Source organism: Bacillus sp. AR2-1 (genome assembly GCF_008368755.1).
Classification (GTDB): domain Bacteria; phylum Bacillota; class Bacilli; order Bacillales; family Bacillaceae_G; genus Bacillus_A; species Bacillus_A wiedmannii.
The window spans coordinates 342,855-559,724 of the sequence record NZ_QORY01000007.1 but is presented as its reverse complement, the minus strand read 5'-3'; the positions used below and the strand labels follow the sequence as shown (position 1 = coordinate 559,724).

Sequence of the window (216,870 nt, the reverse complement as noted above, 5' to 3'; positions counted from 1 at the left end):
GTTTCCCGGAGTTATCCCAGTCTTATGGGCAGGTTACCCACGTGTTACTCACCCGTCCGCCGCTAACTTCTTGAGAGCAAGCTCTCAATCCATTCGCTCGACTTGCATGTATTAGGCACGCCGCCAGCGTTCATCCTGAGCCAGGATCAAACTCTCCAATAAAGTTAGTTTGTCTAGCATCTAAAAATAAAAATTGACGTTTCACGTTGTTTGTTTCGTTCAGTTTTCAAAGAACTACTTCGCGTTTCAGCGACTTCCTTAATATAACATCGTTATTATTTTCGTCAACAAGTTTTTTAAGATAATTTGTATCTCTCGTTTGCTGACTCTGCCTATTATATAGAGTTTTCCATTGCTATGCAAGTATTATTATAAAAAAATAAGAGGAGGAAAAATCCCCCTCTTATTCTTCAGAAGAAACCTCTTCATTAGATTCCTCTTCTTCATCTTTCTGTGCTTTTGCTACCGTCGCTACCTCTTGCTCATCCTCTAATCGAATTAGACGAACACCTTGTGTATTACGTCCCATTTGAGAGATTTGATCAACTGGCATACGAATAATAACACCTGCTGCCGTAATTAACATGATATCTTCTTCACCTGTTACAGATTTAACAGCTACTAATTTACCGTTTTTATCTGTAATATTACAAGTCTTCAGACCTTTACCACCACGGCTTTGTAGACGGTATTCATCAATAGGTGTACGTTTTCCGTAACCATTTTTCGTTACGATTAGAACATTTACATCCTCTTCGACAATTTCCATGCCTACAACTTGATCTTCATCACCTAATGTAATTGCTTTTACACCAGCCGCATTACGTCCCATAGAACGCACATCTTGCTCGTTAAAGCGAATTAACATACCATTGCTTGTTCCTACAATAATATCCTTATCACCAGATGTTAAACGTACAGATATTACTTCATCCTCTTCACGAAGAGAGATGGCGATTAAACCATTCGTACGTATATTTGCAAATGATGAAAGTGGCGTTCTCTTAGAAATACCTTGTTTTGTTGTGAAGAATAAGAATTCATCATCACCAAATTCACGAATTGGAATAATGGCGTTAATCCATTCACCCTTATCTACACCTAATAAGTTAATAATAGGTATACCTTTTGCTGTACGACTATACTCTGGGATTTCATATCCTTTCGTACGGTATACTTTCCCTTTATTGGTAAAGAATAAAATGTGATCATGCGTAGAAGTAGTTAATAAATGCTCTACGAAATCATCATCATTTGTTCCCATTCCTTGCACACCACGTCCACCACGGTTCTGTGTTTTGTACGTAGAAGCCGGTAACCTCTTAATATAACCATTATGAGTTAACGTAATAGCGATGTTTTGCTCTGGAATCAAATCTTCATCTTCAATAAATTCCATGCCACCAATTGTAATTTCCGTTCGTCTCTTATCATTGAAGCGTTCTTTTACTTCCGTTAATTCTTCACGAATAATCTCAAGAACTTTCTCTTCATCTGCTAAGATTGCTTTTAATTCAGCGATTAACTTCATTAAGTCTTGATATTCTTGCTCAATTTTTTCACGTTCTAATCCTGTTAAACGTTGCAGACGCATATCTAAAATTGCTTGTGCTTGTTTCTCACTTAAACCGAAACGTTCCATTAAGCTCTGTTTTGCAATATCTGCTGTTTTCGAACTACGAATTAACGTAATAACTTCATCTAGATGATCTAGAGCAATTCGTAATCCTTCTAAAATATGAGCACGCGCCTCTGCTTTTTCTAATTCATAAGCAGTACGTCGACGAATTACTACCTTCTGATGCTCCAAGTAATGATATAAATTTTGTTTTAAATTCAGTACTTGTGGCTCTCCATTTACAAGAGACAACATATTAATACCGAAACTTGTTTGAAGTGCTGTATGTTTATATAGATTATTTAATAGTACATTGGCATTGGCATCACGGCGTACTTCCATAACAATACGCATACCGTTTCGATCTGACTCATCACGTAAATCCGTAATACCTTCAATTTTCTTATCACGAACTAATTCTGCAATTTTTTCAATTAATCGCGCCTTATTAACTTGATAAGGTAGTTCAGTTACGAGAATAGATTGTTTACCATTTGACTTCTCTTCAATTTCAACTTTAGCTCGAAGCATAATAGAGCCTCTACCTGTTTCATACGCTCTTCGAATCCCACTTCGTCCCAAAATTAAACCTGCTGTTGGAAAATCTGGTCCTGGAATAAACTCCATTAATTCCGCAATCGTAATGTCGGGATTATGGCTTAGTGCCAATACACCATCAATTACTTCACCGAGTTGATGTGGTGGAATATTCGTTGCCATACCTACCGCAATACCCGTCGTACCATTCACTAATAAATTAGGGAAACGCGCTGGCAATACAATTGGCTCTCTTTCAGAACCATCATAGTTATCTTGATAATCAATCGTATTTTTTGAAATATCACGTATTAATTCCATAGAAATCTTAGACATTCTTGCTTCTGTATAACGCATCGCTGCTGCTGAATCACCATCAACAGAACCAAAGTTACCATGCCCATCAACAAGCATATAACGTTGACTAAAATCTTGCGCCATACGTACCATAGTCTCGTAAACAGCTGAATCACCGTGAGGGTGATACTTACCGATTACTTCACCAACAATACGCGCTGATTTTTTATACGCTTTATCAGCTGTAATTCCTAAATCATTCATCGCATATAAAACCCTACGATGCACAGGTTTTAATCCATCACGAACATCTGGTAATGCACGAGATACGATAACACTCATTGCGTAATCTAAAAACGAGGTACGCATTTCATGACTAATATTAATTTCTCGAATTCGTGCTTGTTGTTGATTGTCTGACATCAACCAGCACCTCCTCTTACATTTCCGTTACACATACATTGATTTATATGTAGAAGACAGGAATACTTAGATTCCTGTCATTACCCATTTAAATATCAAGGTTTTTCACGTATTTTGCATTTTCTTGGATAAAGTTACGACGTGGCTCTACTTTATCTCCCATCAAAATTTCAAATGTTTCATCCGCTTCAATTGCATCTTGAAGTGAAACTTGAAGTAATGAACGTACTTCTGGGTCCATTGTCGTCTCCCATAACTGAGTTGGATTCATTTCCCCTAGACCTTTATAACGCTGAATCCCCGGCTTAGGTTGGGCTGGTAATTCAGCTAAGATTTTTTCAAGTTCCTTATCATTATAAGCATATTGAATTTTCTTACCTTGTTGTACTTTAAACAAAGGTGGCTGTGCAATATATATATAACCGCACTCAATTATTTGACGCATATAGCGATAGAAGAACGTTAATAATAGGGTACGAATATGCGCACCATCAACATCGGCATCCGTCATAATAATAACTTTATGATAGCGTGCTTTTTCAATAGCGAAGTCTCCGCCGATATTTGTACCAATCGCCGTAATAATTGTACGAACTTCATCATTTGATAAAATCTTATCTAAGCGTGCCTTTTCAACATTAATAATTTTACCCTTCAGCGGTAAAATTGCTTGGAAATGACGATCACGCCCTTGTTTTGCAGACCCACCCGCAGAGTCACCCTCTACGATATAGATTTCACTAATTGCTGGATCTTTAGAAGAACAGTCTGCCAATTTCCCTGGTAAACTTGAAACTTCTAAAGCACTCTTTCGGCGAGTTAACTCACGGGCCTTTTTAGCTGCTACACGCGCACGCGCTGCCATCGTCCCTTTATCTATAATCTTACGTGCAACATTCGGATTTTCCAGTAAGAACTTTTCAAATGCCTCTGAGAATACTGACTCTGTAATTGTTCTTGCTTCACTATTTCCAAGTTTCGTCTTCGTTTGTCCTTCGAATTGTGGATTTGGATGTTTAATTGACACAATCGCTGTTAAACCTTCACGAACATCTTCACCAGTTAAATTACTGTCCGCATCTTTTAAAATATTATTTTTACGACCATAATCGTTGATCACACGAGTTAAGGCTGTTTTAAATCCTACCTCATGTGTACCACCTTCATACGTATGAATATTATTTGTAAATGAGTAAATATGATTTGTGTATCCTTCGTTATATTGAAGCGCAACTTCAACCTGAATACCATCTTTTGAACCCTCTACATATACAGGTTCTTCATGAATTGGCTGTTTTGAACGATTTAAATGTTCAACATATGATTTAATTCCACCTTCATAATGGAATTCTTTCTTCTGTTTATGTTCACGTTTATCTTCAATTGTTAATTTAATATTACGATTTAAAAATGCTAATTCGCGCATACGAGTTGCTAACGTATCAAATTCGTATACTATTGTTTCCTGAAAAATTTCTGGATCTGGTTTAAATCGAGTTATCGTCCCTGTTTGATCTGTGTCACCAATGACTTTTAAATCCGCAACCGGGATACCTCTTTCGTATTTTTGATAATGAATTTTGCCTTCACGATGTACAAATACCTCTAGTTCTGTTGATAGAGCATTTACTACAGATGCCCCAACACCATGCAAACCACCAGAAACTTTATAACCGCCACCGCCAAACTTACCACCAGCATGAAGAACGGTCATTATAACTTCTACAGCAGGACGTCCCATTTTTTCTTGTATACCAACTGGAATACCACGTCCATTATCCGTTACAAGAATACTATTATCTTCTTCGATACTAACGTTAATTTCATCACAATACCCTGCAAGTGCTTCATCAATACTATTATCGACGATTTCCCACACAAGATGGTGAAGTCCTTTTCCACTTGTAGATCCAATATACATCCCAGGGCGTTTTCGAACCGCTTCTAATCCTTCAAGTACCTGTATCTGACTTTCATCATATGAGTTTTCTTCCATTTGCTTTTGTTCCATTGACACAAAGATCACCTACTTTTCCATTTAAATAGGGATTACGCCCTATCTATTTCACAATCTACCGTGCCGTTCGTTACATGAATTGTTTTCGCTTCTTTTAATGTTTCGTGTTCAATTCCGTCGACACTCGTCGTTGTCACAAATGTTTGCACTTTTCCTTGAATTGTATTTAACAGATGCGATTGACGATAATCATCTAATTCTGATAATACATCATCCAATAAAAGAATCGGATATTCCTTAACTTCTGAGTAAATCAATTCAATTTCAGCTAATTTTAGGGACAGTGCGGTCGTTCGTTGTTGTCCTTGCGAACCAAAGACTTGAACATTTTTACTATTAACGAAGAATTGTAAATCATCACGATGAGGACCAATTAAAGTCGTACCACGGAAAATCTCACGTTGTTTCACAGATTGAAAATTTTCATAGTATACTTCTTTTATTTTCGACAAATCCATTGATTCTGATACATCTACACTTGGTTTATAGACAATTTCTAATTCTTCTAATCCGCGGCTTATACCGCGATGAATTGGAGCTGCCCATTCTTGTAGTAAATGCAAAAACTCAAACCGTTTTTGCAATATTTTTGCACCATGCTCAATAAGTTGAAGTGTAAATACATCCAACATCGTTTCCTCATTCTTACTATTCCCTTGCATCTTTTTCAGCAAGTGATTTCGTTGCGTGAGCACCTTTTGATATTGACTCAATTCATACAAATAGATTGGAGCTATTTGGCCTAATTCCATATCTAAAAAGCGTCTTCTTACTTGAGGGCTTCCTTTTACAAGATTTAAATCTTCTGGGGCAAACATGACAACATTCATCATGCCAATATATTGACTCAATTTTTGTTGTTCAAGTTGATTTAATTTTGCCTTTTTACCTTTTTTCGAAATATTTAATTCCAAAGACAAAGAACTATTTCTCTTTTGTAATTTCCCTTTAATTTGACCGAAGTCTTCATCCCAACGGATAAGCTCGCGATCATTAGAGGTTCTATGAGATTTCGCCATCGCTAAAACATAAATAGCTTCCATCAAATTCGTTTTCCCTTGTGCGTTTTCACCGATAATCACATTCACTTTATCTTCAAAGGAAAGCTCTAACTTTTCATAATTGCGATAGTTTTTTAATTGTATTTCTGAAATAAACAAAGGGCTCCCCCTTTATGCCTGAACTTGGAAACTTCCGCTTCCTGGAATTTCAATAATATCGTTCGCATATAATTTGCGACCTCTTCTATTTTCAAGTTCTTGATTCACGTACACTTCATATTCTTGTAAAAACCATTTTACAGCGCCACCTGTATCAATTACATCGGCTAACTTCAAAAATTGTCCTAGTGTAATATACTCTGTTGAAATTTTAATACGTTTCATAAAATCGCTCACTTTCTGAAAGTGTTCATTCTTTCATTGTACTAAATAAACTAACATTAGGAAAGTAATACCCAAAAATCAAATAAGGGCTACTAGTATCTGAAAACTAGCAACCCTTACTTCTTACTTAGTAAGTACGAACCGGTAAAATTAATTGAATAATGGACTCATCATTTACTGTACGAATTAAGAATGGTCTCATCGCACCAGTAAAGCTAATTTTAATTTCAGTACTATCTAAAGCTTTTAGTGCATCCATCATATATTTTGCACTAAAAGATATTTTTAACTCTTCCCCATCCATCTTTTCACATTGAACTTCTTCTACTACCTTCCCAATTTCTGGTGAATTCGAAGAAATTTCTAGCATTTCCTGTTCTAAAGTTGATAATTTTACAACATTATTACGACCATCCCTTGCTAATAAAGATGCACGATCAATTGCTTGTAAAAATTCTTTTGTATTTACAAAAATATCTGTTTTACTTTCGGCTGGAATTAAACGAGTTGTATCCGGATAATTACCTTCTAACAATCTTGAGAAGAATAATAAATGCTTTGTACGGAATAATACTTGATACTCCGTAATAACGATATCTACCATTTCTTCAGACTCATCTAGAATTTTGCTTAATTCATTTAAGCTTTTACCTGGAATAACAACATTCGCTTGAAATTCATCTGCGATTCCTTCGATTTTTGCTTTTCGAAGAGCTAACCTGTGACTATCTGTAGCAATGCAAGTTAATTCGCTGTTATATACTTTCCAGTTTACACCTGTCAAGATTGGTCTTGTTTCAGAAGTGGAAACTGCAAATACAGTTTGTCTGATCATATGTTTCAGTAAATCTGTTGGGATCTTAAAAACATGATGTTCTTCAATTTGTGGTAACAATGGATATTCAGCAGAATCTAAACCATTTAAATTAAACTCTGATTTTCCAGAAATTATTTTTGTCATAAAATGATTTTCCACAGAAATTTCGACAGTCTCTTTAGGTAATTTTTTTACAATCTCACTAAAATATTTTGCTTGTAAAATAATACTTCCTGATTGTGCTACTTCTACGATTTCTTTTCCATTGTCTTCAACTGGGATAAAAGATTCAATAGAAATATCAGCATCGCTTCCTGTTAACGTAACTCCTTCTTCCGTAGCGACAACTTTAATTCCTGTAAGGATCGGAATTGTTGTACGAGAAGAAACAGCCTTCATTACATCTTGTACACTTCTTACAAGATAGTCTTTTTGTATTGTAAAACGCATAAAGAAAAACCTCCGGTAAGTATAATATTTTATTTAATTAATAAAGATAAAAAAATAGTAGTAATAGTAATAGGGCCTGTGGATATGTGGATAACCCCGTTGAAGGATGTAAAAACAGTCTATCTACATGTGGATAGACTGTGCGTAAAACAAGGGAAGTTATTCACACTATTCAGCTACTACTTTAAAATATCGTTAATTTCTTCAACTTGTTTTTGTAATTGCGTATCCGTTTTAAGCAGCTTAGAAATTTTTTCATGAGCATGGATAACTGTTGTATGATCACGTCCACCAAATTCTTCACCGATTTTAGGCAAGGAGTAATCTGTAAGTTCGCGTGATAAATACATTGCAATTTGGCGAGGGAAGGCAACTGATTTTGTTCGCTTTTTCGCCTTGAAATCTTCCAGTTTTATTTGATAAACATCTCCGACAGCCTTTTGAATATCATAAATGGAGATAATTTTTGGTTTAGAATTTGGAATAATATTTTTAAGTGCTTCAGCTGCTAAATCAGCATTAATATCTTTGTTAATTAAAGATGAATAAGCTACAACTCGGATAAGTGCACCTTCTAGTTCACGAATGTTTGAATCAATTTGATTTGCAATATAAAGCATAACCTCATTTGGTATATCGAGTCCTTCAGCCTTTGCCTTTTTACGTAAAATTGCAATTCGTGTTTCTAAATCTGGTGGCGTAATATCCGTAATGAGTCCCCATTCAAAGCGAGAACGAAGACGATCTTCTAAAGTTGGAATTTCTTTTGGTGGCCGATCACTTGAAATTACAATTTGTTTACTTTCTTCGTGTAATGCATTGAATGTATGGAAAAACTCTTCTTGAGTTTGTTCTTTTCCTGCTAGAAATTGAATATCATCTATCAATAAAACATCTACATTACGGTATTTATTACGAAAATCGACCGCTTTATTATCACGAATAGAATTAATGAATTCATTTGTAAATTTTTCTGATGATAAATATACAACCTTTGCGTTTGGGTTATGTTCAATTACATAATGACCAATTGCATGCATTAAATGGGTCTTTCCGAGTCCAACTCCCCCGTAAATAAAGAGGGGATTATATGCTTTAGCTGGCGCTTCGGCTACGGCCAATGAAGCAGCGTGAGCAAAACGGTTACCAGAGCCAATAACAAATGTATCAAACGTATATTTTGGATTTAGCATACTCTGTGGTAAATGATTAGAATCATCTTGTGCTGAATTTGGTTTAGAAGGAGGAAGATCAATCTCCTCTTCAGCTTGACTTTGGGGAATAATAAAGCGAATAGCTAATTTTGCCCCCGTTAAATCATAAAGTGTTTCCGAAATTAGCTCTGAATAATGAGATTCTAACCAATCACGAGCGAATTCATTTGGAGCTGTAATTGTTAACACGTCTTTCTTTAAATTATGTGCGGTTGTTGATTTTAACCATGTTTCATAACTTGGTTTACTGACCTTTTTTTCTAGTTCTTTTAAGGCGCTGTTCCATAAATCAGAGATGTTTTCCAAAGGTGTCCCTCCTTTACTAAGATGGTAAAAGAATAAGGTTGCGCAACAAATGTACAACCTAAATAAATATAAAATGTATATTTATACGAAACGTATTTTAAAACCTAAAAACGTCGTTTGTATATGAGATAGGGTTTTCGACAAAAAAAGCAAATGTGGATAAGCATTTACCCACATGTGATTAAAACTGTCCACATGTTATACACAAATTGTGGATAAGATAAAGGTGTGGAAAACTTATTCAAAGTGAAAACACAACTATAATATCAAAAAAAAGTAGCTATAGCAATGAATTTAAGAAAGTTATCCACAAAATCAATACCTTGTGGAATAAACTTGTCCACAACACGATATACTGTGTAAAAGTACGAAAAGGGTTTGTGGATATAAAAACCGAGAAAAAACATTTATCCACAAGGAAATATAGGGTCTGTGAAAAAGTATGTGAATAGGTTCAAAATGAATATTTGATGAAAATTTCGAGAACCATTGACATTTTCCTAGTTGATTAACTATAATTTATAGGACTGTCTTTAACAGATATTCCTCAGGGAGGTGTCATATAATGAAAAGAACTTACCAACCAAATAAACGTAAGCGCAGCAAAGTACATGGTTTCCGCAGCCGTATGAGCACAGCGAACGGACGTAAAGTGCTAGCAGCTCGTCGTCGTAAAGGAAGAAAAGTATTATCTGCGTAGACCACTGATCGTTCAGTGGTCTTTTTTTCTAATAATAGTGAATTTCCACTGATGAACTACAGGAGTGTCAATTGATATGAAGAAAAAATATCGTATAAAAAAGAATGATGAATTCCAGACGGTTTTTCAAAAAGGAAAATCGAACGCTAACCGTCAGCTTGTTGTCTATCAACTAGATAAGGGAGAGCAGCCAAACTTTCGTATTGGCCTTTCTGTCAGCAAGAAAATAGGAAATGCAGTAGTGCGTAACCGAATTAAACGTATGATTCGCCAGTCGATCACAGAATTAAAAGATGAGATAGATTCTGGAAAAGATTTTGTTATAATAGCAAGGAAGCCTTGTGCAGAGATGACATATGAAGAATTAAAGAAAAGCTTAATTCATGTCTTTAAACGCTCTGGTATGAAAAGAATAAAAAAGTAGCGTAAGGAAATGAATTACACTATATACATACCGAAACAAGGAGGAGCAGGCTTTGAAAAAGAAAATAGGTTTACTAGCCATGGTTATTGCATTAATGGCAATTGCTGCTGGCTGTAGTGAAGTGAAACAGCCGATTACACCGAAAAGTACTGGAATTTGGAATGAATATTTCGTATATCCGCTTTCTCAGTTAATTACGTATTTTGCCAACTTATTTGGTAGTAATTACGGTTTAGCAATCGTTGTTACAACTCTTATCATTCGTTTTGCATTATTACCATTAATGATTAAACAAACGAAGAGTACGAAAGCAATGCAAGCGTTACAACCAGAAATGGTGAAGTTAAAAGAGAAATATAGTTCTAAAGATCAAGCAACACAGCAAAAACTACAACAAGAAATGATGCAGTTATATCAAAAAAATGGTGTAAACCCATTAGCAGGGTGTTTACCGATATTTGTTCAGATGCCTATTTTATTTGCGTTTTACCATGCGATTATGAGAACGGCAGAAATTAGTAAGCATACATTTTTATGGTTCGACTTAGGGCAGGCAGATCCGTACTATATCTTACCGGTTGTCGCGGCAATTACGACATTTATTCAGCAAAAGCTTGCAATGGCAGGAACAGCTGGTCAAAATCCGCAAATGGCAATGATGATTTGGCTTATGCCAATTATGATTTTAGTCTTTGCAATTAACTTCCCAGCTGCATTATCACTTTACTGGGTTGTTGGTAATATCTTTGGTATCGCTCAAATGTACTTGATCAAGGGGCCAGAAATTAAGGCTAGTAAGGCAGAAGGATCAAGCAAGTGAGTGTAATTACTGCTAAAGGACAAACAGTCGAGCTGGCAGTACAAGATGCTTTAAGGCAACTAAATGTTCTAAAAGACCGAGTAGATATAAATATTATCGATGAGGGTAAAAGAGGGTTCCTAGGTTTATTTGGGAATCGACCTGCAGTAGTAGAAGTTGTATTGAAAAAAGATCCGATTCAAGAATGTGAAGAATATTTAAAAAATATTATTCATGATATGGGTGTGGAAGCTGAGATTAGTAAAATTGTAAAAGGACGCGAAGTTGAATTTACAATTTCTGGCGAAAACATAGGTGTTTTGATTGGGAAAAGAGGAAACACCTTGAATTCTTTGCAGTATTTAACAAAACTTGTGGCGAATCGTAGTACGAAGCAGTATATTGGCATCACACTAGATGCTGAAAATTATCGTAGTAAAAGAAAAGCTACATTAGAAGCACTTTCTTATCGATTAGCAAAACAAGTAGTAAGTACGAAAAAAAGAGTTGTGTTGGAGCCTATGCCATCTTTTGAACGAAAGATTATCCACCAAGCATTATCTAATCATCAAAATATCATTACAACTTCTGAAGGAAAAGAACCACATCGACATGTTGTAATATCTTCCAAGTGACCGGTTACTCAATTGAGTGCCGGTTTTTTTGAGGGGAAAATAGGTGTGGATAACTAAAAAACACTAAACTTATCCACTGTGAATAAGTTTAGTGTTTTTTACATGAGGACATAATAAAATGAGTTATTATTCTTTTGTAGATAGGTTCGTTATGGTATTCTAATAATTTAGTGAAGAAAATAATCATGTTGAAATAGAGATAAATAAGCAAGTGAGGTGAAAGGACATGGAATTTGATACAATTGCCGCGATTTCCACAGCGCTTGGAGAGGGTGCAATTGCCATTGTTCGAGTAAGTGGAGATGATGCGGTTGAAAAAGTTAATCGTATTTTTAAAGGGAAGGATTTAACAGAAGTTCCTTCTCACACAATTCATTATGGTCATATTGTCGATTTAGATACAAATCAGGTTATTGAAGAAGTGATGGTATCTATTCTGCGTGCACCAAGGACTTTTACACGTGAAAATATAGTGGAAATTAACTGTCACGGCGGACTTGTTTCGGTAAATAAAGTATTGCAGCTTATTTTAGCGCAAGGAGTACGATTAGCAGAGCCTGGTGAATTTACAAAACGTGCTTTTTTAAATGGCCGTATTGATTTATCACAAGCAGAAGCTGTTATGGACTTAATCCGTGCAAAAACAGATCGTGCAATGAACGTAGCGATTAATCAAATGGAAGGACGATTATCTAAATTAATCGGCCGTCTGCGTCAGGACATATTAGAAACGTTGGCTCATGTTGAGGTAAACATAGATTACCCGGAATATGATGATGTGGAAGAAATGACACATAATATTTTAATTGAGAAAGCTACACATGTTCGCACGGAAATTGCAAAAATATTAGAAACATCGAAGCAAGGAAAGATTTTACGTGAAGGTATTGCTACTGCAATCATCGGTAGACCTAACGTTGGGAAGTCATCGCTATTAAATAGTCTTGTTCAGGAGAAAAAGGCAATTGTAACTGATATTGCAGGAACAACTCGTGATGTTATTGAAGAGTACGTTAATGTGCGTGGTGTACCACTTAAACTTATAGATACAGCCGGGATTCGTGAAACAGAAGATGTTGTTGAACGAATTGGTGTAGAGCGTTCAAAAGAAATGATGAGCCAAGCTGATTTAGTGTTAGTTGTCGTTAATTATAGCGAGGCTTTAACGCATGAGGATGAAGATTTATTCCGTGCCGTACAAGGAAAAGATTTCATTGTTATTGTAAATAAGACAGATTTATCGCAAGTAATCGATATGGAACGTGTTACAGAATTGGCAGCGGGAAATCGTATTATTACAACATCGTTAATTGAGGAACAAGGAATAGATGAGCTTGAAAAGGCAATAGCTGATTTATTCTTTGAAGGAACAATTGATTCTGCAGATGTGACATATGTTTCTAACGCGAGACATATTGGATTATTAACACAAGCAGGAAAAACAATTGGAGATGCAATTGAGGCAATAGAAAATGGTGTTCCAATTGATATGGTGCAAATTGATTTAACAAGAACGTGGGAAATACTTGGTGAAATTACTGGTGATACCGTCCATGAAAGCCTAATTGACCAGTTGTTCTCTCAATTTTGTTTAGGAAAATAATATAGCGATGTTTGAGAAAGATAGAGATTTTTAGGAGGAATAAACAATGGGATACAATGCCGGTTCATACGATGTCATAGTAATCGGTGCAGGTCATGCAGGATGTGAAGCTGGTCTTGCGGCAGCACGAATGGGCTCCAAAACATTAATGTTAACAATTAATTTAGATATGGTGGCGTTTATGCCATGTAACCCTTCTGTTGGTGGACCAGCAAAAGGGATTGTTGTTCGGGAAATTGATGCATTAGGCGGAGAAATGGGACGCAACATCGATAAAACATATATTCAAATGCGTATGTTAAATACAGGTAAAGGACCAGCTGTACGCGCGCTTCGCGCACAAGCAGATAAGTTTTCTTACCAGCATGAATTAAAGAAAACAATTGAAGAAACACCAAATTTAACGTTGTTCCAAGGAATGGTTGAGCGTTTAATCGTTGAAGATGGCGAATGTAAAGGGGTAGTTACGCAAGCTGGTGCTGAATATACAGCCAAAACAGTGGTAATTACGACTGGAACATTTTTACGCGGTGAGATTATTATGGGAGATTTAAAATATTCGAGCGGTCCGAATAATCAACAACCATCTATTACTTTATCCGAGCATTTAGAGGAGCTTGGATTTGATCTTGTTAGATTTAAAACAGGTACACCTCCGCGTGTAAATAGTAATACGATTGATTACAGTAAAACAGAAATTCAGCCAGGTGATGATAAACCGCGAGCTTTCTCTTTTGAAACGACAAAATTTATTATGGATCAAATTCCATGTTGGTTGACGTATACAAGTACGGAAACACATCGTTTAATAGATGAAAACCTACATCGCTCAGCTATGTATTCTGGTATGATTAAGGGAACAGGACCTAGATATTGTCCTTCAATTGAAGACAAAGTAGTAAGATTTAATGATAAACCACGTCATCAAATTTTCTTAGAGCCAGAAGGACGTAATACACAAGAAGTGTATGTACAAGGTTTATCCACAAGCTTACCAGAAGATGTGCAACGTGATATGCTTAGAACAATACCTGGCCTAGAAAATGTTGAAATGATGCGTACAGGTTATGCAATTGAATATGATGCAATTGTGCCAACACAACTATGGCCAACACTTGAAACGAAAAAAATTAAGAATTTATATACAGCAGGACAAATTAACGGAACTTCTGGTTACGAAGAGGCGGCAGGACAAGGGCTTATGGCTGGGATTAATGCAGCATGTCGTTCTTTAGGTAAAAAAGAAGTTATTTTAGGTCGCGCGGATGCTTATATTGGTGTCTTAATTGATGACCTTGTAACGAAAGGTACAAATGAACCATATCGCTTATTAACATCTCGTGCAGAATATCGCCTATTATTACGCCACGATAATGCTGATCTTCGTTTAACTGAAGTTGGTCGTGAAATTGGATTAATTAAAGAAGAGCGCTATGAGCGATTTACAAATAAAAAATTAAAAATTGAACAGGAAAAGGAACGTTTAAGCAGCATTATTATTAAACCACGTCCTGAAGTTCAAGAATTAATTCGTAGTATTGGCGGAAGTGAATTGAAAGATGGAATACGTGCAAGTGACTTATTACGTCGTCCAGAGATGACATATGAGCATATTCATCTTTTAGTACCAAGCGAAGTAGAATTAAGTGATGAAATTACAGAACAAGTTGAAATTCAGATTAAGTACGAAGGATATATCGAAAAATCCTTACAGCAAGTAGAGCGTATGAAGAAAATGGAAAACAAAAAAATCCCTGTGGATATTGATTATGATGCGATTTCTAGCCTTGCCTCAGAAGCGAGACAGAAATTGAAAGATGTGCGTCCACTTTCAATGGGGCAGGCTTCACGTATTTCTGGCGTGAATCCAGCGGATGTTTCTATTTTACTTGTGTATATTGAACAAGGAAAAATTGCGCGAGTATCGAACCAATAAATAGTAAGGAGATATTGTTAGATGAACATAGAACAATTTCAATCTATGCTAGAAGAGAAGGGTATCACCCTCTCTTCTAGACAGTTAGAGCAGTTCGAAATCTACTTTGAAACATTAGTAGAGTGGAATGAAAAAATGAACTTAACGGCTATTACGGAGAAAGAGGAAGTATATTTAAAACACTTTTTTGATTCCATTACAGCTGCTTTTTATTATGATTTTTCAGAACCATTCTCAATTTGTGATGTTGGCGCAGGAGCTGGATTCCCAAGTATTCCTTTGAAAATCTGTTTCCCGCACTTAAAAGTAACAATTGTAGACTCATTGCAAAAACGTATTAACTTCTTAAATCATTTAGCACAAAAGTTGGAATTAGGTGACGTTGCGTTTTGTCACGATCGTGCGGAAACATTTGGGAAAAAAGAAGGTGTACGTGAATCATACGATATTGTAATGGCACGTGCAGTCGCGCGTCTTTCGGTATTGAGTGAGCTATGTTTACCACTTGTAAAAGTTGGGGGAACATTCATTGCAATGAAAGGTGCCGCAGCAAACGAAGAAATTGAAAATGGCAAGTATGCTTTAGAGGTGCTAGGTGGGAATTTAAAAGAAATGTCTACGTTCCAATTACCGTTTGAAGAAAGTGAACGTAATATTTTATTAATCGAGAAAAAGCGCAAGACACCAAAGAAATATCCACGCAAACCGGGAACACCCAATAAATTACCTATTGAAAAATAAATCTTATTAGACGTAAGATTAAATTATATAAATGAAAACGTAAATGTTTCATAGGAAACATTTTATGGAGAATAGTCAATAGGCCTAAAAGGTGGTGGAATATGTATGAAAAATACGTTTTCTCGTTTATTTGGCTTTGGAGATAAAGAGAGCGAATTCGAATTACAAGACGAAAGCCATGAAGAAATAGATAAAAAGGTATATGAAGAAATACAAGAAATTCCGATAGTAAATATTACCCCTAACCGTTATCAACCACGAACAGTTTTTGATGATGCACGAATTGAAGAGCTAGCACTAACGATTCGTACACATGGGCTGATTCAGCCGATTGTTGTGAGGCAATATGAGGATGACAAGTACGAGATTATCGCTGGAGAAAGGCGTTTCCGTGCGGCAACAAAGTTAGGGTGGGAAAAAGTTCCTGCAATTATAAAGAACTTAAATGATACAGAGACAGCTTCTGTAGCTTTAATTGAAAACTTGCAACGTGAGGAACTAACAGCAATCGAGGAAGCTGTGGCATATCAAAAGCTAATTGAGTTACATAATTTAACACAAGAAGCATTGGCACAACGACTTGGAAAAGGACAATCCACAATCGCAAATAAGTTGCGATTGTTAAAGTTGCCTGAAGAAATAAAACGTGCGTTATTAGAAAAAAGTATTACAGAACGTCATGCCCGCGCTCTCATTCCTTTAAAGAATGAGGAATTACAACTGAAGGTTTTACAGGAAATTGTGGAGAAACAACTGAATGTAAAGCAAACAGAGGAACGAATTGCGAAATTACTAGAGGAAGCCAAACCGAAGCGTAAGGCAAAGCAAAAAGCAGTAAGTCGAGATACGAGAATTGCCATGAATACAATTAGGCAGTCATTACAAATGGTTGCTGACAGTGGTTTAAATGTTAATTCTGCGGAAGAAGAATTTGATGAGTACTATCAAATTACAATTAAAATTCCGAAGAAAAAATAATAATGGTGTGTTAGAGACCTTATCCTACTGGATAGGTCTCTTTTACTATATTTTCTTGTTAGATGAAGAAGGAGTTTAGAAATAAATTTTGAAGTTTAATAAGGACGTAAAAGAAAAACTTTTATTTCATGTTACAATAAACGTAATTGTTACTAGAATAAGATAGAAAGGTTGAAAGTAGGTGACATCATGGGAAAAATCATTGCTATTGCCAATCAAAAAGGTGGCGTTGGAAAAACAACAACATCTGTTAATTTAGGGGCTGGATTGGCACAAGTAGGTAAAAAAGTCCTTCTTGTAGATATTGACGCTCAAGGAAATGCAACGACTGGTGTGGGAATTGAAAAATCCGAATTAGATCAATGTATTTACAATGTTCTTGTGGAAGATGCAGATGTTCAAGGGGTTATACGTAAAACCGCAACTGAAAACTTAGATGTTCTACCCGCTACAATTCAATTGGCAGGTGCTGAAATTGAATTGGTACCGACTATTTCCCGGGAAGTACGTTTACAAAGGGCATTACAGCCAGTTCGTGATGAATATGACTATATTATTATCGACTGTCCCCCGTCCTTAGGGTTATTAACGATTAATGCATTAACCGCAGCAGATTCTGTTATTATTCCTGTTCAATGCGAATATTACGCACTAGAAGGATTAAGTCAGCTATTAAATACAGTTCGACTTGTGCAAAAGCACTTAAATAAAAATCTAGCAATTCAAGGTGTATTGTTAACGATGTTGGATGCCCGTACGAATTTAGGGATTCAGGTTATAGATGAAGTGAAAAAATACTTTAGGGATAAAGTATACCGTTCGATTATTCCTCGTAATGTTCGTTTAAGTGAAGCACCAAGTCATGGGAAACCAATTATGCAGTATGACGCTAAATCAAGAGGGGCAGAAGTATATATAGATTTAGCAGAGGAAGTGATTGCAGGTGGCTAAAGGATTAGGAAGAGGAATTAATGTGTTTTTTCCTGATTTAGATGTGAAAGAAGAAGAGGCAATTCAGGAGATTGTGATAACTGAATTAAGACCGAATCCATATCAACCACGTAAACACTTTAATAAAGAGGCAATTCAAGAATTATCGGCCTCTATTAAAGAGCACGGCATATTGCAACCGTTAATTGCTAGGAAGAGTATTAAAGGATATGAAATTGTTGCAGGTGAAAGAAGATATCGTGCTGCCAAAGAGGCAGGGCTCGAAAAGGTACCTGCTGTTGTAAGACAATTAAATGAGCAGCAAATGATGGAGTTTGCATTGCTTGAAAACTTACAACGAGAAGATTTAAACCCAATGGAAGAAGCAATGGCATATCAAATGTTAATGAATGAGCTAAATGTAACGCAAGAACAATTAGCAAAACGTCTTGGTAAGAGCAGACCTTACATTGCAAATTATACTCGGTTATTAAGCCTCCCTTCTTTTGTGCAAGATATGATTGCAAATGGTCAACTTTCAATGGCCCATGGGAGAACTTTGCTTACTATAAAAGATGAAGAACAATTGAAATCTTTATTAAAACGAATCGAAAAAGAAGGATTAAACGTTCGTCAATTAGAGAAAATTGTTCAGGAGATTAATCAACGCGTTTCACGTGAAACAAAACAAGTGAAAAAAGAGAGAAACATATTTTTCGTAGAACGCGAAACGTTCTTAAGAGAAAAGTTTGGCACAGATGTGAAAATTAAAGAAACGAAAAAAGAAAAAGGTAAAATCGAAATTGAATTTTTTAATAAAGAAGATTTAAATCGTATTTTAGAATTATTAGCGCAGAAAAACTAAAAAGCAAACCATCTTATTATTTATAGATGGTTTGCTTTTTTTAATACAGATAATTTTTGGTCTGTTTCTTTTATACTTTGTGCAATTACATCAGCCATTTTCATGACTAAACTTAATCTTGTATTTTGCAGGACGAAAAACTCCATAAAACCATTTAGATTTACGATGCCATGAATATGTAAATCACCAACTGCAGGTAATTTTTTATTCATCGCAGCTCCAGGTTTACTAGGCCCCATTCCGGTAGTGATGGAACCGATGTTTTGAGACTTTCCTAAACAGGCATCAACCGCAATTATAAATGAAGTAGGATTATCTTTCTGTATATTCTGAATTCTTTCTTCTAAATTTAGCGCATGCACTGGCTCATCTAGTGTGCCGAACACTTGGAAGTTTTTAATTCCTGCTTGTTCTAGTTTCGTACCGACTAACGGACCGAGTGCATCGCCTGTAGAACGATCTGTTCCGATACAAACGAGAATAATCGGTATATTCGTTTTAATAGGGATATGGGAAAGTAAGAAGTTACTAATTGTCTCGGAGGCTTCTACGTCTTGGTGCATAACATTTTGAGTTTCTTTTTCGAAAAAGGGTAAGCGAAAACTTCCAATATTCATGAAGCATCCATCCTTTTAATAAATTTTCAAAATATGTTATATGGTGAGTAAAATGGAAAACTATAAGTGCGTACTTCCTGTAAAACTTGAGTGAAAACGGAAATAATAGTACTAGTATATATATATTCGTTCCATTTTATACCTGCATGGAAGTTAACAAATACAATTAAAGTCATAAAAATTTTTCAGAAATCAGGGTGACTTCTGATACAATAAGAAGGATGATTAAAAAGAAATTTTAGCTGGAGAGGTAGAGGTACATGGATTTAGCGTTGAAATGGTTTGAGTCCATTGATTGGACGAATATAGGTGTGAAATCACTAAAAATAGTCGTTATTTTAATACTTGGTGCAATTATTGTGCGAGTTGCGCGTGCAATTGTACGAAATGCGTTTCGTATGGGAAGCCGTTCGCCAATTCAAATTTCAGAACGTCGTACAGTTACAGTAGCGAAGTTACTTGAAAATATTGTGGCATACGTTGTTATGTTCATTATGTTAATTGCGATTTTGGGTGTGTTTAATATTAATGCATCTGGTTTATTAGCGGGTGCCGGGGTAATTGGTTTAGCAGTCGGATTTGGTGCTCAAAGTTTAGTAAAAGATGTTATTACGGGGTTATTTATTTTGCTAGAAGATCAATTTTCAGTAGGTGACTATGTAAAAATTGGTCAGTTTGAAGGTGTCGTTTTAGAAATTGGACTTCGTACAACAAAAGTAAAGAGTTGGACAGGCGAAATTCATACTTTACCAAATGGAAGTATTATTCAAGTTACGAACTATTCAGTTAGTAATAGTGTAGCATTTGTTGATGTATCCATTTCGTATGAGGCTGACATAGCGAAAGCGGAGCAAGTCATTGAAGAGTTATTAGAAGAATTACCTGCACAGTATACGCAAATGGTAGCAAAGCCTCAGTTATTAGGTGTGCAAACATTGGCTGCGTCAGAAGTTATATTACGTGTTATTGCGGAAGTAGAGCCGATGCAACATGCGGTTGTTGCGAGAGCCCTTCGTAAAGAAATTAAAAATCGTCTAGATTTACATGGGATTGAAATTCCATATCCACGTATGGTTTTATATAATCGTGAAGAATTGGTGAGTGGAAAAGCAATTTAGTATGGAGAGGGGTTTGGAGAATGGAGCAAAAGCAGTATAACTTGTACGATGTTGTGGAAATGAAGAAAGCCCACCCATGTGGTGAGAATCGCTGGAAAATTATTCGTATGGGAATGGATATCCGCATTAAGTGCGAGGGATGTGACCATTCAGTAATGATTCCTCGAAGAGAATTTGATCGTAAGGTGAAAAAAATACTTGTGAAGCACGAAGAATAGAGAGAAAGTAACAGTTGCAATGGGTAGCTGTTACTTTTTTTCGTTTGGAGGAAACTTGTCATTTTTTTCGTTACTATCTATAATGATGAAAGATTGAGACATAGGAGTGAAAAATATGGGATTAACGGCTGGGATTGTTGGATTACCTAACGTAGGGAAGTCAACTTTATTTAATGCAATTACACAAGCAGGAGCAGAATCTGCAAACTATCCATTCTGTACAATTGATCCAAACGTAGGGATTGTAGAAGTACCAGATGAGCGTTTAAATAAATTAACGGAATTAGTAGAACCGAAAAAAACTGTTCCGACTGTATTTGAGTTTACTGATATTGCAGGTATCGTAAAAGGTGCTAGTAAAGGTGAAGGTTTAGGAAATAAATTCTTATCTCACATTCGCCAAGTAGATGCAATTTGCCAAGTTGTTCGTTGTTTTGAAGACGAAAATATTACACACGTTTCAGGGAAAGTAGATCCAATCGATGATATTGAAACAATCAACTTAGAGCTAATCTTAGCGGATTTAGAATCTGTTGATAAACGTATCGAGCGTGTTGCGAAGTTAGCAAGACAAAAAGATAAAGAAGCAGTATATGAGCATGAAATTTTAGTTCGTTTAAAAGAAGCTTTTGAAGAGGGAAAACCAGCTCGTACTGTTGAATTTACAGAAGAACAAATGAAGATTGTTAAAGGCCTTCATTTACTTACAACGAAAGAAATGTTATACGTAGCAAACGTAAGTGAAGATGATATTATGGATCCTTCTGAAAATAAATATGTACAAATGGTAAAAGAATTTGCTGCAAATGAAAATGCTCAAGTAATCGTTGTATGTGCAAAAATCGAAGAAGAAATCGCTGAGCTGGACGAGGAAGAGAAAAAAGTATTCCTTGAAGAACTAGGCATTGAAGAATCTGGTTTAGATCAATTAATTCGTGCTGCATATGATTTATTAGGACTTGCTACTTACTTCACAGCTGGTGTGCAAGAAGTACGTGCATGGACGTTTAAACAAGGTATGAAAGCACCACAATGTGCTGGCGTAATTCATACAGACTTTGAGCGTGGATTTATTCGTGCGGAAACAGTTTCTTACGAAGACTTAATGACAAACGGTTCTATGACAGCTGCAAAAGAAGCTGGTAAAGTTCGTTTAGAAGGAAAAGAGTATATCGTAAAAGATGGAGACGTTATGCACTTCCGCTTCAACGTTTAATTTAATATTTCCTAGGAAAAATAAAGATATGAGCTTGGCAAATATATTATGTGTTTGCCAAGTTTTTTATGCATGGGTGAGTTGATTCATCTAACTTACTATGATATAATCTAAACTCGTGAGTAATTACTATAAATTAATTGCTCCTTGCCCATTATGGGCCGTTTAGACCAAAAGGAGGTGAAAGTGTAATGAGAAAGTACGAAATTATGTACATCATTCGTCCTGGCGTTGAAGAAGAAGCTCAAAAAGCTTTAGTTGAACGTTTCGCAGGTGTTTTAACAAACAATGGTGCAGAAATCATTAACACGAAAGAGTGGGGTAAGCGTCGTTTAGCTTACGAAATCAACGACTTACGTGAAGGTTTCTACATGATCTTAAACGTGAACTCTAACGCAGAAGCGATTAATGAATTCGACCGTTTAGCTAAGATCAACGAAGACATCCTTCGTCATATCGTTGTTAAAGAAGAAGAAAAATAATTGATATATAAGGGAGAGTGGTTCGATTGATGAATCGTGTTATCCTCGTTGGTCGTTTAACTAAGGACCCTGACTTACGTTACACGCCCAATGGTGTTGCAGTAGCTACTTTTACGTTAGCTGTGAATCGCGCATTTGCGAATCAACAAGGTGAGCGTGAAGCTGACTTTATTAATTGTGTAATATGGCGTAAACAAGCAGAAAACGTAGCAAATTATTTGAAAAAAGGTAGCTTAGCAGGCGTAGATGGACGTCTTCAAACTCGTAATTACGATGGACAAGATGGTAAACGTGTATATGTAACAGAAGTTCTTGCGGAAAGCGTACAATTTTTAGAGCCGCGTAATGGCGGTGGGGAGCAACGTGGTTCATTTAATCAGCAACCATCAGGAGCTGGTTTCGGTAACCAAAGCTCTAACCCATTTGGTCAATCTAGTAATTCAGGTAACCAAGGTAACTCTGGATTTACGAAGAATGACGATCCATTTTCAAATGTAGGTCAACCGATCGACATTTCCGACGACGATTTACCGTTCTAATACAGTAAATTAGTTAGTTTTAACAAAGAATGGAGGGAATAGACATGGCAGGACGCAAAGGTGGACGTGCGAAACGTCGTAAGGTGTGTTTCTTCACATCTAACGGCATCACTCGCATTGACTATAAAGATGTTGATTTATTAAAACGTTTCGTTTCTGAGCGTGGTAAAATTTTACCTCGTCGTGTAACAGGAACAAGCGCAAAATACCAACGCAAACTTACAGTTGCAATTAAACGTGCTCGTCAAATGGCACTTTTACCATATGTTGGTGAATAATAGCGTATGAAATGCACAGTAGAGTCGGACTCTACTGTGCATTTTGCTATGCTTTTCTTTTTTGAAAGAGAGGTTAGATGATGAAGAATACGAGATTTATTACTGAGGGTGCAGCGTTGCTAGCGATATATGCAATGTTATTGCTTATATCTATGTATGTTCCAATTTTAGGTACAGTTGTAACGTTTGCGTTGCCATTGCCGTTTATATTGCTAACGATAAGATATAGATTATCTAACGCCTTTGTAATTTTTACGGTGGCATTTTTAATTGCTGTTATTTTAGGTCAACCGATAGGTCTAATAAAGACGGTCGTGTTTGGGGTTATGGGTATTGTTTTAGGATACATGTATAAACAGCAAAGAAAGCCGTTGGAAATTTTGATAACAGGTTCACTTGCATACTTAATTGGTATTATGCTCATTTATGTTGCGAGTATAAAGTTTTTTAACATAGATTTCATAAAGCAAATGCAAAATATGTTTAATGAAAGTGTAGTGCAAAGTGAAAAGATAGCAAGTGCTGCCGGTATGCCGGTTAGTAAAGAACAAAAAGAGTTACTTGCACAAATGAATGATATATTACAAACGATATTCCCGAGTATATTTGTAATGGCTTCTGTATGTCTTTCTTGGATTACAGTTATGATATCAGGCAGTGTTTTGAGAAAACTAAAGCATGACGTTATACCTTGGCCTAAATTTAAAGATATACAATTACCAAAGAGTATTGTTTGGTATTACGTTATATTTATTTTGCTATCAACTTTTATAAAAGTAGAACCGACATCATATTTACATATGGTATTTTCTAACCTATATGTCATATTTACCCTACTACTAGTACTACAAGGTCTGACATTTATCGCTTTTCTAGCGCATAGCAAAGGTTTTACGAAAGGGGTTCCTATTATTAGTTTTATTGTCTGCATGTTTATACCGATGTTGTTTCCTCTTGTGACAATCTTAGGTATAATTGATTTAGGGATTTCATTGCGTTCTAAAATAGGAGGATAAAGTAATATTCCTTATACTATTTTAATCTGTTTAACTAACTGGAAGGTGAGTTAGTTTTACTTTATAGGAGTTGTATACATGCCTGAATTTTATAAGAAACAGTGGTTTTTATATCCTGTTTATGTATTGGCATTTTTCGTGTTTGTGCTCATTGCCATCCTCTGTTATTTTCATTTAATTATGGGGATATCCACCTTTTTTATTTTTTGCATTGTACTTTTTGTTGTTATACGCTTTGAACTGACCTTTCAAAGGAATTTCGAAAAGTATACGACAGATATGATTACAAGAGTAAAGAAAGTGAGTAATGAAGCATTTAACCAAATGCCGATTGGTATTTTGTTATACAATAAGGATTATGGGATTGATTGGGCGAATCCTTATTTATCTTCATGTCTAGGACAGCATGCGTTAGCTGGATGGCACCTTTATGATGTATCAGAAACGTTGCTTCTTTTTATTAAGGGAGAAACTTCCGACGATATAGTCTCTTTAAATAACCGAAAGTTTCGCGTTTTTGTAAGGAAAGAAGAAAAGTTAATTTATTTCTTTGATGTAACGGAACAAACAGAGATTGAAAAGATGTACGAGGATCAACGCACTGTTTTGGCTGTCATTTATTTAGATAATTATGATGAAGTTACACAGGGGTTAGATGATCAATTACGTACGAATATCACAAGTCTTGTAACATCACGACTAAATGAATGGGCCGTTAAGTATGGGGCATATTTAAAACGTGCATCTTCAGAAAGATTCTTCGTTGTACTAAATGAGAGTATTTTAGCACAGATGGAGAAAGGGAAATTTAGCATTTTAGATCAGGTGCGTGAAGAAACATCCAAAAGGAATATACCACTCACCTTAAGTGTAGGTGTTGGATCAGGTGATTTACCTTTATCAGAGCTTGGGGCAATGGCTCAGTCCGGTTTAGACCTTGCGCTTGGCCGTGGTGGAGATCAAGTAGCTATTAAACAAGCGACAGGTAAAGTTAAGTTTTATGGTGGTAAGACGAATCCAGTTGAAAAACGTACTCGTGTACGTGCCAGAGTTATTTCGCATGCATTAAAGGATTTAGTATTAGAAAGTAGTAATGTCATTATAATGGGACATAGGGCTCCTGATATGGACGCAATTGGTGCTGCGATTGGTATTTTAAAGGTAGCGCAATTAAATGAGCGCAAAGGATATATTGTGTTAGATGAAAATGATTCTGATAAGGGAATTAAGCGTTTAATGGATAAAGTGAAACAAAACGAAGAGTTATGGTCTCACTTTATTACCCCAGGACAAGCGATGGAATTTGCAAATGATGATTCATTACTTGTTGTTGTTGATACGCATAAACCTTCAATGGTGATGGAAGAAAAGCTGTTACATAAAATTGAAAATGTAGTTGTTATTGACCATCATCGCCGGGGAGAAGATTTTATTGAAGATCCATTGCTTGTTTACATGGAGCCATACGCTTCTTCCACGGCAGAACTTGTTACAGAATTACTTGAGTACCAACCGAAAAATTTAAAAATGACAATGTTAGAAGCAACGGCATTGTTAGCAGGTATTATTGTTGATACGAAAAGCTTTACATTCCGGACGGGTGCTCGTACGTTTGATGCCGCTTCTTATTTACGCTCACATGGTGCAGATACTGTACTTGTACAAGAGCTTTTAAAAGAAGATATGGATCAGTATTTACGGGTTGCAAAAGCTATTAAAAATGCGTACATTTATACAAATGGAATTGCGATTGCAAAAGTTGATAGTGATGATTACTACGATCAAGTGCTTATTGCGCAATCAGCGGACACATTATTAACAATGACAGGAATTATTGCGTCATTTGTTATTGCAAAACGTGGCGAGAATTTCATTGGAATTAGCGGCAGGTCTTTAGGTGAAGTGAACGTGCAGCTAATTATGGAAAATTTAGGCGGTGGTGGGCATTTAACGAATGCAGCTACACAAATGAAAAATGTTACAGTAGATGAAGCTGAGGAGAAGCTTCGATTTGTTATTGATGACTATTTACAGGGAGGCACACAATCATGAAAGTAATTTTTCTAAAAGACGTAAAAGGTAAAGGGAAAAAAGGAGAAATAAAAAACGTACCAGATGGCTATGCAAATAACTTCTTACTAAAACAAGGATTAGCTGCTGAAGCGACAAATAGCAGTATGAAAACTTTAGAAGCTCAAAAGCGAAAAGAAGAAAAAGATGCAGCAGCAGAGGTTGAAAATGCAAAAGGGTTGAAAGAAACGTTAGAGAAACTAACTGTAGAAGTAAAGGCGAAATCTGGAGAAGGTGGCCGTCTATTCGGTTCAATCACAAGTAAACAAATCGTAGATGCAATGCAAAAATCACATAAAATTAAACTTGATAAACGTAAATTTGAAATGGATGATGCAATTCGTGCATTAGGCTATACAAACGTTACTGTGAAGTTGCATCCGCAAGTAACAGCAACAGTAAAAGTTCATGTTAGTGAACAATAAAAATAAGTTAAGCAAGGAGGATTGCGTATGAGTGATGTAATGGCTGATCGTACCCCTCCGCATAATATAGAGGCTGAGCAGGCGGTTTTAGGGGCCATATTAATTGATCAAGATGCGTTAACGTCAGCATCGGAATTATTGGTACCTGACTCATTTTATCGAACGAAACATCAAAAGATTTTTGAAGTCATGCTTGGGTTATCTGATAAAGGAGAGCCGATTGACTTAGTAATAATGACGTCAGCAATGGCTGATCAAGGATTATTAGAAGAAGTTGGTGGGGTTTCTTACTTAGCAGAATTAGCAGAAGTTGTTCCAACCGCTGCTAACGTAGAATATTATGCACGAATCATCGCTGAAAAGGCGCTATTACGTCGTTTGATTCGAACAGCGACTCATATCGTGTCTGATGGGTATGAGAGAGAAGATGACGTGGATGGTCTTTTAAATGAGGCTGAGAAAAAAATATTAGAAGTATCTCACCAAACAAATGCAAAAGCATTCCAAAACATTAAAGATGTTCTTGTAGATGCTTACGATAAAATTGAACTTTTGCATAATCAAAAAGGTGAAGTTACTGGGATACCAACTGGATTTACAGAATTAGATAAGATGACCGCAGGTTTCCAGCGAAATGATTTAATCATCGTAGCGGCACGTCCATCAGTAGGGAAAACCGCATTTTCATTAAATATCGCACAAAACGTAGCGACGAAAACTGATGAAAATGTAGCGATTTTTAGTCTAGAGATGGGCTCTGATCAGCTTGTTATGCGTATGCTTTGTGCAGAAGGAAATATTGATGCGCAAAGACTGCGTACCGGTTCATTAACTTCTGATGATTGGGCAAAATTAACAATGGCGATGGGGAGCCTTTCTAATGCTGGTATCTATATTGATGATACACCGGGGATTAAAGTAAATGAGATTCGAGCGAAATGCCGTAGATTAAAGCAAGAACAAGGTCTAGGGATGGTTTTAATTGACTATTTACAGCTTATTCAAGGAAGCGGGAAATCAGGAGAAAACCGTCAGCAGGAAGTATCTGAGATTTCTCGTACATTAAAAGGGATTGCGCGTGAATTACAAGTGCCTGTTATTGCCTTGTCACAGTTATCTCGTGGTGTAGAATCTCGTCAAGATAAACGTCCGATGATGTCTGACATTCGTGAATCGGGAAGTATCGAGCAGGATGCTGATATTGTAGCCTTCTTATATCGTGAAGATTACTATGACCGAGAAACGGAAAATAAAAATACGATTGAAATTATTATTGCAAAGCAGCGTAACGGTCCCGTAGGCTCAGTAGAGCTCGCATTCGTTAAAGAGTTCAATAAGTTCGTTAACTTAGAACGTCGCTTCGAGGATGGACATGCGCCGCCTGCATAAAGATAGTATAAAAAAGAAATGCATTTCTTATAATAAGATGTGTTTCTTTTTTTTTATAGGAAAGATAAGGCTTTCATAGTGTGAAAATATAATTCTTACGAACGAAAATGTTTTTTAATAAAAAAATGTTCGCTTTTTGGTTGACTTCTTTTTCGGTTTTGGTACAATTATATTGTTTGAATAGATCGTTTGAAAATCGCGGAGGTGCTTTAATAATGTCTTCAGTAGTAGTTGTAGGAACACAATGGGGCGACGAAGGAAAAGGTAAAATCACTGATTTTCTTTCTGAGCATGCGGAAGTAGTTGCAAGATATCAAGGTGGAAATAACGCGGGACATACAATTGTTTTCGGCGGAGTTAAATATAAATTACACTTAATTCCATCTGGTATTTTCTATAAAGAGAAAATTTGTGTAATCGGAAATGGCTTAGTAGTAGATCCGAAAGCATTACTTGAAGAGTTAAAATACTTACACGATCGTGGTGTAAGTACTGACAATTTACGTGTAAGTAACCGTGCGCACGTTATTTTACCTTATCACTTAAAACAAGATGAATTAGAAGAAGCTAGTAAAGGTGATAACAAAATCGGTACAACGAAAAAAGGTATCGGTCCTGCATATATGGATAAAGCTGCTCGTATTGGTATTCGTATGGCTGATCTTTTAGACCGTGAAGCATTTAAAGAAAAGCTTGAGCGCAATTTAGTAGAAAAAAATCGTTTATTTGAAAAAATGTACGATACAGAAGGTTTCAGTGTAGAAGAAATCTTCGAAGAGTACTTCGAGTACGGACAACAAATCGCGCAATATGTATGTGATACGTCTGTTGTATTAAATGATGCACTAGATAACAATCACCGTGTATTATTTGAAGGTGCACAAGGTGTTATGCTTGATATCGACCACGGTACGTACCCGTTCGTTACATCTTCTAACCCGATTGCTGGTGGTGTAACAGTTGGAACTGGAGTTGGTCCTGCGAAAGTTACTCGCGTTGTAGGTGTGTGTAAAGCATATACAAGTCGCGTAGGTGATGGTCCTTTCCCTACTGAGCTTCATGATGAAATTGGTCATCAAATTCGTGAAGTTGGTCGTGAGTATGGAACGACAACTGGTCGTCCACGCCGCGTAGGTTGGTTCGATAGCGTTGTTGTAAGACATGCACGTCGTGTTAGTGGTTTAACAGATTTATCATTAAATTCTATCGACGTTCTAACAGGTATTCCGACTCTTAAAATTTGCGTTGCTTACAAATACAATGGCGAAGTGATCGATGAAGTTCCAGCAAACTTAAACATTTTAGCGAAATGTGAGCCTGTATACGAAGAGCTTCCAGGTTGGACAGAAGATATTACTGGTGTAAAATCATTAGACGAGCTTCCTGAAAATGCACGAAAATATGTAGAACGTGTTTCTGAGTTAACAGGAATTCAATTATCTATGTTCTCAGTTGGACCAGATCGTAACCAAACAAATATTGTTCGTAACGTATACGAAGCTTAATTGATATTTTTGAGAAAAAACTCATGTCCGCATGAGTTTTTTCTTATCTTTTATAAAAAAATAAAAAAAGGTATTGCAAAAAACAAAGAAAACATGTTATGATACATCTTGTCGTCACGAAAATATGACGTTGGTGAGTATGAGCCATTAGCTCAGTTGGTAGAGCATCTGACTTTTAATCAGAGGGTCGAAGGTTCGAATCCTTCATGGCTCACCATTTTATTTTTCGTGGCCCGTTGGTCAAGTGGTTAAGACACCGCCCTTTCACGGCGGTAACACGGGTTCGAATCCCGTACGGGTCATGTTTTTTTTATGTTCATTTTTGGTCCCGTGGTGTAGTGGTTAACATGCCTGCCTGTCACGCAGGAGATCGCCGGTTCGACCCCGGTCGGGACCGCCACTTTTGTTTATACCACCATTAGTGGTTTTATATATAGTTTTGGCTCGGTAGCTCAGTCGGTAGAGCAGAGGACTGAAAATCCTCGTGTCGGCGGTTCGATTCCGTCCCGAGCCACTCTCAGGATATTAAGTGGGCCCACTTAATATCCTTTTTATTTTGTCCAGTTTTACAAATGTGGGTAGTTATTTTACAATAGAATGAGGAGCCTCTAGCAGTTGAAGCTAGAGGTTTTTCTATAGATCGTATAGATTCTGTGTAAAAGTGGATCATACATGAGTCTGTGAGAATAGAGGAGAAAGTACTTAAGCAAAAGATGCGGTCATATAGGGACATACTATGTAGACATCAATGTGTTTAGGGATATTGACCATATTTTTACCCGCTATTTGCCGGGTAGTAAGACCCCACCCAAAAATTCAGCGAAGGTAAAGAAGTTAGGTGTGGGATCAACGGCCCGTAAATGCCCGATTGGTTCAACTAATAATCGGTGTGGGATGAAGAAAACCCCCACCGATTAAAGTTTCACTTTATAAGGAGGAAATAGACGATGATGGGAAAGAAAATTTTAGTAGTTGATGATGAAAAGCCGATTGCGGATATTTTGAAGTTCAACCTAGAAAAAGAAGGTTTTGAAATTGTAATGGCGCATGATGGTGATGAAGCGATTGAAAAAGCGAATGAAGAGCAGCCAGATATGGTTTTATTAGATATTATGCTACCAGGTAAGGATGGCTTAGAGGTTTGCCGTGAAATACGTAAAAGCTCAGAAATGCCGATTATTATGCTTACAGCAAAGGACTCTGAAATTGATAAAGTATTAGGGCTTGAGCTTGGAGCAGATGATTATGTAACGAAGCCATTTAGTACGAGGGAATTACTTGCTCGTGTGAAGGCGAATTTACGTCGCCATCAACAAGGTGGTGCTGCAGAAAAAGAAGAAAATACGGAAATGGTTATTGGACCAATCGTTATCAATTCAAATGCGTATAGTGTAACGAAACGTGAGGAAAATATTGAACTTACACATCGTGAATTTGAGCTACTACATTATTTAGCCAAACATTTAGGACAAGTTATGACTCGTGAACATTTATTGCAAACAGTTTGGGGTTATGACTATTTTGGAGATGTACGTACAGTGGATGTAACAGTGCGTCGTTTACGTGAAAAAATTGAAGATAATCCAAGTCATCCTACTTTAATTGTAACTAGACGTGGAGTAGGGTATTACTTGCGTGACCCAGAGCAGGAATAGTATATGAAGAAAGTTGGTTTTTTTCAATCTATTCATTTAAAATTTGTACTCATATATATGCTATTAATATTGATAGCTATGCAGGTTATTGGAGTATATTTTGTAAGAGAGTTAGAAAAGAGTCTTGTACAAGGCTTTAGAGATTCTTTAACGCAGCAAACGAACCTATTATCATATAATCTGAAACAAGAGTTTAAAAAAAGTTATACAAAAGCAGAAACAGAATCAACAGATGAAACGATTAAAACTTCAATTCGAAAATTTGCCTCTGATCGAAAGAAAGATATCCAAGAGGTAAGTGTATTTGATTCGCATAGAAAGTTACTCGCTATTTCAGATGAGTCAAAGCAAAACAAGGTAAATAGAACATCAACTGATATAGCTGTTCAGCGGGTATTGGTACAAAAAAAGCCAGAAGTGAAAATTGAGAAAGATGGTCGTACAGGCCATCGTGTACAAGTTATGCTTACTCCTATTCTAGATGATAACGGCAAGGATGCACTTGGTGTTATTTACATTGTTGCATCTATGGAAGATGTTTATAAACAGATGAAGGATATTAATCAAATTTTTGCGACTGGAACCGTTATTGCATTACTCGTAACAGCTGTACTTGGAATTTTGTTAGCTCAAACGATTACGAGACCAATCTCAGATATGCGAAGACAAGCGATTGAAATGGCAAAAGGAAACTATTCAAGAAAAGTAAAAGTGCATAGCCATGATGAAATTGGACAATTAGCATTATCTTTCAATAATTTATCAAAAAAATTACAACAAGCTCGTTCTTCAACGGAAAGTGAAAGACGTAAATTATCATCTGTTTTATCACATATGACAGATGGAGTAATTGCTACTGACCGAAAAGGGGACATTATTTTATTAAATGATCCTGCGGAAAAGATGCTAAATGTTTCTCGTGAAACGGCGCTCGATCAATCTGTTTTAGAAGTATTAGGGATACAAGAAGAATTTACGCTCGATCATTTATACGAAGAGCCTGATTCTGTTTTATTAGATTTTAGTACGAGAAATGAGCCATATATTTTACGTGCTAGTTTCTCTGTTATTCAAAAAGAGACAGGGAAAGCAAATGGTTTAATTGCCGTATTATATGATGTAACTGAGCAGGAGCGTATAGAAAGGGAACGCCGTGAGTTTGTGGCAAACGTTTCCCATGAATTAAGAACGCCATTAACAACGATGCGCAGTTACTTAGAGGCACTTACGGACGGCGCGTGGCAAGATCCGAATATTGCACCGCAATTTTTAACAGTTACACAAGAAGAAACAGAAAGAATGATTAGACTTGTAAATGCGTTATTGCAACTTTCTAAACTTGATAGTACAGAACATCGTTTAATGAAAGAATGGGTCGACTTTACTGACTTCTTTAATAACATTATTGATCGTTTTGAAATGTCTAAAGAGCAAAACGTAAGTTTCAAACGATCTTTCTCTAAGAAATCCCGATTTATTGATATGGATACGGATAAAATTACGCAAGTTTTGTATAACATTATTTCGAATGCATTAAAGTATTCACCAGAAGGTGGAACAGTAACATATCGCTTACGTGATCGCGGGGAATTATTAGAGATTAGTGTAAGTGACCAAGGAATGGGTATTCCAAAAGAAAACGTCGATAAAATCTTTGAACGTTTTTATCGCGTAGATAAAGCACGTTCAAGACAAATGGGTGGTACAGGACTTGGATTAGCAATTGCGAAAGAAATGATTGAGGCACATGGTGGCTCGATTTGGGCGAAGAGTGAGGAAGGAAAAGGGACAACTATTTACTTCACATTGCCAATGGCAGCGGATGAAGAGGACGATTGGGAATGAGTATGGAAAATGTTAAAACGATAGTTTTAATTAATTTAGTTGTAATTAGCCTATTTCTTACTTTTAACTTATGGACGTATGTGCCAGATTCCACGTCTATGCAAAACGCAAAATTTGTGCAGGGGAATGAAGGAATTACTCAAACTAAAATCGCTGATGTTGTCCGCCCTACTTCTATCATCGTGCATAAAGATAAAAATCATTACGGGAGCAAAAGAGAGGGAGATATAGAATCAATCTATAAACCTTTGGAAGCAGGGGAATTACATGATTTCAAAGAGATATCGATTGCTAAGGCTGATTTCCTTTCTTATGTGCATGGTGAAGGGAAAATGGAACTTGTTTTTCCTACCAACATCCCATTTGATGCAGTTAAATCTATGTTTAATATGAAAGAAAAAAGTATAGATAAGCCTAAACATTTTAATCGAATTATTCTTGATCCTTCTAGAAGTAGGGATCAAGAAATTAAAATTAATTTTGTTTCTGATGGCGATAACTCTAGAATATATGAAGCAAAATTAAGTGGTGTGTATTTAAAAGATATTGTAAATGCACAAAATCAATTTATAGTATCGGCAAAACCTTATTTTGACTATCAAATTAATGATATGAAAAAGCTATTTTTACCAGATGGAACGACAGAATTAAGTAATATAACATATATTTCATCTAATTTAGCGGTCGACACATTTAAGAATGCTCTTTTTAGTGACCCACGTTATTTAAGCCCTATTACCGAGAAATCGAAAGAAACATTTACAGATGGTATTAGGTCCATGGAGATTGAAAACGATCGTCATATGCTAAAGTATAAAAATTCTTCTGTTTCAAGTGAGAAAACGACAGACAATTTAATGCTTTTACAAAAAAGCTTTGATTTTGTAAATGGTCACAGTGGGAGTTTGGATTCATATCGTTTGGACTATATGAATAAAGGACAGACGGTATTCCGTTTACATGAAGATGGATATTCCGTATTTAATACAGATGGATTAGCTGAATTAAGACAAGTATGGGGATCAGAAGAAGTAATGGAATATGAAAGACCGTTGTTGTCTTTAAATACGAAAGGTATAGAACAGAAGGTTACTCTTCCATCAGGTCACGTTGTAATAGCATCCTTAGAAAATAATGCCGCGGTAGATAAACGATTCATTAAAGACATTGGTATTGGATACAAATTATCACTAGATGGGCAAGTAGCTCGACTACAGCCAATTTGGTATGTAAAGTTTGTTGAAGATGAAGCGGGTAAACAAAAAATATATGAGTGGAGTGAGGGAGGACTAAATGGATTGGGATCGGATTAAAACCATATTTATTGTGACCTTTTTTGTTTTGGACCTCTTTCTCATTTTTCAATTCATTCAAAAGCAAGATAGTAATCAATTGGAGCTTATTGCAGAAACAAAGATAGATCAAGAATTAAAAGCAAACAAAATTACTATGGGTAATTTCCCTAAAGAACCGAAAAAAGAGTCATTTATTAGGGCAGAAAACAAGGCATTTAAAGAAGAAGATGTACAGTCTTTAAAGAGTCAAACGGTGCATATACAAAATATGTACAAAATAGAAAGTAAGCTAAAAGAGCCCTTCTTAAATACAAAATCATTATCCAAAGATAAGTATAGTGATTTTTTGAAGAACTATGTATTGGATGGACAAAAGTATGAGTTTGGGGCGATGAAAGACTCTAAAATTTACTTCTTCCAAAAATATAAAGATAAGCCTATTTTCTATAACGATCAGGCAATGATTGTTGTGGAATTAAATGAAAAAAATGAACTTGTGTCGTACACGCAGACGATGCTAACTGATTTAAAAGAAATGGGCGAAAGTGAAAAAACGAAACAGCAAGAAATTATTACTGCTCAAACAGCTTTAGAAAATCTGTATTTAAAAAATAAAGTTCATGGGAATACACATGTAAAAGAAGCACAAATTGGTTATGCCACCCTTACCGCATCTACTTCTAATAACCAAGTACTCGCTCCAACATGGAATTTAAAAACGGAGCAGAAGCAGGACTTCTTTGTAAATGCAATTGAAGGACAAGTTATGGAATTAGGGGAAAGGGAAAATCAAGTGGTTGATGAACATACTGGAGTGAGAAAGAATGGGGTTGCATTTTAGCGTACTTGCAAGTGGAAGTACAGGGAATATGCTATATGTAGGAACAGATGAAAAAAAATTACTCGTCGATGCAGGTTTAAGTGGTAAAGCAACAGAGGCTTTATTTAAACAGGCAGAACTAAATATAAATGATGTATCAGGTATTCTTGTAACACATGAACATAGTGACCATATTAAAGGGTTAGGTGTATTGGCACGTAAATATGATTTACCTGTTTATGCAAATGAGAAAACATGGAATGCAATGGAACATTTAATAGGAAATATCCCAACTGAGCAAAAGTTTATTTTCTCAGTTGGGGATGTGAAAACATTCGGTGATATTGAGGTCGAGTCATTTGGGGTTTCTCATGATGCGGCAGAGCCGATGTTCTATGCTTTTCATAACAATAATAGAAAGTTAGCCCTTATTACAGATACGGGATACGTGAGTGACCGTATGAAAGGTGTTATTAAGGGTGCTAATGCTTTCGTGTTTGAAAGTAATCATGACGTGGAAATGCTTCGTATGGGACGTTATCCATGGAGTATTAAGCGACGTATTTTAAGTGATGTGGGTCACGTTTGTAATGAGGACGCTGCATTAGCGATGGCGGATGTAATTACAGATGAGACAAAACATATTTATTTAGCTCATTTAAGTTTAGATAATAACATGAAAGAGCTCGCACGTATGTCAGTATCACAAGTATTAGAGGAAAAAGGATTTGGAGTGGGAGAAGCCTTTGAAATTCATGATACAGATCCGAAAATGCCTACAAAAATTCAATACGTATAATTCTTCATTTTAGTAAACAATAAAGGTGAATATAGTTGTTTTCAGGAAGATGGGTGAACAAATATGTCCTTTATTGATGAAGAAAATTATCGTATGAAACGTGCAAGAAAAAAGAAGCATAAAGGTATTGTTATTTCTAGTATAGCAGGAACAATTGTAGGAGCTTCGTTATTTGCATTTGGAGCTCCTTTATTTGCGAATGATGCGGGGGCGCTTCCGCAAGCTGAAGCAAGTGGAAGTAATATGGCTGAAGCTCAAGGAATTAAACAGATTAGCTTCGTTGATGCTGTTGATCGTGCGTCTGAAGCTGTTGTTGGCGTTATTAATATTCAACGAGATAATTTTTCAGAGGCAGATTCAGAAGCTGGTACAGGATCGGGTGTAATTTATAAAAAAGCAGATGGCCAAGCTTATATTGTAACGAATAATCATGTTGTTGCTGGAGCAAATCGTATTGAAGTAAGTTTAAGTGATGGTAAGAAGGTTCCGGGAAAAGTATTAGGAACGGATGTAGTCACAGATTTGGCTGTACTAGAAATAGATGCAAAGCATGTGAAAAAAATAATTGAGATTGGCGATTCTAATACTGTTCGTAGAGGAGAACCGGTCATTGCGATTGGAAACCCACTCGGGCTGCAATTTTCAGGAACCGTTACACAAGGCATTATTTCAGCTAAGGAACGTATTGTTCCTGTAGATTTGGATCAAGATGGACATTACGATTGGCAAGTAGAAGTTTTGCAAACAGACGCAGCGATTAATCCAGGTAATAGTGGTGGTGCGCTTGTAAACGCGGCAGGTCAATTAATAGGCATTAACTCAATGAAAATTGCAGCAAAAGAAGTAGAAGGAATTGGACTAGCTATTCCAGTTACTAGAGCTGTTCCAATTATGAATGAATTAGAGAAGTACGGAAAAGTAAGGAGACCGTATGTTGGAATTGAACTTAGATCGTTAAATGAGATTCCAAATTACCATTGGTCAAAAACATTGCATTTACCAGGCAATGTAACAGAGGGAGTTTGCATTTTAGATGTGAAGAGTCCTTCGCCAGGTGTAGATGCTGGTTTACGAGAACACGATGTGATTGTAGCAGTAGATGGAAAACCGGTTCGCGATATTATCGGATTCCGTACGGCCTTATATGATAAAAAAATTAATGATAAAATGACTCTTACGTTTTATCGTGGTACAAAACGAGCAACAACAACGGTTAAACTAGGCATTCAAAAGTATTAAAAACAGGAGGGCCTACCTCCTGTTTTCTATTGTAGAAAAGTGAGGTGAAGAATATGAATTTACCTTGTTGTTTAGAACATGTTGAATTAGCTTTAGATATTATTGTGGATGAGTGTGAAGTTGCACCAGTTATCAACAGTGTGGATAACTCGGAAAAAGAGAAAAAAACATGTGAATTTTGTCAAAACGAGGCGACATATGTTGTATCGAACACAGATTCTCACACAATATGTGGGTAACAATTGTGGATATGTGGATAAGTTATGTGGATAACATGTTTGTAAGGTGGGGAATGAGTGTGAATATCTCGATTATTTCAATTGGGAAATTAAAAGAAAAATATTTAAAACAAGGTATAGCAGAATACTTAAAACGATTATCTGTATACGCAAAAGTAGAAGTAATTGAATTGCCAGATGAAAAGGCGCCAGAAAATTTAAGTGAAGCAGAAATGTTAATTGTAAAAGAAAAAGAAGGTATACGTATACTGGATAAAATTTCTGACGATACGCATGTCATTGCGTTAGCGATAGAAGGAAAGCAAAAATCATCAGAAGAATTTGCAGTAAGCTTAGATCGTCTTGCTACATATGGAAAGAGTAAAGTTGCATTTGTAATAGGTGGATCACTTGGACTAAGTTCAGAAGTAATGAAGCGTTCAAACGAATCTCTTTCTTTTTCAAAGATGACATTACCACACCAATTAATGCGATTAGTATTGCTTGAGCAAGTGTATAGAGCGTTTCGTATTAATCGTGGGGAACCGTATCATAAATAAAATTACTTTTTGTATATAAAAAGAGTAAAAAAGACCATTGGGCAAAAACCACCGATGGTCTTTTAAATATTAATAGGTAGTACGAAGGTTTCCTAAAATAAGTATGTTTCTATTTATAAAAAAGTGTGTTGTAATATGAAGAGGAAAAAGTATAAGTAGTCATAGAAGTGAGGAATTAAAGGTGAAGAAGTTTAAAAAGTTTTACTTGGAGATTACGAGTGTATGTAATCTTGCGTGCAGCTTTTGTCCGCCGACGGAAAGGCAGAAGCAATTCATTTCTGTGGAGGATTTTGCTAAAAGATTAGACCAAATTAAACCTCACACAGACTACATTTATTTGCACGTGAAGGGTGAGCCATTGCTCCATCCAAAAATAGATCAATTGTTAGATTTAAGCCATGAAAAAGGGTTTAAAGTTAATATTACAACGAACGGAACGTTAATTAATAAAAGAAGGCATAGACTGTTAAATAAGCCTGCTTTAAGACAAATGAATTTTTCACTGCACAGTTTTGATGGGCATCCAGGTTCGCAAGATAAAGAAGGTTATGTAAGGAGTATACTTTCCTTCATTAGAGAGGCGACAAGTCAATCAGATTTAATTGTTTCACTACGTTTATGGAATTTAACTCAGGATAATAAAACAAATGCTGAAATCCAGAAAAATAGAGATTTATTATCCATCATTGAAAATGAGTTTGGTCTATCTTATCAAATCGAAGAGAAGCTTACACCAGGAAAAGGTATAAAAATTGCGGAACGTGTCTTTATTAATCAAGACTATGAATTCCAGTGGCCAGCATTACATGAAGAAGAGGATGATGGAAAAGGATTCTGTCATGGTCTTCGAAATCAAGCTGGTATTTTAGCAAACGGAACGGTTATTCCTTGTTGTTTAGATGGTGAGGGGATTATTAACCTTGGGAATATTAATAATGACTCATTTTCTAACATTATAGAAGGTGAAAGAGCAACAAACATTGTCGATGGATTTTCGAAAAGAGTTGCAGTCGAAGAGCTATGCAGGAAATGTGGATACCGTAAAAGATTTGGAAAATAAATATGAAACAAGCCCTCATAAAGCGAGGGCTTATTTTTTATCCCGCTATTTGCCGGGCAGTAAGACCCCCCACCTCAAAATTCAGCGGAAGCAAAGAAGTTCGGTGGGGAATCAACTGCCCGTAAAAGCCCGATTGGTGAGGGCTAATAATCAGTGGGGGATGGCCCCCCACTGATTAAAGTTTCACGTTATTCTTGATAAGAGCGTTCTAATTCATCAATTAAGGAACCGACGTAAGAAACAGCCCTGCGGATTGCATCTGGTTTTGACATATCGACTCCGGCATGTTTCATTAATTCAAGTGGTTTCATCGTACCACCAGCGCGAAGTACATCTAACCAGCGGTCAACGGCAGGTTGCCCTTCCTCTTTAATCATTTGAGCTACCGCAGTAGATGCAGTGAGGCCTGCGGAATAGGTGTAAGAATATAAGCCCATATAGTAATGAGGTTGACGCATCCAAGTTAAGCCAGCATCTTCGTCAATTTCTACAGAATTTCCCCAGAATGTCGAAAGTACATTTGTTTTTATTTCAGTTAAAGTTGTAGCTGTAAGTGCTTCTCCTTCTTCTGCTAGGGTATATACTCTTCTTTGATATTCTCCCTCAAGTAAGTGAGTAACAAAGTTATGATAATATGTGCCAAGTAGTTGCAGAATCACCCATCTGCGCATTCTCTTATCGTCAGTAGTCGCTAATAAATGCTGGGCTAATAGTAATTCGTTCATTGTAGATGGCGCTTCAACAAAGTACATAGATGGACGTACATTCATAATACGCTGGTTTTTATTTGCTAAATAAAAATGACCAGCATGTCCGAATTCATGGGCTAATGTGAAGCATCCACGCATCGTATTTTGCCATGTAATTAAAATATATGGATGAGAACCATATGGGCTTGAACAAAATGCTCCGGTGGATTTGCCTATGTTATCGGCAAGATCAACCCATCTTTCTTTGAATCCTTTTTGGATAATGGAACTATATTCATCCCCTAATACCTTTAAAGAATCTTGAATTAATTTACCAGCCTCCTTGTATGTGATGGTTGGATTAAATTCGGGATCTAAAGGTGCATGTAAGTCGCAGAACAGCATTTGATCGAGTCCTAATACTTTCTTTTTTAAATCTGCAAAACGGCGCATATGAGGCGCTAATTCTTTATAAATAATATCAAGTTGATTGTTATACATTTCAAGTGGAACTTTTTGAGGTTCTAAAAGCATATGAGTAACAGATTCAAATTTGCGTAAACGAGAGAGTGTTACTTGTTTTTTTACTTCAGTAGCATATGTTGTTGCCACTGTATTCTTATATCGTTTCAAGGTGGAAACAAATGATGAGTATGCTTTTCTACGTATGTCTGCGCTTGGAGAGAACTCATATTTGCTTTCAAATAATGCAAATGATACAGGGAGTTCGTTTCCTTGTTCGTCTTGTATGGAGGTAAAATCCATATCGGCTAATTTAGTCATACCGTAAATTTTGTATGGAGAATTATGTACTTCGCCAAGTGCAGCAAGAGCTTCTTCTGTTTCAGGAGAGAGCGTGTGCTGCCTTTTTTGTAGGATGTCTAGTAATGATTTACGGAAAGGTTCGAGTTTTGTTTCTTCGTGTAAATACTTTTCAATTGTTCCTTCATCGAATGAGAGGATTTCATTATGGATAAAGGATAGTGCAGTATGTACTTTCGTCCATAAAGCAGAAACTTTGGAAGAGTTCGCTTGAATAACTGGATTTGTACGATCAGTTGATTCTTTTAAATTTGCATAGGAGTATAGTTTTGTTAACTTCATTAAAAGCTCTTCTTCTAAAAGTAGGCAATGTAATAAGGTAGTGGGGCTAGTATGTAATTGTCCTTTAAACGCATCAAGTTTTTTTATATCGTCTGTTAATACACGTAATGCAGTTACCCAATCTTTATCAGATCCGAATAAATCAGAGAGGTCCCATGTTAGTTCAGTAGGGACTTCTGCGCGAATATGGCGTTTCTCAATTACATTTTTCATTTGTTATATCCCCCTTATTATAAGTATCTAAAACCATGATACTAGAAAATTCAGTAAAATTAAAATATTTTACATTTCTATATATAAAAAAGAAGGACAAGCATAAAAATGCTTGTCCTTCGAGTTAAATTTAAAAATTAATATACTTTATCCCCGTTGAAAATAGAGTTTTTCACGATTACATAATCTACAGTACGAATTGAATCTAATTTTGTTCCACCAGCGTAAGAGATAGAAGATTGAAGATCTTGTTCCATTTCGATTAAAGTATCTTCTAAAGAACCTTTATGCTCAACGAACATTTTCTTACCTTCAACGTTTTTCTTCTCGCCTTTTTGGAATTCAGAAGCTGAACCGAAGTACTCTTTATAAAGTTTGCCGTCTTTTTCGATTGTTTCCCCTGGAGACTCTTCATGACCAGCGAATAGAGAACCGATCATAACCATAGTCGCCCCAAATCGAATAGATTTAGCTACGTCGCCGTGTGTACGAATACCACCGTCAGCGATAATTGGCTTACTTGCAGCTTTTGCACACCAGCGAAGTGCAGCTAGTTGCCAACCGCCAGTTCCAAAGCCTGTTTTAATTTTAGTAATACAAACTTTACCAGGTCCAATACCGACTTTTGTTGCGTCAGCACCAGCGTTTTCTAATTCTCTTACCGCTTCTGGAGTTCCAACGTTTCCAGCAATAACGAAGCTTTCTGGTAAATGCTTTTTAATATGTTGAATCATGTTGATTACAGCATTAGAATGTCCGTGTGCAATATCAATCGTGATGTATTCAGGTGTAAGTTGCTCAGCAGCTAATTGTTGTACGAATTCATATTCGTCCTCTTTTACACCAACGCTAATAGAAGCGATTAATCCACGTGATTGCATATCTCTAATAAATGAGATACGTTTCTCTGGCTGGAAACGATGCATGATATAGAAGTAATTGTTTTCAGCTAAATAAGTTGCAATTCTTTCATCAATAATCGTTTGCATATTTGCAGGTACGACAGGTAATTTAAATTTATGTTTACCTAAAGTGACAGTTGTATCACATTCAGAGCGGCTGTTTACAATACATTTTGCAGGAATTAATTGAATATCTTCATAGTCGAATACGTTTTCCATCATTTACACCCCTAAAATACGAATATTTTATTCATTTAGTTTAAAAATGTTCGTCCAAAGGATAATTTACATTATTTTCACTCATAAGTCAAAGGTTTTCATGTTTATATTTAAAAATTGAGTCTATTTAAGTTAATTATAGATTTGTATTGTCTAAAGATGTTTTAATTTAGAATTTTCTGATATAAAATTATGTGTAGCAAAGAAAAAATTAAATATACAAATTTGGGAGAGATTTTAATGAAGCGATTAATGTATATGGACTGGTTGCGTGTATTAGCAACAATCGCAGTAGTTACAATTCACGTTTCTGCTGGTTATGTTTCAGTGTTAGATACAAATAACGTTTCACGCTGGATGGCTGGGAATCTATTTGAATCGATTTCACGTGCGAGTGTTCCGATTTTTGTAATGATTAGTGGTGCTTTATTGTTAAAGGGGACAAAAGATATTTCAGTCGGGGAATTTTTAAAAAGGCGCGCAAGTAAAGTAATCATTCCCTTTATAGCTTGGAGTGCTATATTTTATGCATATGGAGCATATGCAGGATATTTCCCAGCATCTTTAAAGCAAGGGATAAAGCACTTTTTAACGGATACTATTGGAGGACATTTATGGTTCTTATACATGATTGTAGGGATATATTTAATTACACCTTTACTAAAAATCTTTGTGAAGAACGCTAAAAAAAGAGAGATAGAATACTTTTTAATTTTATGGCTATATGCGTCTGTTGTAGTCAATTTAGTGAAATATTATTATCCTATCAACTTTAATATTGAATTATTTTACGTTACAAATTATGTAGGGTATTTCCTACTTGGTTATTATTTATCTAATTTTGATATTTCAAAAAAATGGAGAAGTATTTCTTACTTTGGCGGATTTGTAGGATTTATTAGTACATTCTTTATTACTTATTACTATACAGTAAAAGCAAATGGACAGTTAGATCAGTTTTGGTACGGGTATTTTGCGCCAGGCGTTGTACTGATGGCGATTGGATTATTTGTATTTTTCAAATATGCTTTCCAAAAATCAGAAAGAGAATTACCATTGTTATTCCGTTTTATAAATCAAGCAAGTCTTGGAATCTATATTCTTCACTTCTTCTTATTAAATAACTTGTTGTACATGGTTTTCCCTAAAGTAAATGAACGTGTACATGCAATATTGGCAATACCTATTAATGTAACGATTGCAATTGTTCTTAGTATGGTAATTACGTTAATATTACAAAGAATACCAGTTGTGAAAAAATTAGTTCCGTAAAAAATGAATATAGTATAGATAGGGCAGACTTATTATAAAGGCTGCCCTTTACTATTTTAAAATTATACTTAAATAAATTTAGATATAAACGAATTAAAAACAGTGGATTAATATAGTATCTTACTATAGTCTAAAGTGAGGTATGAAGAACAGAATAAGTTAAATATAAAATCAAATGAGGTTAATATATGAGTAAACAAAGTTTTAGTAATTATGCATTAAGTAAAGAAGTAAGACGAGCACTTACTGGTTTAGGATATGAGCATCCAACAGAAGTGCAAGGAGAGGTTATTCCAGTTGCATTGCAAAAGAAGGATCTTGTTGTAAAGTCACAAACGGGAAGTGGAAAAACAGCTTCGTTCGGTATACCACTTTGTGAAATGGTAGAGTGGGAAGAGAATAAACCACAAGCATTAGTTTTAACACCAACGAGGGAACTTGCTGTTCAAGTGAAAGAAGATATTACGAATATAGGGCGGTTCAAAAGAATTAAAGCTGCTGCAATTTATGGTAAATCTCCATTTGCACGTCAAAAATTAGAGTTAAAGCAAAAGACGCATATCGTAGTGGGGACCCCAGGACGTGTGTTGGATCATATTGAAAAAGGGACCCTTTCTTTAGAGCGATTGAAATATTTAGTGATTGATGAAGCAGATGAAATGTTAAATATGGGATTTATCGATCAAGTAGAGGCAATTATTGATGAATTACCTACAAAAAGAATGACAATGCTATTTTCAGCAACCCTACCCGAAGATGTTGAAAAGTTATCCCGTACATATATGAATGCACCAACTCATATTGAAATTAAAGCAGCGGGGATTACAACAGATAAAATTGAACACACCCTTTTTGAAGTAAGGGAAGAAGAGAAGCTCTCACTTCTTAAGGATGTAACTATGATTGAAAATCCAGACAGTTGCATTATTTTTTGTCGTACACAAGAAAATGTAGACCATGTATATAGACAGCTAAAACGGGTTAATTATCCTTGTGACAAAATACACGGTGGTATGGTACAGGAAGATCGTTTTGAAGTAATGGATGATTTTAGAAAAGGAAAGTTCCGTTATTTAGTAGCAACTGATGTAGCTGCGAGAGGAATTGATATTGATAATATTACACATGTTATTAATTACGATATTCCATTAGAAAAAGAAAGCTATGTACACCGTACTGGAAGAACAGGAAGAGCTGGTAATAATGGAAAAGCTATTACATTTATAACGCCTTATGAAAATAGATTTTTAGAAGAGATTGAGGAATATATCGGATTTGAAATTCCAAAGGAGCTGGTACCTTCAAAAGAAGAAGTTATAAAAGGGAAAGCAGTATTTGAAGAAAAGATATATGCTAAACCGATTATAAAGAAAGACAAAAATGCAGACCTAAACAAGGGAATTATGAAATTGTACTTTAATGGCGGAAAGAAAAAGAAAATTAGGGCGGTAGATTTCGTTGGTACAATTGCTAAAATTCAAGGTGTTTCTGCTGATGATATAGGTATTATTACAATACAAGATAATGTTTCGTATGTTGAAATATTAAATGGAAAAGGACCACTTGTTTTAAAGGTTATGAGAAATACAACGATAAAAGGTAAAAAATTAAAAGTTCATGAGGCAATTAAATAAATGAAAATATCCACTTTAAAGGTGGATATTTTTTTGAGGTTTACTTATAGAGCGGACAATTTGAATGGACTTTAACTAATACGTGATTGACGATTGTTTTTTTGTATGTTAGTATATTTATTTGGTTTTTTCTACCATTGAATGGGGAAATTGTTAATTCGTTTAGGGGTATATTTTTATATAAGTAAATCAATTTTAATTTAATTGTTGTAGGTTATAAAAAGTAAGGACGGTGTTTTGTTTAATGAATTTTACTCGAGATAGGTGGAGTTTAAAGTGGCTTCATTTTTATTTGATTGTAGTAGTAGTTGCATCTCTTTTATTACGTATATATTTAGCATTTCATTTAGAAGGATATGAACGAGATCAACTGTTTTTTGTGGATTGGATGGACACGGTAGGTAAATATGGACTAGGTGATGTGTATGCACATGGGGATTTAGTAAACTATCCGCCATTTTTCTTAGCTCTTTTAGGTATTTATGGAGTGATATTGTCATTTTTTAATATATACGTGGATGCTGCTGGTGTTTTAATTCGAGTCCCATCTATTGTATTTGAAGTAGTAGCTATAATTATTTTTACTATAGTTTCTAAAAGGATAGACAATTCGATTATGAGAGCAGCATTAGTAACATTTTTTGCATTTAGTCCAGCCGTTATAGTGGATGGAACTATTTGGGGTCAAGTAGATATGCTACATAGTATATTGATGGTTAGTTCTATTTTACTACTAATGTCTAAGCCAACTTGGTCTGGTGCTATTTACGCTATAGCCTTACTAGCTAAATTTCAATCAATCGTAATTGCGCCTGTGTTTGCTATGTATTTCCTAAAAGTCATTTTTGAAAAAAGGGAAGGTAAGCAATTAATTAAATTTATAATAGGGTTCTGTATCCCGTTATTAATATTCGGTCTTTATTTCACAGCTCATGGAACATTTATTACTATGTTAACACAAGCATATTTAAATGCGGTAGGTACGTTCCCAACGGTAACTGTATTTGCTATGAATATTTGGTATTACGCGATTGGTACGGATCCTAATATGGTGGATACGATTCAAGTTTTACCACATATTACATTGAAAACAGTTGGTTTAATACTCTTGTCTATTGCAGCGGCATTAACTTGCTTATACGTCTTTTTCCATCGTCATATGAATACGGCAGTTCTACTGAAAGCCGCGACTTTTATAAGTTTTGCGTTCTTTATGTTACCTACGCAAATACATGAGAGATATGCTTTCCCAGCGTTAGTATTTGTACTCTTTTTACTGCTATATGAAATGAAGTGGACAGGAATAGCTTTAGGATTAACGTTAACAATCTTTTTAAATATAGTAATGGTTCTGTATGCGGGCTTTAATACGAATATGGGAATGTTTATCGTTACTATTAATGTTTTTATTTTCTATGCTATGTGTAAATTATTAGTAAAAGAGTATTGTAATCGCTTTGAATTGCTAATAAAGAAACAATAAAAATTATAATTTTAAGGGGAGGTACATTTTGCTAATATGCAGAATGTACTTTTTTATTGAAAGAGTAAGATTCCAATAGAAAAAACAAAGATGAGAAGATACTTAGAAAGCATAATTTTTGAAATACTACAATCATTTGAATGGTTGTAGTTAATAAAACGCTACCTAAAAGTAGGTAGCGTTTTATAGTTATTAGGACTCTTTTAAATCGTCAATTAACTTCTCAGCTAAGCGCCTATACATATTACTCATCGATACAAATGATGTTAGTAATAAAAATTTCTCTAGATTCGGATCTTCTAAGGAAGAAATTTCACTTACTTCTGAAACAAGATTATTTACGTCTTGTGTAAAGCTTTCGACGTTTTTTTCGGTAAGAGAAAGATAAGCTTTATATAATGTATTTAATTCGAATGAATCATCGTTTAATAAGGATTCATTTATATTTTCTAAGGAGCTTTTTATGTCATTAATGGAAAGGGCTCCTTTTAATTGATAAATTAAGCTGATTAAAATCATATGCTCTTTTGAGTATTTTTTATTTTTGATTGGAATAAACAGTTTCCCTTTTGCGTAATTGTTAATCATTGTTTTTGTTAATACTTTTTCATCATCGGTTCTTGTTGTATCCGAATAAGTATTTTCAAATAATTGGACAACCTGGTCTACATACAAGTCGACATTTGGAATATCCTCAAGCGTAATGTTTTTTTCTAAATGTAATGTTTCAAGCAGTTTATTTATATTTTCCACGTAGAACCCCTCACTTTTATAACTTAGTGGAGCATAATGTTTAGTTTATCTCTAAATATGGTATTACGAAACAAATGAATTGTAAATGTTGACCTCTAATAATAATGCGTATATAATTACATGTAGTTATTAAAACTACATGTAATTATATGAGGGGTGTATATATGAATGCTTATGTAAGAGAACCAGTTAATGCTTTTACCCACTTGGGAGGAGCTGTATTATCATTTATTGCATTATTAGCTATGCTTGTAAAAGTTTCTATTAAGATGCCATCTTTTGCGGCAATTACAGCTGTTATTTTGTTTGGTATCGGAATGATGGTTCTGTATACAGCATCAGCTGTATATCATAGTGTTGTAGCCAGTGAACGTGTTATTTATTTCTTTCGGAAGCTTGATCACTCTATGATTTTTATATTGATTGCAGGTACATATGCACCATTTTGTTTAATTACATTACATTCCGCAAACGGTTTATTATTATTTTGTTTAGTTTATGCAACAGCCATTTGTGGTATTGTTTTTAAAATGTTTTGGTTTAGTTGCCCGAGATGGTTATCAACAGCAATTTATATTACAATGGGCTGGTTAATTGTTCTGTTCTTTGCACCGTTAGCTGCTAACTTAAGTGCAGGAGGTATCGTGCTTCTAGTGCTTGGAGGCATTCTTTATACAATCGGTGGATTTATTTATGGAACAAAGCCAAAATGGTTAGAGTTTAAACATATGGGACATCATGAAATTTTTCACGTGTTCGTGTTATTGGGAAGTCTTGCCCACTTTTTAAGTGTATATTGCTACGTAATTTAACAAGATGAAATTTCCGAGTAATTTTTATTTTTTCTTGATTAATAAATAAAGATATAGACACATATGTATGTTAAAGAGTTGTATAACGTAAAGGTTATGCGGCTCTTTTTTATATAAATAATAATTAAAAATAAATTTTTAAAATTATCAGTCTTTTTATGGTAGGATAGATGTGTATTGAGGTTATAAAATTTTATAATTAATAATAAGTGGGGGACTCTATATATGGCGATACTTATAACGGGTGGAGCAGGATATATTGGTAGTCATACGTGTATAGAATTATTAAATAATAATTATAAAATTATAGTCGTAGATAATCTTTCAAATAGTTCAATCGAGTCTTTAAACCGAGTAAAAGAAATAACAGGAAAACAATTTAAATTTTATAAAGAAAGTGTTTTAAATCGTGAAAAAATGAATGAGATTTTTTTGGAAAATAGCATTGAAGCGGTTATACATTTTGCTGGATTTAAAGCAGTGGGGGAATCGACTATAATTCCTCTAACATATTATTATAATAATATAATAAGTACAATCGTACTATGTGATGTGATGCAGAAACATCATGTTAAAAAGTTTATTTTTAGTTCATCTGCAACTGTATATGGAATTCCAAAAACGTCACCAATTACAGAAGAATTTCCACTAAGTGTGACAAATCCATATGGGCAAACAAAATTAATGATTGAGCAAATTATGCGTGATGTGGCAAAAGCTGATGATGAATGGAGTATTGCGTTACTTCGTTATTTCAATCCCTTCGGAGCACATAAAAGTGGTCGTATTGGAGAAGATCCAAATGGGATTCCGAATAATTTAATGCCATATGTAACGCAGGTGGCGGTAGGTAAATTAAAGGAACTAAATATATTCGGAAACGATTATCCAACAAAAGACGGGACAGGTGTCCGTGATTATATTCACGTTGTTGACCTTGCAAAAGGACATGTAAAGGCACTTGAGAAAGTACTTAAGACGAAAGGAATAGAGGCATATAATCTTGGCACAGGTAAAGGGTATAGTGTGTTAGAGATGATAAAAGCTTTTGAGGAGGTTTCAGGTAAAAAAATACCTTATAAAGTGATAGGGCGTCGTCCTGGTGATGTAGCAGTATGTTTTGCTGATGTATCTAAAGCGAAACGAGAATTAGGATGGGAAGCGGAATATGGGTTAGAAGAGATGTGCTTAGATTCTTGGAGATGGCAGGTAAATAATAAAAACGGCTATCAAATGATTTAAGGTGGTTAGTAGTTAGTAAAGCATTCTCTTATTAATTTGTAGGATATTTTATGTATATAATAAATTGTATTCTTTATTATGTTGCTTGAGGTCAGTAATATGTTCAATTTAGGAAAGAGAATGTAATAAAATATTACTGACCATAGCATTTGAATAGCAACCGTTTCTATTGAAAAGTATTCCAATACTTGTATCATTGTTAAAGTGCGTTTATAATCAAATAATCTTATTAGCTTTTTGCTTGAATTACGTATTATTGAAAGCGTTTTTATTGCGTGATATATTTTGATTGACATCATTACTGTATGAAATGTATGAAAAGGGTTTTTCTATTGTTTTTTAAGGTAGGAAGTCTGACTTATTTTCGAAAAAACTTTGTATGTAGTTGTAAGTAAGAAGGAGAATAAGGAATAATATAATTTTTACAAGACGGGGAGGGTACAGTGTGAAAATGTAAGGTTTTCACATGAGGATATATGGGGTACGTAGGATTATTACTTTCGGGTGCAGCTTTATTTTTAAATAGTCTTGTTATATTAGGGAAAGCAGAGATGAAAAGTGCGGGTGTTTTTAATTTATTTGTGGGTGCACTACAAATTATTATTCCGTTCTATTTAATCATGATTTCTGACCAAAGCAATTGGACAGTGTATTCATATGCAGCTACTTTCTTATTTGGATTAACCTATTTATATGTAGGTGTTACCTTTATAAAAGGAATGGATAGTAGCGGTTTAGGTTGGTTTTGTATTTGGGTAGCAATTATTGCTTTATTCTATATGGTTGTTTCATTTGTTCAATTTCACGATGTTGTTAATGCATTAACGTGGTTTATGTGGGCATTACTTTGGTATTTATTCTTTGTATTAAATACACAAAAGAAGAATATCAATCAATATCTTGGAAGAATTGCCTTCGTACAATCATGGGTAACATTGACGTTGCCTTCACTCTTTTATTTTATGGGGGTATGGGGAGAGGGATTCGTATATGAACTATGGGTTTATGTATCCGTAATTTCTATTTTATACTTCTGTTATTGTATTTATAAATATCGATTACGTTAATATATTTTCTGTAGAAAAGCATGGAATCGTTAAACGAATTCCATGCTTTTTCTATATTAGCATTTATAATAGAGAGGTAGTATTTTACAATTTATCAAAATGGGGATGATGAATTTGAAAAAAGTATTGGTGCTAGGGGGAACAAGATTTTTTGGTAAACATTTAGTAGAAGCACTTTTACAAGCTGGACACGATGTAACAATTGCGACGAGAGGCATTACTGAAGATTCTTTTGGAAGTGTAGTAAACAGATTGATTGTAGATAGAGAAGACGAAAAACAACTAGCTGAGCGTCTAGAAGATAAAAGTTATGATATCGTATACGATAATTTATGCTATAGCTCGAATGCGGCAAAGATAATATGTGAAGTGTTACAAGGAAAAACGAAGAAATACGTTATGACATCTTCAATGGCTGTTTACGAGCCAGCGATAGGCTTGTTAGAAGAGAACTTTAATCCGTACGAGTATGCTATTACGTATGGGGATAGAAATGACTTCAATTATAGTGAAGGCAAGCGATTAGCCGAAGCTGTTTTACTTCAACAAGCAACATTCCCAGTTGTTGCAGTACGTTTTCCAGTTGTTATTGGAGAAAACGATTATACGAAAAGGTTACAATTTTACGTTGAACATATTGTGAGGCAAGAACCTATCGCCGTGAATGATCTAGATGGAGAGTTGTCATTTATACATGAAAAAGAAGCAGGAGAATTTTTAGCTTGGTGCGGGATGAAGGACATAGAAGGGCCAATTAATGCTTGTAGCAACGGGGTAGGTTCTACTCGAGCAGTTATTCATTTCATAGAAGAAAATACGGGAATAAAAGCACGCGTTCAAGAAGTAAGAGATAATGTAGCGCCTTATAATGAAGTGATTAATTGTACATTACATAATGGAAAAGCTAGTGAATTAGGATTCCCGTTCCGAGAATTGAAAATAGAAATAGAACAAGTATTACGTTATTACATACATGCAATGAAATAATCATAAATCCCCCGGTGGCAATCCGGGGGATTCTGGAGGATTTCGACAATACTAATTTTACATTACCAAACTTACCTTATACGCACGACTAATGTTTTTGTGATCGCATTGCTTGTAAATACTTTTCATTTACCTGGTCCCAGTTCACTGTATGCCACCAGTTGGTAACAAATTCTGGACGCCGATTTTGATACTTTAAATAATAGGCATGTTCCCATACATCGATGACGAGTAATGGAATTTTACCTTCTTGCAAAGGTGTATCTTGATTGGGTGTACTCATAACGGAAAGTTCCTCACCGTCCAGAACAAGCCATCCATAGCCACTTCCAAAACGACTAATAGCTGCTTTGGAAAGTTGATCTTTTAAGTTGTCAAAGGTATTGAAATAATAATCAATTACTTTTGCAACATCTCCATTAGGCTCACCGCCACCTCGCGGGCTCATTAATTCCCAAAAAAGACTATGACAATAATGTCCACCACCGTTATTTCTGACAGCTGTAACAATTTCTTTTGGTAAAGTTTCTAAATTACATAGTAACTCTTCTAAAGATTTATTATGTAATTCCGTATAGTTTTCTAAAGCGGCATTCAAGTTATTTACGTATGTCGCATGGTGCTTTCCATGATGAATAGAAAGCGTGTTGCTATCGATATATGGCTCTAGTTCATCATAGTCATATGAAAGCTTTGGCAATTGAAATGAAGACATAACATTCCCTCCTTTCGTATTAAAAAGTTGGTCTAGGTAAAAATAATTTACCTGAGTCAAAAATACACCTATTTTTTATACAAGTCAATAGTAATCTCTTTAATTTTCTGAAAAATATTACAATAAAAGTAACACTTCGACTTTCATTTGTGACTCTTATTCTTTTTGCTTATACTGTAAAGTAGTAACGTTTTGTTGAAATAGAAGGAGATCGTTTATGAGTAAAACGAAACAATTAATAGAGGAAGCGAGTCATTTTATTACGGTTTGCTATAAAGAACTTAATAAAGAACAATTCATAGAAGAGAGAATAAAAGAAATTCAAGTTGAGATAGAGAAGACGGGGACGTATGAGCATACATTTGAAGAACTTGTTCATGGATCACGAATGGCATGGCGCAATAGTAATCGATGTATTGGAAGACTATTTTGGAGTAAGATGCACATATTAGATGCACGTGAAGTAAATGATGAGGAAGGTGTATACAATGCATTAATTCATCATATTAAATATGCAACGAACGATGGGAAAGTTAAACCGACAATTACAATTTTTAAGCAATATCAAGGTGAAGAAAATAATATACGAATTTATAATCACCAATTGATTAGGTATGCAGGATATAAAACAGAAATGGGAGTGATTGGTGACTCTCATTCCACTGCGTTTACGGATTTTTGCCATGAACTTGGCTGGCAAGGAGAAGGTACGAATTTCGATGTATTGCCACTTGTTTTTTCTGTCGATGGAAAAGAATCTGTATATAAAGAAATTCCTAAAAAAGAAGTGAAAGAGGTACCAATTGAACATCCAGAGTACCCAATCTCATCTTTAGGAGCAAAATGGTATGGGGTTCCAATGATTTCAGATATGCGCTTAGAAATTGGCGGTATTTCCTATACAGCTGCTCCGTTCAATGGATGGTATATGGGGACGGAGATTGGGGCGCGTAACTTAGCGGATCATGATCGTTATAATTTACTGCCGGCTGTTGCGGAGATGATGAAGCTCGATACATCGAGAAACGGTACGTTATGGAAAGATAAGGCGTTAATTGAATTAAACGTAGCTGTGTTACATTCTTTTAAAAAACAAGGAGTTAGTATTGTTGACCATCATACTGCTGCACAACAATTTCAACAATTTGAGAAGCAAGAAGTAGCTTGTGGTCGTGTTGTAACGGGCAATTGGGTGTGGCTCATTCCGCCATTATCTCCAGCTACCACTCATATTTATCATAAACCGTATCCGAATGAAATTTTGAAGCCAAATTTCTTTCATAAATAATATTTAGTATAGTTTTTTATGCAAATTATAATTTTTTTAAATTACTGTTACGTAGCAAATGGAAGCCTTTACTCTCGGTTATTTTTGGAAGGGGCTTTTTGAACGAAGGAGTTCCTTATGTTATAATCAAATTTCTGTTTCGAAGACCTTATAGAAATATAAGGTCTTTTGTTTTGCTTTTTTATGTAATAGGAATAGAAATTTTCTTTTAAATAAGGGATTTAGCATATTTTTAGGGACAACATAAGTGTGTAGAAAATTGATGAATTATTATGCTTATATAATCATTGTGTTTTGGATGTAAACAATAAAACATAATAAAGTTGTTTTTTTAGATTGCTGAGGAAGGAGGAAGTGTAAATGAGAATGAAGAGTCGAAAAACGGATTGGCCTGTATTTCTTATTAGTGGTGGCTCACTTTTATTATTTGTAATTGCAGTTATTTTAAATAAAAGTTACGTAGAGGGAGTCATTAATAGCAGTTTTGCAGCTTCAATTAAATATTTTGGTGCCTTTTGGCAAGTTTTATTAATTGGTACATTTGTTGTTGCAATGTGTATGGCGTTTTCAAAATATGGGAGAGTTAAACTTGGGGGGCTAGAAAAACCTGAGATTAGTACGACAAAATGGCTCGCTATTATTATGTCTACATTACTTGCTGGAGGTGGCGTTTTTTGGGCAGCTGCAGAGCCGATGTACCATTTGATGACGGTGCCACCAATACATGAAGGTATAACTGCTGGGACGAAAGAAGCGGTAATGCCTGCTTTAGCACAAAGTTATATGCACTGGGGTTTCCTGGCTTGGACGATTTTAGGTACAATTAGTGCGGTAGTTATGATGTACGGGCATTATCATAAAGATATGCCGTTAAAACCTCGAACGCTTTTATATCCTATCTTTGGGGAGAGATTGAGAAAGAGTTGGCTTGGAACAATGATCGATGTATTTGCCATTATTGCGGTAGCTGCAGGGACGATTGGTCCAATCGGATTTTTAGGACTACAAGCAAGTTATGGGTTACAAGCATTGTTTAACATTCCTGATGTGTTTACTACTCAATTAGCCATTATTGTTTGTGTAGTAGCTGTTTCTACTATATCTGCGGTAACGGGAATTGATAAAGGGATTCAAATTATAAGTAATTTAAATGTTAGGTTAGCAGTTTTATTAATGGTATTCGTATTACTGTTTGGACCAGGTGGATTTATTATTGATTCATTTGTGTCTTCGTTTGGATTTTATATAAATGAATTTATTCCAATGAGCACATATCGTGGTGATACAGCTTGGTTAGGATCGTGGACAATCTTTTTCTGGGGATGGTTTATTGGATATGGACCGATGATGGCAATTTTAGTGAGCCGAATTTCAAGAGGAAGAACAATCCGAGAAATCATCGTTGCAATTGGAATTATTGCACCTATTATTACAACGTTTTGGTTTACTATACTAGGGGGATCAGGTGTGTTTTATGAGTTAATGAATCCTGGTTCTATCTCGGTGGCATTAAGTGAATCTGGTATGCCAGCGGCTATGATTGCAATTACAGAGCAACTGCCACTATCTAATATTATTGGACCTGCATTTCTTTTATTAACAATTTTATTTGTAGTGACAACAGGAGATTCAATGGCTTATTCAATTTCAATGGCAGTGACTGGAGATGGAAATCCTAGAATTAGTTTGCGAGTTTTTTGGTCGCTTATTATGGGCGCAGTTGCGGCGATTCTTTTATATATGGGTGAGGGAAGTATTAACGCCTTACAATCCTTCATTGTAGTGACGGCTGTTCCGGTATCTATTCTGTTATTCCCGATGCTATGGCTAGCGCCTAAAGTTGCAGGGGAATTAGCCTTAAAACAAGGTATTGTAAAAGAAGAAGAGAAAACTTCCTTCTTGTTCCAAAAAGCTAGTAAATCAAAATAAATAATTGTATTTATATAAGAAGAGGAAGCATTTCATTTGAGATGCTTCCTCTTTACTATTTATTTAACTACTTTTCTCGAAGGAGATAGTACCCTGTACAGTTCCAATCTATTCTAATACTTTATCTTTCGTCTCTGGGACACATAATAGCATTGTAACTAAACCAATTGGATAAATAATGAAGATGAGAGATAGTGCTCCCATTAAATTACCACCTGCAGCAAGTAAGCCGATAATAACAGGTCCAAATCCAGCTAACCCACGTCCTGTACCGAAAATAAAGTTCTCTGCTGTCGAGCGAGCTTCAGCAGGGTAGTTTTCAGCTAAAACTGCTCCGAATCCCCCCATCATGCCATTGGCAAAGAATCCAAGCAGTGCACTTCCCCATAACAATGATGTTGAGTCTGTGAATAAGAAGAAGTAAATGAGACAATATATAGTACCACCGACATAATAGATTGTAAAAGTTTTACGGCGGCCAATTTTATCGGCTAGAATACCAAAAGTTGCAATTCCAATTAGCATGCCGATTGTAGAGATGAACATCCAACCGCTCGCTTTTGCTAATGTGTAGTTATATTTATTCGCTAAAATAGTTGGCATCCATGTGAAAATTCCATAATATCCGAAGTTCTGGATGAATGACATAATAATAAGACCGATTGTTGTTATCGTTACTTTTTTATTGGCAAATAACTTTCGAAGTGGGAACTTTTTCATTTGCTTTAGTTGTTCTGCCTCAGCAGTTGTTAAATGACCTTCAGCTTCTTTTTGTAACAATTCTTTTTTGTATCGTTGTTTTTGTTCCCATATTTTCGGTTCACTTAAACTTTTGCGGACGTAAACAGCTAGTAGAGCGGGAATGAGTCCAAATAAGAAAACAGCTCTCCATCCGAAATGCGGGACGATAAATGCTGGAAGGAGTGAAGCAATTAGTACGCCAAATTGCCATCCAAGTGCAACAACGGATGTCGCCTTAGCGCGCATTTCTTTAGACCATGTTTCAGTTACGATGGCCATTCCAATCCCGAATTCACCACCAACTCCCATTCCAACTAAAAAGCGAAGAATTAATAATTGCCAATAATCTGTTGCGAAATAAATAAGTGCTGTTGCGAGTGAAAATAGTAAGATTGTGAAGGCCATCGTACGGATACGCCCAAATAAATCAGCAATAAATCCAAATAAATAAGACCCGATTAGCATTCCTATTGTGGTAGCTAATGTTAAGTTTCCACCTTCAACAGGGCTCAAATGAAATTCTTTTAAAATGTAGACCAGTACGAAAGATAAGAGCAACATATCTAAACCTTCTGCTGCATATCCTAGCGCAGAACCAAACAATGTTTTATATCTTTTCTCCTTCGTTTCCTCTGTTGTTGATTGTACATCAGTAGTAACGTTCATCATTACTCCTCCTTATTTTCTTCTACAGTCGCTATGGAAGAATAACAAAAGGCCTTCTCACCTGATATGATGAGAAGGCCAAAAAAGCATACGTATCTCTAAAAAAGACCATACGTATAGTATATTCCGACTTCCTTCTCAACCTCACGGGGTTGGGTTAAAGGACTGTATTATATTACTTTATTTTTAGCACTCTTCTATTAGGTTGTCAAATACAGAGGGGATAGTTATGTGTAAAATATTTCAAAAGATATTGCATTCTTCTTGACGCCCACTTCATTATTTTCCCATAATAAAACTAACTCATATAAAAAGGAATGAATCACAGATGCTAAATTTAGTACTTATGATGATTGAACGTGTCGGACTTATTGTTATTTTAGGATTTTTACTTTCTCATATTAGAACGTTCAGGCGCCTTCTTCATAGACAAGATGGGTATGTAGATAAGCTTAAGCTTATTTGTATTTTTTCAGTGTTTACAATTGTCAGCAATTACACGGGAATTGAAATTGCGGGGAATACAATTATGAATGAAAATTGGCTACAAGGTGTTTCGTCATCTAGTACAATTGCGAATACACGTATTATGGGTGTTGGAATTAGTGGATTACTTGGTGGTCCTATCGTCGGAATTGGAGTAGGATCGATTGCTGGTATTCACCGTTATATGCTTGGCGGGACGACAGCGCTAAGTTGTGCAATCTCTTCAATTTTAGCAGGTGTTATAACTGGGTATATTGGACACATTTTCAAAAAATATAATCGTGCAATTACGCCTAAATTTTCAGCGATTTTAAGCGTGTTTATCGTTTCTTTAGAAATGATTATGATCTTATTAATCGTAGAGGATGGAATTAGTATCGTGAAAACAATTGCGATACCTATGATCCTTGTAAATAGTTTCGGAAGTTTTATTTTACTTTCTATGATACAAGCTATTTTGCGCCAGGAAGAAAATGCGAAAGCTCTGCAAACGCATAAAGTATTACGAATTGCTGACAAAACATTGCCATATTTTCGCAGAGGATTAACAGAAGATTCTTGTAAACATGTGGCACAAATTATTCACCGCTTTACGGGAACAGATGCGGTATCCTTAACAGATACAGAGAAAATATTGGCTCACGTTGGATTAGCGTCAGATCATCATATTCCTTCACACAGTTTAATAACAGGTTTATCAAAATCAGTATTAAAAACAGGGAAAATAATGAAAGCGAAATCACGTGAAAGTATTAATTGTCAGCATGAAGGGTGTCCATTACAAGCGGCAGTTGTTATTCCACTAACTTCACATGGGAATACGATAGGAACATTAAAGCTTTATTTTAAAAACTCTAATCAATTAAGTCGTGTGGAAGAAGAGCTAGCGGAAGGGCTAGCAAAAATATTTTCTACACAGCTTGAGTTAGGTGAAGCAGAGTTACAAAGTAAGTTATTGCAAGATGCCGAAATAAAAGCGTTACAAGCACAAATCAATCCGCATTTTTTATTTAATGCAATTAATACCGTATCAGCTTTATGCCGAACAGATGTAGAAAAGGCAAGGAAGTTATTATTGCAGCTTAGCGTGTATTTTCGTTGTAATTTGCAAGGGGCACGTCAGTTGTTGATTCCACTAGAACAAGAATTAAACCATGTACAGGCATACCTATCACTAGAACAAGCAAGATTCCCAAATAAGTATGAAGTAAAGATGTATATTGAGGAAGAGTTAAAGACAACATTAGTACCACCATTTGTTCTTCAACTGTTGGTTGAAAATGCGTTGCGACATGGTTTTCCGAAGAAACAGCCAGTATGCGAAGTAGAAGTGCATGTTTTTGAAAAAGGGGGCATGGTTCACTTCGAAGTAAAAGATAATGGACAAGGAATTGAGGAAGAACGCTTAGAACAATTAGGAAAAATGGTAGTGTCGTCAAAGAAAGGGACTGGAACAGCTTTATATAATATTAATGAACGACTTATCGGGTTATTTGGGAAAGAGACAATGCTTCAAATTGAAAGTGAATTAAATGAGGGGACAGAGATTACTTTTGTTATTCCTAAAAAAATAGGGGAGGAAGAACGGAGTGTTAAAAGTATTAGTAGTTGACGATGAAATGTTAGCACGTGATGAATTGAAATATTTATTAGAGCAAACGAAAGAAGTAGAGATAATTGGTGAGGCGGATTGTGTAGAGGATGCATTAGAGGAATTAATGAAAAACAAACCAGATATTGTTTTCCTAGACATTCAGCTATCTGATGATAACGGATTTGAAATTGCAAATATATTAAAGAAGATGAAAAATCCCCCTGCAATTGTGTTTGCTACTGCCTATGATCAATATGCGCTGCAAGCATTTGAAGTAGACGCGTTAGACTACATTTTAAAACCATTTGATGAAGAACGTATCGTACAGACATTAAAGAAATATAAAAAGCAAAAACAAATAAAATTAGAAACAAATCAAGAGGTAAAGAGTGTAGACGTAACGACCGAGATGCATAAATTAGCATTACCAATTGAGGAATCGATTGTACTTGTGAATATTGAAGATATTATATATGTAGGACTTGTGGATGGAAAAGTGACAGTAAAAACAATGAGAGAAACGTATGTAACACACGATACACTTGTAATTTTGGAAAAGAAGTTGCCACAAGCAAGTTTTATGCGTGTCCATCGCAGTTTTATTGCAAATATTAATCATATTACGGAAATACAACCATGGTTCAATTCTACATATAATTTAATTATGAAAGAAGGATCAAAAGTACCTGTTAGCCGTACATATGCAAAAGAACTCAAAAAGCTACTTCGTATTTAAGAAGTAGCTTTTTGCATTTCATCTGCCTATTTTTGTAACTAATTTTGTATATTTGACGTTCCGATATGAAAACGCTTACAGTTTTGTTTTTATCTTATACAATAAAGGTACCAAATCGAAAGAGGTGGCCAAAATGAGTACGAAAAAAGTGTATAGTTTCTTATCACAAGCATTCATATTTTCAGCTATTATGTTAGTTTCTAATATTATTGCAACGCATTTACCAATTCCGATGCCTTCATCGGTGATCGGATTAGTTATTTTATTTAGCCTATTATGTTTAAAAGTTATTAAATTGGAACAAGTTGAATCACTCGGAACGGCTTTAACAGGTATTATCGGATTCCTTTTCGTTCCATCAGGTATTTCGGTTATTAATTCTCTCGGTATAATGGGACAATACTTTGTACAAATTTTAACTGTAATTGTTGTCGCAACAATTATTTTACTTGCTGTAACAGGATTATTTGCACAATTTATTTTAGGAAAAGACGATAAAGAAATAGAAGATACGAAAGAATTGAAAGTAGTAAATAAAGGACGCAAGCACGGAAAAGTTGCGTAACCAATTTAGTATATATTGCTAGGAGGGAATGAACATGGCAAGCACAATGACTCCATATTTCGGAATCGTCGTTTCATTAATCGCATACGGAATCGGAACGTTATTATTTAAGCATTCAAAAGGGTTCTTCTTATTCACACCATTATTCGTAGCGATGGTATTAGGGATTGTCTTTCTAAAAGTAGGTAACTTTACTTTTGAAGAATATAATACTGGTGGAAAAATGATTAGCTTCTTCTTAGAACCAGCAACAATCGCGTTTGCAATTCCATTATATAAACAAGTGGATAAGTTAAAAAAATATTGGTGGCAAATTTTATCGGCTATCGTGGTTGGATCTATTTGCTCAGTAATTGTCGTGTTTATTGTTGCAAAAGCAATTGGTTTAGATACAGCAGTAATGAATTCAATGTTACCACAAGCAGCAACAACAGCAATTGCATTACCAATCTCTGAAAGTATTGGTGGTATACCAGCAATTACATCGTTTGCAGTTATTTTTAACGCAGTTATTGTATACGCATTAGGAGCATTATTCTTAAAAACATTTCGAGTAAAACATCCAATTGCAAAAGGTTTAGCACTTGGAACAGCAGGTCACGCATTAGGAGTGGCAGTAGGAATTGAAATGGGTGAAGTAGAGGCAGCTATGGCAAGTATTGCTGTAACAGTAGTTGGGGTTGTAACTGTAGTTGTCATACCGATGTTTATGCCATTCATTGGATAGTAAAATTTACTTAAAAAAACGAGAAAAGCAAGCTATTTGTAGGACAGATTTCTACTGATAGCTTGCTTTTTATGTTACAGTAGTGGTAAGACCTATGTTAATAAAATGTAAGTTTCCTTAAATCTTCATTAATACTGTGTAGAATACGTTTTGAATTAGGTCATTGTATTGTAAAATAAGAAGTAAGCTACTATAGGATCTGCTAAGAGAGATCTATAATAAGTTTATAAAAATCTTTATATGAATGAATAATTAAAGGTAGAGAAGAGAGAAAAAATCTACTTATTAACGTTTTACTTTATAGGACAGGAGAGAGTACTCGTCGATTATGCAAATAAAAAACCTGTTTCAAAGCAAAGGATTTCAGAGGTTTCTCGTATTAGTAATACTTGCTCTCGTGTTATACGGGCTGCAAAGTATGTTGAATTTAATTTTAATTACGTTTATTCTCACATATTTAATGGATCGATTCCAAAAGTTTATTTCTCGCAAATTAGATCATTTCATGCCTATTAACCGAAAAATTATTATAGCGTTTCTATATGTAATGTTAATTGGTGGAATTGCTATTACGCTATTTAAATATTTACCAGTATTAACGATACAAATTTCACAATTGATTTATCAATTTAACGTATTTTTAAGAAACCCACCGGATAGTGAATTAATTAAGTATGCAGTTAATGCTGTCAATCATATGGAACTTTCGAAATATGTAGGACAAGGCGTTGACATTTTGTATAAATCGATTACGAATGTTGGGAAATTTGGCCTTCAAGTGTTACTTTCTTTAATTTTAAGTTTATTTTTCTTATTGGAGAAAGCTCGGATCGTTGCTTTTACTGCAAAATTTAAAGAAAGCCGACTTGCAATTTTCTATACTGAAATTGAGTACTTCGGTAAGAAATTTGCACGTTCATTCGGAAAAATAATTGAAGCACAATTTTTAATTGCAGTTGTTAACTGTGTTTTATCCGTTATTGCACTATGGATATTAGGATTCCCGCAATTATTAGGTTTAGCGTTAATGATCTTCTTACTCGGTTTAATTCCAGTAGCTGGGGTTATCATTTCGTTATTCCCGCTTTGTATGATTGCTTACAATATTGGCGGTATTATGTACGTTGTTTATATTTTAATTATCGTAACAGTAATTCATGCGCTTGAAAGTTACGTGTTAAATCCGAAGTTCATGTCGCAAAAAACAAACTTACCGATCTTCTATACATTTATGGTATTAATCTTCTCAGAACACTTCTTAGGTGTATGGGGATTAATTATCGGTATTCCAATCTTCATTTTCTTATTAGATGTCTTAGATGTGACAAGTGATGAAATAGAGAATGACGCCAGAAAAAATAAGGTGAAGTAAAGAAAAAGCATCGATGTTCGATGCTTTTTCTTTTATAACATGATGTTTTTTATGCCATACTGTAAGCAGAAGATAGAATAGGGGTGAAATAATGGCTGTAAATGAAAAGGTAGAGTTAGCTACATTTGCTGGAGGGTGCTTCTGGTGTATGGTTTCGCCATTTGAAGAGATGGAAGGAATTATAAAGGTTGTTTCTGGTTATACAGGTGGTCATAAAGAGAGTCCAACATATAAAGAAGTATGTTCAGAAACGACGGGACATTATGAGGCAGTACAAATTACATTTGATTCAAATAAAATGCCGTATGAAGAGTTATTAAATATATATTGGAGACAAATTGATCCGACTGATATAGGAGGACAATTTCACGATCGTGGACAGTCTTACGAAACAGTAATTTTTTATCACAATGAAGAACAACATAAAAAAGCAGAGGCTTCAAAAGAAGAGCTTGCAAAGAGTGGACGCTTTTCAAAACCAATTGCGACAAAAATATTACCAGCAGCTACGTTTTATCCAGCTGAAGACTATCACCAAGGATATCATAAGAAAAATACATTCCGCTATGAGTTATACCGTAAAGGATCAGGACGAGATGCTTTTATTAAACAACATTGGCCAAAAGATAATACTCATTTAAAAGAAAAACTCAATGAGATGCAGTTTTATGTAACACAGGAAAATGGTACAGAACCGCCATTTCGAAATGAGTATTGGAATCATAATGAAGAAGGTCTTTATGTAGATATCGTTTCAGGAGAACCGTTATTTACTTCTTTAGATAAGTTTGATAGTGGGTGTGGATGGCCTAGCTTTACGAAGCCAGTTATGTCAGCAAGTGTGAAAGAAAAAATGGATGTCAGTCATAATATGACGCGTACGGAAGTGAGAAGCAAAGAGGGAGATTCACATCTAGGCCATGTATTCCCGGATGGCCCAGGACCAAATGGTCTTCGTTACTGTATTAATTCCGCAGCCCTTCGATTTATCCGAAAAGAGGAATTAGAGAAAGAAGGATATGGTGATTTTCTAGTCGTATTTGGGAATAAAAAATAACCTCGCAATTAGCGAGGTTATTTTTTTATTTTACTTTTTTCTTTTTGAACTTGCTTAATACTTCATAAACGATTGGAACAATAAGAAGTGTTAATAACGTTGAACTTGTTAATCCACCAATTACTGTTACACCAAGTCCTTTAGAAATTAAGCCGCTACCTTCAAATCCTAATGCAAGTGGGATAAGAGCCCCGATTGTTGCAATTGCAGTCATTAAAATAGGGCGAAGGCGTGTAGCACCAGCTTCTAATAAAGCTTCACGTGTTGATAGACCTTCATTTTCTTTATGAATAACGCGGTCGATAAGCACGATTGCGTTTGTTACAACGATACCAATTAACATAAGTGCACCAATCATTGCAGAGACACTTAACGTTTCACCAGAGATTAATAAGGCAACAAGAGCTCCGATAATTGTAAATGGTAGCGAGAATAAAATTGCGAATGGTGCAAGGGCACCGCCAAATGTAACGACAAGAACGAAGTATACAATGGCAATCGCAGCTACCATCGCTAAGCCAAGTTGCTTGAATGATTCTTCAATATCTTTTGTAACACCGCCCATAGAAACATCTACACCGGAAGGAAGATCCATTTTATCTACTTCTTTTTGAACAGCGGCAGATGCTTTTGAAACGTCATCAGATGTTAGTTTTGCACTTACTTCTGCATAAACACGGCCATCGCGGTGTTTCACTGTATTCGAAGTTTCCCCTTCTTTTACAGTCATAACATCTTTTACAGCCACTTCAGTACCAAGTGGCGTTGTAATTTTACGATTTGTTAAGTCATCGATTGTTTCATAATTTTGTTTTTCAGCTTCGACATATACATTGATATCTTTACCGTCTTTTTTAATTGTTGTCAGAACAGGGCGATCATGTTGATTAGAAAGTCCCATTCCGATTTGTGCAGCCGTTAGACCCATTTTACTTAGTTTTTCCTGATCTGCGACTAAAGTGTACTCTGCATACGTTTTTGCAATACTAGAGTCTATATCCTTTAAGTCTTTATTTTTCTTCATGATATTTTGAATATCTTTTACAATAGGTTTAATGTCTTCCGAGCTATCTCCGTAAACGTATAGTTTGATTTCATTACTACCGCCACTTGCTCCGAAGTCTTGGTTTTTCCATTCGCCTTTTCCAGACATCTTCTGTAAATCTTTAACGACTTGTTCTTTCTCTTTTTCGAAGTTTTTCGTGTCGTTATCATATTGTACGAAGAACATTGCTTGATTTGATTGACCAGGACTCATTGGGTTTTCGCCACCTAATGAGAATTGAATTGTTTTGACGTCTTTATTATCTTGGAAGTGCTTCTCAGCTTTCGTTGCGATTTTTTCAACGTCTTCTAACGTTTGACCTGGTTCAGGGTTGTACGTTGTAATGATCATTTTTTCTTCTTCAGACGGTAAGAAACTTACACCGATAATTGGCACAAGTGCAAGACTACCAACTAATAGAAGGACAGCAATGCTTGATGTGATGATTTTATGATTTAAAGCCCATGCAAGTATGCGTTTATACCCGTTTGCTAATTTACTTGGTTTTTCTTCATGATGTACTTCTTTTTCCCTCATGCTCTCTTTTTTAAATAAAGAGTGAGCTAACATCGGCACGATTGTAACTGCTACTAGTAACGATGCTAATAAAGCGAAGACGATAGTTAAGGCAAATGGTAAGAACATTTCACCAATCATGCCTTTTACTAGTCCAAGAGGTAAGAATACAGCAATTGTTACAATGGTAGAAGACATAATTGGAATAAACATTTCCTTCGTAGCTTCACGAATTAAATCTTTTCCGCGCAGTTTCTCTTCTGATAACGACATTCGTCGGTAAATATTTTCAATAACAACAATGGAGTCATCAACAACGCGTCCAATAGCGACTGTCATTGCTCCAAGTGTCATAATATTAAGCGTAATATCCATTTGTTTTATGACTAATACAGCAATTAATAAAGAAAGTGGTATGGAAACGACAGAGATTAATGTTGTTCGGATATTTCGTAGGAACAGCATAATAATAACAATCGCAAATATAGCACCAAAAATAGCTTTGCTCAGCATTGTTTCTACTGATTTCTCAATCGGTGCACCTTGGTCGAATGTTGAAATAATCTCTAAGTCTTTATATTTTTTCTCAAGGTCTTTTACTTTATCTTTCACTGCATTTACAACATCAACAGTATTCGCGTCAGCAGCTTTCACAATTTGAATTCCAATTGCTTCTTTTCCATTTGTTCGAGAAATAGATTCTGCTTTTCCGACTTCTTTAATGTCAGCAATTTCATCTAATGTAACTGTCGGAATCCCGTTCATAGCCGCTGGATTCATTTGCGGTGTTTGTGTACCAGCTCCAGCGTTTTGACTACCTTGACCGCTCGGTGATGAAGGTATAGCTGGGATCTTTAATTCTTTTAATGCTTTCATTGTTGTAATATTTCCATCTACAACAACTGATTTTTCTGTGTCTTTAAATGTATATAAGCCAAGTGGTAAAGATACGTCCGATCCTTTAATTACATTTTTTACAGTATCTTCACTTAAACCTAATTCTTTCATCTTATCTTTCTTGAAGACAAGTTGTACTTCATCTACTTGTTGACCTGAAATTTGAACAGATGCGACCCCATCAAGTCCTTTTAATCCGGGAACAACATTTTTTTCTACATTTTCAGTTAAGGCAGCTAAAGATTCATTTTTACTTGCTACGCTTAACGAAATAACTGGAAAGGCATTGAAGTTTACACGTGAAACTTTCGGGTCTTTTACACCTTCTGGGAGTTTCACATTTGTGAGAGCTTCTTTAATTTCTGTTTCAGCCTTTTCCATATTTTTATCAAAATCATATTCTACCTGAATAGAAGATGCGTTTTGAAAAGATGATGAACTAACAACGTTTACACCACTTAAATTTTGTAGTTGCTCTTCCATCGGTTTTGAAACTTTGTCAGCTACTTCTTCTGGTGTAGCACCAGGATAAACCGTAGTTACTGTTACAACAGGTGTTGTAATATCAGGAATTGTTTCCAGCTTCATATTCAGCCCAGAATAAATACCTGCAATGGTAACAATAATGGTTAGTAGCCAAACTGCGAACTTATTTTTTAACGAGAAATTAATGATTTTGTTCATGTTTGCGCTCCCTTTGTATTGTATTGACCAACTGGTCAGTCTAATACATAATATAACTGACTGATTGGTCAGTCGTCAATGAAAAGGGATGGTATAATAAATTCATAATAAGATGCGAGATTAAATTTAGGAGAGACATGATATGAAAGAAAAAGAGCGTTTAATTATAGAGATGGCCATGAAGTTATTTGCGACTAAGGGTGTAAATGCGACATCAGTACAGGAAATTGTGACAGCTTGTGGCATATCTAAGGGTGCTTTCTATTTATACTTTAAATCGAAAGATGAGCTTTTATTAGCGACACTTCGATATTACTATGACAAGATTCAAAATAAAATGCTGGATATTGAACAAGAATCGTTATTGCCGCGTGAAAAATTTGCAAAGCAATTGCATTGTCAGTTTAACGATATACAAAAGCATAAAGAATTTATTATTATGCATGCGAGGGAAAATGCTATACCTTTTAATAAAGAAGTAGAAGGGTTTATGATGAGGATGAAGTTAGAGTCTCATGCATTTTATCGGAATAGTTTATTGTCTATTTATGGTGAAAAGGTTATGCCTTATTTATTAGATTTAGTCATTATGGTAGAAGGTATATGCCGTGGATATTTAGAACTAATCATTTTACAAGCACCAGAAATTGACTTATCTTATGTTTCTGCTTTTATTTTGAAAAGAGTAGATGATTTAGTAGATGGATTGGTAGAATCTTCGGAAGAACCTGTGTTACATGAAGAAAAGCTTGGGGAATTTCTTTGCAAATCAGAGCTTATTAAGGAGCAGGTTAAGGAACACTTTTTAAAAGAAATTATTGTTTTTAAACGCACATTAGCTGATCAACTAGAAGATGAGGAATTGCTTGTTACATTAGATGTTTTGGAGGCAGAAATGAGATTGCAAAATCCAAGGATACCGGTCATTCAAGGGATGTTATCTAATTTAGAGATATATCCAAATTTAAAAGAATTTCGTTTGAGGATTATGGGGTATTACAATATAAAAAGGTAACAATGATGGTTTTCATTGTTACCTTTTTATTATGCATTCACTTTTTCTTTTGTTTGTGTAGTCTCTTCTTGCTCAATATTGATTGTTTCTTTTACGATATAAATCGGACGGTTTTTACTCTCGTCATAAATACGAGCAATATATTGGCCAACGATTCCAAGACCAAGTAACTGAATACCGCTAAAGAATGTAATAGCAACCATAATAGATGCCCAACCTGTTTGCGTACCAGTACCAATAATTTTTACAGTAATTGTATATAGTAAGACGATTATTGAAATAAGAACTGATAATAAACCTAAAGTCATAACGATACGTAATGGTTTTGTTGAAAATGCAATAATGCCGTCTGATGCAAATTTAATCATTTTCTTTAATGGATATTTTGTTTCACCAGCAAAGCGCTCATCGCGTTCATATTCAACATACGTTTGACGGAAGCCAACCCAAGACATCATACCGCGGATGAAGCGATTTCGTTCAGTCATTTGATTGAAAACATCAGCTACTTTGCGATCGATGATTCGGAAATCACCAGTATCTTTTGGGATATCGATATCAGACATGTAGTTTAAGAATTTATAGAAATATTTAGCTGTTAAAAGTTTAAACCAAGTCTCACCTTTACGTTGTTTACGTTTTGCATAAACAACTTCATATCCTTCTTCCCATTTTGCAATAAGTTCAGGAATAACTTCAGGTGGATCTTGTAAGTCTGCATCGATAATTACAATAGCGTCACCTTTTGCAGCAGCAATACCAGCTGTAACAGCTATTTGGTGTCCAAAGTTACGTGCGAAATTAACGATTTTTGTACGGTAATCATTTGCTGCAATCTCAGATAAGATTTCCATTGTACGGTCTGTGCTACCGTCGTTTACAAAGACAAACTCGTAATTAATATCATTTTGAAGCATAACGGACTTTAAACGGTTATAACATTCCTGTGCTACTTCTTCCTCGAAGTACATAGGAACTACAACCGAAATTAATTTTTGCATGTTGTATCCTCCGTATTTTTAATAAGTTGTTCAAATTTAATTAGTAGCCTTTTCAGTTTGGTTGAATGTCCAAATTTTATTAAGGACAAAATTGATAACCATTCCGACACCAATTGCAAAAATCTGTGCGATTAACGCATTAAAGGTAAGTTTATCTACTAATATAAATAAACATAATGTATTAAAAGCAAATACAATTAAATTTACAGTTAGAAATTTAAAGAACATTGACGTGCTTTTATTATTAGGTTTAAACACCCAATTTTTATTCCAATAGTAGCTATTGGCAACACCAATTGAATAGGCAATGGTATTTGCAATAAGGTAGTTCATCCCAAATTTTAATAATATCCAAAAGCTAATAATTGTAATAAGCGTATTAAAGATTCCTACTAAACCAAACTTTAAGAGTTTCTCCATAATAGTATCCTCATCTTTATAAAATATATAAATAAAATAGGAAATGCAGAAAGATTATTCATACATAACAACTATCAATTATAGCATAGTTTATATTGAAGTGTTAATGAAATTGAGTAGATCTAATGTTTCGGTAATTTAAGCTTGTGGATATTTAATTGAACGTATTATTTCTATGTATATTTATTAATATAGTTATTTATTCGATTAATTAGTTACAGGGAGTTGAATATGGAAATATCAAAATGATTCATGTATAGTGATTTGTAATACGGTTTGTACGTCATTATTGAGGATACTTGAATAATTATACATACAGTAATGAAAATAAGAATGTTTTTGATTTTCATTACTGTTGATTAGTTATAAAGTTCTTCAGTCTTATACAGTACATAACGGTGTTTTTGTACCAACGTTTAAAGGAGTAGATTGTATTGGGATTATTTTCAAAAGGGTTATCGACTCTTTCTACACGTGCAGTATACATGATATATGTCTTTTTTGCCTCAATATTAATTATGGATTATTTTTCGGATACGCAAAAATATAATTACACAATGATAGTAACTGGGGTTGTACTTTTGTGTACAATTGGGTCCTATGTACTTAAAAAAAGTTCTTTATATTTAGAAAAATTCAATGAGAAAAAATGCTTTTTTGTGTTAGTAATTGTTTGCTTAGCAGTTAAATTAACGTGGGTTCTTACATACAAAATTCAGCCATTGGTTGATTATGCTACGTTTTATTATACTGCAGAAGCATTAAGTAAAGAATTTGTTATTGATAATAATTATATTGCATTATTTCCACATATTTTTGGTTACGCCTCATTTTTAAGTATTTTCTTAAAAATATTTGGAGCTAGTCATATGGTAGCGCCTATTGTAAATGTTGTTTTAACTACAATATCAATGGGGTTAATATATGTTATAGCTAGAAAAATTGGTGGAGTTAGAACAGCAATAACAGCAAGTATTTTATGGATAGTATTGCCTTCGCAAACGATTTATAACATGTTTGCATTGTCAGAGCCGTTGTATTGTACACTACTATTATTAATTTGGACAGTTATGATAAGTGTTCATGAGAAGATTCACAATATGAGTATAAAAAAATTACTTGTGTATTCGATTTTATTAGCGGCGCTACTTGTATTAATGAATATGGTACGACCAATTGCAGCTGTTCCAATTATAGCCCTAGTAATATGGTTATTTATTATTAACACGAAGCACATAGGAAATAAAAAAATATTATTAAATAAGATAGTGTATGTAGGGGTTATCGTTATTGGGTATGTTATTTTTTCCTTGGCGAGCAATCAGTATATAACATTACGCTTAGGTGAAGAGATAGCATCAGCTCCAGGCTATAATATTTATGTGGGATTTAATCAGGAAGAATCTGGGAAGTGGAACATGCCAGATGCGGAATTATTATTTAAGTATAATAATAAACCAGGTTGGACCGCTGAGGATGCGCAGCAAAAAATGCTAGAAGAGGCGAAAAACAGAATATTAAACGACAATATCGATTTTATGAAATTATTTTCTGATAAATTCTTTGTCTTTTTAAGTGAAGATAGTGCAGCAGTTTCTTACGCCGAGCCTGTACTAGATAATGTAGTAAGATATACCGTGGCATCTAACATTTTTTATTACTTCTTAATTGTGACCTCAATATTAGGTGTATTAATAATGATAAAAAATAAAACTAAATCAATTCTATTTATGATTTGCTTATATACAATAGGGTTAACAATAGCGCAGTTATTAGTAGAAGTGGCATCAAGATATCATTATTCAGCTACAATACCTATGATAATTTTGGCTGCCTTTGGTATAAATTACGCTTACAATAAAAAAGAAAATATAGATATAAATAAAAAGGCATGAGCTTGGTATTGCACCGGGCTCATGCCTTTTCCTATTTTATTTTCATTTATTTTGATAATTAAATCCCCGTTGATCAAAGTTTCACTTTATACTTTTGAGGTCTTTCTGTTCGATATAAATCGATAGCATAAATATAGACCGTAACTTTGAAGAATTGTAAAGCTAGGAATGATGAAGTATCGGTATCTTGTTTGGTATTCGATTAAGAAATGAACAGTTACGTAACCAATTATTAATAATAAAAATAGTGTATAATGCGTGTTATTTTGCTTAGTCAATATGAGATAAAGAAGCGCTAATGTGCTAAAGAGCATAGCTGTAATGTACATATACTTTTCATATTTCGTAAGGTCATCTTTTAAAGTAATCATATCATTATCCGTGTCCCCTAGTGTCAGTAAACTCCATAATGGAGCGGAGTCGTAATCTGCCCACATGAGTGTGAACTTATCACCAAATAAAGATAAAACTCTTTGTGGATCAGCCAGTCGCTCTTGAATCAGCTTTTTTTCAGCAGCTTTGCGTTCTTCACCGATTTCAAGGGACATAATATATTCTGCATCCGCTGCAGAATAGCCACCCTTTGTTTCATGGTTAAACCCTACTGTGAATTTCCAGAGAGGGTCACGGTTAGATAATGGATATTGTGTAATTCCGGCATATATAAATGAATAACTTATAATGTAATGTACAAGGTAAAATACGACGAAAATTCCACAAAGTTTTTTAATGGAAGTGAAAATATCTTGTTTTGATTTCCCTAATATACCTTGTAAAAAGACATAAATAGTTACTGCAATTAGGATGATAGCACCAAGCGGGCGCATGATATCACCTAAAGAAAGCGAAATCCCTATAAAAATCCACATATATTTATGGCTTAGGCCTTTTGTAATTAATAAATAAAACCCAAGATAAAATAAGAATGTAGCCAGATGTTGATTTGTTAGGACTGAGCTTAATACGATGCTTGGGATATATATTGCATATAGTAAACCAGCCACACGTCCGGACCACTCATTAAATATGTGAGAAGTTATTTTGTAAACGAGTAATGTTGTTCCTGTGCAATATAATACGTTTAAGAACTTTAGAAGGAAGGTTCCTTCACCAAATAAATTAATAATAAAAGCTTGGTACATTGTAAATCCAAGTTGATAAACCCATGAAGTATAATATGTGCTTTGGGCAAAACTAAAATCTCCTTTAGTTGCTTGCACGGCTCCATTGTACATCATAGCAAAATCCGATTCGACAGGAGTTTGGATATTAAGAACCCAGATTAATCGAATAGAGAAAGCTAAAATAATAAGTGAAATAGTGAATATTAGTTTTGACATATATTTGTTGGAAATATAGCCGATTAATAAAAATAGAAGACCAATTAGAATAATAATTGGGACTATAATAAGTAAACGAGTTTGGGATTGTCCTCTAACTATGTATACGGATTGCCATGTAATAGCTGCAGAAATAATGAGACATAGCACTAACAAGGATTTTACACAAAATGTATTGAGTTTTAGAAAAAATGGACTTTGCATTATAATTAAAAACTCCTTATTGAATTTTATTGCTATTTTAAGGGGAAATCCTTTTACACACTAAGTGTGTAAAAGGATGATTTCAGGTGATTAAGAATTTTCTTGGGCCCATTGTTCTACATCCCAAGTTTTTGTTATCCAATCTTCATAAAAGTCTGGTTCGTGACATACAAGAAGAATTGTTCCTTTGTATGCTTTCATCGCTTTTTTCAGCTCATCTTTTGCTGTAACATCAAGGTGGTTTGTTGGCTCATCAAAGAGTAGCCAGTTACTTTCTTCGCCCATTAGTTTACATAAACGAACTTTTGCTTGTTCGCCACCGCTTAATTGATTCAGTGGACGAGAGATATGTTCGTTTTTTAAACCGCATTTCGCTAACATTGCACGTACTTGATGTTGGTCTAAGCTAGGGAATGTATTCCAAACATCATCAATTGGTGTTATATTATCAGCTTTTACTTCTTGCTCGAAGTATGATGGGTTTAAGAAGTCACCAAGACTTGTTTTTCCGCTTAATGGTTTAATTTTACCTAAAATCGTTTTTAATAGTGTTGACTTACCGACACCATTACATCCAACGATTGCAATTTTTTCACCACGTTCGATTGTCATCGTTAATTTTGGTAATAACGGATGTGTATATCCAATCTCTACATTTTCTCCTTCAAAGACGAATCGGCTACTTGCGCGACTCTCTTTAAATGAGAATTCAGGTTTAATTGCTGTTTCAGGACGATCGATACGTTCCATACGATCGAGTTGTTTTTGACGACTCTTTGCACGACCTGTCGTTGAGTAGCGCGCTTTATTTTTCGCAATAAAATCTTCTTGTTTTTTAATAAACTCTTTTTGTTTTTCGTAAGCATTAATATGCTGATTTTTATTAATTTCCGCTAGTTCTAGGAATTTTTCATATGTCGCTGTATAACGCGTCATTTTTGTAAACTCTAGATGGAAAATAACATCGACACATTTATTCATAAATTCCGTATCATGGGAAATTAATAGGAATGCATGTGGATATTCTTTTAAATAATTTGTTAACCAATGAATATGTTCAACGTCTAAATAGTTGGTAGGCTCATCTAATAGTAGTACTTCTGGTTGTTCAAGTAGTAACTTTGCAAGTAATACTTTTGTACGTTGTCCACCACTTAACGCCGCAACATCACGATCTAGGCCAATTGCGTCAATTCCAAGACCACGTGCTGCTTCTTCAATTTTCATATCTAATAAATAGAAGCCACCTGCTTCAAGGGCATCTTGAATTTCCGCCATTTGCTCAAGAAGCTCCTCTAATTCTTCTGGTGTAGCAGTTCCCATTTTTTCTGTAACTTCATTTAAAGCTTTTTCTTTTTCAAATAAAGGTAAAAACGCATCTGCTAATACGTCACGGATCGTGCGACCAGGTGTTAAAATGGTATGTTGGTCTAAGTAACCGTAATTTGTACCAGGCGTCCATTCTACACGACCTTCGTCATGGATAAGCTGACCAGTAATTATATTCATAAATGTTGATTTACCAACACCGTTTGCTCCAACTAATCCAACGTGTTCCCCTGCAAGTAAGCGCATAGATACATCTTTAAATAATGTACGATCACCAAATGTATGACCTAATTTTTCAACAGTTAATAAGCTCATAATGTCCTCCGTTCATTTCTAAATAGTGTCTTGAATCATGATACTAAATTCTTTGATATAATGCTATCATTTCAAAAATGTATATTTTTGAAAATAGATTTTTGTATTATTCTGGAAGAGAATAAGGGCATTCTGTCTAAAACTCCATATCTATGAGGGATTAAAAGAAATAATTTTACATACGAATAATAATAGTAAATAAAAAGTCGCTTTCTTTCTCATAAATTCGAGAAAGAAAGCGACTTTTATCCCGCATTAACACGCTGTAAAATTTCCGCTGATTAAAGTTTCGCTTTATGCTATGTTCTTGCCAAGCTTTTTATTTACGAACCCTAAAAGTAACCTGCGTATTTGTGGATCAATGGCAAGGCCGATAATGCCGTACAATATACCAGTAAGTGTTAAAGCTACTAATGGTGGCAAGCTAATTAATATTGTTCGGTATAGAACGTAACTAATTATAAATGCGAGACTATTAAATATAATTCCTTTAAATAATAGTCCGAAACCTTTACGGACAAATAAAGTAAATCCAATTAATAAAGTAACTTCAGTAAGGACAGCTGCTACAGAAGCTCCCATCACTCCAAATTTGCTACCTAAAATGATGTAACTTATGATGGCAACAACCAATCCAATTCCCATTATTGTCGCACGCTTCCACTGTTGTCCGATTGTTGTTAAGTTATCGGCAAGTGGATAGTTGATAGATTGTAAAATGACCATAAAGGCTAAAATTGCAAGTGCATCACCAGCTGGTGCATATTTTTCACCTAATAAAGTTACAATCCAAAAACTCGGATCGGCAATAAATGGGATAGAAATTCCCATACCTAAGAAGGACATAAGTTTTAATTCAAACTGAGATAGCCTTCTATGTTCTTCAATATTTTTTTCATTTCCGAAAGCGAATAATTTTGGATAAAAGGCTGCTGCAATTACACCAGGTATTTGGTAAAGTACAGCAGGTATTTTATAGGCAGCCCCAAAGAATCCAACTTGTTCATGTATTGAAACTTTTTCTAATATAATAGGACCTAACTGCGGTAAAAGCATAATAATAATGCCATTAATTGTGAAAATAAGCAGTTGATCTAAAATTCCTTTGTCCCAGCCTTTATGAACTTTTGTATGGCGGAGTACCATTAAGAAGGCGATAAGCCCTGTTACAAGACTGGATATCCCGTACATAGCAGCGACCATCATAAGTGACCATTTAAATGACATTCCTATTAGAAGCGCAGCAGCTGCTGTTATACCTTGCAGTACAGAAATAATCGCTGTAAATTGCATACGCTCTGTTACTTGGAAATAAGCCATCCCAACGCCTTGTAAAGTGGCTCCAAACATGGTTGGTAGTACAACCCAATATACCATGGCACGTAAATAGGCATCCGTGTAGAAGAACTGAGCGAAAATAGCGAAGAGTACAGAAATTACGATAGCTAATACTAAACGAATCCGTAAATAACTACTTATTAATACACTAATGTTAGCGTCGCTTCTTGTTCCTTCACGCATAAACGTATGTGTCAAACCTGCATCTGTAAAATAACAAATGACAGCGGAAACTGCTAATGCAACTGTAAACTTCCCATACTCATCTGGTGAAACATATCTTGCAAAGAGAATTGTAGCAATAGCAAGTACAAATCGAACAGTAATATTTCCTACAAAGAGGTAGGAGGCATTTTTAAGGATTTTGTTTGTTTTCATGGGAAAAGACCTTTCTATTCGTCAGGACATACTTGTCCTATTTGTAAATTTAATTTGTTTACGGCAAAAATGTTTAAAAGCATATTCTTTTATTTAAGAAAATAAAAATTTGATGCGTACAAACCAAAGCATAGCATATAACTTCTTACTTCGTTTTCCATTTTTCGAATAGATTTTGCGGCAATATTTCTTTATATCGCTTTTGATTAATTGAACCTTGGATTTATCTAGTTTAGTGTGTCCTTTAATATATATACAAGCATTGTTAATGACTGTATATGGGAATAGATAAGTTTCAAGTATTTCAATCAGTTCTGTAGAATCATTTGTGATCAAGTCTTTTGATTTATTATGAATCCAATCTTTCATTCGATTAAATACTTCTAATTCTTTTGTCGTTTTTAATTCATAATCTTTATAATTTGAAGAAAGATTTCCTCCTGATAGGATTCGATAATACGTTAAATATTCATCCACATAACATACATTTGTTACACTCATTAATTTAAAAAGAAATTCTAAGTCTTCTCCCCAGCTACATCCTGGTGTAAAACGAATGTTATGATCCATCACGATTGATTTTTTGAAAATCCAAGTACTTGTTTGGGCAAAAACTTGATGTGTTAAGAACGCCTTTGTCATATTCCCTTTTACAAAGTTTGTCGTGTTTTCAACTTTTTCACCAGTTTCTTCGTAAAAGTTCATATATCCACAATAGCAGGCATTCATATTGTTTTTGTGCATGCTTTCAATTTGCTTTTCAATTTTTGTTGAATGCCATAAATCATCACTATCAAGAAAAGAAATATATTCTCCATTTGCATTTTCAATTCCTGTATTACGAGCAACGGAAACGCCTTGATTTTCTTGTAAAATATATTTTATTTGTTCAGGGTATTTTTTCTTGAAATCTTTCACGATAGAAGATGATTGATCTTTACTTCCATCATCAACAATTACAATTTCAATATTTTTATATGTTTGATTCAGTATTGATTCCATCGTCTCTTCAATGTATTTTTCCGCATTATACAGCGGGACAATAACGGAAACGAGTTGAGTTTGTTCCATCATATAATTATTATCTCCTCAAATTTTTTATGTTGTACACTATATAGGCCTTTTGCAAGGAAGAAGATTACAAGAACATCTGTATAAGTTTACCGCATATAAACTTTGTAAATCAACACTATGTATTTTATAAAAAAACCTTCCTTTTTGATTTGTAAAAAGGAAGGTAAATCAGTTATTACATATTCCAAGGTTTACTTAATGTTAATACTTCAGCCATTTCTTTGCTTTTTAAACGTCCTTTTTTTCTATTTTCTGCACGCTCTGAACCAGTTGTGTGTAGCCAATGTTCTTCTTCCGTTTCAGGTAGTACTTGTGGAACAGATGAAGGTTTTCCATCTTTTAACGCAACGAATGTAATGAAACATGTTGCAGCTATTCTCCGTTCGCCTGCTAATAAATTCTCTGCAATTACTTTTACGAACACTTCCATTGAAGATTTTCCTGTATAACATACGAATGCTTCGTAACAAACAGAATCTGATTGGTGAATTGGAGTTAAGAAATCAACAGAATCGATAGATGCCGTTACACAATGTTTACGGCTATGTCTTGCAGCTGCAATTGAAGCGATACTATCAATTTCTGCTAATAATTTCCCTCCGAAAAGTGTTTGATGATTATTTAAATCATTCGGAAAAACACGTGTTGTTTTAATTGCTTTGGATTCTCGCATGAATTTCTTTTCCATATGGTCAGCCCCTATTTTCTGTTTTCAATCAGAATGACATGTATTGTAAATGGAGTACAAAAGTATTAAAAATCTATAGATATTTAATGAAGTAAACAATTCCAGAAGAGGGTTTGCAAAACTTCTGTATTTGTATTCATGTAACTGAAAGAAAATTTATCATATATAAAATGTAGTGTAAAAGAGGATTCGCTTACATTGCAAGTGAAAAAATTAGGACCCTGTATTTGTCATAGAAATTCCCTATCAGCTGTGTGCCTATTCATGATAGAATCGTTTTGTTATGAATGGAAATAGAGGTGCAATGGACATATGAATCATATACAAACAAATTTTTCGTCTTTTTTTAGTAAAATAATGATTGGTGCGATGCTCGCATTTTTTGTTTATAGTTGTTGGTCAGCGTTTAAAACAAGTAAACAATTTTTTGGCGACAGTACAACAAGTGTATCAATCGTATTAGTTATTTTTGTTATTCTCATGCTGTTAGTGGCATCGATTTTACAGTATCGTTTTACAGATAAACAATTTCTTGTTTTTCTTATAAGTACATCTATAATTGTGAGACTTAGCATGGTTCTATTTGTAGACGTTCCGATAACCGGTGATATGAAAGCAATTTTTGAGTCTGCAAAGCAGATTGCAATTGGTAATAACGTAGAGAACATAGCGCAGTTACCTTTTATTATTTATGAATCAATTATTATTCGTGTATTTGGTGATACAGTATTTGCATTGCAGTTATTTAATATTTTATTTTGCACAGGGACTGCATTTTTCATTTATCGCATTGCAGCAATCGTTTTTGGAGAGGAATGCGGCCGTATTGCGTCTGTATTTTACGCTTTATATATTCCGAATATATTTATGAGTTCCTTATTAACACCGGAATCACTCGCGATATTTTTATTTTATTTGGCGTGCTACATACTTTTATATAAAGGTTTAGATCATTCTTATATGTGGGTACTTTCAGCAATTTTATTTGCATGCAGTAATATGATTTTCCCAATGGGATTATTCCTTCCTATTTTTATTGCTGTATATGTGTTGCTAATTGAACTCTCTCAATCAGCAATGAAGCAAAAAGTACTATTAAAGATGATAGGGATACTTATTCTATTTTATAGTGCTCATTTTGGTGTGAGTTATGGAATTCAGACAATGGGAATGTCACAATATACAATTTCAAATGAGACGTATGTTCAATCAGTTTTAATTGGAAAAGGTAAAAATGAGGAAAAAATAACAAAGAATCAAAGCGTAACAGAGCATATTGATCAAAGGCTAAAAGAGATTGAAGAAGAAAGATTTAAACTTTTAAAGCCGGTAATTAATCAATTCTCAGGTGAGGGCATACATTCTATTCTATTTAAATGTGAAAAACTTATATATATAACGGTAACATTATTTATGTCTATAGCTTTATTACACTTTCTTATTAAGAAACAACAAAACGAAGGATATATGTTGTTCTTATTGTTAATTAGTGGATACGTATTGTTAAGACTCTTCCAAGTAGATATGACATATTACAACCTTATAGTGCCAGCTTTGTTTATTTTGCAAAGCTTTGGTGTTTATATGAGTTATGTGTATTGTCAAAAAATATTCTTCAGAAAATAAAAAGAATCCAGTTTGGATTCTTTTTTTATGGATGGGAGATGAGGACTAAGAGTCAGCAGAGATGAAAAAATTCTACTGACATAAGCTTTATCCTATCGATTCAGTTCTAGCTGTAAACTATCAGCTGTTAGAGCCATTTTTGAGGAATCGTCTTGAATTCCTTTCATTACTTGTGAAATGGTTTCTAACTCATTTTCAATTTTTTTATTTTGTTCTTTCGAGTTAGACATGTCTTTTACGATTTCTTGGAAGTATTGATCTGTTGCAGACATACTATCCGTTCCTTCAGATACGAGAGAGCTAATTTGTTTCACTGAAGAAGAGACACGAATAATTTGTTCATTTGTTTTTTCAACGAGCTTTGTAACATTGAATATAGATTCTTTCGTTTGCTCTGATAACTTTCGAATTTCTCCAGCTACAACAGAAAACCCTTTGCCGAATTCCCCAGCACGCGCAGATTCAATTGCAGCGTTTAGTGCGAGTAAATTTGTTTGCTCTGCAATTGATTTTACAATATCTATAATCTCGTTAATTTTGTTAGAAATATCGAGAAGTTCATGAGTATCTGTAATAATCGTTTCCATGTTTGTTTGAATGTATTCCATTCGTTTATTCTGCTGATTTAATTGTTCTTTCCCTTTATTCGCTTTTTCTTCTGATGTTGTAGCTAATGATGTACCTGTTTTGGCAATTTCTACAATTGTTTCAGATTTAGCGGTTAACTGTTGAATAGAAGTGCTCGTTTTTTCAGATACAGATGCTAGTTCTGTTGCAATATGCGTAATGGTCATAGCTGTTATTTCTTTTTCTTTTTCAAGTTCTTTTTGCATTCTTTCATATTCAGATTCATAAGCCGCAATAACGAGTTCTTGTTCAAGAGTAAACAATTTATTTATTACGTTTATGGAATAAGAAAAATCGTCAATTGTTGTAATTTTCGTTTTTAAAATCTTTATGATAGAGCGGAATAATTCTTGATAAGCAGCTGTATACCACTTTCTATGTAACCCAATTTGTACATGCCTTTTTGCAATTCTAACGCGTTGTTCAATAAAATCTTCATGCATATCTCCGCTGAATAATTCTTTTATATGCGTTTTTAAAGTTTGCTTTAATTTTGGAATAGAGCTATAACGTTCAATAATAGTAATTAAATTAGGTTGTTTTGTAATATTGGCATAGAATTTTTCCGTAATCCAATCAATTTCTTCATAAATAAAGGGCTGTAGTACCTTTACGATTTGTAAATCTTCTTTTGAAATATGTAGCATATCCATTTGAATCTGCAGTTCAGAATTAGTAGGCACGTTAAAAGTGATTTTTTGATCCTTACTTAATTCAAGTATACTGGCGTTTGTTTTATTTGTATGTTTTTTAAAAACCCCAAGCATCGTTTTTCCCCCCTGTGTATAAAGCGTTTTCATTTTTTGATTCTAATATAATTATATATTTTTATATGCAATTACTCTATATTAGTGTGTAGAATAGTATATAAATTAAGAGAATTCTATGTAGAATTCTCTTAATGGCCTTTATTAATTTTAGCATGTGTTTTAAAGAAAACTGGGAAATGTACATTATATATTACAGTGACAACACGAATAATGAATGTTACTAATAAACAGACATAGAAAGCTAATACGTGTGCCCCCATTGCATATGTGATTAGGAAACTAATTGCTCCTAAAATAGAAGCGATTGCGTAAATCTCTTTTCGGAATACGTAGGGGATATCTTGAGCACAAATGTCACGCAAAATACCGCCTCCAATACCTGTAATGACTCCCATTGAAACAACTAAAAATGAGGCGTCAACATGATGTGACATTGCCGCATTTGCACCAATAGCTGTAAAAACACCTAAGCCAACAGCATCAGAAAGCATAATAACGACTTGTAGTTTATTGATACGCTCAAAAAACATACAAGTAAATAATGCTGATAACACGCTTACGAAAAAGTAAATGGGTTTAACAAATGCGACAGGAGGCAGGTTACCGATCATAATATCACGAATAATACCGCCGCCGAGCGCAGTAGCTACAGCTAAACAAAGGACACCGAATAAATCTAAATCTTTTTTTAAACCAACTAATGTACCGGAAATAGCAGCGGCGATAATGCCAAGAAACGTAAATATGTCGATTAATAACATTGCTGTAATCCCTTCCTCCTAAAGATGTTCCAGAGAAAAAATATACACTAAAGTTATGTAAATAACAATGCATTTTCGTTACATGTAGAAAAAAAGAAAAAATGGGGAAAGAAAGCGCTTGAAAATGCAAATATGCTTTTTTCTATAAGGTAAGATTGGGGAGAAATGTGAGACGTTTAATTAAAAAATATATGTTATAATAAATATTTGAGATGAGAAAAAAATATTAAAAGTATAGATTGAAATTAGGTAATAGTTATGGAGGTTCTAGATGTTAAGCGAAAATAGTAAAAGTAATAAATTTGAAAATTTTCTACTAATCTTTATTTTGCTGCAACCAATTTTAGATTTGCTCACGGCATTCTGTATAATGGTTTTAAAAATTGATACGACCATTGGAGTTATTACACGCTTATTCGTTATGTTCTTAAGCGGGATATATATTTTAATTCAAACGAAGAAACAAGGAAATATAAAATATATATTGTATATAATTTTAGTAGGAATAGTCTTCACCATCGGATTGGTAAATAATAAGCTTACAAAAGATCCTATGGTACTTTCAGAGGAAATTAAGTTTATAGCAAAAGCTTTATATCCGTTTGTTATGCTTACTTGTTATGTATTTGTATTTAAGTCCTTAAAAGAAAAAGGTCATTCAAAAATGCGTGACTATATTACGTATGCATCATTAATTATTGGAATAGTAATGGTAGTTTCGATTGCAACTGGAACAGATTACAATAATTATGAATGGTTAAAATTAGGATCACGCGGTTGGTTTTATGCAGGTAATGAGTTAGGATCTATTTTAGCCATCATGTGTCCGATTGTTATTTTATATTCAATTGAAAAAACAAAAAGTATGAGAAAAATATACTATTGGGTTCCTTCTATTTTAGTTGTTTTTTCATTATTTGCAGTTGGTACGAAGGTTGGCATAGGAGCAATCTATGCAACAATGGCTATTGCAGTTGTTATGTGCTTTATTCAAGCCTTTATACAAGGTAAAAAAGGAAAGAAAAATATATATTTATTAAATGGTTTTATTGCAATGACTGTTTTTGTGGGAATCATGGCATACACACCTTTTTCACCATTTCTAAAAAATATGGGGATTCATGTTCAATTAATTGAAGAACAACAGACAGCGAAAAAGGAAGAGAAAGAGAAAAAGAAAGAGGAAGCTAAAGAGCATAAACCTCCTGTTACAGAAAAAGAGAAAGTGAAAGAAAAAGAAAAGGAAAAAGTTGCAGAGAAAAAAGAAGAAACGCAAGCTATTATTTTCAGTGGGCGTCAATTATTTGAACAAATGTATAAAGATTTCTATAAAGAAGCCCCAATGTCTCAAAAATTATTAGGTATGGGTTATGCTGGTAACTATAAAGCAGAGCCGAAATTAATTGAACGTGATTTTCACGATTGGTTCTATTCTTTCGGAATCATAGGGTTCATTTTATTTGTAATTCCATTCCTATATTTTGGCATTAAATTTATTGCATGCATATTTACTAAATTTAAACAAATATTCACCGTAAAATATGCAATGGTGATTGCAGCGATACTTCTCGGATTAGGTATCTCATTTATAGCTGGTCATATTTTAATGTCACCTGGAGTGAGTTTCTTCTTAGTATTAATCATGGCATATTTAATAGTTGACTTGGAAATTGAATGATAGAAAAATAAAAGCTAGCATATGTTAGCTTTTATTTTGTTATAGTAAATAAAAAGAAAAAATGGGGGATGTAAGAAATGAAAGTGTTGCATATGAATGCTGGTGCAGAAGAAGGTGGGGGGAAAACACATATTATTTCACTTTTATCTCAATTTTCAAAGGAAGAAGTGGAATTAATGGTATTTGAAGAAGGTGCGATTGCTAGAGAGGCGAGAAACCTTGGTATTCAAGTGCATGTTTTTACCCAATCATCTCGGTACGACCTATCAATTCTTTCAAAAATAAAAGCATTTATTAATGAAAATCAATTTGACATTGTGCATACACATGGCGCACGAGCAAATTTCTATCTCTCCCTCTTGAAAAAAGGTATAAAAGCGAAATGGATAATGACTGTCCACAGTGATCCAACTTTGGATTTTATGAAGAGGGGATTAAAAGGATGGGTATTTACGAAGTTAAATTTACGTTCTTTCAGGAAGGTAGATTTATTCTTTGCAATTACGGAAAACTTTAAGAGAAACATAATAAAACTAGGTGTACCAGAAGAGAAGATTTGTACGGTTTATAATGGAATCGAGTATGATAATACTCCAGCAAAACCTTATGATAAAAGTGAATTTGGCATTGATGAAGGAGTATTTACAGCTGTTCAAGTAGCGCGTCTTCATCCTGTTAAAGGTCATGATATTTTATTTGAAGCGTTACAAAAAATTAAAATTCCAAATATAAAGGTGCTCTTGCTTGGTGATGGACCTATAGAAGCAGAATTAAAAGAGATGGTGAAACAAAAGGGCTTAGAGGATAAGGTGATTTTTCTAGGTTTTCGTACAGATTCAAAAGAATTATATGCATCTGCACACATTAATTTGTTAACCTCTTATAGCGAAAGCTTCCCTCTTGTTTTATTAGAGGCGGCTAATCAACGCTTAACATCTATTGCAACAAATGTAGGTGATATGAAAAAGTTAATAGTTGATGATACGTATGGATGGATTGTACCGATTGGTGATGCGGATTCGTTAGCAAACGCGTTAGAAAATGCTTATGAAAAATGGTTGAATGGTGAATTAGAAGCGATGGGAAATCGTTTATATACTCATGCATCTACTCATTTCTCGCTAAAGAATTTGTATGAAGATACTTATAATGCATATAAAAAACTTTTACTGAAATAGAGAGGATAGTTAATCATGGAAGTAAAAACGGTTGATATTCTAGGTGTTCCTTTTTCTACAATGACAATGGATGAAACGATCCAATATTTGAAGGGACAACTAGAATTGGAGCGAACTCATACTTTTCAGGTAGTAACAGCAAATCCTGAAATTGTTATGTGTGCAAAAAAGGATGAAACATTCCATAAAACATTATTAAATACAGATTTAATTACACCTGACGGTATTGGAGTTGTAAAAGCAAGTGGTATGTTAGGTACACCTGTAAAGGAACGTGTAGCAGGTTTTGATTTAATGTGTAATCTATTTGCAAAGTTATCAGAGGAGAATAAACCGGTATCTGTTTTCTTACTTGGTGCAAAACCGCATGTTGTACAAGCTGCAGCAGATCATTTAACGAAGACATATTCAGCTGTATCTATTGTGGGTACACAAGATGGGTACTTTAAACAAGAAGAAGAAGAGAGTATCGTTTCTCGCATTCAAGAAGCAAAACCAGATTTATTACTTGTCGCGCTTGGTTTCCCAAGACAAGAGAATTTTATCCAAACTAATAAGCATCGTTTAGAAACGAAGATGGCTGTTGGAGTGGGCGGAAGTTTAGATGTATGGGCTGGAGAGGTAAAACGTGCACCAAAATGGATTCAAGCGATTAACTTAGAGTGGTTTTATAGATTGTGTAGTAATCCAACGCGCTGGCGTCGTCAGTTAGTATTAGCGGAATTTTTAAAAGAAGTCATGCGTTCGAAAAAGTAGCGGAATATCGCTACTTTTTTATTTGGTCATTTTTAATAAAGTGAGGTTTTGCTCATCCACCACTGATGGTTAACCCTCACCAATTGGACGTTTAATGGCAGTTGGTCTTCAATTTAACCTTTTTGTTTCAGCTGAATTTTGAGGTAGGAGTCTTACTGCCCTCAAATAGTGTGATAATTATTTTACTTTTGGGGAATGATGAAGGAGAATTTTTTGAACGAAAGTATTTTACTTATACAATTCACACATGTAAAATGATGTGTAAAGACAGCTGTGTAAGGAGGACTTCTTGTGGGCAAGGTGAAAGAAATTTCGAAGCGAAAGCTACTTGGTATAGCAGGGCTTGGATGGTTATTTGATGCAATGGATGTTGGAATGCTTTCATTTGTAATGGTAGCACTGCAAAAAGATTGGGGATTAAGTACGCAAGAAATGGGCTGGATAGGCAGCGTTAATTCGATTGGTATGGCAGTCGGAGCGCTCGTTTTTGGAATACTATCAGATAAAATAGGGCGGAAATCAGTCTTTATTATTACATTATTACTATTTTCTATCGGTAGTGGTTTAACTGCTTTAACGACGACACTTGCGATGTTCCTTGTTTTACGATTTTTAATTGGTATGGGGCTTGGCGGAGAGCTTCCAGTCGCATCTACATTAGTATCAGAGAGCGTTAAAGCGCATGAACGTGGCAAAATAGTTGTGCTATTAGAAAGCTTTTGGGCAGGTGGATGGCTAATTGCAGCCCTTATCTCGTATTTTGTTATTCCGAAATATGGTTGGGAAGTTGCAATGGTATTGAGCGCGGTTCCGGCACTATATGCTTTATATTTAAGATGGAATTTACCGGATTCCCCCAAATTTCAAAAGGCTGAAAAAAGACCATCTGTTATCGAAAATGTAAAGTTAGTTTGGTCTGGTGAATATCGTAAGGCAACAATTATGTTATGGATTCTATGGTTTTCTGTTGTCTTTTCTTACTATGGGATGTTCCTTTGGTTACCTAGTGTAATGGTATTAAAAGGATTTAGTTTAATAAAAAGTTTTCAGTACGTACTTATTATGACGTTAGCTCAATTGCCAGGATATTTCACGGCTGCTTGGTTTATTGAACGACTTGGTCGTAAGTTCGTTTTAGTTACGTATTTAATCGGTACAGCATGTAGTGCTTACTTGTTTGGAGTGGCAGAGTCATTAACGATATTAATCGTAGCAGGCATGTTACTATCCTTCTTTAATTTAGGTGCTTGGGGTGCATTATACGCTTATACACCGGAACAGTATCCAACGGTTATTCGTGGTACAGGTGCAGGGATGGCAGCAGCATTCGGTCGTATTGGTGGTATTCTTGGGCCGCTATTAGTAGGATATTTAGTTGCTTCACAGGCTTCACTATCACTAATATTTACGATTTTCTGTGGATCAATTTTAATTGGCGTAGTTGCTGTAATTGTACTTGGGCAAGAAACGAAGCAACGAGAATTAGTATAAGGTGAAAGTTTAATCGGTGAGGGATTTATCCCCACTGATTATTAGCCAGCACCAATTGTGTTTTTGGGGAAGTAACACTCATTTCTTCGCATTCAGTGGGTGTTACTTCCTACAAATAATGGAATGAAAGGGTAGGGGGAACCGTTGTGGTTTCCTTTTTTCTGTTTTTTTAGATAAATAATGGTATAGTAAGAAAAAGGGAATGTTTCTTATAAAAGCGAATGTATACAACAAGACATATGGACAAAAGAATTAGGTGGTTGAAGAAATGAAAATTTTACTGATCATGGAAGAAGCAGAAGAGCGAAGAAGTTTAGCTGAAAAATTTACTGAAAATATAAGGAATGTAGAATGTTTTGAAGCGAATACGGGAACAGAATCATTATTGATCATGAAAAAGCATACACCAGATTTTGTTTTCTTGAATTCAAAATTACTAGATGGAACTGGTTTTGAATATGCGAGTTTATTACGGGAAGTAAATTGTTATACGAAATTGATTTTTATGGGTGAAGATATAGAAGAGTCGATTACGGCATTTCGGTTTCAAGCATTTTATTATTTACTACGCCCATTTCGTGAGGAAGATTTGCAATTCCTTTTATATAGAATGTGTAAAGAGCAAGGCGAGAAAGCAAAGAGTTATTTGCGAAAACTACCGATAGAAGGTCAAGAGGGAATTCGGTATATTTTCCCTGAAGATATTGTATATGTAAGCAAAAATAAGGAAAACAAAACGGTTTCAATTTATACAACAGATAATCAGTATATTTCAACATATACACTTCAAGAGCTGGAAAATAAGCTAAATGTATATGATTTTTTACGTGTGCATAAAAGTTATTTAATTAATATGTCATATGTACAAGAACTAAAACCTTATTATAATGGCACATATAATCTGTATTTAGATAAATATGATGAGCAACCGATTCCAGTTAGTCGTAATTATGTGAAACGACTTCGAAATAAGATTGAATTATAGTAGGTAATGCGAATTTTTTAACATGATAAACTAAAAATCCTTCATGATAAGGAGGATTCAAATTAAATATTCAGAAAATTTAGTACAATCCCACTAAGCGATAGTATTGGGGGGATTGTATGTGAAAACATTGAAGTCGATTTTACTATGGGGAGTTATTGCAGCAGTAGGCGCAGGTGCTTTTGGTGTAATAGCTTTATCACAAGGTGAAACTATTAATGCCGTGTGGCTCTTAGTAGCTGCGGTATGTGTGTATGCAGTTGCTTACCGCTTTTATAGTAGATTTATAGCGAGAAAGGTATTTGGTTTAGATAATAATCGGCAAACGCCAGCCCATACATTAAACGATGGAAAAGATTATGTTCCGACAAATAAGTGGGTATTATTTGGGCACCATTTTGCAGCAATTGCTGGGGCAGGCCCTTTAGTAGGACCGATTTTGGCAGCGCAAATGGGATATTTACCAGGGACAATATGGATTATTGTTGGGGTAGTTGTCGCTGGAGCTGTACAAGATTTTGTAATTTTATTTGCTTCGATGAGACGGAATGGTAAATCTTTAGGAGAAATGATTAAAGATGAGATCGGTCCTGTTACAGGGCTTATTGCAATGATAGGCATTTTAGGCATTATGATTATTTTATTAGCGGTATTAGCATTAGTGGTAGTAAAGGCGCTTGTCGGAAGTCCTTGGGGAATGTTTACAATAGCAGCAACGATTCCTATTGCTATTTTAATGGGAGTGTACATGCGCTACATTAGGCCTGGCCGGGTTGGTGAAGGGTCAGTAATCGGAATTATTCTACTTATACTGTCTCTTATTGGGGGACAGTATGTAGCAGAGCATCCAACGCTTGCAAGCATGTTCACGTTTAGCGGTGAAACGATTGCTATTATGCTTATTGTATATGGATTTATCGCATCGGCCTTACCAGTTTGGATGCTTTTAGCACCACGTGATTATTTAAGCACATTTTTAAAAGTCGGAACAATTGTTGGATTAGCAATTGGTATTTTAATTGTAGCACCAGATTTACAAATGCCAGCAGTTTCGAAATTTATCGATGGAACAGGTCCTGTTTTCTCTGGAAACCTATTCCCATTCTTATTTATTACAATTGCTTGTGGTGCGGTGTCTGGATTCCATGCTCTCGTTTCATCAGGTACGACACCAAAGATGATTGAACAAGAGGGACACGCACAGCCAATCGGTTATGGGGCAATGTTAATGGAATCATTTGTAGCGGCGATGGCGATGATTGCAGCTTGTGTATTAACACCAGGAACTTATTTTGCGATTAATAGTCCCGCAGCGCTTATCGGTACGGATGTCTCGCAGGCAGCTCAAGTTATTTCCTCATGGGGATTTGCTATTACACCAAATGAACTAAAAGATCTCGCTGTAAACGTTGGAGAGCAAACGATTTTATCACGCACAGGTGGTGCACCAACGTTAGCGATAGGTATGGCGTATATTTTCTCACAAGTAATAGGTGGAACAGCCATGATGGCCTTTTGGTATCATTTTGCAATCCTCTTTGAAGCTCTATTCATTTTAACGACAATTGATGCTGGAACGCGTGTAGGCCGATTTATGATTCAAGATATTTTAGGACATGTATATAAGCCATTTGGGAAAACGGATTCTACATTAGCGAATGTGATAGCTACAACGTTATGCGTATTAGGATGGGGTTATTTCTTATACCAAGGGGTAGTTGATCCGCTTGGTGGAATTAATACATTATGGCCACTTTTCGGTATCGCAAATCAAATGTTAGCAGGTATTGCATTATTACTTGGAACGACAATTTTGTTCAAAATGGGGAAAAAGGCATATGTTTGGGTGACACTTATTCCAACTGTCGGATTGCTTATTGTAACGATGACGGCGGGTTATCAAAAGCTATTTCATGAAAATCCTAAAATAGGATTTCTATCTCATGCAAAGGTGTTTCAGGGAGCATTAGATGAGGGAAAAGTGTTAGCACCAGCTAAAAATGTCGCTCAAATGAAACAAATTATTTTCAATGATTATATTGATGCAGCGCTTTGTGGGATTTTTATGATAGTTGTAATCGCTGTATTAATTTCTGCAATTCGAATTTGGATTCAAGTATTAAGAAATAGGCCGATGCCGCTAAAAGAGGCGCCATATATTTCTAGAGATGAAAGTGAGTCGAGGAACTATTATGCTTAAACGACTACGGAAAGTATGGATACAAAGAAAACACTTTATTAGTTTACTCGTTGGGGTACCAAGTTATGAAACATATGTAGAGCATATGAAAAAGCATCATCCAGAAGAAGAAGTGGTATGTCAAAAACAGTTTTTTGCAGAAGCGCAAGAAGCTAGATTTAATGCAAAGGGTGGAAAGATATCACGGTGTTGTTAAGGAAAAGGGCGAATTTTCGTCCTTTTTTATTTTTTGCTGTTTCACGTGGAACAGCAAAAAATAAATAAAAAGCTTTGGGAATTATAGGTATTTCGTATACAATAAAATAAGGAAAGGGATAGATAGAAAAGTAGGGAGATTATTTTATGTTAAGGGACTTATTTGTAAACACAACAATTATTCTTTCCTTTATTTTTGTTGGAGGTCAGCTTTTAAGAGATAAACCGTTAAAAGAAGGGTTCTCTTTTTGGCAGAAATGTGTAGTAGGTATTCTTACTGGAATATTAAGTGTACTGTTGATGCATTTTGGTGTACATATTGAAGATATTATGTTGGATCTACGTTATTTAGCTGTTATTTTGGCAATTATAATTGGAGGTCCGATAGCTAGCAGTATAACAGTTACTATTATATTAATTACCCGATTATTTTTTACTGAGTACTCTTTAGCCTCTGAATTGGCTTGTTATACAATTGTATTGATAGGTTTTGGAATTATTTTCATTTGGCGGATGAAAGCTTCTATATTTAAAAGATGGATCTGGTTTAATGTATATAGTTTATCTATTTTAACGGTTCCACTTTCTATTTTATTTAAGGATATGCCTATAGTAGCATTATATTTAGTTTGTAGTGGTGTTGCAGCATATATCACATTTATGAGCGCAAATTATGTATTGCAATCCAATGAGTTATTTCAAACGATGAAGCAATACGCAACGATAGATGCACTGACAGGTTTAGGAAACGTAAGACAGTTTGATTTAGAGATGAATCGTCATATTGGTAATAAGCGTATGAAAAATGATTCACTTTGTTTACTACTTATAGATATTGATCACTTTAAGTGTGTAAATGATACGTATGGGCATCCTGCGGGAGATGAAGTATTAAAACAAATGGGGCATATTTTACGAGAAGTTTCAATGTTTCCAGATTTGGCTTTTCGAAAGGGTGGGGAAGAGTTTGCGCTTTTGATACCGCAGAAAGGATTAGCTTATGGAATGCGTATGGGGGAAAAAGTTCGCACGGCTGTTGAAAACCATCCATTTCAATTGCTAAATGGAACTAAAATAAAAATTACAGTTTCAGTAGGAATTTCAGTGTATGAAGAATCACCAGAGCGATTTATTCAAGCTGCTGATGATGCATTATATTACTCCAAAAGAAATGGTAGAAATCAGGTTAGTTCTGCATCTTAAAGATAAGATGACCAGAAGAGCTTATAAAAAAACACCCACAGAGAGGAAATATATAAACTCTGTGGGTGTTTTCATTTATATGTTAGACAAGTTCTTTTGATGCAACGAATTTACGATATGCACCGTGATGTGTTGGGCCTACGTATTCGTTGATCTTGAATGAATAACGGATAGCAGCTGTGATAAATTCTTTAGCAGTTTTTACTGCTTCTTTCACAGTTTTTCCTTTTGCAAGTTCTGCTGTAATTGCAGCAGAATATGTGCAACCTGCGCCGTGTGTATTTGTCGTATCAATTTTTTCTGATTCTAGAAGATCGAATGTTTCTCCATCATATAGGACGTCGATTGCAGTTTCCGTACCAAGCTTGCTACCGCCTTTAATTAGGACGTATTTCGCACCTAAAGCGTGGATTTTTTTTGCTGCTTCTTTCATGTCTTCAAGAGAACTAATCTTTACGCCACTTAATTGGTAAGCTTCAAACAAGTTTGGTGTTACAACTAATGCCTTTGGAACAAGAACGTCACGTAAGCAATCGTTCGTTTCAGGATGTAATGCTTCATCAGCACCTTTACATACCATAACAGGGTCCACTACTACATTTTTGAAATTATGTTTTTCGATTGTTTCAGCAACCATTTCAATAATTTCTACTGATCCAAGCATACCTGTTTTTAAAGCATCTACTCCAACACCATCAATTGTCGTTTCTAATTGTGGTTTTAATGTAGAAGCTGGGATTGGGAATACGTTATGTGCCCAACCGTTATGTGGATCCATCGTTACGATTGTCGTAAGAGATGTCATTCCGTATACACCAAGTTCTTGGAATGTTTTTAAATCTGCTTGTATACCAGCACCGCCACTTGTGTCAGAACCAGCGATAGTAAGTGCTTTATTTAATGTCATTATGAAATCCCCCTCAAGTGATATAATGAAAACTATGTTTTCACCATTATATCAATGTTACGAATAAGTACAAAGTGAAAAGTAGATGATTTACTTTAGGGGCGATTTAAAATCTTGTATGTAGGAGACGAATTATGTTTCAAGAGAATCGTACAAATGAATTAGTTATATTAAAAGAGATTGCAGAGACGTTGAACACCTCAAATGATACATATCATGTGCTGCAAGCTGTGTTGGAAAAACTGTTGAATGTAACAGGTTTAACGACAGGATGGATATTTCTTGCGGATGAAAATGGCAGATATACAAAATTAATTGATTATCAATTACCAGAGGGATTAAGATTTGAAAATAAACGACCGATGTGTGAGGGGAATTGTTGGTGTTTACACCGATTTGTGGAAGGGAAACTAGAGAAAGCCGTTAATATTATTGAATGTAAGAGAATTAATAATGCGATTGAATATAACTGGGGAGATACAGAAGGGATTGTGCATCATGCGACAGTGCCGCTAAAAGCGGGGGGAGATGAATTTGGCGTATTAAATGTGGCTAGTCCAGGTAAAACGCATTTTTCTGAAGAAGAGTTAGTGCTATTACAATCAGTTGCTTTCCAAATTGGAACAGCATTAAAACGTACAAAATTGTATGAAAATGAAAAGAGAAGGGCTCATTATTATGTAAAGTTAGACCGCTTTATTCAAGCTTTAAGGACGATTCATAAATTTAATGCATTGCCAGAGGAGATTGTAAAGCAAATAGGGAAGTTATTTTTATGGGAGCAAGTTGTATTCTTTATTAGAGAAGAAAATGAACTTGCTGTAAGAGCCTCATGTAAGATAGATGAGATACAAGAGGATTTGAAGTCAGCGGCACAGGAAGCTCTGAAAAAAGAAGAGCCTGTTTTGTTAAAGAGTCAGGTTGGGAATATCGTACATCCTAATCGTGCGGTTATTGCCATTCCCATACATATTCAAGATCATATATTTGGCGTACTAAGTGTAAGTTCGAATAATGGAGAATTTGATATAAATACGATAGATGTAGTACAGGCGTTAGCCAATCATATATCGTTAATGATAGAGAACTTAAGGTTAAATGAAAAGCGCCGAGAACTTGTACGACTGGAAGAACGTAATCGTTTAGCTAGAGATTTGCATGATTCTGTTTCACAAAAGTTGTTTTCATTAACTTTTATGACGAAAGGTGCCGAAGCCGTCTTAAAGGGGAAAAACGAAAAGGCAGATCAGTCTTTGCATGAGATACGTGAGTTATCGCAAGGTGCTTTAAAAGAAATGAGGACGTTAATTTGGCAACTACGTCCAGCGGGATTAGAGAAAGGACTATTACCAGCTTTAAAACAATATGGTGAAAGTTTGGGATTGAAAATTCGGGAACAAGTTACAGGTGTTCGTGATTTGCCACGCGTAGTAGAGGAAGCGCTATGGCGAATTGGACAAGAAGCTTTAAATAACGTAAGTAAACATGCGAATGTCAGAGAAGCGGCGATTTATTTCAAAGTGACGGAGAAGAATGTATCATTAGAAATAGTCGATCAAGGAAACGGCTTTGTAGAGAAGGATATAAAAGAGAAGAAATCACTCGGTATGACTACGATGCGCGAAAGAGTAGAATTAGTCGGTGGAACAATTAAAATTGTAAGTGATAAGAAAAGAACAAGTGTAAAAGTAAATGTACCATTATGATGTGAAAATGAGGGAAGTTTGTGAAAATAAAAGTATTGTTAGTTGATGATCATACAGTTGTTTTAAAAGGATTAGCATTTTTCTTAAGTACACAGGAAGATTTAGCGTTAGTTGGAGAAGCAAATAATGGGAAAGAAGCGTTAGTGAAAGTAGGGGAGACGAATCCTGATGTTGTATTAATGGATTTATATATGCCCGAAATGGATGGTGTCGAGGCGACGGCGTGCATCAAAAAAGAATATCCAAATGTGAAAGTAATTGTATTAACTAGCTTTTCTGATCAGGCGCATGTTTTACCAGCGTTAAGGGCGGGGGCAAGTGGGTATATTTTAAAAGATGTAGAACCCGATCAGCTTGTTGAAGCTATTCGAAGCGCATATAAAGGTAATATTCAATTACATCCAGATATAGCAAATACTCTTCTCTCTCAAACATTACCTGTGGAAGAAAAGGAAGAAGAACCTTCTATTCAAGTGGATGTGCTAACGGCGAGAGAAAATGAAGTGTTGCAGCTATTAGCGAAAGGAATGAGTAATAAAGAGGTCGCTTCTGTTTTAGTTATTACAGAAAAAACGGTAAAAGCTCATGTAAGTAGTATTTTGAGTAAGTTGAATTTATCTGATCGCACGCAAGCAGCATTATATGCAGTGAAAAATGGAATTGTATAAGACAAAAGTCGTAAGACCTAGTTCGCCTTTAGAAGGTGGACTTTTTTTATGGAAAAATACGTCTATGTGAGGACGAAATTGTCTTGATATAAAGATAAAATATGTTTGTAAGCAACAAAACAACAATTACAAGGGATACCTTTTTTGAAAGCATATAAAAACAGAAGAGTGAGTACTAGGAGGAAAAACAATGGCAACAGTTTTATTTGTAAAAGCAAACAACCGCCCAGCGGAACAAGCAGTTAGTGTGAAATTATACGAGGCATTTTTAGCAAACTATAAAGAAGCACATCCAAATGATACAGTAGTAGAACTTGATTTATATAAAGAAGAATTACCATATGTAGGCGTAGATATGATTAATGGTACATTCAAAGCAGGTAAAGGATTTGATTTAACTGAAGAGGAAGCAAAAGCAGTAGCAGTTGCTGATAAGTATTTAAATCAATTTTTAGAAGCTGATAAAGTCGTTTTCGGTTTCCCATTATGGAACTTAACGATTCCAGCAGTGCTACACACATATATTGATTATTTAAACCGAGCTGGCAAAACGTTTAAATATACGCCAGAAGGTCCAGTTGGTCTAATTGGAGATAAGAAGATTGCATTATTAAACGCGCGCGGCGGCGTATATTCTGAAGGTCCAGCAGCTGAAGTAGAAATGGCTGTTAAATATGTAGCAAGCATGATGGGCTTCTTCGGTGCAACAAATATGGAAACAGTAGTTATTGAAGGACATAACCAATTCCCAGATAAAGCAGAAGAAATCATTACAGCTGGTCTTGAAGAAGCAGCTAAAGTGGCAAGTAAATTTTAATTGAAAATAGAATCGTCACTCGAAAAAAGTAGCATTAACAGGTAAACGTTAATGCTACTTTTTTATATTTTAAGTTCATCAGCCAGTTTTTCTAATTGAATTCGATCTTGTATGTAATAGGTTCTTCCGTCTTTTTTTAAGTAATTTTGCTGGCAAAACTGGTTTAATACGTATAAAAGATGGCGGTAGCTGACATTTAAGTATTCCGAAGCCTCGGTATGTTTTTCTGTATAACTGTTATTTTGTTCTGTTAATAGAATAAAAGCCGCTAATCGATTTTCGAACGGATAACTATTGTTTTTGGCGTAACTTTCTGTTCGGCTAATTGTTTTTTCGCCGATAAATTTACATAGTTTCTGTAGAAAGGTAGCATCTTGCAATAAAAGATGCTGACAATCTTTAAGAGGGAGCGCTAAGCACATACAATCTTCAATCACTTCCACCGTTTTCGTAACGGATTCAACGCCAATTAACCCTAATTCTCCAATGAACGAAGGTGCTTGAATAAAGTTAATTAAGGAGACCTTCCCGTTTTTGTGACTCATATATATTTTCGCTTTTCCGGAAATTAAGTAATAAAGATAAGGAACATCAACGCCTTCATTACATATCCTTTCTCTCTTTTGAAAGGAATGTAGTTCAGCATACGGTAAGACATTAAAAGAAAAAAGAGTATGGACGTTGTAAGTTTGCATGTAATGAGAGATTTCTTCGCTATTTTTGCTGACTTTCATATTTTCACCTCATGTTTAGTATGAGATATCTCCTATTATGTTTACAAGAAGGAATGATACGATTTACGTAAATTTGTTTTTGTAGAAAAGAGAGTGTGAAGGGCTTATGAAAAAATATAAAACATTGCTATTTGATGTAGATGATACATTGTTAGATTTTCAGAAGGCGGAGAAAATGGCGTTACGTATGCTGTTTGAAGAGAAAGGGATTCCTCTAACTAGCGAGGTTGAAGGGCACTATAAAAAAATTAATAAAAGTCTTTGGGATGCTTTTGAGGAAGGTGAAATGAACCGTGATGAAGTTGTAAATACGCGGTTTTCAATTTTGTTTAAAGAGTATGGGGAAGAAGTAGATGGAGTATTATTCGAAAATAATTATCGTAGCTACTTAGAAGAAGGAAACCAACTTATGCAAGGTGCGTTTGAATTTATAAGTCAAATTCAAAGTGAGTACGATTTATATATAGTGACAAACGGTATTTCTAAGACGCAAGATAAACGTTTACGTAATGCAGGATTACATGCCTTGTTTAAAGATATTTTCGTTTCTGAAGATACGGGATTCCAAAAGCCGATGAAAGAGTATTTTGATTATGTTTTTGAACGAATTCCTAATTTTTCCCCTGAAGAAGGGCTCATTATTGGGGATTCGTTAAGTGCTGATATGAAAGGTGGATATGTAGCGGGAATTGATACTTGTTGGTTTAATCCAGAAAAGAAATCAAATAATAGCGAGATTGTGCCAACATATGAAGTACAAAATTTTGAAGAGTTATACGCGTTATTGAAGCAACGTGTGTAGTAAAAAATAGGCAGTGGAACTTTTGTCCCTACTGCCTATTTTTATTCGTTTGTAGCTTCGTTATTTTTAGGAAGTGGAAATGCATTACCAATCGCTGCCGCTCCAAGCATCGGTAATAGTAAATTGAGCGGGAAAAACATGAGTAATAGTAATGTTATAGCAATTGGTTTTCTTAATGCATAGCTTGAAATTGCTGTCGTGACGATGGCTACCGAAGCGATTGGATCTATCGGGATAATGGAAGCTATAGCATATCCGATACTAGATCCAGCAAATATAATTGGGAAAATATGTCCACCGCGCCAACCTGTATTTAAACAAACAGCAGTAATACATAATTTTAAAACACCTGAAAGAAGTAGTACCCAGAAAGATAAATGACTCCATTCAACGACTAAATCTTTTAATTGGTGTTCTCCTGAGAATAACGTGTACGGGAGAAAAGTTCCTGTAATTCCTAATATAATACCACCGATAATTCCAAGTGATAGTTTGTATTCCCTGAAGGGATGGATTAATTTCTCTAATGTGAATTCAAATTTGAAATAAAAGAAACCAACTATAGCACCAATACTAGCGAGTGGTAGAAAGGCGATCCATTCATTAAGAGAAAGGGAACCTTCCCCAAAATCAACGATAAAGGATCCGCGATTATCGAATTTACTAAGTAATAAATAAACGGAAAAGCCAGCGAAAGTGGTAGCTAAATATACAATTGCTTTTTTTCCTTTAGAAAATTCGTTAATTTGCTCACCCTCATTTTCATTTGGAGCTAAATAACCGAATAATGGCGCGTTAAAAATTACACTTAAAGTAGCGCCAATTCCAACCTCTGTTAGTTCGTTCATTCCTTTTAAGGCAAATGTAAAGCGATCCCCTACCCATGTACAAAGTCCACCGATAATTCCAACAAGTGCTGCTTCGGGACCTAAGCTAGCTCCAAATATTAAAACGATAATCGCAGTTAAAGTAGCTTTATGTACAAAACGGTATTCAATTCTACCAGTTTTATTATATTCACCCATCACTTCCGGCATAAGACGTGGATATATGCCGAAGTATTTTTGGGTTAAACCAACGAGAATACCACCGATAGTTGTTACACAAATAGTGTAATACGGGGGAGAAGAGAAAATAGTAGGTAAGTATCCCCAAATAAAGTGAATGCCGATATTTATTGTAACTAAAAATAGCCAGACTGTAGCTCCTACTATAGAGCCTAAAAGAATGCCGTATAGGACGAGTATATAGTGCATGTCCTTTGTGTTTGTCATGTGATACCTCCGTTATGTAAGTTTTAATGTCGAAAGGATTAAATATGCTACTGTGAAAGGAATATGTATAGTATCTTTTTGAGAGGTGGGCTTATTCAATATATTGAGGTCTCGTGAGAATTTGAAATGTATACAGTTAAACTACTTACTTAATTTTATATAGTAATCGTGGGTTTTAAAAGGTCTTTTTCAAATGGATATGGAATATATTTCTTTTGTTATGCATGTCAAATTCTTTGTATTTAATTTAGAACATTCAGAAAAACCGTTTGACATTAGGAAATTATTGCTATAAAATCAACGGTAATTGCATAGTCTTATCAAGAAAAGGTGGAGGGACAGGCCCGATGAAACCTTGGCAACAGCCGTATAACGGAATTGTGCCAAATCCTGCAGGTAATAATCCTGAAAGATAAGAAAGAGCCTTTAGAGCGTGTTTTCAAACTGCTCCTTTCTTGTTTTCAGGAAAGGAGCAGTTTTTTATTTTGTATAAAAGAAAGGAGAATGAGAGATGGGAGAATCATGGGGAAAAGGAACAATTTGTGTGCAAGGTGGCTATACACCAAAGAATGGTGAACCGCGTGTTTTGCCACTTTATCAAAGTACAACGTATAAATACGATACTTCAGATGATTTAGCAGCGCTATTTAATTTAGAGGCAGAAGGATATATATATACGCGTATTGGAAATCCTACTTTAGCTGCATTTGAGCAAAAGTTAGCGGATTTAGAGGGTGGTGTAGGAGCTGTTGCAACGGCTTCTGGGCAGGCTGCTATTATGCTTGCTGTTTTAAATATTTGTAGTAGCGGAGACCACTTGCTTTGTTCTTCCACAGTTTATGGCGGAACGTTTAATTTATTTGGAGTGAGTTTGCGTAAGCTTGGTATTGACGTTACGTTCTTTAATCCGAATTTAAGTGCTGATGAAATTGTGGCCCTTGCTAATGATAAGACGAAACTTGTTTATGCAGAGTCGTTAGGAAATCCAGCGATGAACGTTTTAAATTTCAAAGAATTTTCAGATGCAGCGAAAGAGTTAGAAGTACCTTTTATCGTGGATAATACATTAGCAACTCCTTATTTATGCCAAGCATTTGAGCACGGAGCAAATATTATCGTTCATTCTACGACGAAATATATTGATGGTCATGCAAGCTCTTTAGGCGGCATTGTCATTGACGGAGGGAACTTTGATTGGACAAATGGGAAATATCCTGAACTTGTTGAACCGGATCCAAGTTATCACGGCGTAAGTTACGTTCAAAATTTTGGTGCAGCAGCGTATATTGTGAAGGCACGTGTTCAATTATTAAGAGACTATGGAAACTGTATGAGCCCATTCAATGCGTATATTAGCAATATCGGCTTAGAAACGCTACATTTAAGAATGGAGCGTCATAGTGAAAATGCTCTCGCAGTTGCTAAGTGGCTTGCTAACCATGAACGTATTGAATGGGTGAATTATCCGGGATTAGATAGCAATGAAAATTACTCGTTAGCACAAACGTATTTGAAAAAAGGTGCTAGTGGTGTTTTAACATTCGGCATTAAGGGCGGATTAGAAGCAGCGAAAGAATTTATCGCAAATGTAAAACTAGCAACTCTCGTAACGCATGTAGCGGATGCACGAACTTGTGTTATACATCCTGCTAGCACAACGCATAGACAATTAAGTGCTGAAGATCAGCGTCTAGCTGGCGTTACATCAGATTTAATTCGTTTATCGGTTGGTATAGAAGATGTTTCTGATATTATTGCAGATTTAGAAGCAGCGCTAGTCGGAGGCAAAGAACATGCCGATCATAATTGATAGAGATTTACCAGCTCGCAAAGTGTTGCAGAAGGAAAATATTTTTGTAATGACGAAGGAGCGAGCAGAAACACAAGATATCCGGGCATTGAAAATTGCTATCTTAAATTTAATGCCTACAAAGCAAGAAACAGAAGCGCAATTACTTCGTTTAATTGGCAACACACCGTTGCAATTAGATGTTCACTTACTTCATATGGAATCACATTTGTCCCGCAATGTAGCGCAGGACCATTTAACGAGTTTCTATAAAACATTTCGTGATATTGAGAATGAGAAATTTGATGGACTTATTATTACAGGAGCACCAGTTGAAACTCTTTCTTTTGAAGAGGTAGATTATTGGGAAGAGCTTAAACGTATTATGGAGTATTCAAAAAAGAATGTAACATCTACGCTTCATATTTGTTGGGGGGCACAGGCTGGCTTGTATCATCATTATGGTGTTCCAAAGTATCCTCTTAAGGAAAAAATGTTCGGTGTATTTGAACATGAAGTTCGAGAGCAACATGTGAAATTGTTACAAGGGTTTGATGAATTGTTTTTTGCCCCGCATTCTCGTCATACAGAAGTACGAGAGAGTGATATTAGAGAGGTGACAGACTTAACATTATTAGCAAATTCTGAGGAAGCAGGTGTTCACCTTGTCATTGGGCAAGAAGGAAGGCAAGTGTTTGCGCTCGGGCATAGTGAATATAGTTGTGATACGTTAAAGCAAGAATACGAACGGGACCGCCAAAAAGGGTTAAATATTGATGTGCCGAAAAATTATTTTAAGCATAATAATCCAAATGAGAAACCACTTGTAAGGTGGAGAAGCCATGGGAATCTATTATTCTCTAATTGGCTGAATTATTACGTGTATCAAGAAACCCCTTATGTATTATAAAAAAAGATTGTGTAACACGTGGCAACGTTTTCTTTGTAAAGATTAACTTATATTTTTCCGAATGTTCAAAAAATATTGTTTTTCAGATTTTTTACTCATATAATTTCATCTAAACACAATTTTTGAGGGGTGGACAGTATTATGAAAGAAATTCAAGTTGGTTTATTAGGTCTTGGGACAGTTGGGAGTGGTGTAGTTCGTATCATTACAGATCATCAAGAGCGACTTATCCACCAAGTAGGTTGTCCTGTAAAAGTAACGAAAGTACTAGTACAAAATATTGAAAAAGAGAGAGAGGTAGAGGTACCTTCTACTCTATTAACACAAGATGCAAATGAAATTTTAGATAATCCAAATATTGACGTTGTCATCGAAGTGATGGGTGGCATTGATGATGCAAAAGCATATATTTTGCAAGCCTTACAGAGCGGGAAGCATGTTGTGACTGCCAATAAAGATTTAATGGCGTTACATGGGGCGGAACTCTTAGCGGTAGCAAAAGATAATAAAGCAGATTTGTTTTATGAAGCAAGTGTAGCCGGAGGGATTCCGATTTTACGAAGTATCGTAGAAGGACTTTCTTCAGATCTTATTACGAAAGTAATGGGAATTGTAAATGGAACGACAAATTTTATTTTGACGAAAATGTCAGATGAAGGGAGAGCATATAACGACGTGTTAAAAGAAGCCCAACAACTTGGATTTGCAGAAGCAGATCCAACATCAGATGTGGAAGGTTTAGATGCAGCGAGAAAAATGACGATTTTGGCTACCCTTGGTTTTTCTACAAATGTAGAGCTTGGAGATGTGAAGGTAAAAGGGATTACTTCTATTACAGAAGAAGATATTGAATACAGTAAGAGTTTAGGATACACGATTAAATTAATCGGTCTTGCGAAGCGAGATGGTGAAAAATTAGAGGTGACGGTTGAACCGACACTACTTCCAAATACACATCCTCTTGCGGCCGTACAAAACGAATATAACGCTGTATATGTGTATGGTGAAGCGGTCGGAGAAACGATGTTTTATGGACCAGGTGCAGGAAGTTTACCGACAGCAACAGCTGTTGTTTCAGATTTAGTAGCTGTAATGCAAAATATTAGATTAGGTGTAAACGGAAATAGTGCGGTATCCCCGCAGTATAAAAAAGTATTAAAAGAGCGAGAAGAAATTGTTGTGAAGAAATTTTTAAGACTTCATGTAAAAGATGAAATTGGTGTATTTGCAAAAATTACTTCATTATTCTCTGAGCGTGGCGTTAGCTTTGAAAAGATTATTCAAATGCCGCTTGAAGAGAAAGGGAAGGCTGAAATTGTAATTGTGACGCATCGTGCGTCTCTTGCTGATTATGATTATATTCTACATACGTTGCAAGGGTATGAAGAAATAGATTGTTTGAAAGCAAACTATCGAATTGAAGGGGATGCTAAGTAGTATCTCTTCTCATAAAACAGAAAGAGCCTGTTAAGCAGCTTGCTTAATAGGCTCTTTTCTATTTAAAATCTTCGTACCAATTTGAATAAATGCTTGGATAATCCAGCCTGTTGTAAAGGATAAGATGATTGTTCCAAAATAGATAGGTCCATCTAATAGGAAGCTTAATGTTAAAAATAAAAACGCTAACGAAATTTCTGTTCTTCTAAATGTCCATTTCTTTTTCTCAGCAACCGTTAAAACGAAAGCTTCTTGAGGTGCTGCGCAAAGGTTTGTAGAGACGTAAAGACCAATCCCAGCTCCAACGAATAGATTTCCGCAAATAAGTGTTATATATTTTGGAAGAGAACGGATAGCGTCCATAATAGTTGGAATGGAACCAATCCAATCAACAAAAAGAGAAATAAGAACCATCGTTACAATTGTACCAATTGTTATTTGTTTTTTATTCCAAAAGAGTACGATAAGAGTAAATGCAAAGTTAATCATGAAAATCCAAAAACCGATACTTATCCCGAAATTTTGATATAGTGCAATAAAGAAGGAATCATAAGGGCTAAGTCCAAAGGAAGTAATTGTCGTCATCATATTAATACCGATGGCGAGAGTGAGTAGACCGCCAATGAAAAATATATATTCTAATTTGAATCGAAGCATAGTTGTATATCCTTTCAAAATGTATTTGCTAGGAAAGGATATATTGTGGAAAGCTTACCAGGTCAAGGGAGAATTTTTGCAGGGAAGGGGAAAATGAGATGACGAATATAAGGAAGATTGCTGAGCTTGCTGGGGTATCTGTTTCAACTGTTTCACGTGTACTAAATAATCATCCATATGTGAATGAACAGAAACGAAAAGAAATTTTAGCAATTATAGAAGAATTAAATTATACGCAAAATGTGAATGCAATTCATTTAGTGAAAGGAAAAACGAATGTAATTGGCGTTTTATTACCGCACGTAAATGATCAATATTATAGCGCTATTATCGAGGGAATATTAAAGGAAACAGCAAAGAATAATTATAATATGATGCTTTGTCAGACGAATTATAGTGAGGAAAGGGAATTAGAAATTTTAAATATGTTAAAAATGAAAAAACTTGATGGGGTTATTATATGTTCGCGGGCGAATAGTAAGGAAAAGCTTGAAGAATATACGAAATTCGGCCCTATTGTTATGTGCGAAGAAATCGACTCGAATTTCATTTCGAGTGTGCATATTGATTACTATAAAGTGTTTTCGCGCGGAATGAAAAGCTTAATAGATGCGGGCCATACAAGTATTGGGTATTGCATTGGAAGAAGTAATAGCATTAATAGTCAGAGAAGAAAACAAGCATATGAAGATTCGCTTCAACAGATTGCTGTAACACCGATAGAGGCTTGGAAGTTTAAAGGCTGTTTTACAGTGGAAGATGGGCGTAATGTGATTAGGGAATGGACACGTATGTCAGTAAAACCAACAGCGTTTCTTGTATCTTGCAACCATATTGCCGCGGGGATGGTAACGGAAGCGAAAAAACAAGGCATTCGTATTCCGGAAGATATTACGATTATCGGTTGTGATGATCAAGATGTGGCAGATATTTTAGGCATTACGACGATTTCGTATTGTAGTAAAAATGTTGGTGTGAAGGCATTTGAATTATTATATGAAAAGATTAATGATGAGCAAATCGATATAAGGCACGTAGAGTTATTGCCAGAATTAGTACATAGGGAAACAACATAATAGATAAGGTTTGAAAATCGCTTTTCAAAATTGCGTTTGGTATAATTATGGACAATCTATGAGGGCTAAAAGGGGTTTTGATATGAGATCAAAAGTAGTAAAAGTAATTCTACTCATTACAATTGCATCTTTCTGTTTATTTGCATATGGCTTTGTTTCAGGTGTAAATGATGTATTAAATCCGAAAGCTTCAAATTTAATTAAAAAGACCGATGTAGTGGCAAAAGAGAAAAAGAAAACGGGAACGTTACAAATCGTTAGTTTAGGTGATTCATTAACACGCGGTGTTGGTGATAAAGAAGGAATTGGCTATGTTGGACGGATGAAAGAAGATTTACAAAAAGATTATAAGCAAAAGGTTGCATTAACAAACTTAGCTGTTAGTGGTGCAAAAATGCCCGACCTATTAAAACAAATTGAGAGTAGTGGCGCTCAATATTCAATTAAGCAAGCAGATGTAATCGTTTTAACAATTGGAGGAAATGATTTATTTCCAGGGTGGGAATCGCTTGAAAAGATAGATTTAGAAACATACCGTCCTGATACAGCGACGTTCCAAAATGAAGCGAAGAAAATAATAGAAGAAATTCGTAAGTTAAATACAGATAGCCCTATTTTTTGGCTTGGTTTATACAATCCTTTTGAAGATGTAGAAGATTTAAAAGGTTCTTCAAACATCGTTGTAGACTGGAATGCATCTTTAGAAAAATTAGCGATAAATAATAAAAATGTGTATATTACACCGACATTTGATTTATTCCAAAACCGTGGGAAAGATTTATTATACTCCGACCATTTCCATCCGAATGAAATAGGATATACATATATGGCGGACCGATTAGTTCAAAATGTTGCGAGTAAATTAAAACTAGAACAAGGAGGGGTAAAATGACGACGATACTTTCCGTACGTGACGTGAAGAAGGTAATTGGAAAGAAGACAATTGTAGAGAATATTTCCTTCGATGTAAAACAAGGGGAAGTGTTCGGCTTCCTAGGGCCGAATGGTGCCGGAAAAACAACTACAATTCGAATGTTAGTTGGATTGATTAAAGAAACAGAAGGCACGATTTCTATCGGCGGTTATTCTATTAAGGAAAATTTCAGAGAAGCGATGCGTCAAATTGGGAGTATCGTTGAAAACCCAGAACTGTATACCTATTTAACGGGATGGGAAAATTTAAAACAATTTGCCCGTATGTTAGGTGGTATATCAGATGAACGTATTATTGAAATTGCTCAAATGGTTCATTTAGATGAAAGAATTCACGATAAGGTAAAAACATACTCACTCGGTATGAAACAGCGTCTTGGTATTGCGCAAGCGCTTCTTGGAAATCCAAAATTGCTCATATTAGATGAGCCAACAAATGGTTTAGACCCAGCTGGGATTAGAGAACTTAGGGAATTTATACATAAGCTTGTGAAAGAAGAAAATATGAGTGTGTTTATTTCAAGTCATTTGCTAAGTGAAGTGCAAATGATATGTGATCGCGTTGCTATTATTCATAAAGGAAAGATGATAACAGTTGCCAAGGTTGAAGAGTTAATTAAAACAGCAAGTGATCGTGTAGAATGGATTGTTACACCGATTTCTAAGGCGAAAAATATGCTAGAAGATGCTGAGGAAGTAAGAGAAGTGAGTATAGAAGGTGATCGATTACTATGCCGCATGAATATCGCATCTATAAGTAATTGGAATAAACATTTTGTAGAAAACGGGATAGATGTACATAGCGTTAAGGAGCTTGTATTTACGCTAGAAGATTTATTTATTGAACTCACAAGGGGTGAGCAGCATGCGTGAATTTGTGAATCTAGTCTTAAATGAATCGGAAAAAATTTATCGTAAGAAACGTATTTTTGTTGTCATGCTTATTTTAGCAATCTTGATCCCACTTTTCGTGTATGCGCAGTATCGTGAAGTAGAAACGACACAAAAAAGGCTCGGTACGACGGATTGGAAAGTTTCATTACAACAACAAATTGTTGATTCTCAAAACCGCTTGAACAATTCTAGACTACCAGAAGAATGGCGTGATTGGCTAAAGGTAAGAGTGGAGCAGCAACAATATTATTTAGATCATGATATTAACCCGATGGCACCGGGTGCACCCACTTTTGTAAGGTCGTTTATTGAGCAAGGAATTACATTGTTTATTCCGCTTCTCGTAATGATTGTCGCTATCGATATTGTTTCAGGAGAGCGAAGTGATGGAACGATGAAGATGCTACTTACACGGCCGATTCGGCGCTGGAAAATACTTCTTAGTAAGTACGTGACGATGTTATTTTTCATTTCACTCATACTGCTTCTTGTCGGTTTGTTTGCTTACATATTATCTGGGCTTGTATTTGGATACTCGGGATGGAATTTGCCTGTTTTAACTGGGTTTGTTATTGATAAGGAAACGTTAAATACGAATTTTGTACACCTTATTCCGCAGTGGCAATACGTCTTGATGGCGTATGGGTTAGCTTGGTTTGTTGCTATCGTTGTCGGAACTATATCATTTATGGTTTCTGTTTTAATTCGAAATACACCAGCCGGTATGGGCGTTATGTTAGCCGCATTAATCGCAGGTGGCATTTTAAGCTCGTTTGCAACATCTTGGGAGGGTGCGAAATATATTTTTAGTGTGAATTTATCATTAACAGACTATCTATCAGGAAAATTACCTGCATTACAAGGCTTATCGATGGGGTTCTCTTTAATGAATTTAACGGTTTGGGCAGTTATATCCCTTATTATTTCGTTTGTAGTATTTACAAAACAGGATATGGTGAATTAATTGGACGGGAAGTGAAAGCATGAAAAATGTTTTAAAAAATGATTGGGAGCCATTATTGGCACCAGAATTTGAGAAAGAATATTATCGTAAGCTGGCTGATTTTTTGAAAGAAGAGTACAGTGCACATGTTGTTTATCCAAGGATAGAAGAGATTTTTAGCGCTCTAGAGTATACAAGTTATGAAAATACAAAGGTCGTTATTTTAGGGCAAGATCCATATCATGGACCGGATCAAGCACATGGTTTAAGCTTTTCAGTACAGCCCGGCATTAAAACGCCACCGTCATTGCTAAATATGTATAAAGAACTTCGAGATGAATATGGTTATGAAATCCCGAATAACGGTTATTTAGTAAAGTGGGCAGAGCAAGGGGTTTTATTATTAAATACGGTATTAACAGTTCGACAAGGTGAAGCAAATTCTCATAAGGGAAAAGGTTGGGAGTATTTCACAGATCGTGTAATTGAGCTATTAAATGAACGTGAAAAACCGGTTATTTTCATATTGTGGGGACGTCATGCACAGGCGAAGAAAAAGTTAATTACGAATACGAAGCATCATATTATCGAGTCTGTACATCCGAGCCCATTATCGGCAAGACGTGGTTTCTTTGGTAGTAAGCCATACTCTAAAGTAAATACGATTTTAGCTAATATGGGCGAGAGAGAAATTGATTGGGAAATTCCAAATTTGTAAATAAAAAAGGTAGTTAACAGTCGTTAACTACCTTTTTGCTATTATTGTTGTTCGTTCTTTAATTTTGCATCTAGTACAAAAGTACCGAATGGGATAACTGATGAAACAAATGCCCCAAGTGCCCATGCAATTGATTTGCGGTGTACGATTGTTACTTGAATTACCGCAAAGATAAATAGAATAAATAAAACACCATGAGCCATACCTGTAATTTTAACGGCTGTTGCAAATCCTGCAAAATATTTTAATGGCATTGCTACAAATAATAGTAATAGGAAAGAAATCCCCTCAATTAAGCCGATTGCTCTTAATCGTCCGATTGGTGTAGATAACATGAAGTAGCCTCCTTTAATGTATGCTTGTATATAGTAAATTTGTATTCTTTTTCAAAATAAAATAGTCTATTTTGTTCCATTATATACAAAAAGAAAGTTTACACTACGAGAATAGTGCAAAGTTCAAAATATAGTCACAAAAGCATGAGAATTTAAATAAAAACCTATTTGAAGTGTTTGACTTCAAATAGGTTTTATGAGTGAAAATATTAAACAAGTGCTTCTCTTTTTAGTACGAACTTCTCTACAACTTTTGCAACGCCATCGTTCATATTTGTATCTGTTACGTAGTTTGCAATTTCTTTAATATCATCTGGTGCATTGCCCATTGCAACACCAAGACCGGCGAATTCGATCATTGCCTGATCGTTATAGCTATCGCCCATTGCGATAACTTCTTCGCGCTTAATGCCAAGTTTTTGAATCAGTTGGTTTAAGCTTGTTCCTTTTGTAACACCGGCTTCAGTAAATTCTAAGAAGAATGGTTTAGAACGCATAACACTTAATTGGCCTTCTAGTTGTTTTTGTAGTTTTGATTCTACCGTTTGTAAATGTTCTGGATTTTCTACCATTAACACTTTTACAACTGGTTGTTGTACAGATTCTTTCAGGTTATTTACTTCTACGATTGGCATACCCGTAATTTGACCTTCAATTTCTGTATAAGAGTTGTTTTTTTCAGTGATAATATCGTCACCAATGTATGTGTGAATCCATACATTTTCTTCTTTACTAATATCGTAAAGACTGTGAACGATTTCAGGGGATAATGTACTACTGAATAACTCTTCATCTGTTTTACAGTTAATAATTTTTGCACCATTAAATGAAAGAATAAAGCTACCGTACTCCTCTAATTGCAATTCTTTGGCGATTGCACGCATTGCGAATGTTGGACGTCCAGAAGCAAGTACAACTTTTACACCTTGCTCTTGTGCAGTCATTAGAGCCTCTTTCGTACGAGGTGAAATGGTATGGTCGTCACGTAATAAAGTATCATCTAAATCTAAAACAATCATTTTATAAGTCATATTGAAAATTCCTCTCTTTGTTGAAATAGAAATAAAGTTTTATGAAGATATTGGGGAATATATAGTAAGACATCGAACTTCTTTTTGTGAAGCTAGAAGAAGTTCTGTATTTTTAGTATAAATTACCACGAGCACGTTGCCCATGATAATTTATACTGCTAATGCCCGATCGGTGAGAGCTAATCATTAGTAAAGATGAATAGCTCTCATTGATTAAAGTTTAACTTTATCATTATCGTAACAACTCTAAAGATAGAGTGCAATAATGGAAGTTTTCCAATTTACGATGGTTGTTTTTCTGTAGAACGAGAAAATAGTATTTCGAGCAAAATTGCCATTACAGATCCAAGAACAAGACCGTTACTTAAAAACGATGCTAGAAACGGCGGGAGTGTAGAAAATGCTCCTGCTGGAACAAACATAACTCCGACTCCTGTAAAGATTGAAAGACCTGCTACTTTAAATAACCGTTCTTTATCTTGTACTGTTTCGTATTCGCGAAAGGCAAGGCCAATCATGCTTGCAAATACAGGGTAAATGGCAGCATATCCGACTGCGACAGGTATCGCCGCAAAGAATGAAGTAATCTTTGGGAATATACTAACGAAAATAATAAAGCTTGACCCTAACATAAATGGGAGTCGTTTATAAATATTAGTCGTTGCAATAAATCCTGCTGATCCAGAAATCGCGACAGGTCCAATAGCTGAAAAAAGGCCTCCTAGCAATTGATTTATTCCTGTTATAATACCGGCTTGTTTGAAACGATCTGGTGCTGCATTCTTTTCATACTTAGAGACAATCCTTTGCACAACGCGAATACTTGCTAACATATTTGTTAGAAGTAATAGTGTAACGAAAACTACCGTAATTGCCATGTTCCATTCAATACGAGGCATTCCGAAAACAAATAGAGACGGAAAACGGATTATATCTGTCACAGGCGTTACTGGATTTGATAATCCGAAGCATGCGAATAATATCCAGCCGCAGACGATACTGAAAAGAACGGAATATTGTCCAATAATAGGTAGCTTCATGATGAAAAAGGATAGTAAAATAACAATGAGTGAAAGAATAAATACGTCAGCTTGTACCTCTGTATGTTGTCCGTCAAGACCGAACATTCCCTTTAAGAAGGACCCGCTAAGTTGCGCGACGAGAAGAAATAAATATGTTCCAATTACTGTCGGTGTAAAATAGCGCACTAGTTTATCGATGAGTCCAAAAACACTAAGAATAATACAAATGATACCACTTAATAGGAAGGCGTACTGAAGTACTTTAAGCGTTTCGTTGCTGGATCCAAATAATACGATACCTAAACTTGCATAAAGAGAGAAAATGCCCCACCAAAGTCCTGCAGGACCTTCTTGAATAGGAAGTTTATGCCCAAATATAGCTTGCAGTAGGCCGGCAAAGCCAAGAACAAATAATGTTCTTTGTACGAATGCAATAGCTTCAGTGCCATCGAGACCATAATTAGTTGCGACGCTAATTGGTACAATAAGGCTCCCAGCTAAAATAAATAGCGCCCATTGTAAGGCGGAAAGAAATGTTTTCATTATATCAACCTCTTTCATAGATTCCGTATCTAGTATATATGTATTTCATTTCCACTGGCAAAGATTGTAGATAGAGAAAAGAGTTGAAACACGATATGAATGCACGGAAGCAATTATGGATAGCAGTTATATGTATGACCTTTGTTGTAATTCTAGGAACGTTAGGATTTATGGCGATTGAAGAGATTAGTTTGTTTCAAGCATTTTGGATGACGATGATTACTGTATTAACTGTTGGGTACGGAGATGCCGTTCCTGTAACACAGGCAGGAAAAGTTTTTGCGCTTCTTATCATACCGGTTGGAGTCGGTATTGTTACGTATGCAATTGGTGTAGTGGCAGCTATGATTATTGAAGGGAATTTATTTCATGCAGTACGGAGGAAGAAGATGGATAAACAAATAGCACAGTTACAAAATCATATTATCGTATGTGGTTGTGGTAGAGTGGGGCTTCAAGTTGTACATGAATTGCAAGAAAAGAAAATTCCATTTGTCGTCGTGGATAAAGATGAAAGTATATTAGAGAAGGAAAAACTTTTGTATGTACACGGAGATGCAACGGAAGATCAAGTGTTACATCATGCGGGAATTTTAAAGGCAGCCGGTTTAGTTGCTATCGTAGCAAATGATGCTGAAAATGTATTTATTACATTAACAGCAAGAGGGCTAAACGATGCAATTAAAATTGTGGCAAGGGCGGAAAAACCGGAAACTGAAGACAAATTAAAGCGTGCTGGGGCAAATAAGGTGATTAATCCATCTAGCATGGCAGGAATTCATATTGCAAAAGGTATTGCGAATCCGCTAACAGTTCATTATATTGATACAGTACTATATGGCGTGGAACAGTCATTTGTAATTGAAGAAATTGCAGTCGGCAAAGGTTCTATTTTAGCTAGTAAATCGTTACTAGAGAGTGATGTGAGAAATCAATTTGATGTAACAATTTTAGCGATTTTGAGAAATGGGGATGTTATACATAATCCAACAGGGCAGGAAAAACTACGAGAACATGATATGATAATAGTGTTTGGTTCAGTAGAGAAGCTAGGACAATTTGAGAAAGAACTACAAAGTAAGAGGTGACAAGGAATGCAAATATCGAGCGATAAGATTTTAAATAAAATGGCGAATGAAATTGCAAAGGCAAAAAGCAGTGAAGGGCAACAATCAAAAGCGCATTTATTAGTTGTGCGAGCGTTATGTGATTTATTATTAGATGAACAAGCTGAGCCTTCTATGTATAGAGAACCTGAGATTCCATCACAAGTAATTGGATCTCAGCCTATGACGACAGTTCAACCAGTTATGCCGGTTTCTGGAGAACCTGTTTATATAAAAGAAGAAGGCGCAAACGGTAATTCTTTATTTGATTTTTAGAAGATAAATCGTTTGGCTTATATGAAAAAATTGCTTATGATAAAGGTAAAAAAAGGGGAATTAAGATGAAAATTTTCTTTTTACTAGGTTGTATTGCGGCAGGGCTATCTGTTGCGTTAGGGGCTTTTGGAGCACACGGTTTAGAAAATAAAGTTTCTGCAAAAATGTTAGAAGTTTGGAAAACAGGCGTTACATATCAAATGTTTCATGCAGGTGGACTATTCGTAGTTGCTTTATTAATGGATAAAATTCAATCATCACTTTTAACTACTGCTGGCTGGCTTATGGTAGCTGGGATTATTATGTTTTCAGGTAGTTTGTATGCATTAAGTACGACAGGTATTAAGTTCTTTGGCCCAATTACACCTCTTGGTGGTGTAGCGTTTATCGTGGCATGGATCTTAGTCGGAACTGTAGTTGTAAAAGGCTTATAAAAAAACAAAAGCTGGCATATGCCAGCTTTTTTTATGGTCTTGGAGCATAAGTTGCTTGTTGACTAGGTAAATACATAATTTCTTCTGGGAATTCTACATAATCTAAGTAAATCATTAGTAGTAAAAAACGTTTCCCCGATTGCGGTTCACTAATAACGATGTGATCACGTCCAGCTGCCTCAATAATACCTGTATAAGATTGTGTACCGAGTGAACTACCACGCTCATAAGTCATTACTACGGTGGCTTGCTTGCCTTTGTTCAAGCGAAGAATATTTTCAATATACGACTGTTCTAATGGTAACATGCCTTGAGAGACGGCATATTGAGCTTGCGCAGCTTGTTGTTGCATCGCTTGCTGTTGTTGCTGTTGCTGTGGGGTCATTTGTTGCTGTTGTGCATAAGTTCCAGATGGTTGATAAAAACCTGTTCCATAATACGGGTTTTGTTGCTGTGCCATTCAAAAATCCCTCCTCGTTTTCATTCCTTAATATACGCTAGGGCAATCCCCGGCAGATGGTTGGAAGAAGCAGTGCTTTTTAAAACGTCCAGAGTTTTGTTGGTCATACCAAGTTGGTGGGCAAGGACCTTCAGGTCTAAAAAACCATAAGGCGAAATTTGCAGGCCAAAAACGTTGTCCTTGAATCGTTCGCCTTGCTAATGCGATATCTTGTTCTCTTGCACGCTGATAAAAATACCCTTTTTGCGTTGCCTCAAAACCGCCAGGATTTTGATAAACCATTTGACGTAAATTACGTATTTTTTTAAAATCTAAACAATTTCCGCGGACACGATTTACCCCTACGTTTCCGACCATTAACATTCCTTGTTGTCCTTCTCCTTCGGCTTCAGCACGCATCAGTCTAGCTAATAACTTTACATCTTCTTCGTTATAAGCAATAACACCCATTATGTGTCACCTCTCTTTTTGGAATACCTTGTGGAAAGAGGTTTATTTCTAGATGAAGTGTGTAACGATTACTAGTTCATACGTATGAGAAAAAGGACTCAGATATGACAACCAAACGAAGTTTTACATGGAGAGGAAAATAAAAAAAGCTAGCGTGAGCTAGCTTTCCATCATTAAAATACTTTAGACCATAAGTTTGAGAAAAAATCTCCAATAGAGCGCATTGTTAATACGAACCAATTTGCCTTTTCAACTTCTTCTGTCGTTTTTGCAGTAACTTTCATGTTTTTATTTCCATCTAAAAATCCGTATTTATCAGTTGGTTCTAGAACGATGGAACCTACCTTTGCATCCTTTTTAACAGGAGCGACTAAATGTCCATCTTCAGCAAGAGATTTATCTACTTCAGTCCCAATTTTATAAGGATCTTTGCTACCTTTTTTCGCAATTACTGTTATTTCTTTTTCCGGTGTAACAGTCACTTGATCTTCTTTCCCTTTTAATACAGGAATTGTATTATTTTTATCTATTTTTAATTTTTGTTTCTCAAAGTTATTAAATCCGTATTCGATTAATTCACGAGATTCTGTGAAACGCTCGTCCATTGATTTTGTTTTAATAATTACTGAAATGAGGCGTAAGTCACCACGTTTTGCTGTAATAGTGAATCCGTATCCAGCAGTATCAGAACTACCAGTTTTTAAACCATCTGTTCCTTCATAAGAGAAAGCGGCACCTGGTAACATCCAGTTCCAGTTTTCCATACGAATTGGTTTCGGATGATTATCTGGGAAGTTTCTAAATCTTTGTTTTGTATCCTCTAGCATTTCTGGATACTTTGTAATTATTGTTTTTGAAAGCATACCCATATCGCGAGCTGACATGGAATTTTCTCCGTTCGGATCCGTTCCCTCAGGGTGTTTTCCTTTTAAGTCAGCGTTATTTAACCCAGTAGCGTTTACAAATTTATATTTCTTTAACCCTAGTTTTTTTGCATGTTCATTTGCAAGATTCAAGAAGTTCTTCTCACTTCCTGCAAGAAGTTCTGCTAAGGCAATACTAGATCCGTTTGCAGAGAAGATAACGATAGAATGATATAATTCTCTTACAGTATATTGACGTCCCTTTTCAAATGGAACGTTAGAGAATTCATTATTACGTGAAACTTCATAAGCATAATCAGAAATGTTTACCTTTGTATCCCAAGTAATTTTTCCTTCTTTAATTGCTTCTAATACGGCATAAACAACAATTAATTTTGACATACTAGCAATAGCTAGTAATTCATCTGGACTTTGTTCATGCAGTATTTTTCCTGTATCTGCATCAAATAGAAGTGCAGCGGCCGCTTCAATGTGTATTTTTTCTTCCGCATGGGATGTTGTTACTCCTAAGGAAGAAATTGACAATAAAAGCGCTAGTAAAATAGATAAGATTTTCTTCATATAGATTATCACCTTCGCATCGTTATTAGCATGTAGCTCGTACCATTTTAGCATAAATTTGGATATAGAAAGGTTACAATTTTGTAAGGAAATTGAAAAGAATTGTCGATTTTTGTTCAAATTTGCAGAGAAAAGAAGTTTTTTGAGGAGAAATATAGAGGGTAATAAAAAAAGGAACGAAATTCGTTCCTTTTTTACGATTTGCCCCGCTATTTGCCGGGCAGTAAGATCCCCACCTAAAAATTAAGCGAAAGCAAAGAAGTTAGATGGGCGATCAACTGCTTGTAAAAGCCCGATTGGTGAAGGCTAATAATTAGTGGGGATGAACAAAACCCCCACTGATTAAAGTTTCACTCTATATGTGTAAAAACTTCTCTACCTTTTCGTCTGGTAAAATGTTTCCAACGAAAAATGTTCCGAATTCACCATAACGAGCACTTACTTCATCGAAGCGCATTTCATATATAAGTTTTTTAAATTGAAGAACATCGTCAGCGAATAATGTTACGCCCCACTCAAAGTCGTCGAATCCAACTGATCCTGAAATAACTTGGCGTACTTTACCTGCGTACTGGCGACCGATTTTACTATGACTGTACATCATTTTTTTACGTTCTTCCATAGGAAGCATGTACCAGTTGTCATCACCTTGGCGACGCTTATCCATTGGGTAGAAGCAAATGTGATTTGCTTTTGGTAGTTCTGGATATAAGCGAGCTAAGATTTGTGGGTTTTGATATGGATCTTCATCAGCTGGAAGGTAGTTGCTTAGTTCAACAACAGATACGTAAGAGTATGCAGGAACCATATATTCAGCTAATGTTGTTTTATTCAATTCTGTCTCAATTTCATTTAACTCTTCCATTGTTGGACGTAAAATCATAAGCATAATATCAGCTTTTTGGCCAACAACAGTATACATTGCATGACTACCTTTTTTCGCGGTAGATACTTCGTTCCATTTTTCAACGACATTTAAAAATTCAGACACAGCTTGTCCGCGTTCGTCGCTAGATAATGTTTTCCAGGCAGCCCAATCAATAGAACGTAAATCATGTAAACAATACCAGCCATCTAACGTTGTTGTTGCTTCACTCATTCTATTCACCTCAGTTAATGATAGTTTTACACGTTAACTATAGCATATATAGTTTTAAAATCATCTATATAAAACCTTAGCGCATAAAATTGTCACATTTAAATTTACTTGAAAATAGGAGAAGATAAGGCTTAAAGGGGATTTATTTCTAGGCTGAATTTTATGAAAATATAATCATTTTAATTTTATCTATTTTTTGGGAGCTATAAGTTTAAAATATAGAGGAAAAGCAGTATTCTTAAAGATAGAGTTTTTTAACATATGTAGGAGGGTTTATTCGTGAGCAACTTATTTACAACAGTAAAAGAAAAAGTTCAAGGAAAAGGCATTTCTATCGTACTTCCTGAAGGAACTGATGAAAGAATTTTAGGCGCTGCAGAGCGTTTAGCAAAAGAAGAGTTAGTACAACCAATTTTAGTTGGTAATAAAGAAGAAATTAGCGCAAAAGCTGCTAGCATGAATTTAACATTAGCAGGCGTTGATATTTATGACCCAGCTACATACGAAGAAATGGATGCAATGGTAGCATCTTTCGTTGAACGCCGTAAAGGTAAAGCAACTGAAGAAGACGCTCGCAAAATCCTTAAAGACGAAAACTACTTCGGTACAATGCTTGTATACATGGGTAAAGCACACGGTTTAGTAAGTGGTGCAGCTCACTCTACAGCTGATACAGTTCGTCCAGCACTTCAAATCATTAAAACAAAACCAGGCGTTACAAAAACTTCTGGCGTATTTATCATGGTACGTGAAGAAGAGAAATATGTATTCGCTGATTGTGCAATTAACATTGCACCAAACAGCCAAGATTTAGCTGAAATTGGTATCGAGAGTGCGAAAACTGCTGAACTATTCGGTATTGATCCACGCGTTGCTATGTTAAGCTTCTCTACAAAAGGTTCTGCGAAATCTCCAGAAACAGAAAAAGTTGTAGAAGCAACTCGTATTGCAAAAGAAATGGCTCCTGAATTAACTTTAGATGGAGAATTCCAATTCGATGCTGCATTCGTACCGTCTGTAGCTGAGAAAAAAGCTCCAGGTTCTACAATTAAAGGTGATGCTAACGTATTTGTATTCCCAAGCTTAGAAGCTGGTAATATTGGCTACAAAATCGCTCAACGTTTAGGTAACTTCGAAGCAGTAGGACCAATCTTACAAGGTTTAAATATGCCTGTAAATGATCTATCTCGCGGATGTAACGAAGAAGAAGTGTACAAGTTAGCTTTAATTACAGCAGCTCAAGCACTTTAATTCTATAATGAATCGAAATAAAGACCGTCGCTATTATAGCGACGGTCTTTATTTTTCTAAGCCAAGTGCTTTATTGTTACGATCAATAATACGTTGTAAATTCGTCTCATATAAAGGTATTTCATCTATTGTTAATTGAGATGGTGTTAACTTTGGAGCGAATTGCTGCAGTGTTTTTAAAAGGCGCATCATTAAATCTTGTACTGTAATAGTTTCGCCAAGTAATTCTGAAAGTGAAGCCATCGTACTCGGTATAATTTCAGGATACGTAAAGCGTGTTTCTTCTCCTTGAATGGCTAGGTTGTAGAAATCACGAACGAGTGCGGCACGCTCAGAGCCACTTCCTGTAGCGCAGAGATAAATTTGGACAGCGACACCACCGCGAATACGGCGCTGTGAAATGCCAGCAAATTTTTGATTGCAAATACTTAAGTCATAGCTACCAGGACAGTAAGAACCAACAATTTCTTTTGCCTCGATTGTAACATCGTAATCGTTTAACATTTCCTTAATTAAATGCCACATTGTATCGTATCCAAGATCAATATCGATACCTTTTTCTGTCTCTTGGAATAAAAGTGATACGTTTAAAACACCTTCATCAAGTACGACTGCAAGTCCACCGGAATTACGAACGATAACATTGAAGTTGTTTTCTTGTAAAAAGGAAATACCTTCTTCCAAGTGTGGTAGGCGTGAATCTTGAATGCCAAGAACAATTGTATTGTGATGAACCCAAGAACGCATTGTTGCAGCTGATTGACCATTTCCAATGCTTGTGCACAGTGTGTCATCCATTGCAAATGACTGCAATGCATGGAATGTTGGTCCCAAACTAGACTGATCTACAATACGCCACTCTGGCTGAGATAAAATGGAACGGGAATTGCTCATATAACTAACCCCTTATCTTTAAAATGACAATCTCTATTATAGCAAAAAATGAAGAAGGGGGTTTTCTCGCATATAAAGGGAAAGTTTAAAGATGAAAGACTAAAAAAGGATGCATTACATGCATCCTTTCTATTCTGCAATTTTTTCTAAATTACCGTTTCGATCCATTCGGAAAGATGTTTGAGAACGTTCTTCGTCATCCATGACTGCCAACTTACGAGCTCGGTTCATAATATTCATAAGTGTTTCGTAATCTTCTTGTACAGTATGAGATTGTTTTTCTAATTTTTCTAGTTTCTTTTCTAGTTCTTCATTTCGAAGGATTTGTGCTCTAATCTCTTGTTTCAATCTCGTATTCTCGTTTTCAAGAGCTGTCACTTTTATATTTGAAGATCCGACTGTTTGTAAAAAATAAATAACATCTTGCATTGTCATAGAGCTTTTTGTAGCAGGAACGGTAGTTTCTTTATATGGAATAGCTTCTTTATATGGAATAGCTTCTTTATATTGTACAATTGATTCCTCTTGTACGAATTCTTCATAATCAGTTATCGAATCTGAAGCTGGTGGTGTATAAAGTAAACGTTTTTTCGCTTGTTCACCGCTTGCAGCGCGCATTTTATCTTTACGATGTTTTTTTGCTAGTTGAAGAGCTTGTTCATAACTATAGCGAACAACAGCATTCCAACGGAAACCACAGGCAGCAGATGTACGATTTAATTGATCACCCACTTCTTCAAATGCATTTAATTGAGTACTTCCTTCTCGAACGTGACGAAGTACAGTTTCAGCAAGTAATAAATCATCCTCATCCGTCCAAGCATCTTGTCTTACTTTCATAGATTCAACTCCCTTTCTTTTTATGAACTTCCTATTTTTATAATGGGCAAAAAAATGAGCTTTTATACAAAGCTTTTAAAAATATGGTAGATTTCGATGAAAGGTATAAATTTTGCCAAGAATGACGTAAGCTTCTGTAGGAGAACATATAAATATGTAGCATTATATGAAGAAAGAGCTTTAAAGGGAAACTTGCAACGAGCTTCAAAGAGCGGTAAAATACCATTTAGTGTTTATTTTTAAATGTACTTGAGAAAAGTTTAAAATAGAGGAAGTGTTATATAATGGGGAACGAATTTCGTGTGTGTGATGATTGTCAGGCAACGAACGTTAAAACGTTGATTCCAAAGTTAAAAAAAGTAGATTCATGTGCAACGATTGAAGTTGCATGTCAGTCTTACTGTGGTCCTGGTCGTAAAAAATCATTCGCATTTGTAAATAATCGTCCAGTCGCGGCTCCAACAGAAGATGAATTAATTGTAAAAATTGAAGCAAAGTTAAATAAGTAAGAAAAAGAAGAGTGAACAGATTACTCTTCTTTTTTTATGCCCATACGAGGAATGAGTTATTCTACGAAAATACAATTGAGTAGATTAACATTCAATGAAGGAGGGGGCATCATCTATTCATTCGAATTTCAATTTATATAAATTTATATTTCAAAATAATGGTTGACAGTCTTTTGAAGCGATAGGTAGAATAGAAAGTGTCTGATTCTGATAATCATTATCAAGAAAAGGTCAATTAACCTAATTTTTTATTACTATTTGAGAATAAATTTCATTTCATTAAATATATGTTGTTGGTTAGGATGGTTGAGGTATGGAAGCGAGCGCAAGGAGTATAGAACAGCAAGATGTGAATGTTAAAGAGATTAAGAGCAGGCCGCTCGTTGCTTCTATTATTTTAGTAGCAGGTACAGTTTTGTTAGCTTTAAGCATGGCAGTTTCTATTTCGTTTGGTGCTGCAGATATTAGTTTAAAGACTGTATGGCAAGCTGTGTTTCAGTTTGACGGTTCTATTACGCATCATAACGTAATTCAAGAACTTCGCATGCCTAGAGCAATAGGGGGCGTAGTTGCAGGTGCCTTTTTAGCAGTATCAGGGGCAATTATGCAAGGTATGACGCGAAATCCACTTGCTTCACCATCGTTAATGGGAATTACAGATGGAGCTGTATTTGGAATTGCAATTATGTATGCATTCTTCCCTAATTCACCTTATTTAATGTTCGTTATCGCATCTTTTATTGGTGCTGCGTTTGGAGCGAGCATTGTATATGGAATTGGGTCTTCTTCACCAGGTGGATTAACACCTGTGAAGTTAGCTTTAGCGGGTGCAGCAATTAGTGCGTTATTAGGGGCCATTTCATCTGGAATTGCGCTATATTTCAACCTTGCCCAAGAGGTGAGTATGTGGAATGCAGGCGGAGTTGCGGGAGTGAAATGGGAAAGTATTAATATGTTAGTACCAATTGGCCTTGTTTGTCTCTTTATTGCAATTATGATGTCGAGGTATATTACAATTTTAAGCTTCGGTGAAGAAATTGCGATTGGACTTGGTCAAAATACGACATTAATTAAATTTATCGGAACAGTACTTGTTCTTGTGTTAACAGGTTCTGCGGTTTCTATGGCAGGATCGGTTGGATTTGTTGGTCTTGTAATCCCGCACATGACTCGTTTCCTTGTAGGCTCAGACTATAGATGGGTTATTCCATGTTCTGCGGTCTTAGGTGGGCTGTTAATTGAATGTGCAGATATGTTATCTCGCGTTATTAATCCGCCGTTTGAAACGCCAATTGGAGCAATTACAGCGCTAATTGGGGTTCCATTCTTCCTCTACTTAGCACGTAACGAAGGGAGAGGGAAAATGTGAGGACAAGTGTCTTAACAAAAAAGAACGTTTCTGTTTTAACAATCTTAGTAGGATTAATCGTTACTGTATTTTTAGTAAGTTTAAATACAGGGACATTTAAAATACCGCCAATGGACGTATTAAAGTCATTGGTTGGACTTGGGGCTGAAGATCAGTCTGTTATTTTATTTGAATTCCGTATGCCGCGTATGGTCATTGCTATATTAGTTGGATCTGCTTTAGCGATGTCAGGTGCGATTTTGCAAGGGTTATCACGTAATCCACTTGCTGATCCAGGTATTATTGGTATTAACGCTGGAGCGGGGTTAACAGTCGTTATCTTCGTTTACTTTTTCTTCGGGAAAGTTGGAACTGGTACATTTTTATCTGTATTTATCCTTCCTTTCTTTGCGTTAGTTGGTGCGATATTAGCAGCGGTTATTATTTATTTACTAGCATGGAAAGACGGCGTTTCATCAACGAGATTAATACTTGTCGGTATCGCTGTTGCAGCCGGGTTTGGTGCTGTCAGTTTAATTTTTTCTATGAAGATGACATCTAACGATTTCCGTTTTGCTACGATTTGGTTAGCAGGAAGTCTATGGGGCACAGATTGGAAATTCGTACTAAGTGTCCTTCCATGGATGGTTATTTTCTTGCCACTTGCTATTAGTAAGGCTCACATATTAAACGTAATGAACCTAGGCGACTCCACAGCAGTTGGCCTTGGTGTAAATGTAGAAAAAGAAAGACGTAAATTATTATTTATTGCAGTTTGTTTAGCTGGTGCATCTGTCGCTGTTGCCGGAGGAATTGGTTTTATCGGTTTAATGGCTCCGCATTTAGCTAGGCGCCTTGTTGGTGGTAAACATCAAATTATGCTGCCTACCGCTGCACTAATAGGGACGTTTTTACTCTTATTCGCAGACGTAATTTCAAGAAGTGTGTTAACAACTTCAGAAATACCGGTCGGTCTTGTTATTTCTGTAATTGGTGCACCATATTTCATATACTTACTTATGAGGACAAAATAAAGGGAGGCTTTTTGTATGGCAACTTTAGCAGTTGATGCGGTATCTGTTGGCTATAATGAAGGGTTAATTATTGATGGATTAACAGTTGAAATTCCGGAAGGGAAAATTACAACAATTATTGGACCAAATGGTTGTGGGAAGTCCACATTATTAAAAACAGCTTCTCGTATTTTGAAGGCGAAAAAAGGTACTGTTTATCTTGACGGAAAAGCAATCGAGAAACAGCCAACGAAAGAAATCGCAAAGAAAATGGCGATTTTACCACAGACTGCAGAAGTGCCAACTGGCCTTACTGTGTTTGAACTTGTTTCATATGGACGTTTTCCTCATCAAAAAGGATTTGGAACGTTGAAAGAAGAGGATTATCGTTACATTCATTGGGCACTTGAAGTGACGGGAATGACAGAATTCGCAAATCGTCCAGCAGAGGCGTTATCAGGCGGGCAACGTCAACGCGTATGGATTGCGATGGCTCTTGCACAAGGGACAGAATTACTCGTATTAGATGAACCGACAACGTACTTAGATATGGCTCATCAATTAGAAGTATTAAACTTATTGAAAAAGTTAAACGAAGAAGAAGGTAGAACGATTGTTATGGTTATCCATGACTTAAACCATGCTTCTCGTTTCTCAGATCATATGATTGCATTAAAAGCAGGTAAGTTAATGAAGCAAGGAACGCCAGACGAAGTGATGACGAGTGAAACACTTCGCAGTGTATTTGAGATTGAAGCTCAAATCGTTCCGTGTCCAGTAAACTGTAAACCAATTTGTTTAACATATGATTTAGCGATGATTAGTAATCAATTGCGTAAAAAAGCATAAGTAGATCCCCCTCGTAAAGAGGGGGGCTTCTAATGGACGTTGAGCTTCTTATTAGTAAATAGGAAGTTGAACACCCGTTAGAACGGGGCATAAGCAACAATTAATCAATATATATTTATTAATTGTTAATCTTGTTTCTTATAGTTCACTGTAACTTATAAGAGAAATACAGCTAGAAGGAGTGGGAACATGAAGAATTTTAAAATGGCGTTATTAGCAATGGTATTAGTCGTTACTTCTGTACTATTTGCAGCTTGTTCTAACAAAGAAGAGAAGAAAGCAGATGCGAAGGATGCGAAGACTGAAGAGCGCACTGTACAACACGCAAAAGGGGAAATTAAAATTCCTGCAAATCCAAAGAAAATTGCTGACCTTAGTGGTTCAACAGAAGAATTATTAATCTTTGGTATGAAACCAATTATTACTGCTAATACATCTCAAGAAAAGATTGATGCACATATTGAAAAGAAATTAAAAGACGTAAAACCAGTTGGTTCTGCTTGGGGCGATAAAATTAACATCGAAGCAGTAGCTGCTGCAAAACCAGACTTAATTCTTGTAAACAATCGTCAAGAAAAGATTTATGATCAATTATCTAAAATTGCACCAACAGTTATGTTAAAAACTCCATTAGACCAATGGCGTCCGAAATTCGAAGAAGTAGGTCAAATCTTCGGTAAAGAGAAAGAAACGAAAGAATGGTTCAAACAGTATGATGAAAAAGCAAGCAAATTACATGACAAAATCGTTGCGAAAACTGGCGATGCTAAATTTATGAAAATGGCTGCATATCCAAATGCTTTCCGCGTATACGGTGAATACGGTTACGGTAGCGTAATCTTTAATGATTTAAAATTACCAGCAGTTAAAGGTACACCAACGGATAAACCACTAGTACAAGTACAAAAAGAAGCTTTAATCGATTACAACCCGGATTACTTATTCGTATTTACAACTGGTGACGGTTCTCAACGTCTAAAAGAATTCCAAGAAGAATCAATTTGGAAAAACATGAACGCTGTTAAAAACAACCACGTATTTACAATTAAAAACGAAGACGTAAACAAAGGTTACTTCCCACTAGGTAAAGAAATGATCTTAGATGAAGTTGCTGAATTCGTTTTAGGGAAATAATGTATAAACAGAAATCACTTTTACTTTGGTAAAAGTGATTTTTTCTTTATATAAGGGCAATTAATATAGTCTTTCATTTCTTTCTGTTTCCTATTTCGTTTATAATATATAGTAAGAATGCAGTAAAGAAAGGGGGATGTCGGAAGGTGGTATATTTAAACGACAAACTCAGCGAAACAAAAGTGTTTAAAGACCCGGTACATAAATATGTGCACGTGCGCGATCGTGTTATTTGGGATTTAATCGGAACGAAAGAATTTCAACGCTTGCGCCGTATTAAGCAGCTTGGAACGACATTTTTTACATTTCACGGTGCAGAGCATAGTCGCTTTACTCATTCGTTAGGTGTATATGAAATTATTCGTCGTATGATTGATGATGTGTTTGATGGCAGACCAAACTGGAATGCTGAAGATAGATTGTTATGTTTATGTGCGTCATTACTTCATGATGTCGGTCACGGCCCGTTTTCTCACTCGTTTGAAAAAGTATTTTCATTAGATCATGAGAAATTTACGCAAAAGATTATCGTTGGAGATACGGAAATTAATCGCATATTAAGTCGTGTGGATAAAGACTTTCCGCAAAAGGTAGCCGATGTAATCGCCAAAACATCTACGAATAAATTAGCGATTAGCATGATTTCCAGTCAAATTGATGCAGATCGTATGGACTATTTATTAAGAGATGCGTATTTCACTGGCGTAAAGTATGGAAACTTTGATATGGAACGTATACTACGTGTCATGCGTCCATATGGGAATCAAGTAGTCATTAAAAATAGTGGTATGCATGCTGTTGAGCATTATATTATGAGTCGTTATCAAATGTATTGGCAAGTATATTTCCATCCGGTAACGCGCAGTGCCGAAGTTATTTTAACGAAGATTTTACACCGTGCAAAATCATTGCATGAGAAGTATTATACATTTAAAAATCATCCGGTTCATTTCTATTCTTTATTTGAAGAAGAAGTTACAGTAGAGGATTATTTAAAGTTAGACGAGAACGTTATGTATTATTACTTCCAAGTATGGCAAGACGAAGAAGATCCAATTTTAAGTGATTTATGCCGTCGTTTTATGAATCGAAACCTATTTAAATATGTAGAGTTTACAGATAAGCACGGTTTAGATAATTGGATGGAATTAAGTAGCTTATTTAAAAAAATTGGACTTGATCCAGAATACTATTTAGTAGTTGATTCAACGTCAGACTTACCGTATGACTTTTACCGTGCTGGTGAAGAAGAAGAACGTCTGCCAATCTTACTTCTTATGCCAAATGGAGAGCTTAGAGAGCTTTCGCGTGAATCGGATATTGTTGAGGCAATTACTGGTAAGAAGAGAAGGGATCAAAAACTATTCTATCCGCATGATTTAATCTATGAAGATGGAAGAAAAGGAAAATATAAAGAGAGAATCATCGAATTACTAGAAGGAAAAAAATAAGAAGCAGCTAAGAGCTGCTTCTTATGAAAGAACTTGAAATTATTTGTCGCTTAAGCGTTTTCCGCCAACTGCATAATGGTTTTTAGACATTTCTTCGATGAAAACAACGATGTTTTCTTCAGGAGCACCAGTTGTTTCGCTTACTGCTGCTGTTACTTTCTCAGCAAGAGCTTTCTTTTGTTCCTCTGTGCGTCCTTCTAGCATTTTCACTGTTACGTATGGCATATATAATCGCTCCTTTTATGTAAGTTACACTCTTATTATAGCGGATTATGGGGAAGAACAATCGAAAAAACAAATAATTTCTTTTTTTGACATATTGAAGAGGAGATGAATCATGGATCAGTTATTTAGATACCCATTGCAACAAATTCCGTTGGTAGCAATGGCCATTATTATTGCGTTATCAGTGCATGAATTTGCGCATGCATATGTTGCATATAAATTTGGAGACGATACAGCAAAGAAGCAAGGCCGTTTAACATTATCACCGATGGCGCACTTAGATCCTATTGGGATGATCGCTGTATTAATTCTTGGTTTTGGTTGGGCAAGACCTGTTCCTGTTAACCCATATAACTTTAAAAGGCCGCGTCTTGCAGGGATATTAGTTTCAATTGCAGGCCCAATTAGTAACTTAATTTTAAGTGCAATTGGTTTAATTATTTGGTATAGCCTATTAACATTTGGTGTATTAGATTCAATTCCATTTGCAGTAGCAGATACATTGGCTCAATTCTTCCGAATTTTTATTATGCTTAATATCGTATTACTTGTATTTAACTTATTGCCAATTCCGCCACTTGATGGGTATCGAGTTGTGGAAGATCTAGCACCAACAAATATTCGTGCGAAAATGACACAGTATGAAAAGTATGGAGCAATAGCGTTATTAATTCTTGTTATTACACCGCTTAGCAATTATACAATTCAACCTATTTTTAATGTTGTCATTCCATATGTATTTGTATTTTTAGACAGTATCATTGCGCCTATTTTTGGCCTTTTATAATCATTAAGTGAGGAGGAGTTTACATATGACAGAGAAAAAGAAAAAAATCGGTTTTAATATCGTGAAAAATGATTCAACAGATGGACATGGTGGTTTTGGTGTTGGAGCATTAAGTCTAGAAAACATTTCACCTGTATTTGTCGATGTACTAGAGAAAACAGCATTTGTTGATATCGGTGCAATGCATGCACGTAGTACAGTCGAAAAAGGTATTAAGTTTTTAACAAATAAAGATGAAGTTCCAAACGGAAAACCATTTTGGCTTGTGTGGGTAACGATTGAAAGAACGGCGACAGGTGCTTATTATGCAGGTGTAACAGCTTGTGAAATGACAGTTGACCGTGAAATTCGCCGCGGATATAAATCACTTCCAGAGCACGTAAACAAAATGGATAAATCAATGAAGCGTTACATTATGGTTGACCATATGGATGAATCATCTAAAAAAGTACTTGGTACATTCTTGAAAGAACATAATGAAGCGATTTGGAACGAATCTAGTGAAGAATTGCGCCGTGCATTATTAAGTGAATAAAAAATAGCTGACGGATGCCCGTCAGCTATTTTTTTTACCAAGGAAGATATTTTTTCCACCAACTTGTTTTCTTCTTTTCTTCAGTTGTCTTTTCAAATTCCTCTTTGTCATCGACATGATCCATACAATATTCAGTTGGTTCTGTACCTTTTGCGAAATACATTTTAACTGAAATGGGACAATTTTTTGTAGCGATTTTTCCGTTTTCAGGGTTAATATCGACTGCAACGACGTCACTTGGTTGTTTAAACTCTTTTTGAGGTTGTCCATCTAAGCCTTTTTCCATCGTATCGGTCCATATTTTTTTCGCATATCCTTGTTCTGCTACGTTTGAAATCGATTTAGGTTGATCGTATCCAACCCATACACCCGTTACGATTTGCGGGGTAAATCCAATCATCCAACTATCTGTTTCAGTAGAACCGGATTTTCCGGCATATGTTCTTGATAGTTTAGATAACATCGATTGACCAGTTACAGCAGCATAGCTGCTCAGTTTTTTATTAAACATGCCCGTCATCATTTCTTCCATTACAAACGCTTTGCTTTTATCGAGAACTTGTTTACTCTCCAAATGAGCATCGTATAGCATGTTTCCTTCCTGGTCCATAATGCGGCGAATAAACATCGGTTTTACTTCTTTTCCGCCGTTTGCGAACATGCTATAAGCGTTAACCATTTCAATTGGTTTTACAGGAGATGTACCGAGAGCGAGAGACGGAACATCTTTTAATGCGGTAGTAATACCGAATTGCTTCGCTGTTTTTGTAAGAATGTCTTCGCCTAAAAATAAATTGGTCTTCACGGCATATACGTTATCAGAGACTGCAAGAGCTTGCGCCATTGTTACAAAATCGTCTGCATAATAGTCTTTATAGTTTTTCGGTTTATACTTTGAAACACCGTCACCTAAAGTGAACACAGTGTATTCGCTTTTTAAGCGCGTAGCAGGGGTGAATCCTCGTTCTAATGCCGCGTAATACAGGAATGGCTTAAACGTAGATCCAGGCTGTCGAGCGGCCTGTGTAGCCCTGTTAAATTGACTCGTATTATAATCAGTTCCACCAACAAGGGCAGCTACTTCACCTGTTTTTGGATTCATAGAGACGAGCGCAGTTTGTATGTTTGTTGTGTCAGGTATGTGATCTTTTACAGCTTGCTCTGCAACAGATTGTAATTTAGGGTCTAGTGTTGTATAAATACGCAGGCCACCCTTTTGTAAGGCTTGTTCATCTAATCCGATATCACGAAGAAGAGAAGCTTGTACAGCATCTTGGAAATAAGGTGCAATCTCTGCCACTTTTTTTGTATCTAATGAGGCAAAAGTTAGTGGCTCTTTTTTTGCTGACGTTGCTTGTTTCTTCGTAATGTAACCTTGTTCTACCATTTCGTCTAATATGAGAGATTGTCGTCCTTTCGCACGATCCTCTTTTAAAAAGGGAGAGTAGACACTAGGTCCTTTCGGGATACCTGCGAGCATACTAGCTTCCGCTAGTGTTAATTCTTTTGCTGTTTTATCGAAATATAGACGAGACGCAGCTTCGATTCCGTAAGCACCATGCCCGTAATAAATTGTATTTAAATATCCTTCTAAAATATGATTTTTATTATAGTTCACTTCAAGGCGAATTGTGTACATCGCTTCTAATAGTTTACGTTTCCACGTTTTATCATGATCTAAGTATAGGTTACGAGCATACTGTTGTGTAATCGTACTAGCACCTTGGACCTTTGCCATCGCTTTTAAATCGGCAACAATAGCACCAGCAATACGTTTCATATCAAAGCCATGATGTTTGTAAAATCGTTGATCTTCGATAGAAAGTGTCGCCTCTTTTACATAAGGAGAAATTTCATTGAGAGATACATTGTAACGTTTTTGCATTTCATTACTTTGTCCGATAACAGTGTCATCATTAGCGTAAAAGACACTTGTTTGTGGGACAGCAACAGGAGGAGGTCCCATAATTTTTGCAACTATAATAATAACAAAAAAGGAAAAAACAAAAAAAAGAACAGAAGAAAACATTACGGTGAAGAAAAGACGTTTATATTTTTTAAGTTTCGGATTCATAGTTTGATCCATCTTTTTCAGCCCCTCAATACTAATACAAACATTATTGTATTAGTATTGAGGGTTTTCGGTTATTTTAAACAATGAAATTTCGAAAACAAAAAGCTCCTTCAATTAAGAAAGGAGCTCAAAGGCACGTGCTGGCCAATCGGTAATAATGACATCTACGCCATAGTCAATCATAGTTTGTAAATCTTTGTATTCGTTAATCGTATAAGGGCGGAAAACGTACCCTTGATCTTGTGCAAATTGAATAAATTCCTTTGTTAGTAATTGAAAGTTTGGATGTAAACCAGTTGCTTCTCTATTTTTTGCTTCAGCGATAGGGTCAGCAAGTGGTGTATCATATAAAATTGCTCTTGGGATTTCAGGAGCTATTTCTGCTAATAATGAAACAGAGTCGTGGTTAAATGATGAGAATATAATTTGATTAGATAGATGGTATTCACGAACGAGAGCAACAGCTTTTTCTTCAATAGTTGGATAGTGGATAACATCTGTTTTTAACTCAATATTGAGCTGTAAATTTGTCGTAGATAACCAAATGAATACTTCACGTAACGTTGGGATTTTTGCTTCATGGAAAGAAGGGTCTTTATGGCTACCAGCATCTAAAGCTTGTAATTCCGCTACCGTTTTTTCAGAAACAAGACCTATGCCATTTGTTGTGCGATCTACTGTTTCATCGTGAATCACGACAAGTTCACCATCTTTTGATAGGTGTACATCAAGCTCAATGCCGTGGGCACCAATGCGTTCTGCTTCTTGGAAGGCAATCATCGTATTTTCTGGATGTGTTCCTTTTACCCCGCGGTGGGCGAAAATAAGTGGTTTATTCATACGGAAATCTCCTTATCGTTTCTTTTCTTTCATTATGAAACTGCTTTTGGAAAAATACAATTGAATAGGATAAACATTTACAAAAGTCTAACAGTTGCACAAAAGTTAACGTTAACGTAAAATGTAATAATCGAGTGAAGGGAGGAATAAACATGTATAAAATTGATGAAGTCACAAAGCAAGTTGGTTTAACAAAACGTACACTTCGTTATTATGAGGAAATTGGTTTAATTCATCCCCCTGAACGTAGTGAGGGGAACATTCGCCTGTATACGGACGAGGACATCGCTAGAATTAAAAGGATTGTAGAAGCGAAAGAAGTATTAGGGATTACACTTCAAGAAATGCAACATTTTTTATCGTTAAAAGAAAGAATGGAGCAAAGAAGAAATAGTGAGAATCCTCGTGACCGCGAAGTGATTCAAGAAATTAAAGAGATGCTTGAAAAACAAGTGCAAACGCTAGACGAGAAAATGGAGCAAATGCAGCGTGTAAAGGCGGAACTCGAAGATAGCCTACATCGTGCAGCGACATTTTTAGAGAGTACAAAAGGAGAATGATTAAAATGGAGAGCAAACAAAAATTAGGGAGATTGATTACAGTGGTGGCTACCTTCCTTGCCTTTTCGGGTATAGGGGTAGTCGACCCAATCTTACCAAGTATTGCTGAGCAAATTGGTGCATCGCATTGGCAAGTAGAGATGTTATTTACAGCATATATTTTAACGATGGCAATTATGATGTTACCAGCTGGAATATTCGCATCAAGATTTGGTGATAAACGAATGATGACGATCGGTCTTGCGATTGTAACTGTATTTGCGTTTATATGCGGTATATCGCAAACGATTGCCCAATTATCTATTTTCCGCGCGGGGTGGGGATTAGGAAATGCGATGTTCTTCGCAACGGCGATGACATTATTGATTGCATTAAGTAAAGAAGTTCATGAAGCAGTAGGACTATATGAAGCAGCTATCGGTTTAGGGATGGCAGGCGGACCGTTATTAGGCGGGGTATTAGGTGGACATTCTTGGCGTTACCCATTTTTTGCGACGAGTATTTTAATTTTCTTAGCATTTATTTTAGTTTTCTTTTTTGTAAAAGAACCGGAGCGAAAAGTGAAACGTAAAGCGGCAGGCGTAGGGGAATTACTTAACCTGGTGAAATATAAACCGTTTATGCAAGGTGCGATTTCAGGAATGTTATACTACTACGGATTTTTCGTTGTGCTAGCATATTCACCACTTATTATGCATTTATCTGCTATTCAATTAGGGTTTGTATTTTGCGGATGGGGATTAGCGTTAGCTTACGGTTCTGCAATTTTGGCCCATAAGCTAGAAGGGAAATATGAACCGAAAGCATTGTTGAAAGGTAGTTTACTCGTATTTGCGCTTTTCTTAATCGCACTATTCTTCGTGAAAGTTATGTGGTTACAAATTGTATTAATTGTTCTATCGGGATTAGCATCTGGATTAAATAATGCATTATTTACAAGTTATGTAATGGATATTTCACCTTATGAAAGATCTGTTACATCAGGTGTTTATAACTTCGTTCGTTGGTTAGGTGGCGCAATTGCTCCAATCTTATCAGGAATCATCGGCCACACTGTTTCACCGCAAAGTCCGTTTTTAGTCGGTGGAATTGTTGTGTTAGTCGGTTGTGTAATGATTTTAATTCCGGTTCGAAAACCGGTAGAAGTAGAGAGAAAAGCCCTTTCTTAAGAAAGGGTTTTCTTTCCTATTACAGGGCAATCCCTTTTCGTACATATGTTAGAACCCTCTGACTAAAATATATTTTCGGTATTTTTGTACTTTTAACTATACTTTTTGGATGTTTTGTTTTATTTTTGTTAGGGGACATTAATGATGTCCCTATTATAAATTTGCATTGAAAGGCGTGATTGTACGATGGAACTATGGTTCACTGAAAAACAAACAAAACATTTTGGGATTACGGCGCGTATTAACCGCACATTACATACGGAGCAAACAGAATTCCAAAAACTTGATATGGTTGAAACGGAAGAGTTCGGAAACATGCTTATTTTAGATGGCATGGTTATGACAACAGAAAAAGATGAGTTCGTTTATCATGAAATGGTAGCGCACGTACCTTTATTTACACATCCAAACCCTGAAAACGTATTAGTTGTAGGTGGTGGCGATGGCGGTGTTATTCGTGAAGTGTTAAAACACCCAAGCGTAAAGAAAGCAACTCTTGTTGAAATCGATGGAAAAGTAATTGAGTACTCTAAACAATACTTACCATCAATTGCAGGCGCACTAGATAATGAGCGTGTGGAAGTAAAAGTAGGAGACGGTTTCCTACACATTGCAGAAAGCGAAAATGAATATGACGTAATTATGGTAGATTCTACTGAGCCAGTAGGACCAGCAGTAAATCTATTTACAAAAGGCTTCTACGCTGGAATCTCTAAAGCGTTAAAAGAAGATGGTATTTTCGTTGCACAAACGGACAACCCTTGGTTCACACCAGAACTAATTACAACTGTGTTTAAAGACGTAAAGGAGATTTTCCCAATTACTCGTTTATACACAGCGAACATTCCAACTTACCCAAGTGGTCTTTGGACGTTCACAATTGGATCTAAAAAACATGATCCATTAGAAGTGAGTGAAGAGCGTTTCCACGAAATCGAAACGAAATACTACACAAAAGAATTACACAATGCAGCATTCGCATTACCGAAATTTGTTGGCGATTTAATTAAGTAAGAGCGTTAAATTGAAATAAATAAAGTGTAAGTGACTCATTTAAGGTGTTTGTCTAGAAGGCTTGAACATGCTAGTTACTTACACTGCTACAAATGAAGTAGTCTTCTTGTAAGAAAAAGAAGGCACAGGTAAATCGAGAAAGAGGAGTTATAGGCTCCAAATTTGAGAAATAATGAAAGGTTGGGATACCTTAAGTTCCACACAAGGAGGAAAAGAGTATGCGTTTTGATGAAGCTTATTCAGGTAAAGTATTTATTAAAAGTCATCCAAGTTTTGAAGAGTCAGAGGCAGTTATTTACGGGATGCCAATGGATTGGACAGTAAGCTACCGTCCAGGTTCTCGTTTTGGCCCTGCACGTATTCGTGAAGTGTCAATCGGTCTTGAAGAATATAGCCCATATTTAGATCGTGAACTAGAAGAGGTAAAATATTTTGATGCGGGTGATATTCCATTACCATTTGGAAATCCACAGCGTAGCATAGACATGATTGAAGAGTATGTATCAAAACTTTTAGATGCCGATAAGTTTCCACTAGGTCTCGGCGGTGAGCACTTAGTGTCTTGGCCAATTTTTAAGGCAATGGCAAAAAAATATCCGGATTTAGCAATCATCCATATGGATGCTCATACTGATTTACGTGAATCGTATGAAGGGGAGCCTTTATCCCACTCTACACCTATTCGTAAAGTGTGCGATTTAATTGGTCCGGAAAACGTATATTCTTTCGGTATTCGTTCTGGAATGAAGGAAGAATTCGAATGGGCAAAAGAAGTAGGTATGAACTTATATAAATTTGACGTATTAGAACCGTTAAAAGAAGTATTACCGAAACTTGCAGGACGCCCAGTTTATGTCACAATCGACATTGACGTATTAGACCCAGCTCACGCTCCAGGAACAGGAACGTTAGAAGCTGGAGGTATCACATCTAAAGAATTATTAGATTCCATCGTGGCAATTGCAAATTCAAATATAAATGTAGTTGGAGCAGACTTAGTAGAAGTAGCTCCTGTCTACGACCATAGTGATCAAACACCAGTCGCAGCAAGCAAATTCGTGCGGGAAATGCTGCTCGGTTGGGTGAAATAAAAGTGAAGCCGACTGTTTAGACCCGGTGACTAAGGTTCTTTCCTGCAAAAGGTGCTTTTTACCTTTTGGCAGGGAAGGTTCTTAGACGCAAGGGTCTAAGAGGCGTAACTGGATAGAAATAAAAGCGGAAGTGGCTCGTTTAGAATGTGAGGGGATGGAGCTTCAGACGTAGAGGCGCTTTTTGCCTCGAAGGAAGAAGCGAAGCCACCGATCATTCTAGCCGCTATAGCTGGATAAAAGAAGAGCCTCCTATATGAATAGGGAGCTCTTCTTTTGTCGTTATGTGTCGGTAAGTCGATATATTAAAAAAATCGCTGATATAATTTCATTTACCGTTACACGACAAGAAAAAGAGCTACTCTCAAACAATGAGAATAGCTCTTTTCTTATGCAACTTTTTCTTCCGAAGTAATGCCGCGAATTTCATCAGCAGAACGAATTGGATATTTGCGGAATACGATTGATCCGATGTATCCAACAATAGTGGTAACGATTCCGCACAGTACGGCAGCAATTGTTACTTTTACAACGTCATTAAATCCGAATAAGACAAGAAGTCCTGGGATTGGTGATGCTGTTCCTGGTGCATTATTAACGAGCTGGAACAGAGATGTAATAATACCAGCGAGTGCACCGCCAACGAAGTTTGTCGCATAAATTGGAATTGGATTTGCTGAAACAACATCGGCTTGTGTTAAAGGCTCGATTGCTACAGCGATTGTGTCTTTCTTTGAGCAAATTTTTAGTCGCTTAAAGAAAATAAAGTTCATCGGGGCTGAGGCTGCTACGGCAAGACTACCAATTGCCATTGGTAAACCTGTTAATCCAAGCATTGCAGTTAGTGCCATAGAACTTAATGGAGAAGTAGAAATAACTGTTATTAATCCACCAAGCATAATACCCATAATGATAGGATTTTCTGTAGTTGCAACTGAAATCATAGAACCGATTTTACCGAGCGTTGCATTCACGAGCGGATCCATAAGCATGGCCATTCCGCGTGAGATTGGTGCGGCAATAAATAAAATTGCTAAAAACTCTACACCAGCCGGTAATTTCTTTTCGAGAAATTTCACGACGAAAGCGCAAACGTATCCAGCGAAAAATCCTGGTAAAATACCGAATCCGCTAGTAGCAATACCAATTAAAACAGCATATACGGGTGAAACACCGATTGCTAGTGCGACTAAAATTGCCGCTGCGACACCGCTCATACTACCAGAAGCTTCTCCTACTGATTGTAAAAAGTCATTATGAAACATCTCTCCACCGATATAACGGTGAAATGCTTCAATAAGAAAACTTGCGATTGCTGCATTAGCTAAAGCACCCATTGCTTTCATTCCGTAAGGAGCACGGTAACTAAAAAATGTAAATAGACAAAGTACAACAAGTAATAGTGCTAAACCTTGCAAGATAGCCATTTGAAAACTGTCTCCTTTGATTTTTGTAATAAAAATTTGTATCATTCAATAATAATATAAAAGTTCATGAAACGGAAAAATTTTTTATTGGGAAATTGCTATAAGTTGAAAAACCCTTACAATAATGTAAGGAAAGTGTAAGACTTTTCAATAGAGTATGGTATGCCTTTTTCCGTATAATACAGGTATAGACATAAGATTAGTGAGAAAGAAGTGCAAACAGGAGGCGCATGTATGAAATTGGTAATTAAAGTTTTAGCTGTATTCGCCATTATTTTAGGTGGAACAGCGTACTATTTAAACACGAAAACAGAAGGTGTGCATGCTTTTGTAGACAACTTCTTTTCAAATAAAGAAATACAAGATTATTATGCGGTTATAAATAAAGGTGAGAAAAAAGACGGTGAATACTTGTATACATTTAAAGGGTATACAGAAGACGGAAAGTTACAAGTTGTGAAAAGAATGATGAACCGTGAATTGCATACGGGAGCGTTTATAAAAATTTATGCAAAAGGTATGCAAGGAAAAGGATGGGCTGAAATCCCAAAAGAATCAATTCCGCAAAAAGCGTTGGAAAAAATAGAAAAACCGTAAAAGGAGCGAATCGTTCGCTCCTTTTTTAGTGCGTTAAAATGGTAATAGCTGAATTCTCTTTATTAGAAATGATTTTTGCACGTCCACCAATTGGGAAAGTGAAAATCGGGGTTGTATGCCCGAAACTTGCGTTTGCAATGATAGGTATATGTGTAAGTTCAGGCTTTGAAGCAATCATTTCTTGAATGTCTTCTATCGTACATTCTGCACCTTTTTGCATCTTTCCTATAACGATGCCTTTTACATGTTCAAAGTCAGGTTGCTGCATAAGAGAATGTAAATAACGATCAAAAGTGTTAAGGGTAGCTTTTCCAGTTAAACTATCCTCCTCAAGAAATAATATTTTCCCCTGTAAGTTTGGCATATATGGTGTACCTTGTAGTAAATTCAATGTGCTCATATTACCACCGATAATCTCTCCAGTTGCTTCGCCTTCATGAATCGAAATATAACCTTCATTTGCAATGAATTTTCGATTTTCCTGATCTATATACCAAGAATCATCGCTCCACGTTTCAGATGGCAGGACTTCAATAGGCTTATTAGAAGTTAAGCATTGTAAAAAGTAATTAGTCGTATATTCGAGACCTTTCTTCATTCCAAATGAAGAGAAATGGGGTCCTGAATATGTAATAAGTCCTGTTTTTGTGTAAATTGCATTATTTAAAGCGGTAATATCAGAATAGCCACAGAAAAATTTCGAGTTTTTTCGAATTAAATCATAATCGAGATGTTTCAATAAACCATTAGAGTTGTATCCGCCAAGTGTTGTCAAAATGGCTTTTACATTAGGGTCTCTAAATGCCTCGTGAAGGTCTTGAACGCGTGAAGAAATAGAAGAGGAAGCAAATTGATCTATCTCATCAGCATATGTTGAGAATGTAACTTGAAAGCCCATGCCAGTTAATCTTTTTACAGCAAGCTTTCTGTTTTCAGTTGAGACAATACTTAAGCTGCAAGACGGTGAAATAACTCTAATTTCATCACCCTTTTTTAATTTTGTCGGTAGCACATAACTCACCTCTTTAAATGAAAGAATATTTAGATTTAAGAAATATTTTATCATATGAAATAAAGTGAAAGTGAATTATTTTTTGAAATGGAGTTTTCCTGATTTTTCAGCAGACAGACAGAGGTTTTTTTTGATATGATAGGAAAAGTGATTTATTATAAGTAGTATTTAATATCTATAACATTTGAAAGGTGTGCAAGACGTGGAGAAACAACTTGCAGGCTTGCCGGTACACGTTCATTTCGTAACAGAAATCCGTGAAGGGGCGAGGAAGGAAACCGTTGCTTTTGAAGCAAATGGTCAATACTATGTAAAAGGTCAAGGTACATATGTAACATTCCAAGAGCCGAACGAACAGGGCGAAGTGAAAACAATTATTAAAATTCAAGATGAACAAGTTCTCATTATGCGTTCAGGTGCTGTTTCAATGCGTCAAACGCATGTGAAAGGTGAATGGACAACTGGTACGTATACGAGTGAACTTGGTACGTTTGCATTGCAAACGAAAACTGATAACGTTCTTTTTAAATGGTCGGATGAAAAGAAAAAAGGACAACTCTTCTTAACGTACGCATTGCTTCTAAGTGAACAAGAAGCTGGCAGATATACAATTACACTTAATTTGAAGGAGGCAAAATAATGAATTCTTTAGAACAAGTAAAAGGATTAATTAAAGAAGAAATTCAAGCTGCTGTATTAAAGGCAGAATTAGCGACAGAAGAACAGATTCCAAACGTTGTATTAGAATCTCCAAAAGATAAAACAAATGGTGACTTCTCTACAAATATGGCAATGCAACTTGCACGCGTTGCGAAAAAAGCACCTCGTATGATTGCAGAAGAATTAGTTGCAAACTTCGATAAAGCAAAAGCTTCTATTGAAAAAATTGAAATCGCAGGACCTGGTTTCATTAACTTCTACATGGATAATAGCTACTTAACAGACTTAATCCCAACAATCGTTAACGCTGGCGAAGCTTACGGTGAAACGAATACTGGTAAAGGTGAAAAAGTACAAATTGAGTTCGTATCTGCGAACCCAACAGGTGACCTTCACTTAGGACATGCACGTGGTGCGGCAGTAGGTGACACTTTATGTAACGTATTAGCAAAAGCAGGATACGATGTATCTCGTGAGTACTACATTAATGACGCTGGTAACCAAATTCATAACTTAGCTCTTTCTGTTGAAGCTCGTTACATGCAAGCTTTAGGCCTAGAGAAAGAAATGCCAGAAGACGGATACCATGGTGCGGACATCATTGGAATCGGTAAGCGCTTAGCTGAAGAGTTTGGCGATCGTTATGCAAAAGCTGATGCTGAAGAAAGCTATGAGTTCTATCGTTCATACGGTTTAAAATATGAGTTAGCAAAACTTCAAAAAGACTTAGAAAGCTTCCGTGTTAAGTTTGATGTATGGTTCTCAGAAACATCATTATACAAAAACGGAAAAATCGATGCTGCACTTGCAGTATTAAAAGAGCGTGACGAGATCTTTGAAGAAGGCGGTGCAACTTGGTTCCGTTCTATGACTTACGGTGACGACAAAAACCGTGTATTAATTAAAAACGACGGTTCTTACACATACTTAACGCCAGATATCGCTTACCATCGTGATAAATTAGAGCGTGGTTTCGATAAGTTAATCAACATTTGGGGTGCTGACCACCACGGTTACATTCCTCGTATGAAAGCTGCTATTCAAGCGCTAGGTTACGATAAAGAAACACTTGAAGTAGAAATCATCCAAATGGTACAACTGTACCAAAATGGTGAAAAAATGAAGATGAGTAAGCGTACAGGTAAAGCAGTTACACTTCGTGAGCTTATGGAAGAAGTAGGCGTGGACGCAATGCGTTACTTCTTCGCAATGCGTAGCGGTGATTCTCATTTAGACTTCGATATGGACTTAGCTGTATCAAAATCTAATGAAAACCCAGTATACTATGCCCAGTATGCTCATGCTCGCGTATGCAGTATCCTTCGTCAAGGTGAAGAGTTAGGATTAGCTGCAGGCGGAGACGTGAATTACAAGCTTGTTACTTCGGAGAAAGAAGTAGAGTTACTGAAAAAACTTGGTGAATTCCCAACTGTAGTTGCGGATGCAGCGCAAAAACGTCTGCCACACCGCATTACAAGCTATGCATTTGAATTAGCAGCAGCATTACACAGCTTCTACAATGCAGAAAAAGTATTAAACCAAGACAACTTAGAATTAAGTAAAGCTCGCTATGAGTTAATGAAAGCAGTACGCACTACACTTCAAAATGCATTAGCAATCGTAGGAGTATCTGCACCAGAAAAAATGTAATAAAGAAAAGCGGAGCCGACTGTTTAGCCCCGAAGGCTAAGGTTCTTTCCCACAGAAGATGCTTTTTATCTTCTTGTGGGGAAGGTTCTTAGACAGAAGGGGCTAGGAGGCAGAGCTGGACAATAAAGAAAAGCAGAAGCGGCTCGTTCAGAATAGGAGGAAGGCGCGAAGCCACCGAGTATTCTAGCCGCTGGAACTAGACATAAAGAAAAGCGGAGCCGATTTTTCGTTTTCAGTAAAAGGCAATCACACGATGTTGTGATTGCCTTTTTGTATGGAGATAATAAAAAAATAAAATTTTATCAAACAAAAGGAGAATTTGCGTCGTCTTATATAAATGACAGGAGGTTTAAGATGGAAGAAAAGGTAGAAGAATTAATTGATATATATAAGCAGCAAATATATTCCTTATGCTATAAATTAGCGAAAACGAAAGAAGATGCAGAAGATATTTTTCAAGAGACTTGGATAAAAGTTTTTTCCTCTAGGCACCAGCTTTCTTGCGTGGAAAATTATAAAAAATGGATTACTACAATTTGTGTTCGTACGTTTTATGACTTTTATCGTAAGAAGAAAAGGTGGAAAGATCGCGTATTGGATTTGTTTCATAAAGAGGATGGTGGAGAAATCGATTTCGCAGATGAAGTGAATATATCAGAAGAATTTATTCAAAAAGTGGAATCGGAAATGATACGTGAAGTTATACAGCTATTGAATGAAAAATATAAAACCGTGCTCGTACTCTACTATTATGAACAATACTCTTATAAAGAAATGAGCGAAATATTAAATATACCGATTGGTACGGTGAAATACCGCCTTAATTATGCGAAGAAGCAAATGCGGGAACATTTGGAGGGGTTCGTTTATGACGGAAGATAAGTTTGATCAGAAGATAAGAAGCAGCTTAGCTGAAGACACGATTCCAAGCGGAGAGCTGATAAATAAAACGAAACAGAGCGTACGAAATGCTCGGAAATTAGAGAAAAGATGGGTTGTTTGTATTCATGCTATTTGGATTATTTTATTAACAGTTGTTATGGAGCAGTTTGTCACTCATTTGAATCATAAAGTCCCTATGTTGATAGCAAGTGTGATTATGATGCATCTGTACGTTCCTATATATGTTGTCATACAGTCATTTTTAAAGAAGGAGTATAAATTACATGATAGAGTTCGCTAATCCATTTGTAGTATTTGAGATAGCTGGGATTACAATGCTTTTGACTTTTATAGCACTTTTAGTATGTGTAGCATCATGGGTGTATACAGATGCGAAAACGCGTGGAATAAGTAAGTGGTGGAGTGTTATAGCGATTGTATTACCATTTTTTATTGGAGTTTTGTTATATATGGTACGAAGAAGTAACAAGAAAATAGAAGGAGAACATACGATGAAGGCTATGAAAAAACAAAAGATAACATTAGTTGTCATATTTGCAAGTGCGATGTTTGTATTACTGAGTGGCTTTGCTTTCGTTCAAACGTTAGATGATATGTGGAGAGCTGGTGATATATATTTAGAAAATGAGAAGCAAGGGGAGGCCAGTTACGAGGCAAAATTCTCATCATGGGATATCGCTGGGAAAGATATTGAACTTGAGTATGCAAAAGATACAGAAGTAACATTTTCTTATGAGACAGATGCAAAACGTGGGAATTTATGCTTTAGCTTGTATGAAAGACAAGGAGAAGGTATAAGAGAGTTAAAAGAGATCTGTGAATCGAAAAAAGGTACTTTCAAAGCTACATTAAAGGCAAATGAAAAGTATGTATTTAATATAAGTGGTGTAATGGTAAAATATGGTTTTGTAAAAGTGAATTGGGAAATAAAATAAAGGGCCTTGAGAAAGGCCCTTTATTTTATCCCGCTTTAATGGGCAGTAAGACCCCCACCTCAAAATTCAGCGAAAGCAAAGAATTTAGTTGGGGGTCGGGCTGCTCATAAAAGTCCGATTGGTGAGGGCTGATTAAAGTTTCACTTTATTGGATTGTATACGTAACGGAAAAGCTAACAGGACTATAGTAAACGAAAGGTGCATGAAATTGAACATACATATTTCCATCTGTTTTTGCAGTGAAAATTCGGCCGTAACCATCAGAATAGCGCCCAATAAGGTTATGATTTGAGTCATAAACACTGTAACTAGGAGTTTTACTGTTAGGTTGAATTGTTAGTTCCTGTCCTTTTTGAAGGAAAATAGATTCTTGTTCAGAACTACTTCCAGTTTGCAAAGAATAAAATTTTGTAAAGCTTTGTTCTTGAGTGGCAGCAGCGACCTTTGTTTCAGGAATAAAAGCGGTAGCGCCAGTAATTCCTGCTAAAGTTAAAGCACTGGCTAAAATCATTTTTTTCATAGTAGAAAAAGCCTCCTTATTAGTTGTAATCATTTTTGTTACAATTAATGTTGTATAGGATAATGAGCAGGAGGAAATATGCTTTTATGCATATATATATTTTCTCAATAAAAGACCACTGATAAAAATCAGTGGTCTTTTAAATAATTAAGCAGCTTTCTGTTCGGTTTGAGCAACAGATTTTTGAAGTGTATTATAAACTCCTGTCCCGATAACTTCTAATGCCATTTTCATACGTTCAGGCGAAATGTTTTCTAACACATTATCTTGAGGCGTATGGTATACCTTCTCAATATGATAGATTAATGGATTCCAACTATCGACACCCATCCAAATAAATAGGGCGGCAGGAATACCAACTTCAGCAAATGGCACGTGATCACTAGAGCCGAATTTCCCTTGCAGTACGAGGTCATTATTTAATTGTTTACCTGCTTGTAAGGCTGCGTCTGTTACAAGGTTTGGAGAACCGTTAGGCGTCATAGCGTATAAATTCTTTGCTTTATCGTAATTTGTTGCAACCATGTCTGCGTTAAAGACACCTAGAATTCGATCGCGTTCTTTTTGGGATAAACTATTAACGTAATAATCGGAGCCAAGTAAGCCAGTCTCTTCAGAACCAAAAGCAATAAAACGAATTTCTTTATCAGTTTCTACATTTTGAAAAGCACGAGCTAACTCTAATACTAATCCTGTACCAGAAGCATTATCGTTTGCTCCAGGTGCTCCAACGACACTATCATAGTGCGAACTTACAACGACAGCTTTTTCATTACCTGTACTATTTTTTGGTTTCTTTTTAGCGATGACATTAAGTGATGTTAAGTTAGATTCATGTCTCGCTTTTAGAGAAAGAAGAGTGGTCCCTTTTTTAGCGATTTCCTCTTTAAATGCATTTCCTTGTGCATAAGCAAGACCAAAGACAGGGATAGACTGCTTTTTCGTTAGGCGGGGATTGAAGGTTTGTCCATAATTTCCGCGTCCGCCAATTAAACTGTATAAAAGGACACCTTTTGCTCCTTTGCTAACAGCATTTTCAACTTGTTTATTATAGTCTGCAACTGTTGTTCCTCTTTCAAATAGAACAATTTTTCCGTTTACTTCATTTGGGATATCCTCTAATTTTGTTCCACCTTGAACAAAGATAAGAGGAGCTGTAACAGCTTCTGTAGAAATTAGTGCGTTAGGGGCAGCGCCGGCTTGCCAATTACGCTTTGTGGATAATGGTGATTCAATAAATCCAACGTATTGATCCGGCACTTGAAATGGTTGATATTCTACTTCATAGCCCATTGATTTAAGCTGCATACCAACGTAGCGAGAAGCCCATTCTTCTGATTTTGTCCCACCAGGGCGAGGACCAATTGTTTCGGATAAGAAACGGATGTGTTCGATAGCGCGGCTTGCATCAACTTGTTTTGTGATAGGTGAAGTCTGTGTGATTTCTGACGTGGAATCAGCTTTGGCTTGTCCAATTGGAGCTAAGCTAACAGCGAGTGATACAGCAAGCAAAGAGCTTACTATTTTTTGTTTCCAAGATTTTTTCATTTTTTCCTCTCCTATTCTTCTATTCTCTCTGACTGACAAAAGAAGACGGATAACGACTTTATTTTACCGTCACCTTCATTATTTTTCAATATTCTGACATTGAGAAATAAAAAACGCTATATGCATATTTGCATATTTTTGGTGGAGATATGTATGCTATCATTTTAAATGAAGGTTCGCTTTCTGCTTGGAAAGCTCCTACATTGCATGAATCTAGTGTACCCAAACTTTAGATTATGTAGAGAAAAGAATCCTATAGGATTCTTTTCTCATGTTTGAATCATGTGATGATAAATATGTTTCCGCATTTCATACTTATTATCAGTGATATATGTAAGGCATCCATATGAAAATACGAGGCTGTTCAAAGGTTTTCCGTACTTTTGGGCAGCCTCACCCCGTTAAAAGGACGATACTCTATGTATCGTCCTTTTTTGGCATAAAAAAACACCTAATCAAATGTTCACTTGATTAGGTGTGAAAAACTATTAATAATATTTTTTTCGTTTTGTAGCTAAAATACTTAACAAACCAGCTAGTAGAAGTACGATGCCTACTGTTTGAGTAGGATCATTTTTGTGACCTGTATTTGGAAGTTCTTTACCCTTATTTCGGTCATCTTGCTGTTTGTTTATTTGTGTGTCAGGGTTTTCTTTTTCTAGTTCTTCAGAAGTTCCTTTACCATGTGTGTCAGGATTTCCTTTTTCTAGTTCTTCAGAAGTTTCTTTACCTGTTTCCTCTTCTTTATTAGGAGGAGTAATTGGTTTATCATCTCCACCGGATGAAGAATCGATTTTTTTATTTGAAACTGTAATTTGTAGTGGTGCAGCTTGAGCTTTTTCAATTGTAAAGTTTATTGGTGATGCATCTAATTGATAGCCTTTAGGAGCCTTTGTTTCCACTAATTGATAATTACCAGGTTTCAAATCATTTACGATTAATTTACCATGCCCGTCTGTTTGTAAACCTTCTCGTACTACTTTTCCGTCGTGATCTAAAATATTGAAAACGGCATCTTCAAGTGTTCCATGGTGATCAATATCAATTTTAGTTAACTCCATTGAACCTGTTGTTAAACTATTTAAAGCTGTAACAGAAGTAACTTGAGATTGTCCTTTCGTAATTGTGAAAGGAATTGGCTTAGCACTTAAATCGTATCCAATAGGAGCCTTCGTTTCAACGAACTGATAGTCTCCCGGACGTAAATCAGAAACAGAAATTTTGCCGTCTTTATCAGTAGTTAAATCAGTGCGAACATCAAGTCCGTTATGATCAACAATTTTAAAGATAGCCCCTTCAAGAGTAGAGTTGTCAACGTCGTCAAGCTTAATTAATTCGACTGAACCTTTAGTTAAGCTGTTAGTAGCAGTAACAGAAGCTTTAGTCGTTTGACTCTTTTCAACAGTAAACTTGATAGGGTTTTGATTTAAGTCGTAATGAGTAGGAGCCTTCGATTCAATAAACTGATAGTCTCCCGGACGTAAATCAGAAACAGAAATTTTGCCATCTTTATCAGTAGTTAAATTAGAACGAACGTCGTGCCCGTTCATATCGACGATTTTAAATACTGCATCTTTAAGGACAGAACCGTCAAAGTCATCCACTTTAGAAAGCTCAACAGCGCCTTTCGTTAAGCTATTCGTAGCAGTAACGGAAGCGATTTTTTCTTGTCCTTTTTTAACTGTGAACTGAATAGGTGTTTCGTTTAAGTCATAGTGATTAGGAGCTTTTGTTTCGATAAACTCATAGTCTCCTGGTGGTAATTCATCCACAACTAAACGGCCGTTTTTATCAGTAGTTAAATCAGTACGGACATCGTGTCCATCCTTATTAACAATTTTAAATACCGCACCTTCAAGTGTTGTGTTTTCTTCAACATCGTCAACTTTAATTAACTCCACACTACCTTTCGTTAAGCTGTTCGTAGCTGTAACGAAGACATGTTTTGTTTGACTTCTTTCAATTGTGAACTTAATCGGCTCTTCATTTAAGTCATAATGTTTCGGAGCTTTCGTTTCAATAAATTGATAGTCTCCAGGTTGTAAGTCTTTAGCGATGATTTTTCCATCTTTATTGGTAACTAAATTCGTACGAATATCGTTACCGTTCATATCAGTAATTTTAAATACCGCACCTTCCAGCGTCTCTTTCGCATCTAGAGAGTCAACTTTCGTTAATTCCACGCCACCTTTAGTTAAGCAATTTTTAGCAGTAACGGAAACGTGAGCTGGTTGGCTTTTCTCGATAGTGAAAGGAATCGGTGTTTTATTTAAATCATAATCTTTAGGAGCTTTCGTTTCAACGAATTGATAATCTCCTGGTCGTAAATTAGAAGCAGAAACTTTCCCGTCTTTATCAGTAGTTAAATTCGTGCGAACAACTTTACCTTTCGCATCAATGATGTTAAATACTGCATCAGAAAGTTTTGTATCTGGATTTATATCATCCACTTTAATTAATTCAACAGCACCTTCAATTAAGCTGTTAGTAGCAGTGACTTGTAGCTTCTCTGCTTGGCTTTTCTTAATTGTAAATTTAAGCGGTGTACTATCTAATTTATAATGTTCAGGAGCTTTTATTTCAATAAACTGATAGTCCCCTGGACGTAAATCAGGAACAGAGATTTTTCCATCTTTAACAGTAGTTAAGTCAGTACGAACATCATTGTTTTTGTCATCAACAATTTTAAATACTGCGCCTTCAAGAGCCGTACTGTCTATATCATCCACTTTAGAAAGCTCTACCGCACCTTTTGTTAAACTATTTTTAGCAGTAACAGAAATCGGTTCAGCTTGTCCTTTTTCAATAGTGAAAGGAATCGGTTCTTTATTTAAATCGTAGTGTTTTGGAGCTTTCGTCTCGACGAATTGATAATCACCAGGACGTAAGTCAGAAACGCTAATTTTACCTTGTGAATCTGTAGTAAGATTCTTGCGGATTACAGTGCCATTCATATCAACAATGTTAAATACTGCGTCTTCAAGAGTAGTACCATCGACGTCGTCCGTTTTAATAAGTTCAACGCCGCCTTTTGTTAAACTATTTTTCATAGTAACAGTAGCAATATCTTTCTGGCTTTTCTCAACTGTAACTACAATTGGCTTTTTGTCTAAATCATAATGTTTAGGAGCCGTTGTTTCGACAAATTGATACGTACCAGGACGTAAGTTTTCAACAATGATTTTTCCTTCACTGTTCGTTTTTAAATCCGTTTTAAGTACTTTCCCGTTTTGATCTAGTAAATTAAACACAGCATCGGCAAGTTTTGTTTGATCACTTAAATCATCAACTTTAATTAATTCGATACTACCTTTTGTTAAACTATTTTTAGCAGTAACAGAAATCGGTTCGGCTTGTCCTTTTTCAATAGTGAAATTGATTGGTGTTTCATCTAAAACGTAATGCTTAGGAGCTTTTGTTTCGATGAATTGGTAATCACCAGGACGTAGGTCGTTAATTTCGATCTTCCCTTTACCATTTGTAACAAGGTCTTTATGAATTACAGTACCCTTCATATCAACAATGTTAAATACTGCGCCTTCAAGTGTAGTGCCATCGATGTCATCTACTTTAGAAAGTTCCACTGCACCTTTTGTTAGAGCGTTTTTAGCCGTAACATGAAGCGTTTCAGTTTGGCTTTTCTTAATTGTAAATTCAATCGGTTTTTTATTTAAATCGTAATGTTCAGGAGCAGCTGTTTCAATAAACTTATACGTACCAGGACGTAGATTTTCAACAACAATTTTTCCTGCAGCATTTGTTTTTAAGCCTTCTTCAACTATCTCTCCGTCTGCATCTAATAAATTAAATACAGCATTAGCGAGCTTCGTATCAGCATCAATATCGTCAATTTTTGTTAATTCCACGCTACCTTTTTTCAACGTATTTTTACCTGTAACAGTAATTTTTCCCGTTTGACTTCTTTCAATTGTAAATGGAATCGGTGTTTCGTCTAACACATAATGTTCAGGAGCCTTCATTTCAATAAATTGATAGTCTCCAGGACGTAAATCAGAAACAGGAATTTCACCATTGTCATCTGTAACAAGGTTTGTGCGAACTTCGTTACCCTTCATATCAACAATTTTAAAGACAGCACCTTTCAGCATTATACGATCGATGTCATCAATTTTCGTTAATGTGACTGCACCTTTCTTTAAGCTGTTAGTAGCAGTAACATTAATATTTTCTTTTTGACTTTTTCCGATGGTGAACGGAATAGGATCGTTGCTTAACGTATAGTCTTTTGGAGCTTTTACTTCAATAAATTGATAGTCACCTGGGCGTAAATCAGAAGCAGAAACTTTACCATGTTCATCAGTAGTTAACCCTTTACGAACGACCTTTTTAGTATCATGAGCATCAACAATGATAAATTCTGCACCTTCAAGTGTAATGCTATCAACGTCATCCACTTTAGTTAAAGTGACGCCACCTGTAAGTAAACTGTTTTTTACAATTACAGGGACTGGCAGATCATCCTTGCGACCTTTTTTAATCGTGAACTTAATCGGTGTTTGATCTAATTTATAATGTTCAGGGGCTTCTGTTTCAATAAATTGATAATCCCCTGGTGCTAAATCTGGAATAACTAGTACCCCATAATCATCTGTTTTTAAATCTTTCATAATGTCAGTGCCAGTTGCATCTTGTAATTTGAATACAGCGCCAGCAAGAGCTATTTTGCTATCCACATCATCTTCTTTAATAAGTTTAACTTTACCTTTCGTTAAACTATTTTTAAATGTAAGTGGAAGAAGTTTTGGTTGTCCTTTTTCGATTGTAAATTCAATTGGTTCTACATTTACATCGTAATAAGTTGGAGCCTTTGTTTCGATAAGTTTATAGTTACCAGGACGTAAGTCATCTACAACTAACATTCCTTTACTATTCGTAACAAGTTCCGTACGAACAACTTCATTCGTATCTCTATTAACGATTTTAAATACTGCATCTTCAAGTGTTTCCTTTTCATCTGCAGCATTCACTTTTGTTAATTCAATACCGCCTTTTGTTAAGCTGTTTTTAGCAGTAACAGTAATTGGTGAAGTTCCTTGACTTTCTTTAATTGTGAGCTCGATAGGCGTTGTATTTTTATCGTAATACTTTGGTGCTGTTACTTCGATAAATTTATAATCGCCAGGGCGTAAACCAGTAGCGATAGCTTTACCATCCGCACCAGTTTTTACATTTTCGCGAATGACTTTCTTTTCATCATTAGCATCAACAATTTTAAATACAGCACCTTCAAGAGTTGTACCATCGATATCATCAACTTTCGTTAATTCAACATCTCCTGGTTTTAAAGCATTTTCAGCTTTTACAAGTAGAGTTTCTTTCTGACTTCTATCGATTTTAAATGGAATCGGTGTTTCGTCTAGTACATAATGCTCAGGAGCCTTTGTTTCAATAAACTTATAGTTACCAGGGCGTAACTTATCAGCTTTTGTTTTTCCATCAGCATCTGTAGTTAAGTCAGTACGAACGTCATTATTATTTAAATCGACAATTTTAAATACGGCACCTTCTAGAGGTTTTTTATCACCAAATTCATCAACTTTTAATAATTCGACTTCGCCTGTTTTTAAACTGTTTGTTGCCGTAACAGTAGCAAAAGACTGTTGGCTTTTATCGATTGTAAACTCAATAGGGTTTGCATTTAACACATAATCCTTAGGAGCTTCTGTTTCAATAAATTTATACGTACCAGGCTCTAAGTCTTTAACAGTTACTTTACCATCTGCGCCAGTTTTTACATTTTCGCGAATGACTTTCTTTTCATCATTAGCATCAACAATTTTAAATACAGCACCTGCAAGAGTAGTTTTATTATCGATATCATCAGTTTTTGTTAAAGTGACGCCACCTTTAATGAGGTGATTCGTAGCTGTAACAGTAACTGCTTTCTTTTGACTTTTTACAATTGTAAACTCAATTGGTTTTTTATCTATGTCATAGTGTTCAGGTGCTTTTTCTTCAACAAATTGATAGTCTCCAGGACGTAAATCTTTTGCTTCGATTTGTCCTTGATCATTTGTCGTTAGTTTTTCATATCCACGAATTATATTGTTATGTCGATCGCGTACACTGAACTCCGCGCCTGCTAAAGTTTTTCCATCTTTATCGACTTTTGTTAAAATGGCCGATCCTGGAATCAAACTGTTTGTTGCAGTTCGGTTTATTACTGTTGTTTGATCTTCCTCGATTTTAACCTCAATCAGTCGATCATCTAATTTATAATGTTCAGGAGCCTTTGTTTCTTTTAAGTAGTAAGTTCCTGGTTTTAAATTATCTACAGTAATTTGTCCTTTGTCATTTGTTGTTAATTCTTTATGTTCAGGAATGACTTGTTTGTTTTGATCTAGTAAAGAGAAAACAGCATGTTCAAGTTTTTCCCTACTCTTAGCATCAGTCTTTGTAAGTACTACTTTCCCGACAAACTGCTTATTTGTAAGGGTATATTTTGTAATTTCGTCAGAACCTAGCTCAACAAGTATACCTTCTCTTAATTCTTTACTAATTACATAACCTTTAGGTGCTTTCGTTTCTTTAATCATATATTTATCGCGTCGTAAGTTGTTAAACTTAGCGACACCGTCATCACCTGTTGTAATTGGTCGAATAGCGGTTGTACCTGTTTGATCATATAAAGTAAATTCTGCTCCGGCTAATGGCACTGTTTGATCTTTATCATCAACCTTTATAATTTGAAGGCTTCCGCGTCCTTTACTAGCAGAACCACCTCCAGATCCAGAAGATACTTTAACTTCAACGAACTTAACATCTTCCACTTTCGTTAATGTTAAACGATGACCAGTAATCGTCGCTTTATTACTTACCCTTTCATTATGGTCTGCATTAATGAGTGAGCGGTATTCTAAAATATAAGCTTGATCAATGGTATGAAGGAATTCAACTTTAAACTGTTGTTTCCCCGTATCGTTGTCTGTTGTTACTTTGAGTTTATAGTCTGTTCCTTCTTTTAATTCATTTGCTGTATCTTTCGTTAAAGTTCCATCCACGGCTACCGTTGTCGGATATAGATGGAAGGACTTTTCATCAAGCATTTGATTGTCTGTCGGTTCGTCTGTTACGACAGCATTTTCGATAGTTGATTGACTTGCATTAATAGAAACACTCCAATCAATATACTTGTCATTTTGTTTTGCTGTTTTCGTAACACCGCTACCACCATTTGTAATCTTGAATGCACCATGAATACTAGCAATGGTTTCTGATCCATCTTTTAAATCGGCATAATTATCGTAACGCTCATGAATTTGTTCACCTGCAAGTGAAGTTTTAAAGCTAATATGGTACGCCGTTTTAATTTCATTTTTGAAATGAATCGTTAATGTATTGTTATTATCTTTTGTTGGAGCTTCTATCGTATATTCGCTAGATGGAACAGGATCACTTAATTCAAACCCATGTGCACCACCAGTTAATTTCATATGTCGAACTTCAATAGATTCCGGTATTAATTTTTGGTTATCCCTTAATACGTCGACAATAGAAGGATCCTTAATTGTTCTATGGTTATAGTTAAATCCAATTTCCCATTTAATTTCTTTCGTTTGGGCATTGTAAGAACCGTATTTAAAGCCGTTTCCTTTTGTATAGCCGTCAGGATTGAATGTATCATCGGATGAACTATTTTTATCTTTCCCACTTATATCTTTCCATGATAACTTTGCTGTATTTTTGAATGATTTATTATTCTTTTCTTTGGATAGATTCTCGTAATTAAAGTCTGTTGTGTATGTGATAGTTAAAGTTTTATCCATATTAGACTTATAATCACCAGTTAGTCTCACTTCAAATCCCTTATCTGTTACATCAAGTGTGTAATCAATTTTTGGGTCAAGCTCTTTCGATCCGTCAGTAATTTTGAAACTATCTTTCTGTAACGTTAGGCCACCATAGTCAAACGTATCTTTGATAACAGCATCGTTTAACACGTAGTTGTTATCATTTACAATAATCGTCCATTTTGTTGTTTTCGCATTGTAATCTGTATCGCCTGCATTTTTATTATGTTTCTTTATGATGTTTTGTTGTTGTAATGTAACTTTGTTTGTTTTACTTGAACCACCATCTGCAATAATTTCATTTTCGATTTCGCCATCTGCGATGACATCACCTGCGGCCTTTGATGTGTAAGTAATTACGTAGGCACTATCAATATCAGTAGTAAACTGTAAATCAAATCCCTCAGTCGTTTCTTTTACTGTGAAGTTTGTAGCATCGTCACCAGTGACAATTTGCCCACTATCATTATAAGAAGCATTTTTTACAACAATAGAACTTTGATCAATTTTATGATCCTTATCTAGAATATCTTTTAAAAGAGCAGCCTCTTTTTTGATCTTTCTTTGGTCACCGTTGTAAGTGATCGTCCATTCGATTGTTTGCGTTTTTGGGTTGTACTTACTAGTTTTCTCTAGATGTGTACCGCGTGAAACAGTTACAGTTGCCTCTGCAGATACATCTTTTTGATTCTTGCTGGATACTTTTGCGTTGTTTTTGAAACTAGTAACACTTTCATCTGTAATCTTTGTTGCATATTCAATTTCATATGCTTTATTTGTTTCCTTTTTAAAAGCAATATTTAATTTATCAGAGGATGAAGTAAGTTCGTATTCTTCCTTAGGAACTTCTGCTCCCCGAGTCGTCTTCCCGTTAATATCTACCTCTAAATAATAAACCTTAATAGAATCTTCATTGAGACTCGCTCCATTTGGAATGTTATCTTGAAAGACTGCATTTGTAAGCTTATCTTTTGTCTTGTTCATTTCTACTTTCCAATTAATTTGATTCGTATTAATTGGTCTGTCAGGTACACCTTTTTTATCTATAGATTTTGTTACTTTAGGCTTGAAATCAAGTTCAATAACAACTTCTTTTTCTTTAATAGGGAATGGGATTTGTTTTTCTGTAGTCCCTGTAATTTTTACTTCATTAAACTCTGTACGAATGTTTAAATGCCCAGCTATATCAGGATGATCTTCAACATATTCGTTAAAAGTCATTGTTACTTTGCCATCTGGCGTAACAACGAATGATCCAATCGTATGTCCTTTTCCATCTATTAAATCTTGTGTAATCGTATTGTGGACAATAAAGTATTCTGGGAGTTGGAAAGTAAAGTAATCACCTTCTTTGACGTTCAGCGATTTCAAGACTTCCCATGTAAAATCAATTTGGGTAATAGAATTTGGATCTGGACGATTATCCGTATCATTAAATGGTTTACCGTCTTTATCCGTTAATGTGACACCTGTTAAAATATTTTCTGTAATTTGTTTAGGTGATGGATCTGGATTCTCAACAGGTTGTTCTGTTGTGTTATCCCCAGGATTATCCGTAGGTTTTTCTGCACCGCCATATTTTTGCTCCTCCGCAGGTTGCTGAGCATCGCCATATTTTTGCTCCTCCGCAGGTTGCTGAGCATCGCCATTCTTTTGCTCCTCCGCAGGTTGCTGAGCATCGCCGTTCTTTTGCTCCTCCGCAGGTTGCTGGGCATCGCCGTTCTTTTGCTCTTCCGCAGGTTGCTGAGCATCGCCATTCGCAGGTTGTTGAGCAGCGTCATTGTTCGTAGTAGGTGAAGCAGGGCTATCTACTTGAACGGGAACTGAAATGGACTTAGCTGTTGTGCCTAGAGGGAATGAGAGTTGAACAGATTTTGCACCAGGTTTTAAATCAGGATTGAATACTGTATCAAAATTGATTTTTCCGTTAGCACCTTTGGAATCTTTTACTTGATCATTAAATACTAGTTTCATTTTGTTATCATTTGCTGTAACAAAATATTGACCAATAATTTGTTGATCTGCCATTAAATTTCCTTGTTTATCACTTTTAACTTTTAATGCTTTAGGTATTTGGAGCACTGTTGAGTCTGTTTGATGATCTTTTATTGACCAAGCATATTCTAGGTGAATGGTTGATCCTACTTGTATTAAGTTTTTAGGATTTAATGCTTCGTCAATAATATGGTTTGTTGTATCTTTCATTTCAACAGTGTCAAATAATGAATTGCCTGTTAATGTTTCCGCTTTTACTTGATTGTATGGAAAACTAGCAAGCTGTGAAAATAGTACGAATACAATTAAACATATATTGAAAAGTTTTTTCATTGTGCCTCCTTTATGAATCCTTTTATTGCATAAAAATGCTTTGTGAAGGGATTGTTTGTCATGGATCAATGGGACTGACGTGATGCCTCCTTTACTGCGTATACTCTTTAGGGAAAGTATTCATATTCGATGCTTTGTAACGTAAAACGAAATGCATATTCTAATAATATAGGGAATGAATATACAAATTTCGACAAAAATTGTCGAATGAAATCCTGATAAGGAATGATATCAGACCTTTATAGGTTGAGATTTTTTACGTGGTTCTTTATAAAATAGGTACATGCAAAAAATATGCAGTGAAATGCTTAAACTATTTTATAATGGCCTGTATTCTTGTAATGTGCAAAGAATCGTTATAAAGGTAAGTTTTACGATACCTGCTAACCCAAATAATGTATCTTATTGTAAAAAATTCTTTCGTATTGAGGTAGTAATAAAATGTAGCTTGAATTTGGTCAGAATGAAGAAAATATGTACTGTCTAAAAGAGTATACAATTCGTAGATTAAAGCGTAGATAGCGTTTTATAATAAATAAGAACGCATTCCTTTAATCGATGCTATTAAATAAAAAAAGAAGGTACTCCCTTGATCATCTTTTATGAGAGATAATCATCAATCACCTTCGTTAAAAATTATATACGTAAATGAAAAAGAGTTCAACCGTATTGCCTCTTTTCAAAAAAGTATGTAAAAAGAACCGCTTCCTACTAAGAAGCGGTTCTTTTTTATATTTCTGTTAAGATTATCGGCTCGCCGCGTGTTACGACAACTGTATGTTCACATTGTGCAACAAGGCTTTTATCAGGTGTAACGAATGTCCAACCATCATCGCCACGTTCGATAATGTGATCAGCTTTCATAGAAATGAATGGTTCTACAGCGATAACAAGACCGTCTTTTAGAAGCGCATTATCCATTGGGTCAAAGTAGCTTAAAATGTGGTTTGGTGCTTCGTGTAAGCTAAGACCAATACCGTGACCAGTTAAGTTTTGAATTACATTATATCCATTTTTATGTGCAAAGTTTGAAACAGCACGACCAATTTGGTTTTGTTTGGAACCGGCTTTCACCTTTTTCATTGCTGCCCAAAATGCATCGACCGCTGCTTGGCAAAGCTTTTCTTTTGCTTCATCTTCTCCAAGTACAAATGAAATACCTGTATCTGCATAATAGCCATCAAGTGCAGCAGATACGTCGACATTTACTAAGTCGCCTTCTTTTAATACGCGATCTCCTGGAATACCGTGAGCAACTTCTTCGTTTACACTGATGCAAGTTACACCTGGGAAATCATATTCTTTTTCAGGTGCAGAAATAGCACCATGCTCATCTAATACTTTTTTACCGATCAAATCAAGCTCTTTCGTTGTCATACCTGGCTTCGCTTCTTTTTTCATTTCTTCACGTGCAAGTGCAACGATGCGGCCGATTTTTCGTAAGCCTTCTAAATCTTGTTCATTACGAATAATCATGAAAACCACTGTCCTTCCTCGAATGTATATCTTACCCGATTGTATCATGTTTATTTTCGTCCTGCTACTCGCTTGCGGTATGTGGGCTGATTCCTCTCATAAGGAATACATGACAATTGTCATATCGATGTCATGACGCATCATACTGTTTCCTAAGTTTTCCAACACGTACAATGTAAATATAAGAAACAGCGGGGGTGGAGAGATGGAAAAGATTATAGAAGTAAATGGTGTTTCTAAAACATTTAAATATAAAAAGGCAGTAAATAACGTTTCATTTCATGTGAATAAAGGAGAAATAGTAGCACTACTTGGACCGAATGGTGCAGGGAAAACGACGACGATGTCGATGATGCTTGGATTAAAGGATCCGACGGAAGGAACTGTTTCTATATTTGGAAAGAGTCCCAAGCATAGAGATGTTCGTAATAGCCTCGGTGCGATGCTACAAGAAGTAAGTGTCATTGATAGCATTACAGTAGAAGAGGCAATTGAGTTATTCCGTAGTTATTATACGAATCCGGTAGCGAAAGAAACGTTGCTACAGTTATCAAATTTAGAATCGGAGCGAAAGCAAAGATGTGAGAAATTATCAGGTGGGCAAAAAAGAAGATTAAACTTTGCACTCGCACTTGCAGGAAATCCTGATTTGTTATTTTTAGATGAGCCGACAGTTGGAATGGATATTACGTCTCGAAGAACGTTTTGGGAAACAATTCGAAAGTTAGCAAGTGAAGGGAAAACAATTATTTTAACAACGCACTATTTAGAAGAAGCGGATGCATTGGCGAATCGCATTTTATTATTTGCGAATGGAAAGATTATCGCAGATGGTACACCAGATGAGATGAAGGCGACGATTTCGCGAAAAACAATCAAGTTTTATTCGAAGGAAAGTATTCCTGCAAAATTACTAAAAGAGTTACCGAGCGTAACCGAAGTACAGTCAAACGAAGGGCACTTCACTTTAACAACTGGAGATACAGATGCAACTTTAAAAGCGATTTATCAAAAGAACTTACCTGTAACAGATGTTTCAGTTGAACGTGGAAGTCTTGATGAAGCATTTGAACAGTTTATCGCAAATCAGGAGGAGGGAATCGCATGAGAGCTTTATGGATGCAATGCAAAATAGAAATTTTACGTACGTTTCGTAATAAATTGTTTATCTTTTTCTCATTATTAATGCCAGTTATGTTTTACTACATTTTCACAAATGTTATTCAAGTGCCACAAAACGGAGATGCTTGGAAAGCGCATTATTTAATCTCAATGGCGACTTTTAGTATTGTAGGGACGGCACTTTTTAGTTTCGGTGTAAGGATTTCTCAGGAAAAGGGGCAAGGGTGGACACATTTGTTAAAAATTACACCACTTCCAGAGGGGGCATATATAACAGCCAAAATCATCGCTCAAACTGTAGTGAATGCTTTTTCAATCTTAGTTATCTTTATCGCAGGAATATTAATTAATCATGTCGAGTTAACAGTAGGGCAATGGATTGGCGCTGGATTATGGTTGTTGTTAGGTGTAACACCATTTTTAGCGTTAGGAACAGTAATAGGTTCTATTAAAAAGGCAGATGCAGCAGCGGGTTTAGCGAATATTTTAAATATGAGTCTAGCTGTAATTGGCGGGTTATGGATGCCGATTGAAGTATTCCCAAAAATATTAAGAACGATTGGTGAATGGACACCAACATATCACTTCGGAAGCGGTGCATGGGATATTGTAGCTGGAAAATCAGTTGGTTGGGAAAATATCGCGGTACTAGGAGGTTATTTCCTTATATTTGTTGTAATATCAATATATATAAGAAAAAGACAGGAAGCGGTATAAATGATAGAGAAGAAGAGGATTGAGATTTTTCCGAAACAGATGGGTTTCTTCCCGTATATGTGGCTTGTGTATCTGTTATTTCCAATTTACCATCTAGCACAAGCATCGGGATGGAAGCTTGTAATGGGGAGTGGTATGTTGATACTTTTTGTTATCACATACCGTCAACTTTATTTTGTTAATAAGACTTTCGTTTTATGGGCATGTATGCAAATGATACTCACACTGCTATTTGCTTTTTATTATAATGCCTTCATGATATTCTTTGGTTTTTTCACAGCAAGTGCGATAGGGTTTGCGCCAAATAAGAAAGAGTTTCGAGTGTTGTTAAGTTTGTTAGCTGTAATGCTTGGGATTTTTATATTTGTAAATATGAATCAAATATCAACTACAAGTTTAGTGAATATCGTTCCGATGTTTATTTTAATGCTTATTACGCCATTTGGTATGCGCAACTTTAATCAAAAAAAGATGTTAAGAAATCAATTAAACGAAGCGAATGAGCAAATTAAAGACTTAGTAAAACGTGAAGAGCGGCAGCGGATTGCAAGAGATCTTCATGATACGTTAGGACATACGTTATCACTCATTACTTTAAAAAGTCAGCTCGTGGAGAAGTTAATTGTTAAAAATCCGGAGCGTGCAAGTGCGGAAGCGAAGGAAATTACACAAACATCTCGTACCGCTTTAAAGCAGCTAAGGGAATTAATCTCTGATATGCGTATGATTACAGTGGAAGAAGAGCTTGAGCAAATAAAAGCAATCTTACAAGCTGCTACTATTGAATTAGAAATAAAACAAGAAACGAGTGCAAGTTCGTTATCACCAATTGAACAAAATATTTTAGGAATGTGTTTACGTGAGGCTGTGACGAATGTTGTAAAGCATAGTAAAGCGACGCGTTGCACAGTTTCTGTACTAGAATCACAAGGTGAATTAATTTTGACAGTAGAAGATAATGGAGTTGGTTTAGCAGATCAAAACCATGATGGAAATGGCATTCGTGGTATGAAAGAGCGCATCGCTCTTATTGACGGGTTTGTTGAACTGGGCACAATCAATCCAGGGACACTATTAATAGTAAAAGTACCAGTTGTCATTAGAACAGGAAAAGATGAGGTGAGGGCATGATTCGAATTATTATTGCAGAAGATCAGCGGATGCTTCGTGGTGCATTAGGGGCCCTACTTGATCTAGAAGATGATATTGAAGTAATTGGGCAAGCTGCCAATGGGGAAGAGGCGTTAAAACTAATTGAATCGCTAAAACCTGATGTAAGCATTATGGATATTGAAATGCCAATTCAAAGCGGATTAGATGTTGCGGAAACGTTACAGAAAGAAAAATCAGCATGCAAAGTAATGATTTTAACAACATTTGCGCGCCCTGGATATTTTGAACGAGCAATGAAAGCTGGCGTGCACGGATATTTATTAAAAGATAGCCCAAGTGAAGATTTAGCTGCAGCGATTCGTAATGTAATGAAAGGAAAGCGAGAGATCTCTCAAGATTTAATGTTCGGCTTATGGCAGGAGCAAAATCCGTTATCAGATCGTGAAAAAGAAGTATTGCTACTTGCGAAAGAAGGAAAGACGGCAAATGAAATTGCGAAGGCGCTGTATCTTTCGCCTGGTACAGTACGTAATTATATTTCTGAAGTATTAACGAAGCTTGATGCGAAAAATAGAATTGAGGCAATTACAATTGCGGAAGAAAAGGGATGGATATGAAAAGAAGTTTACCTATGAGTGGTAAACTTCTTTTTTCTTATAAGCAAGTATTTCAATAGAGAGTTTTGTCGCAGTCGCATCGCTCAGAATTTGAAGTATATCGCGTAATTTAGATTTTACTTCATTTTTCGACAAAAAATTTGTTATAGTAAGATTAGGTTGTTGGTCTAAATTTTGGACAATTTTACCACTAACAGTTGTAATTACTCCATTTTTATCTACTTTTACAATAAAATCTTGGCAATATACTTTGTAATTTTTGTAAGTTTGTGCAAGGTGAACTTCGGTTTGATTTTCTTTTGTTTCTTTATTTGTAGGTTGGGAATCTACATTCATTTCAGTTGTCACTCACTCTTGTTGAGCTTTAGCCTCGTTTATCTCACCCTTTAAATACTTTTTCGCCATATATTTTTATATCATTTTGAGGTTGTGTTAATTTTTAAATCGTTAAACTAGGCTGAGCGATTTCAACTTTTACTTCATTTCTAGCTAGTTCTTGGGTGTGAATAGCTTCTGCTGATAAAGGATAAAGAAGACCGAATGTAACGAAAGCATGGGCAAATTTTCTATAATTTATCTATAAAATTACTAGTCTATTATATTATGTGAGATGGATTGTATGAAAAATTTGCCGAATTTTATATATATTATGCATTATTTCATATCAAAAATTGTCGAATTCACATTATGGTAGTGGTATGACAACTTAACAAATTAGATTGTTATAATGGGATGGTGAGTAAGTATGCACGCAGAAAAATTAGGAAGTGAAATTAAGAAGATTAGGGTAATGAGGGGATTAACACAAAAACAGTTATCCGATAACATATGTCATCAATCGGAAGTGAGTCGAATTGAATCGGGCGCGGTATACCCAAGTATGGATATATTACAAGGTATCGCAGCAAAATTACAAGTTCCCATTATTCACTTTTATGAGGTACTTATTTATTCTGATATTGAAAGAAAAAAACAGTTTAAAGATCAAGTCATTATGCTGTGTAAGCAAAAAAAATATAAAGAGATTTATAATAGAGTATGGAATGAGCTAAAAAAGGAAGAATATCATCCTGAATTCCAGCAGTTTCTTCAATGGCAATATCATGTAGCAGCTTACATATTGAAGAAAATCGATTACGAATATTGTATTTTAGAATTAAAAAAATTGTTAAACCAACAATTAGCTGGAATAGACGTATACCAAAATCTCTATATAGAGAATGCAATTGCAAATATTTATGCTGAAAATAATTATTTTAAGAAAAGTATTGAGTTATTTGAAGATATATTAAAACAATTAGAGACATTGCATGATAATGAAGAATTCGACGTGAAGGTAAGATATAATCATGCAAAAGCATTATACTTAGACGAACAATATGAAGAGTCACTTTATCAAGTAAATAAAGCAATTGAAATATCATGCCGAATTAATAGTATGGCATTAATTGGACAGCTATATTATCAAAGAGGCGAATGCCTAGGAAAATTGGGGTATGATGAGGCAGAGATTGAAGATGCATATAAAAAGGCAAGTTTCTTTTTTGATATATTAGAAATGCATGCATATAAAGAAGCGCTCGCAGATAAAATCAGTAGATAGATAACCTAAAAAATGGATATGCATAATTGCATAGGATATGGATAAAATTTCATGATATATTAAAATAAAAAATGTGGGTGATGGAATATGAAGAAACTACTTATTGGTAGCCTATTAACGTTAGCAATGGCATGGGGTATTTCATTAGGTGATACAGCATTAGAGAAAAGCCAAGTAATTTCTCATAATGATCAAGAGGTACAATTAGCTGGAGATCTACCTTTTGAATATTAAAAAACAACCGTCTTACTTAGACGGTTGTTTTTTTGTGGAGTAACATCCAAACGTCTTTACTAGAAACAGGTTTGCTAATAAGGAATCCTTGAATGTGGTTACAGTTTTGTTCATATAAAAACTTCCATTGTTCTTCCGTCTCTACACCTTCTGCAATAACTTCTAAATTTAGTTCTTTAGATAGTGTAATGATGGAGGAGATAATCGCTTCCTCTAAAGGACTATTTGTAATTCCGCAAATAAACTCTCGAGCAATTTTTAATGTGTTGATTGGGTATTTTGTTAAATAAGCTAAAGAACTATAACCAGTTCCAAAGTCATCGATTGAAATTTGAATACCGAGATTTTGAAGCTGTTCTAGTTTGGAAATGACAGATTGATTTTGATTAATTGCGATACTTTCTGTGATTTCGATATCTAGTGCTTCTGATTTTAGTTCGGTTTCTTCTAACACTTTTGAAATAGTAGGGATTAAATCTGCATGGTTAAATTGAACAACAGATAAATTCACACCAACTTTTAAGTGAGAAAACCCCTGATTATGCCATCTTTTTGCCTCTAAGCAAGCCGTACGTAAAATCCAATTTCCAAGTTCAATAATAAATCCGGTTTCCTCCGCTAGAGGAATGAATTGGGCAGGAGACACGATGCCGAGTTTTGGGTGCTTCCAACGAATTAATGCTTCAAAACCGATAATTTGTTTTGTTTTCGTGCTTACTTGTGGCTGATATTCAAGGAAAAATTCATTTTGTTGTAATGCTTTTGCAAGTTCGCCTTCTAAGAATTGAATTTCATTTTGGGCGATACTCATTTCTTTTGAGAAGAAAACAAATCTGTTTTTCCCATTTGCTTTCGCGCGATACATAGCCATATCGGCATTTTTCATTAATTCAGTAACATCGGTTCCGTAATCAGGATACATGGCAATACCGATACTCGGTGTAATAGATAGTTCTTCGTCTTTAATGAAGAATGGTTTGTTTAAAATGGTTAAAATTTGTTCAGCTATAAAAGCAGCACTTTTTTCTGAGTACATATCTGGTAATAGAATTGTAAACTCATCTCCGCCTTGGCGAGCAACGATATCCTTCGAACGCAAGCAACTGCGTAACCTTTTTGCTACTTCAATTAATAATAGATCTCCGACGTCGTGACCAAGTCTATCGTTAATTTTTTTGAATCGATCTAAATCAAGGAACATGACGGCAACATCATTTGCGCTAGTTTGAGCTATATTTAAAATGTTCTTTAAATCTTTTTCAAACTTTCGGCGATTTGGTAATCCAGTCAGTGCATCATGAAAGGCTAAATGTTCTACTTGTTTTTGTTTTTCATATAAAGTTGTAATATCACGTGCTATGCCGAACATCCCAACAACTTCTTTGTTTATGAAAGTAGGGATGAGTGTAACGTGAAGGTAATAATAGTAGCCTTCTTTTTCTTTTGTGCGAACTTCTAAAGTTTGTGGTCTACCTTCTTTTGTTATTTGTAAAGCTTTCTTTAGTAGATCATGGTCTTTTGAGTCAATAAAGTGTAGAAGAGAATAGCTTTCTACTTCACAATAGTAGGCAGTAAATAAGCTTTCACAAGCTGTATTAGATTGTTGGAAAATACCATCCATATTTAAAGAGAAAACGGCATCGGGATGATCTTCGAATAATGATTTATAGCGTTGTTCACTCTTTGATAACGCAGATGCACCCTCTTCTACTTTGCCTTCTAGTTGTGTAGTCAACTGTTCATATGTATCGATTAGTGCTTGATTATCTTTCCACATGTAAAGTTGTCGTAGGAATAATAAGATGAGTGATAATACTAGACCGATTAGCATGAACTTATCATCCCAAGGTTGAATAAGAATAAAGGAAAAAGTAATGATTATACTGAAATAGGGTAATATAAAGCGCACATAATCAAATCGATAATACTTTGTTTTCGTTTCATGCTGCATTGGTTTGTCCAAAATGTATAGTATGGAAGATAAACCAATTAATAAAATTGAAGCAGTATGTACTAAATAAGAGACTTCAGAAGAAGTTTTCATCCCCATGTTTAGTTGGAACAGATGTATATACCCGTATACAAGTATGATAGTAAAACCGATAATTAATGAAATTCTGCTAGCAGAATATTGTTCTCGTCTATATAGGCTAATAACGGCGTAAATTACTAATGCTTGTGCAATAAAGTATCCAATTAAAACCCAGTGATCTGTTGTTAACATACGAAAGCTTGAGAGGTCCAAAATAAAAGTTAAGGTAAAATAAATATTCATAATAACAATAAAGATGCTATCGAATGAAAATTGAGCAAGGCCTCTAATAGAGTAATGTTTTATGAATTTGATAGCAAACCCAGAAAAGAGCAAAATATATTGTATGATGAAAAAGGGCAATGCCTTATATGAGAATATGACTTGATCATATATAGAAAGTGAATGAAGGAATAAAGTTATTTCCATAGTTAGTCCGCATATGCAAGTGCAGAGTAATAAAACCCAAAATAATTTATCACTACGCTTCATTTTCTTAATAGCTTTATATAAGCAATAGCAAGAAAAGAGTGCAGCAAAACAAAATAAGAAGAGAATTCCAATTTCTTTTATATTCAAGTCCTTAGGGATAAGAAATATCCAAAGGGAAAATATAATTATATACATCGTGACAAAGTGTACATATTTTTTTTGATTAATCATATTATGGCTCCGTTTCAATAAAGTTGAATCGCAGGTGGAAAATGCTAATTCCAATCATAGCATATACAATAGGTTGTTTTTTACTATAAAAATTACTTTTTTTGAAAAAAATAGCTCAACATTACAATTTACCATTGTAATGTTGAGCTATTTACTCTTTTTATCCCTCTTATAGAGGATAATTCATGTATTAATTGCAGCATTGCTAAATCTTTCTGTTTACTTTCAATCATAATATCGAAATTATGGTTGATTTTTTTTGCAATGTGTAAGAAAGGCTTAATAAACTCTAAATCAATATATTCAGAGTGAGCCCTAAATTCTTTTTTTGATTTAGGGGAGGAAATGTGAACTTTAGGAGGGACATTTGTATGTGACCAAGTTTCAAAAATTGCAGGGAGTAACACTTCTAGCGGTTCCTCGCAAAGGTTTGCCATGTGATGATGATAATCAAATACGAATGGAATCTTTTCTTTTTGGCAAATCGATAAAGTTTCAGCAGTTGTATATGTTTTATCATCATTTTCAAGCGTCATTTGCTCTTTTATATGTGCAGGAAGTTTTTTTATGTTTTCATGGAAACGTCCAACTGCTTGTTCTTTATTTCCATAGGCACCACCTACATGGATGTTAATATAAGAAGAATCTGCAATTCCTATTGCATCTAATACTTTATAATGATAGGCCATATCTGTAATAGCGTTAGTTGTAATATGTGGCTTGTCGCTTGTAAATAGCGTAAATTGATTTGGATGAAAACTTACTCGCAAATTGTATTCTTTAATTAATGCCCCAATTTTACGCCAAAGCGGTGTAAATGCCCCGATATAATCAAACTCGACTTCGGGATGCGTTGCAAGTGGGACGATGGAAGAAGATAAGCGATATAATGGAATTTCATGCGCTATATTGTAATGAAGAATACGTATTGTATGCTCAAGATTTTGCCGTGTAACATCGTATAATTTATCTTCTCGTTCTTGTTTACTAAGCTTTTGAAAGCTTGTAAATGTCATCGTTTTAGCCGGAGAACAGTCCCAGAGTGCCATTGCATGTGAGACATATCCGAAACGCATAATCATAATGAATACATCTCCTTTATCCATTATCTTTCCTATAGAAAGAAAGCAAGTATCGTTCCTACCCATTCTTTTCCCCTATCAATAAGAGAATGCGGGCTAACATCTTTAAAGGAAAGTAACGACGCATTTTCTAGATCTTCATGGAATTTGTTTTTTACTGTTTGTATAAAATGTTTATCATATAAAAGGCAGTTGATTTCATGGTTAATATATAAACTTCTCATATCAAAGTTTGCAGTTCCAATATCACAAATATAATCATCGACTATAATAACTTTAGCGTGAAAAAACCCTTGTTGAAATGCGTAAATATTACAACCAGCTTGTATTAACTTTCGGCAATATGGGAATTTTGCTTCGCGAACAAGGGCGTGATCCGCTTTTTCTGGAACGAGAACCGTGATTTGGACCCCACGTTTTCGCGCTTTTAATAATGCATTCATAATTTTCTTCCCAGGAATGAAATATGGTGTACCGATAAAGAGTTCTTTTTCCGCACCTTCGATTAAATGTAAAAATGTATTTTGCAAATAGGCACCATCAGTAGGGATAAAACGATGTAGAATGATTCCTGGTTGTTGCTTAGGAAAATAAAGAGGTGAATCTAATAAATTTTGGTTCGTATCGTCGAGCCAATCATGTAAAAATTGCTTTTGTAAATCTTGTATTCCTTCTCCTGTAAGACGTAAATGATAATCGCGCCATAATCCTAATTTTTGATTATGCCCTAAATATTCTTCTCCAATATTAAACCCACCAATATAACCAATTTTCCCGTCAATAACTGTAATTTTTCTATGGTTTCTTTGATTTGCAGAAAAGAACGGAAAAGGAAATTTCACTTTATGACAAAATGAAAAAGAGACGCCGTGTTTTTGTAGGGAACGAATTGCCTCGTTTGATAAATAATGGCTTCCCAATCGATCGAGTAAAAGTCTTACTTCAATTCCTTCCTGTGCCTTATCGATAAGTAACTTTAAAAATTCACGACTGATTTTATCGTTTTTTACAATGAAGAATAAAACGTGCACATGGTGCCTTGCTTGTTGTATATCAGTAAATAAAGCATCATATAAATCTTGCCCGTATGTATAAAGGTGAAAATTACTTTGACGTAAAGGGAAAGTACGAGAGCGCACACGCTTTAAATGAAGAATTCTCCCATATAAAAGGTCAATTGTGATCCAAAGAGTAACGCATATTAACAAGAGAGATAAGAAGAACATAAGTGAATTCCCTCCTTTGCATTCTTTTCGCCTTCATTTTACTGGCTGCCCGGAAAATCCCGATTGGCTTCACCTTATCCCATATTAAGGGGCGGTAAGCCTCCTACTTAAAAATTAGGCTTACTTAAAGGAATCAGGCGAGAGGAAACAACCCCCTACGGATTAAAGTTTCACTTTATAGTTTCACCGAAATAAACAGCTTTATTAAAAAATATGTTGTTGTATAACAAAAAACTGTTGACTGAATGCTCACTCATTATATAATGAAGACAGGGGATAAAATTCAGAAAATTATATGTTTTTGAAGATTCTAAAAAAGAAAGAGGGCTTACAAAGAGAGGGGTAGCATAAAAATGAATAGCTTACTGATCATTAATTGGCTGGCTGCCATTGCTGTTATTGCTTATGCGGGATATTTGTTTGTGTATCTTATACGGACGAGGATGGCCTACATACAGTTAGGAAAAAAGATTGAATTTGACCGTCGTTTTAAAGAGCGTTGGGATCTCCTTAAGGTCAATGTTTTCGGTCAGAAAAAGCTGCTGAAAGATAAGAAGAGCGGCATTATTCACGTTATGTTCTTTTACGGATTTATTCTTGTCCAATTTGGAGCAATTGACTTCGTTTGGAAAGGACTCGCACCAGGATCACATCTTCCACTTGGACCACTATACCCTGCATTTACATTCTTCCAGGAAATTGTCACACTTGTTATTTTAATTGCAGTCTTTTGGGCTTTTCATAGACGTTATGTTGAGAAGCTAGTTCGTTTAAAACGTAATTTCAAATCAGGCCTTGTTCTTATCTTTATTGGTGGCTTAATGATTTCTGTGCTACTCGGTAATGGGATGGGAATTATATGGCACGGCGAGGAGCTTTCATGGAGTGAACCGATCGCTTCTGCAATCGCTTACGTTTTCTCGGGAATAAATGAAACCGCAGCCATTTCTGTGTTCTATTTCTCTTGGTGGGTGCATCTACTAATTTTGTTAACGTTTTTAGTGTATGTTCCACAATCAAAACACGCGCATTTAATTGCGGGACCAGTTAACGTTTTCTTCGGACGTCTTTCAAATCCAGGGAAACTTGAAAAGATTGACTTTGAAGATGAAACGCAAGAAACATTTGGTGTTGGTAAAATCGAAGACTTTAGACAAAATCAGCTTATTGATTTATACGCTTGCGTAGAGTGTGGTCGCTGTACAAATATGTGCCCGGCAACAGGGACAGGGAAAATGTTATCGCCGATGGATTTAATTTTAAAACTTCGCGATCATTTAACTGATAAAGGAGCAGCAGTGACATCAAAAGCACCGTGGGTTCCAGTAGTTGCTTTTAATAATACACAAGGAAATCAGTTAGCGATGATGGCAGCTGGGAAAGGGCAACAAGAATCAGCAGCTACAACGCTTACTTACGATCCGAGTTTAATCGGAGATGTTATTACAGAGGAAGAGATTTGGGCTTGTACAACGTGCCGTAACTGTGAAGATCAGTGTCCGGTTATGAATGAGCATGTTGACAAAATTATTGATTTACGCCGCTATCTCGTTCTAACAGAAGGAAAGATGGACGCGGAAGCGCAGCGTGCGATGACAAATATCGAGCGTCAAGGGAATCCGTGGGGACTGAACCGTAAAGAGCGTGAAACTTGGCGCCAAGGTGATGATGAAGTAACGGTTCCAACTGTAAAAGAAAAATCGAAAGCTGGCGAGGAGTTCGAATATTTATTCTGGGTTGGTTCAATGGGATCATATGATAATCGTAGTCAGAAGATTGCGATATCGTTTGCGAAGTTAATGAACGAAGCAGGCATTTCATTCGCGATACTTGGTAATAAAGAAAAGAATTCTGGAGATACACCGCGACGTCTTGGAAATGAATTTGTCTTCCAAGAGATGGCGACAAAGAATATCGAGGAATTTGAAAAAGCAGGAGTGAAGAAAATCGTTACGATTGATCCTCACGCTTATAACACATTTAAAAATGAGTATCCAGACTTTGGCTTGCAAGCAGAAGTCTATCATCATACAGAATTGTTAGCTCAGTGGGTGAAAGAAGGACGCTTAAAACCTGTTCACGCTATTGAGGAAACAGTTACGTACCATGATTCCTGTTACTTAGGAAGATACAACGAAGTATACGAAGCGCCACGCGATATTTTGAAAGCAATTCCTGGTGTGAATCTTGTAGAAATGGCACGTAACCGTGAAACCGGAATGTGCTGTGGCGCAGGTGGTGGCTTAATGTGGATGGAAGAGACAGCAGGTTCACGTATTAACGTTGCTCGTACAGAACAAGCACTAGCTGTGCAACCATCCATTATCGGTACAGGTTGTCCATATTGCTTAACGATGATTAGCGATGGGACGAAAGCGAAAGAAGTAGAAGAGAAGGTTCAAACTCTTGATGTAACAGAGATTTTAGAACGCTCTGTTATCGGACAGAAGAAAGAAGCGATGTAATCTGCAAGCATGAATACAACTTTAGAGAGAGGTGCAATCATTGCACCTCTTCTCAACGTAAGGACACCGAGCGAGCGCTCGGTGCTAAAAAAAGAGATGGGGGAAATAGATATGAGTAAAACAGTTATTTTAAGTGCTGCAAGAACACCGGTTGGGAAATTTGGAGGATCTTTAAAAGACGTGAAGGCGACAGAACTTGGGGGAATTGCAATTAAAGCAGCGCTTGAGAGAGCAAATGTTTCTGCTAGTGATGTTGAGGAAGTTATATTTGGAACAGTTATTCAAGGGGGACAGGGGCAAATTCCATCGCGCCAAGCTGCGAGGGCTGCTGGAATCCCTTGGGAAGTACAGACGGAAACAGTGAATAAAGTTTGTGCATCAGGGCTTCGTGCGGTTACGTTAGCGGATCAAATTATTCGTACTGGCGATCAATCACTAATTGTAGCTGGTGGTATGGAGTCGATGAGTAACAGTCCTTACATTTTACGAGGTGCAAGATGGGGATACAGAATGGGGAACAACGAAATCATCGATTTAAACGTTGCTGACGGCTTGACATGCGCATTTTCAGGTATACACATGGGTGTTTATGGCGGAGAAGTTGCGAAGGAAGATGGAATCTCTCGCGAAGCGCAAGATGAATGGGCATATCGTAGCCATCAGCGTGCGGTTTCAGCGCATAAAGAAGGACGTTTTGAAGAGGAAATCGTGCCAGTAACGATTCCAAAAAGAAAAGGCGATCCTATTGTCGTTGAAAAAGATGAGGCGCCACGCGCGGATACAACGATTGAAAAATTAGCGAAATTAAAACCTGTATTTGATAAGACGTCGGCAGTGACAGCGGGTAATGCTCCTGGACTAAATGATGGCGGTGCTGCGCTCGTATTAATGAGCGAAGACAGAGCAAAGCAAGAAGGAAGAAAGCCATTAGCGACAATTTTGGCACATACAGCAATTGCAGTGGAGTCTAAAGATTTCCCAAGAACGCCAGGTTATGCAATTAACGAATTGTTGAAAAAAACAGGCAAGACAATTGAAGATATCGATTTATTCGAGATTAATGAAGCATTTGCAGCGGTAGCAATTGCAAGTACAGAGATTGCAGGAATTGACCCAGATAAATTGAATGTAAATGGCGGCGCAGTGGCAATGGGACATCCAATTGGAGCAAGTGGGGCGCGTATTATCGTTACACTTATCCACGCACTGAAGCAGCGCGGCGGCGGAATTGGAATTGCTTCTATTTGTAGCGGTGGCGGTCAAGGTGACGCAATTATGATTGAAGTTTGTTAATTTACGTGTAGGTGATTTTTGATTTATTAACAATTTACATTAAGGGGGAAGAAAGAATGGGTGTACAAAAAATAGTTGTAATTGGTGCAGGACAAATGGGTTCGGGAATCGCACAAGTATGTGCAATGGCAGGATATGATGTGAAGGTACAAGATTTAAAACAAGAGCAATTAGACAGAGGATTGGCTATCATTACGAAAAACTTAGCGCGTCAAGTAGAAAAAGGGCGCATGAAGGAAGAAGAAAAGGAAGCGACGTTAAATCGCCTTACAGTAACGCTTGATTTAGATTGTGTGAAGGAAGCGGATCTTGTTATTGAAGCGGCTGTTGAGAAAATGGACATTAAAAAGAAAATTTTCGCGAATCTAGATGAAATCGCTCCAGAACACGCAATTTTAGCGACGAATACGTCCTCTCTACCAATTACTGAAATTGCAGCAGTAACGAAACGCCCAGAAAAAGTAATCGGCATGCATTTTATGAATCCAGTTCCAGTTATGAAACTTGTTGAAATTATTCGTGGTTTAGCTACAGATGATGAAGTGTACGAAACAATTGAAGATATTACGAAAAAAATCGGGAAAGTGCCAGTTGAAGTAAATGATTTCCCAGGATTTGTATCGAACCGTATTTTATTACCGATGATTAACGAAGCGATCTATACGTTATATGAAGGTGTAGCGACGAAAGAAGCGATTGATGAAGTAATGAAACTAGGTATGAATCATCCGATGGGACCACTTACATTAGCTGATTTTATCGGTTTAGATACATGTTTATACATTATGGAAGTGTTGCATGAAGGATTAGGAGATAGTAAATATCGCCCATGTCCATTATTACGCAAGTATGTGAACGCAGGATGGTTAGGACGTAAAACAGGCCGTGGTTTCTACGTTTACGAATAAAGTCCTCCTTTTATTAAAATAGTGGTCTTACCAAATTATTAAAAAGATATATAGCAAACGGAGGCGGAGTACATGAACTTTCATTTTACTGAAGAGCAACAAATGATGAGGAAAATGGTTCGAGATTTTGCGCAGAAGGAAATAGCTCCCTTTGTTCCTAGTATGGAACAAGGGGTATTCCCGAAAGAGATTTTGCAGAAGATGGGTGAGCTTGGACTAATGGGTATTCCAGCGCCTGCAAAATATGGCGGGGCAGAAATGGATTTTATTTCTTACATTTTAGCAATTGAGGAAATTTCAAAGGTAAGTGCAACGGTTGGTGTAATTTTAGCTGTACATACGTCAGTTGGAATGAACCCGATTTTATATTTTGGAACAGAAGAACAGAAGCAGAAATATGTTTCTAAACTTGCGACTGGTGAATATTTAGGTGCATTTGCATTAACAGAACCAAATGCAGGCTCAGATGCAGGGAGTTTGAAATCAAGAGCTGTAAAGAAAGGCGATCACTACATTATTAATGGATCGAAAGTGTTTATTACAAATGGCGGTGAAGCAAGTACATACATTGTATTCGCTTCTACAAATCCAGAGGCAGGAAAAAGTGGGATTTCTGCATTTATAGTAGAGAAAGATACACCAGGCTTAGTTATCGGCAAAGATGAGCATAAAATGGGACTTCTTGGTTCTCGCACGGTACAACTTACGTTTGAAGATATGAAAGTGCCGGCCGAGAATTTACTTGGTGAAGAAGGACAAGGATTTAAGGTGGCAATGGCGAATTTAGATGTTGGACGAATTGGAATCGGAGCGCAGGCATTAGGAATCGCGGAAGCGGCGCTTGCATGTGCGATTGATTATGCGAAAGAGCGTGAGCAATTCGGCAAGCCAATTGCGGCGCAGCAAGGAATCGGATTCAAACTTGCAGATATGGCGACTAGTGTAGAAGCAGCGCGATTACTTGTATACAGAGCGGCATCGCTAAGAGCGCAAGGATTACCATGCGGTAAAGAAGCTTCTATTGCGAAATTATTCGCTTCTAAGACGGCTGTTGAAGTTGCGATTGAAGCGGTGCAAGTATTTGGTGGTTACGGTTATACGAAAGACTATCCAGTAGAACGATTTTTCCGTGATGCGAAAATCACGCAAATATATGAAGGAACGAGTGAGATACAGAAACTTGTTATTAGTCGAGCTTTATAAAAGGACAAGGGGGAGACGGGAATGCATTTTAAACTATCAGAAGAACATGAAATGATAAGAAAAATGGTTCGGGATTTTGCTAAGAACGAAGTAGCACCGACGGCAGCTGAGCGTGATGAAGAAGAGAGATTTGATCGTGCACTATTTGATCAAATGGCAGAGCTTGGTTTAACCGGCATTCCGTGGCCTGAAGAATACGGCGGAATTGGAAGCGATTACTTAGCGTATGTAATTGCTATCGAAGAATTATCTCGTGTTTGTGCTTCAACAGGTGTAACGCTGTCTGCACACACTTCACTTGCTGGTTGGCCAATTTTTAAATTTGGAACGGAAGAACAAAAGCAAAAGTTTTTACGACCGATGGCAGAAGGAGCGAAAATTGGCGCATACGGTTTAACGGAACCAAGTTCTGGTTCAGATGCTGGCGGAATGAGGACAACTGCGAAACGAGATGGAGACCATTACATTTTAAATGGATCGAAAATCTTTATTACAAATGGCGGTATTGCTGATATTTATGTTGTTTTTGCGTTAACTGATCCCGAATCGAAGCAGCGTGGTACGAGCGCGTTTATTGTGGAAAGTGATACACCAGGATTTTCAGTTGGGAAGAAGGAAAGCAAGTTAGGGATTCGCTCTTCACCAACAACTGAAATTATGTTCGAAGATTGCCGTATTCCTGTAGAGAACCTACTAGGGGAAGAGGGGCAAGGATTTAAAGTTGCGATGCAAACATTAGATGGCGGCCGTAATGGTATTGCCGCGCAAGCAGTCGGTATTGCGCAAGGGGCTTTAGATGCTTCTGTAGAGTATGCAAGAGAGCGTCATCAGTTTGGGAAACCAATTGCGGCGCAGCAAGGAATTGGCTTTAAACTTGCAGATATGGCAACGGATGTGGAGGCGGCGCGTCTTCTAACATACCAAGCGGCTTGGCTTGAATCGGAAGGGCTTCCGTATGGGAAAGAGTCAGCGATGTCAAAGGTATTTGCAGGCGATACAGCGATGAAGGTGACGACTGAAGCGGTACAAGTATTTGGTGGTTACGGTTATACGAAAGATTATCCAGTAGAGCGTTATATGCGCGATGCAAAGATTACACAAATATATGAGGGAACACAAGAGATTCAAAGGCTTGTAATTTCTCGTATGTTAACGAAGTAGGAGCAAAGGCGTAGGTATTTTCCTACGCTTTTTCCTTCCAAAAAATAATAGAGAGAGGTGAAGGGGATGGTTAAACATAATGTACATGCGTCCGTGAAAGATGAAAAATTAGTTGCGTTAAGACGTGAACAAATGATTAAAGGTGCGGTGCAATTGTTTAAGCAAAAAGGGTTCCCACGTACAACAACGAGAGAGATTGCGAAGGCGGCTGGGTTTAGTATTGGAACACTTTATGAGTATATTCGTACAAAAGATGATGTTTTATATTTAGTTTGTGATAGTATTTATGAACATGTAAAAGAAAGATTAGAGGAAGTAGTGTGTACAGAGAAGGGAAGTATAGAAAGCTTAAAGATAGCGATAAAGAATTATTTTAAAGTGATGGATGAATTGCAAGAAGAAGTATTAATTATGTATCAAGAGGTACGTTTTTTACCGAAAGAATCACTCCCATATGTATTAGAAAAAGAGTTTCAAATGGTCGGAATGTTTGAGAATATTTTAGAGCAGTGTACAGAAAATGGGACATTTACATTAAATAAAAAAGAGATACAGCTTCTTGCACATAACATTTTCATACAAGGACAAATGTGGGGATTTAGACGTTGGGCCCTGCAAAAACTGTATACGCTTGAAGAATATACAGAAATGCAAATTAGGTATGTACTGCAAGGAGCGCATATGTTTCCGAAATAAGGAATAGACAAATTATAATTTTATTATCATATTAAAGTTTCCCGTTTTTTTTGTAGCATATTTGTGCGACTTTTGTTTATAATGAATAGTATGGATTTTTTTAAGCAGACCGTTATATATAAGGTTATATTTGAAGAAAGGAAGTGCCGCATAAGTGAATTTTAAGCAATATTCACCAGAAGAGCTAAAAGAATGTTCAATGATTGAAGTTGTACATAGCGTTTTAGGGGATAAAAGACAAGCAACGACATTCAACGAGTTGGTTCGAGAAATCGCTCAAGTGCTGGGACTATCTCAAGAGCAAGTTAATGCGAAACTCGCACAATTTTATACAGATTTAAACATCGATGGACGTTTCATTAATTTAGGAGAAAATCGTTGGGGACTACGTAGCTGGTACCCATATGAGCAAATTGATGAAGAAATCTTACCTCAGCCAAAACCGAAGAAGAAACGTAAAGTTGAAGAGGACGGTTTTGACGACTACATCGAAGAAGATGAAGACTTCGACGATGCAGACGCAAATGAAGAAGAGGTAGAAGATTTGGACAAGGTTCTTGAAGAAGAAGACGGAGACGACGATGATCTTGATGATTTAGATGAAGATGATGACGATGATTTCGCCGAAGAAGAACTTGAGTACGATGAAGCTGAAGCTGAAGCTGAAGAAGAAGAGGAAGAACTGTAGTTCTTGACTTTTCATTATCGTCCATGTAGAATCATTTTTGGGCTCTTTAAAAAAGGACGATAATACTTTTAAAGTGTAAATATAAAAGAAAATTGCTCCCTACTTATTACTTTATGTGATGAGGGGAGCAATTTTCTTTTTTGTTTTTTGTTTAGAAAATAAAAAGAGTCTAACAATAAGATGGATACAGTGTTATCTACATACGTTGCGCTTTGCAACGGTGATTATATAACAGCAAAATAGGAGGGAGCTTTTTCATGACTAAGTATATTTTTGTAACAGGCGGTGTAGTATCGTCTTTAGGAAAAGGTATTACAGCAGCATCTCTTGGAAGACTTTTAAAAAATCGTGGTTTAAACGTAACGATTCAAAAGTTTGATCCATACATTAACGTAGACCCAGGGACTATGAGCCCATACCAACACGGTGAGGTATTCGTAACAGATGATGGTGCAGAAACTGATTTAGACCTTGGTCACTATGAGCGTTTCATCGACATCAACTTAAACAAATACAGCAACGTAACAACAGGTAAAATTTACTCTTCAGTTCTTCAAAAAGAGCGTCGTGGTGAATACCTAGGAGGAACAGTTCAGGTTATTCCTCACATTACTAACGAAATTAAAGAGCGTGTATACCGTTCTGGTCGCGAAACAAACGCGGACGTTGTTATTACAGAAATTGGTGGAACTGTTGGTGACATCGAGTCTCTACCATTCTTAGAAGCAATCCGTCAAATTAAGAGCGACATCGGTCGTGACAATGTAATGTACATTCACTGTACGTTAATCCCGTACTTAAAAGCAGCGGGTGAAATGAAAACAAAACCAACGCAACATAGCGTTAAAGAGCTTCGCAGCTTAGGTATTCAACCAAATATTATCGTTGTTCGTACAGAATTGCCTGTTTCTCAAGATATGAAAGACAAGCTTGCATTATTCTGTGACATTGATACAAAAGCAGTTATCGAAGCACGCGATGCAGATACTTTATATGCGGTTCCATTATCTCTTCAAGAGCAAAATATGGACCAAATCGTTTGCGATCACTTAAAATTAGACAATCCAGCTGCAGATATGACAGAGTGGACTGCGCTAGTTAATAAAGTACGTAACCTTTCTAAGAAAACAAAAATTGCTCTTGTTGGTAAATACGTAGAGCTTCAAGATGCATATATTTCTGTTGTAGAAGCACTTCGTCATGCGGGTTATTCATTCGACACAGATGTAGAAGTGAAATGGGTAAACGCTGAGCACGTAACACCAGAGAACGTACAAGAACTAGTTGGTGACACAGATGGTATCCTTGTACCTGGTGGATTCGGCGATCGTGGTGTAGAAGGTAAAATCGTTGCAATTCAATATGCTCGTGAAAACAAAGTTCCATTCTTAGGAATTTGCCTAGGGATGCAACTTGCATCAATCGAATTCGCACGTAACGTATTAGGATTAGAAGGAGCTAACTCTTCTGAAATTAATCCTGACACACCTTATGCAATCATTGACTTATTACCAGAACAAAAAGATGTAGAAGACTTAGGTGGCACACTTCGTCTTGGTCTATACCCATGTAAGCTTGCTGAAGAAACAAATGCTTACAATGCTTACAACGAGCCGGTTGTATATGAGCGTCATCGTCATCGTTATGAGTTCAACAATCAATTCCGTCCGGATATGGAAAAAGCAGGATTTGTATTCTCTGGTACAAGCCCAGACGGTCGTCTAGTTGAAATCATTGAATTAAAAGACCACCCTTGGTTCGTGGCAGCACAGTTCCATCCAGAACTTGTATCTCGTCCAAACCGTCCACAACCATTGTTCCATGACTTCGTAAGTGCTTCTATTACGAATAAAGAGAGCAAGTAATAAAAAAAGCGCCTGAAATAGGGCGCTTTTTTTAATATTCATTTAACATTTCATCGATTGTAAATTTGATCCCATGATATGCAAATAAAGCTATCATTAAACTTGGGAATCCGTAGCGATTGCCTTCATCGTCTGGAATAAGGCCTTTTAACAGCTTAGTATCAATATGTACATCTGTATATTGTTCTAGTGATTCAGTACCTTCTTGAATAGCAGAGATGCCGACAATAGAGTGTCCATCAGCTTGAAGTTTTTTTGCCATTGCTACAACTTCTTCATCTGTTGAAAAACGGCTAATAAGAAGTACACGGTCTGCAGAAGTTACTTCTACTTCTTTACTATTTTCAAATAATCGTTTTGCTTGCTTCATTGGCTCAGCACCGAATAATGCTTCAGCGACAACGCCCTCCATTTCATTTGTACCATGTAAATAAATGAAACCGTCGCCAACTAATGCTTGAGCAAGTAGACGGGCGCTATCTTCTATATTCATTTCTTCTCTTTGAGAAACTCTGGAGAAATAACCACTTAATTGAGTTGAAAAAATTTTTAACATAATGTTACTCCCTTTCGTACGTGTTTACCGGCTTTCATTATAGTTTATTTTTTTAGAAAGGTGAAATCGAAGGGTAGCATAACAAAATAGGAAACGGTAAAATAAGAAAGAATAGGAAGGAATTTGCCAAAGAATAGCGAAAATTAATCGTTAAGATATAAGAAGCTTTAAATCTTGTATTTACACAGAAAGGTTGGGAGTTATGGAAGGTAAAATTTTAATCGTTGATGATCAATATGGCATTCGTGTGCTATTACATGAAGTGTTCCAAAAAGAAGGTTATCAGACATTCCAAGCAGCGAATGGATTTCAAGCTTTAGATATCGTGAAAAAAGATAATCCAGATTTAGTAGTGTTAGATATGAAAATTCCAGGTATGGATGGTATAGAGATTTTAAAACATGTAAAGGAAATTGATGAGAGTATTAAAGTAATTTTAATGACTGCTTATGGAGAGCTTGATATGATCCAAGAAGCGAAAGATTTAGGAGCTTTAATGCACTTTGCTAAACCGTTTGATATTGATGAGATTCGTCAAGCGGTGAGAGAACAGCTTGCTGTAGAGGCGTAAAAAATGAATTTTTTATAAAAAATATGGAAAAAAGCGTTTACATGGACTATTGAGCAGGTGAATACGGTTGAGTTTTTGAGTACAAGTTGTTATCCTATTGAGTGTAGAAAAAAGTCCGGTATGTAAATATACATATTTTACCTTATTCTGGTCATACTACCAGCGATAAGAACTTATCGGATACAAAAAACGTTTTTTAGGAGGATTCACCATGCCTTTAGTTTCTATGAAAGAAATGCTAAACACAGCACTAGAAGGAAAATACGCAGTTGGTCAATTCAACATGAACAACTTAGAGTGGACTCAAGCTATCTTAGCTGCTGCGGAAGAAGAAAAGTCTCCTGTAATCCTAGGTGTATCTGAGGGTGCAGCTCGTCATATGACTGGTTTCAAAACAGTTGTAGCTATGGTTAAAGCTTTAATCGAAGAAATGAACATCACTGTTCCTGTAGCGATTCACCTTGACCATGGTTCAAGCTTCGAAAAATGTAAAGAAGCAATCGATGCAGGTTTCACATCTGTAATGATCGACGCTTCTCACCACCCATTCGAAGAAAACGTTGAAACTACTAAAAAAGTAGTAGAATACGCACACGCTCGTAACGTATCTGTTGAAGCTGAGCTTGGAACAGTTGGCGGACAAGAAGACGACATCATCGCTGAAGGCGTAATTTACGCTGATCCAGCAGAGTGTAAGCACCTTGTTGAAGCAACAGGTATTGATTGCCTAGCTCCAGCTTTAGGTTCTGTACACGGTCCTTACAAAGGTGAGCCTAACTTAGGATTCGCTGAAATGGAACAAGTTCGTGACTTCACTGGCGTACCTTTAGTATTACACGGTGGTACTGGTATCCCAACTGCTGATATCGTAAAAGCTATTTCTTTAGGTACTTCAAAAATTAACGTAAACACTGAGAACCAAATTGAGTTTACAAAAGCTGTTCGTGAAGCATTAAGCAAAGACCAAGAAGTTTACGATCCTCGTAAATATATTGGACCTGGCCGCGACGCTATTAAAGCAACTGTTGCTGGTAAAATGCGTGAATTCGGTTCTAACGGTAAAGCGTAAGAATAAAATTCCGTTTTGGAAACCGTCTAGTCTTTTAGACGGTTTCCTTTCGTTGTATAATGAAAGCGTGAACAAGTCTAAAGATTTTTATCATTTTGTTTTTGAAATAGAAAATAATGTGCATAGTCCTATTAATAAATGTGATAATGTATCTAAATTGATAATGTAAATTCGATGAATAGTTAATCTTTATCTATTCGTACTACGGGAGAAATGAAGATAATGGTTTCCTATTTATTGAGTGTTAGGGTGGAAAGAGTGATTGAGATTCTTAAGGGGAGCTTTCTATAAGGATATAGAAAGTAAATACATTCATAAGAAGGGAGCTCAATATGGAAAAATTGCTAATTGAAGGCGGAAGAGCTTTAAATGGAACAATTCGAGTGAGTGGTGCAAAGAACAGCGCCGTTGCACTAATTCCAGCGACAATTTTAGCAGATACTCCAGTAACTATTGGTGGTGTCCCTAATATTTCGGACGTGAAAATGTTAGGAGACTTGCTAGAGGAAATTGGAGGAAGAGTAGCTTATGGACAGGAGGAAGAGATGATAGTCGATCCTTCTAACATGGTTGCAATGCCTTTACCGAATGGAAAAGTGAAAAAATTGCGTGCTTCTTATTATTTAATGGGTGCGATGCTTGGCCGTTTTAAAAAAGCTGTTATTGGGCTTCCAGGTGGATGTCATTTAGGACCGAGGCCTATTGATCAGCATATTAAAGGATTTGAAGCGTTAGGTGCACATGTTACGAATGAACAGGGTGCGATTTATTTAAGAGCAGATGAATTGCGCGGGGCACGTATTTATTTAGATGTTGTTAGTGTAGGAGCTACAATTAATATTATGCTAGCAGCTGTGCGAGCGAAAGGTAGAACTGTTATTGAAAACGCAGCGAAAGAACCAGAGATTATTGATGTAGCTACATTGTTAACAAGCATGGGTGCACGCATTAAAGGTGCGGGCACAGATGTAATCCGAATTGATGGTGTGGATTCACTGCACGGTTGTCACCATACGATCATTCCGGATCGTATTGAAGCGGGTACGTATATGATTTTAGGAGCTGCATCAGGAGGAGAAATAACGGTTGATAATGTGATTCCGCAGCATTTAGAGTCAGTTACAGCGAAGTTAAGAGAAGCTGGTGTCCAAGTTGAAACGAACGATGACCAAATTACAGTGAACGGTAATAGAAGGTTAAAAGTAGTTGATATAAAAACGCTTGTATATCCAGGATTCCCAACAGATTTACAACAACCATTTACAACGCTTTTAACAAAGGCGCACGGAACGGGTGTTGTAACGGATACGATTTACGGCGCACGCTTTAAACACATTGATGAATTACGTCGTATGAATGCACAAATTAAAGTGGAAGGTCGTTCGGCAATTGTAACTGGTCCTGTTTTATTGCAAGGTGCAAAAGTGAAAGCAAGTGATTTGCGAGCTGGGGCGGCTCTTGTTATTGCAGGGTTAATGGCGGATGGAATTACAGAAGTAACCGGACTTGAGCATATTGATCGAGGTTATGAAAATATAGTAGACAAGCTTAAAGGTCTTGGCGCAAATATTTGGCGAGAACAAATGACAAGCCAAGAAATTGAAGAGATGAAGAACGCATAAGTGATACTTCCGCAAGGGGGAAGCGAAGCATCACTACTTGCGGAAGTATACTTTGTAGAGAAACACGGTTCACAAAATACGGCAGAAATATAAAGACTTAAAGGAGAGGGATTATCGTGGAAAGAAGTTTATCTATGGAGTTAGTACGTGTAACAGAGGCTGCAGCATTATCATCAGCGCGTTGGATGGGGCGCGGGAAAAAGGATGAGGCAGACGGTGCAGCAACATCAGCTATGCGTGATGTATTTGATACAATCCCGATGAAAGGTACAGTTGTAATTGGTGAAGGCGAGATGGACGAAGCACCAATGCTGTATATCGGAGAGAAATTAGGTACAGGATATGGACCACGTGTAGACGTTGCGGTTGATCCTTTAGAAGGGACAAACATCGTAGCAGCTGGTGGATGGAATGCTCTTGCTGTTATTGCAATTGCAGATCATGGTAATTTGTTACATGCTCCTGACATGTACATGGATAAAATCGCGGTTGGCCCAGAAGCGGTTGGGGCGGTCGATATTGATGCGCCTATTATCGATAACTTACGTGCGGTTGCGAAAGCGAAAAATAAAGATATTGAAGATGTTGTAGCGACAGTTTTAAACCGTCCACGTCATCAAGCGATTATCGAAGAAATTCGTAAAGCTGGTGCTCGTATTAAATTAATTAACGATGGCGATGTGGCTGGAGCAATTAACACTGCATTTGATCGCACAGGTGTAGATATTTTATTCGGCTCTGGTGGAGCACCTGAGGGTGTATTAGCAGCAGTTGCATTAAAATGTTTAGGTGGAGAAATCCACGGAAAGCTTCTGCCTCAAAATGAAGCTGAATTAGCTCGTTGTAAAAAAATGGGTATTGAAGATATAAATCGTATCCTTCGCATGGAAGACTTAGTAAAAGGTGACGATGCAATCTTTGCGGCAACAGGCGTAACAGACGGAGAACTATTACGCGGCGTTCAATTTAAAGGGAGCGTAGGAACAACACAATCCCTTGTTATGCGTGCAAAATCAGGCACAGTACGCTTCGTAGACGGACGTCATAGCTTGAATAAAAAACCAAACTTGGTTATTAAATAAAAAGTGCAAGCGGCTCGTTCAGAATCGCAGGGCATTGGAACTCTCGACCTTGAAGCGCTTTTTGCTTCGAGCGAGAGAGTGAAATGACCGGAGATTCTAGCCGCTGGAACTGGATTAAATAAAAGTGCAAGCAGCTCGTTCAGAATCGCAGGGCATTGTAGCTCCTGACCATTCTAGCTACTGGAACTAGGTTAAATAAAAGCGAAGACAAATTTTCTTGTCTTCGCTTCTTGTATTTGTGTTTCAACGTATTGATTAAAACTAGATAAAAGGGTTACAATAGTGAATATTACCCTACTTGAACTTATTGCCTTTCATTATTAATTATTTGCCTTCCGTATTTTTTCCCTTTACCCATGTGAAAAGAGAATAACGTTAAAGTGTGGTGTCTGAATGAATTTGTCAATTGCAGCATTAGAAAACATGAAATTAAAAGAGTTATACGAGCTTGCGAAAGAATTTAAGATTTCGTATTATAGCAAATTAACGAAAAAAGAGTTAATCTTCGCTATCCTAAAAGCTCGAGCAGAAAAAGAAGGTTTCTTCTTCATGGAAGGCGTATTAGAAATTATTCAATCAGAAGGATTTGGATTCCTACGTCCTATCAACTATTCTCCAAGCTCAGAAGATATTTATATCTCAGCTTCGCAAATTCGTCGTTTCGATTTACGTAATGGAGACAAGGTTTCTGGTAAAGTACGACCTCCGAAAGAAAATGAACGCTATTTTGGATTATTACAAGTTGAAGCTGTAAACGGAGATGATCCAGAGTCAGCAAAAGAGCGTGTGCATTTCCCTGCATTAACACCATTATACCCAGATCGCCAAATGAAATTGGAAACGGAACCGAAAAAGTTACCGACACGCATCATGGATTTAATCGCACCAGTTGGATTTGGACAACGTGGTTTAATTGTCGCGCCTCCAAAGGCTGGTAAAACAAGTCTATTAAAAGAAATCGCACACAGTGTTACAACAAATCACCCGGAAGCTGAATTAATTGTACTTTTAATTGATGAGCGTCCAGAGGAAGTAACAGACATTGAACGTTCTGTTAAAGGAGATGTTGTAAGCTCTACTTTTGATGAAGTGCCAGAAAATCATATTAAAGTAGCGGAACTTGTGTTAGAACGTGCAATGCGTCTTGTAGAGCACAAAAAAGATGTTATCATTTTAATGGATAGTATTACCCGTTTAGCGCGAGCTTACAACCTTGTTATTCCGCCAAGTGGTAGAACATTATCGGGTGGTATCGACCCAGCTGCCTTCCATAGACCGAAGCGTTTCTTTGGAGCTGCACGTAATATTGAAGAAGGCGGTAGCTTAACGATTTTAGCAACAGCGCTTGTTGATACAGGATCTCGTATGGACGATGTAATTTACGAAGAATTTAAAGGAACTGGAAATATGGAACTTCACTTAGATCGTTCATTAGCTGAGCGTCGTATCTTCCCGGCAATTGATATTCGCCGTTCTGGTACACGTAAAGAAGATCTATTAATTCCGAAAGAACATTTAGACAAGCTATGGGGTATTCGTAAAACAATGCGTGATACACCAGACTTTGTCGAAGGTTTCTTACGTAAACTTCGTCAAACAAAGACAAATGAAGAATTTTTACAAAACATTGTTGCAGACTCAAAAAGATATGTAACAACTAAGTAAAGGGAAAAGATTGGGACTCGCTTATTTTGTGGTAAGCGAGTTTTTTATGTTTTTTTAAGGGAATATTAGAGAGAGTAATATATGGGAAAAATTTTATTTTTTGAGATGAAAATTATATTTGGGTCGAGAGTTTGAAGTGTCCCGGATTCTGAACGAGCCGCTTGCGCTTTTAAATTTTAAAAAGACAAAAACAGGTAGTTGCAAAATGGAGTTAGCCTTGTTATAATTTCATCATATGTGTTTCATCAATATAGTTGTGTAAGCAGCTGAAGATGAAAAACTCTGTTTCGAAAATGATTCAGGGCGGAAGGAGATGAAAAGAATGAAAGCAGGAATCCATCCAAATTACAATAAAGTTGTATTTATGGACACGAACACAGGCTTCAAATTCTTAAGCGGGTCTACTAAAGGCTCTAGCGAAACTGTTGAGTGGGAAGATGGTAACACTTATCCATTACTAAAAATTGAGATCAGTTCTGATTCTCACCCATTCTACACTGGACGTCAGAAGTTTGCTACTGCAGACGGACGTGTTGACCGCTTCAATAAGAAATACGGTATCAAGTAATAAAGAACATAAAACAGGCAAGTGTATGTATTCGCTTGTCTGTTTTTTTTGCAAAAATATTAAACCTTTACCCTACTTTGGATTAGGAAAGTAGATGAAAGGAGAGCTCAATGTACTTAATGAATCAAAATGGTTGGATTGAAGTGATTTGCGGGAGTATGTTTTCTGGAAAATCAGAAGAGCTCATCCGCCGTATACGACGTACGCAATTTGCGAAACAACATGCGATTGTATTTAAACCATGTATTGATAATCGTTATAGTGAAGAAGACGTTGTATCACATAATGGATTAAAGGTTAAAGCAGTTCCTGTTTCAGCTTCAAAAGATATATTTAACCATGTAGCAGAAGAAATGGATGTTATTGCAATCGATGAGGTACAATTTTTTGATGGGGACATTGTGGAAGTGGTGCAAGTATTGGCAAATCGTGGCTATCGTGTCATTGTAGCTGGATTAGACCAAGATTTCCGTGGTCTACCATTTGGACAAGTTCCTCAGCTGATGGCGATTGCTGAACATGTAACTAAGTTGCAGGCAGTGTGTTCTGCATGCGGATCTCCTGCAAGTCGTACGCAACGTTTAATCGATGGAGAACCAGCGGCATTTGATGATCCAATTATTTTAGTTGGGGCTTCAGAATCGTATGAACCACGTTGTCGTCATTGTCATGCAGTACCTACAAAACAAAGATAAATGAAACTCGCTATGTAGAGCGGGTTTTTTTCGAAAATAGATGAAGATTGGTGGCCAGCTCTTCGTACAGCTAAGAACTTTAGCAGTCAGAGCTGAGCAAGCCGCTTGCGCTTTTAAATATTATCTAGCTCCAGCGGCTAGAATCTCCGGTCATTTCACTCTCTCGCTCGAAGCAAAGAGCGCTTCAAGGTCGAGAGTTCCAATGTCCTGCGATTCTGAGCAAGCCGCTTACGCTTTTAAATATAATTTGCGTTTTTTTGATTAAGTACCATATACTATTTGTATTAGATACTAGGATGTAGAGGTGAATGGTGTGTTAGATCGTTTGCAGGCTGTAGAAGATCGTTATGAGAAGTTAAATGAATTGTTAAGTGATCCAGAGATTATTAGCGATACCAATAAGCTTCGTGAGTATTCAAAGGAACAATCTGATATGCAGGAAACGGTAGAGGTGTACCGTGAGTATAAAGATGTTCGTGAGCAATTAAGAGATGCAAAAGCAATGTTAGAAGATAAGTTAGACGCTGATATGCGTGACATGGTAAAAGAAGAGGTTTCTGAATTAGAAGGGCAAGATAAAGAATTGTCAGAGCGTCTGAAAATTTTACTTGTTCCAAAAGACCCTAATGATGATAAAAACGTTATCGTTGAGGTTCGTGGTGCTGCTGGTGGTGACGAGGCCGCTTTATTTGCTGGTGATTTATATCGTATGTATAGCCGTTATGCTGAGGTACAAGGTTGGAAAACTGAAATTATCGAAGCGAGCTATACAGAGTTAGGCGGATATAAAGAGATTATCTTTATGATTAACGGTAAAGGTGCGTTCGCGAAGCTGAAATTCGAGAATGGTGCTCATCGTGTACAACGTGTTCCTGAAACGGAATCTGGTGGACGTATTCATACATCTACAGCAACTGTAGCTGTATTACCAGAGGCAGAAGAAGTAGAGATTAGTATTCATGAAAAAGATGTTCGTGTTGATACGTTTGCTTCTAGTGGTCCTGGTGGACAAAGTGTTAATACAACAATGTCAGCGGTACGTTTAACGCATTTACCGACTGGTGTAGTTGTATCGTGTCAGGATGAGAAATCACAAATCAAGAATAAAGAAAAAGCGATGAAAGTATTACGCGCACGTGTTTATGATAAGTTTAGACAAGAAGCGCAAGCTGAGTATGATCAAAACCGTAAACAAGCTGTTGGTACGGGTGATCGTTCAGAGCGTATTCGTACGTATAATTTCCCGCAAAACCGCGTTACAGACCATCGAATCGGTTTAACGATTCAAAAGCTAGATCAAATCTTACAAGGTAAGTTAGATGATTTCATCAATGCCTTAGTGATGGAAGATCAGGCTCAAAAGATGGAGGCAGCTGAGTAATGCGTGTCTATGAAGCCCTGAAATGGGCTTCTTCTTTTTTACAGGAAAATGGACGAGATGAAAATGCGGGAGAACTTGTCCTTTGTCATGTATTAAAGACGAACAGAACCGGAATGCTCATGAATATGCGTGAAGAAATAACTGTGGAACAAGAAACAAGTTTTACGGAGTTTATTCACAAGCATGTAGAAGGTATTCCTATTCAATATATGATTGGTTATGAAATGTTTTATGGACGGTCGTTCTTTGTGAATGAAGAAGTATTAATACCCAGACCGGAAACAGAAGAGCTTATAGTGGGAGTGTTAGAAAGAATCGAGCGTCATTTTGGTGATGAGAAACTGCATGTGGCGGACATCGGTACAGGTAGTGGAGCGATTTCTATTACGCTCGCTTTAGAAAATAAAAATCTTCATGTGTATACGGTAGATATTGCACAAGAGTCGATTGAAGTTGCAAAAGAAAATGCAAAAACCTTGGGCGCAGAAGTAACGTTCTATCATGGTGATTTATTGTCACCATTTTATAAAACAGGTCAAAAGTTAGATGTTGTTGTTTCAAACCCTCCATATATACCGGAAGAGGATTGGCGTGGCCTTTCTCCTGTGGTGAAAGAGCATGAGCCAAGGAGAGCACTTGTTGGCGGTGAAGACGGATTAGATTTCTATCGCCGTTTTATGGAAGAGTTGCCGAATGTGTTGCAGAAGAAAGCAATTGTGGCATTTGAAATTGGAGTAGGGCAAGGCGAGGATGTAAAAGGGTTGTTACAACAAGCTTTTCCACATGCTCATGTTGAGGTTGTTTTTGATATTAATGGAAAAGATCGTATGGTATTTGCAGAGATGGAGTAAGGTTCACACCTTACTCTATTTTTTTGTGGAAAAATTTATATAGATTTTGAATTTAATAGTTTAGAAAGATGAAAGTCTGTCCACACTGTTTGTAGAAGGGACGGTGGAGGAAATGAAAAAACAAGTTATTGCTTATCTTCTTCTATTACTAATTGGTGCACAGTTGCTTGTGCAGTTTGGATATATGAAAGCTGATGCGAAAGGGCCTTCAGTTATTCCGAAAGAGGCCGTTCGATTACGGATTTTAGCAAATAGTGATTCAGATAAAGATCAGGCCTTAAAGCGCAAAGTGCGTGATGAAGTAAAAGCACAAATTGATGGATGGGTAGCAGATTTAACTTCATTTGAAGAGGCACGTAAAGTCATTCAAAGTCATATTCCAGAAATCGAAAAAACAGTGGCAAATACGTTTAAAAAAGAAGGAAGTAAAGATTCATTTCAAGTGAAATTTAGTAAGAATGTAAAGTTCCCTACAAAGGTATATGGTAATTTTATTTATCCAGCAGGGGAATATGAGGCGGTATTGATTACAATTGGGGAAGGGGAAGGGGCAAACTGGTGGTGTGTATTATTTCCACCGATGTGTTTCTTAGATTTTTCAAGTGGTACAGCTGTAAGGAAAGAAGAACATGTTGTGAAGGCTGAATCTCCTGAAGAGGAGCAAGTAAAACAAATAGATGATGAAGAAGTAGTAAATACAGAAGAGAAAAAAGAGGATGAGGTGAAAGAAAAGAAAGCTGTAAAGCAGGAAGTCGCAAAAAAAGTAACAGCTTCTGAAAAGAAAGTAGTAAAAAATGAAACAAAAGTAGAAGAACAACCTGTAAGTAAAGAAGAAACAAAAACTGTGGAAAAAGTGGAGAAACCTGTGGAACAAAAGCAAGAAAAACAAAATGAGTATGTAAAAGTAGAGGAGGAAGAAGAAAAGCCAGAAGTTAAGTTATTTATTGTAGAAGCTTTTACATCTTTATTCTCTAAATAGTACTATTAGTAGGTCCCTTCTCATATATAACAAAGAGGAGGGATTTACTATGAAGAAAGTATATTTTGCTACGAAAACAGATGTGGAAAGATTGCATTCTTTTTTCGGACAAGCTAATAAAAAAGATGATAAAATAAATGAGTTGTACGCGCAATTTATGATTTTGGAAGAGGCGGAAGAAATACGGGCTGTCATCGGATATGAACAAAGTGAAGAACACGCACTGATTCGTTCTTGTTTATTCACACCTAATGTGGATAAACAGACTTTCTTATATTTTTTTGAAATGTTTTTGCAGTATATGAACGAAAAAAATATTCGACAATTGTACTTACTAACAAATCATCCACAATCTATAACAATCTTTCAGTTTTTTGACTTTGTTACTATAGAGAAAGAAAACGTACCAGAGGGAATTCGACAGTTAGAACACTTTTGTAAAAATATAAAAGAGCCAAATGCAATAATACTAAATTGTCAGCTATTCACAAAGTTATCCACGGATTAATTAGGTTTATCCACATTTTGTGGATAAACCTTGTTTGTCTTTTGGATAAATCTCATAGTAAACTAAAAATAGACAAGTATTTCAGGGTAGAAAAGGACGTGGGAAAAAATGCATACAAATATGTGGGTTGTGGATAATGTTGTGGAAAGAAAAAAATATTATCCACAGTTACAAGAAGCAGCAAAATTATTAAGGGAAAATGAGGCGATTGCCTTCCCTACAGAAACGGTATATGGACTAGGTGCAAACGCGATGAATGATGAAGCAATTGCGAAAATTTTTGAAGCGAAAGGAAGACCGAGTGATAATCCACTTATTGTCCACATCGGTACAAAATCACAGTTAGATGGGATTGTGAAAGAAATCCCGCCAGTTGCAGAGAAGTTAATGGAGCATTTTTGGCCAGGCCCGTTAACAATTATTTTACCTAGAAAAGAAGGGATTTCAGAGAAGGTGACGGCAGGACTTAATACGGTTGGAGTAAGAATGCCTGATCATCCAGTAGCGCTTGCTCTTATTGAAGAGGCAAATGTGCCTGTTGCAGCACCGAGTGCGAATCGCTCTGGGCGCCCAAGTCCGACACTAGCTTCTCACGTATATGAAGATTTAAATGAGAAAATTGCAGGTATTGTAGATGGTGGTGCGACGGGAGTAGGTGTTGAATCGACTGTAATTGATTGTACGAGCGAGGTTCCAACGATATTACGCCCAGGTGGGATTACGAAAGAACAATTAGAAGCGGTAATCGGTACTGTTTCTTTAGATCCGGCTTTAAAGGACGAGAAGGAAAAACCGAAATCACCTGGAATGAAATATACACATTATGCACCGAAAGCGCCGCTTAGTATTGTTGAGGGCTCACGTGAATTTATTCAGCTTATTGTGGATAAGAAAAAGGAAGAAGGATTTAAAGTAGGTGTATTAACGACGGAAGAATATCAGCATGTATATAGCGCGGATGTTGTATTATCTTGTGGTGTTCGAAGTGATTTAGCTAGCGTTGCGACTAAATTATATGATGTACTTAGAACGTTTGATGCAAGTGAAGTGGATGTTATTTTTAGTGAATCATTCCCGAATGAAGGAATAGGGAATGCCATTATGAATCGCTTAACGAAAGCGGCAGGCCATCAGGTTATTACTGAATCGTAAGGTACGATTAGCAAACCGAATATTTCTCCTCGGATAAGCATATTTTGAAGTAGCACGTCCGAGGAGGGACATGAATGACGTTTGAACAGCTAATACCTTTAATAATTATGGCATTCGCTTTAGGGATGGATGCGTTCTCGGTGAGTCTTGGTATGGGGATGATGACCTTAAAGTTAAGACAAATCCTGTATATCGGTATGACTATAGGGATATTTCATATTATCATGCCATTTATAGGGATGGTATTAGGTCGTTTTTTATCAGAACAGTATGGAGACATTGCACATTTTGCAGGTGCTATTTTATTAATTGGACTAGGATTCTATATTGTGTATTCATCTATTTTGGAGAATGAAGAGACTAGAACGGCCCCTATTGGAATTAGTTTATTCGTATTTGCATTTGGCGTTAGTATAGATAGTTTTTCAGTAGGCCTTAGTCTTGGTATTTACGGGGCGCAGACAATTATTACGATATTACTTTTTGGATTTGTTAGTATGTTATTAGCGTGGATTGGTTTATTAATTGGTAGACATGCAAAAGATATGCTCGGCACATATGGCGAGATAGTAGGTGGTATCATTCTCGTTGGATTTGGATTATATCTCCTTTTTCCTATATAATTTTAAATAGGAGGGAGTTATGAATAAATTATTGGAATGGTATATTCGATTTTTAACTTTTTTCCCTAGGTGGTTAAGACGGCTTGTTATTTGGGGTATTATTTTGCAAATTTCAATTTTAGGTTGGATGAAGTTAATTCGCGAATGGTAAGATAGCTCCTTTCTGTCCATAGTTTTATTTATACTATACTGATTGCGCTAAAAAATTATAGATATAGAAAGGATGAGATGAATGACGAGATTGAAGCAAGTTTTTGGTATTATTATTAGTTTTTTTGTTTTTTGGTTTAGTATGCTCGGTGTACAAATGTTTGCTGAGTTTTTAGATATTGAGTCATTGAAGTTTGTTGCGGGAAAAACGGAGGCAGCGCGTGCCTTTTATTCTCCGTATCCGTTTATAATCGTTTTTCTTATTACATTGCTTTCCCTATATTTCTTAGTAATTAAGCTTGGGAAACCGAAAAAAGAGAAAGTACCTACTTTAGAGGAAAAAAAGGAAGAATTACAATGATAAAATCCCTTGCTAAATAGCAGGGGATTTTATGTTTGAGTGATGGAAGTAATTGAGTTACATTCGCTTTTAGATATATCCAGTTCCAGCGTCCACTTTTAAACAGGCCTCACCAATTCAAATTGTTCTCCTAGTTTTGCGTAGTTGTGTCCTGCTAGGCGGCTTACTGGTTTTAGTCCTTCTGCATGAATGCGGCCGTTTTCGTATAGGTGTTCTGCGACGTGGAAACGAACGACGCGTCCGATTAGTAGATCGCAAGCTGGTGAGTCTTCTGTTCCGCCAAGAGGGATTGCGCGTTCTAGTACGCACTCCATTCGAATATTTGCTTCTTTTACACCTGGAACGGAGATAACATCACTTTCAATTGGTGTTAGTTTTGCTAGTTCAATTTCGCTTTCATTTGGCGGGAGGTTAGCCGCTGTTTCGTTAATTGCTTCTACGTAAGATTCATCAGAAATATGTACGACAAACTCACCCTTTTCGATTGCGTTTCGAGAAGTATCTTTCGGTGTACCTGCTTTTCGTTGTACAGAAACTGAGATAAGTGGTGGATTAGCAGCAACAATATTGAAATAGCTATACGGTGCTCCGTTTAATACGCCGTCTTTTGTTACAGAAGTAACGAATGCGACAGGGCGTGGAATGATACTTCCCGTTAATAATTTGTAATTCTCTTTTTCCGTTTGTTCATTTGGATTAATTGATAACATGCGTAAAATCCCCTTTCTAAATATGACGACTTATTGTTTGTTTACAAGATGTTAGTGGAAAACTCCTGCTGAAAATAATATTTTTATTACATAAAAAGAACTTACTTCATTGTGATTGAAGTAAGTTCCGTCTAAATAATCTCGAATTCAAGATAAAAATTATAATAAAACGTATGCGCCAGGTCCGATTAAAGCTACACCAATCGCAACAGCGATTAACATTAAATTGTATTCATATCCGTTTTGTGTTACCCAGTAACCATTTTTTCCGTGAACAGTGAAGATTGCCATTAACATTGTTCCAACGATAAATAATGAACCAATTGCAGTGAAAATACCTGATGCGAATAAGAAGCCACCTAATAATTCAGTTGCGCCAGCCATAAATGCCATGAATACACCAGGACGTAAACCGATTGACTCCATCCAGCCGCCTGTTCCTTTTAAACCGTAACCACCGAACCAACCAAATAGTTTTTGAGCACCATGACCCATGAATGTAATACCTATAATAAGACGAATAATAAGAAGACCGACATCCATCATTTCAAAAAACCTCCTAAAAGTTATTAACTTATCTTATGTAAGTAATAATAAAATAGTTACTTACTTTAGTCAAGTGGATTTCGAAAAAAGTTTGAAAATAATTTTACAAATTAGCGACAAAAAGCAAAATGTAGTAAAGACCTCTAGACAAGTTGGGTAAAAAAAGAGAAAATATAAGTAGAAGTTAACTTCTTATTGTTATTCAGACAATCAGAATTGACTGGAATTTTGCAAAGAGCTACAATAAGAGTCTATTAGTAATGACGTAATTTATTTCGAAAGCGTTTTTACAGTATAATATTCGAAGTATGAAGTCTTACATGTATCCCGAGTTTTACTAGGGATTGCCCTATAAACTTTTAGGTAAATTATAAGGAGGACTATCCTATGTTTAAAAAATTATTCGGTTTTGGTTCAAAAACAAATGAAGAAACAATCGTAGCTCCATTAACTGGAGCAGTGAAAAATATTGAAGAAGTACCAGATCCAGTATTCGCTGGTCGTATGATGGGTGAAGGTGTTGCAATCGATCCTACTGAAGGTGTAGTTGTATCTCCAGTTGATGGTGAAATCGTACAATTATTCCACACAAAACATGCTGTAGGAATTAAAGCGAAAAACGGTACAGAAATTTTAATCCACGTTGGATTAGAAACTGTAAAAATGGAAGGCGAAGGTTTCGAAGCTCACGTTTCTGAAGGCCAAGCTGTAAAAGCTGGAGATAAATTAATCTCATTCGACTTAGAATTAATCCGTGAAAAAGCGAAAAGTACAATTACTCCAATCGTTATTACAAACACAGATGCAGCTGAGTCTATTAAAACAACTGTAGGCGTAACAGCTACAAAAGGTTCAACAGAAGTAATGAAAGTTACAATGAAATAATTATTGTATAAGAGGAATCCGTTTCGTATGAAATGGATTCCTTCTTTTGTTTTGTAGTACGCTTGCTATGTATGTTAAAATACTCTAGGCACTTGGAAATAGGGTTTCACATATATGTGGATAAGGCGCATTTTTCTTAGAAAAAATATAAGAGAAATGCGCCTTTCGTATATTCACATTTCTTTTGTTCTATTCTTATGTACGTTATGATGAAAGATAGGAAAAAGAAGAAAAGGGGTGGGTTTGGATGGAACGAGTATTATTTATTTGCACTGGAAATACATGCCGTAGCCCGATGGCTGAGGCGTTACTTCGTCATCATGGAGAAGGGAAGTTTGAAGTGCAATCTGCTGGTGTTTTCGCCTATCCTGGAAGTGATGCGTCGATATATGCAAAGGAAGCTTTAGCTGAAAAGGGAATTACAATCGATCATGCTTCGCAACAGATAAATGAAGCTTTGATTGATTGGGCAGATATTGTAGTAACAATGACGGAAAACCATAAGCAAATTGTACTTGGGCATTATCCGAGTGTTGAAAAGAAAGTGGATACATTATATGGAGTAACTAAGGGGATAAGTAAGGATATTTCAGATCCATTTGGCGGTTCACTTTCTATTTATAAAGAAACGTTAGAAGAGATGGAAAAACTTGTACAAACTTTACTGAAAAAACATTCAGAAGGTTGATGTTTCGTGTATAATACGATATTGGAGATTACTTCGTTCCGTTAAGGTAACGAGTGAGAAATGAAGATAATTGATTGAAACTTTGGAGGGGTAAAAATGAAAGTAGTAGTAGCATCTGATCACGGCGGTATGAATATCCGTAAAGAACTTGTAAGTTTATTAGAAGAGTTAAATATTGAATATATTGATTTAGGTTGTGAATGTGAAGCTGGTTCTGTTGATTACCCTGATTTTGCGTTTCCAGCAGCGGAAATGGTAGCGCATGGCGAGGTAGATCGTGGTATTTTAGTTTGTGGGACAGGCATCGGTATGTCAATTGCAGCAAACAAAGTAAATGGTATTCGTTGTGCATTAGTTCATGATACTTTCAGTGCGAAAGCAACGAGAGAGCATAATGATACGAACATGTTAGCAATGGGCGAGCGTGTAATTGGTGCAGGTCTAGCACGTGACATCGCAAAAATTTGGTTAACAACTGACTATGAAGGTGGTCGTCACGAAAACCGCGTAGGAAAAATTAAAACATACGAAACAAAGTAATAGATTCTAACTAGAAGTAGTATGAAATATAATTTGGTGAACCAACCTGTGAAAGGAAGAGGCGTAATGACAGAAATCGTAAAGGTAAGAGAACAGTTACAAATTTCGCTTGCTGATTTCCAAGAACAAGCTTCATTACAAAGTGGTCAAATTTTTGTAGTGGGGTGTAGCACGAGCGAAGTGCTAGGAGAAAGAATTGGGACATCAGGAACGATGGAAGTAGCAGAGGCGATTTTTTCTGAGTTAAAACAATTTCAAGAGCAAACAGGTATTGAGTTGGCGTTTCAATGTTGTGAGCATTTAAACCGTGCTTTAGTAGTTGAGAGAGAGTTGGCGATGAAATATCAATTTGAAATTGTAACAGTTACGCCTGTTAGATCAGCAGGTGGTGCATTAGCAACATATGCGTATCACAATTTGAAAGATCCGGTAGTAATTGAGTTTATTAAAGCAGATGCAGGAATGGATATTGGTGATACATTTATCGGTATGCATTTAAAGCATGTAGCTGTTCCGGTTCGTACAGGTGTGAAGGAAATTGGAAGTGCGCATGTAACGATGGCAACGACACGTGGAAAACTAATTGGTGGAGCACGTGCTGTTTATGCGGCGAAGGAAGAGACTATAACTTGCCGTTAGACATGAAAAATTATAAAGTCGCATAATAGCTTTATATCGAAAGATAAAAGGTATGTAGTCTGACTTTATAATAGAAGAAAGAAAAGACCGATTTTCGGTCTTTTTTTTCTTTTATGATATAGAAAGTCATGTTAGAATGTAGTTGAAAACATGAAGGTTCGAAAGAATTACAACCTGAATTTTCGTTTTTTCTGAATAAATGAGAAAAAACTATTGGGAATCGATGTAATTCGTTCAGAAAAGGGGGATTTTGGTGGATCATTTAAAACGTCAAGATGAAAAGGTATTTGCTGCAATTGAGGCGGAACTAGGAAGACAGCGTTCAAAGATTGAGTTAATTGCTTCGGAAAACTTCGTAAGTGAAGCAGTAATGGAGGCGCAAGGTTCTGTTTTAACGAATAAGTATGCTGAGGGATATCCTGGAAAACGTTACTATGGTGGCTGTGAGCACGTAGACGTAGTGGAAGATATCGCACGTGATCGCGCGAAAGAAATTTTTGGTGCAGAGCATGTAAATGTTCAGCCACATTCTGGTGCACAAGCGAACATGGCAGTATACTTTACGATTTTAGAGCAAGGCGATACAGTACTTGGTATGAATTTATCTCATGGTGGTCACTTAACACACGGAAGCCCTGTTAACTTCAGTGGAGTACAATATAATTTCGTAGAATATGGCGTGGATGCTGAATCTCACCGTATTAATTACGATGATGTATTAGCAAAAGCGAAAGAACATAAACCAAAATTAATCGTTGCAGGTGCAAGTGCATATCCTCGTGTTATCGATTTCAAACGATTCCGTGAGATTGCAGATGAAGTGGGTGCATACTTTATGGTTGATATGGCACATATCGCTGGTTTAGTAGCTGCTGGTTTACATCCAAACCCAGTACCACACGCACATTTCGTTACAACGACAACACATAAAACATTACGTGGTCCACGTGGTGGTATGATTTTATGTGAAGAGCAATTTGCAAAACAAATTGATAAATCAATCTTCCCTGGTATTCAAGGTGGTCCACTTATGCACGTAATCGCTGCAAAAGCTGTTGCATTTGGTGAGACACTACAAGATGATTTTAAAACATATGCACAAAATATCATTAATAATGCGAATCGCTTAGCTGAAGGTCTTCAAAAAGAAGGACTTACACTTGTTTCTGGTGGAACAGACAATCATTTAATCCTGATTGATGTTCGTAACTTAGAAATCACAGGTAAAGTAGCAGAGCACGTGTTAGATGAAGTTGGTATTACAGTGAACAAAAATACAATTCCATTTGAAACAGCAAGCCCATTTGTAACAAGCGGTGTACGTATCGGTACTGCAGCTGTAACATCTCGTGGTTTCGGTTTAGAAGAAATGGATGAAATTGCGTCACTTATTGCTTACACATTAAAAAATCATGAAAATGAAGCTGCATTAGAAGAAGCAAGTAAGCGTGTAGAAGCGTTAACGAGCAAATTCCCAATGTACACAGACCTATAATAGATTAAAGAAGACTGCTGAGACGTAATTGTTTTGGCAGTTTTTTTTGGGGACATATATTGTTCTTTAAGTATGTATACAAATGATGAATAAATTTTGGCGATATAATGAAGGATACAGCTCCCATAATTGGTAAAGATACTAGATAGATTCATCGTAAAATCATGATTTTGCCAAATTTGCCCTTGAATATTAGTAGCGTTTTCTTTACAATCGTAAATAGTGTAAAAAAGCGTGCAAACGCATGAATATCATCTAAAGGAGAGATTCACATGGGAAAACTGTATGTATTTGATCACCCGTTAATTCAACATAAGATTACATATATTCGCGATAAGAATACAGGTACGAAAGATTTTCGTGAATTAGTGGACGAAGTAGCAAGTTTAATGGCTTTCGAAATTACTCGCGATCTTCCACTTAAAGACATTGAAATTGAAACACCTGTAAGCAAAGCGACAACAAAAGTGATCGCTGGTAAAAAGCTTGGTTTAATTCCGATTTTACGTGCAGGTTTAGGAATGGTTGATGGAATTCTGAAATTAATTCCAGCAGCAAAAGTAGGACACGTTGGTTTATACCGTGACCCTAAAACATTGCAACCGGTAGAATACTATGTGAAACTTCCAACGGATGTAGAAGAACGTGACTTTATCGTACTAGATCCGATGCTAGCAACAGGTGGTTCTGCAGCTGAAGCAATTAACTCTCTGAAAAAGCGCGGTGCAAAACAAATTAAATTAATGTGTATCGTTGCAGCTCCTGAAGGAGTAAAAGTAGTACAAGAAGAACATCCTGATGTTGATATTTATGTAGCAGCATTAGATGAGAAATTAAATGATCACGGATATGTAGTACCAGGTCTTGGTGATGCTGGTGACCGTTTATTCGGAACGAAGTAAGACAACTGACGAGAGGGGATTCCCCTCTCGTTTTTTTGTACTCTGATGAGGTAGGGGAGGGGGGATAAATATACATAGTATATACAACATAAGTTGAATACACACCACATATAATATAGAAGTCTTACGTCTAAAGAGCACTATATTATGGAAGGAAAGCGTTATATCGTAAAAATATAATAGTGACAAACTTGTGAACATTTCCTTCTATTATAATGAGAAAACTGCTAGAAATTGCATATCTCTAACCAGTATTTAGAAGGGGAACGTTTTCATTTTTGGGAGGAAATGACTAATACTCAAATTTTTTGATTTTTTACGATTTCTCGTTGACACTGTTAATACCCTATTGTATGCTAACAACGGGGATAGATGGTAGGGCTTTCAGTGACAAAAATACATCTATTCCGTGACGAAAATGTAAACTTTTTATTTTGTATAGGATTTATGCAGAAAAATGAGTTATTATTAACACATCGTGAATGAGGGTTACATATTGGAGGGATGAATCCTTGCAAAAAAACGATCGCAGCCATATAAAAGCTTATGCTTTAATGTCAGGTATTCTTGCTCAGTTAGTCGGTTCTATTCTTATTGGAATCTTTGGTGGGCAGTGGATTGATAGTAAGGTTGGAACGTTTCCGTTGTTTCTTATTATAGGGTTATTACTCGGATTAGGAACAGGGATATACGCAATGATTCGACTCATTCGACATTACTATTCGGGAGAGCAATGATGATAGACGTACATGGACTTGTCCAAAGACAAAAGAAATATATGTACTACTTGCTTGCGCTTCTAGTGCTAGGATGGGGATTCACCTCTTACAAGGATGTATTTCTTGGGCTGATTATCGGAACGATTTTCAGTTTTCTTAGTTTGCGCATCATTGCACGTAGAACAGACAAGCTGTTGGATCGCGTAACAAATGGAGAAAACGTGAAGTTTAAGGCGACAGCGGTAAGTACATATTCGAGATTCGCCACGATTGGATTATTAATTTTATTTGCAGCCAAATATCAAGAGTTAATTGCGATGTGGGGCCTAGGTGTAGGATTGCTGACAGGATACCTTGTCATGATCATAGATTTTCTTTATTTAGAGTATAAGAGCAGGGAAGAGAGGTGAATTACTAGTGGAACACGGTAAATTAGTTGAATTTCTAGGTTTAACGTTCGATTTGTCATCAGTTATGATGGTTACTGTAGCAGCAGTTATTGTTTTCTTAATCGCTGTTATCGGAACTCGCAGTTTAGCCCTTCGCCCAACCGGGATGCAAAACTTCATGGAATGGGTGTTTGACTTCGTGAAAGGGATTATCAATAGTACGATGGATTGGAAAACAGGTGGACGTTTCTTAACGCTTGGCGTTACGCTTATCATGTTTATCATCGTATCGAACTTCCTTGGTTTACCATTCATGTATTCAACAGTTGAGGCTGGCGAACATATTGCATGGTGGAGATCACCAACGTCTGATCCAGCAGTTGCATTAACATTAGCCGTGATGGTAGTTACCCTCACCCATTATTATGGAATTAAGATGAAGGGTACGAAAGAATACGTAAAAGGTTATTTCCAACCTATGAAATTCTTATTCCCATTAAAGGTTATTGAGGAGTTTGCTAACACATTAACGTTAGGTCTTCGTTTATTCGGTAACATTTATGCAGGTGAGATCTTATTAGGGTTACTTGCTAAGTTAGGCGGGGCATCATTCCTTGGAGCATTAGGTGCGCTTGTACCAATGTTAGCATGGATGGGATTCAGTGTATTCGTTGGATCAATCCAGTCATTTATTTTCGTTATGTTAACGATGGTTTATATGGCTCATAAAGTAAGCCATGACCATTAATATAATTTAAGTAAGAAAAAATTTATTTTTTTATAATACAAAGGAGGACAAATTAAATGAGTTTAGGTGTAATCGCAGCTGCAATTGCAATTGGTTTATCAGCATTAGGTGCAGGTATTGGTAACGGTCTTATCGTATCACGTACAATCGAAGGTGTTGCTCGTCAACCAGAATTAAAAGGCGCGCTTCAAACAATTATGTTCATCGGGGTTGCTTTAGTTGAGGCACTTCCAATCATCGGTGTAGTTATTGCATTCATCGTAATGAACAAATAAGGGAGACTCCCCTTACATAGATGGCGAAGAGTGTTTTTCCGAACTTTCTTCGCCATTGCTTTATGAACGAAACGTATGTCTTTTTTTTTCATATGATCAATTTAGATATTTTGAAGGGAGTGAATCCTTGTGCCAACTTTATTATTAGGGGCTTCCATTCCATTTGGAACGATTGCTTATACATTGTTCATTTTCTTACTTCTATTAGTAATGCTACGCAAATTCGCGTGGGGTCCTTTAATGGGAATTATGAAAGAACGTGAAGAGCATGTTACTAATGAAATCGACGCTGCAGAAAGAAGTAACGCTGAAGCGAAGAAATTAGTAGAAGAACAACGTGAAATGTTAAAACAATCGCGTGTTGAAGCACAAGAGTTAATCGAAAGAGCGAAAAAACAAGCTGTAGATCAAAAAGATGTTATTGTTGCTGCTGCGAAAGAAGAAGCAGAATCAATTAAAGCATCTGCTGTACAAGAAATTCAACGCGAAAAAGAGCAAGCGATTGCTGCTTTACAAGAACAAGTCGCTTCTTTATCTGTTCAAATTGCTTCTAAAGTAATTGAAAAAGAGTTAAAAGAAGAAGATCAAGTTAAGTTAATTCGCGATTATATTAAAGAAGTAGGAGAAGCGCGATGAGCAATGGGATTGTAGCAAAACGTTATGCTGTCGCTCTTTTTAAAATTGCAAAAGAAAAACACGTATTAGAAATGTTTGAAGAGGAATTACGCCTTGTACAAAACGTTTATGTAAAGAACGGAGAACTACATAGCTTTTTAACGCAACCGAACATTTCAAAAGAGCAGAAGAAAACGTTTCTTGCGAACGTATTCGGATCTGTTTCTGAATCTATTTTAAATACGTTATATATTTTAATTGATAACAAACGCATTGATATCTTACCTGAAATTGCAGATGAATATGTTGTTCTTGCTAATGAAGAACGTAACGTAGCCGACGCAACTGTATATTCTACTCGTCTTCTATCAGAAGAAGAGAAGCTTAACATTGCAGAAGCATTTGCAAAGAGAACGGGAAAAGATGCAATTCGCGTAAAAAATGTTGTAGATGAAGATTTACTAGGCGGCATTAAAGTACGTATTGGAAATCGCATTTACGACGGAAGCTTGCAAGGAAAATTAGCACGTATTCAGCGTGAATTAATGAAGAATAGATAGGGGTGAAGCACATGAGCATCAGAGCTGAAGAAATTAGCGCACTGATAAAGCAACAAATCGAGAACTATCAGTCTGAAATCGAAGTTAGTGATGTTGGTACAGTTATCCAAGTTGGTGACGGTATTGCGCGTGCTCATGGTCTTGATAACGTTATGGCTGGTGAACTTGTAGAGTTCTCTAACGGCGTTATGGGACTAGCACAAAACTTAGAGGAAAACAACGTAGGTATCATTATTTTAGGACCTTATACAGAAATTCGTGAAGGTGACGAAGTTCGTCGTACTGGTCGCATCATGCAAGTACCAGTAGGAAAAGAACTAATCGGTCGTGTTGTAAACCCATTAGGTCAACCAGTTGATGGTTTAGGCCCAATCAATACAACAAACACTCGTCCAATCGAAAGTCCAGCACCAGGTGTAATGGATCGTAAATCTGTTCATGAGCCACTTCAAACAGGTATTAAAGCGATCGATGCTCTTGTACCAATTGGCCGTGGTCAACGTGAGTTAATCATTGGTGACCGTCAAACAGGTAAAACAGCAGTTGCACTTGATACAATCATTAACCAAAAAGATGAAGATATGATTTGTATCTATGTAGCTATCGGACAAAAAGAATCAACTGTACGTAACGTAGTAGAAACACTACGTAAGCACGGTGCATTAGATTACACAATCGTTGTAACTGCATCAGCTTCTCAACCAGCTCCATTATTATACTTAGCTGCTTATGCTGGTGTAACAATGGGTGAAGAGTTCATGTACAATGGTAAACACGTATTAGTAGTATATGATGACTTATCAAAACAAGCAGCGGCTTACCGTGAGCTTTCATTACTATTACGTCGTCCTCCAGGTCGTGAAGCATATCCAGGGGATGTATTCTACTTACATTCTCGCTTATTAGAGCGTGCAGCAAAATTAAGTGATGCAAGAGGCGGCGGTTCTTTAACTGCACTACCTTTCATCGAAACACAAGCAGGGGACGTATCAGCTTACATCCCAACAAACGTAATTTCTATTACGGATGGACAAATCTTCTTACAATCTGACCTATTCTTCTCTGGCGTACGTCCAGCGATCGATGCGGGTACTTCTGTATCTCGTGTAGGTGGATCTGCTCAGATTAAAGCAATGAGTAAAGTATCAGGTACACTTCGTCTTGACCTTGCATCTTACCGTGAGTTAGAAGCGTTCGCTCAGTTCGGTTCTGACCTTGATAAAGCAACTCAAGCGAAACTAAACCGTGGTGCTCGTACTGTTGAGGTATTAAAACAAGGATTACACAAACCATTACGTGTAGAGAAACAAGTTATCATTCTTTACGCTTTAACACGTGGATTCCTAGATGATATCCCAGTAGTAGATATCACTCGTTTCGAAGAAGAATTCCATGCTTGGTTAGATTCTAATGCGACTGACTTATTAGAAGAAATCCGCACAACTAAGAAACTTGCGGATGACGACAAATTTGCAGCAGCTATTAATGGATTTAAAAAAGTATTCGTAGCTTCTGAGTAATGAATAAAAGCTCCAGAGGCTCGTTCAAGCCACTGGAGCTAGATAATATATAAAAGGCATCTCAAGTTTTGAGATTGCTGACGGTTATGTAAAGGAAAAGAGTAGGTGCACCTATTCTTTTCCTTCAATCATGAGCAAGAATATCTTGCAACGTAGATTAGGAAGAGAATTCTTACTAATCGTGCCAACTTCCGGAAAAAAGGTGGTGAAAACCTGTGGCATCTTTACGCGATATAAAAGCGAAGATTAACTCGACAAAGAAAACGAGTCAAATTACGAAAGCGATGGAGATGGTATCTGCATCTAAGTTAAACCGTGCAGAGCAAAATGCTAAATCTTTCGTTCCGTATATGGAAAAGATTCAAGAAGTAGTAGCGAGCATTGCGCAAGGAAGTAAAGGAATTAATCATCCGATGCTAAATGCGCGTCCTGTAAAGCGTACAGGGTACATCGTTATTACATCTGATCGCGGACTAGCAGGTGGTTATAACAGTAACGTATTACGTACAGTAAGTAACGTAATTCGTGAACGTCATAATATGGATTCAAACCAATATTCAATTATTGTGCTTGGCCGACTAGGACGTGATTATTTAAAACGTCGCGGCTTTAATATCATTGATGAAGTAGTTGGACTATCTGACCACCCATCATTTACTGATATTAAAGATCTTGCTTCTCGAGCAATTGCGATGTTTGCAGATGGTGCTTATGATGAGCTGTATATTTACTACAACCATTACGTAAGTAAAATTTCACAAGAAGTAACGGAAAATAAAATTTTACCGCTTACTGATGTGGCGTCTGACAAACCGACGACAGCTTATGAATTCGAACCTTCTGAAGAAGAAATTTTAAAAGTACTATTGCCACAATACGCAGAAAGCTTAGTGTACGGTGCATTACTAGACGGTAAAGCAAGTGAACACGCAGCGCGTATGACAGCAATGAAGAGTGCTACAGACAACGCAATGGAAGTTATCGATTCACTTACACTTTCATTCAACCGTGCGCGTCAGGCAGCGATTACGCAAGAAATTACGGAAATCGTTGGTGGAGCAGCAGCGTTAGAGTAGTAATAAAAAGCGTAGGTGGCTTGCTCAGAAGGGAAGGGCATTGGAACTCCTGACAAAGAGGCGTTCTTTGCCTCGTAGGAAGGGGTGAAATGACCGACCCTTCTAGCCACCAGAGCTAGATTCAATAAAAAGCGTAGGCGGCTCTTTCAAAAGAGTCGCGTAAGCTATAAACCAATAAAAAATTAAAAGCTAACTGCTCGTAGCAAGTTGGCTAATTAAAAGAAAGCTAGGAGGGAACCCGATGAATAAAGGGCGCGTTACGCAAATCATGGGTCCGGTTGTAGACGTTAAGTTTGATGGCGGAAAGCTACCAGAAATCTACAACGCCCTTACGGTAAAACAAAGCAACGAAAACGGAACAAGCATTAACTTAACATTTGAAGTTGCACTTCATTTAGGTGATGATACAGTTCGTACAGTTGCAATGTCTTCCACAGACGGACTTGTTCGTGGTACAGAAGTAGAAGATACTGGTAAAGCAATCTCTGTACCAGTTGGTGATGCAACACTTGGTCGCGTATTTAACGTATTAGGTGATGCAATTGACTTAGATGGTGAGGTTCCTGCCGATGTACGTCGTGATCCAATTCACCGCCAAGCACCTGCATTCGAAGAATTATCTACTAAAGTAGAAATTCTTGAAACTGGTATTAAAGTAGTAGACTTACTTGCTCCTTACATTAAGGGTGGTAAGATTGGTCTATTCGGTGGTGCTGGTGTAGGTAAAACTGTATTAATTCAGGAATTAATTAACAACATCGCACAAGAACACGGTGGTATCTCTGTATTCGCTGGTGTAGGTGAGCGTACTCGTGAGGGTAACGATTTATACCACGAAATGAGCGATTCTGGCGTAATTAAGAAAACTGCGATGGTATTCGGACAAATGAATGAGCCACCTGGAGCACGTCAACGTGTTGCATTAACAGGTTTAACAATGGCTGAACATTTCCGTGATGAGCAAGGACAAGACGTACTATTGTTCATCGATAACATCTTCCGTTTCACGCAAGCAGGTTCTGAAGTATCTGCCCTTCTTGGTCGTATGCCATCTGCGGTAGGTTACCAACCGACACTTGCAACAGAAATGGGTCAATTACAAGAGCGTATTACATCTACAAATAAAGGGTCTATCACGTCTATCCAAGCGGTATATGTACCAGCCGATGACTATACGGATCCAGCACCAGCTACAACGTTCGCTCACTTAGATGCAACAACAAACTTAGAGCGTCGTTTAACACAAATGGGTATTTACCCAGCCGTAGATCCATTAGCATCTACATCTCGTGCACTTTCTCCAGAAATCGTAGGAGAAGAGCATTATGAAGTAGCTCGTCAAGTACAGCAAACTTTACAGCGTTATAAAGAGCTTCAAGATATCATTGCTATCTTAGGTATGGATGAGTTATCTGAAGAAGATAAGTTAGTTGTACATCGTGCTCGTCGTATTCAATTCTTCTTATCTCAAAACTTCCACGTAGCTGAGCAGTTTACAGGTCAAAAAGGTTCTTACGTACCTGTAAAAAATACAGTTAGCGGATTTAAAGAAATTCTAGAAGGAAAATATGATGACCTTCCAGAAGATGCATTCCGTCTTGTAGGTGGTATTGAAGAAGTTATTGAAAACGCGAAGAAAATGATGGCGTAAGGCCTTAGGAGGGACGAATTATGAAGACATTTCCAGTCAGTATTGTAACTCCTGATGGACCGGTTTACGAAAAAGAAGTAGAAATGGTAAGCGTAAAAGCAGAGAGTGGGGAAATGGGGATCTTACCAGGTCACATTCCAACTGTTGCACCATTAAAAATTAGTGCAGTTCGTCTGAAACATGGTGGACACACTGATTATGTAGCAGTAAGCGGTGGCTTTATCGAAGTTCGTCCAGATAAAGTAACTGTATTATCATCATCTGCTGAAGAAGCAAACCATATCGATATCCATCGTGCAAATGAAGCGAAGCGTCGCGCTGAGCAACGTATGCAAGATAAACAAGCACATGTTGACTTTAGACGTGCAGAAATGGCATTACAACGTGCTGTGAACCGTTTAAACGTTTCCGATATGAAATAAAAAATCCGTAAAGGCTTTGCCTTTACGGATTTTTTTGTGTAGTTCATGGATAATTTTACAAAAATGGTATAATTATATTGATGCTTGTATAAGTAGAGAATGTACAACAATTTATAAAGGGGATGAATAAATGATCGGTGAAATGAAACGAGAAGCATTGCACTCTTTAAAGGGAAAATGGGGACTAGGTGTTGGATCAACGATTTTATATTTTATTTTAAGTTATGTTGTTTCAATGGCTGCAATGCTTATACTTTTAATTCCAGGAGTTATTATATTTTTACTATTTGCTGGTTTAACAGGTTCACTTGAAGAAGAAACAATATCAATTGGAGCAGGTATTACATTTGGTATTTTTTATTGCATCATAATAATTTTGAGTAACGCATCGTATGGAATTACATCATACGGTTATACAAATGTATTTTTACAGATGAGTAAACGAGAAGGTGCTAAAGTAGATCACTTATTCGAAGGGTTTCGTGGCTTTAAAAGAATGATGAAAACGATGTGGGCAATGCTTGCGATTTTGTTATATACAGGTACATGGATTCCAATGTTGCTAGTAGCCTTATTCGCATTTTTCGGTGAAGAAGGAAATACGTCGTTTACTATCGCTTTCTTTGTACTATTAGCTATTTCAATCGTTGTTATGATTGTGATGTATTTTTCTTATGCGATGACGTACTATGTAATGATTGAAAATCCAGAGTATAGTGTGTCACGAGCAATGAAAGAAAGTAAGCATCTTATGGAGGGGCACAAATTAGATTTATTTCTGTTGTGGCTGAGTTTTATAGGTTGGGCAATCTTAGCGATTCTTACACTCGGAATAGGATTTTTTTGGCTTAGTCCGTATATGAGTACAACGACAGCGCATTTTTATCGCTATCTTTCAAAAGATGAATTGTAGTAGGAACATGCTATACTAATAGAGTTATTACGTATAGGAGGAACAATATGATTAGTGATTTAAAAGGAGAAGCGCTAGATTCATTAGAAGGGAAATGGGGATTAGCTGTCGGGGCAACATTACTGATTTCGATTCTTATTTCAGCTTTTAGTTTTAGTATTGATTTCATTTTCTTTCAATTTTGGGATTGGAAAGAAGTAAATAACTCACTTTCAGTAGACGTTATTACAATATTGATGGTAGGTCCATTAACGCTAGGTGGTTATCATTTAGCACTACATATCATTCGTGAAAAAGAAGCGAGTATTGGGCATATATTCAGATGGTTTACAGAAGGAAGTAAGTTTATAAAGTCATTTTTATTATATATAGTAGTGAACATTTATATTTTCTTATGGTTTTTATTATTTATTATTCCAGGCATTATTAAATCATTTTCTTATGCGATGACGTACTTTATAATAAATGATCATCCTGAGTATTCCATAAATCAAGCTATTACAGAAAGTCGTCGTATGATGAATGGACATAAGATGGAGTATTTCATTTTATGTTTAAGCTTTATTGGTTGGTTTATATTAAGTTGTATTACGTTAGGGATTGGATTTCTATGGCTAATTCCATATTTTTATACGACGTCAGCAGCTTTTTATGAAGAGATTGCAGAGGAGTATTACGAGAAAACAATTCCGACACTATAAAAACACCCAGTATGAGCTATTGGTTCATACTGGGTGTTTTTTGTAGAAATTTTATAAATTGATGACTAGTAAGTGGTTTACTGAAATAGTAACCTTGCATATATTTACAGTTGTTCTTTTGTAGAAACTTAAGTTGTTTTTCTGTTTCAATTCCTTCAGCAACGACAGAGAGGTTTAAAGTATTTGCAAGGGAAAGGATAGTGGAAACGATAGCTCTTTCCTCAGGTCGATGATCGGCTAGTTGTGTAAATTCTCTCGGTACTTTTAACGTATCGATAGGGAAAATTGATAAATAAGCGAGAGAAGAATAGCCGGTACCGAAGTCATCAATGGACGTTTGAATACCATATTCCTTTAATTGTTTTAGTCTTGATAATGTTTCTTTTTCATCAATCATTGCAATTCGTTCTGTTAGCTCAAGTGTTACATGCTTTGGATCGACTTTAATGTCTGTTAGTATTTGTGAAATGTTGTTGATTAAATTCTCTTGCTGAAACTCTTTTGCGGATAAGTTCACACTTATTTTTAAATCTGTGTAGCCGAAAGTATGCCATATTTTTAACTGGCGACAAGATTCTTTTAATACCCAATGACCGAGCGGAACGACTTGTGGCGTCTCTTCTACAATTGGAATGAACTCACATGGCGGAATGTCACCTAGGAGTGGGTGTTTCCAGCGTAGTAATGCTTCAGCACCAATAATCTTTTTCGTCGTAATATCAATTTGTGGTTGATAGACGAGATAAAACTCTTCGTTTACTAAAGCGAGTGGTAAATCTTTTTCAATTCGAGCTTTTCGTTCCATTTTTTTATACAATTCTTTCGTGTATAGGGAGCTACCATTTTTTCCTTTATTTTTTGCTTCGTACATGGCCATATCAGCATGCTGTAAAATCGATAATGGATCTTCACCTGCTTCAGGATATATTGCAATCCCGATGCTCGGTGAGATTTGTAAATGTTGACTTTCAATTTCGAATGGTTCGTTCATGGCTGCTACAATTGTATCAGCCATTTTTTTTACATCGGGTCTTTTTTTATAATTTTCGATAAGGATTGTGAACTCATCCCCAGCTAGCCGGGCGAGCTTCATATTTGGTGTCGATAGTCTTTCTAGTCTTTTTGCTACGGCAATTAATAGAAGGTCTCCTACCCTATGACCGAGGGTATCATTAATAACCTTAAAGCGGTCTAGGTCGAGAAACATAACAGCAAAAGGCCTTTTTGATATTTCGGATCGAGCAATTGCTTGTTCTACATATTGATGAAATGCACGGCGATTTGCAAGCTCTGTTAAAGTATCATGATATGCTAGAAAATTAATTTGTTCTTGTTGTTGTTTGCTTTCCGTAATATCTTTAATCATTAAATAAACACCAGAAATATGATCCTTTAAAAAGATAGGAACTGCTGTAACATGCAAGTAGTAAATATCCCTATTTTTATGATATGCCCGTACTTCTAAAGAAATAGATTTCCCTTTTTTTACTCGATGAAAGGCATTAATGATTTCTTCCAAATCTTCTTCATACGTAAGTGAATAGTATGGTTGTTTTAATAATTCATTCGTTTGATAACCGAGTAAAGTAGTACCAGCGTTGTTCACGTTGAGAAAATTACCGTATAAGTCTAATGTGAAAATTGGATCTGGATGGTGCTCGTATAAAGATTTAAACATCTGTTGGTTATGATATAGTTCATTTTTTTGTTCTACTAAATCTTCTGTACGTAGTTCAATTTGTTTTTCGAGTTCTGAGTTGAATTGCATTTGAGCTAGTAATAATATTTTATTTTGTTTTCGAACTAAACTATGGCGTATGAGAACGAAGGAGAAAGTTATTATAAGCCCGATTACTACAATAGGTGCAAAAACATATTCAACTAATATAAAAACAATAAGCATTACTACAGAAATATAAGGTAATGACAATCTGATCGATTCCCCAAGTTTAGGTGTTAATAGTACTTGCTCTTGTCTTTCGGGTTCTTTTGTATGCAGAATACAGGCGATTGCTACTAGTACTAAAGTTACTTGATAGAGAGGAGTAACTGTAAACATGGAATACTCGGGTATGAAGTATTTGATATAAGCATAAATCGCATCTGTAGTAGCATATAAAATTAAAGCACTGCCAAGAAGCGCACCAACTTTTTTGGATAATAAGGATAATGGCTTGAATAACAGATTGATTCCTATGAGAAGAAAGAGCAAATCGGCCATTGGATAGGTAAGTTGAACAAATATGTCGATATAGGATGTTGAAGAAACGTGAATGGTGCGTTCAATAAGTAAGTAGTAACTTAAAGTGAATTGTGCTGTAACAATAATACAAATATCACATATCATAAAAAGCTTTTCTAATAAATCGCGGTTATAGATGATTTCATATAGAAAGGCAAATGCAAAGCTAATTAAAAAAAGTAAGTAAAAAAAATCGGACGGATCAACGAATGTATAGTAGTCCTTTAAAATTAAACGTTGATAGGCAACGACCATATCACCAATGAAATAAGAGAGGGTTCCAACAGATAAAATGGTCCAAAATAAACGAGGTAACCCTTCTTTCCTATTTGAAAAATAAAGTATATAACTACAAGCGATAATATCAATGAATAAGGTACTCATTCCAATTAATATTTGAAAAGGAAATGAGTATTCATATAGAAAAGGCATTGCCACGTAATGAATCGCTATAGATAACAATATAATGCTTATAAGAATACTTACATGTGTTTGTTTTTTCATTTATCTCACCCACGGTATATACATATAAATTCCTCTTTTTATTTTTTATTGTTTCTTGAAACATATATATAATTTCTATACTTATTTTAAACAGGTATAGCGAGTTATAAAAATAGATTTTAATAATTCTCGTTTCGGTCCCCAATATATCGACATAGGAATTTGAAGTTTGCTATAATGATTAAAATAGTTGAATTATTTAGAAAAATTTAAAAATAATAATTACTGTAACTAGGACATATTGTTTACTAAGTGAACTTGTTCTTAATTCAGGGGGGAGGGTTTCACAATGGCAAGTGTATATGAAAATAGTTATATGATCGTTTTGATTTTCTTGCTATTAGGTATATTGCTGCCGGTAGTGGCTCTTACATTAGGAAAGATGCTGCGTCCAAACAAACCAAGTGCAGCGAAAGCGACGACGTATGAGAGTGGGATTGAGCCTTTTCATGATGCAAATATTCGGTTTCATGCTCGTTATTATATTTTTGCTTTATTGTTTGTCATCTTTGATGTAGAAACTTTATTTTTATATCCATGGGCTGTTGCATATGACAAGCTCGGTTTATTTGCAATGATTGAAATGCTCATCTTTGTTGTAATGTTGCTAGTTGGATTAGCGTATGCTTGGAAAAAGAAGGTGTTACAATGGTTATAAATTTTGAGGAATTACATCCAAATGAGCGGGCGGAATTAGAACGAAATATCTTTTTTTCTACATTGGAGCAGTTAAAAGGATGGGCACGAAGCAATTCTTTATGGCCGATGACATTCGGACTGGCATGCTGTGCAATTGAAATGATGGGAGTAGGTTCATCACATTACGATTTAGATCGATTTGGGTCATTTTTTCGGACATCGCCAAGGCAATCGGACGTTATGATTGTGTCGGGAACAGTAACGAAGAAGATGGCTCCTATTGTTCGGCGTTTATACGATCAAATGCCCGAGCCAAAATGGGTTATTGCAATGGGATCTTGTGCGACAGCAGGTGGCCCATATGTAAATTCGTACGCTGTTGTGAAAGGTGTGGATCAAATTGTACCAGTGGATGTGTATATTCCTGGTTGTCCACCCAATCCTGCTGCTTTAATTTATGGAATTAATAAATTGAAAGAAAAAATTCGTTACGAGGCAAAGACGGGAAAGCAGGTGACGAATAAATGAGTGATCCAAATAAAGACCTAGAGGATTTGAAAAGAGAAGCGGCTAGGCATGCGAAAGAAGAGGCGAGAAAGCGTCTCGTTGCGAAACATGATGCGGAAATAAGTAAACTTGAGGAAGAAAATCGAGAAAAAGAGAAAGCGCTACCAAAAAATGATGGTATGACTGTGGAAGAAGTAAAACGACGTGCAGCCGCAGCGGCAAAAGCAAAAGCGGCAGCATTAGCCAAGCAAAAAAGAGAAGGAACAGAAGAGGTAACGGAAGAAGAAAAGGCGAAGGCAGCCGCAGCGGCAAAAGCAAAAGCGGCAGCGTTAGCCAAGCAAAAAAGAGAAGGAACCGAAGAAGTAACGGAAGAAGAAAAGGCCAAAGCGAAGGCGAAGGCAGCCGCAGCCGCGAAAGCAAAAGCGGCAGCATTAGCCAAGCAAAAAAGAGAAGGAATCGAAGAAGTAACGGAAGAAGAAAAGGCCAAAGCGAAGGCGAAGGCCGTGGCGGCAGCAAAGGCAAAAGCGGCGGCTTTAGCGAAGCAGAAGGCCTCGCAAGGTAATGAGGGTTCAGGAGATGAAAAGGCGAAGGCAATTGCAGCAGCGAAGGCAAAAGCGGCAGCAAGGGCGAAGACGAGGGGCGCTGAAGATAAAGCGGAAGAGGAGCCGAAGCAGGAAGAGCCATCCGTGAATCAGTCGTATTTAAATCAGTATGTTGAATTTATTAAGGGGGAAAAAGGAGAGGGTGCATTAGTAGATTCCTACATTAATAAACTTTCAAAAGACGTGCCAACTCTTGTTGTGGATCCCGCAAAATATTATGAAGTGATGGAATTACTGCGATTCCATGAAGGACTTGCTTTTGATTATATGTCAGAGTTACATGCGACGGATTTTGTGACACATATGGAAGTGTATGTTCATTTATTTTCATATGGAAAGAAACAGTCAGTAGCGGTGAAGGTGAAGTTGGATAGGGAAGCACCAGAAGTAGAGTCGGTTGCAGCGCTTTGGAAAGGAGCGGACTGGCCAGAGCGAGAAGCGTATGATTTGCTCGGCATTGTATTTAAGGGACATCCGAATTTATCACGTATTTTAATGCCTGATGATTGGATAGGGTATCCGCTTCGGAAAGATTATGAACCGTATGATGTGGAGGTGTAGCTTATGATCCGTACGGAAGAAATGCTTTTGAATGTAGGGCCTCAGCATCCGAGTACGCATGGTGTGTTCAGGCTTGTTATTAAGATTGACGGGGAAATTATTAAAGAAGCTACACCAGTTATTGGATATTTGCATCGTGGGACCGAAAAGATTGCCGAGAGCTTACAGTATACGCAAATTATCCCTTATACAGATCGAATGGACTATTTATCGGCCATGACGAATAACTACGTCATTTGCCATGCTGTAGAGACGATGATGGGGCTTGAAATCCCGGAGCGGGCCGAATACTTACGAGTACTTGCAATGGAGCTTGGAAGGATTGCGAGCCACCTCGTTTGGTGGGGGACAAATCTTCTTGATATAGGAGCGGTCAGCCCGTTTTTATACGCTTTTCGTGAACGAGAGATGATTATAAATTTATTAAACGAATTATGCGGTGCCCGTCTTACTTTTAACTATATGAGAGTCGGGGGTGTAAAGTGGGATGCGCCGGACGGTTGGATTGAAAAAGTGGAAGAGTTTGTTCCGTATATGCGAGAACAATTGGCAGGTTATCATGATCTCGTTAGCGGTAATGAGATTTTCTTAAATCGCGTAAAAGGCGTTGGTATATATAGCGCGGAAGAAGCGATTTCGTATTCTTTAAGCGGAGCCAATTTGCGGTGTACCGGAGTAAACTGGGATCTTCGCAAGGATGAACCGTACTCCATTTATGATCGTTTTGATTTCGATATTCCTGTTGGGAGTGTGGGAGATGCTTGGGATCGTTACGTTTGCCGCATGCAAGAGATTGAGGAGTCATTAAAAATTGTTGAGCAAGCTGTCCAGCAGTTCCCGAAAGACGGAGCTGTGCTAGCGAAAGTGCCGAAAATCATTAAGGCGCCTAAAGGGGAAGCGTTCGTCCGTATAGAATCGCCGCGAGGAGAGATTGGTTGCTATATTGCTAGTGATGGAAAGAAAGAGCCGTACCGCTTGAAGTTTCGCAGGCCGTCTTTTTACAATTTGCAAATTTTACCGAAGTTATTGAAAGGTGAAAACATCGCCAATTTAATTACGATTTTAGGTGGAGTTGATATTGTACTTGGGGAGGTTGATGGCTAATGATTGAAACGCTCTTACAATCACCTTCAAGCTGGACGAATTTCTTCATTTTTTTCGGATTAGCGGTGCTTCTATTATTTGCAGTCCTTGGCTTCGTTACATATGGTATTTTGGCAGAACGGAAAGTGATGGGTTTTATGCAAGGGCGGATTGGCCCAAACCAAGTTGGGGGCCGATTCGGCTTACTGCAAACGGTAGCTGATGTTTTAAAACTATTATTGAAAGAAGATAGTATTCCGAAAGCGGCAGATAAACCGTTGTTTATATTAGCGCCTGTCATTGCATTCGCACCGGCATTTATGGTGCTTGCAGTCATCCCGTTTACTGATAAATTTCAGTTCGCGGATATTGGCGTAGGCTTACTGTATTACATTGCTGTTTCTGGCATTACGACGATTGGTGTCGTAACCGGAGGGTGGGCATCAAATAATAAATATTCCCTTTTAGGAGGGATGCGTGCGGCAGCGCAAATGATTTCTTATGAAATTCCGCTTGTAATGAGTGTAATTGGCGTCGTTTTGTTAGCTGGTAGCCTGAATTTAAATGAAATTGTAGCAGCGCAGGAGAATGTTTGGTACATTTTCGTGCAGCCAATCGGTTTCGTCGTTTTCTTAATCGCAGCGGTAGCAGAGTTAAATAGGACGCCGTTTGATTTACCAGAAGCAGAGTCGGAACTTGTTTCTGGATATCATACGGAATACTCAGGGTTTCGCTGGGCGTTTTTCATGCTTTCAGAGTACGTATATTTCTTCGGAATGGCATCTTTAATTACAGTGCTCTTTTTAGGCGGATGGAATCCAGTTATGTTCCTTGGGTTTATCCCAGGAGCTGTATGGTTTGCTTTGAAATTTAGCAGTGTAGTCTTTCTATTAATTTGGTTCCGCGTTACGTTTCCGCGTATAAGAGGCGACCAGTTAATGGAGTTTGGCTGGAAAGTATTATTGCCAATTGCACTTGCGAATATTTTCTTAACGGCATTGATTAAGGAGTTATTCTTCTAATCTATGAGGGGGGTGCCAGTAAGAGATGAAAGGACTATTTAAAGGATTAAAATATACATTAAGCAATTTGAGTAAGAAGAAGGTGACTTACGATTATCCGAATCAACCGTTGCCGTTGCCAGACCGCTTTCGAGGCATTCAAAAGTTTTATCCAGAAAAGTGTATTGTTTGTAACCAATGCTCCAACATTTGTCCGACAGACTGTATTCAGTTAACAGGAAAAAAACATCCGGATCCTACGAAAAAAGGAAAAATTATCGACACGTATGATATTAATTTTGAAATTTGTATTCTGTGTGATTTATGTACAGAAGTTTGTCCGACAGAGGCGATTGTTATGACAAATAACTTTGAGCTCGCGGAATATTCACGTGATGATTTATTTAAAAATTTGCAGTGGCTTGACGAAAACGACGAAAACGTCAGGAAGGAGAATAAAGCATGAATGGCGAGTTTGTAGCATTCTTCATACTATCCTTGTCTGCAATTATCGGCGGTGTTCTTATGTTGAACTTAACGAAAGTCATGCATATGATGCTAGCTCTCGTTCTGACATTTCTTAGTATCGCAGGTTTGTACTTTCTTTTATCGGCCGAATTTATCGGGGTTGCACAAATTTTACTTTACTCCGGTGCGATTACAATTATTATGATTTTTGGCATTATGTTAACGCAACATAACGCAGAAAATGAATCGCGTCTTACTCTTCGAAAATGGATTATCTTCTTTGCGGTTGTAGCATTTGGGGCAGTTATGTATTTCGCTGTTAACAATATTGATTTTGCAAATGAAAGCACACAAGGAAGTTTACCTCTCCATGAAAAAAACACACTTCAAATCGGTACACTTCTCTATTCGAAATATATTATTCCATTTGAGTTAACCTCAGTTATTTTACTTGTAGCACTTGTTGGCGCGATTATACTTGCGAAGAAGGATGAGAAAGAGGAGGATTCCAATGAGTAGCGTTCCAGCTTCTGCATATTTAACGCTTGCGATTATTTTGTTTTGCATCGGTTTGTTTGGAGCTTTAACGAAGCGAAATACAGTGATTGTATTAGTTTGTATTGAATTAATGCTTAACGCGGCCAATTTAAATTTAGTCGCGTTTAGTAAATTAGGTTTGTTCCCAAATTTAACAGGGCAAATTTTCTCTCTGTTTACGATGGCTGTAGCAGCAGCGGAGGCGGCGGTAGGACTCGCCATTTTAATTGCTTTGTATCGTAATCGTACGACGGTTCATGTAGATGAAATGGATACGCTCAAAGGGTAACATTGTGACCGAAAAGGGGGAAGGAAACAATGATCGATTATGCATGGCTCATACCGCTTTTCCCGCTTGTTTCGTTTTTTTTATTACTTATATTCGGGAAGAAAATTAGAGAAGGAAGCAGTGTACTTAGTATTTTCCTCGTCTTTCTCTCCTTTATATTTGCGGTACTTGTATTAGTAGAACGGTTTTCGAAAGTAGGATTGAAGCATAAGTGGGTATGGCTTAGAACGGGAGATATTGATATATCATTTGGCTTTGAAGTGACTGCATTAGGGGCTTTAATGCTGTTTATCGTTACACTTGTGAGTTTACTTGTACATGTGTATTCGAAAGGTTATATGAAAGGTGATGAAAGATTACCAACCTTTTATGCCTATTTAGGGCTCTTCACATTTGCAATGCTCGGGCTCGTTATATCACCGAATTTATTACAGCTTTATATATTTTGGGAGTTAGTCGGCCTTGGTTCATTTTTACTCATCGGTTTTTATTTCTTTAAAGAAGAAGCGAAGGCTGCTGCGAAAAAGGCTTTTATTATGACTCGTATTGGAGATGTCGGTTTATTTATAGGGATGATCTTACTTTTCTGGCACGCGGGTAGTTTTGAATATGACGCAATATTTAGGGCGATTCATACGGGTGATCTTACCCCTACGATGATTACAATAACAGCGATATTAATTTTTATCGGGGCGATGGGGAAGTCAGGTCAGTTCCCGCTTCATACGTGGTTACCAGATGCGATGGAAGGGCCGACGCCTGTTTCGGCACTTATTCATGCGGCGACGATGGTCGCAGCTGGCGTGTATTTAGTGGCGACGATGTTCCCGCTATTTTCAGCAAGTGCGGTGGCGATGCAGACGGTGGCAATCGTTGGAGCTTTCACCGCAATCTTTGCGGCTTCTATCGGTCTTGTACAAACGGACATAAAGAGAGTGCTTGCTTATTCTACAGTTAGTCAGCTCGGGTATATGATGCTTGCATTAGGGTCTACTGGTTATGTAGCTGGTGTTTTCCATTTAACGACACACGCTTTTTTTAAAGCGCTACTATTTTTGGCGGCAGGAAGTGTCATTCATGCAGTGCATACGCAAGACATTAATAAAATGGGCGGTTTACAGAAGAAGATGAAAGTAACGGGTGCACTATTTTTAATCGGTACACTTGCAATTAGTGGGGTGCCACTCCTTTCTGGTTTCTTTAGTAAAGATGAAATTTTAGCGGTGACTTGGATGAATGGCAATTACGTTTTATTCATATTAGCAGTAATTGCAGCATTTTTAACAGCATTCTACATGTTCCGGCTCTACTTCCTTGTTTTTACTGGGGAAGTAAAGACAAAGGAAGATGTGCATGAATCGCCCCGCATTATGACGTATCCGATGATCGTCCTTGGCGTTCTCGCCGTAGTGGCGGGTTATATGAATACACCATGGTTTGGGACATTCCTCGGGGATTGGCTTACGAAAGATGTAGCATTTAAAGTGCGAGAGGCACACGGACCAGTTTGGATTATGATTGTTGCGACGCTCGTTTCCTTGGCTGGGATTGCTCTCGCATATTTCATATATGGTAAGAAATCTATTTCTAGAGATTGGGCTGGTGGCGATGGAACACCTCTTTATAACCTTTTGAAAGAAAAATATTATGTGGATGAACTATACAATATGACGGTGCTCCCTATTACGAAGGGAATCGCCCATGTGCTTCGCTTATTTGAGGTGTATGTAGTCGAAGGAATTGCCGTTTTAATAGGGAGTCTAATTAAAGGGATAAGCGGACTCGGTTCTAGACTCCAAAACGGAAATGTACAAGTGTACGGCACTGTAACAGCTGTTTCGCTTGCAGTACTCGTCATTATTTTGCTCTATACGGGAGGGGATTTACGATGAATGATTTGTTATTAACGTTCTTCATTTTTTCCCCGCTTTTAGGAATTCTCTTACTTGTATTAACGCCAAAAAAAGAATCGCGTACTGTGCGAGCGCTTGGTTTATTTGGGACGGCGCTTCCATTTGGAATCGCTATCGTCCTCGCTTGTACATATGCTTCTGGAAAGAGTTTGTCGCTATTCGATGAAAAAGTGAAATGGATTAAATTTGGGGATTTTGCAGCGGTGGATAAAAGATGGTTTTCCATTTATTACGAGCTCGGCATTGATGGTTTATCGCTCGTTATGATGGTGCTGACAGCTCTTCTAGCGATGCTTGCAGCAATTGCGGCATTTACTATTAAAAGAAACTTGAAAGCCTTTTATATGCTGCTACTCATGTTAGAAATAGGGATGCTCGGCGTCTTCGCTGCTCAAAATTTAATGTTGTTCTTTATTTTCTTTGAAATTACGTTGCCTCCAATGTTTTTATTAATTGGAAAGTGGGGGAAATTGTCGAGTGAAAAGGCTGCTTATAGTTATTTAATATATAACGGTATTGGCTCCGCTATTTTACTCATCGTTTTCTCAGTTTTATTTGCAAAAACAGGTACAACAAATATTACAGAGCTTAAAGAAATATTAACGAGTGTAGGTGCTGGGGGAGGAATGGCTGTCTCAAGCAGCTTACAGTTCGGTTTGTTTCTTGCCATAATGATTGCCTTTGCGATTAAACTACCCGTTTTCCCGCTACATCGCTGGATGGTCAATGTGCATGTTGAAGCGCATCCGGCTGTAGTTATGCTTCATGCGGGCGTTTTACTGAAGATTGGGGCATACGGTATGATTCGTTTCGGAAAGGGGCTATTCCCGGAATACTTTCGCGAGTTTGCAATGCTTATTGCGATTTTAGGAGTCATTAATTTATTGTACGGAGCCTTCTTAGCGCTCATTCAAACGGACTTTCGGAAGGTGCTTGCTTACTCTAGTATTTCGCATATGGGCATCGTATTAATGGGCCTTGCGGCGTTAAATGCACCAGGTACACAAGGGGCACTATTCCAAGTTGTGTCTCACGGTTTAATTGCAGCCTTACTCTTTTTCTTACTTGGCGTTATAGAACAGCGCTTTGGAACTTCGGACATTACAGCGCTTGGCGGACTCGCAAAAAGTGTCCCGGTACTTAGCGGCTTCTTCTTAGCGGGAGGAATGGCATCGCTTGGATTGCCAGGAATGTCTGGATTTGTTAGCGAGTTTCTTGCTTTTCTCGGTTTATTCCAAGGGGAGCCAGTCATTGCTGCAGTCGGTGTACTTGGCATCATTTTAACCGCTGTATACGTATTGAGAGCGACACTTCAAGTAATATTTGGTAAGAAAGAGTGGGAGGCGAAAGCTGATATACACGGTTGGGAGTATGTGCCTATATTGCTACTTATCTTCTGCATTATTGCAATTGGAATAATGCCAGAAATACTAGGGGATCCGCTTCAAAATACATTGAAAACATTGGGGGTGAAGTAGGATGGATATGAATACGTTACTTAGCTTATCATGGCATCTCATGGTGCCAGAATTCATTATTCTCGGAGCTGCCATCCTTCTTTCCATATGTGATTTGTTTTTTAAGTTGAATCATAGATATGTAGCGCTTAGTGCAATCGCAGCCGTCATATTAGCAATCGTGTCGTTAATCACGCTATACGATGAACCGACAGGAGATATTTTAAATGGATCGTTTGTGTTAGATGGGTTTTCAAAAGGGTTTAAAACGTTGTTATTAGGCGGAGCGGCCCTCATCTTATGCACCGCCATGAGCGATGATAAGAAGAATCCAATTGAAGATAAGGGAGAATATTATTACTTATTTTTAATGGCACTTCTTGGGGCTATGTTTATGGCTTCTAGTGTTGACTTCATTACACTTTTCGTCGGTTTAGAATTGCTTTCACTTTCTTCATATATTTTAGTAGGAATACGAAAAAGGAACCGTGCGTCAAACGAGGCGGCCATGAAATATGTCATTAATGGAGGTATTGGCACGGCAATTACGCTCTTTGGAATGAGTTATTTATACGGTATTACAGGATCAACTAATATCGTGGACATGCAAAAAGTATTCGCAGGGGAGCTTGCTGGTGGTATTCAGTTATTGTTAGCTCTCGCATTTCTACTATTACTCGTTGGACTCTCGTTTAAAATTGCGACAGTGCCGTTTCATATGTGGGCACCAGATGTGT

The 216,870-nt window shown here is 36.4% G+C and carries 201 protein-coding genes, 4 tRNA genes, 1 rRNA gene, 1 pseudogene and 1 riboswitch (1 of these 208 cut by a window edge); of the genes and pseudogenes, 153 read left to right on the top strand and 54 right to left on the bottom strand.

Annotated features, from left to right (window positions below; translation table 11 throughout):
• The 7 genes from DT250_RS09585 to dnaA form a co-directional block, all read right to left on the bottom strand.
• A 16S ribosomal RNA gene (locus tag DT250_RS09585) occupies positions 1-162 on the bottom strand; the annotation flags it as partial.
• A gap of 241 nt (positions 163-403) precedes the next feature.
• Positions 404-2,875 (bottom strand): DNA gyrase subunit A, encoded by a 2,472-nt coding sequence (gene gyrA / locus DT250_RS09580; protein WP_001282861.1) that lies wholly within the window; start codon positions 2,873-2,875, stop codon positions 404-406.
• A gap of 88 nt (positions 2,876-2,963) precedes the next feature.
• On the bottom strand, positions 2,964-4,886 hold the full coding sequence (gene gyrB / locus DT250_RS09575) for a DNA topoisomerase (ATP-hydrolyzing) subunit B (protein WP_000435974.1): 1,923 nt from the start codon (positions 4,884-4,886) through the stop codon (positions 2,964-2,966).
• Between the two features lie 38 nt (positions 4,887-4,924).
• On the bottom strand, positions 4,925-6,052 hold the full coding sequence (recF, locus tag DT250_RS09570; RefSeq protein WP_000470742.1) for a DNA replication/repair protein RecF: 1,128 nt from the start codon (positions 6,050-6,052) through the stop codon (positions 4,925-4,927).
• A 12-nt stretch (positions 6,053-6,064) separates the two neighbouring features.
• Positions 6,065-6,277, bottom strand: coding sequence for a S4 domain-containing protein YaaA (gene yaaA, locus DT250_RS09565; RefSeq protein WP_000821366.1), 213 nt, complete (start codon positions 6,275-6,277; stop codon positions 6,065-6,067).
• Positions 6,278-6,404: 127 nt separating this feature from the next.
• Positions 6,405-7,544: a DNA polymerase III subunit beta gene (gene dnaN, locus DT250_RS09560; RefSeq protein WP_087981847.1), complete on the bottom strand. Its 1,140-nt coding sequence runs from the start codon at positions 7,542-7,544 to the stop codon at positions 6,405-6,407.
• Between the two features lie 179 nt (positions 7,545-7,723).
• On the bottom strand, positions 7,724-9,064 hold the full coding sequence (gene dnaA, locus DT250_RS09555; RefSeq protein WP_000428027.1) for a chromosomal replication initiator protein DnaA: 1,341 nt from the start codon (positions 9,062-9,064) through the stop codon (positions 7,724-7,726).
• 565 nt (positions 9,065-9,629) lie between these two features.
• Between dnaA and rpmH the strand changes: the two genes are divergently transcribed.
• The 10 genes from rpmH to spo0J all read left to right on the top strand — a co-directional run bounded on the left by rpmH (position 9,630) and on the right by spo0J (position 18,675).
• Complete coding sequence (gene rpmH, locus DT250_RS09550; protein WP_000831901.1) at positions 9,630-9,764, top strand: 50S ribosomal protein L34; 135 nt, start codon at positions 9,630-9,632, stop codon at positions 9,762-9,764.
• A gap of 76 nt (positions 9,765-9,840) precedes the next feature.
• A complete protein-coding gene (gene rnpA / locus DT250_RS09545) occupies positions 9,841-10,188 on the top strand; it encodes a ribonuclease P protein component (RefSeq protein WP_000731505.1) in 348 nt (115 codons plus the stop codon).
• A gap of 52 nt (positions 10,189-10,240) precedes the next feature.
• Positions 10,241-11,008 carry a YidC family membrane integrase SpoIIIJ gene (gene spoIIIJ / locus DT250_RS09540; RefSeq protein ID WP_048542855.1) on the top strand — a complete coding sequence of 256 codons (768 nt, stop codon included), beginning with the start codon at positions 10,241-10,243 and terminating at the stop codon, positions 11,006-11,008.
• Positions 11,005-11,622: an RNA-binding cell elongation regulator Jag/EloR gene (gene jag, locus DT250_RS09535; protein ID WP_087981845.1), complete on the top strand. Its 618-nt coding sequence runs from the start codon at positions 11,005-11,007 to the stop codon at positions 11,620-11,622. Before spoIIIJ ends, jag begins: the two co-directional genes overlap by 4 nt.
• A 226-nt stretch (positions 11,623-11,848) precedes the next feature.
• Complete coding sequence (mnmE, locus tag DT250_RS09530) at positions 11,849-13,225, top strand: tRNA uridine-5-carboxymethylaminomethyl(34) synthesis GTPase MnmE (protein WP_000393767.1); 1,377 nt, start codon at positions 11,849-11,851, stop codon at positions 13,223-13,225.
• A gap of 46 nt (positions 13,226-13,271) precedes the next feature.
• Complete coding sequence (gene mnmG, locus DT250_RS09525; protein ID WP_000541059.1) at positions 13,272-15,161, top strand: tRNA uridine-5-carboxymethylaminomethyl(34) synthesis enzyme MnmG; 1,890 nt, start codon at positions 13,272-13,274, stop codon at positions 15,159-15,161.
• Positions 15,162-15,182: 21 nt separating this feature from the next.
• On the top strand, positions 15,183-15,902 hold the full coding sequence (gene rsmG, locus DT250_RS09520; protein WP_001019619.1) for a 16S rRNA (guanine(527)-N(7))-methyltransferase RsmG: 720 nt from the start codon (positions 15,183-15,185) through the stop codon (positions 15,900-15,902).
• A 105-nt stretch (positions 15,903-16,007) separates the two neighbouring features.
• Positions 16,008-16,880, top strand: coding sequence for a nucleoid occlusion protein (noc, locus tag DT250_RS09515; protein WP_000799025.1), 873 nt, complete (start codon positions 16,008-16,010; stop codon positions 16,878-16,880).
• A 189-nt stretch (positions 16,881-17,069) separates the two neighbouring features.
• Positions 17,070-17,831, top strand: coding sequence for a sporulation initiation inhibitor protein Soj (gene soj, locus DT250_RS09510; protein WP_000516117.1), 762 nt, complete (start codon positions 17,070-17,072; stop codon positions 17,829-17,831).
• Positions 17,824-18,675 carry a stage 0 sporulation protein Spo0J gene (gene spo0J, locus DT250_RS09505; RefSeq protein ID WP_001051814.1) on the top strand — a complete coding sequence of 284 codons (852 nt, stop codon included), beginning with the start codon at positions 17,824-17,826 and terminating at the stop codon, positions 18,673-18,675. The genes soj and spo0J overlap by 8 nt, the downstream gene beginning before the upstream one ends.
• Before the next feature lie 20 nt (positions 18,676-18,695).
• On the opposite strand, the gene yyaC is transcribed toward spo0J, so the two are convergent.
• A complete protein-coding gene (yyaC, locus tag DT250_RS09500; protein WP_001020737.1) occupies positions 18,696-19,292 on the bottom strand; it encodes a spore protease YyaC in 597 nt (198 codons plus the stop codon).
• A 260-nt stretch (positions 19,293-19,552) separates the two neighbouring features.
• Here yyaC and DT250_RS09495 point away from each other — a divergent pair, with 260 nt between their 5' ends.
• The 24 genes from DT250_RS09495 (at position 19,553) to DT250_RS09380 (ending at position 39,039) form a co-directional block, all read left to right on the top strand.
• Positions 19,553-20,410 carry a mechanosensitive ion channel family protein gene (locus DT250_RS09495; RefSeq protein WP_000362298.1) on the top strand — a complete coding sequence of 286 codons (858 nt, stop codon included), beginning with the start codon at positions 19,553-19,555 and terminating at the stop codon, positions 20,408-20,410.
• Positions 20,411-20,430: 20 nt separating this feature from the next.
• Positions 20,431-20,628, top strand: a complete 198-nt coding sequence (locus DT250_RS09490; RefSeq protein ID WP_000436051.1) for a DUF951 domain-containing protein — start codon at positions 20,431-20,433, stop codon at positions 20,626-20,628.
• Between the two features lie 115 nt (positions 20,629-20,743).
• A complete protein-coding gene (ychF, locus tag DT250_RS09485) occupies positions 20,744-21,844 on the top strand; it encodes a redox-regulated ATPase YchF (RefSeq protein WP_000524660.1) in 1,101 nt (366 codons plus the stop codon).
• Between the two features lie 191 nt (positions 21,845-22,035).
• On the top strand, positions 22,036-22,326 hold the full coding sequence (gene rpsF, locus DT250_RS09480) for a 30S ribosomal protein S6 (RefSeq protein WP_001233781.1): 291 nt from the start codon (positions 22,036-22,038) through the stop codon (positions 22,324-22,326).
• A 26-nt stretch (positions 22,327-22,352) separates the two neighbouring features.
• Complete coding sequence (gene ssb / locus DT250_RS09475) at positions 22,353-22,865, top strand: single-stranded DNA-binding protein (protein ID WP_016093691.1); 513 nt, start codon at positions 22,353-22,355, stop codon at positions 22,863-22,865.
• A gap of 44 nt (positions 22,866-22,909) precedes the next feature.
• Positions 22,910-23,143, top strand: a complete 234-nt coding sequence (gene rpsR / locus DT250_RS09470) for a 30S ribosomal protein S18 (protein ID WP_000918874.1) — start codon at positions 22,910-22,912, stop codon at positions 23,141-23,143.
• 80 nt (positions 23,144-23,223) lie between these two features.
• Positions 23,224-24,159, top strand: coding sequence for a YybS family protein (locus DT250_RS09465; protein WP_149212995.1), 936 nt, complete (start codon positions 23,224-23,226; stop codon positions 24,157-24,159).
• Between the two features lie 78 nt (positions 24,160-24,237).
• The gene (locus tag DT250_RS09460) at positions 24,238-26,211 is read left to right on the top strand and encodes a DHH family phosphoesterase (protein WP_001113891.1); all 1,974 of its coding nucleotides are present in this window, start codon (positions 24,238-24,240) and stop codon (positions 26,209-26,211) included.
• Entirely contained in the window at positions 26,208-26,654 is a 447-nt protein-coding gene (rplI, locus tag DT250_RS09455; protein ID WP_149212994.1) for a 50S ribosomal protein L9, read from the top strand. The genes DT250_RS09460 and rplI overlap by 4 nt, the downstream gene beginning before the upstream one ends.
• Before the next feature lie 27 nt (positions 26,655-26,681).
• A complete protein-coding gene (gene dnaB, locus DT250_RS09450) occupies positions 26,682-28,043 on the top strand; it encodes a replicative DNA helicase (protein WP_001286242.1) in 1,362 nt (453 codons plus the stop codon).
• A gap of 215 nt (positions 28,044-28,258) precedes the next feature.
• Complete coding sequence (locus DT250_RS09445) at positions 28,259-29,548, top strand: adenylosuccinate synthase (protein WP_000100228.1); 1,290 nt, start codon at positions 28,259-28,261, stop codon at positions 29,546-29,548.
• A 141-nt stretch (positions 29,549-29,689) separates the two neighbouring features.
• Positions 29,690-29,765 (top strand) — tRNA-Lys (locus DT250_RS09440).
• A 13-nt stretch (positions 29,766-29,778) separates the two neighbouring features.
• Positions 29,779-29,850, top strand: a tRNA-Glu gene (locus DT250_RS09435).
• 22 nt (positions 29,851-29,872) lie between these two features.
• Positions 29,873-29,948, top strand: a tRNA-Asp gene (locus DT250_RS09430).
• 41 nt (positions 29,949-29,989) lie between these two features.
• A tRNA-Phe gene (locus tag DT250_RS09425) sits at positions 29,990-30,062 on the top strand.
• A gap of 433 nt (positions 30,063-30,495) precedes the next feature.
• Entirely contained in the window at positions 30,496-31,203 is a 708-nt protein-coding gene (gene walR, locus DT250_RS09420) for a cell wall metabolism DNA-binding response regulator WalR (RefSeq protein ID WP_000971866.1), read from the top strand.
• 3 nt (positions 31,204-31,206) lie between these two features.
• On the top strand, positions 31,207-33,048 hold the full coding sequence (walK, locus tag DT250_RS09415) for a cell wall metabolism sensor histidine kinase WalK (RefSeq protein ID WP_000755378.1): 1,842 nt from the start codon (positions 31,207-31,209) through the stop codon (positions 33,046-33,048).
• Entirely contained in the window at positions 33,045-34,361 is a 1,317-nt protein-coding gene (locus tag DT250_RS09410) for a YycH family regulatory protein (protein ID WP_149212993.1), read from the top strand. The genes walK and DT250_RS09410 overlap by 4 nt, the downstream gene beginning before the upstream one ends.
• Complete coding sequence (locus tag DT250_RS09405) at positions 34,342-35,184, top strand: two-component system regulatory protein YycI (protein ID WP_000383735.1); 843 nt, start codon at positions 34,342-34,344, stop codon at positions 35,182-35,184. The genes DT250_RS09410 and DT250_RS09405 overlap by 20 nt, the downstream gene beginning before the upstream one ends.
• Positions 35,168-35,962, top strand: coding sequence for an MBL fold metallo-hydrolase (locus DT250_RS09400; protein ID WP_000522836.1), 795 nt, complete (start codon positions 35,168-35,170; stop codon positions 35,960-35,962). Before DT250_RS09405 ends, DT250_RS09400 begins: the two co-directional genes overlap by 17 nt.
• A 63-nt stretch (positions 35,963-36,025) precedes the next feature.
• Positions 36,026-37,201 carry a S1C family serine protease gene (locus DT250_RS09395; RefSeq protein ID WP_098075873.1) on the top strand — a complete coding sequence of 392 codons (1,176 nt, stop codon included), beginning with the start codon at positions 36,026-36,028 and terminating at the stop codon, positions 37,199-37,201.
• Between the two features lie 53 nt (positions 37,202-37,254).
• Complete coding sequence (locus DT250_RS09390; RefSeq protein WP_001052833.1) at positions 37,255-37,440, top strand: CxxH/CxxC protein; 186 nt, start codon at positions 37,255-37,257, stop codon at positions 37,438-37,440.
• A 59-nt stretch (positions 37,441-37,499) separates the two neighbouring features.
• Positions 37,500-37,979 (top strand): 23S rRNA (pseudouridine(1915)-N(3))-methyltransferase RlmH, encoded by a 480-nt coding sequence (gene rlmH / locus DT250_RS09385; RefSeq protein ID WP_016079551.1) that lies wholly within the window; start codon positions 37,500-37,502, stop codon positions 37,977-37,979.
• Between the two features lie 181 nt (positions 37,980-38,160).
• Complete coding sequence (locus tag DT250_RS09380; protein WP_000713629.1) at positions 38,161-39,039, top strand: radical SAM/SPASM domain-containing protein; 879 nt, start codon at positions 38,161-38,163, stop codon at positions 39,037-39,039.
• Between the two features lie 188 nt (positions 39,040-39,227).
• On the opposite strand, the gene pepF is transcribed toward DT250_RS09380, so the two are convergent.
• Positions 39,228-41,045 (bottom strand): oligoendopeptidase F, encoded by a 1,818-nt coding sequence (pepF, locus tag DT250_RS09375; protein WP_149212992.1) that lies wholly within the window; start codon positions 41,043-41,045, stop codon positions 39,228-39,230.
• Positions 41,046-41,182: 137 nt separating this feature from the next.
• On the bottom strand, positions 41,183-42,166 hold the full coding sequence (gene guaC / locus DT250_RS09370) for a GMP reductase (protein ID WP_098597225.1): 984 nt from the start codon (positions 42,164-42,166) through the stop codon (positions 41,183-41,185).
• Positions 42,167-42,406: 240 nt separating this feature from the next.
• On the opposite strand from guaC, the gene DT250_RS09365 reads away from it, so the two are divergent.
• The 3 genes from DT250_RS09365 (at position 42,407) to DT250_RS09355 (ending at position 46,555) form a co-directional block, all read left to right on the top strand.
• A complete protein-coding gene (locus DT250_RS09365) occupies positions 42,407-43,438 on the top strand; it encodes an acyltransferase (protein ID WP_149212991.1) in 1,032 nt (343 codons plus the stop codon).
• A gap of 188 nt (positions 43,439-43,626) precedes the next feature.
• On the top strand, positions 43,627-45,072 hold the full coding sequence (gene dbpA / locus DT250_RS09360) for an ATP-dependent RNA helicase DbpA (RefSeq protein WP_149212990.1): 1,446 nt from the start codon (positions 43,627-43,629) through the stop codon (positions 45,070-45,072).
• A gap of 244 nt (positions 45,073-45,316) precedes the next feature.
• Complete coding sequence (locus DT250_RS09355) at positions 45,317-46,555, top strand: hypothetical protein (protein WP_149212989.1); 1,239 nt, start codon at positions 45,317-45,319, stop codon at positions 46,553-46,555.
• Between the two features lie 192 nt (positions 46,556-46,747).
• On the opposite strand, the gene DT250_RS09350 is transcribed toward DT250_RS09355, so the two are convergent.
• A complete protein-coding gene (locus tag DT250_RS09350) occupies positions 46,748-47,308 on the bottom strand; it encodes a DUF1836 domain-containing protein (protein WP_149212988.1) in 561 nt (186 codons plus the stop codon).
• Positions 47,309-47,472: 164 nt separating this feature from the next.
• Here DT250_RS09350 and trhA point away from each other — a divergent pair, with 164 nt between their 5' ends.
• The 4 genes from trhA (at position 47,473) to DT250_RS09330 (ending at position 51,416) form a co-directional block, all read left to right on the top strand.
• Entirely contained in the window at positions 47,473-48,120 is a 648-nt protein-coding gene (trhA, locus tag DT250_RS09345; RefSeq protein WP_000995376.1) for a PAQR family membrane homeostasis protein TrhA, read from the top strand.
• 225 nt (positions 48,121-48,345) lie between these two features.
• A complete protein-coding gene (gene galE / locus DT250_RS09340; protein WP_149212987.1) occupies positions 48,346-49,362 on the top strand; it encodes a UDP-glucose 4-epimerase GalE in 1,017 nt (338 codons plus the stop codon).
• A gap of 476 nt (positions 49,363-49,838) precedes the next feature.
• Positions 49,839-50,429, top strand: a complete 591-nt coding sequence (locus tag DT250_RS09335; protein WP_149212986.1) for an AmiS/UreI family transporter — start codon at positions 49,839-49,841, stop codon at positions 50,427-50,429.
• A 99-nt stretch (positions 50,430-50,528) separates the two neighbouring features.
• Positions 50,529-51,416, top strand: coding sequence for an NAD-dependent epimerase/dehydratase family protein (locus DT250_RS09330; protein ID WP_149212985.1), 888 nt, complete (start codon positions 50,529-50,531; stop codon positions 51,414-51,416).
• Between the two features lie 88 nt (positions 51,417-51,504).
• Here the strand turns inward: DT250_RS09330 and sodA are convergent, their stop codons facing one another.
• The gene (gene sodA / locus DT250_RS09325; protein ID WP_149212984.1) at positions 51,505-52,131 is read right to left on the bottom strand and encodes a superoxide dismutase [Mn]; all 627 of its coding nucleotides are present in this window, start codon (positions 52,129-52,131) and stop codon (positions 51,505-51,507) included.
• Between the two features lie 217 nt (positions 52,132-52,348).
• Between sodA and DT250_RS09315 the strand changes: the two genes are divergently transcribed.
• Positions 52,349-53,419, top strand: a complete 1,071-nt coding sequence (locus tag DT250_RS09315) for a nitric oxide synthase oxygenase (RefSeq protein ID WP_149212983.1) — start codon at positions 52,349-52,351, stop codon at positions 53,417-53,419.
• Positions 53,420-53,779: 360 nt separating this feature from the next.
• Positions 53,780-55,348 (top strand): BCCT family transporter, encoded by a 1,569-nt coding sequence (locus DT250_RS09310; protein ID WP_149212982.1) that lies wholly within the window; start codon positions 53,780-53,782, stop codon positions 55,346-55,348.
• A gap of 108 nt (positions 55,349-55,456) precedes the next feature.
• On the opposite strand, the gene DT250_RS09305 is transcribed toward DT250_RS09310, so the two are convergent.
• The gene (locus tag DT250_RS09305) at positions 55,457-56,755 is read right to left on the bottom strand and encodes an MFS transporter (protein ID WP_149212981.1); all 1,299 of its coding nucleotides are present in this window, start codon (positions 56,753-56,755) and stop codon (positions 55,457-55,459) included.
• Positions 56,756-57,083: 328 nt separating this feature from the next.
• Between DT250_RS09305 and lytS the strand changes: the two genes are divergently transcribed.
• The 6 genes from lytS to msrB all read left to right on the top strand — a co-directional run bounded on the left by lytS (position 57,084) and on the right by msrB (position 63,292).
• Positions 57,084-58,853 (top strand): two-component system sensor histidine kinase LytS, encoded by a 1,770-nt coding sequence (lytS, locus tag DT250_RS09300; RefSeq protein ID WP_149212980.1) that lies wholly within the window; start codon positions 57,084-57,086, stop codon positions 58,851-58,853.
• Positions 58,831-59,571 (top strand): LytR/AlgR family response regulator transcription factor, encoded by a 741-nt coding sequence (locus DT250_RS09295; RefSeq protein WP_048542820.1) that lies wholly within the window; start codon positions 58,831-58,833, stop codon positions 59,569-59,571. The genes lytS and DT250_RS09295 overlap by 23 nt, the downstream gene beginning before the upstream one ends.
• A gap of 133 nt (positions 59,572-59,704) precedes the next feature.
• Positions 59,705-60,136 carry an antiholin-like murein hydrolase modulator LrgA gene (gene lrgA / locus DT250_RS09290; RefSeq protein WP_149212979.1) on the top strand — a complete coding sequence of 144 codons (432 nt, stop codon included), beginning with the start codon at positions 59,705-59,707 and terminating at the stop codon, positions 60,134-60,136.
• Between the two features lie 34 nt (positions 60,137-60,170).
• Positions 60,171-60,863, top strand: a complete 693-nt coding sequence (lrgB, locus tag DT250_RS09285) for an antiholin-like protein LrgB (protein ID WP_000168869.1) — start codon at positions 60,171-60,173, stop codon at positions 60,861-60,863.
• Between the two features lie 328 nt (positions 60,864-61,191).
• The gene (locus DT250_RS09280) at positions 61,192-62,235 is read left to right on the top strand and encodes an AI-2E family transporter (protein WP_149212978.1); all 1,044 of its coding nucleotides are present in this window, start codon (positions 61,192-61,194) and stop codon (positions 62,233-62,235) included.
• Between the two features lie 91 nt (positions 62,236-62,326).
• Entirely contained in the window at positions 62,327-63,292 is a 966-nt protein-coding gene (gene msrB / locus DT250_RS09275; protein ID WP_149212977.1) for a peptide-methionine (R)-S-oxide reductase MsrB, read from the top strand.
• A 25-nt stretch (positions 63,293-63,317) separates the two neighbouring features.
• Here the strand turns inward: msrB and DT250_RS09270 are convergent, their stop codons facing one another.
• Positions 63,318-66,434, bottom strand: a complete 3,117-nt coding sequence (locus DT250_RS09270) for an efflux RND transporter permease subunit (RefSeq protein ID WP_149212976.1) — start codon at positions 66,432-66,434, stop codon at positions 63,318-63,320.
• Between the two features lie 142 nt (positions 66,435-66,576).
• Between DT250_RS09270 and DT250_RS09265 the strand changes: the two genes are divergently transcribed.
• Entirely contained in the window at positions 66,577-67,449 is an 873-nt protein-coding gene (locus DT250_RS09265; RefSeq protein WP_149212975.1) for a TetR/AcrR family transcriptional regulator, read from the top strand.
• Positions 67,450-67,478: 29 nt separating this feature from the next.
• Here the strand turns inward: DT250_RS09265 and DT250_RS09260 are convergent, their stop codons facing one another.
• Together DT250_RS09260 and DT250_RS09255 are read right to left on the bottom strand one after the other, a co-directional pair.
• Positions 67,479-68,450, bottom strand: coding sequence for a glycosyltransferase family 2 protein (locus DT250_RS09260; protein WP_001170707.1), 972 nt, complete (start codon positions 68,448-68,450; stop codon positions 67,479-67,481).
• A gap of 36 nt (positions 68,451-68,486) precedes the next feature.
• Positions 68,487-68,870, bottom strand: coding sequence for a GtrA family protein (locus DT250_RS09255; protein ID WP_000413287.1), 384 nt, complete (start codon positions 68,868-68,870; stop codon positions 68,487-68,489).
• A gap of 434 nt (positions 68,871-69,304) precedes the next feature.
• Between DT250_RS09255 and DT250_RS09250 the strand changes: the two genes are divergently transcribed.
• Positions 69,305-70,765 (top strand): glycosyltransferase family 39 protein, encoded by a 1,461-nt coding sequence (locus DT250_RS09250; RefSeq protein WP_149212974.1) that lies wholly within the window; start codon positions 69,305-69,307, stop codon positions 70,763-70,765.
• 86 nt (positions 70,766-70,851) lie between these two features.
• Here the strand turns inward: DT250_RS09250 and DT250_RS09245 are convergent, their stop codons facing one another.
• From DT250_RS09245 to DT250_RS09225, 5 genes are all read right to left on the bottom strand, one after another.
• Positions 70,852-72,309, bottom strand: coding sequence for a glycosyltransferase family 39 protein (locus tag DT250_RS09245; protein WP_149212973.1), 1,458 nt, complete (start codon positions 72,307-72,309; stop codon positions 70,852-70,854).
• 90 nt (positions 72,310-72,399) lie between these two features.
• Positions 72,400-73,953: an ABC-F family ATP-binding cassette domain-containing protein gene (locus DT250_RS09240; RefSeq protein WP_046955471.1), complete on the bottom strand. Its 1,554-nt coding sequence runs from the start codon at positions 73,951-73,953 to the stop codon at positions 72,400-72,402.
• Between the two features lie 294 nt (positions 73,954-74,247).
• On the bottom strand, positions 74,248-75,669 hold the full coding sequence (locus DT250_RS09235; RefSeq protein WP_046955472.1) for an oligosaccharide flippase family protein: 1,422 nt from the start codon (positions 75,667-75,669) through the stop codon (positions 74,248-74,250).
• A gap of 93 nt (positions 75,670-75,762) precedes the next feature.
• Positions 75,763-76,743: a glycosyltransferase family 2 protein gene (locus DT250_RS09230; protein ID WP_149212972.1), complete on the bottom strand. Its 981-nt coding sequence runs from the start codon at positions 76,741-76,743 to the stop codon at positions 75,763-75,765.
• Between the two features lie 175 nt (positions 76,744-76,918).
• Positions 76,919-77,431, bottom strand: coding sequence for an acyl-CoA thioesterase (locus tag DT250_RS09225; RefSeq protein WP_000412136.1), 513 nt, complete (start codon positions 77,429-77,431; stop codon positions 76,919-76,921).
• 312 nt (positions 77,432-77,743) lie between these two features.
• Between DT250_RS09225 and DT250_RS09220 the strand changes: the two genes are divergently transcribed.
• A complete protein-coding gene (locus tag DT250_RS09220) occupies positions 77,744-79,057 on the top strand; it encodes an ArnT family glycosyltransferase (protein ID WP_149212971.1) in 1,314 nt (437 codons plus the stop codon).
• Between the two features lie 92 nt (positions 79,058-79,149).
• On the opposite strand, the gene DT250_RS32670 is transcribed toward DT250_RS09220, so the two are convergent.
• The 3 genes and pseudogenes from DT250_RS32670 to DT250_RS09210 all read right to left on the bottom strand — a co-directional run bounded on the left by DT250_RS32670 (position 79,150) and on the right by DT250_RS09210 (position 81,215).
• Positions 79,150-79,956 (bottom strand): methyl-accepting chemotaxis protein, encoded by an 807-nt coding sequence (locus DT250_RS32670; RefSeq protein WP_370513122.1) that lies wholly within the window; start codon positions 79,954-79,956, stop codon positions 79,150-79,152.
• Positions 79,954-80,331 (bottom strand): annotated as a pseudogene (locus tag DT250_RS32665) (protoglobin family protein); the annotation flags it as partial. The gene DT250_RS32670 and the pseudogene DT250_RS32665, both read right to left, overlap by 3 nt.
• A gap of 251 nt (positions 80,332-80,582) precedes the next feature.
• Positions 80,583-81,215, bottom strand: coding sequence for a trimeric intracellular cation channel family protein (locus tag DT250_RS09210; protein ID WP_000924376.1), 633 nt, complete (start codon positions 81,213-81,215; stop codon positions 80,583-80,585).
• A 271-nt stretch (positions 81,216-81,486) separates the two neighbouring features.
• Between DT250_RS09210 and DT250_RS09205 the strand changes: the two genes are divergently transcribed.
• The 8 genes from DT250_RS09205 to DT250_RS09165 all read left to right on the top strand — a co-directional run bounded on the left by DT250_RS09205 (position 81,487) and on the right by DT250_RS09165 (position 90,901).
• Positions 81,487-82,893: an O-antigen ligase family protein gene (locus DT250_RS09205; RefSeq protein WP_149212970.1), complete on the top strand. Its 1,407-nt coding sequence runs from the start codon at positions 81,487-81,489 to the stop codon at positions 82,891-82,893.
• A 77-nt stretch (positions 82,894-82,970) separates the two neighbouring features.
• On the top strand, positions 82,971-84,071 hold the full coding sequence (locus DT250_RS09200; protein WP_000865942.1) for a glycosyltransferase family 4 protein: 1,101 nt from the start codon (positions 82,971-82,973) through the stop codon (positions 84,069-84,071).
• 15 nt (positions 84,072-84,086) lie between these two features.
• Positions 84,087-84,827, top strand: coding sequence for a WecB/TagA/CpsF family glycosyltransferase (locus tag DT250_RS09195; RefSeq protein ID WP_046955475.1), 741 nt, complete (start codon positions 84,087-84,089; stop codon positions 84,825-84,827).
• 291 nt (positions 84,828-85,118) lie between these two features.
• Positions 85,119-86,318, top strand: coding sequence for an MFS transporter (locus DT250_RS09185; protein WP_149212969.1), 1,200 nt, complete (start codon positions 85,119-85,121; stop codon positions 86,316-86,318).
• Between the two features lie 268 nt (positions 86,319-86,586).
• On the top strand, positions 86,587-87,303 hold the full coding sequence (locus DT250_RS09180; RefSeq protein WP_149212968.1) for a LytR/AlgR family response regulator transcription factor: 717 nt from the start codon (positions 86,587-86,589) through the stop codon (positions 87,301-87,303).
• 121 nt (positions 87,304-87,424) lie between these two features.
• Positions 87,425-89,503 (top strand): carbon starvation protein CstA, encoded by a 2,079-nt coding sequence (gene cstA / locus DT250_RS09175; RefSeq protein WP_048542787.1) that lies wholly within the window; start codon positions 87,425-87,427, stop codon positions 89,501-89,503.
• Positions 89,496-89,699 (top strand): YbdD/YjiX family protein, encoded by a 204-nt coding sequence (locus tag DT250_RS09170; protein WP_149212967.1) that lies wholly within the window; start codon positions 89,496-89,498, stop codon positions 89,697-89,699. Before cstA ends, DT250_RS09170 begins: the two co-directional genes overlap by 8 nt.
• 146 nt (positions 89,700-89,845) lie before the next feature.
• Positions 89,846-90,901 carry a GGDEF domain-containing protein gene (locus DT250_RS09165; RefSeq protein ID WP_149212966.1) on the top strand — a complete coding sequence of 352 codons (1,056 nt, stop codon included), beginning with the start codon at positions 89,846-89,848 and terminating at the stop codon, positions 90,899-90,901.
• 82 nt (positions 90,902-90,983) lie between these two features.
• Here the strand turns inward: DT250_RS09165 and pdxK are convergent, their stop codons facing one another.
• Positions 90,984-91,808, bottom strand: a complete 825-nt coding sequence (gene pdxK, locus DT250_RS09160) for a pyridoxine/pyridoxal/pyridoxamine kinase (protein ID WP_087981903.1) — start codon at positions 91,806-91,808, stop codon at positions 90,984-90,986.
• Between the two features lie 134 nt (positions 91,809-91,942).
• Here pdxK and DT250_RS09155 point away from each other — a divergent pair, with 134 nt between their 5' ends.
• The 3 genes from DT250_RS09155 to DT250_RS09140 all read left to right on the top strand — a co-directional run bounded on the left by DT250_RS09155 (position 91,943) and on the right by DT250_RS09140 (position 94,999).
• On the top strand, positions 91,943-93,514 hold the full coding sequence (locus DT250_RS09155) for a GAF domain-containing sensor histidine kinase (RefSeq protein ID WP_149212965.1): 1,572 nt from the start codon (positions 91,943-91,945) through the stop codon (positions 93,512-93,514).
• Positions 93,515-93,534: 20 nt separating this feature from the next.
• The gene (locus DT250_RS09150; RefSeq protein ID WP_088065061.1) at positions 93,535-94,182 is read left to right on the top strand and encodes a response regulator; all 648 of its coding nucleotides are present in this window, start codon (positions 93,535-93,537) and stop codon (positions 94,180-94,182) included.
• A 190-nt stretch (positions 94,183-94,372) separates the two neighbouring features.
• On the top strand, positions 94,373-94,999 hold the full coding sequence (locus DT250_RS09140; RefSeq protein ID WP_000246726.1) for an FMN-dependent NADH-azoreductase: 627 nt from the start codon (positions 94,373-94,375) through the stop codon (positions 94,997-94,999).
• A 62-nt stretch (positions 95,000-95,061) separates the two neighbouring features.
• Here DT250_RS09140 and DT250_RS09135 read toward each other — a convergent pair whose 3' ends face one another.
• Entirely contained in the window at positions 95,062-95,733 is a 672-nt protein-coding gene (locus tag DT250_RS09135; RefSeq protein ID WP_087981907.1) for a transcriptional regulator YeiL, read from the bottom strand.
• 106 nt (positions 95,734-95,839) lie between these two features.
• On the opposite strand from DT250_RS09135, the gene DT250_RS09130 reads away from it, so the two are divergent.
• Entirely contained in the window at positions 95,840-96,535 is a 696-nt protein-coding gene (locus DT250_RS09130; protein ID WP_098857956.1) for a YjjG family noncanonical pyrimidine nucleotidase, read from the top strand.
• A 41-nt stretch (positions 96,536-96,576) separates the two neighbouring features.
• Here the strand turns inward: DT250_RS09130 and DT250_RS09125 are convergent, their stop codons facing one another.
• On the bottom strand, positions 96,577-97,809 hold the full coding sequence (locus tag DT250_RS09125; protein ID WP_149212964.1) for a chloride channel protein: 1,233 nt from the start codon (positions 97,807-97,809) through the stop codon (positions 96,577-96,579).
• Positions 97,810-98,123: 314 nt separating this feature from the next.
• Positions 98,124-98,228, top strand: a riboswitch (SAM riboswitch).
• A 92-nt stretch (positions 98,229-98,320) separates the two neighbouring features.
• On the opposite strand from DT250_RS09125, the gene DT250_RS09120 reads away from it, so the two are divergent.
• The 3 genes from DT250_RS09120 (at position 98,321) to DT250_RS09110 (ending at position 101,945) form a co-directional block, all read left to right on the top strand.
• Positions 98,321-99,619: a bifunctional O-acetylhomoserine aminocarboxypropyltransferase/cysteine synthase gene (locus tag DT250_RS09120; RefSeq protein WP_000504750.1), complete on the top strand. Its 1,299-nt coding sequence runs from the start codon at positions 98,321-98,323 to the stop codon at positions 99,617-99,619.
• Positions 99,603-100,508 (top strand): homoserine O-acetyltransferase MetA, encoded by a 906-nt coding sequence (metA, locus tag DT250_RS09115; RefSeq protein WP_048542768.1) that lies wholly within the window; start codon positions 99,603-99,605, stop codon positions 100,506-100,508. Before DT250_RS09120 ends, metA begins: the two co-directional genes overlap by 17 nt.
• A gap of 141 nt (positions 100,509-100,649) precedes the next feature.
• The gene (locus DT250_RS09110) at positions 100,650-101,945 is read left to right on the top strand and encodes a homoserine dehydrogenase (RefSeq protein ID WP_088608209.1); all 1,296 of its coding nucleotides are present in this window, start codon (positions 100,650-100,652) and stop codon (positions 101,943-101,945) included.
• 30 nt (positions 101,946-101,975) lie between these two features.
• On the opposite strand, the gene DT250_RS09105 is transcribed toward DT250_RS09110, so the two are convergent.
• Positions 101,976-102,602 carry a YczE/YyaS/YitT family protein gene (locus tag DT250_RS09105; RefSeq protein ID WP_088065058.1) on the bottom strand — a complete coding sequence of 209 codons (627 nt, stop codon included), beginning with the start codon at positions 102,600-102,602 and terminating at the stop codon, positions 101,976-101,978.
• 98 nt (positions 102,603-102,700) lie between these two features.
• On the opposite strand from DT250_RS09105, the gene DT250_RS09100 reads away from it, so the two are divergent.
• From DT250_RS09100 to DT250_RS09080, 5 genes are read left to right on the top strand one after another with little or no spacing between them, the layout of a single operon-like run.
• A complete protein-coding gene (locus DT250_RS09100) occupies positions 102,701-103,678 on the top strand; it encodes a LacI family DNA-binding transcriptional regulator (RefSeq protein ID WP_149212963.1) in 978 nt (325 codons plus the stop codon).
• Positions 103,679-103,688: 10 nt separating this feature from the next.
• Entirely contained in the window at positions 103,689-104,570 is an 882-nt protein-coding gene (locus DT250_RS09095) for an SGNH/GDSL hydrolase family protein (protein WP_176551453.1), read from the top strand.
• Positions 104,567-105,484, top strand: a complete 918-nt coding sequence (locus DT250_RS09090) for an ABC transporter ATP-binding protein (RefSeq protein WP_088608211.1) — start codon at positions 104,567-104,569, stop codon at positions 105,482-105,484. Before DT250_RS09095 ends, DT250_RS09090 begins: the two co-directional genes overlap by 4 nt.
• Positions 105,477-106,469, top strand: coding sequence for an ABC transporter permease subunit (locus tag DT250_RS09085; protein WP_149212962.1), 993 nt, complete (start codon positions 105,477-105,479; stop codon positions 106,467-106,469). The genes DT250_RS09090 and DT250_RS09085 overlap by 8 nt, the downstream gene beginning before the upstream one ends.
• Positions 106,470-106,488: 19 nt before the next feature.
• Positions 106,489-107,166, top strand: coding sequence for a uracil-DNA glycosylase (locus DT250_RS09080; protein ID WP_149212961.1), 678 nt, complete (start codon positions 106,489-106,491; stop codon positions 107,164-107,166).
• Positions 107,167-107,207: 41 nt separating this feature from the next.
• Here the strand turns inward: DT250_RS09080 and DT250_RS09075 are convergent, their stop codons facing one another.
• The 3 genes from DT250_RS09075 to DT250_RS09065 form a co-directional block, all read right to left on the bottom strand.
• Positions 107,208-107,501: a DUF3817 domain-containing protein gene (locus DT250_RS09075; protein WP_000953389.1), complete on the bottom strand. Its 294-nt coding sequence runs from the start codon at positions 107,499-107,501 to the stop codon at positions 107,208-107,210.
• 209 nt (positions 107,502-107,710) lie between these two features.
• Positions 107,711-108,532, bottom strand: a complete 822-nt coding sequence (locus tag DT250_RS09070; protein WP_046955486.1) for a Cof-type HAD-IIB family hydrolase — start codon at positions 108,530-108,532, stop codon at positions 107,711-107,713.
• 281 nt (positions 108,533-108,813) lie between these two features.
• Entirely contained in the window at positions 108,814-110,097 is a 1,284-nt protein-coding gene (locus DT250_RS09065; RefSeq protein ID WP_149212960.1) for a purine/pyrimidine permease, read from the bottom strand.
• A 95-nt stretch (positions 110,098-110,192) separates the two neighbouring features.
• On the opposite strand from DT250_RS09065, the gene DT250_RS09060 reads away from it, so the two are divergent.
• The 3 genes from DT250_RS09060 (at position 110,193) to DT250_RS09050 (ending at position 111,913) form a co-directional block, all read left to right on the top strand.
• The gene (locus DT250_RS09060) at positions 110,193-111,185 is read left to right on the top strand and encodes a potassium channel family protein (RefSeq protein ID WP_149212959.1); all 993 of its coding nucleotides are present in this window, start codon (positions 110,193-110,195) and stop codon (positions 111,183-111,185) included.
• A 6-nt stretch (positions 111,186-111,191) separates the two neighbouring features.
• The gene (locus DT250_RS09055; RefSeq protein WP_001167358.1) at positions 111,192-111,479 is read left to right on the top strand and encodes a YwdI family protein; all 288 of its coding nucleotides are present in this window, start codon (positions 111,192-111,194) and stop codon (positions 111,477-111,479) included.
• A 65-nt stretch (positions 111,480-111,544) separates the two neighbouring features.
• Positions 111,545-111,913: a DUF423 domain-containing protein gene (locus DT250_RS09050; protein WP_149212958.1), complete on the top strand. Its 369-nt coding sequence runs from the start codon at positions 111,545-111,547 to the stop codon at positions 111,911-111,913.
• A 31-nt stretch (positions 111,914-111,944) separates the two neighbouring features.
• Here DT250_RS09050 and gerQ read toward each other — a convergent pair whose 3' ends face one another.
• From gerQ to hemQ, 4 genes are all read right to left on the bottom strand, one after another.
• Complete coding sequence (gene gerQ, locus DT250_RS09045) at positions 111,945-112,373, bottom strand: spore coat protein GerQ (RefSeq protein ID WP_000068635.1); 429 nt, start codon at positions 112,371-112,373, stop codon at positions 111,945-111,947.
• Positions 112,374-112,400: 27 nt separating this feature from the next.
• The gene (gene cwlJ, locus DT250_RS09040) at positions 112,401-112,823 is read right to left on the bottom strand and encodes a cell wall hydrolase CwlJ (RefSeq protein ID WP_000538157.1); all 423 of its coding nucleotides are present in this window, start codon (positions 112,821-112,823) and stop codon (positions 112,401-112,403) included.
• Positions 112,824-112,996: 173 nt separating this feature from the next.
• Positions 112,997-114,274 carry a serine hydrolase gene (locus DT250_RS09035; protein WP_149213000.1) on the bottom strand — a complete coding sequence of 426 codons (1,278 nt, stop codon included), beginning with the start codon at positions 114,272-114,274 and terminating at the stop codon, positions 112,997-112,999.
• A gap of 349 nt (positions 114,275-114,623) precedes the next feature.
• Positions 114,624-115,367: a hydrogen peroxide-dependent heme synthase gene (gene hemQ, locus DT250_RS09030; RefSeq protein ID WP_001287602.1), complete on the bottom strand. Its 744-nt coding sequence runs from the start codon at positions 115,365-115,367 to the stop codon at positions 114,624-114,626.
• 279 nt (positions 115,368-115,646) lie between these two features.
• Between hemQ and pta the strand changes: the two genes are divergently transcribed.
• Entirely contained in the window at positions 115,647-116,618 is a 972-nt protein-coding gene (pta, locus tag DT250_RS09025) for a phosphate acetyltransferase (RefSeq protein WP_000067226.1), read from the top strand.
• Between the two features lie 48 nt (positions 116,619-116,666).
• On the opposite strand, the gene lipL is transcribed toward pta, so the two are convergent.
• Together lipL and DT250_RS09015 are read right to left on the bottom strand one after the other, a co-directional pair.
• Entirely contained in the window at positions 116,667-117,512 is an 846-nt protein-coding gene (gene lipL, locus DT250_RS09020) for an octanoyl-[GcvH]:protein N-octanoyltransferase (protein ID WP_149212957.1), read from the bottom strand.
• A 129-nt stretch (positions 117,513-117,641) separates the two neighbouring features.
• Complete coding sequence (locus DT250_RS09015; protein WP_149212956.1) at positions 117,642-118,352, bottom strand: RsfA family transcriptional regulator; 711 nt, start codon at positions 118,350-118,352, stop codon at positions 117,642-117,644.
• Positions 118,353-118,636: 284 nt separating this feature from the next.
• Between DT250_RS09015 and DT250_RS09010 the strand changes: the two genes are divergently transcribed.
• The 6 genes from DT250_RS09010 (at position 118,637) to DT250_RS08985 (ending at position 124,656) form a co-directional block, all read left to right on the top strand.
• On the top strand, positions 118,637-118,861 hold the full coding sequence (locus DT250_RS09010) for a YuzB family protein (protein WP_000526075.1): 225 nt from the start codon (positions 118,637-118,639) through the stop codon (positions 118,859-118,861).
• Positions 118,862-119,174: 313 nt separating this feature from the next.
• Entirely contained in the window at positions 119,175-120,230 is a 1,056-nt protein-coding gene (locus DT250_RS09005; protein ID WP_000388283.1) for a FecCD family ABC transporter permease, read from the top strand.
• Complete coding sequence (locus DT250_RS09000) at positions 120,227-121,243, top strand: FecCD family ABC transporter permease (RefSeq protein ID WP_001260777.1); 1,017 nt, start codon at positions 120,227-120,229, stop codon at positions 121,241-121,243. Before DT250_RS09005 ends, DT250_RS09000 begins: the two co-directional genes overlap by 4 nt.
• Positions 121,244-121,258: 15 nt before the next feature.
• The gene (locus tag DT250_RS08995; RefSeq protein WP_000212064.1) at positions 121,259-122,071 is read left to right on the top strand and encodes an ABC transporter ATP-binding protein; all 813 of its coding nucleotides are present in this window, start codon (positions 121,259-121,261) and stop codon (positions 122,069-122,071) included.
• A 189-nt stretch (positions 122,072-122,260) separates the two neighbouring features.
• Positions 122,261-123,205, top strand: a complete 945-nt coding sequence (locus DT250_RS08990) for an ABC transporter substrate-binding protein (protein ID WP_149212955.1) — start codon at positions 122,261-122,263, stop codon at positions 123,203-123,205.
• Positions 123,206-123,351: 146 nt separating this feature from the next.
• On the top strand, positions 123,352-124,656 hold the full coding sequence (locus DT250_RS08985; protein ID WP_000262747.1) for an HD domain-containing protein: 1,305 nt from the start codon (positions 123,352-123,354) through the stop codon (positions 124,654-124,656).
• A gap of 39 nt (positions 124,657-124,695) precedes the next feature.
• Here the strand turns inward: DT250_RS08985 and DT250_RS08980 are convergent, their stop codons facing one another.
• A complete protein-coding gene (locus tag DT250_RS08980; protein ID WP_001147171.1) occupies positions 124,696-124,881 on the bottom strand; it encodes a 2-hydroxymuconate tautomerase in 186 nt (61 codons plus the stop codon).
• Positions 124,882-124,993: 112 nt separating this feature from the next.
• On the opposite strand from DT250_RS08980, the gene DT250_RS08975 reads away from it, so the two are divergent.
• Complete coding sequence (locus tag DT250_RS08975; RefSeq protein ID WP_000372469.1) at positions 124,994-125,668, top strand: site-2 protease family protein; 675 nt, start codon at positions 124,994-124,996, stop codon at positions 125,666-125,668.
• 25 nt (positions 125,669-125,693) lie between these two features.
• Entirely contained in the window at positions 125,694-126,203 is a 510-nt protein-coding gene (locus DT250_RS08970; protein ID WP_087983730.1) for a YwhD family protein, read from the top strand.
• A gap of 34 nt (positions 126,204-126,237) precedes the next feature.
• Here the strand turns inward: DT250_RS08970 and DT250_RS08965 are convergent, their stop codons facing one another.
• Positions 126,238-128,289 carry a transglycosylase domain-containing protein gene (locus DT250_RS08965; RefSeq protein WP_088065049.1) on the bottom strand — a complete coding sequence of 684 codons (2,052 nt, stop codon included), beginning with the start codon at positions 128,287-128,289 and terminating at the stop codon, positions 126,238-126,240.
• A gap of 102 nt (positions 128,290-128,391) precedes the next feature.
• The gene (locus DT250_RS08960) at positions 128,392-129,117 is read right to left on the bottom strand and encodes a glycerophosphodiester phosphodiesterase (RefSeq protein WP_088065048.1); all 726 of its coding nucleotides are present in this window, start codon (positions 129,115-129,117) and stop codon (positions 128,392-128,394) included.
• Positions 129,118-129,269: 152 nt separating this feature from the next.
• On the opposite strand from DT250_RS08960, the gene DT250_RS08955 reads away from it, so the two are divergent.
• The 4 genes from DT250_RS08955 to speB all read left to right on the top strand — a co-directional run bounded on the left by DT250_RS08955 (position 129,270) and on the right by speB (position 132,951).
• Positions 129,270-129,677, top strand: coding sequence for a MerR family transcriptional regulator (locus DT250_RS08955; protein ID WP_000276564.1), 408 nt, complete (start codon positions 129,270-129,272; stop codon positions 129,675-129,677).
• Positions 129,678-129,682: 5 nt separating this feature from the next.
• Positions 129,683-130,846 carry an MFS transporter gene (locus DT250_RS08950; RefSeq protein WP_149212954.1) on the top strand — a complete coding sequence of 388 codons (1,164 nt, stop codon included), beginning with the start codon at positions 129,683-129,685 and terminating at the stop codon, positions 130,844-130,846.
• A 186-nt stretch (positions 130,847-131,032) separates the two neighbouring features.
• Entirely contained in the window at positions 131,033-131,860 is an 828-nt protein-coding gene (gene speE / locus DT250_RS08945; RefSeq protein WP_000424696.1) for a polyamine aminopropyltransferase, read from the top strand.
• Positions 131,861-132,078: 218 nt separating this feature from the next.
• The gene (gene speB / locus DT250_RS08940) at positions 132,079-132,951 is read left to right on the top strand and encodes an agmatinase (protein WP_001209823.1); all 873 of its coding nucleotides are present in this window, start codon (positions 132,079-132,081) and stop codon (positions 132,949-132,951) included.
• A gap of 386 nt (positions 132,952-133,337) precedes the next feature.
• On the opposite strand, the gene DT250_RS08935 is transcribed toward speB, so the two are convergent.
• Positions 133,338-134,375 (bottom strand): PTS sugar transporter subunit IIC, encoded by a 1,038-nt coding sequence (locus DT250_RS08935; protein ID WP_149212953.1) that lies wholly within the window; start codon positions 134,373-134,375, stop codon positions 133,338-133,340.
• Positions 134,376-134,609: 234 nt separating this feature from the next.
• On the opposite strand from DT250_RS08935, the gene DT250_RS08930 reads away from it, so the two are divergent.
• Positions 134,610-134,972: a YxeA family protein gene (locus DT250_RS08930; RefSeq protein ID WP_000779928.1), complete on the top strand. Its 363-nt coding sequence runs from the start codon at positions 134,610-134,612 to the stop codon at positions 134,970-134,972.
• Between the two features lie 25 nt (positions 134,973-134,997).
• On the opposite strand, the gene DT250_RS08925 is transcribed toward DT250_RS08930, so the two are convergent.
• Complete coding sequence (locus DT250_RS08925) at positions 134,998-135,984, bottom strand: S66 family peptidase (RefSeq protein ID WP_149212952.1); 987 nt, start codon at positions 135,982-135,984, stop codon at positions 134,998-135,000.
• Positions 135,985-136,186: 202 nt separating this feature from the next.
• Here DT250_RS08925 and DT250_RS08920 point away from each other — a divergent pair, with 202 nt between their 5' ends.
• The 5 genes from DT250_RS08920 to DT250_RS08900 all read left to right on the top strand — a co-directional run bounded on the left by DT250_RS08920 (position 136,187) and on the right by DT250_RS08900 (position 140,132).
• Positions 136,187-136,624 (top strand): YwiB family protein, encoded by a 438-nt coding sequence (locus DT250_RS08920; RefSeq protein ID WP_000414868.1) that lies wholly within the window; start codon positions 136,187-136,189, stop codon positions 136,622-136,624.
• Positions 136,624-138,294, top strand: coding sequence for an arginine--tRNA ligase (argS, locus tag DT250_RS08915; RefSeq protein WP_149212951.1), 1,671 nt, complete (start codon positions 136,624-136,626; stop codon positions 138,292-138,294). Before DT250_RS08920 ends, argS begins: the two co-directional genes overlap by 1 nt.
• Positions 138,295-138,648: 354 nt before the next feature.
• A complete protein-coding gene (locus DT250_RS08910) occupies positions 138,649-139,176 on the top strand; it encodes an RNA polymerase sigma factor (RefSeq protein ID WP_088065044.1) in 528 nt (175 codons plus the stop codon).
• A complete protein-coding gene (locus DT250_RS08905; protein ID WP_087983725.1) occupies positions 139,163-139,477 on the top strand; it encodes an anti-sigma factor in 315 nt (104 codons plus the stop codon). The genes DT250_RS08910 and DT250_RS08905 overlap by 14 nt, the downstream gene beginning before the upstream one ends.
• Positions 139,461-140,132 (top strand): ABA4-like family protein, encoded by a 672-nt coding sequence (locus DT250_RS08900; protein WP_149212950.1) that lies wholly within the window; start codon positions 139,461-139,463, stop codon positions 140,130-140,132. The genes DT250_RS08905 and DT250_RS08900 overlap by 17 nt, the downstream gene beginning before the upstream one ends.
• 145 nt (positions 140,133-140,277) lie before the next feature.
• On the opposite strand, the gene DT250_RS08895 is transcribed toward DT250_RS08900, so the two are convergent.
• The 4 genes from DT250_RS08895 to map form a co-directional block, all read right to left on the bottom strand.
• Positions 140,278-140,652, bottom strand: a complete 375-nt coding sequence (locus tag DT250_RS08895; RefSeq protein WP_149212949.1) for a hypothetical protein — start codon at positions 140,650-140,652, stop codon at positions 140,278-140,280.
• A 147-nt stretch (positions 140,653-140,799) separates the two neighbouring features.
• The gene (locus DT250_RS08890; protein WP_149212948.1) at positions 140,800-142,200 is read right to left on the bottom strand and encodes a M28 family metallopeptidase; all 1,401 of its coding nucleotides are present in this window, start codon (positions 142,198-142,200) and stop codon (positions 140,800-140,802) included.
• Between the two features lie 488 nt (positions 142,201-142,688).
• Entirely contained in the window at positions 142,689-152,339 is a 9,651-nt protein-coding gene (locus DT250_RS08885) for a SpaA isopeptide-forming pilin-related protein (protein WP_149212947.1), read from the bottom strand.
• Between the two features lie 729 nt (positions 152,340-153,068).
• Positions 153,069-153,863 carry a type I methionyl aminopeptidase gene (map, locus tag DT250_RS08880; RefSeq protein ID WP_002096176.1) on the bottom strand — a complete coding sequence of 265 codons (795 nt, stop codon included), beginning with the start codon at positions 153,861-153,863 and terminating at the stop codon, positions 153,069-153,071.
• Positions 153,864-154,020: 157 nt separating this feature from the next.
• On the opposite strand from map, the gene DT250_RS08875 reads away from it, so the two are divergent.
• Genes DT250_RS08875 through DT250_RS08860 form a run of 4 tightly spaced genes read left to right on the top strand, consistent with a single transcriptional unit; the run spans position 154,021 to position 157,384 of the window.
• Positions 154,021-154,923, top strand: a complete 903-nt coding sequence (locus tag DT250_RS08875; protein WP_149212946.1) for an ABC transporter ATP-binding protein — start codon at positions 154,021-154,023, stop codon at positions 154,921-154,923.
• A complete protein-coding gene (locus DT250_RS08870; RefSeq protein ID WP_064470371.1) occupies positions 154,920-155,654 on the top strand; it encodes an ABC transporter permease in 735 nt (244 codons plus the stop codon). The genes DT250_RS08875 and DT250_RS08870 overlap by 4 nt, the downstream gene beginning before the upstream one ends.
• Positions 155,655-156,785, top strand: coding sequence for a sensor histidine kinase (locus tag DT250_RS08865; RefSeq protein WP_097907574.1), 1,131 nt, complete (start codon positions 155,655-155,657; stop codon positions 156,783-156,785).
• On the top strand, positions 156,782-157,384 hold the full coding sequence (locus DT250_RS08860; protein WP_000619263.1) for a response regulator transcription factor: 603 nt from the start codon (positions 156,782-156,784) through the stop codon (positions 157,382-157,384). The genes DT250_RS08865 and DT250_RS08860 overlap by 4 nt, the downstream gene beginning before the upstream one ends.
• 12 nt (positions 157,385-157,396) lie before the next feature.
• On the opposite strand, the gene DT250_RS08855 is transcribed toward DT250_RS08860, so the two are convergent.
• Entirely contained in the window at positions 157,397-157,720 is a 324-nt protein-coding gene (locus DT250_RS08855) for a bacillolysin (RefSeq protein ID WP_149212998.1), read from the bottom strand.
• A gap of 409 nt (positions 157,721-158,129) precedes the next feature.
• Between DT250_RS08855 and plcR the strand changes: the two genes are divergently transcribed.
• The gene (gene plcR, locus DT250_RS08845) at positions 158,130-158,987 is read left to right on the top strand and encodes a transcriptional regulator PlcR (protein WP_149212945.1); all 858 of its coding nucleotides are present in this window, start codon (positions 158,130-158,132) and stop codon (positions 158,985-158,987) included.
• A gap of 87 nt (positions 158,988-159,074) precedes the next feature.
• Entirely contained in the window at positions 159,075-159,221 is a 147-nt protein-coding gene (locus tag DT250_RS08840) for a quorum-sensing peptide PapR (RefSeq protein WP_000734732.1), read from the top strand.
• Positions 159,222-159,237: 16 nt separating this feature from the next.
• On the opposite strand, the gene DT250_RS08835 is transcribed toward DT250_RS08840, so the two are convergent.
• The 3 genes from DT250_RS08835 to cls all read right to left on the bottom strand — a co-directional run bounded on the left by DT250_RS08835 (position 159,238) and on the right by cls (position 164,224).
• The gene (locus tag DT250_RS08835) at positions 159,238-161,916 is read right to left on the bottom strand and encodes a DUF4084 domain-containing protein (RefSeq protein WP_149212944.1); all 2,679 of its coding nucleotides are present in this window, start codon (positions 161,914-161,916) and stop codon (positions 159,238-159,240) included.
• Between the two features lie 128 nt (positions 161,917-162,044).
• The gene (gene uvsE, locus DT250_RS08830) at positions 162,045-162,998 is read right to left on the bottom strand and encodes a UV DNA damage repair endonuclease UvsE (RefSeq protein ID WP_149212997.1); all 954 of its coding nucleotides are present in this window, start codon (positions 162,996-162,998) and stop codon (positions 162,045-162,047) included.
• Positions 162,999-163,030: 32 nt separating this feature from the next.
• Positions 163,031-164,224: a cardiolipin synthase gene (gene cls, locus DT250_RS08825; protein WP_149212943.1), complete on the bottom strand. Its 1,194-nt coding sequence runs from the start codon at positions 164,222-164,224 to the stop codon at positions 163,031-163,033.
• A 353-nt stretch (positions 164,225-164,577) separates the two neighbouring features.
• Between cls and DT250_RS08820 the strand changes: the two genes are divergently transcribed.
• The 8 genes from DT250_RS08820 to pyrG all read left to right on the top strand — a co-directional run bounded on the left by DT250_RS08820 (position 164,578) and on the right by pyrG (position 174,503).
• Positions 164,578-166,689: a (Fe-S)-binding protein gene (locus tag DT250_RS08820; RefSeq protein WP_149212942.1), complete on the top strand. Its 2,112-nt coding sequence runs from the start codon at positions 164,578-164,580 to the stop codon at positions 166,687-166,689.
• Positions 166,690-166,698: 9 nt separating this feature from the next.
• Positions 166,699-167,982, top strand: a complete 1,284-nt coding sequence (locus DT250_RS08815) for an acetyl-CoA C-acetyltransferase (RefSeq protein WP_149212941.1) — start codon at positions 166,699-166,701, stop codon at positions 167,980-167,982.
• Positions 167,983-168,038: 56 nt separating this feature from the next.
• Positions 168,039-168,890 carry a 3-hydroxybutyryl-CoA dehydrogenase gene (locus DT250_RS08810; protein ID WP_000538863.1) on the top strand — a complete coding sequence of 284 codons (852 nt, stop codon included), beginning with the start codon at positions 168,039-168,041 and terminating at the stop codon, positions 168,888-168,890.
• A gap of 72 nt (positions 168,891-168,962) precedes the next feature.
• The gene (locus DT250_RS08805) at positions 168,963-170,093 is read left to right on the top strand and encodes an acyl-CoA dehydrogenase (protein ID WP_087985984.1); all 1,131 of its coding nucleotides are present in this window, start codon (positions 168,963-168,965) and stop codon (positions 170,091-170,093) included.
• 21 nt (positions 170,094-170,114) lie between these two features.
• Entirely contained in the window at positions 170,115-171,254 is a 1,140-nt protein-coding gene (gene acdA / locus DT250_RS08800) for an acyl-CoA dehydrogenase AcdA (RefSeq protein ID WP_088064870.1), read from the top strand.
• A gap of 66 nt (positions 171,255-171,320) precedes the next feature.
• Positions 171,321-171,950, top strand: coding sequence for a TetR/AcrR family transcriptional regulator (locus tag DT250_RS08795; RefSeq protein WP_048542708.1), 630 nt, complete (start codon positions 171,321-171,323; stop codon positions 171,948-171,950).
• 154 nt (positions 171,951-172,104) lie between these two features.
• The gene (rpoE, locus tag DT250_RS08790; protein WP_149212940.1) at positions 172,105-172,638 is read left to right on the top strand and encodes a DNA-directed RNA polymerase subunit delta; all 534 of its coding nucleotides are present in this window, start codon (positions 172,105-172,107) and stop codon (positions 172,636-172,638) included.
• A 257-nt stretch (positions 172,639-172,895) separates the two neighbouring features.
• A complete protein-coding gene (gene pyrG / locus DT250_RS08785) occupies positions 172,896-174,503 on the top strand; it encodes a CTP synthase (protein WP_000170450.1) in 1,608 nt (535 codons plus the stop codon).
• A gap of 31 nt (positions 174,504-174,534) precedes the next feature.
• Here the strand turns inward: pyrG and DT250_RS08780 are convergent, their stop codons facing one another.
• Positions 174,535-175,059, bottom strand: a complete 525-nt coding sequence (locus DT250_RS08780; protein WP_149212939.1) for a DUF2529 domain-containing protein — start codon at positions 175,057-175,059, stop codon at positions 174,535-174,537.
• A gap of 202 nt (positions 175,060-175,261) precedes the next feature.
• Here DT250_RS08780 and spo0F point away from each other — a divergent pair, with 202 nt between their 5' ends.
• The 15 genes from spo0F to DT250_RS08710 all read left to right on the top strand — a co-directional run bounded on the left by spo0F (position 175,262) and on the right by DT250_RS08710 (position 188,336).
• Positions 175,262-175,630, top strand: coding sequence for a sporulation initiation phosphotransferase Spo0F (gene spo0F, locus DT250_RS08775; RefSeq protein WP_000398593.1), 369 nt, complete (start codon positions 175,262-175,264; stop codon positions 175,628-175,630).
• A 211-nt stretch (positions 175,631-175,841) separates the two neighbouring features.
• The gene (locus DT250_RS08770) at positions 175,842-176,699 is read left to right on the top strand and encodes a class II fructose-bisphosphate aldolase (RefSeq protein WP_001131858.1); all 858 of its coding nucleotides are present in this window, start codon (positions 175,842-175,844) and stop codon (positions 176,697-176,699) included.
• Positions 176,700-177,031: 332 nt separating this feature from the next.
• On the top strand, positions 177,032-178,321 hold the full coding sequence (gene murA / locus DT250_RS08765) for a UDP-N-acetylglucosamine 1-carboxyvinyltransferase (protein ID WP_000413258.1): 1,290 nt from the start codon (positions 177,032-177,034) through the stop codon (positions 178,319-178,321).
• Positions 178,322-178,437: 116 nt separating this feature from the next.
• Positions 178,438-179,403, top strand: a complete 966-nt coding sequence (gene glpX, locus DT250_RS08760; protein WP_000442336.1) for a class II fructose-bisphosphatase — start codon at positions 178,438-178,440, stop codon at positions 179,401-179,403.
• Between the two features lie 393 nt (positions 179,404-179,796).
• On the top strand, positions 179,797-181,068 hold the full coding sequence (gene rho / locus DT250_RS08755; RefSeq protein WP_001053898.1) for a transcription termination factor Rho: 1,272 nt from the start codon (positions 179,797-179,799) through the stop codon (positions 181,066-181,068).
• Positions 181,069-181,390: 322 nt separating this feature from the next.
• Positions 181,391-181,636, top strand: a complete 246-nt coding sequence (locus tag DT250_RS08750) for a type B 50S ribosomal protein L31 (protein WP_000643447.1) — start codon at positions 181,391-181,393, stop codon at positions 181,634-181,636.
• A 110-nt stretch (positions 181,637-181,746) separates the two neighbouring features.
• Positions 181,747-182,331, top strand: coding sequence for a thymidine kinase (locus tag DT250_RS08745; protein WP_000281084.1), 585 nt, complete (start codon positions 181,747-181,749; stop codon positions 182,329-182,331).
• 313 nt (positions 182,332-182,644) lie between these two features.
• Positions 182,645-183,712, top strand: a complete 1,068-nt coding sequence (gene prfA, locus DT250_RS08740) for a peptide chain release factor 1 (protein WP_149212996.1) — start codon at positions 182,645-182,647, stop codon at positions 183,710-183,712.
• Complete coding sequence (prmC, locus tag DT250_RS08735) at positions 183,712-184,563, top strand: peptide chain release factor N(5)-glutamine methyltransferase (RefSeq protein ID WP_149212938.1); 852 nt, start codon at positions 183,712-183,714, stop codon at positions 184,561-184,563. The genes prfA and prmC overlap by 1 nt, the downstream gene beginning before the upstream one ends.
• A 112-nt stretch (positions 184,564-184,675) precedes the next feature.
• Positions 184,676-185,542 carry a stage II sporulation protein R gene (gene spoIIR / locus DT250_RS08730; protein WP_149212937.1) on the top strand — a complete coding sequence of 289 codons (867 nt, stop codon included), beginning with the start codon at positions 184,676-184,678 and terminating at the stop codon, positions 185,540-185,542.
• A 49-nt stretch (positions 185,543-185,591) separates the two neighbouring features.
• Positions 185,592-186,050: a GNAT family N-acetyltransferase gene (locus tag DT250_RS08725; protein ID WP_088608232.1), complete on the top strand. Its 459-nt coding sequence runs from the start codon at positions 185,592-185,594 to the stop codon at positions 186,048-186,050.
• 108 nt (positions 186,051-186,158) lie between these two features.
• The gene (locus DT250_RS08720) at positions 186,159-187,202 is read left to right on the top strand and encodes an L-threonylcarbamoyladenylate synthase (RefSeq protein ID WP_048560279.1); all 1,044 of its coding nucleotides are present in this window, start codon (positions 186,159-186,161) and stop codon (positions 187,200-187,202) included.
• A gap of 74 nt (positions 187,203-187,276) precedes the next feature.
• The gene (locus tag DT250_RS08715) at positions 187,277-187,825 is read left to right on the top strand and encodes a manganese efflux pump MntP (RefSeq protein ID WP_048542694.1); all 549 of its coding nucleotides are present in this window, start codon (positions 187,277-187,279) and stop codon (positions 187,823-187,825) included.
• Positions 187,826-187,844: 19 nt separating this feature from the next.
• Positions 187,845-187,976 (top strand): hypothetical protein, encoded by a 132-nt coding sequence (locus DT250_RS32200; RefSeq protein ID WP_001037624.1) that lies wholly within the window; start codon positions 187,845-187,847, stop codon positions 187,974-187,976.
• 81 nt (positions 187,977-188,057) lie between these two features.
• On the top strand, positions 188,058-188,336 hold the full coding sequence (locus DT250_RS08710; protein ID WP_000197467.1) for a DUF3935 domain-containing protein: 279 nt from the start codon (positions 188,058-188,060) through the stop codon (positions 188,334-188,336).
• Between the two features lie 98 nt (positions 188,337-188,434).
• Here DT250_RS08710 and DT250_RS08705 read toward each other — a convergent pair whose 3' ends face one another.
• Both DT250_RS08705 and DT250_RS08700 read right to left on the bottom strand, forming a co-directional pair.
• A complete protein-coding gene (locus tag DT250_RS08705) occupies positions 188,435-189,046 on the bottom strand; it encodes a flavin reductase family protein (RefSeq protein ID WP_000949076.1) in 612 nt (203 codons plus the stop codon).
• A gap of 159 nt (positions 189,047-189,205) precedes the next feature.
• Positions 189,206-189,592, bottom strand: a complete 387-nt coding sequence (locus DT250_RS08700) for a DoxX family protein (RefSeq protein ID WP_149212936.1) — start codon at positions 189,590-189,592, stop codon at positions 189,206-189,208.
• A gap of 387 nt (positions 189,593-189,979) precedes the next feature.
• Here DT250_RS08700 and DT250_RS08695 point away from each other — a divergent pair, with 387 nt between their 5' ends.
• The 19 genes from DT250_RS08695 (at position 189,980) to DT250_RS08605 (ending at position 204,330) form a co-directional block, all read left to right on the top strand.
• Positions 189,980-190,477: a PTS sugar transporter subunit IIA gene (locus DT250_RS08695; protein ID WP_000473649.1), complete on the top strand. Its 498-nt coding sequence runs from the start codon at positions 189,980-189,982 to the stop codon at positions 190,475-190,477.
• A gap of 247 nt (positions 190,478-190,724) precedes the next feature.
• Positions 190,725-191,165 (top strand): low molecular weight protein arginine phosphatase, encoded by a 441-nt coding sequence (locus tag DT250_RS08690; protein WP_149212935.1) that lies wholly within the window; start codon positions 190,725-190,727, stop codon positions 191,163-191,165.
• 96 nt (positions 191,166-191,261) lie between these two features.
• Positions 191,262-191,705 carry a ribose 5-phosphate isomerase B gene (gene rpiB / locus DT250_RS08685; RefSeq protein WP_149212934.1) on the top strand — a complete coding sequence of 148 codons (444 nt, stop codon included), beginning with the start codon at positions 191,262-191,264 and terminating at the stop codon, positions 191,703-191,705.
• A 21-nt stretch (positions 191,706-191,726) separates the two neighbouring features.
• A complete protein-coding gene (locus tag DT250_RS08680) occupies positions 191,727-192,344 on the top strand; it encodes a TIGR01440 family protein (protein WP_095205689.1) in 618 nt (205 codons plus the stop codon).
• A gap of 253 nt (positions 192,345-192,597) precedes the next feature.
• Positions 192,598-193,839: a serine hydroxymethyltransferase gene (gene glyA / locus DT250_RS08675; RefSeq protein ID WP_000349796.1), complete on the top strand. Its 1,242-nt coding sequence runs from the start codon at positions 192,598-192,600 to the stop codon at positions 193,837-193,839.
• 272 nt (positions 193,840-194,111) lie between these two features.
• Positions 194,112-194,741 carry a uracil phosphoribosyltransferase gene (gene upp, locus DT250_RS08670; protein WP_000517539.1) on the top strand — a complete coding sequence of 210 codons (630 nt, stop codon included), beginning with the start codon at positions 194,112-194,114 and terminating at the stop codon, positions 194,739-194,741.
• Positions 194,742-195,113: 372 nt separating this feature from the next.
• The gene (locus DT250_RS08665) at positions 195,114-195,227 is read left to right on the top strand and encodes a DUF4024 domain-containing protein (RefSeq protein ID WP_000232961.1); all 114 of its coding nucleotides are present in this window, start codon (positions 195,114-195,116) and stop codon (positions 195,225-195,227) included.
• A gap of 26 nt (positions 195,228-195,253) precedes the next feature.
• Positions 195,254-195,478: an AtpZ/AtpI family protein gene (locus DT250_RS08660; protein ID WP_001171220.1), complete on the top strand. Its 225-nt coding sequence runs from the start codon at positions 195,254-195,256 to the stop codon at positions 195,476-195,478.
• Positions 195,478-195,870, top strand: a complete 393-nt coding sequence (locus DT250_RS08655; protein ID WP_000567600.1) for an ATP synthase subunit I — start codon at positions 195,478-195,480, stop codon at positions 195,868-195,870. Before DT250_RS08660 ends, DT250_RS08655 begins: the two co-directional genes overlap by 1 nt.
• A gap of 7 nt (positions 195,871-195,877) precedes the next feature.
• The gene (atpB, locus tag DT250_RS08650) at positions 195,878-196,597 is read left to right on the top strand and encodes a F0F1 ATP synthase subunit A (protein ID WP_000399874.1); all 720 of its coding nucleotides are present in this window, start codon (positions 195,878-195,880) and stop codon (positions 196,595-196,597) included.
• Between the two features lie 56 nt (positions 196,598-196,653).
• Complete coding sequence (gene atpE / locus DT250_RS08645; RefSeq protein WP_000052064.1) at positions 196,654-196,872, top strand: F0F1 ATP synthase subunit C; 219 nt, start codon at positions 196,654-196,656, stop codon at positions 196,870-196,872.
• 129 nt (positions 196,873-197,001) lie between these two features.
• Positions 197,002-197,508, top strand: coding sequence for a F0F1 ATP synthase subunit B (atpF, locus tag DT250_RS08640; RefSeq protein ID WP_001142625.1), 507 nt, complete (start codon positions 197,002-197,004; stop codon positions 197,506-197,508).
• Positions 197,505-198,047: a F0F1 ATP synthase subunit delta gene (atpH, locus tag DT250_RS08635; protein WP_000064683.1), complete on the top strand. Its 543-nt coding sequence runs from the start codon at positions 197,505-197,507 to the stop codon at positions 198,045-198,047. Before atpF ends, atpH begins: the two co-directional genes overlap by 4 nt.
• A gap of 11 nt (positions 198,048-198,058) precedes the next feature.
• Positions 198,059-199,567 carry a F0F1 ATP synthase subunit alpha gene (gene atpA, locus DT250_RS08630; protein WP_000027511.1) on the top strand — a complete coding sequence of 503 codons (1,509 nt, stop codon included), beginning with the start codon at positions 198,059-198,061 and terminating at the stop codon, positions 199,565-199,567.
• Positions 199,568-199,782: 215 nt separating this feature from the next.
• Positions 199,783-200,643, top strand: a complete 861-nt coding sequence (gene atpG / locus DT250_RS08625) for a F0F1 ATP synthase subunit gamma (protein ID WP_000157696.1) — start codon at positions 199,783-199,785, stop codon at positions 200,641-200,643.
• Positions 200,644-200,884: 241 nt separating this feature from the next.
• Complete coding sequence (gene atpD / locus DT250_RS08620; protein ID WP_001032603.1) at positions 200,885-202,294, top strand: F0F1 ATP synthase subunit beta; 1,410 nt, start codon at positions 200,885-200,887, stop codon at positions 202,292-202,294.
• A 20-nt stretch (positions 202,295-202,314) separates the two neighbouring features.
• On the top strand, positions 202,315-202,716 hold the full coding sequence (gene atpC / locus DT250_RS08615; RefSeq protein WP_000847206.1) for a F0F1 ATP synthase subunit epsilon: 402 nt from the start codon (positions 202,315-202,317) through the stop codon (positions 202,714-202,716).
• Between the two features lie 130 nt (positions 202,717-202,846).
• Positions 202,847-203,629, top strand: a complete 783-nt coding sequence (locus DT250_RS08610) for a DUF975 family protein (RefSeq protein WP_149212933.1) — start codon at positions 202,847-202,849, stop codon at positions 203,627-203,629.
• Between the two features lie 47 nt (positions 203,630-203,676).
• The gene (locus DT250_RS08605; RefSeq protein WP_048542679.1) at positions 203,677-204,330 is read left to right on the top strand and encodes a DUF975 family protein; all 654 of its coding nucleotides are present in this window, start codon (positions 203,677-203,679) and stop codon (positions 204,328-204,330) included.
• Positions 204,331-204,346: 16 nt separating this feature from the next.
• On the opposite strand, the gene DT250_RS08600 is transcribed toward DT250_RS08605, so the two are convergent.
• Positions 204,347-207,076 (bottom strand): putative bifunctional diguanylate cyclase/phosphodiesterase, encoded by a 2,730-nt coding sequence (locus DT250_RS08600; protein WP_149212932.1) that lies wholly within the window; start codon positions 207,074-207,076, stop codon positions 204,347-204,349.
• Between the two features lie 289 nt (positions 207,077-207,365).
• Here DT250_RS08600 and nuoA point away from each other — a divergent pair, with 289 nt between their 5' ends.
• The 11 genes in view from nuoA to nuoN are tightly spaced (at most 29 nt apart) and all read left to right on the top strand, a layout consistent with a single transcriptional unit that may run on beyond the window.
• Complete coding sequence (gene nuoA / locus DT250_RS08595; protein WP_149212931.1) at positions 207,366-207,734, top strand: NADH-quinone oxidoreductase subunit NuoA; 369 nt, start codon at positions 207,366-207,368, stop codon at positions 207,732-207,734.
• Entirely contained in the window at positions 207,725-208,243 is a 519-nt protein-coding gene (gene nuoB / locus DT250_RS08590; protein WP_000236331.1) for an NADH-quinone oxidoreductase subunit NuoB, read from the top strand. Before nuoA ends, nuoB begins: the two co-directional genes overlap by 10 nt.
• Complete coding sequence (locus DT250_RS08585) at positions 208,240-209,385, top strand: NADH-quinone oxidoreductase subunit C (protein ID WP_149212930.1); 1,146 nt, start codon at positions 208,240-208,242, stop codon at positions 209,383-209,385. The genes nuoB and DT250_RS08585 overlap by 4 nt, the downstream gene beginning before the upstream one ends.
• Before the next feature lie 3 nt (positions 209,386-209,388).
• The gene (gene nuoD / locus DT250_RS08580) at positions 209,389-210,489 is read left to right on the top strand and encodes an NADH-quinone oxidoreductase subunit NuoD (protein WP_000621434.1); all 1,101 of its coding nucleotides are present in this window, start codon (positions 209,389-209,391) and stop codon (positions 210,487-210,489) included.
• On the top strand, positions 210,489-211,490 hold the full coding sequence (gene nuoH, locus DT250_RS08575; protein WP_000573437.1) for an NADH-quinone oxidoreductase subunit NuoH: 1,002 nt from the start codon (positions 210,489-210,491) through the stop codon (positions 211,488-211,490). Before nuoD ends, nuoH begins: the two co-directional genes overlap by 1 nt.
• Before the next feature lie 25 nt (positions 211,491-211,515).
• A complete protein-coding gene (nuoI, locus tag DT250_RS08570; protein WP_000677191.1) occupies positions 211,516-211,935 on the top strand; it encodes an NADH-quinone oxidoreductase subunit NuoI in 420 nt (139 codons plus the stop codon).
• On the top strand, positions 211,932-212,456 hold the full coding sequence (locus DT250_RS08565; RefSeq protein WP_001012824.1) for an NADH-quinone oxidoreductase subunit J: 525 nt from the start codon (positions 211,932-211,934) through the stop codon (positions 212,454-212,456). The genes nuoI and DT250_RS08565 overlap by 4 nt, the downstream gene beginning before the upstream one ends.
• On the top strand, positions 212,449-212,763 hold the full coding sequence (nuoK, locus tag DT250_RS08560) for an NADH-quinone oxidoreductase subunit NuoK (protein ID WP_000100078.1): 315 nt from the start codon (positions 212,449-212,451) through the stop codon (positions 212,761-212,763). Before DT250_RS08565 ends, nuoK begins: the two co-directional genes overlap by 8 nt.
• Positions 212,764-212,792: 29 nt before the next feature.
• Positions 212,793-214,655, top strand: coding sequence for an NADH-quinone oxidoreductase subunit L (gene nuoL, locus DT250_RS08555; protein ID WP_149212929.1), 1,863 nt, complete (start codon positions 212,793-212,795; stop codon positions 214,653-214,655).
• Positions 214,652-216,154 carry an NADH-quinone oxidoreductase subunit M gene (locus DT250_RS08550; protein WP_149212928.1) on the top strand — a complete coding sequence of 501 codons (1,503 nt, stop codon included), beginning with the start codon at positions 214,652-214,654 and terminating at the stop codon, positions 216,152-216,154. The genes nuoL and DT250_RS08550 overlap by 4 nt, the downstream gene beginning before the upstream one ends.
• A gap of 7 nt (positions 216,155-216,161) precedes the next feature.
• Positions 216,162-216,870 carry the 5' portion of an NADH-quinone oxidoreductase subunit NuoN gene (nuoN, locus tag DT250_RS08545; protein ID WP_141555619.1) on the top strand. Its footprint extends 806 nt past the window's final position, so the window shows 709 of its 1,515 coding nt (coding positions 1-709); the start codon lies at positions 216,162-216,164; the stop codon falls past the right edge of the window.

Excerpts from the sequence above, each read along its gene's own strand:
- gyrA (WP_001282861.1), bottom strand. The coding sequence starts at position 2,875 with ATGTCAGACAATCAACAACAAGCACGAATTCGAGAAATTAATATTAGT.
- gyrB (WP_000435974.1), bottom strand. The coding sequence starts at position 4,886 with ATGGAACAAAAGCAAATGGAAGAAAACTCATATGATGAAAGTCAGATA.
- yaaA (WP_000821366.1), bottom strand. The coding sequence starts at position 6,277 with ATGAAACGTATTAAAATTTCAACAGAGTATATTACACTAGGACAATTT.
- dnaN (WP_087981847.1), bottom strand. The coding sequence starts at position 7,544 with ATGCGTTTTACAATACAAAAAGACTATCTTGTAAGAAGTGTACAAGAT.
- rpmH (WP_000831901.1), top strand. The coding sequence starts at position 9,630 with ATGAAAAGAACTTACCAACCAAATAAACGTAAGCGCAGCAAAGTACAT.
- rnpA (WP_000731505.1), top strand. The coding sequence starts at position 9,841 with ATGAAGAAAAAATATCGTATAAAAAAGAATGATGAATTCCAGACGGTT.
- mnmE (WP_000393767.1), top strand. The coding sequence starts at position 11,849 with ATGGAATTTGATACAATTGCCGCGATTTCCACAGCGCTTGGAGAGGGT.
- mnmG (WP_000541059.1), top strand. The coding sequence starts at position 13,272 with ATGGGATACAATGCCGGTTCATACGATGTCATAGTAATCGGTGCAGGT.
- rsmG (WP_001019619.1), top strand. The coding sequence starts at position 15,183 with ATGAACATAGAACAATTTCAATCTATGCTAGAAGAGAAGGGTATCACC.
- noc (WP_000799025.1), top strand. The coding sequence starts at position 16,008 with ATGAAAAATACGTTTTCTCGTTTATTTGGCTTTGGAGATAAAGAGAGC.
- soj (WP_000516117.1), top strand. The coding sequence starts at position 17,070 with ATGGGAAAAATCATTGCTATTGCCAATCAAAAAGGTGGCGTTGGAAAA.
- yyaC (WP_001020737.1), bottom strand. The coding sequence starts at position 19,292 with ATGAATATTGGAAGTTTTCGCTTACCCTTTTTCGAAAAAGAAACTCAA.
- DT250_RS09495 (WP_000362298.1), top strand. The coding sequence starts at position 19,553 with ATGGATTTAGCGTTGAAATGGTTTGAGTCCATTGATTGGACGAATATA.
- DT250_RS09490 (WP_000436051.1), top strand. The coding sequence starts at position 20,431 with ATGGAGCAAAAGCAGTATAACTTGTACGATGTTGTGGAAATGAAGAAA.
- ychF (WP_000524660.1), top strand. The coding sequence starts at position 20,744 with ATGGGATTAACGGCTGGGATTGTTGGATTACCTAACGTAGGGAAGTCA.
- rpsF (WP_001233781.1), top strand. The coding sequence starts at position 22,036 with ATGAGAAAGTACGAAATTATGTACATCATTCGTCCTGGCGTTGAAGAA.
- rpsR (WP_000918874.1), top strand. The coding sequence starts at position 22,910 with ATGGCAGGACGCAAAGGTGGACGTGCGAAACGTCGTAAGGTGTGTTTC.
- DT250_RS09465 (WP_149212995.1), top strand. The coding sequence starts at position 23,224 with ATGAAGAATACGAGATTTATTACTGAGGGTGCAGCGTTGCTAGCGATA.
- DT250_RS09460 (WP_001113891.1), top strand. The coding sequence starts at position 24,238 with ATGCCTGAATTTTATAAGAAACAGTGGTTTTTATATCCTGTTTATGTA.
- rplI (WP_149212994.1), top strand. The coding sequence starts at position 26,208 with ATGAAAGTAATTTTTCTAAAAGACGTAAAAGGTAAAGGGAAAAAAGGA.
- dnaB (WP_001286242.1), top strand. The coding sequence starts at position 26,682 with ATGAGTGATGTAATGGCTGATCGTACCCCTCCGCATAATATAGAGGCT.
- DT250_RS09445 (WP_000100228.1), top strand. The coding sequence starts at position 28,259 with ATGTCTTCAGTAGTAGTTGTAGGAACACAATGGGGCGACGAAGGAAAA.
- walR (WP_000971866.1), top strand. The coding sequence starts at position 30,496 with ATGATGGGAAAGAAAATTTTAGTAGTTGATGATGAAAAGCCGATTGCG.
- walK (WP_000755378.1), top strand. The coding sequence starts at position 31,207 with ATGAAGAAAGTTGGTTTTTTTCAATCTATTCATTTAAAATTTGTACTC.
- DT250_RS09410 (WP_149212993.1), top strand. The coding sequence starts at position 33,045 with ATGAGTATGGAAAATGTTAAAACGATAGTTTTAATTAATTTAGTTGTA.
- DT250_RS09405 (WP_000383735.1), top strand. The coding sequence starts at position 34,342 with ATGGATTGGGATCGGATTAAAACCATATTTATTGTGACCTTTTTTGTT.
- DT250_RS09400 (WP_000522836.1), top strand. The coding sequence starts at position 35,168 with ATGGGGTTGCATTTTAGCGTACTTGCAAGTGGAAGTACAGGGAATATG.
- DT250_RS09395 (WP_098075873.1), top strand. The coding sequence starts at position 36,026 with ATGTCCTTTATTGATGAAGAAAATTATCGTATGAAACGTGCAAGAAAA.
- DT250_RS09390 (WP_001052833.1), top strand. The coding sequence starts at position 37,255 with ATGAATTTACCTTGTTGTTTAGAACATGTTGAATTAGCTTTAGATATT.
- pepF (WP_149212992.1), bottom strand. The coding sequence starts at position 41,045 with ATGAAAAATGTAATTGAGAAACGCCATATTCGCGCAGAAGTCCCTACT.
- guaC (WP_098597225.1), bottom strand. The coding sequence starts at position 42,166 with ATGGAAAACGTATTCGACTATGAAGATATTCAATTAATTCCTGCAAAA.
- DT250_RS09365 (WP_149212991.1), top strand. The coding sequence starts at position 42,407 with ATGAAGCGATTAATGTATATGGACTGGTTGCGTGTATTAGCAACAATC.
- dbpA (WP_149212990.1), top strand. The coding sequence starts at position 43,627 with ATGAGTAAACAAAGTTTTAGTAATTATGCATTAAGTAAAGAAGTAAGA.
- DT250_RS09355 (WP_149212989.1), top strand. The coding sequence starts at position 45,317 with ATGAATTTTACTCGAGATAGGTGGAGTTTAAAGTGGCTTCATTTTTAT.
- trhA (WP_000995376.1), top strand. The coding sequence starts at position 47,473 with ATGAATGCTTATGTAAGAGAACCAGTTAATGCTTTTACCCACTTGGGA.
- galE (WP_149212987.1), top strand. The coding sequence starts at position 48,346 with ATGGCGATACTTATAACGGGTGGAGCAGGATATATTGGTAGTCATACG.
- DT250_RS09335 (WP_149212986.1), top strand. The coding sequence starts at position 49,839 with ATGGGGTACGTAGGATTATTACTTTCGGGTGCAGCTTTATTTTTAAAT.
- DT250_RS09330 (WP_149212985.1), top strand. The coding sequence starts at position 50,529 with ATGGGGATGATGAATTTGAAAAAAGTATTGGTGCTAGGGGGAACAAGA.
- sodA (WP_149212984.1), bottom strand. The coding sequence starts at position 52,131 with ATGTCTTCATTTCAATTGCCAAAGCTTTCATATGACTATGATGAACTA.
- DT250_RS09315 (WP_149212983.1), top strand. The coding sequence starts at position 52,349 with ATGAGTAAAACGAAACAATTAATAGAGGAAGCGAGTCATTTTATTACG.
- DT250_RS09310 (WP_149212982.1), top strand. The coding sequence starts at position 53,780 with ATGAGAATGAAGAGTCGAAAAACGGATTGGCCTGTATTTCTTATTAGT.
- DT250_RS09305 (WP_149212981.1), bottom strand. The coding sequence starts at position 56,755 with ATGAACGTTACTACTGATGTACAATCAACAACAGAGGAAACGAAGGAG.
- lytS (WP_149212980.1), top strand. The coding sequence starts at position 57,084 with ATGCTAAATTTAGTACTTATGATGATTGAACGTGTCGGACTTATTGTT.
- lrgA (WP_149212979.1), top strand. The coding sequence starts at position 59,705 with ATGAGTACGAAAAAAGTGTATAGTTTCTTATCACAAGCATTCATATTT.
- lrgB (WP_000168869.1), top strand. The coding sequence starts at position 60,171 with ATGGCAAGCACAATGACTCCATATTTCGGAATCGTCGTTTCATTAATC.
- DT250_RS09280 (WP_149212978.1), top strand. The coding sequence starts at position 61,192 with ATGCAAATAAAAAACCTGTTTCAAAGCAAAGGATTTCAGAGGTTTCTC.
- msrB (WP_149212977.1), top strand. The coding sequence starts at position 62,327 with ATGGCTGTAAATGAAAAGGTAGAGTTAGCTACATTTGCTGGAGGGTGC.
- DT250_RS09270 (WP_149212976.1), bottom strand. The coding sequence starts at position 66,434 with ATGAACAAAATCATTAATTTCTCGTTAAAAAATAAGTTCGCAGTTTGG.
- DT250_RS09265 (WP_149212975.1), top strand. The coding sequence starts at position 66,577 with ATGAAAGAAAAAGAGCGTTTAATTATAGAGATGGCCATGAAGTTATTT.
- DT250_RS09260 (WP_001170707.1), bottom strand. The coding sequence starts at position 68,450 with ATGCAAAAATTAATTTCGGTTGTAGTTCCTATGTACTTCGAGGAAGAA.
- DT250_RS09255 (WP_000413287.1), bottom strand. The coding sequence starts at position 68,870 with ATGGAGAAACTCTTAAAGTTTGGTTTAGTAGGAATCTTTAATACGCTT.
- DT250_RS09245 (WP_149212973.1), bottom strand. The coding sequence starts at position 72,309 with ATGCAAAGTCCATTTTTTCTAAAACTCAATACATTTTGTGTAAAATCC.
- DT250_RS09240 (WP_046955471.1), bottom strand. The coding sequence starts at position 73,953 with ATGAGCTTATTAACTGTTGAAAAATTAGGTCATACATTTGGTGATCGT.
- DT250_RS09235 (WP_046955472.1), bottom strand. The coding sequence starts at position 75,669 with ATGAAAACAAACAAAATCCTTAAAAATGCCTCCTACCTCTTTGTAGGA.
- DT250_RS09230 (WP_149212972.1), bottom strand. The coding sequence starts at position 76,743 with ATGATGGAACAAACTCAACTCGTTTCCGTTATTGTCCCGCTGTATAAT.
- DT250_RS09225 (WP_000412136.1), bottom strand. The coding sequence starts at position 77,431 with ATGGAAAAGAAATTCATGCGAGAATCCAAAGCAATTAAAACAACACGT.
- DT250_RS09220 (WP_149212971.1), top strand. The coding sequence starts at position 77,744 with ATGAATCATATACAAACAAATTTTTCGTCTTTTTTTAGTAAAATAATG.
- DT250_RS09210 (WP_000924376.1), bottom strand. The coding sequence starts at position 81,215 with ATGTTATTAATCGACATATTTACGTTTCTTGGCATTATCGCCGCTGCT.
- DT250_RS09205 (WP_149212970.1), top strand. The coding sequence starts at position 81,487 with ATGTTAAGCGAAAATAGTAAAAGTAATAAATTTGAAAATTTTCTACTA.
- DT250_RS09200 (WP_000865942.1), top strand. The coding sequence starts at position 82,971 with ATGAAAGTGTTGCATATGAATGCTGGTGCAGAAGAAGGTGGGGGGAAA.
- DT250_RS09195 (WP_046955475.1), top strand. The coding sequence starts at position 84,087 with ATGGAAGTAAAAACGGTTGATATTCTAGGTGTTCCTTTTTCTACAATG.
- DT250_RS09180 (WP_149212968.1), top strand. The coding sequence starts at position 86,587 with ATGAAAATTTTACTGATCATGGAAGAAGCAGAAGAGCGAAGAAGTTTA.
- DT250_RS09170 (WP_149212967.1), top strand. The coding sequence starts at position 89,496 with ATGCTTAAACGACTACGGAAAGTATGGATACAAAGAAAACACTTTATT.
- DT250_RS09165 (WP_149212966.1), top strand. The coding sequence starts at position 89,846 with ATGTTAAGGGACTTATTTGTAAACACAACAATTATTCTTTCCTTTATT.
- pdxK (WP_087981903.1), bottom strand. The coding sequence starts at position 91,808 with ATGACATTAAATAAAGCACTTACTATCGCTGGTTCTGACACAAGTGGC.
- DT250_RS09155 (WP_149212965.1), top strand. The coding sequence starts at position 91,943 with ATGTTTCAAGAGAATCGTACAAATGAATTAGTTATATTAAAAGAGATT.
- DT250_RS09140 (WP_000246726.1), top strand. The coding sequence starts at position 94,373 with ATGGCAACAGTTTTATTTGTAAAAGCAAACAACCGCCCAGCGGAACAA.
- DT250_RS09135 (WP_087981907.1), bottom strand. The coding sequence starts at position 95,733 with ATGAAAGTCAGCAAAAATAGCGAAGAAATCTCTCATTACATGCAAACT.
- DT250_RS09130 (WP_098857956.1), top strand. The coding sequence starts at position 95,840 with ATGAAAAAATATAAAACATTGCTATTTGATGTAGATGATACATTGTTA.
- DT250_RS09125 (WP_149212964.1), bottom strand. The coding sequence starts at position 97,809 with ATGACAAACACAAAGGACATGCACTATATACTCGTCCTATACGGCATT.
- DT250_RS09120 (WP_000504750.1), top strand. The coding sequence starts at position 98,321 with ATGGGAGAATCATGGGGAAAAGGAACAATTTGTGTGCAAGGTGGCTAT.
- metA (WP_048542768.1), top strand. The coding sequence starts at position 99,603 with ATGCCGATCATAATTGATAGAGATTTACCAGCTCGCAAAGTGTTGCAG.
- DT250_RS09110 (WP_088608209.1), top strand. The coding sequence starts at position 100,650 with ATGAAAGAAATTCAAGTTGGTTTATTAGGTCTTGGGACAGTTGGGAGT.
- DT250_RS09105 (WP_088065058.1), bottom strand. The coding sequence starts at position 102,602 with ATGCTTCGATTCAAATTAGAATATATATTTTTCATTGGCGGTCTACTC.
- DT250_RS09100 (WP_149212963.1), top strand. The coding sequence starts at position 102,701 with ATGACGAATATAAGGAAGATTGCTGAGCTTGCTGGGGTATCTGTTTCA.
- DT250_RS09090 (WP_088608211.1), top strand. The coding sequence starts at position 104,567 with ATGACGACGATACTTTCCGTACGTGACGTGAAGAAGGTAATTGGAAAG.
- DT250_RS09085 (WP_149212962.1), top strand. The coding sequence starts at position 105,477 with ATGCGTGAATTTGTGAATCTAGTCTTAAATGAATCGGAAAAAATTTAT.
- DT250_RS09080 (WP_149212961.1), top strand. The coding sequence starts at position 106,489 with ATGAAAAATGTTTTAAAAAATGATTGGGAGCCATTATTGGCACCAGAA.
- DT250_RS09075 (WP_000953389.1), bottom strand. The coding sequence starts at position 107,501 with ATGTTATCTACACCAATCGGACGATTAAGAGCAATCGGCTTAATTGAG.
- DT250_RS09070 (WP_046955486.1), bottom strand. The coding sequence starts at position 108,532 with ATGACTTATAAAATGATTGTTTTAGATTTAGATGATACTTTATTACGT.
- DT250_RS09065 (WP_149212960.1), bottom strand. The coding sequence starts at position 110,097 with ATGAAAACATTTCTTTCCGCCTTACAATGGGCGCTATTTATTTTAGCT.
- DT250_RS09060 (WP_149212959.1), top strand. The coding sequence starts at position 110,193 with ATGAATGCACGGAAGCAATTATGGATAGCAGTTATATGTATGACCTTT.
- DT250_RS09055 (WP_001167358.1), top strand. The coding sequence starts at position 111,192 with ATGCAAATATCGAGCGATAAGATTTTAAATAAAATGGCGAATGAAATT.
- DT250_RS09050 (WP_149212958.1), top strand. The coding sequence starts at position 111,545 with ATGAAAATTTTCTTTTTACTAGGTTGTATTGCGGCAGGGCTATCTGTT.
- gerQ (WP_000068635.1), bottom strand. The coding sequence starts at position 112,373 with ATGGCACAGCAACAAAACCCGTATTATGGAACAGGTTTTTATCAACCA.
- cwlJ (WP_000538157.1), bottom strand. The coding sequence starts at position 112,823 with ATGGGTGTTATTGCTTATAACGAAGAAGATGTAAAGTTATTAGCTAGA.
- hemQ (WP_001287602.1), bottom strand. The coding sequence starts at position 115,367 with ATGAGTGAAGCAACAACAACGTTAGATGGCTGGTATTGTTTACATGAT.
- lipL (WP_149212957.1), bottom strand. The coding sequence starts at position 117,512 with ATGAGCAATTCCCGTTCCATTTTATCTCAGCCAGAGTGGCGTATTGTA.
- DT250_RS09015 (WP_149212956.1), bottom strand. The coding sequence starts at position 118,352 with ATGAAAGTAAGACAAGATGCTTGGACGGATGAGGATGATTTATTACTT.
- DT250_RS09010 (WP_000526075.1), top strand. The coding sequence starts at position 118,637 with ATGGGGAACGAATTTCGTGTGTGTGATGATTGTCAGGCAACGAACGTT.
- DT250_RS09005 (WP_000388283.1), top strand. The coding sequence starts at position 119,175 with ATGGAAGCGAGCGCAAGGAGTATAGAACAGCAAGATGTGAATGTTAAA.
- DT250_RS08995 (WP_000212064.1), top strand. The coding sequence starts at position 121,259 with ATGGCAACTTTAGCAGTTGATGCGGTATCTGTTGGCTATAATGAAGGG.
- DT250_RS08990 (WP_149212955.1), top strand. The coding sequence starts at position 122,261 with ATGAAGAATTTTAAAATGGCGTTATTAGCAATGGTATTAGTCGTTACT.
- DT250_RS08980 (WP_001147171.1), bottom strand. The coding sequence starts at position 124,881 with ATGCCATACGTAACAGTGAAAATGCTAGAAGGACGCACAGAGGAACAA.
- DT250_RS08975 (WP_000372469.1), top strand. The coding sequence starts at position 124,994 with ATGGATCAGTTATTTAGATACCCATTGCAACAAATTCCGTTGGTAGCA.
- DT250_RS08970 (WP_087983730.1), top strand. The coding sequence starts at position 125,694 with ATGACAGAGAAAAAGAAAAAAATCGGTTTTAATATCGTGAAAAATGAT.
- DT250_RS08965 (WP_088065049.1), bottom strand. The coding sequence starts at position 128,289 with ATGGATCAAACTATGAATCCGAAACTTAAAAAATATAAACGTCTTTTC.
- DT250_RS08960 (WP_088065048.1), bottom strand. The coding sequence starts at position 129,117 with ATGAATAAACCACTTATTTTCGCCCACCGCGGGGTAAAAGGAACACAT.
- DT250_RS08955 (WP_000276564.1), top strand. The coding sequence starts at position 129,270 with ATGTATAAAATTGATGAAGTCACAAAGCAAGTTGGTTTAACAAAACGT.
- DT250_RS08950 (WP_149212954.1), top strand. The coding sequence starts at position 129,683 with ATGGAGAGCAAACAAAAATTAGGGAGATTGATTACAGTGGTGGCTACC.
- speE (WP_000424696.1), top strand. The coding sequence starts at position 131,033 with ATGGAACTATGGTTCACTGAAAAACAAACAAAACATTTTGGGATTACG.
- speB (WP_001209823.1), top strand. The coding sequence starts at position 132,079 with ATGCGTTTTGATGAAGCTTATTCAGGTAAAGTATTTATTAAAAGTCAT.
- DT250_RS08935 (WP_149212953.1), bottom strand. The coding sequence starts at position 134,375 with ATGGCTATCTTGCAAGGTTTAGCACTATTACTTGTTGTACTTTGTCTA.
- DT250_RS08930 (WP_000779928.1), top strand. The coding sequence starts at position 134,610 with ATGAAATTGGTAATTAAAGTTTTAGCTGTATTCGCCATTATTTTAGGT.
- argS (WP_149212951.1), top strand. The coding sequence starts at position 136,624 with ATGAATTCTTTAGAACAAGTAAAAGGATTAATTAAAGAAGAAATTCAA.
- DT250_RS08910 (WP_088065044.1), top strand. The coding sequence starts at position 138,649 with ATGGAAGAAAAGGTAGAAGAATTAATTGATATATATAAGCAGCAAATA.
- DT250_RS08905 (WP_087983725.1), top strand. The coding sequence starts at position 139,163 with ATGACGGAAGATAAGTTTGATCAGAAGATAAGAAGCAGCTTAGCTGAA.
- DT250_RS08900 (WP_149212950.1), top strand. The coding sequence starts at position 139,461 with ATGATAGAGTTCGCTAATCCATTTGTAGTATTTGAGATAGCTGGGATT.
- DT250_RS08895 (WP_149212949.1), bottom strand. The coding sequence starts at position 140,652 with ATGAAAAAAATGATTTTAGCCAGTGCTTTAACTTTAGCAGGAATTACT.
- DT250_RS08890 (WP_149212948.1), bottom strand. The coding sequence starts at position 142,200 with ATGAAAAAATCTTGGAAACAAAAAATAGTAAGCTCTTTGCTTGCTGTA.
- DT250_RS08885 (WP_149212947.1), bottom strand. The coding sequence starts at position 152,339 with ATGAAAAAACTTTTCAATATATGTTTAATTGTATTCGTACTATTTTCA.
- map (WP_002096176.1), bottom strand. The coding sequence starts at position 153,863 with ATGATACAATCGGGTAAGATATACATTCGAGGAAGGACAGTGGTTTTC.
- DT250_RS08875 (WP_149212946.1), top strand. The coding sequence starts at position 154,021 with ATGGAAAAGATTATAGAAGTAAATGGTGTTTCTAAAACATTTAAATAT.
- DT250_RS08870 (WP_064470371.1), top strand. The coding sequence starts at position 154,920 with ATGAGAGCTTTATGGATGCAATGCAAAATAGAAATTTTACGTACGTTT.
- DT250_RS08865 (WP_097907574.1), top strand. The coding sequence starts at position 155,655 with ATGATAGAGAAGAAGAGGATTGAGATTTTTCCGAAACAGATGGGTTTC.
- DT250_RS08860 (WP_000619263.1), top strand. The coding sequence starts at position 156,782 with ATGATTCGAATTATTATTGCAGAAGATCAGCGGATGCTTCGTGGTGCA.
- DT250_RS08855 (WP_149212998.1), bottom strand. The coding sequence starts at position 157,720 with ATGAATGTAGATTCCCAACCTACAAATAAAGAAACAAAAGAAAATCAA.
- plcR (WP_149212945.1), top strand. The coding sequence starts at position 158,130 with ATGCACGCAGAAAAATTAGGAAGTGAAATTAAGAAGATTAGGGTAATG.
- DT250_RS08840 (WP_000734732.1), top strand. The coding sequence starts at position 159,075 with ATGAAGAAACTACTTATTGGTAGCCTATTAACGTTAGCAATGGCATGG.
- DT250_RS08835 (WP_149212944.1), bottom strand. The coding sequence starts at position 161,916 with ATGATTAATCAAAAAAAATATGTACACTTTGTCACGATGTATATAATT.
- uvsE (WP_149212997.1), bottom strand. The coding sequence starts at position 162,998 with ATGATTATGCGTTTCGGATATGTCTCACATGCAATGGCACTCTGGGAC.
- cls (WP_149212943.1), bottom strand. The coding sequence starts at position 164,224 with ATGTTCTTCTTATCTCTCTTGTTAATATGCGTTACTCTTTGGATCACA.
- DT250_RS08820 (WP_149212942.1), top strand. The coding sequence starts at position 164,578 with ATGAATAGCTTACTGATCATTAATTGGCTGGCTGCCATTGCTGTTATT.
- DT250_RS08815 (WP_149212941.1), top strand. The coding sequence starts at position 166,699 with ATGAATACAACTTTAGAGAGAGGTGCAATCATTGCACCTCTTCTCAAC.
- DT250_RS08810 (WP_000538863.1), top strand. The coding sequence starts at position 168,039 with ATGGGTGTACAAAAAATAGTTGTAATTGGTGCAGGACAAATGGGTTCG.
- DT250_RS08805 (WP_087985984.1), top strand. The coding sequence starts at position 168,963 with ATGAACTTTCATTTTACTGAAGAGCAACAAATGATGAGGAAAATGGTT.
- acdA (WP_088064870.1), top strand. The coding sequence starts at position 170,115 with ATGCATTTTAAACTATCAGAAGAACATGAAATGATAAGAAAAATGGTT.
- DT250_RS08795 (WP_048542708.1), top strand. The coding sequence starts at position 171,321 with ATGGTTAAACATAATGTACATGCGTCCGTGAAAGATGAAAAATTAGTT.
- pyrG (WP_000170450.1), top strand. The coding sequence starts at position 172,896 with ATGACTAAGTATATTTTTGTAACAGGCGGTGTAGTATCGTCTTTAGGA.
- DT250_RS08780 (WP_149212939.1), bottom strand. The coding sequence starts at position 175,059 with ATGTTAAAAATTTTTTCAACTCAATTAAGTGGTTATTTCTCCAGAGTT.
- spo0F (WP_000398593.1), top strand. The coding sequence starts at position 175,262 with ATGGAAGGTAAAATTTTAATCGTTGATGATCAATATGGCATTCGTGTG.
- DT250_RS08770 (WP_001131858.1), top strand. The coding sequence starts at position 175,842 with ATGCCTTTAGTTTCTATGAAAGAAATGCTAAACACAGCACTAGAAGGA.
- murA (WP_000413258.1), top strand. The coding sequence starts at position 177,032 with ATGGAAAAATTGCTAATTGAAGGCGGAAGAGCTTTAAATGGAACAATT.
- rho (WP_001053898.1), top strand. The coding sequence starts at position 179,797 with ATGAATTTGTCAATTGCAGCATTAGAAAACATGAAATTAAAAGAGTTA.
- DT250_RS08750 (WP_000643447.1), top strand. The coding sequence starts at position 181,391 with ATGAAAGCAGGAATCCATCCAAATTACAATAAAGTTGTATTTATGGAC.
- DT250_RS08745 (WP_000281084.1), top strand. The coding sequence starts at position 181,747 with ATGTACTTAATGAATCAAAATGGTTGGATTGAAGTGATTTGCGGGAGT.
- prmC (WP_149212938.1), top strand. The coding sequence starts at position 183,712 with ATGCGTGTCTATGAAGCCCTGAAATGGGCTTCTTCTTTTTTACAGGAA.
- spoIIR (WP_149212937.1), top strand. The coding sequence starts at position 184,676 with ATGAAAAAACAAGTTATTGCTTATCTTCTTCTATTACTAATTGGTGCA.
- DT250_RS08725 (WP_088608232.1), top strand. The coding sequence starts at position 185,592 with ATGAAGAAAGTATATTTTGCTACGAAAACAGATGTGGAAAGATTGCAT.
- DT250_RS08720 (WP_048560279.1), top strand. The coding sequence starts at position 186,159 with ATGCATACAAATATGTGGGTTGTGGATAATGTTGTGGAAAGAAAAAAA.
- DT250_RS08715 (WP_048542694.1), top strand. The coding sequence starts at position 187,277 with ATGACGTTTGAACAGCTAATACCTTTAATAATTATGGCATTCGCTTTA.
- DT250_RS32200 (WP_001037624.1), top strand. The coding sequence starts at position 187,845 with ATGAATAAATTATTGGAATGGTATATTCGATTTTTAACTTTTTTCCCT.
- DT250_RS08710 (WP_000197467.1), top strand. The coding sequence starts at position 188,058 with ATGACGAGATTGAAGCAAGTTTTTGGTATTATTATTAGTTTTTTTGTT.
- DT250_RS08705 (WP_000949076.1), bottom strand. The coding sequence starts at position 189,046 with ATGTTATCAATTAATCCAAATGAACAAACGGAAAAAGAGAATTACAAA.
- DT250_RS08700 (WP_149212936.1), bottom strand. The coding sequence starts at position 189,592 with ATGATGGATGTCGGTCTTCTTATTATTCGTCTTATTATAGGTATTACA.
- DT250_RS08695 (WP_000473649.1), top strand. The coding sequence starts at position 189,980 with ATGTTTAAAAAATTATTCGGTTTTGGTTCAAAAACAAATGAAGAAACA.
- DT250_RS08690 (WP_149212935.1), top strand. The coding sequence starts at position 190,725 with ATGGAACGAGTATTATTTATTTGCACTGGAAATACATGCCGTAGCCCG.
- rpiB (WP_149212934.1), top strand. The coding sequence starts at position 191,262 with ATGAAAGTAGTAGTAGCATCTGATCACGGCGGTATGAATATCCGTAAA.
- DT250_RS08680 (WP_095205689.1), top strand. The coding sequence starts at position 191,727 with ATGAAATATAATTTGGTGAACCAACCTGTGAAAGGAAGAGGCGTAATG.
- upp (WP_000517539.1), top strand. The coding sequence starts at position 194,112 with ATGGGAAAACTGTATGTATTTGATCACCCGTTAATTCAACATAAGATT.
- DT250_RS08665 (WP_000232961.1), top strand. The coding sequence starts at position 195,114 with ATGGTAGGGCTTTCAGTGACAAAAATACATCTATTCCGTGACGAAAAT.
- DT250_RS08655 (WP_000567600.1), top strand. The coding sequence starts at position 195,478 with ATGATAGACGTACATGGACTTGTCCAAAGACAAAAGAAATATATGTAC.
- atpE (WP_000052064.1), top strand. The coding sequence starts at position 196,654 with ATGAGTTTAGGTGTAATCGCAGCTGCAATTGCAATTGGTTTATCAGCA.
- atpH (WP_000064683.1), top strand. The coding sequence starts at position 197,505 with ATGAGCAATGGGATTGTAGCAAAACGTTATGCTGTCGCTCTTTTTAAA.
- atpA (WP_000027511.1), top strand. The coding sequence starts at position 198,059 with ATGAGCATCAGAGCTGAAGAAATTAGCGCACTGATAAAGCAACAAATC.
- atpD (WP_001032603.1), top strand. The coding sequence starts at position 200,885 with ATGAATAAAGGGCGCGTTACGCAAATCATGGGTCCGGTTGTAGACGTT.
- atpC (WP_000847206.1), top strand. The coding sequence starts at position 202,315 with ATGAAGACATTTCCAGTCAGTATTGTAACTCCTGATGGACCGGTTTAC.
- DT250_RS08610 (WP_149212933.1), top strand. The coding sequence starts at position 202,847 with ATGATCGGTGAAATGAAACGAGAAGCATTGCACTCTTTAAAGGGAAAA.
- DT250_RS08605 (WP_048542679.1), top strand. The coding sequence starts at position 203,677 with ATGATTAGTGATTTAAAAGGAGAAGCGCTAGATTCATTAGAAGGGAAA.
- DT250_RS08600 (WP_149212932.1), bottom strand. The coding sequence starts at position 207,076 with ATGAAAAAACAAACACATGTAAGTATTCTTATAAGCATTATATTGTTA.
- nuoA (WP_149212931.1), top strand. The coding sequence starts at position 207,366 with ATGGCAAGTGTATATGAAAATAGTTATATGATCGTTTTGATTTTCTTG.
- nuoB (WP_000236331.1), top strand. The coding sequence starts at position 207,725 with ATGGTTATAAATTTTGAGGAATTACATCCAAATGAGCGGGCGGAATTA.
- DT250_RS08585 (WP_149212930.1), top strand. The coding sequence starts at position 208,240 with ATGAGTGATCCAAATAAAGACCTAGAGGATTTGAAAAGAGAAGCGGCT.
- nuoD (WP_000621434.1), top strand. The coding sequence starts at position 209,389 with ATGATCCGTACGGAAGAAATGCTTTTGAATGTAGGGCCTCAGCATCCG.
- nuoH (WP_000573437.1), top strand. The coding sequence starts at position 210,489 with ATGATTGAAACGCTCTTACAATCACCTTCAAGCTGGACGAATTTCTTC.
- nuoI (WP_000677191.1), top strand. The coding sequence starts at position 211,516 with ATGAAAGGACTATTTAAAGGATTAAAATATACATTAAGCAATTTGAGT.
- DT250_RS08565 (WP_001012824.1), top strand. The coding sequence starts at position 211,932 with ATGAATGGCGAGTTTGTAGCATTCTTCATACTATCCTTGTCTGCAATT.
- nuoK (WP_000100078.1), top strand. The coding sequence starts at position 212,449 with ATGAGTAGCGTTCCAGCTTCTGCATATTTAACGCTTGCGATTATTTTG.
- nuoL (WP_149212929.1), top strand. The coding sequence starts at position 212,793 with ATGATCGATTATGCATGGCTCATACCGCTTTTCCCGCTTGTTTCGTTT.
- DT250_RS08550 (WP_149212928.1), top strand. The coding sequence starts at position 214,652 with ATGAATGATTTGTTATTAACGTTCTTCATTTTTTCCCCGCTTTTAGGA.